206 protein-coding genes, 3 tRNA genes and 1 riboswitch (2 of these 210 cut by a window edge) are annotated in these 227,743 nt (G+C 70.4%); of the genes, 89 read left to right on the top strand and 120 right to left on the bottom strand.

The genetic code is table 11. The annotated features are described in order from the left end of the window. The 4 genes from OG746_RS11740 to OG746_RS11725 all read right to left on the bottom strand — a co-directional run. Positions 1–314: the 5' portion of a sugar O-acetyltransferase gene (locus tag OG746_RS11740; RefSeq protein ID WP_266714209.1), read on the bottom strand. It extends 268 nt beyond the left edge of the window; the window shows 314 of its 582 coding nt (coding positions 1–314); the start codon lies at positions 312–314; its stop codon lies beyond the left edge, outside the window. A gap of 104 nt (positions 315–418) precedes the next feature. Further along, the gene (locus tag OG746_RS11735; RefSeq protein WP_266714207.1) at positions 419–757 is read right to left on the bottom strand and encodes a DUF3817 domain-containing protein; all 339 of its coding nucleotides are present in this window, start codon (positions 755–757) and stop codon (positions 419–421) included. A 142-nt stretch (positions 758–899) separates the two neighbouring features. Continuing rightward, entirely contained in the window at positions 900–1,412 is a 513-nt protein-coding gene (locus OG746_RS11730; RefSeq protein ID WP_266714205.1) for a MarR family winged helix-turn-helix transcriptional regulator, read from the bottom strand. 21 nt (positions 1,413–1,433) lie between these two features. Further along, a complete protein-coding gene (locus OG746_RS11725; RefSeq protein WP_266714203.1) occupies positions 1,434–2,717 on the bottom strand; it encodes an MFS transporter in 1,284 nt (427 codons plus the stop codon). Between the two features lie 76 nt (positions 2,718–2,793). Between OG746_RS11725 and OG746_RS11720 the strand changes: the two genes are divergently transcribed. Together OG746_RS11720 and OG746_RS11715 are read left to right on the top strand one after the other, a co-directional pair. Further along, positions 2,794–3,786 (top strand): DUF5937 family protein, encoded by a 993-nt coding sequence (locus OG746_RS11720; RefSeq protein WP_266714201.1) that lies wholly within the window; start codon positions 2,794–2,796, stop codon positions 3,784–3,786. Between the two features lie 123 nt (positions 3,787–3,909). After that, a complete protein-coding gene (locus OG746_RS11715; RefSeq protein WP_266714199.1) occupies positions 3,910–5,001 on the top strand; it encodes a glycoside hydrolase family 6 protein in 1,092 nt (363 codons plus the stop codon). Between the two features lie 52 nt (positions 5,002–5,053). Here the strand turns inward: OG746_RS11715 and glxA are convergent, their stop codons facing one another. The 4 genes from glxA to OG746_RS11695 all read right to left on the bottom strand — a co-directional run bounded on the left by glxA (position 5,054) and on the right by OG746_RS11695 (position 9,684). Then, positions 5,054–7,009, bottom strand: a complete 1,956-nt coding sequence (glxA, locus tag OG746_RS11710; protein WP_266714197.1) for a radical copper oxidase GlxA — start codon at positions 7,007–7,009, stop codon at positions 5,054–5,056. A gap of 3 nt (positions 7,010–7,012) precedes the next feature. Continuing rightward, on the bottom strand, positions 7,013–8,782 hold the full coding sequence (locus tag OG746_RS11705; protein WP_266714195.1) for a glycosyltransferase family 2 protein: 1,770 nt from the start codon (positions 8,780–8,782) through the stop codon (positions 7,013–7,015). Positions 8,783–9,049: 267 nt separating this feature from the next. After that, positions 9,050–9,343 (bottom strand): MTH1187 family thiamine-binding protein, encoded by a 294-nt coding sequence (locus OG746_RS11700; RefSeq protein WP_266714193.1) that lies wholly within the window; start codon positions 9,341–9,343, stop codon positions 9,050–9,052. After that, positions 9,340–9,684, bottom strand: coding sequence for a DUF3817 domain-containing protein (locus OG746_RS11695; RefSeq protein ID WP_266714191.1), 345 nt, complete (start codon positions 9,682–9,684; stop codon positions 9,340–9,342). Before OG746_RS11695 ends, OG746_RS11700 begins: the two co-directional genes overlap by 4 nt. A gap of 130 nt (positions 9,685–9,814) precedes the next feature. On the opposite strand from OG746_RS11695, the gene OG746_RS11690 reads away from it, so the two are divergent. From OG746_RS11690 to OG746_RS11675, 4 genes are all read left to right on the top strand, one after another. Continuing rightward, positions 9,815–10,453 carry an AIM24 family protein gene (locus OG746_RS11690; protein WP_266714189.1) on the top strand — a complete coding sequence of 213 codons (639 nt, stop codon included), beginning with the start codon at positions 9,815–9,817 and terminating at the stop codon, positions 10,451–10,453. After that, positions 10,453–11,112, top strand: a complete 660-nt coding sequence (locus tag OG746_RS11685; protein WP_266714187.1) for an AIM24 family protein — start codon at positions 10,453–10,455, stop codon at positions 11,110–11,112. Before OG746_RS11690 ends, OG746_RS11685 begins: the two co-directional genes overlap by 1 nt. A gap of 38 nt (positions 11,113–11,150) precedes the next feature. After that, positions 11,151–11,897: an AIM24 family protein gene (locus tag OG746_RS11680; RefSeq protein ID WP_266714185.1), complete on the top strand. Its 747-nt coding sequence runs from the start codon at positions 11,151–11,153 to the stop codon at positions 11,895–11,897. A 134-nt stretch (positions 11,898–12,031) separates the two neighbouring features. Next, positions 12,032–12,508, top strand: coding sequence for a MarR family winged helix-turn-helix transcriptional regulator (locus OG746_RS11675; protein ID WP_266714183.1), 477 nt, complete (start codon positions 12,032–12,034; stop codon positions 12,506–12,508). Positions 12,509–12,513: 5 nt separating this feature from the next. On the opposite strand, the gene OG746_RS11670 is transcribed toward OG746_RS11675, so the two are convergent. Together OG746_RS11670 and OG746_RS11665 are read right to left on the bottom strand one after the other, a co-directional pair. Further along, on the bottom strand, positions 12,514–13,923 hold the full coding sequence (locus OG746_RS11670) for a sensor histidine kinase (RefSeq protein WP_266718880.1): 1,410 nt from the start codon (positions 13,921–13,923) through the stop codon (positions 12,514–12,516). A gap of 5 nt (positions 13,924–13,928) precedes the next feature. After that, positions 13,929–14,600 (bottom strand): response regulator transcription factor, encoded by a 672-nt coding sequence (locus OG746_RS11665; protein ID WP_266714181.1) that lies wholly within the window; start codon positions 14,598–14,600, stop codon positions 13,929–13,931. 135 nt (positions 14,601–14,735) lie between these two features. On the opposite strand from OG746_RS11665, the gene OG746_RS11660 reads away from it, so the two are divergent. After that, complete coding sequence (locus tag OG746_RS11660; RefSeq protein ID WP_266714179.1) at positions 14,736–15,371, top strand: PepSY domain-containing protein; 636 nt, start codon at positions 14,736–14,738, stop codon at positions 15,369–15,371. A 624-nt stretch (positions 15,372–15,995) separates the two neighbouring features. Here the strand turns inward: OG746_RS11660 and meaB are convergent. Together meaB and OG746_RS11650 are read right to left on the bottom strand one after the other, a co-directional pair. Continuing rightward, entirely contained in the window at positions 15,996–16,952 is a 957-nt protein-coding gene (meaB, locus tag OG746_RS11655; RefSeq protein WP_266714177.1) for a methylmalonyl Co-A mutase-associated GTPase MeaB, read from the bottom strand. Between the two features lie 59 nt (positions 16,953–17,011). Further along, entirely contained in the window at positions 17,012–18,214 is a 1,203-nt protein-coding gene (locus tag OG746_RS11650; RefSeq protein ID WP_266714175.1) for an acetyl-CoA C-acetyltransferase, read from the bottom strand. A 137-nt stretch (positions 18,215–18,351) separates the two neighbouring features. Here OG746_RS11650 and mce point away from each other — a divergent pair, with 137 nt between their 5' ends. The 8 genes from mce (at position 18,352) to OG746_RS11610 (ending at position 29,121) form a co-directional block, all read left to right on the top strand. Continuing rightward, positions 18,352–18,792 (top strand): methylmalonyl-CoA epimerase, encoded by a 441-nt coding sequence (mce, locus tag OG746_RS11645; protein ID WP_266714173.1) that lies wholly within the window; start codon positions 18,352–18,354, stop codon positions 18,790–18,792. Between the two features lie 242 nt (positions 18,793–19,034). Further along, entirely contained in the window at positions 19,035–23,021 is a 3,987-nt protein-coding gene (gene scy, locus OG746_RS11640; RefSeq protein WP_266714171.1) for a polarized growth protein Scy, read from the top strand. A 192-nt stretch (positions 23,022–23,213) separates the two neighbouring features. Beyond that, positions 23,214–24,149: a coiled-coil domain-containing protein gene (locus OG746_RS11635; RefSeq protein ID WP_266714169.1), complete on the top strand. Its 936-nt coding sequence runs from the start codon at positions 23,214–23,216 to the stop codon at positions 24,147–24,149. Between the two features lie 220 nt (positions 24,150–24,369). Next, positions 24,370–25,422, top strand: coding sequence for an ATP-binding cassette domain-containing protein (locus OG746_RS11630; protein ID WP_266714167.1), 1,053 nt, complete (start codon positions 24,370–24,372; stop codon positions 25,420–25,422). A 1-nt stretch (position 25,423) separates the two neighbouring features. After that, positions 25,424–26,194 carry an ABC transporter permease gene (locus OG746_RS11625; RefSeq protein WP_266714165.1) on the top strand — a complete coding sequence of 257 codons (771 nt, stop codon included), beginning with the start codon at positions 25,424–25,426 and terminating at the stop codon, positions 26,192–26,194. Between the two features lie 23 nt (positions 26,195–26,217). After that, a complete protein-coding gene (locus OG746_RS11620) occupies positions 26,218–26,931 on the top strand; it encodes a hypothetical protein (protein WP_266714163.1) in 714 nt (237 codons plus the stop codon). A gap of 118 nt (positions 26,932–27,049) precedes the next feature. Beyond that, a complete protein-coding gene (locus OG746_RS11615; RefSeq protein ID WP_266714161.1) occupies positions 27,050–28,291 on the top strand; it encodes an ABC transporter ATP-binding protein in 1,242 nt (413 codons plus the stop codon). Further along, positions 28,288–29,121: an ABC transporter permease gene (locus tag OG746_RS11610; RefSeq protein ID WP_266714159.1), complete on the top strand. Its 834-nt coding sequence runs from the start codon at positions 28,288–28,290 to the stop codon at positions 29,119–29,121. The genes OG746_RS11615 and OG746_RS11610 overlap by 4 nt, the downstream gene beginning before the upstream one ends. A gap of 42 nt (positions 29,122–29,163) precedes the next feature. Here OG746_RS11610 and OG746_RS11605 read toward each other — a convergent pair whose 3' ends face one another. Then, a complete protein-coding gene (locus OG746_RS11605) occupies positions 29,164–29,505 on the bottom strand; it encodes an Rv1322 family protein (protein ID WP_266714157.1) in 342 nt (113 codons plus the stop codon). Positions 29,506–29,716: 211 nt separating this feature from the next. Here OG746_RS11605 and OG746_RS11600 point away from each other — a divergent pair, with 211 nt between their 5' ends. After that, on the top strand, positions 29,717–30,751 hold the full coding sequence (locus tag OG746_RS11600; RefSeq protein WP_266714155.1) for an LLM class flavin-dependent oxidoreductase: 1,035 nt from the start codon (positions 29,717–29,719) through the stop codon (positions 30,749–30,751). Positions 30,752–30,844: 93 nt separating this feature from the next. On the opposite strand, the gene OG746_RS11595 is transcribed toward OG746_RS11600, so the two are convergent. Further along, positions 30,845–31,237 carry an SCO5389 family protein gene (locus OG746_RS11595; RefSeq protein WP_266714153.1) on the bottom strand — a complete coding sequence of 131 codons (393 nt, stop codon included), beginning with the start codon at positions 31,235–31,237 and terminating at the stop codon, positions 30,845–30,847. 306 nt (positions 31,238–31,543) lie between these two features. On the opposite strand from OG746_RS11595, the gene nucS reads away from it, so the two are divergent. Further along, positions 31,544–32,215, top strand: coding sequence for an endonuclease NucS (nucS, locus tag OG746_RS11590; RefSeq protein ID WP_266714151.1), 672 nt, complete (start codon positions 31,544–31,546; stop codon positions 32,213–32,215). 69 nt (positions 32,216–32,284) lie between these two features. Here nucS and OG746_RS11585 read toward each other — a convergent pair whose 3' ends face one another. The 4 genes from OG746_RS11585 to OG746_RS11570 all read right to left on the bottom strand — a co-directional run bounded on the left by OG746_RS11585 (position 32,285) and on the right by OG746_RS11570 (position 37,238). Further along, positions 32,285–34,768 (bottom strand): ATP-binding protein, encoded by a 2,484-nt coding sequence (locus OG746_RS11585; RefSeq protein ID WP_266714149.1) that lies wholly within the window; start codon positions 34,766–34,768, stop codon positions 32,285–32,287. A gap of 267 nt (positions 34,769–35,035) precedes the next feature. Then, positions 35,036–35,359 (bottom strand): STAS domain-containing protein, encoded by a 324-nt coding sequence (locus OG746_RS11580; RefSeq protein WP_266714147.1) that lies wholly within the window; start codon positions 35,357–35,359, stop codon positions 35,036–35,038. 220 nt (positions 35,360–35,579) lie between these two features. Further along, positions 35,580–36,431 carry a 3-hydroxyacyl-CoA dehydrogenase family protein gene (locus OG746_RS11575; RefSeq protein WP_266714145.1) on the bottom strand — a complete coding sequence of 284 codons (852 nt, stop codon included), beginning with the start codon at positions 36,429–36,431 and terminating at the stop codon, positions 35,580–35,582. A gap of 168 nt (positions 36,432–36,599) precedes the next feature. Continuing rightward, positions 36,600–37,238 (bottom strand): TetR/AcrR family transcriptional regulator, encoded by a 639-nt coding sequence (locus tag OG746_RS11570; RefSeq protein ID WP_266714143.1) that lies wholly within the window; start codon positions 37,236–37,238, stop codon positions 36,600–36,602. Between the two features lie 82 nt (positions 37,239–37,320). Between OG746_RS11570 and OG746_RS11565 the strand changes: the two genes are divergently transcribed. The 3 genes from OG746_RS11565 to OG746_RS11555 are packed head-to-tail and all read left to right on the top strand — an operon-like array spanning position 37,321 to position 39,450. Further along, positions 37,321–38,103, top strand: coding sequence for an ABC transporter ATP-binding protein (locus OG746_RS11565; RefSeq protein ID WP_266714141.1), 783 nt, complete (start codon positions 37,321–37,323; stop codon positions 38,101–38,103). 5 nt (positions 38,104–38,108) lie between these two features. Further along, on the top strand, positions 38,109–38,864 hold the full coding sequence (locus OG746_RS11560) for an ABC transporter permease (protein WP_266718879.1): 756 nt from the start codon (positions 38,109–38,111) through the stop codon (positions 38,862–38,864). Between the two features lie 13 nt (positions 38,865–38,877). Beyond that, positions 38,878–39,450: a cob(I)yrinic acid a,c-diamide adenosyltransferase gene (locus OG746_RS11555; RefSeq protein ID WP_266714139.1), complete on the top strand. Its 573-nt coding sequence runs from the start codon at positions 38,878–38,880 to the stop codon at positions 39,448–39,450. Here the strand turns inward: OG746_RS11555 and OG746_RS11550 are convergent. Beyond that, positions 39,447–39,998 (bottom strand): hypothetical protein, encoded by a 552-nt coding sequence (locus tag OG746_RS11550; protein WP_266714137.1) that lies wholly within the window; start codon positions 39,996–39,998, stop codon positions 39,447–39,449. The two genes, OG746_RS11555 and OG746_RS11550, sit on opposite strands and share 4 nt — an antisense overlap. Positions 39,999–40,161: 163 nt before the next feature. On the opposite strand from OG746_RS11550, the gene OG746_RS11545 reads away from it, so the two are divergent. The 3 genes from OG746_RS11545 to OG746_RS11535 all read left to right on the top strand — a co-directional run bounded on the left by OG746_RS11545 (position 40,162) and on the right by OG746_RS11535 (position 44,034). Continuing rightward, positions 40,162–41,346, top strand: coding sequence for a sensor histidine kinase (locus tag OG746_RS11545; protein WP_266714135.1), 1,185 nt, complete (start codon positions 40,162–40,164; stop codon positions 41,344–41,346). Next, the gene (locus tag OG746_RS11540) at positions 41,343–41,996 is read left to right on the top strand and encodes a response regulator (RefSeq protein ID WP_323179579.1); all 654 of its coding nucleotides are present in this window, start codon (positions 41,343–41,345) and stop codon (positions 41,994–41,996) included. The genes OG746_RS11545 and OG746_RS11540 overlap by 4 nt, the downstream gene beginning before the upstream one ends. A 178-nt stretch (positions 41,997–42,174) precedes the next feature. Next, on the top strand, positions 42,175–44,034 hold the full coding sequence (locus OG746_RS11535) for a glycoside hydrolase family 18 chitinase (protein ID WP_266714133.1): 1,860 nt from the start codon (positions 42,175–42,177) through the stop codon (positions 44,032–44,034). Positions 44,035–44,236: 202 nt separating this feature from the next. Here the strand turns inward: OG746_RS11535 and OG746_RS11530 are convergent, their stop codons facing one another. The 25 genes from OG746_RS11530 to OG746_RS11410 all read right to left on the bottom strand — a co-directional run bounded on the left by OG746_RS11530 (position 44,237) and on the right by OG746_RS11410 (position 70,506). Further along, positions 44,237–44,692 carry a DUF2550 domain-containing protein gene (locus OG746_RS11530; protein ID WP_266714131.1) on the bottom strand — a complete coding sequence of 152 codons (456 nt, stop codon included), beginning with the start codon at positions 44,690–44,692 and terminating at the stop codon, positions 44,237–44,239. 160 nt (positions 44,693–44,852) lie between these two features. After that, the gene (locus tag OG746_RS11525; protein ID WP_266714129.1) at positions 44,853–45,227 is read right to left on the bottom strand and encodes a F0F1 ATP synthase subunit epsilon; all 375 of its coding nucleotides are present in this window, start codon (positions 45,225–45,227) and stop codon (positions 44,853–44,855) included. Between the two features lie 115 nt (positions 45,228–45,342). Continuing rightward, a complete protein-coding gene (gene atpD, locus OG746_RS11520; protein ID WP_266714127.1) occupies positions 45,343–46,779 on the bottom strand; it encodes a F0F1 ATP synthase subunit beta in 1,437 nt (478 codons plus the stop codon). Continuing rightward, positions 46,779–47,705: a F0F1 ATP synthase subunit gamma gene (locus OG746_RS11515; RefSeq protein ID WP_266714125.1), complete on the bottom strand. Its 927-nt coding sequence runs from the start codon at positions 47,703–47,705 to the stop codon at positions 46,779–46,781. The genes atpD and OG746_RS11515 overlap by 1 nt, the downstream gene beginning before the upstream one ends. Before the next feature lie 21 nt (positions 47,706–47,726). Beyond that, the gene (gene atpA / locus OG746_RS11510; protein WP_266714123.1) at positions 47,727–49,316 is read right to left on the bottom strand and encodes a F0F1 ATP synthase subunit alpha; all 1,590 of its coding nucleotides are present in this window, start codon (positions 49,314–49,316) and stop codon (positions 47,727–47,729) included. A gap of 120 nt (positions 49,317–49,436) precedes the next feature. After that, positions 49,437–50,258, bottom strand: a complete 822-nt coding sequence (locus tag OG746_RS11505) for a F0F1 ATP synthase subunit delta (RefSeq protein WP_266714121.1) — start codon at positions 50,256–50,258, stop codon at positions 49,437–49,439. Further along, complete coding sequence (locus OG746_RS11500) at positions 50,255–50,803, bottom strand: F0F1 ATP synthase subunit B (RefSeq protein WP_266714119.1); 549 nt, start codon at positions 50,801–50,803, stop codon at positions 50,255–50,257. The genes OG746_RS11505 and OG746_RS11500 overlap by 4 nt, the downstream gene beginning before the upstream one ends. Positions 50,804–50,840: 37 nt before the next feature. Next, positions 50,841–51,080, bottom strand: coding sequence for an ATP synthase F0 subunit C (atpE, locus tag OG746_RS11495; RefSeq protein WP_266714117.1), 240 nt, complete (start codon positions 51,078–51,080; stop codon positions 50,841–50,843). Positions 51,081–51,155: 75 nt separating this feature from the next. Further along, positions 51,156–51,974: a F0F1 ATP synthase subunit A gene (gene atpB / locus OG746_RS11490; RefSeq protein WP_524540399.1), complete on the bottom strand. Its 819-nt coding sequence runs from the start codon at positions 51,972–51,974 to the stop codon at positions 51,156–51,158. Positions 51,975–52,199: 225 nt separating this feature from the next. Beyond that, complete coding sequence (locus OG746_RS11485; RefSeq protein WP_266714115.1) at positions 52,200–52,658, bottom strand: Cg1360 family ATP-synthase-associated protein; 459 nt, start codon at positions 52,656–52,658, stop codon at positions 52,200–52,202. Positions 52,659–52,931: 273 nt separating this feature from the next. After that, complete coding sequence (locus tag OG746_RS11480) at positions 52,932–54,263, bottom strand: MraY family glycosyltransferase (protein WP_266714098.1); 1,332 nt, start codon at positions 54,261–54,263, stop codon at positions 52,932–52,934. 139 nt (positions 54,264–54,402) lie between these two features. Next, positions 54,403–55,665, bottom strand: a complete 1,263-nt coding sequence (glyA, locus tag OG746_RS11475) for a serine hydroxymethyltransferase (RefSeq protein ID WP_266714096.1) — start codon at positions 55,663–55,665, stop codon at positions 54,403–54,405. A 171-nt stretch (positions 55,666–55,836) separates the two neighbouring features. Then, entirely contained in the window at positions 55,837–56,499 is a 663-nt protein-coding gene (locus OG746_RS11470) for an arsenate reductase/protein-tyrosine-phosphatase family protein (protein ID WP_266714094.1), read from the bottom strand. After that, entirely contained in the window at positions 56,496–57,143 is a 648-nt protein-coding gene (locus tag OG746_RS11465) for an L-threonylcarbamoyladenylate synthase (protein WP_266714092.1), read from the bottom strand. The genes OG746_RS11470 and OG746_RS11465 overlap by 4 nt, the downstream gene beginning before the upstream one ends. 74 nt (positions 57,144–57,217) lie before the next feature. Beyond that, positions 57,218–58,057 carry a peptide chain release factor N(5)-glutamine methyltransferase gene (gene prmC / locus OG746_RS11460; protein WP_266714090.1) on the bottom strand — a complete coding sequence of 280 codons (840 nt, stop codon included), beginning with the start codon at positions 58,055–58,057 and terminating at the stop codon, positions 57,218–57,220. Positions 58,058–58,145: 88 nt separating this feature from the next. Further along, positions 58,146–59,222: a peptide chain release factor 1 gene (gene prfA / locus OG746_RS11455; RefSeq protein ID WP_266714088.1), complete on the bottom strand. Its 1,077-nt coding sequence runs from the start codon at positions 59,220–59,222 to the stop codon at positions 58,146–58,148. Positions 59,223–59,327: 105 nt separating this feature from the next. Then, on the bottom strand, positions 59,328–59,549 hold the full coding sequence (gene rpmE, locus OG746_RS11450; RefSeq protein ID WP_100595864.1) for a 50S ribosomal protein L31: 222 nt from the start codon (positions 59,547–59,549) through the stop codon (positions 59,328–59,330). 165 nt (positions 59,550–59,714) lie between these two features. Next, entirely contained in the window at positions 59,715–60,818 is a 1,104-nt protein-coding gene (locus tag OG746_RS11445) for an LCP family protein (protein WP_266714086.1), read from the bottom strand. Positions 60,819–61,160: 342 nt separating this feature from the next. Beyond that, positions 61,161–63,251 (bottom strand): transcription termination factor Rho, encoded by a 2,091-nt coding sequence (rho, locus tag OG746_RS11440; RefSeq protein WP_266714084.1) that lies wholly within the window; start codon positions 63,249–63,251, stop codon positions 61,161–61,163. Positions 63,252–63,651: 400 nt separating this feature from the next. Continuing rightward, a complete protein-coding gene (gene thrB, locus OG746_RS11435) occupies positions 63,652–64,569 on the bottom strand; it encodes a homoserine kinase (protein ID WP_266714082.1) in 918 nt (305 codons plus the stop codon). 302 nt (positions 64,570–64,871) lie between these two features. Continuing rightward, entirely contained in the window at positions 64,872–65,939 is a 1,068-nt protein-coding gene (gene thrC / locus OG746_RS11430) for a threonine synthase (protein WP_266714080.1), read from the bottom strand. Positions 65,940–65,945: 6 nt separating this feature from the next. Continuing rightward, complete coding sequence (locus OG746_RS11425) at positions 65,946–67,238, bottom strand: homoserine dehydrogenase (protein ID WP_266714078.1); 1,293 nt, start codon at positions 67,236–67,238, stop codon at positions 65,946–65,948. Positions 67,239–67,377: 139 nt separating this feature from the next. Beyond that, positions 67,378–68,772, bottom strand: a complete 1,395-nt coding sequence (lysA, locus tag OG746_RS11420) for a diaminopimelate decarboxylase (RefSeq protein WP_266714076.1) — start codon at positions 68,770–68,772, stop codon at positions 67,378–67,380. Positions 68,773–68,804: 32 nt separating this feature from the next. Beyond that, complete coding sequence (gene nrtL / locus OG746_RS11415) at positions 68,805–69,917, bottom strand: ArgS-related anticodon-binding protein NrtL (RefSeq protein ID WP_266714074.1); 1,113 nt, start codon at positions 69,915–69,917, stop codon at positions 68,805–68,807. A 91-nt stretch (positions 69,918–70,008) separates the two neighbouring features. Continuing rightward, positions 70,009–70,506: a response regulator gene (locus tag OG746_RS11410; RefSeq protein WP_266714072.1), complete on the bottom strand. Its 498-nt coding sequence runs from the start codon at positions 70,504–70,506 to the stop codon at positions 70,009–70,011. A gap of 141 nt (positions 70,507–70,647) precedes the next feature. Between OG746_RS11410 and OG746_RS11405 the strand changes: the two genes are divergently transcribed. Next, positions 70,648–70,719: transfer RNA gene (locus tag OG746_RS11405), tRNA-Arg, on the top strand. A 73-nt stretch (positions 70,720–70,792) separates the two neighbouring features. On the opposite strand, the gene OG746_RS11400 is transcribed toward OG746_RS11405, so the two are convergent. Genes OG746_RS11400 through OG746_RS11385 form a run of 4 tightly spaced genes read right to left on the bottom strand, consistent with a single transcriptional unit; the run spans position 70,793 to position 74,618 of the window. Then, a complete protein-coding gene (locus OG746_RS11400; protein ID WP_266714070.1) occupies positions 70,793–71,257 on the bottom strand; it encodes a MaoC family dehydratase in 465 nt (154 codons plus the stop codon). Next, positions 71,254–72,768 (bottom strand): acyl-CoA synthetase, encoded by a 1,515-nt coding sequence (locus OG746_RS11395; protein WP_266714068.1) that lies wholly within the window; start codon positions 72,766–72,768, stop codon positions 71,254–71,256. The genes OG746_RS11400 and OG746_RS11395 overlap by 4 nt, the downstream gene beginning before the upstream one ends. Before the next feature lie 45 nt (positions 72,769–72,813). After that, on the bottom strand, positions 72,814–73,689 hold the full coding sequence (locus OG746_RS11390) for an amidohydrolase family protein (protein WP_266718874.1): 876 nt from the start codon (positions 73,687–73,689) through the stop codon (positions 72,814–72,816). 5 nt (positions 73,690–73,694) lie between these two features. Continuing rightward, positions 73,695–74,618, bottom strand: a complete 924-nt coding sequence (locus tag OG746_RS11385) for an SDR family NAD(P)-dependent oxidoreductase (protein ID WP_323179577.1) — start codon at positions 74,616–74,618, stop codon at positions 73,695–73,697. Between the two features lie 152 nt (positions 74,619–74,770). Between OG746_RS11385 and OG746_RS11380 the strand changes: the two genes are divergently transcribed. Both OG746_RS11380 and OG746_RS11375 read left to right on the top strand, forming a co-directional pair. Continuing rightward, positions 74,771–75,232: a MarR family winged helix-turn-helix transcriptional regulator gene (locus tag OG746_RS11380; protein ID WP_266714066.1), complete on the top strand. Its 462-nt coding sequence runs from the start codon at positions 74,771–74,773 to the stop codon at positions 75,230–75,232. Positions 75,233–75,460: 228 nt separating this feature from the next. Next, the gene (locus tag OG746_RS11375; RefSeq protein WP_266714064.1) at positions 75,461–76,612 is read left to right on the top strand and encodes an acyltransferase family protein; all 1,152 of its coding nucleotides are present in this window, start codon (positions 75,461–75,463) and stop codon (positions 76,610–76,612) included. An 87-nt stretch (positions 76,613–76,699) separates the two neighbouring features. Here OG746_RS11375 and ku read toward each other — a convergent pair whose 3' ends face one another. Continuing rightward, complete coding sequence (ku, locus tag OG746_RS11370; protein WP_266714062.1) at positions 76,700–77,734, bottom strand: non-homologous end joining protein Ku; 1,035 nt, start codon at positions 77,732–77,734, stop codon at positions 76,700–76,702. Between the two features lie 83 nt (positions 77,735–77,817). On the opposite strand from ku, the gene ligD reads away from it, so the two are divergent. After that, entirely contained in the window at positions 77,818–78,699 is an 882-nt protein-coding gene (ligD, locus tag OG746_RS11365; RefSeq protein ID WP_266714060.1) for a non-homologous end-joining DNA ligase, read from the top strand. Between the two features lie 97 nt (positions 78,700–78,796). On the opposite strand, the gene OG746_RS11360 is transcribed toward ligD, so the two are convergent. Then, positions 78,797–79,600 carry a nuclease-related domain-containing protein gene (locus tag OG746_RS11360; protein WP_266714058.1) on the bottom strand — a complete coding sequence of 268 codons (804 nt, stop codon included), beginning with the start codon at positions 79,598–79,600 and terminating at the stop codon, positions 78,797–78,799. A 117-nt stretch (positions 79,601–79,717) separates the two neighbouring features. On the opposite strand from OG746_RS11360, the gene OG746_RS11355 reads away from it, so the two are divergent. The 5 genes from OG746_RS11355 (at position 79,718) to OG746_RS11335 (ending at position 85,061) form a co-directional block, all read left to right on the top strand. Continuing rightward, positions 79,718–80,398 carry a hypothetical protein gene (locus tag OG746_RS11355; protein ID WP_266714056.1) on the top strand — a complete coding sequence of 227 codons (681 nt, stop codon included), beginning with the start codon at positions 79,718–79,720 and terminating at the stop codon, positions 80,396–80,398. Continuing rightward, positions 80,395–81,678, top strand: a complete 1,284-nt coding sequence (locus OG746_RS11350) for an ATP-binding protein (protein WP_266714054.1) — start codon at positions 80,395–80,397, stop codon at positions 81,676–81,678. The genes OG746_RS11355 and OG746_RS11350 overlap by 4 nt, the downstream gene beginning before the upstream one ends. 110 nt (positions 81,679–81,788) lie before the next feature. Beyond that, entirely contained in the window at positions 81,789–82,139 is a 351-nt protein-coding gene (locus tag OG746_RS11345) for an SH3 domain-containing protein (protein WP_266714052.1), read from the top strand. A 40-nt stretch (positions 82,140–82,179) separates the two neighbouring features. Continuing rightward, the gene (locus OG746_RS11340; RefSeq protein ID WP_266714050.1) at positions 82,180–83,592 is read left to right on the top strand and encodes an FtsW/RodA/SpoVE family cell cycle protein; all 1,413 of its coding nucleotides are present in this window, start codon (positions 82,180–82,182) and stop codon (positions 83,590–83,592) included. Continuing rightward, complete coding sequence (locus OG746_RS11335) at positions 83,589–85,061, top strand: peptidoglycan D,D-transpeptidase FtsI family protein (protein ID WP_266714048.1); 1,473 nt, start codon at positions 83,589–83,591, stop codon at positions 85,059–85,061. Before OG746_RS11340 ends, OG746_RS11335 begins: the two co-directional genes overlap by 4 nt. A 12-nt stretch (positions 85,062–85,073) precedes the next feature. On the opposite strand, the gene OG746_RS11330 is transcribed toward OG746_RS11335, so the two are convergent. After that, positions 85,074–86,180, bottom strand: a complete 1,107-nt coding sequence (locus OG746_RS11330) for a ferritin-like domain-containing protein (RefSeq protein WP_266714046.1) — start codon at positions 86,178–86,180, stop codon at positions 85,074–85,076. Between the two features lie 168 nt (positions 86,181–86,348). Here OG746_RS11330 and OG746_RS11325 point away from each other — a divergent pair, with 168 nt between their 5' ends. The 4 genes from OG746_RS11325 (at position 86,349) to OG746_RS11310 (ending at position 89,688) form a co-directional block, all read left to right on the top strand. Continuing rightward, the gene (locus tag OG746_RS11325; RefSeq protein WP_266714044.1) at positions 86,349–87,287 is read left to right on the top strand and encodes an AurF N-oxygenase family protein; all 939 of its coding nucleotides are present in this window, start codon (positions 86,349–86,351) and stop codon (positions 87,285–87,287) included. Between the two features lie 35 nt (positions 87,288–87,322). After that, positions 87,323–88,048 (top strand): TetR/AcrR family transcriptional regulator, encoded by a 726-nt coding sequence (locus tag OG746_RS11320; protein WP_266714042.1) that lies wholly within the window; start codon positions 87,323–87,325, stop codon positions 88,046–88,048. 70 nt (positions 88,049–88,118) lie between these two features. Next, positions 88,119–88,397 (top strand): DUF8847 domain-containing protein, encoded by a 279-nt coding sequence (locus OG746_RS11315; protein WP_266714040.1) that lies wholly within the window; start codon positions 88,119–88,121, stop codon positions 88,395–88,397. Between the two features lie 136 nt (positions 88,398–88,533). Continuing rightward, the gene (locus OG746_RS11310) at positions 88,534–89,688 is read left to right on the top strand and encodes a C40 family peptidase (protein WP_266714038.1); all 1,155 of its coding nucleotides are present in this window, start codon (positions 88,534–88,536) and stop codon (positions 89,686–89,688) included. A 477-nt stretch (positions 89,689–90,165) separates the two neighbouring features. Here OG746_RS11310 and OG746_RS11305 read toward each other — a convergent pair whose 3' ends face one another. The 5 genes from OG746_RS11305 to OG746_RS11285 form a co-directional block, all read right to left on the bottom strand. Next, complete coding sequence (locus tag OG746_RS11305) at positions 90,166–91,422, bottom strand: styrene monooxygenase/indole monooxygenase family protein (protein WP_266714036.1); 1,257 nt, start codon at positions 91,420–91,422, stop codon at positions 90,166–90,168. Positions 91,423–91,498: 76 nt separating this feature from the next. After that, the gene (locus OG746_RS11300; protein WP_266714034.1) at positions 91,499–92,128 is read right to left on the bottom strand and encodes a GTP-binding protein; all 630 of its coding nucleotides are present in this window, start codon (positions 92,126–92,128) and stop codon (positions 91,499–91,501) included. After that, positions 92,109–92,567 carry a DUF742 domain-containing protein gene (locus tag OG746_RS11295; protein WP_266714033.1) on the bottom strand — a complete coding sequence of 153 codons (459 nt, stop codon included), beginning with the start codon at positions 92,565–92,567 and terminating at the stop codon, positions 92,109–92,111. Before OG746_RS11295 ends, OG746_RS11300 begins: the two co-directional genes overlap by 20 nt. Then, positions 92,564–93,031, bottom strand: coding sequence for a roadblock/LC7 domain-containing protein (locus OG746_RS11290; RefSeq protein ID WP_266714032.1), 468 nt, complete (start codon positions 93,029–93,031; stop codon positions 92,564–92,566). The genes OG746_RS11295 and OG746_RS11290 overlap by 4 nt, the downstream gene beginning before the upstream one ends. Positions 93,032–93,066: 35 nt before the next feature. Continuing rightward, complete coding sequence (locus tag OG746_RS11285; protein ID WP_266714031.1) at positions 93,067–95,922, bottom strand: sensor histidine kinase; 2,856 nt, start codon at positions 95,920–95,922, stop codon at positions 93,067–93,069. A 390-nt stretch (positions 95,923–96,312) separates the two neighbouring features. On the opposite strand from OG746_RS11285, the gene OG746_RS11280 reads away from it, so the two are divergent. After that, positions 96,313–97,122: a protein phosphatase 2C domain-containing protein gene (locus tag OG746_RS11280; RefSeq protein WP_266714030.1), complete on the top strand. Its 810-nt coding sequence runs from the start codon at positions 96,313–96,315 to the stop codon at positions 97,120–97,122. Between the two features lie 51 nt (positions 97,123–97,173). On the opposite strand, the gene OG746_RS11275 is transcribed toward OG746_RS11280, so the two are convergent. Then, entirely contained in the window at positions 97,174–97,674 is a 501-nt protein-coding gene (locus OG746_RS11275) for a MarR family winged helix-turn-helix transcriptional regulator (protein WP_371591021.1), read from the bottom strand. 211 nt (positions 97,675–97,885) lie between these two features. Here OG746_RS11275 and OG746_RS11270 point away from each other — a divergent pair, with 211 nt between their 5' ends. Next, positions 97,886–98,728, top strand: coding sequence for a lysozyme (locus tag OG746_RS11270; RefSeq protein WP_266714028.1), 843 nt, complete (start codon positions 97,886–97,888; stop codon positions 98,726–98,728). A 98-nt stretch (positions 98,729–98,826) separates the two neighbouring features. On the opposite strand, the gene OG746_RS11265 is transcribed toward OG746_RS11270, so the two are convergent. Beyond that, entirely contained in the window at positions 98,827–101,586 is a 2,760-nt protein-coding gene (locus OG746_RS11265) for a M4 family metallopeptidase (RefSeq protein WP_266714026.1), read from the bottom strand. Between the two features lie 292 nt (positions 101,587–101,878). Between OG746_RS11265 and OG746_RS11260 the strand changes: the two genes are divergently transcribed. Next, the gene (locus OG746_RS11260) at positions 101,879–102,910 is read left to right on the top strand and encodes a helix-turn-helix transcriptional regulator (RefSeq protein WP_266714024.1); all 1,032 of its coding nucleotides are present in this window, start codon (positions 101,879–101,881) and stop codon (positions 102,908–102,910) included. A gap of 100 nt (positions 102,911–103,010) precedes the next feature. Here the strand turns inward: OG746_RS11260 and lon are convergent, their stop codons facing one another. Further along, positions 103,011–105,431 (bottom strand): endopeptidase La, encoded by a 2,421-nt coding sequence (gene lon / locus OG746_RS11255; protein ID WP_266714022.1) that lies wholly within the window; start codon positions 105,429–105,431, stop codon positions 103,011–103,013. Between the two features lie 172 nt (positions 105,432–105,603). Here lon and OG746_RS11250 point away from each other — a divergent pair, with 172 nt between their 5' ends. The 5 genes from OG746_RS11250 to OG746_RS11230 all read left to right on the top strand — a co-directional run bounded on the left by OG746_RS11250 (position 105,604) and on the right by OG746_RS11230 (position 113,082). Beyond that, positions 105,604–106,263 carry a GNAT family N-acetyltransferase gene (locus tag OG746_RS11250; RefSeq protein WP_266714020.1) on the top strand — a complete coding sequence of 220 codons (660 nt, stop codon included), beginning with the start codon at positions 105,604–105,606 and terminating at the stop codon, positions 106,261–106,263. Positions 106,264–106,371: 108 nt separating this feature from the next. After that, on the top strand, positions 106,372–107,073 hold the full coding sequence (locus tag OG746_RS11245) for a spermine/spermidine synthase domain-containing protein (RefSeq protein WP_524540398.1): 702 nt from the start codon (positions 106,372–106,374) through the stop codon (positions 107,071–107,073). A 94-nt stretch (positions 107,074–107,167) separates the two neighbouring features. After that, entirely contained in the window at positions 107,168–107,905 is a 738-nt protein-coding gene (locus tag OG746_RS11240; protein ID WP_266714016.1) for a response regulator transcription factor, read from the top strand. Positions 107,906–107,928: 23 nt separating this feature from the next. Continuing rightward, a complete protein-coding gene (locus OG746_RS11235) occupies positions 107,929–109,044 on the top strand; it encodes a HAMP domain-containing sensor histidine kinase (protein WP_266718868.1) in 1,116 nt (371 codons plus the stop codon). Positions 109,045–109,284: 240 nt separating this feature from the next. Next, positions 109,285–113,082: a multifunctional oxoglutarate decarboxylase/oxoglutarate dehydrogenase thiamine pyrophosphate-binding subunit/dihydrolipoyllysine-residue succinyltransferase subunit gene (locus tag OG746_RS11230; RefSeq protein ID WP_266714014.1), complete on the top strand. Its 3,798-nt coding sequence runs from the start codon at positions 109,285–109,287 to the stop codon at positions 113,080–113,082. A gap of 81 nt (positions 113,083–113,163) precedes the next feature. On the opposite strand, the gene fxsT is transcribed toward OG746_RS11230, so the two are convergent. The 8 genes from fxsT to OG746_RS11190 form a co-directional block, all read right to left on the bottom strand. After that, a complete protein-coding gene (gene fxsT, locus OG746_RS11225) occupies positions 113,164–116,175 on the bottom strand; it encodes an FxSxx-COOH system tetratricopeptide repeat protein (protein ID WP_266714012.1) in 3,012 nt (1,003 codons plus the stop codon). 129 nt (positions 116,176–116,304) lie between these two features. Continuing rightward, positions 116,305–117,729, bottom strand: a complete 1,425-nt coding sequence (locus OG746_RS11220) for an aKG-HExxH-type peptide beta-hydroxylase (protein ID WP_266718866.1) — start codon at positions 117,727–117,729, stop codon at positions 116,305–116,307. After that, positions 117,729–118,919, bottom strand: coding sequence for an FxsB family cyclophane-forming radical SAM/SPASM peptide maturase (locus tag OG746_RS11215; RefSeq protein ID WP_266714010.1), 1,191 nt, complete (start codon positions 118,917–118,919; stop codon positions 117,729–117,731). Before OG746_RS11215 ends, OG746_RS11220 begins: the two co-directional genes overlap by 1 nt. Before the next feature lie 151 nt (positions 118,920–119,070). Next, the gene (gene fxsA, locus OG746_RS11210) at positions 119,071–119,295 is read right to left on the bottom strand and encodes an FxSxx-COOH cyclophane-containing RiPP peptide (RefSeq protein WP_266714008.1); all 225 of its coding nucleotides are present in this window, start codon (positions 119,293–119,295) and stop codon (positions 119,071–119,073) included. Between the two features lie 34 nt (positions 119,296–119,329). Then, entirely contained in the window at positions 119,330–122,728 is a 3,399-nt protein-coding gene (locus tag OG746_RS11205) for an SAV_2336 N-terminal domain-related protein (protein ID WP_266714006.1), read from the bottom strand. Positions 122,729–122,732: 4 nt separating this feature from the next. Further along, complete coding sequence (locus tag OG746_RS11200) at positions 122,733–123,761, bottom strand: AAA family ATPase (protein WP_266714004.1); 1,029 nt, start codon at positions 123,759–123,761, stop codon at positions 122,733–122,735. Positions 123,762–123,948: 187 nt separating this feature from the next. Next, entirely contained in the window at positions 123,949–126,045 is a 2,097-nt protein-coding gene (locus tag OG746_RS11195; RefSeq protein WP_266714002.1) for a VMAP-C domain-containing protein, read from the bottom strand. After that, positions 126,042–126,479, bottom strand: coding sequence for a CU044_2847 family protein (locus OG746_RS11190; RefSeq protein ID WP_266714000.1), 438 nt, complete (start codon positions 126,477–126,479; stop codon positions 126,042–126,044). The genes OG746_RS11195 and OG746_RS11190 overlap by 4 nt, the downstream gene beginning before the upstream one ends. 177 nt (positions 126,480–126,656) lie before the next feature. On the opposite strand from OG746_RS11190, the gene OG746_RS11185 reads away from it, so the two are divergent. Next, complete coding sequence (locus tag OG746_RS11185; RefSeq protein ID WP_266713998.1) at positions 126,657–126,845, top strand: DUF6104 family protein; 189 nt, start codon at positions 126,657–126,659, stop codon at positions 126,843–126,845. A 19-nt stretch (positions 126,846–126,864) separates the two neighbouring features. Here OG746_RS11185 and OG746_RS11180 read toward each other — a convergent pair whose 3' ends face one another. Next, on the bottom strand, positions 126,865–127,704 hold the full coding sequence (locus OG746_RS11180; protein ID WP_266713996.1) for a hypothetical protein: 840 nt from the start codon (positions 127,702–127,704) through the stop codon (positions 126,865–126,867). A gap of 169 nt (positions 127,705–127,873) precedes the next feature. On the opposite strand from OG746_RS11180, the gene OG746_RS11175 reads away from it, so the two are divergent. After that, a complete protein-coding gene (locus OG746_RS11175) occupies positions 127,874–128,794 on the top strand; it encodes a DUF4097 family beta strand repeat-containing protein (protein WP_266713994.1) in 921 nt (306 codons plus the stop codon). Position 128,795: 1 nt separating this feature from the next. Further along, the gene (locus tag OG746_RS11170; RefSeq protein WP_266713992.1) at positions 128,796–129,785 is read left to right on the top strand and encodes a PadR family transcriptional regulator; all 990 of its coding nucleotides are present in this window, start codon (positions 128,796–128,798) and stop codon (positions 129,783–129,785) included. A gap of 7 nt (positions 129,786–129,792) precedes the next feature. On the opposite strand, the gene OG746_RS11165 is transcribed toward OG746_RS11170, so the two are convergent. The 4 genes from OG746_RS11165 to OG746_RS11150 all read right to left on the bottom strand — a co-directional run bounded on the left by OG746_RS11165 (position 129,793) and on the right by OG746_RS11150 (position 133,025). After that, entirely contained in the window at positions 129,793–130,350 is a 558-nt protein-coding gene (locus OG746_RS11165; RefSeq protein WP_266713990.1) for a Clp protease N-terminal domain-containing protein, read from the bottom strand. 3 nt (positions 130,351–130,353) lie between these two features. Continuing rightward, positions 130,354–130,563 carry a helix-turn-helix domain-containing protein gene (locus OG746_RS11160; RefSeq protein WP_266713988.1) on the bottom strand — a complete coding sequence of 70 codons (210 nt, stop codon included), beginning with the start codon at positions 130,561–130,563 and terminating at the stop codon, positions 130,354–130,356. Positions 130,564–130,670: 107 nt separating this feature from the next. Then, the gene (locus tag OG746_RS11155; protein ID WP_266713986.1) at positions 130,671–131,633 is read right to left on the bottom strand and encodes a zinc-binding dehydrogenase; all 963 of its coding nucleotides are present in this window, start codon (positions 131,631–131,633) and stop codon (positions 130,671–130,673) included. A gap of 177 nt (positions 131,634–131,810) precedes the next feature. Further along, positions 131,811–133,025, bottom strand: a complete 1,215-nt coding sequence (locus OG746_RS11150) for an NAD(P)-dependent malic enzyme (protein ID WP_266713984.1) — start codon at positions 133,023–133,025, stop codon at positions 131,811–131,813. 564 nt (positions 133,026–133,589) lie between these two features. Here OG746_RS11150 and OG746_RS11145 point away from each other — a divergent pair. The 3 genes from OG746_RS11145 (at position 133,590) to OG746_RS11135 (ending at position 136,329) form a co-directional block, all read left to right on the top strand. Beyond that, entirely contained in the window at positions 133,590–134,549 is a 960-nt protein-coding gene (locus tag OG746_RS11145; protein ID WP_266713982.1) for an ABC transporter substrate-binding protein, read from the top strand. Between the two features lie 71 nt (positions 134,550–134,620). Then, the gene (locus tag OG746_RS11140) at positions 134,621–135,568 is read left to right on the top strand and encodes an amino acid ABC transporter permease (RefSeq protein WP_266713980.1); all 948 of its coding nucleotides are present in this window, start codon (positions 134,621–134,623) and stop codon (positions 135,566–135,568) included. A gap of 8 nt (positions 135,569–135,576) precedes the next feature. Then, on the top strand, positions 135,577–136,329 hold the full coding sequence (locus OG746_RS11135; RefSeq protein WP_266718864.1) for an amino acid ABC transporter ATP-binding protein: 753 nt from the start codon (positions 135,577–135,579) through the stop codon (positions 136,327–136,329). A gap of 177 nt (positions 136,330–136,506) precedes the next feature. On the opposite strand, the gene OG746_RS11130 is transcribed toward OG746_RS11135, so the two are convergent. Then, positions 136,507–137,277, bottom strand: coding sequence for a class I SAM-dependent methyltransferase (locus tag OG746_RS11130; protein ID WP_266713978.1), 771 nt, complete (start codon positions 137,275–137,277; stop codon positions 136,507–136,509). 95 nt (positions 137,278–137,372) lie between these two features. On the opposite strand from OG746_RS11130, the gene OG746_RS11125 reads away from it, so the two are divergent. After that, positions 137,373–138,011, top strand: a complete 639-nt coding sequence (locus OG746_RS11125; protein ID WP_266713976.1) for a CGNR zinc finger domain-containing protein — start codon at positions 137,373–137,375, stop codon at positions 138,009–138,011. Here OG746_RS11125 and sodX read toward each other — a convergent pair. After that, the gene (sodX, locus tag OG746_RS11120; RefSeq protein WP_266713974.1) at positions 137,906–138,358 is read right to left on the bottom strand and encodes a nickel-type superoxide dismutase maturation protease; all 453 of its coding nucleotides are present in this window, start codon (positions 138,356–138,358) and stop codon (positions 137,906–137,908) included. The genes OG746_RS11125 and sodX overlap by 106 nt on opposite strands. 191 nt (positions 138,359–138,549) lie before the next feature. On the opposite strand from sodX, the gene sodN reads away from it, so the two are divergent. From sodN to OG746_RS11105, 3 genes are all read left to right on the top strand, one after another. Then, positions 138,550–138,945, top strand: a complete 396-nt coding sequence (sodN, locus tag OG746_RS11115) for a superoxide dismutase, Ni (RefSeq protein ID WP_266713972.1) — start codon at positions 138,550–138,552, stop codon at positions 138,943–138,945. Between the two features lie 170 nt (positions 138,946–139,115). Then, positions 139,116–139,940 (top strand): ATP-grasp domain-containing protein, encoded by an 825-nt coding sequence (locus OG746_RS11110; RefSeq protein ID WP_266713970.1) that lies wholly within the window; start codon positions 139,116–139,118, stop codon positions 139,938–139,940. Between the two features lie 46 nt (positions 139,941–139,986). Further along, entirely contained in the window at positions 139,987–140,871 is an 885-nt protein-coding gene (locus OG746_RS11105; protein WP_266713968.1) for an NAD(P)-dependent oxidoreductase, read from the top strand. Positions 140,872–140,926: 55 nt separating this feature from the next. Here OG746_RS11105 and OG746_RS11100 read toward each other — a convergent pair whose 3' ends face one another. From OG746_RS11100 to OG746_RS11090, 3 genes are all read right to left on the bottom strand, one after another. After that, positions 140,927–141,526 carry a GNAT family N-acetyltransferase gene (locus OG746_RS11100; protein ID WP_266713966.1) on the bottom strand — a complete coding sequence of 200 codons (600 nt, stop codon included), beginning with the start codon at positions 141,524–141,526 and terminating at the stop codon, positions 140,927–140,929. 161 nt (positions 141,527–141,687) lie between these two features. Beyond that, entirely contained in the window at positions 141,688–142,791 is a 1,104-nt protein-coding gene (locus OG746_RS11095; protein ID WP_524540397.1) for a family 2 encapsulin nanocompartment cargo protein polyprenyl transferase, read from the bottom strand. 112 nt (positions 142,792–142,903) lie between these two features. Continuing rightward, a complete protein-coding gene (locus OG746_RS11090) occupies positions 142,904–144,310 on the bottom strand; it encodes a family 2B encapsulin nanocompartment shell protein (protein WP_266713964.1) in 1,407 nt (468 codons plus the stop codon). Between the two features lie 220 nt (positions 144,311–144,530). Here OG746_RS11090 and OG746_RS11085 point away from each other — a divergent pair, with 220 nt between their 5' ends. The 3 genes from OG746_RS11085 to OG746_RS11075 all read left to right on the top strand — a co-directional run bounded on the left by OG746_RS11085 (position 144,531) and on the right by OG746_RS11075 (position 146,474). Then, positions 144,531–144,764 carry a hypothetical protein gene (locus tag OG746_RS11085; protein ID WP_266718860.1) on the top strand — a complete coding sequence of 78 codons (234 nt, stop codon included), beginning with the start codon at positions 144,531–144,533 and terminating at the stop codon, positions 144,762–144,764. A gap of 137 nt (positions 144,765–144,901) precedes the next feature. Next, positions 144,902–145,492, top strand: a complete 591-nt coding sequence (locus OG746_RS11080; RefSeq protein ID WP_266713962.1) for an N-acetylmuramoyl-L-alanine amidase — start codon at positions 144,902–144,904, stop codon at positions 145,490–145,492. 52 nt (positions 145,493–145,544) lie between these two features. Next, on the top strand, positions 145,545–146,474 hold the full coding sequence (locus tag OG746_RS11075; protein WP_266713960.1) for a 1-aminocyclopropane-1-carboxylate deaminase/D-cysteine desulfhydrase: 930 nt from the start codon (positions 145,545–145,547) through the stop codon (positions 146,472–146,474). Here OG746_RS11075 and OG746_RS11070 read toward each other — a convergent pair. After that, the gene (locus tag OG746_RS11070; RefSeq protein ID WP_266713958.1) at positions 146,453–148,051 is read right to left on the bottom strand and encodes a Na+/H+ antiporter; all 1,599 of its coding nucleotides are present in this window, start codon (positions 148,049–148,051) and stop codon (positions 146,453–146,455) included. The genes OG746_RS11075 and OG746_RS11070 overlap by 22 nt on opposite strands. 51 nt (positions 148,052–148,102) lie before the next feature. Here OG746_RS11070 and OG746_RS11065 point away from each other — a divergent pair, with 51 nt between their 5' ends. The 3 genes from OG746_RS11065 (at position 148,103) to OG746_RS11055 (ending at position 150,079) form a co-directional block, all read left to right on the top strand. Further along, entirely contained in the window at positions 148,103–148,363 is a 261-nt protein-coding gene (locus OG746_RS11065; RefSeq protein WP_266713956.1) for a UBP-type zinc finger domain-containing protein, read from the top strand. A 265-nt stretch (positions 148,364–148,628) separates the two neighbouring features. Continuing rightward, on the top strand, positions 148,629–149,042 hold the full coding sequence (locus tag OG746_RS11060; protein WP_266713954.1) for an ATP-binding protein: 414 nt from the start codon (positions 148,629–148,631) through the stop codon (positions 149,040–149,042). Next, complete coding sequence (locus tag OG746_RS11055) at positions 149,039–150,079, top strand: RNA polymerase sigma factor SigF (protein WP_266713952.1); 1,041 nt, start codon at positions 149,039–149,041, stop codon at positions 150,077–150,079. The genes OG746_RS11060 and OG746_RS11055 overlap by 4 nt, the downstream gene beginning before the upstream one ends. 64 nt (positions 150,080–150,143) lie before the next feature. Here OG746_RS11055 and OG746_RS11050 read toward each other — a convergent pair whose 3' ends face one another. Beyond that, the gene (locus OG746_RS11050) at positions 150,144–150,587 is read right to left on the bottom strand and encodes a hypothetical protein (protein WP_266713950.1); all 444 of its coding nucleotides are present in this window, start codon (positions 150,585–150,587) and stop codon (positions 150,144–150,146) included. Positions 150,588–150,713: 126 nt separating this feature from the next. On the opposite strand from OG746_RS11050, the gene OG746_RS11045 reads away from it, so the two are divergent. Together OG746_RS11045 and OG746_RS11040 are read left to right on the top strand one after the other, a co-directional pair. Then, complete coding sequence (locus tag OG746_RS11045) at positions 150,714–151,682, top strand: diacylglycerol/lipid kinase family protein (RefSeq protein WP_266713949.1); 969 nt, start codon at positions 150,714–150,716, stop codon at positions 151,680–151,682. A gap of 319 nt (positions 151,683–152,001) precedes the next feature. Beyond that, positions 152,002–152,259, top strand: a complete 258-nt coding sequence (locus tag OG746_RS11040) for a WhiB family transcriptional regulator (RefSeq protein WP_016639615.1) — start codon at positions 152,002–152,004, stop codon at positions 152,257–152,259. Positions 152,260–152,475: 216 nt separating this feature from the next. Here OG746_RS11040 and OG746_RS11035 read toward each other — a convergent pair whose 3' ends face one another. Continuing rightward, positions 152,476–153,942, bottom strand: a complete 1,467-nt coding sequence (locus tag OG746_RS11035) for a sensor histidine kinase (protein WP_266718858.1) — start codon at positions 153,940–153,942, stop codon at positions 152,476–152,478. 407 nt (positions 153,943–154,349) lie between these two features. Continuing rightward, positions 154,350–155,414: an SIS domain-containing protein gene (locus OG746_RS11030; protein WP_266713948.1), complete on the bottom strand. Its 1,065-nt coding sequence runs from the start codon at positions 155,412–155,414 to the stop codon at positions 154,350–154,352. Positions 155,415–155,667: 253 nt separating this feature from the next. Between OG746_RS11030 and nagB the strand changes: the two genes are divergently transcribed. Continuing rightward, the gene (gene nagB / locus OG746_RS11025; RefSeq protein WP_266713946.1) at positions 155,668–156,453 is read left to right on the top strand and encodes a glucosamine-6-phosphate deaminase; all 786 of its coding nucleotides are present in this window, start codon (positions 155,668–155,670) and stop codon (positions 156,451–156,453) included. Between the two features lie 379 nt (positions 156,454–156,832). Here the strand turns inward: nagB and OG746_RS11020 are convergent, their stop codons facing one another. The 4 genes from OG746_RS11020 to OG746_RS11005 all read right to left on the bottom strand — a co-directional run bounded on the left by OG746_RS11020 (position 156,833) and on the right by OG746_RS11005 (position 161,599). Then, positions 156,833–158,317 carry a glycoside hydrolase family 3 protein gene (locus tag OG746_RS11020; protein ID WP_266713944.1) on the bottom strand — a complete coding sequence of 495 codons (1,485 nt, stop codon included), beginning with the start codon at positions 158,315–158,317 and terminating at the stop codon, positions 156,833–156,835. 9 nt (positions 158,318–158,326) lie between these two features. After that, positions 158,327–159,193, bottom strand: coding sequence for a carbohydrate ABC transporter permease (locus OG746_RS11015; RefSeq protein ID WP_266713942.1), 867 nt, complete (start codon positions 159,191–159,193; stop codon positions 158,327–158,329). After that, entirely contained in the window at positions 159,190–160,197 is a 1,008-nt protein-coding gene (locus tag OG746_RS11010) for a carbohydrate ABC transporter permease (protein ID WP_266713940.1), read from the bottom strand. Before OG746_RS11010 ends, OG746_RS11015 begins: the two co-directional genes overlap by 4 nt. Positions 160,198–160,294: 97 nt before the next feature. Beyond that, on the bottom strand, positions 160,295–161,599 hold the full coding sequence (locus OG746_RS11005) for an extracellular solute-binding protein (RefSeq protein WP_266713938.1): 1,305 nt from the start codon (positions 161,597–161,599) through the stop codon (positions 160,295–160,297). Between the two features lie 340 nt (positions 161,600–161,939). Between OG746_RS11005 and OG746_RS11000 the strand changes: the two genes are divergently transcribed. The 9 genes from OG746_RS11000 (at position 161,940) to OG746_RS10960 (ending at position 172,432) form a co-directional block, all read left to right on the top strand. Then, positions 161,940–162,704 (top strand): GntR family transcriptional regulator, encoded by a 765-nt coding sequence (locus OG746_RS11000; protein WP_266713936.1) that lies wholly within the window; start codon positions 161,940–161,942, stop codon positions 162,702–162,704. A gap of 105 nt (positions 162,705–162,809) precedes the next feature. Beyond that, a complete protein-coding gene (locus OG746_RS10995; RefSeq protein WP_524540396.1) occupies positions 162,810–164,972 on the top strand; it encodes a carbon starvation CstA family protein in 2,163 nt (720 codons plus the stop codon). Then, complete coding sequence (locus OG746_RS10990) at positions 164,941–165,144, top strand: YbdD/YjiX family protein (protein WP_266713932.1); 204 nt, start codon at positions 164,941–164,943, stop codon at positions 165,142–165,144. The genes OG746_RS10995 and OG746_RS10990 overlap by 32 nt, the downstream gene beginning before the upstream one ends. A 126-nt stretch (positions 165,145–165,270) precedes the next feature. Next, positions 165,271–165,537 (top strand): DUF3311 domain-containing protein, encoded by a 267-nt coding sequence (locus OG746_RS10985; RefSeq protein WP_266713930.1) that lies wholly within the window; start codon positions 165,271–165,273, stop codon positions 165,535–165,537. Continuing rightward, positions 165,534–167,162, top strand: a complete 1,629-nt coding sequence (gene mctP / locus OG746_RS10980) for a monocarboxylate uptake permease MctP (RefSeq protein ID WP_266713928.1) — start codon at positions 165,534–165,536, stop codon at positions 167,160–167,162. The genes OG746_RS10985 and mctP overlap by 4 nt, the downstream gene beginning before the upstream one ends. Positions 167,163–167,265: 103 nt before the next feature. Further along, positions 167,266–167,778, top strand: a complete 513-nt coding sequence (locus OG746_RS10975) for a GNAT family N-acetyltransferase (RefSeq protein ID WP_266713926.1) — start codon at positions 167,266–167,268, stop codon at positions 167,776–167,778. A 63-nt stretch (positions 167,779–167,841) separates the two neighbouring features. Beyond that, a riboswitch (cobalamin riboswitch) is annotated at positions 167,842–167,972 on the top strand. Positions 167,973–168,099: 127 nt separating this feature from the next. Then, complete coding sequence (locus OG746_RS10970) at positions 168,100–170,451, top strand: ribonucleoside-diphosphate reductase subunit alpha (protein WP_266713924.1); 2,352 nt, start codon at positions 168,100–168,102, stop codon at positions 170,449–170,451. Next, positions 170,442–171,488: a ribonucleotide-diphosphate reductase subunit beta gene (locus tag OG746_RS10965; RefSeq protein ID WP_266713922.1), complete on the top strand. Its 1,047-nt coding sequence runs from the start codon at positions 170,442–170,444 to the stop codon at positions 171,486–171,488. The genes OG746_RS10970 and OG746_RS10965 overlap by 10 nt, the downstream gene beginning before the upstream one ends. 113 nt (positions 171,489–171,601) lie before the next feature. Then, complete coding sequence (locus OG746_RS10960; RefSeq protein WP_266713921.1) at positions 171,602–172,432, top strand: class I SAM-dependent methyltransferase; 831 nt, start codon at positions 171,602–171,604, stop codon at positions 172,430–172,432. On the opposite strand, the gene OG746_RS10955 is transcribed toward OG746_RS10960, so the two are convergent. Next, positions 172,414–172,578 (bottom strand): hypothetical protein, encoded by a 165-nt coding sequence (locus OG746_RS10955; RefSeq protein ID WP_266713919.1) that lies wholly within the window; start codon positions 172,576–172,578, stop codon positions 172,414–172,416. The two genes, OG746_RS10960 and OG746_RS10955, sit on opposite strands and share 19 nt — an antisense overlap. A gap of 94 nt (positions 172,579–172,672) precedes the next feature. Here OG746_RS10955 and OG746_RS10950 point away from each other — a divergent pair, with 94 nt between their 5' ends. Next, on the top strand, positions 172,673–173,635 hold the full coding sequence (locus tag OG746_RS10950) for a helix-turn-helix domain-containing protein (RefSeq protein ID WP_266713917.1): 963 nt from the start codon (positions 172,673–172,675) through the stop codon (positions 173,633–173,635). 17 nt (positions 173,636–173,652) lie between these two features. Here OG746_RS10950 and OG746_RS10945 read toward each other — a convergent pair whose 3' ends face one another. The 10 genes from OG746_RS10945 to OG746_RS10900 all read right to left on the bottom strand — a co-directional run bounded on the left by OG746_RS10945 (position 173,653) and on the right by OG746_RS10900 (position 183,945). Continuing rightward, positions 173,653–175,038, bottom strand: a complete 1,386-nt coding sequence (locus OG746_RS10945; RefSeq protein WP_266713915.1) for a cytochrome P450 — start codon at positions 175,036–175,038, stop codon at positions 173,653–173,655. Next, positions 175,035–176,192, bottom strand: a complete 1,158-nt coding sequence (locus OG746_RS10940; protein ID WP_524540395.1) for a terpene synthase family protein — start codon at positions 176,190–176,192, stop codon at positions 175,035–175,037. The genes OG746_RS10945 and OG746_RS10940 overlap by 4 nt, the downstream gene beginning before the upstream one ends. 294 nt (positions 176,193–176,486) lie before the next feature. Then, positions 176,487–177,137, bottom strand: a complete 651-nt coding sequence (gene def, locus OG746_RS10935) for a peptide deformylase (protein WP_266713913.1) — start codon at positions 177,135–177,137, stop codon at positions 176,487–176,489. Positions 177,138–177,246: 109 nt separating this feature from the next. Continuing rightward, a complete protein-coding gene (locus OG746_RS10930; RefSeq protein WP_266713911.1) occupies positions 177,247–178,227 on the bottom strand; it encodes a tetratricopeptide repeat protein in 981 nt (326 codons plus the stop codon). A 114-nt stretch (positions 178,228–178,341) separates the two neighbouring features. Next, positions 178,342–179,523, bottom strand: a complete 1,182-nt coding sequence (locus tag OG746_RS10925; RefSeq protein ID WP_524540394.1) for an HD-GYP domain-containing protein — start codon at positions 179,521–179,523, stop codon at positions 178,342–178,344. Between the two features lie 122 nt (positions 179,524–179,645). Next, positions 179,646–180,977: an HD-GYP domain-containing protein gene (locus tag OG746_RS10920; protein WP_266713909.1), complete on the bottom strand. Its 1,332-nt coding sequence runs from the start codon at positions 180,975–180,977 to the stop codon at positions 179,646–179,648. Positions 180,978–181,166: 189 nt separating this feature from the next. Next, the gene (rsrA, locus tag OG746_RS10915; protein WP_266713907.1) at positions 181,167–181,463 is read right to left on the bottom strand and encodes a mycothiol system anti-sigma-R factor; all 297 of its coding nucleotides are present in this window, start codon (positions 181,461–181,463) and stop codon (positions 181,167–181,169) included. Next, positions 181,460–182,143, bottom strand: coding sequence for an RNA polymerase sigma factor SigR (sigR, locus tag OG746_RS10910; RefSeq protein ID WP_266718852.1), 684 nt, complete (start codon positions 182,141–182,143; stop codon positions 181,460–181,462). The genes rsrA and sigR overlap by 4 nt, the downstream gene beginning before the upstream one ends. Before the next feature lie 244 nt (positions 182,144–182,387). Continuing rightward, positions 182,388–183,023, bottom strand: a complete 636-nt coding sequence (locus tag OG746_RS10905) for an alpha/beta hydrolase family protein (RefSeq protein ID WP_266713905.1) — start codon at positions 183,021–183,023, stop codon at positions 182,388–182,390. Positions 183,024–183,105: 82 nt separating this feature from the next. After that, positions 183,106–183,945 carry an SOS response-associated peptidase gene (locus tag OG746_RS10900; RefSeq protein WP_266713903.1) on the bottom strand — a complete coding sequence of 280 codons (840 nt, stop codon included), beginning with the start codon at positions 183,943–183,945 and terminating at the stop codon, positions 183,106–183,108. Positions 183,946–184,005: 60 nt separating this feature from the next. Here OG746_RS10900 and OG746_RS10895 point away from each other — a divergent pair, with 60 nt between their 5' ends. The 4 genes from OG746_RS10895 to OG746_RS10880 all read left to right on the top strand — a co-directional run bounded on the left by OG746_RS10895 (position 184,006) and on the right by OG746_RS10880 (position 187,525). Then, entirely contained in the window at positions 184,006–184,707 is a 702-nt protein-coding gene (locus OG746_RS10895; RefSeq protein ID WP_266713901.1) for a M50 family metallopeptidase, read from the top strand. A 36-nt stretch (positions 184,708–184,743) separates the two neighbouring features. Then, positions 184,744–186,069, top strand: coding sequence for a 3-phosphoshikimate 1-carboxyvinyltransferase (gene aroA / locus OG746_RS10890; RefSeq protein ID WP_266713899.1), 1,326 nt, complete (start codon positions 184,744–184,746; stop codon positions 186,067–186,069). A 12-nt stretch (positions 186,070–186,081) separates the two neighbouring features. Then, entirely contained in the window at positions 186,082–187,092 is a 1,011-nt protein-coding gene (gene rsgA, locus OG746_RS10885) for a ribosome small subunit-dependent GTPase A (protein ID WP_266713897.1), read from the top strand. 109 nt (positions 187,093–187,201) lie between these two features. Then, positions 187,202–187,525 carry a DMT family transporter gene (locus tag OG746_RS10880; RefSeq protein WP_266713896.1) on the top strand — a complete coding sequence of 108 codons (324 nt, stop codon included), beginning with the start codon at positions 187,202–187,204 and terminating at the stop codon, positions 187,523–187,525. Positions 187,526–187,583: 58 nt separating this feature from the next. Here OG746_RS10880 and OG746_RS10875 read toward each other — a convergent pair whose 3' ends face one another. Beyond that, a complete protein-coding gene (locus OG746_RS10875) occupies positions 187,584–188,165 on the bottom strand; it encodes a TetR/AcrR family transcriptional regulator (protein WP_266713894.1) in 582 nt (193 codons plus the stop codon). Positions 188,166–188,319: 154 nt separating this feature from the next. Between OG746_RS10875 and hisN the strand changes: the two genes are divergently transcribed. Both hisN and OG746_RS10865 read left to right on the top strand, forming a co-directional pair. Beyond that, on the top strand, positions 188,320–189,120 hold the full coding sequence (hisN, locus tag OG746_RS10870; protein ID WP_266713892.1) for a histidinol-phosphatase: 801 nt from the start codon (positions 188,320–188,322) through the stop codon (positions 189,118–189,120). 168 nt (positions 189,121–189,288) lie between these two features. Next, on the top strand, positions 189,289–189,690 hold the full coding sequence (locus OG746_RS10865; protein WP_266713890.1) for a CBS domain-containing protein: 402 nt from the start codon (positions 189,289–189,291) through the stop codon (positions 189,688–189,690). Between the two features lie 103 nt (positions 189,691–189,793). On the opposite strand, the gene katG is transcribed toward OG746_RS10865, so the two are convergent. Next, positions 189,794–192,010: a catalase/peroxidase HPI gene (gene katG / locus OG746_RS10860; RefSeq protein WP_266713888.1), complete on the bottom strand. Its 2,217-nt coding sequence runs from the start codon at positions 192,008–192,010 to the stop codon at positions 189,794–189,796. A gap of 137 nt (positions 192,011–192,147) precedes the next feature. Here katG and OG746_RS10855 point away from each other — a divergent pair, with 137 nt between their 5' ends. From OG746_RS10855 to OG746_RS10840, 4 genes are all read left to right on the top strand, one after another. After that, positions 192,148–192,567, top strand: coding sequence for a Fur family transcriptional regulator (locus tag OG746_RS10855; RefSeq protein ID WP_266713886.1), 420 nt, complete (start codon positions 192,148–192,150; stop codon positions 192,565–192,567). 181 nt (positions 192,568–192,748) lie between these two features. Further along, positions 192,749–193,507, top strand: coding sequence for an ABC transporter ATP-binding protein (locus OG746_RS10850; RefSeq protein WP_266713884.1), 759 nt, complete (start codon positions 192,749–192,751; stop codon positions 193,505–193,507). A 49-nt stretch (positions 193,508–193,556) separates the two neighbouring features. Further along, a complete protein-coding gene (locus OG746_RS10845) occupies positions 193,557–194,426 on the top strand; it encodes an ABC transporter permease (RefSeq protein ID WP_266713882.1) in 870 nt (289 codons plus the stop codon). A gap of 43 nt (positions 194,427–194,469) precedes the next feature. Beyond that, positions 194,470–195,606, top strand: coding sequence for an ABC transporter substrate-binding protein (locus OG746_RS10840; protein WP_266713880.1), 1,137 nt, complete (start codon positions 194,470–194,472; stop codon positions 195,604–195,606). A gap of 48 nt (positions 195,607–195,654) precedes the next feature. Here the strand turns inward: OG746_RS10840 and OG746_RS10835 are convergent. The 4 genes from OG746_RS10835 to OG746_RS10820 all read right to left on the bottom strand — a co-directional run bounded on the left by OG746_RS10835 (position 195,655) and on the right by OG746_RS10820 (position 201,013). Next, a tRNA-Met gene (locus OG746_RS10835) sits at positions 195,655–195,728 on the bottom strand. Between the two features lie 229 nt (positions 195,729–195,957). After that, entirely contained in the window at positions 195,958–197,754 is a 1,797-nt protein-coding gene (locus OG746_RS10830) for a tetratricopeptide repeat protein (RefSeq protein WP_266713878.1), read from the bottom strand. Positions 197,755–197,982: 228 nt separating this feature from the next. After that, positions 197,983–198,056 (bottom strand) — tRNA-Met (locus OG746_RS10825). A gap of 47 nt (positions 198,057–198,103) precedes the next feature. Then, a complete protein-coding gene (locus OG746_RS10820) occupies positions 198,104–201,013 on the bottom strand; it encodes a UPF0182 family membrane protein (RefSeq protein WP_266718850.1) in 2,910 nt (969 codons plus the stop codon). 143 nt (positions 201,014–201,156) lie between these two features. On the opposite strand from OG746_RS10820, the gene OG746_RS10815 reads away from it, so the two are divergent. Continuing rightward, positions 201,157–201,699, top strand: coding sequence for a PPA1309 family protein (locus tag OG746_RS10815; protein ID WP_266713876.1), 543 nt, complete (start codon positions 201,157–201,159; stop codon positions 201,697–201,699). A gap of 80 nt (positions 201,700–201,779) precedes the next feature. Here OG746_RS10815 and OG746_RS10810 read toward each other — a convergent pair whose 3' ends face one another. From OG746_RS10810 to OG746_RS10795, 4 genes are all read right to left on the bottom strand, one after another. Next, the gene (locus tag OG746_RS10810) at positions 201,780–202,868 is read right to left on the bottom strand and encodes a YlbL family protein (RefSeq protein WP_266713874.1); all 1,089 of its coding nucleotides are present in this window, start codon (positions 202,866–202,868) and stop codon (positions 201,780–201,782) included. Positions 202,869–202,919: 51 nt separating this feature from the next. Further along, positions 202,920–203,084 (bottom strand): hypothetical protein, encoded by a 165-nt coding sequence (locus OG746_RS10805; protein WP_266713872.1) that lies wholly within the window; start codon positions 203,082–203,084, stop codon positions 202,920–202,922. 168 nt (positions 203,085–203,252) lie between these two features. Beyond that, positions 203,253–203,717 carry a molybdenum cofactor biosynthesis protein MoaE gene (locus tag OG746_RS10800; protein ID WP_266713870.1) on the bottom strand — a complete coding sequence of 155 codons (465 nt, stop codon included), beginning with the start codon at positions 203,715–203,717 and terminating at the stop codon, positions 203,253–203,255. Positions 203,718–203,813: 96 nt separating this feature from the next. Further along, positions 203,814–204,926: an SDR family oxidoreductase gene (locus OG746_RS10795; protein WP_266713868.1), complete on the bottom strand. Its 1,113-nt coding sequence runs from the start codon at positions 204,924–204,926 to the stop codon at positions 203,814–203,816. 192 nt (positions 204,927–205,118) lie between these two features. Here OG746_RS10795 and OG746_RS10790 point away from each other — a divergent pair, with 192 nt between their 5' ends. Next, entirely contained in the window at positions 205,119–206,591 is a 1,473-nt protein-coding gene (locus OG746_RS10790; RefSeq protein WP_266713866.1) for a zinc-dependent metalloprotease, read from the top strand. After that, on the top strand, positions 206,588–207,112 hold the full coding sequence (locus OG746_RS10785; protein WP_266713864.1) for an NUDIX hydrolase: 525 nt from the start codon (positions 206,588–206,590) through the stop codon (positions 207,110–207,112). Before OG746_RS10790 ends, OG746_RS10785 begins: the two co-directional genes overlap by 4 nt. 54 nt (positions 207,113–207,166) lie before the next feature. On the opposite strand, the gene OG746_RS10780 is transcribed toward OG746_RS10785, so the two are convergent. The 4 genes from OG746_RS10780 to OG746_RS10765 all read right to left on the bottom strand — a co-directional run bounded on the left by OG746_RS10780 (position 207,167) and on the right by OG746_RS10765 (position 211,050). Continuing rightward, complete coding sequence (locus OG746_RS10780; protein WP_266713862.1) at positions 207,167–207,922, bottom strand: AIM24 family protein; 756 nt, start codon at positions 207,920–207,922, stop codon at positions 207,167–207,169. Between the two features lie 18 nt (positions 207,923–207,940). Beyond that, the gene (locus tag OG746_RS10775) at positions 207,941–208,621 is read right to left on the bottom strand and encodes an AIM24 family protein (protein WP_266713860.1); all 681 of its coding nucleotides are present in this window, start codon (positions 208,619–208,621) and stop codon (positions 207,941–207,943) included. An 11-nt stretch (positions 208,622–208,632) separates the two neighbouring features. Then, complete coding sequence (locus tag OG746_RS10770; RefSeq protein WP_266713858.1) at positions 208,633–210,339, bottom strand: TerD family protein; 1,707 nt, start codon at positions 210,337–210,339, stop codon at positions 208,633–208,635. 114 nt (positions 210,340–210,453) lie between these two features. Continuing rightward, the gene (locus tag OG746_RS10765; protein WP_266713856.1) at positions 210,454–211,050 is read right to left on the bottom strand and encodes a M48 metallopeptidase family protein; all 597 of its coding nucleotides are present in this window, start codon (positions 211,048–211,050) and stop codon (positions 210,454–210,456) included. A gap of 195 nt (positions 211,051–211,245) precedes the next feature. Between OG746_RS10765 and OG746_RS10760 the strand changes: the two genes are divergently transcribed. Beyond that, positions 211,246–212,412, top strand: a complete 1,167-nt coding sequence (locus tag OG746_RS10760) for a TOMM precursor leader peptide-binding protein (protein WP_266713854.1) — start codon at positions 211,246–211,248, stop codon at positions 212,410–212,412. Positions 212,413–212,479: 67 nt separating this feature from the next. Continuing rightward, positions 212,480–213,844, top strand: a complete 1,365-nt coding sequence (locus tag OG746_RS10755) for an ABC1 kinase family protein (RefSeq protein WP_266713852.1) — start codon at positions 212,480–212,482, stop codon at positions 213,842–213,844. On the opposite strand, the gene OG746_RS10750 is transcribed toward OG746_RS10755, so the two are convergent. From OG746_RS10750 to OG746_RS10730, 5 genes are all read right to left on the bottom strand, one after another. After that, a complete protein-coding gene (locus tag OG746_RS10750; RefSeq protein WP_266713850.1) occupies positions 213,845–214,048 on the bottom strand; it encodes a hypothetical protein in 204 nt (67 codons plus the stop codon). A gap of 141 nt (positions 214,049–214,189) precedes the next feature. Continuing rightward, positions 214,190–214,513, bottom strand: a complete 324-nt coding sequence (locus tag OG746_RS10745; RefSeq protein ID WP_266713848.1) for a putative WhiB-interacting protein — start codon at positions 214,511–214,513, stop codon at positions 214,190–214,192. Further along, the gene (locus tag OG746_RS10740; RefSeq protein WP_266713846.1) at positions 214,510–214,878 is read right to left on the bottom strand and encodes a WhiB family transcriptional regulator; all 369 of its coding nucleotides are present in this window, start codon (positions 214,876–214,878) and stop codon (positions 214,510–214,512) included. Before OG746_RS10740 ends, OG746_RS10745 begins: the two co-directional genes overlap by 4 nt. Positions 214,879–215,063: 185 nt before the next feature. Continuing rightward, positions 215,064–215,387, bottom strand: a complete 324-nt coding sequence (locus OG746_RS10735; RefSeq protein WP_266713844.1) for a hypothetical protein — start codon at positions 215,385–215,387, stop codon at positions 215,064–215,066. Positions 215,388–215,550: 163 nt separating this feature from the next. Then, positions 215,551–217,794 carry a UvrD-helicase domain-containing protein gene (locus OG746_RS10730; protein WP_524540393.1) on the bottom strand — a complete coding sequence of 748 codons (2,244 nt, stop codon included), beginning with the start codon at positions 217,792–217,794 and terminating at the stop codon, positions 215,551–215,553. A 162-nt stretch (positions 217,795–217,956) separates the two neighbouring features. On the opposite strand from OG746_RS10730, the gene OG746_RS10725 reads away from it, so the two are divergent. After that, positions 217,957–218,211 carry a mycoredoxin gene (locus OG746_RS10725; RefSeq protein ID WP_266713842.1) on the top strand — a complete coding sequence of 85 codons (255 nt, stop codon included), beginning with the start codon at positions 217,957–217,959 and terminating at the stop codon, positions 218,209–218,211. 66 nt (positions 218,212–218,277) lie between these two features. On the opposite strand, the gene OG746_RS10720 is transcribed toward OG746_RS10725, so the two are convergent. The 5 genes from OG746_RS10720 to OG746_RS10700 all read right to left on the bottom strand — a co-directional run. Then, positions 218,278–218,454, bottom strand: a complete 177-nt coding sequence (locus OG746_RS10720; RefSeq protein ID WP_266713840.1) for a hypothetical protein — start codon at positions 218,452–218,454, stop codon at positions 218,278–218,280. A 68-nt stretch (positions 218,455–218,522) separates the two neighbouring features. After that, positions 218,523–219,482 (bottom strand): NAD(+) diphosphatase, encoded by a 960-nt coding sequence (gene nudC, locus OG746_RS10715; protein ID WP_266713838.1) that lies wholly within the window; start codon positions 219,480–219,482, stop codon positions 218,523–218,525. A gap of 74 nt (positions 219,483–219,556) precedes the next feature. Then, positions 219,557–220,969, bottom strand: coding sequence for a dipeptidase (locus OG746_RS10710; RefSeq protein WP_266713836.1), 1,413 nt, complete (start codon positions 220,967–220,969; stop codon positions 219,557–219,559). 10 nt (positions 220,970–220,979) lie between these two features. Beyond that, positions 220,980–224,513 carry an ATP-dependent DNA helicase gene (locus tag OG746_RS10705; RefSeq protein ID WP_266713834.1) on the bottom strand — a complete coding sequence of 1,178 codons (3,534 nt, stop codon included), beginning with the start codon at positions 224,511–224,513 and terminating at the stop codon, positions 220,980–220,982. A gap of 63 nt (positions 224,514–224,576) precedes the next feature. Next, a protein-coding gene (locus OG746_RS10700) for an ATP-dependent helicase (RefSeq protein WP_266713832.1) crosses the window boundary here: on the bottom strand, positions 224,577–227,743 show its 3' portion. 178 nt of this gene lie beyond the right edge of the window; only the last 3,167 of its 3,345 coding nucleotides appear in the window; its start codon lies off the right edge, out of view — the gene reads right to left on this strand; the stop codon is at positions 224,577–224,579.

Raw genomic sequence — 227,743 nt, 5'->3', positions numbered from 1 at the left:
GTGATGCGGGCGACGTCGAGGGCGGTCAGGCGGTAGTTGACGAAGGTGCGGGCGCCGATGGAGATGTTGCTGCCGTAGTCGACGTACAGCGGCGGCCGCAGCTCGACGCCCTCACCGACCGAGCCGAGCAGCTCCGCGAGCACCGGGGCCGCCTTGCCCGGGTCGTCGAGGAAGGCCTCCTCGTACCGGGCGGCGAGCCGCATGGCGCGCTGCTGGCGGCTGGCGATCTCCGGGTCGTCGGCGATGTAGAGGTCACCGGCGAGCATCCGCTCCAGGTTGCTGCGCGGGTCGTCGGCGAAGTGGTCCGTGGGCATGCGGACGAACGTACACCGAGGAGCGTACGAACGTACACTCCTGGTCACAGAAAACGCGCGCGGCCGCTCGATTGGGGGACGCGCGCGCTGTTCCGGGATTCGGGTTACGCCTTGGCGAGGTTCGCGCCGCCGTCGGCGACCTTGGCGTCCAGCTCCGCGGAGATCTTGCGCTCCACGAAGAACGCGGCCGTCGGAATCGTGCCCGCGATGAGCACCCACAGCTGCTTGCCGACCGGCCACTTCGCCTTGGAGCCCAGGTCGAAGGCGACGACGAGGTACACGACGTACAGCCAGCCGTGGGCGATGGCGATGACGCGCGTGAAGTCCGCGGCGCCGTCCATGCCGAACGCGTACTTGGCGATCATGCCGAGGCAGAGGAGGACCAGGAGTACACCGGTGACGTAGGCCATGGTGCGGTAGCGGGTCAACACGGATTTCTTCATGGATACGAGCGTAACCGCCCGAGAAACCCCCGCGTCGGCGGGGACTGCGCACACGGCTGGCTGCACGTGCTGTACCTGGTCGGAACATCCCCGCATCGGCGGGGACCACCGCGCTGACCCGCGAAAACGCTAGCGCGTCAGCTCACTCGGCGTCGTCGAAATCACGTGCCGCCACCCGCAGGGGTCGCAGCATCGCGAAGATCTCGCCGCACTCCTCCGCGTCGTAGACGCCGAGGCCGAAGTCCATCGCCATGAGGTCGCGGGTGGCCGCGTCGACGGCCTCGCGGCCCTTCTCCGTGATGGTGGCGAGCGTGCCGCGCCCGTCGTTGGGGTTGGGGCGCTTGTCGACGAGGCCGGACCTCACGAGCCGGTCGACCGTGTTCGTCACGGACGTGGGGTGCACCATGAGCCGCTCGCCGATCTTCGACATGGGCAGCTCGCCCGCCTTGGAGAAGGTGAGCAGGACCAGCGCCTCGTAGCGCGCGAAGGTGAGCCCGTACGGCTTGACGACCGCGTCGACCTCGGCGAGCAGGATCTGGTGCGCGCGCATGATCGAGGTGATCGCGCCCATGGACGGCACGGACCCCCACCGCTGCTTCCAGAGTTCGTCGGCGCGGGCGATCGGATCGAAGGCGAGAGAGAGGGGCTTCGGCACGTCCCCGACCTTACCGGGCGGTCATATGGCGGTCAGCCCCGTCTCGGTCTTTGGGCTCTCGGCGCGCGCGGAGGCCCGTACTTCCAGGGCGAGCGCCGCGCAGCACAGCCCGCCGACGAGCCCTGCGCCCGCCACGACGGTGGACACGTCGAAGACCTCGGCGGCCGCCCCGGCGAGCGCGGTCCCCACGCCCTGGATGGTCATCAGGCCCGCGTTGTGCAGCGTCATGGCCCGGCCGCGCAGTTCCTCGGGCACCGCGTCCACGAACCAGCGGTCGAGCCCGAGCGTGTACGCGGATCCGGCCCCGGCGAGCAGCAGGATCGCCACCGCCCAGGCGAGGCCGGGCACGGCCGCGTAGCCGATGAGCGGCAGCAGGGTCACCGACGCGAGCGGCAGCGCGATACGGGAGCGGGCCGACGGCGAGAGCAGTGAGCCCGCGGCGAGTTCGCTCGCGACGGTTCCGACGGCCATCGAGCACATCAGGAATCCGACGGCCGCGGCGCCCGCCCCGATCTCGTCCACGTACGCCGCCGCGAGCGCCTCCGGTGCGATCACGAACATGGGCGGCACCCAGAGCAGGAGCAGTAGGGCACGGATGCGGCGGTGGCCGAGGATCTGGCGGGCGCCGGCCAGCGAGTACCGCAGCAGGGCGCCCTCCTTGTCCTTTTCGCGTTGCCGCGCGGGGCGGGCCTTCGTGCACAGGCGCAGCAGGGTGGCCGAGCAGAGGAAGGTGACGACGGTGACGGTGAGCGCGCCGCGCGGGGACACGACCGTGAGGAGTACGCCGCCGAGGCCGAAGCCGACGAGGACCGCGCTCTGCGACACGATGCGCAGCAGCGAGCGGCCGAGCACGAACAGGTCGCCGTCGCCGAGCACATCGGTGAGCGTGGCCATGCGGGTGCCGTTGAACACCGGTGACACGAGCGCGATGACGCAGCGCAGCGCGAGCAGCCCGCCGACCGGGGTGGCCGGCAGCGCCATCAGCGCAGCGCACCCGGCGCACACGAGGTCGCAGGCGACGAGCACCCGCCGCGCCGGGAACCGGTCGGCGATCCCGGACAGCAGCGTCCCGCCGACGAGGTACGGCAGGAAGCCGAGCGTGAAGGTGAGCGCACTGAGCAGCGGCGACCCGGTCAGCCCGTACACGAGCACGCTGAGCGAGATCTCCGCGACGACGACGCCGAAGAGGGAGGCGGCGTGCGCGAGGAACACGGCGCGGAACTCGGCGATACGGAACAGCCTTGTGTAGCCGGGGCGTTCGCGGGCCTTGTCGCCGGCCCTTGCACTGGTCGTGTCGCTGGTCATGGGCCGCAGCCTGCCGCCCGCTCCGCGCCGGTCGTACTGTTTCGGCCTGCGGCGAATGTTGTGGGGAGGGGGCGGGATGCCGTTGCATCTTCGGTTCGGGCAGGAGGATCTGCTGCGGTGCCGGTTCGCGATCTCGCCGCTCTGGGAGACGCAGGAGGCGATCCGTACGCTCAGGCGGCCGGACCGGCACGGCTATCACCTGCCGTGGCTGCGCCGGATCCGGGACGCCGCGCGGGGGCTCGACCTGGCGCCGGTCTGGCTGCTGATGCCGCAGCGGGGGCACACCCCGGACTTCCTCGGCCCGCCCCCGATCGGCCCCGCCGCCACCTTCGACGAGGAGATCGCCGCGTTGCGGGCGACCGGGCCCGACGAGGCGCTGCGCGGCATCACCCAGTCGCTGGCGTGCACGCCGGGCGCGGCCGACACCCCGCTCGGCCGCTCGCTTCTCGCCGAACCGGGGCGCGCTGTAAGGGAGTTGGCGGATCTCGTGGAGCAGGCCTGGCACGTCCTGGTGGAGCCCGAGTGGCCCCGGTTGCGGGCGCTGCTCGAAGCGGATGTGGCGCACCACTCGCGGCGCCTCGCCGAGGTCGGCCTCGAAGGGCTGCTCCGGGAGCTGCATCCACGGGTCGGCTGGGAACCCGGCACCCTCACCCTCACCGCCCGCGCGAGCGAGCACAGCCGGGACCTGGACGGCCGGGGCCTTGTGCTGCTGCCCAGCGTCTTCTGCTGGCCGGACGTGGTCAGCGGCTTCGAACCGCCGTGGCAGCCCACCGTCGCGTACCCGGCGCGGGGCGTCGGTGCGCTGTGGTCCGCGCCGGCCGCGAGGGCGCCCGACGCGCTGGCGAATCTGCTCGGCCGGGGCCGCGCCGACGTACTGTGCGCGCTCGCCGAGCCCGCCTCGACCAGCGCGCTCGCGCACCGGCTCGGGCGCGCGCCGTCGTCCGTGTCGGCGCATCTGGCGGCGCTGCGCGCGGCAGGGCTGCTCTCGTCGCGGCGCCACGGGCATCAGGTGCTGTACGCGCAGACGCCTCTGGGCAGCGCGCTCGTGACGGGCGATCAGGGCGTCTGACGCGGCTCCTCATGCGCGGCGCCTAATGCACAGCGAAAAGACAACCCTGTGTAACGATTGCCCGGTATTTTCGCTTTCGTACGCCTTTTTACGCCCTGTACGCGCTCCGAACCAGGGGGCAGGATGCCCGTCCCACCCACCCATACGCCCGCCCGCACCCCCACCCGCACCTTCGCGCTCACCGGCGCCGCGATCCTGCTGGCCACCTTCGTCATCGGCTGCTCCGACAGCGGCGGCGGTGGCGGCGCGGGCAGCAGCGGCGGCGGCCGCGACTCCGCCGCGGAGGCCGCGCAGCGGACCGCCCCGTCCGGCTCCCCCACCGACTCCTCGCCGTTCTGGGTCGACCCGGACTCCGACGCCTCCGACCAGGTCGCGAAGTGGAAGCGGGAGGGGCGCGGCTCCGACGCCGCCATGGTCGAGCGGATCGCCGCGCACCCGCAGGCGATGTGGGCGCCGGGCGACTATCCGCGCCCGCCGATCTCGGAGGCCGCCGCGCAGGCCAGGAAGGCGGGCAAGACGCTGGTGCTGGTCGCGTACAACATCCTGCACCGCGACTGCGGGCAGCACTCGGCGGGCGGGGCGCACAGCGCGGACTTCTACCACCAGTGGATCGACGCGTTCGCCTCCGGCATCGGGAAGGCGAAGGCCGTCGTCGTCCTCGAACCGGACGCGATCGGGCACATCGTCAGCGGCTGCAGTCCGAAGCAGTACGAGGACGAGCGGTACGCGCTGATGTCGTCGGCGATCGACCGCCTCAAGCGGCAGCCGAACACGAAGGTGTACGTCGATGCCGGGAACCCGGCGTGGATCCCCGACGCGAGCAAGCTGGTGGATCCGTTGCGGCGGGCCGGGGTCGGGAAGGCGGACGGGTTCTCTCTGAACGTGTCCAACTTCCAGACGGACAAGGCCAGCGCGGCGTACGGCCGCCGGCTGTCCGGGCTGCTCGACGGCGCGCACTTCGTGGTCGACACCAGCCGCAACGGTGCGGGGCCCTACGGGGACGGGCAGGGCGACGCGTGGTGCAACCCGCCGGGCCGCGCGCTCGGCTCCGCCCCGACCACGAGGACGGGCAACGCGCTGAACGACGCGAACCTGTGGGTGAAGCGGCCGGGCGAATCGGACGGCACGTGTCGTGGCGGGCCGGCGGCCGGGACCTGGTGGGCGGACTATGCGCTGGGACTGGCCCGGAACAAAACCAGCCCCGCCGGCGATTGAGGCGCGGGGTCCGGGGCGGAGCCCCGCGGGCGCAACCACGGCTCCGTGAGCCTTACTCCACCTGGATCCACTTCGCCTCGGACGAGACCCCGTCCGCGTCGGACACAAACACCATGTACCACCCCGGAGGGACCAACGTCTTGTCCTTGGGGGCGGTCAGCGTCACCGAACCCTTGGACTTCTTGACGTCGAGGGCGATCGAGCGCTGTTCCACGTCCGTCGTGTGGGTCACGGCGGACGGCCGCATGAGGCGGGCCTTGACGATGCCGTCGGCCCGCTTCGTACGGAACGTGGCCCGCCCGCTCGACGGAAGCGTCTCGGGGCCCGCGCCGAGGACGGGTCGCTGATCGCCGCCGCGGTGCAGGGCGGGCGGCGTGTAGATCTCCATGCGCTGCTCGAAGTGGCCGAGCTTGGTGTTCTGCTGGTTGTCGTAGAGCGGGTCGGAGCCGAAGCTGACGACCCGGCCGTCGGGCAGCAGCAGCGCCTCCGAGTGGTAGTTGCGGCCGACCTTGGGGGCGGCGGCCTCCTGGAAGGCGTTCTGCTGGGGGTCGTAGAACTGCGCCTTGTGGATGTTGCTGGCGCTGCGGCCCCGGTAGTCCTTGGATCCGTTCGTCGTGAAGACGGAGTCGTCCGGCATGATGACGGAGTTCAAGTAGCGGGTGCCCTGCGGCAGTTGGGGCCCGGTCTGGAAGGAGGGGCTCTCCTTCTTCAGGTCCACGACCGCTGTGCGGGACGTCGCCTTCTTGGACTCGCCGACACCGCCGCCGCCGAGGATCATGAACCGCTGGTCCTGCGCGGGCGGCAGCAGCAGCGAGGACGAGGTCTCCGTCTGGTCCGTGTCGGTGAGGCCCGGGACCTTCTCGAACTTATTGGTCTTCAGGTCCCACAGGCCGGGGACGCGCCCCTTGGTGGCGGGGCCGTAACCGGCGTTCGAGGCCGGGTAGAAGAGCTTGCCGCCCTTGGTGAGGAAGAGCGCCGGGTAGGTCGGGAAGTAGCGCTTGGGGCCCATCGACCACTTCTTGGTCTTCGGGTCGTAGATCTCGTTGTCGCCGGGGTCGATCATGCCGACGTCGTCGAGCCCGGAGACCGCGAGCACCTTGCCGTCCTCCAGGCCGACGAGCGTGGGATACCAGCGGGCCTTCTCCATCGGGTCGACCGGCACGTACCGCTCGGCGACGGGGTCGAACTCGTAGGCCTCCTTGATCCCCTGGAAGTCCTGCTTCTCCATGGTGATCTTCTCGGAGAGGCCGTACGTATTGTCGGCGTCCTTGCCGCGCAGGCCCTCGATCTCGTACTGGGCATTGTCGTCGGTGACGTGCTGCTCGCCCTTCTGGGCGGCCTCGACGAAGACGCGGGCCTCGCTCGCCTTGATCTTCGTCCTCCACGGCTGCATGACGCCTGCGGCGTTGCGCTTCTTGTCGAAGGCGCGCTTCGCCTTGGGCACGGTGACGTCGAACCTGGAGACGTACTCGGTGCCGGAGGGGGAACGGAACGTGGTCCCCTTCTTCAGGTGAACGGCCTTGTCGGGGCTCTCGTTCTTGACGCGCATGCCGCCGCCGGCCTTCTCGACCTCGCCGTCGAGCCGCTCGTAGCGGGCGGTGCCGCCCGCCACCAGGAGCCGCCCGCCGGGGAGTTGGGCGTGGCCGCCGCAGAAGAAGTCGGCGGGGGTGGGGATCTTCTTGAAGGTGTTCGCCTTCGGGTCCCACAGGACGGTGTCGAAGGTACCCGCGTCGAATTTCTTCTGCTCGTTGCCCGAGCCCGCGACGATGAGGACCTTGCCGGTGTGCAGGAGCGCGGCGTGGATGGCGTTGGTGCGGTACTCCTCGGGGATGTCGATCTGCGACCAGGAGCCGTACTTGGCCTTGTAGCCGGGCTGGGCGATCTTCCAGTCCTCGTACCGCTCGGTGGCGAAGGTCCAGGCGGCCGGGGCGTTCAGGCCGACGAGGAGGGCGACGCCGCCCGCGCCGAGGACGGTCTTCCGCATCCGGCGTGAAGGTCTGTAGGCCATGGGTCAGTTCCCTCCGGTGGTCGACGTGCTGGGGGTCGCCGGCTGCACGGCCCGGACCGGTTCGGCCTCCACCCTCTTGGCGGTCGCGGCCGCCGCGGCCTCGCGGCGCTGCGAGGCGAACCACACGACGGGCGGCGCGAGCGCGATGCACAGCGCGAGGACCGCCCAGGTGCGCATGGCCACGTGGGTGTGGTCGAGGGCGACGGACGCCACGAGCGACGTGGCGAGCACGCCCGCCCAGCACAGGTGGATACGGAAGGTCAGCGGCTGGTCGGCGCTGGCGTCGCCGCCCTTGGGGGTGACGACGAAGCGGCTGGGGCGGCCGAGGAGGGCCGCGCCGAGCGACTTGAGGTAGATGGGCGCGGAGATCGCCGACATCCCCATGCCGGCGAGGCCGCCCGAGCCCTCGGGTTCGTGCGGCGAGACGTTGTGCCGCCGGTTCCAGAGGTAGAGGCCGATCTGGAGGGCGGCCGCGTCGCTGTAGAGCATGAGCCACACGGACGCGGACACCTGCGTGCCGGAGGCGCCCGTCCACAGGAACAGCACGCAACTCAGCACGCCGAGCAGCCAGTTGACGGCCGTCATCGGGTAGTAGACGAGCATCATCGTGTACGAGAAGAGGCGGCCGGGCGGCATCGAGGCCGGCGCCTTCCAGTACTGCCGGAACAGCGTCTCGTACGTGCCGCGCGACCAGCGGGTCTGCTGGGTGAAGAAGTCCGTCCAGGAGGCGGGGCCCTCGCCGACCGCGAGCACGTCGGGGGTGTAGACGGAGCGCCAGCGCTCGTGGGTGTCCGGGTTGCGGTGGCGGTGGATCTCGAAGCCGGTCGCCATGTCCTCGGTGATCGAGTCGACGAGCCCGCCGATCTGCTTCAGGGCGGTGATCCGGACGACGTTGTTGGTGCCGACGAACATGGGGGCGCGGTAGCGGTTGCCCGCGCGCTGGATCAGAGCGTGGAAGAGGAACTGCTGGGACTCGGCGGCCTTGGTGACCGGGGAGTCGTAGTTGCCGTAGACCTGCGGGCCGACGACGAACGCGACGTCGGGGTCGCGGAAGTAGCCGAGCATCCGCTCGAGGAACTCGGGGTGCGGCACGTGGTCGGTGTCGACGGAGGCGAAGAAGTCGTAGTCCGAGCCGTGCGCGGCGAGCCAGGCGTTGTAATTGCCGTGCTTGGTACGGGTCTTGTGGGGGCCCTTCTTCTGGTTCCACTCCGGGATGCCCTTGCGGGTGAAGTGGTGGACGCCGAGCCGGTCGCAGAGCGTCCTGACGTCGGGGTCGTCGCCCTCGTCCAGGAGCCAGACGTCCAGCGGCCCTTCGTGCGTGAGGCGCACGGCGCCCTCGAGGGTGGCCCGCACCATCGCGAGGGGTTCCTTGCCGGGGACGTACGTGGTGAGGAACGCGACGCGGGTGCCGGGCTCGGCACGGACCGGGATCGGGTCCCTGGCGACCATCGTCGCGTGGGCGATGGAGATGACGTTGACGACCATGAACAGCTCGATGAGCCCGATCGCGACGAGCATCACGATGTCGAGCGAGACCAACCAGCGTTCGCCGCCCTCGCGTTCCACCCAGTGGGTGGGCCACACCAGGTACACGAGGAGCGCCCCGGTGAGCAGGGGCGCGAGCGTCATCAGCAGGACGGCTCGTATTCGGTGGGGCTCGTTCGCCAGAAGCGAGGTGTACTGCACCCGGTAGCCGCCGTCGCCGGGCGGCTCGGTGAGCGGCCCGGCGAGCTTGCTGTAGGTGTCGTAGTCGTAGCCCTCGTCAGGCCGCACAGCGCCCTCCAGGATCTGGTGTTCGACCGTCTCGGTACCCCAACAAAAGGGGACTTTCCCGGGCGTGTCGACCAGAGGAGCGCGTACGAGTGAGGTATGAGGAGGGCTACGCCAATCAGCCGTCGGAGAGTTGCCGCTCCACGGTTTCGACCTTCGAGGTCAGGCCGTCGGTGCTGCATCTCCCGGGGACAACCCCCGGACCCCCGGCCACAAAGGCAACCGGCCCGGCACCCCGCAGGGGGGCCGGGCCGGAACCGCAGTGCGCAGCTATTCGGAGAGGTGCCGCTCGACCGTGTCGACCTTCGAGGTCAGACCGTCCGTCACCCCGGGGCGGATGTCCGCCTTCATGACGACCGAGACGCGCGGCGCGCGGGCCTCGACCACCGCGACGGCGCGCTTGACCACCGCCATCACCTCGTCCCACTCACCTTCCACGGAGGTGAACATCGCGTCGGTGCGGTTCGGGAGGCCGGATTCGCGGACCACGCGGACCGCTTCGGCGACGTACTCCCCCACGTCCTCGCCGACCCCGAGCGGGGTCACGGAGAAGGCGACGATCATGCGCTCACGACACCTTCCTGGCGGGCGCGACCCGCGATCACCGCGGCCTCGCCCTCGCGCTTGAGCTTGCGCTCGGCGAAGAAGCCGCCGGTGGGCAGGACCGAGAGGACGAAGTAGAGCGCGGCGGTGCCGAAGCTCCACTTCGTACGGTTCCAGGCGTCGAGCCAGAAGATCACGTACAGGACGAAGAGGACGCCGTGGACCATGCCCATCACGGGCACCCCGTTGAAGTCCGTCGTCCGCTTCAGGACCGAGCAGATCAGCAGCAGCAGGAAGGAGACGGCCTCCGGGGCGGAGACCAGGCGGAGGCGTCGGAGGGCGGAGGCGGTCTTGAGGTCCACGGTGCACCTTCGGCTAAGCGGGGCGGACGGTCGTTGATCTTGTGAATGTACGCACAAGCGTTTTCCCATTGTGGCATCGCGCCGATGGGGGCCTGTCGGCGGGCTCTCCCCGGCGGCTACCGTCGACCTCGTGGCTACGTTCCGACTGCAGGGCAGCAAGGTGCTGGCCGTCGACATGAGCGGCGACAGCGTGAAGGCGAAGAACGGCTCGATGGTCGCCTACGACGGCCGGATGGCGTTCAAGAAGCTGAGCGGGGGTGGCGAGGGGATCCGGGGCATGGTGACCCGGCGCATCACCGGTGAGCAGCTGACCGTGATGGAGGTCAAAGGGGAGGGCACCTGCTGGTTCGCGGACCGGGCGAGCGAGATCAACCTCGTCGGGCTGCGGGGCGAGAAGCTCTACGTCGAGTCGAGCAACCTGCTCTGCACGGACGCTGGACTGCACACCGGCACCTCCTTCACCGGCGTCCGCGGCGCCTCCCAGGGCAACGGCCTGTTCACGACGACCGTCGAGGGCCACGGGCAGGCGGCGATCATGAGCGAGGGCCCGGCCGTCGTCCTGCGCGTCGGCCACGACTACCCGCTGACCGTCGACCCCGGCGCGTACATCGCGCACCAGGGCAACCTGCGGCAGTCGTTCCAGTCGGGGGTGACCTTCCGTACGTTCCTGGGGGAGGGCGGCGGCGAGGCCTTCCAGATCCTCTTCGAGGGCGACGGGCTCGTCTACGTACAGCCCAGTGAGCGCAACACGATCGCGGGGGACGTGTGATGCCGGCACCGGGCTTCCGTGAGATCAACTCGAAGATGGTCGAGGCGACCGTCGTGCCGGGGCAGCGGCTCTACAGCCAGCGCGGCGCGATGCTCGCGTACCAGGGCGACGTCTCCTTCACGCCCAACGTCCAGGGCGGGCAGGGCGGGGTGATGTCCATGCTCGGGCGGCGGGTCGCGAACGAGTCGACGCCGCTGATGACCGTCGAGGGCAGCGGCACCGTGCTGTTCGGGCACGGCGGCCACCACGTCCAGGTGATCACGCTGTCCGGCGACACCCTGTACGTCGAGGCGGACCGCCTGCTCGCCTTCGACGGGGCGCTGCGCCAGGGGACGATGTTCATGGGCGCGCAGGGCGGCGTGATGGGCATGGTGCGCGGCCAGGTGTCCGGGCAGGGTCTGTTCACGACGACGCTGCAGGGCCACGGCTCGGTGGCGGTGATGGCGCACGGCGGGGTCATCGAGCTCCCGATCACCCCCGGCCGGTCGGTGCACGTCGACCCGCAGGCGTACGTGGCGCACCACGGCGACGTACGCAACAAGCTGTCCACAGCGCTCGGCTGGCGGGACATGGTGGGGCGCGGCAGCGGCGAGGCGTTCCAGTTGGAGCTGAGCGGGAGCGGTGCGGTGTACGTACAGGCGTCGGAGGACAAACTGTGAACGCTCATCCGGCCGGGGGCCCGGCGATCTTCGACCCGATGACCCTGCCGGTCGACGACAACGTCAACGCGTACACCTTCTGCGTGGAACTGCGGGGCAGCCAGTGGTTCCTGCAGAAGGGGAAGATGATCGCCCACTACGGGCGGATCGACTTCAACGGCATCGGGCACGGCCGGCTCGACCGGCTCGTGCGCACCTCGTTCCACTCGCCGCTGCACGCGAGCGACTGGGTGGTCGCGGAGGGCAGCGGCAAGATGCTGCTCGCGGACCGGGCCTTCGATGTGAACTCGTACGACCTCGAGAACGGGAACCTGACGATCCGCGCGGGGAATCTGCTCGCTTTTCAGCCAACTCTCGCGCTGAAGCAATCCATCGTTCCCGGCTTCCTCACACTCATTGGCACCGGCAAATTTGTAGCGGCATCAAACGGTCCGGTTGTGTTCATGGAGCCGCCGATCCGGGTCGATCCGCAGGCGCTCGTCGGCTGGGCCGACTGCCCCTCGCCCTGCCACCACTACGACCACGGATACCTGACGGGCGTGATCGGCGGTCTACGTGCGATGACGGGCGTCGGCGGGGTCTCGGGCGAGGAGCATCAGTTCGAGTTCGTGGGCTCCGGGACGGTGCTGCTGCAATCCAGCGAGTCGTTGATGCCGGAACAACCGGTGGGTGACGTACCTCACCAGGGAGGAGTTCCCGGTGGACCAGGGGCGTCGACGGGTCAACCGGGGGCACCGCGTCTTCCCGGACAGCTCGGCGACCTCCAGCGTCGCTTCGGGCTGTGAGCGGTAGTCTGCAGAGTGTGACGTCGAACGCGTGACCCCATTGCGTTCTGGTCCGCACCCCTCGGGTGCCCGGGGTGCGCAGTGTCACCCCCCACATTCGTTCGCCTTTCAACTTCTTAGGTAGAATCGATTCCATGGAGACCGAGACGGCCACGCCGTGGCTGACCGACGAGGAGCAGTGCGCCTGGCGCACCCACCTGGAGGTCAACAGACTGCTCAATTACCAGCTGGAGAAGGATCTCCAGCCCTTTGGCCTGACGATGAACGACTACGAGATCCTGGTGAACCTCTCCGAGGCCGAGGATCTCCGGATGCGGATGAGCGACCTCGCGGCCGCGACCCTGCAGTCCAAGAGTCGGCTCTCGCATCAGATCACCCGCATGGAGAACGCGGGCCTGGTCCGCCGTGAGAACTGCGAGTCGGACCGCCGGGGCCTCTACACCGTGCTCACCGACTACGGCATGGAGACCATGCGGAAGGTCGCCCCGCACCACGTGGCGTCCGTCCGCAGGCACTTCGTGGACCTCATCTCCCCGCAGGAGCTGGGCGGCCTGCGGCAGGCCCTCTCCCCCATCGCGGAACACCTGCGTTCGCAACGCGGCAAACCGTAAATCCGTCAGCCGGAGGGCAGCGCGAGCTCGAAGAGCGCCCCGCCCTCCGGCGCGGATCGCACCGTGAGCGAGCCACCGTGCCGCTCCGCCACGTCCCGGGCGATGGCGAGGCCGAGACCGGCCCCGCCGCCGTCCCGGGTGCGCGCGTCTTCGAGCCGTACGAACCGCTCGAAGATCCGCTCCCGCTCGTCCTCCGGCACGCCCTGCCCGTCGTCGGCGACCCTCAGCACCACCCGGCCGTCCTCCGCGCGCACCGCCACCCGGACCCCGGCGCCGGCGTGCCGCTGCGCGTTGTCCACGAGGTTGCCGAGGACCCGCGCCAACTGGCCGCGGGAGCCGCTGACCTGAGGCACCGCCGCCACGTCCACGGCGACGGGGACCCGGTCGCCGACCCGCTGGGACAGCTCCTCGCGCACCAGGGCGCCCAGGTCGACCTCGGCGCCGCCGGGCTTCTCCCCCGCGTCGAGCCGGGCCAGCAGGAGCAGATCGGCGGCCAGTTCCTGCAGCCGCACCGTGTCCTCGACGGCGCCGTCCACATCGAGCAACTCAGGGTGGGCCGCGCCGACTTCGAGCTGGGTGCGCAGCGAGGCGATCGGGCTGCGCAGCTCGTGCGAGGCGTCGGCGACGAACCGGCGCTGGCGCTCCACGGAGGCCTCCAGCGCGGCGAGCGTCTCGTTCGTGGTGCCGGCGAGCCGGGCCACCTCGTCGTGGGTGTCCGGTTCCGGCACCCGCCTCCCCAGGTCCTGCGACGCCGTGATCGCGGCCATCTCGGCGCGGATGCCCTCCACGGGCCGCAGCGCGCGCCGGGTCACCAGGTACGTCACCCCGCCCACGATGACGAGCAGCACGGGGAAGCCGATCAGCATGGAGGTCAACGCCGTGTTGACCGCGCCCTGTTCGGCTTCGAGGGAGGCGCCCGCGTACACGGTCAGATCCCCGTACGCGGTGTCCTCGACCTCGACCGCGGCGAACCGGTAGTCGGCGCTGTCGCCGTCGATGGTGGCGCTGCCGTCGGTGTAGTCGGTGTCGTCGGAGACGCTGCCGTTCTGCTGGCTGTCGTCTCCCCCGTCGTCGTCGCCGTCGTCATCGGGGCGCGCCGCGCCGGGCTTCACGTCGCTCACGCCGGTGCCGGAGATCTTCTCCAGGTCCTCGGACGTGGCCAGCAGCCTGCCGTCCCCGTCGACGACCTGAACCGGGTCCTCGTCGTCCAGGTCGAGCGCGTCGGGCGCGGTGCCGGTGGCCAGGGAGGTGGCGACGCGGCGGGCCGTGGAGTCGGCGTCGCGGCCCGCCTGCTCGGTGAGGTTGCCGCGCAGCGAGAGCAGCACGGTGGCGCAGGCCGCGACCAGGGCCACCGCGACCACGAGGGTGGCGGCGAGGGCGGCGCGGGCCCGTACGGAGCCGAAGGGCCTCCTCAGCCTGCTCATCGGGGCACCTCCAGTCGGTATCCGGCGCCGCGCACCGTGCGGATGAGGGAGGAGCCGAGCTTGCGCCGCAGAGCGCTCACGTACACCTCGACGATGTTCGGGTCCCCCTCGTACGCGAAGTCCCATACGTGGTCGAGGATCTCGCTCTTGGACACGACCTCACCGGCGCGGGTCACGAGCTGCTCGAGGACCGCGAACTCCTTGGTGGTGAGCGCGACTTCACCGTCCTCGGCGTGGGTGACGCGGCGCGCGGCGGTGTCGACGGCGTAGGGCCCGACGGTGTGCACGGGACTGGCGCCACCGGCGCTGCCCCGGCGCCGCAGCAGCGCCTTCACTCGCGCGACCAGCACCACGTACGAGAACGGCTTGGTCAGGTAGTCGTCCGCGCCGGTGTCGAGCCCCTCGGCCTCGTCGTACTCGCCGTCCTTCGCGGTCAGCATCAGGATCGGCACGTCGTTGCCGGCGGCGCGCAGGGCGGCGCAGACCCGGTAGCCGTTCATGCCGGGCAGCATGATGTCGAGCACGACCAGGTCGTACGCCGCCTCGCTCGCCTGGTGCAGGCCTTCCAGGCCGTCGTGGACCACGTCGACGGCGTAGCCCTCGGCGGTGAGTCCCTTGGCGAGCGACAGGGCCAGCCGCTTTTCGTCCTCGACGATCAACAAGCGCATGCGTTCAGGGTGGCAGGTCGAACCTGAAGAACCCTTCAGGGTCCTTCAGCGGGGCTTCAGGGTCGTCAGGGCAGTGTGTTTCTCGAAGGACGGACAGGGCGGCCCGAAGCCGCCCACCAACCACGGGAGAAGCTCATGAAGCGCCGTACCACTGTCATCTCCGCCGTCGCCGCCATGGCCCTGCTCGGCGGAGGCACGGCCACCGCGGTCGCGGTCACCGGCGACGACGGCGGCTCGTCGAGCGCGGCCCAGTCGTCCGTGCGGGTCAAGGACGACGACGGCGTGAGCGACAACCAGGAGGAGGTCAACGAGGCGAAGGGCGCCCAGGTCAAGGCCGAGGACGCCATCGCCGCCGCCCTGAAGCACACGTCCGGCACGGCCGTCGGCGCCGACCTCGACTCCGACGACGGCCGGCTCGTCTGGGACGTCGACGTGATCGGCTCCGGCAACAAGTGGCAGCACGTCGAGGTCGACCCGGGCACGGGCAAGGTGCTCGGCTCCCACACGGAGCGCGACGACGACGGTGACGACAGCGCGGCCCATGTCGCGGCGACCCTGAAGGGCGCGTCCACGTCGGCCGAGGACGCCGCCAAGGCCGCGGCCTCGAAGGGCACGGTCACGTCGGTGGACGCGGACGACGACGGCTCGGTCAAGGTCTGGGAGGTCGAGACGACGTCGGCGAACGGGGCGGAGCACGACTGGCACGTGGACTTCCAGTCGGGTGCGGTGTCCGTGGACCACTCGTCGGACGACGACGGCGACGACGACTGACGTCCATCCGGGCGGTCACCCGGAACCGGGGCGGAGCCACAGGGCTCCGCCCCGGTTCGCGTGGGCTGGGCTTGATCGCCCCTGCTCCCACGACGGTCCGGCCCACCCACGCCCACGCCACGGGGCTCCGCCCCGGCCCCCGCTGCTCAATCGCCGCAGGGGCTTAATTTTGCCTACTCGCCGCCGACAAGGGCCCCGCCCATCTCCCTCCCACCCGCCCCCTCCGGGGGCGTCGGCCCGACGGGGTACCGCCCCGCCTTGGGCGAGTAGCCGCAAGGACGGCTCCCCGCCAATTACGGTCGACCGCCACCGCCTCGGGCAATCCGCCGCAGACACGGCTCCCCACCCGAGCCGGTCGACCGCACCCGCCTCGGGCAATCCGCCGCAGACACGGCTCCCCACCCGTTGCGGTCGGCCGCCCCCGCCTTGGGCAATCTGCCGCCTTGGGCGGCAGGGTGGGCAAGGCGGCACCCCGGTGCCGCGCAACGCGAACGACGGGCGCCGGCCCCGGTACCGCCCATGGCACCACGTGCAGGCCGCACCAAACTCAGGCGCCGGCCCCGGTACAGGTGACTGCCCCGGCGTAGGCCGCACTCACCTCAGGCGCCGACCCCGGCCCCCGGCTCACCGACCCGTCAGGCCCGCCACCAGCTCGTCCGCCGCCCGGTACGGGTCCAGGTCGCCGGAGACGATGCGGGCGGCCAGGGCGCCGAGGCGGCGGTCTCCGGAGAGGTCGCCGATGCGTTCGCGCAGCGCCGTCACGGCGATCGTTTCCACCTCGCGGGCCGCCCGCGCCGCCCGCCGCTCGGAGAGCACATCGTGCTCCTCCATCCACGCCCGGTGCTTCTCCAGCGCCTCGACGACCTCGTCGACGCCCTCCCCGCGCGCGGCGACCGTCTTCACGATCGGCGGGCGCCAGTCGCCGGGGGCACGGGATTCACCGAGCCCCAGCATGTGGTTCAGCTCGCGGGCCGTGGCATCCGCCCCGTCCCGGTCGGCCTTGTTGACCACGTACACGTCGCCGATCTCCAGGATCCCTGCCTTGGCCGCCTGGATGCCGTCACCCATGCCGGGGGCCAGCAGGACCACCGACGTGTCCGCCTGCGAGGCGATCTCGACCTCGGACTGGCCGACGCCGACCGTCTCGACGAGTACGACGTCGCAGCCCGCCGCGTCCAGGACACGGATCGCCTGCGGCGCCGCCCACGCGAGCCCGCCCAGATGCCCGCGCGTCGCCATCGAGCGGATGTAGACCCCGGGGTCGGACGCGTGCTCCGACATCCGCACCCGGTCGCCAAGGAGCGCGCCACCGCTGAACGGCGACGACGGGTCGACGGCGAGCACGCCGACCCGCTTCCCGACCCGCCGGTACGCACTCACGAGCGCCGAGGTCGAAGTCGACTTGCCGACACCCGGCGAACCGGTGAGACCGACCACGTAGGCCCCACCCGTGAGCGGAGCCAACGCGGCCATGACCTCGCGCAGCTGCGGGGACGCCCCCTCCACCAGCGAGATCAGCCGGGCCACGGCACGCGGCCTGCCCTCCCTCGCCTGCGCGACCAACGTGGGGACGTCCTGCATCACAGCTCCGTTCACCAGTTCTCGTACACCGACGAAGACGTCATTCGAATACGAAGGCGTTATGCCTTGGGTACCCGCACGACCAGCGCGTCACCCTGACCGCCGCCACCGCACAGGGCCGCCGCGCCGACACCGCCGCCGCGCCGCTTCAGCTCCAGGGCGAGGTGCAGGACGATGCGCGCGCCGGACATCCCGATCGGGTGACCCAGCGCGATGGCCCCGCCGTTGACGTTCACCTTTTCCGAGGACACTCCGAGGTCCTTCATTGACTGCACGGCGACCGCCGCGAAGGCCTCGTTGATCTCGATGAGGTCGAGGTCCTCGGTGCCGATGCCCTCCTTCTTGAGGGCGTGCTGGATGGCGTTCGAGGGCTGCGACTGCAAGGAGTTGTCCGGGCCCGCGACGTTGCCGTGCGCGCCGATCTCGGCGATCCAGTCCAGGCCCAGCTCCAGCGCCTTCGCCTTGCTCATGACGACGACCGCGGCGGCGCCGTCCGAGATCTGCGAGGAGGTGCCGGCGGTGATCGTGCCGCCCTTGTCGAAGGCCGGACGCAGCTTGCCGAGGGACTCCGCGGTGGTCTCCGCGCGGATGCCCTCGTCCTTGCTGAAGACGACCGGCTCGCCCTTGCGCTGCGGGATCTCGACGGGCGTGATCTCGGCCTCGAAGATGCCGTTCTTCTGCGCCGCGGCGGCCCGCTGGTGCGACAGGGCGGCCACCTCGTCCTGCTCGGGACGGGCGATGCCGAGGCGGGTGTTGTGCTTCTCCGTCGACGCGCCCATGGGGATGTTCTCGAAGGCGTCGGTGAGGCCGTCGTGCGCCATCGCGTCGAGCATCTCGACCGCGCCGTACTTGTAGCCCTCGCGGGACTTCGGCAGCAGGTGCGGCGCGTTCGTCATGGACTCCTGGCCACCGGCCACGACCACGTCGAACTCGCCGGCGCGCACGAGCTGGTCGGCCAGCGCGATGGCGTCGAGCCCGGACAGACACACCTTGTTGATCGTGAGCGCCGGGACGTTCATCGGAATGCCCGCCTTGACCGCGGCCTGGCGCGCCGGGATCTGCCCTGCCCCGGCCTGCAGCACCTGGCCCATGATCACGTACTGCACCTGGTCGCCACCGATTCCCGCACGGTCGAGGGCGGCCTTGATCGCGAAGCCGCCCAGGTCGGCTCCGGAGAAGGACTTGAGCGAGCCGAGCAGACGGCCCATGGGCGTCCGCGCGCCCGCGACGATCACTGACGTGGTACCGGTCGTTCCTGACATGAGGCACGGCCCCTTGGAGGTGAGAAGTGAACGAGGGTTTACTCGAATGTACTGACCGGTATGGCGCACGTCATCGTCACCGGGGTGTGATCGCGCGCACGTTGCGTAACCACCTCGAACCGCGCTGCACTTAAAGCATGCTGACGCGAATCGACCACATCGGGATCGCCTGCTTCGACCTCGACAAGACCGTCGAGTTCTACCGGGCCACGTACGGCTTCGAGGTGTACCACTCCGAGGTCAACGAGGAGCAGGGCGTGCGCGAGGCCATGCTCAAGGTCAACGAGACGAGCGACGGGGGCGCCACCTACCTCCAGCTGCTCGAACCCACCCGCGAGGACTCCGCCGTCGGCAAGTGGCTGGCCAAGAACGGCGAGGGTGTGCACCACATCGCCTTCGGCACGGCCGACGTCGACACGGACGCGAACGACATCAAGAACAAGGGCGTACGCGTCCTCTACGAAGAGCCCCGACGTGGCTCGATGGACTCGCGCATCACGTTCCTGCACCCCAAGGACTGTCACGGCGTACTGACCGAACTCGTCACTGCGGCACCTAAGGACTCGGTGGAGCACTGACCTCCACATAGCCGGGCCGGTAGGGTTGTGGGGCGGCTGCCGTCTCCAACGGCCAGTCGTGGGCCGGGGTCCGGGTATCGGGGGACGAGGGTCGGGGCAAGTCGGGCAGCACACGGCATCAGCCGTAACGGTCCGACGGCGCCGTCCCATTCGATCTGACACCATTCCCCGGGGGCGCCGTTCGCGGGATGGGCGGGGCTCGTAAGAAGAACTTGCGACCAGGGGACGGATGGGACCGCGCAGTGCGGGGCTATGAGAGCCAGGACGGCCGACGGCCGGCTGAGACCGACCATCTCTCGCGGTTCGAAGCCGAGATGGACCGGCTGAAGACCGATCGGGAGAAGGCCGTCCAGCACGCCGAGGACCTCGGCTACCAGGTGGAGGTGTTGCGCGCCAAGCTGCACGAGGCGCGCCGCAGCCTCGCGACCCGGCCTGCCTACGACGGGTCGGACATCGGCTACCAGGCCGAACAGCTCCTCCGTAACGCGCAGATCCAGGCCGACCAGCTGCGCGCCGACGCCGAGCGCGAGCTGCGCGAGGCCCGTGCGCAGACCCAGCGGATCCTCCAGGAGCACGCCGAGCAGCAGTCCCGGCTCCAGTCCGAGCTGCACACGGAGGCCGTCAACCGGCGCCAGCAGCTCGACCAGGAACTCTCCGAGCGCCGCCGCACGGTCGAGACGCACGTCAACGAGAACGTGCAGTGGGCCGAGCAGCTGCGCGCCCGCACCGAGCAGCAGGCCCGCCGCCTCCTCGACGAGTCGCGCGCCGAGGCCGATCAGGCGCTCGCCGCCGCCCGTACCGAGGCCGAGCGCGTCGCCGACCAGGCCCGCCAGCGCCTCACCTCCGAGGCCGAGGAGGCGCGCGCCGAGGCGCAGTCGATCCTGGCCCGCGCCCGGCAGGACGCCGAGCGCCTGCTGAACGCCGCGTCGACGCAGGCGCAGGAGGCCACCGACCACGCCGAGCAGCTGCGGACGTCGACGAGCGAGGAGTCCGAGCAGGCCCGCCGCCGGTCCGGCGAGCTGAGCCGGGCCGCCGAGCAGAAGATCGCCGAGGCGGACAGCGCGCTGCGCGAGGCCCGCACCGAGGCCGACAAGGTGCTCGCGGAGGCGAAGGACGCCGCGGCCAAGCAGCTCGCGACCGCCGAGTCGACCAACGAGCAGCGCACCCGCACCGCCAAGGAGCAGGTGGCCCGCCTGGTCCAGGAGGCCACCAAGGACGCGGAGACCACGAAGTCGGAGGCCGAGCAGGTCGTCGCCGACGCGCGCGCCGAGGCCAAGCAGCTGATCGCCGCGGCCAAGGAGAAGGCCCGTACGGTCACCGCCGAGGAGACCGCCGGCGAGCTCGCGAAGGCCGCGCGCACCGCGGAGGACGTGCTCAACAAGGCGTCCGAGGAAGCCAAGGCGACGACGAAGGCGGCGGCCGACGAGGCCGAGCGGCTCCGCTCCGATGCCGAGGCCGAGGCCGACCGGCTGCGCGCCGAGGCGCACGACCTGGCGACGGAGCTCAAGGGCGCCGCCAAGGACGACACCAAGGAGTACCGCGCCAAGACCGTCGAGCTCCAGGAGGAGGCGCGCAGGCTGCGCGGCGAGGCCGAGCAGCTGCGGGCCGAGGCCGTCGAGGAGGGCGAGCGGATCCGGGCCGAGGCCCGCCGCGAGGCCGTCCAGCAGATCGAGGAGTCGGCCAGCACCGCCGAGCAGTTGCTCTCCAAGGCGAAGGCGGACGCGGACGAGCTGCGGACCGCCGCGACGACGGAGAGCGAGCGCGTCCGCACGGAGGCCATCGAGCGGGCCACGTCGCTGCGCAAGCAGGCCGAGGAGACCCTCGAACGCACGCGCGCGGAGGCCGAGCGGTACCGCACCGAGGCCGAGGAGCAGGCCGAGGCCACCAGGTCCGAGGCGGAGCGCGCGGCGCAGGAGCTCAAGGACGAGGCCGAGCAGGCGATGCGGGCCAAGCAGGAGGAGGCGGCCCGCGAGCTGACCCGCCTGCACACGGAGGCCGAGGAGCGCCTGACCGCATCGGAGACGGCGCTGAACGAGGCGCGGGAGCAGGGCGAGACGCTGCGCCGCGAGGCCGCCGAGGAGGTCGAGCGGCTGCGCGCGGACGCAGCCGAGCGTGCCCGTACGGTGCAGGCGCAGGCCGAGACGGAGGCCGAGCGCCTTCGTACGGAGGCCGCGTCCGACGCCGCGACGACCCGCTCCGAGGCCGAGAACGTCGCCGTACGACTGCGGTCCGAGGCGTCCAACGAGGCGGAGCGGCTCAAGACGGAGGCGCAGGAGTCCGCCGACCGGATCCGCGCCGAGGCGCAGACCGCCGCCGAGCGGATCGCCACCGAGGCCGCCGAGACGCTGGCCGCCGCCCAGGAGGAGGCGGCGCGGCGCCGCCGCGAGGCCGAGGAGACGCTCGGCAGCGCGCGCGAGGAAGCCGATCAGGAGCGCGAGCGGGCCCGCGAGCAGAGCGAGGAACTGCTCGCCGTGGCGCGCGCCCGCGTGGACGAGGCGCAGACCGAGGCCGTACGTCTGGTCGAGGAGGCGGACCAGCGGGCGACCGAGATGGTCTCCACCGCCGAGCAGACGGCGCAGCAGGTGCGCGACTCCGTGGCCGGGCTCCAGGAGCAGGCCCAGGAGGAGATCACCGGGCTGCGCAGCGCCGCCGAGCACGCGGCGGAGCGCACCAGGACGGAGGCGCAGGAGGAGGCCGACCGGGTCCGCTCCGACGCCTACGCGGAGCGCGAGCGCGCCACCGAGGACGCGAACCGGGTCCGTTCCGAGGCCACCGCCGAGGCGGAGGCCGCCAAGGCCATGGCGGAGCGCACGGTTTCGGAGGCGTTCACCGAGGCGGAGCGGCTGCGCACGGACGCGTCCGAGCACGCCCAGCAGGTCCGTACGGAGGCCTCCGATCTGCGCTCGGCCGCCGACCAGGACGCCTCGCGCACCCGCGCGGACGCCCGCGAGGACGCCAACCGGATCCGCTCCGACGCGGCCGAGCAGGCCGACACCCTGATCACCGAGGCGGCCACCGAGGCCGAGCGGCTGACGACGGAGACCAACGCGGAGGCGGAGCGGGTCCGCTCCGAGTCCACCGCGAAGGCCGAGAAGCTCGTCGGTGACGCGAGCACCGAGGCCGAGCGGCTGCGCGCCGAATCGACGGCCGCCGCCGAGCAGTTGACCAGCGAGACGCGGGCCGAGGCCGAGCGCGTACGGACCGAGTCCGTCGCCCAGGCCGAGAAGCTGATCTCGGACGCGTCCGGCGACGCGGAGCGGCTGCGCGCCGAGGCCGCGGAGACGGTCGCCTCCGCGCAGCAGCACGCCGAGCGGATCCGCACCGAGGCGGAGCGCGTCAAGACGGACGCCGCGGCGGAGGCCGAGAGCATCACGGCGGCCGCCCGCGAGGAGTCCGAGCGCACGCTGGACGAGGCCCGCAAGGACGCCAACAAGCGGCGCACGGAGGCCGCGGAGCAGGTCGACAAGCTCATCACGGAGTCCGCGACCGAGGCCGACAAGCTGACCCGCGAGGCGCAGGAGACGGCGCAGAAGACGACCGCCGACGCGGAGTCGCAGGCCGACACGATGGTCGGCGCGGCCCGCACGGAGGCCGAGCGACTGGTCGCGGAGTCGACCGTCGAGGGCAACACGATCGTGGAGAAGTCCCGTACGGACGCGGACGAACTGCTCGTCGGCGCCCGCAGGGACGCGACGCAGATCAGGGAGCGCGCCGAGGAGCTGCGCGACCGGATCACGGCCGAGATCGAGGAGCTCCACGAGCACGCCCGCCGCGAGTCCGCGGAGGCCATGAAGAACGCGGGCGAACGCTGCGACGCTCTGGTCAAGGCCGCGGAGGAACAACTTTCCGAGGCGCAGACGAAGGCCAAGGAGCTTCTGAACGACGCGAATTCGGAGGCCGGCAAGGTCCGGATCGCTGCCGTGAAGAAGGCCGAAGGCCTTCTCAAGGAAGCCGAGCAGAAGAAGGCCGAGCTGTCCCGCGAGGCGGACAAGATCAAGGCGGACGCGGAGCAGGAGGCCACCGCCATGATCGACAAGGGCCAGCGGGATCTCGACGTACTGGTCAGGCGCCGCGAGGACATCAATGCCGAGATCTCCCGTGTCCAGGACGTGTTGGAGGCGTTGGAGAGTTTTGAGGCTCCGTCCGGCGGGGGAGGCAAAGACGGCGGCGTCAAGGCGGGGGCCACGGCGGGGGCCACACGTTCAGGTGGCAAGGGCTCGGAGGGCTAGCCTTTCGGCCAACTACCGTGCTCTCCAAGGACCTTTGGCCCTGTTCTGGCAAGCACTCCGTCCCTACGCCACTCAAAAGGGGTGACATTCTAGAGTCGAAGGCTGATCAATACGACATCTGCCCGATGACACGCCGCTACGCCCCCTAGGATTCCCCCTATCACCTCACCGGTCTCATTCGACAGGAACCCCATGAGCGACACTTCCCCCTACGGCTTCGAGCTTGTGCGGCGTGGGTACGACCGCGCTCAGGTGGACGAACGGATCTCCAAGCTCGTCTCCGACCGTGACAGTGCTCTTGCCCGTATCACTGCTCTGGAAAAGCGCATCGAGGAACTCCACCTCGAGACGCAGAACGCTCAGGCGCAGGTGAACGACGCGGAGCCGTCGTACGCCGGCCTCGGCGCCCGCGTCGAGAAGATCCTCCGCCTCGCCGAGGAGGAGGCCAAGGACCTGCGCGAAGAGGCCCGCAGGGCGGCCGAGCAGCACCGGGAGCTCGCCGAGTCCGCGGCCCAGCAGGTGCGCAACGACGCGGAGTCGTTCGCCGCCGAGCGCAAGTCCAAGGCCGAGGACGAGGGCGTTCGGATCGTCGAAAAGGCCAAGGGCGAGGCCACCTCGCTGCGCACCGAGGCGCAGAAGGACGCGCAGTCCAAGCGCGAGGAGGCGGACGCCCTCTTCGAGGAGACGCGCGCCAAGGCCGCCCAGGCCGCCGCCGACTTCGAGACGAACCTGGCCAAGCGCCGCGAGCAGTCGGAGCGCGACCTGGCCTCGCGTCAGGCCAAGGCCGAGAAGCGCCTCGCCGAGATCGAGCACCGCGCGGAGCAGCTCCGCCTGGAGGCCGAGAAGCTGCGCACGGACGCCGAGCGGCGCGCCCGCCAGACGGTGGAGACGGCCCAGCGCCAGGCCGAGGACATCGTCGCGGACGCGAACGCCAAGGCGGACCGCATCCGCAGCGAGTCCGAGCGCGAGCTGGCGGCGCTCACCAACCGCCGCGACTCGATCAACGCGCAGCTGACGAATGTCCGCGAGATGCTGGCCACCCTCACCGGTGCGGCAGTCGCTGCGGCGGGCGCCCCGGCGGAGGAGGAGCCCATCTCCCGCGGGGTTCCGGCCCAGCAGTCCCGGTAGGCCGTTTCAGCCCCTGCGGCGATTGAGCAGCGGGGTCCGGGGCGGAGCCCCGGGGCGCTCGCCGGGTAGCTGGGGCTGGGCTTGGGGCTCTGCCCCATACCCCGCGCCTCAATCGCCGGCGGGGCTTGAAATGCCCCCGCCGAGGCTTGAGGGAGCCGAGCTCGAAGCCCCCGGTCACTCACGAGTGGCCGGGGGCTTTGTCGCGATTTAGCGTGGCCGCATGATCGAGCTCTCGGGGCTGACCAAGCGCTACGGCGAGAAGACGGCCGTGGACGACCTCACCTTCTCCGTCCGGCCAGGAATCGTCACCGGATTCCTCGGCCCCAACGGCGCGGGCAAGTCCACCACGATGCGGATGATGCTCGGCCTCGACAACCCGACGGCGGGCGACGTCCGGATCGACGGCAAGCACTACGCCCAGCTGAAGGACCCGCTGCGCTACATCGGCGCGCTGCTCGACGCGAAGGCGATGCACGGCGGCCGCAACGCCTACAACCACCTCCTCTGCCTGGCGCAGTCCAACGGCATCCCCAAGAGCCGCGTGTACGAGGTGCTCGACACGGTCGGCCTCACGGCCGTGGCCCGTAAGAAGGCCAAGGGTTTCTCGCTCGGCATGGGGCAGCGGCTCGGCATCGCCGGCGCGCTCCTCGGCGACCCGCAGATCCTGATGTTCGACGAGCCGGTCAACGGGCTCGACCCCGAGGGCATCCACTGGATCCGCAACCTGATGAAATCCCTCGCGTCCGCCGGCCGTACCGTCTTCGTCTCGTCCCACCTGATGAGCGAAATGGCGCTCACCGCCGACCATCTGGTGGTCATCGGGCAGGGACGGCTCCTTGCCGACATGTCGATGCCGGACTTCATCCGGCAGAACTCGCGCTCGTACGTCCGGCTGCGCTCACCGCAGCACGAGCGCCTGCTGGACGTGCTGCACCGGGCCGGCATCACGGTCGTGGAGTCCGGCGGCGCTCTCGAGGTGGACGGCCACCCCGCAGAGGAGCTCGGCGAGCTCGCGGCGCGCAACCAGCTCGTCCTGCACGAGCTGAGCCCGCAGCAGGCCTCCCTGGAAGAGGCGTTCATGCAGCTGACGGCGGAGTCGGTGGAGTACCACGCGCACACGGACGCTCCGGAGCAGCAGAACCCGCAAGGCCCAGTGACCCCACAGAACCCGATGGCCCCACAGACTCCGCAGGCCCCACAGAACCCGGGAGCCCCACAGAACCCGCAGCAGTCGGGCTGGGGTTCCAGCTGGAACCGAGAGAAGGGCGCCTGAGATGGCCGCGGCCCAGGTCCTCCGCTCCGAGTGGACCAAGATCAAATCGGTGAACTCGACGGCCTTCACGCTCGGCCTCGCGGTGCTCGTCTCCGTCGGCCTCGGCATGCTGATCAGCGCGTTCACCGGCAACGAGTTCGACAAGATGTCGACCGGGGACAAGCTGACCTTCGACCCGACCTTCATCTCCTTCTCCGGCCTCTCCCTCGGCCAGCTCGCGATGCTGGTCTTCGGGGTCCTCGTGGTCGCGAGCGAGTACAGCACGGGCATGATCCGCACCTCGCTCGCGGCGGTCCCGCAGCGCGGCACGTTCCTCTTCTCCAAGATCCTGGTCGCCGCGCTGCTCGCGCTCGTCGTCGCGCTGGTCATCAGCTTCGCGTCGTTCTTCCTCGGCCAGCTGATGCTCGGCGACCACGGCACGGACCTGGGCGCGCCGAACGTGCTGCGCGCGGTGTTCGGCGCCGCCGTCTACATGACGCTGATGACGATGTTCTCCATGGGCGTCGCGTCGATGCTCCGCTCCCCCATGCTCTCGCTCGGCATCCTGATGCCGTTCTTCTTCCTGGTCTCGCCGATCCTCGGCAGCGTCTCGGCCACGAAGAAGGTCGCCCAGTACTTCCCCGACCAGGCGGGCCTGAAGGTCATGCAGGTGGTGGACCCGCCGAGCGACGACGCGCCGTACGGACCGTGGGGCGGGCTCGCGATCCTGCTGGTGTGGGTGGCGGTGGCGCTGATCGTCGGATACGCCCTGCTGAAGAAGCGGGACGCGTAGGACAGGGCCTAGCCTGCGGCCCCATGGCGCTCATCGATCCCAGCCGCACCCTTGTCTCCCTCGGCTACGACACCGTCCCCGCCCTCACTCCCCTCAGCTACCCCGGCCGCCCGGTCACCGCCCCGGCCCTCCTGCGCGGCGACGAACTCCTCGACCTGGACGTGGAGCGCGAGCTGCCCCGCTGGACCGCGGACCGCACCCCCGTCCTCGCCGTCGGCTCCAACGCGGCCCCCGCCCAGGTCGCGTACAAGCTGAAGAAGCTCGGTCTGCCGATCGCCGTGCCGATGGTGCCGCTCCCCACCCGCGGCATCGGCGTCGGCTGCTCCGCACACATCGGGCGCAACGGATATGTGGCGGCCGCCCCCTACCCGGATCCGCGGGCCGCGCGCACCCTCGTCGTGTCCTGGCTCGATGCGGCCCAGCTGAAGGCGGTCGACGCCACCGAGCTGCCGAACTACCGCAGGACCACCGTCCCCGGCGCCCCCGTCCCCGGTCTGCAGATGTACGTGGGTGAGCACGGCGTTCTCGTCGACCCGGGCACCGGTGCCCCGCGGGCCGGCGGCGGCGACCAGGCGGGCCTCCTGAGCGCGCTCATGGCGGCCTCTCCGGAGCTGGCCGCGCTGCTCGGCCCTGCCCCGCGGGACTGGGTACGGCGCGCGGCCGCGTCCCCCGCCGTACGCGAAGAGGGCACCCGGATCCTGCGCTCGGGCGGAACAATCCCCTCCGGCCCCGCCTGACGCTTTGCTCACTCTTGGCCGGAACCGTCAGCGCACGTATACGCTCCTAACCCTTACGGGGGCGTCTGCCCCGACGTCCGGAAACTCTCAGAACCTTCCGATCCGATGGGTGCGGAGAATGATCGAGGCAGTCGGCCTGACGAAGCGCTATGGCGCGAAGACAGCCGTGTACAACCTTTCCTTCCAGGTGCGGCCGGGGACCGTGACCGGGTTCCTCGGGCCGAACGGCTCGGGCAAGTCCACGACGATGCGCATGATCCTCGGCCTCGACCAGCCGACCGCCGGCCACGTGACCATCGGCGGCTATCCGTACAACAGGCTCCCGAACGCTCCGCGCCAGGTCGGCGCGCTGCTCGACGCGAAGGCCGTGCACGGCGGCAGGACCGCCCGCAGCCATCTGCTGAGCCTGGCCCAGCTCTCCGGCATCCCGGCCCGCCGGGTCGACGAGGTGCTCGGCGTCGTCGGTCTTCAGGACGTCGCGAAGCGGCGCTCCAACGGGTTCTCGCTCGGCATGGGGCAGCGGCTCGGCATCGCCGCCGCGCTCCTCGGCGACCCGCAGGTGCTGCTCTTCGACGAGCCGGTCAACGGGCTCGACCCCGAGGGCATCCTCTGGGTCAGGAACCTGATGAAGCAGCTCGCCTCCGAGGGGCGCACGGTCTTCGTCTCCTCGCACCTGATGAGCGAGATGGCGCTCACCGCCGAGCACCTGATCGTGATCGGACGCGGGCAGCTGCTCGCCGACATGAGCGTGCGGGACTTCATCGCGCACAACTCGGCCGGCTTCGCGCGGGTGCGCACCCCCGACAGCGAGCCGCAGCAGCGCGAGAAGCTGACGGCGGCGCTGACCGAGGCGGGCGGCCAGGTCATGCCCGAGCAGGACGGCGGACTGCGCGTCACGGGCCTGGTACTGCCGCAGATCAGCGATCTGGCACACAGCGCCGACGTACGGCTGTGGGAGCTGTCGCCGCACCAGGCGTCGCTGGAAGAGGCGTACATGCGGATGACGCAGGGCGCCGTCGACTACCGCTCGACCGTCGACCAGCGCGCGGGCCTGCACGAGCAGCTGCCGCCCGGCGCGGTGCCGCCCGCCCAGATGCCGGTGCCGGGACAGGGCCAGCCGGGCTGGTACGCCCCGCCGCCGCCCCAGGCCCCGGGTCAGGCTCCGGTCCAGGCCCCGGTCCAGGCCCCGGGTCCGGGTCAGCCCCCGGTCCACGCCCCGGTCCAGCCGCCCGCCCAGCAGCCCGTCGCGGACCAGAATCCGTACGCGGCCCCGATGCCCCCGCCGGCCCCGCCCGTCGCGCCGGCTCCGGCCGCCGCACCGGCCCCGACCGCCCCGCCGATGGACAAGGACGCCCGATGAGCACGCCGCCCCCGCCCCTCGCCGCTCCCGGCGCCTCGTACGCCTCGCCCATCCCGATCCGCAAGGCGCACCTGGGCGACGCACTCGCCTCGGAGTGGACGAAGATCCGTTCCGTGCGCTCCACGATGTGGACGCTGGGCGTGATGATCGTGCTGATGGTCGGACTCGGTCTGGCCTCGGCCGCCGTGGTCGCCGCCGACGACGGCTCGTCGCCGAGCAGCCAACAGGTGCTCAGCCTCGGCTTCTTCGGCACGCTGCTCGGCACCATCTGCGTGATGACCCTCGGCGTCCTGACCATCGCCTCCGAGTACGGCACCGGCATGATCCGCACGACGATGACGGCCTGCTCCAGCCGGAGCCGGGTGCTCGCCGCCAAGGCGATCGTCTTCTTCCTGCTCGTCACGGTGCTGACCACCGTGTTCGCCGCACTCGTCGGCGCGCTCCAGGTGGGCATCGTGGGCGTGGACTCGCCGGAGGGCGGCACGTGGGCGAAGTCGACGCTCGGCGTCGGCCTCTTCGTCGCGCTGCTCGGCCTGCTCGGGCTCGCCGTCGGCACGCTCGTACGGCACTCGGCGGGCGCGATCACCATCATGGTCGGCGTCGTGCTGCTGCCGCTCGTCATGGCGATCTTCATGTTCTCGGAGTCGCTCAAGGACCTGCAGCAGGCGCTGCTCGAGTACTCGGTCCCCAGCCAGCTCGCCGTGCTCTACGACAACTCGGTGACCGCGGGCTCGGGCCCGACCGGCTGGCAGCCGCTGTGGATCATGGCGGCGATCACCGCGGTGGCGCTCGGCGGCGCGTTCCTGTCGCTCAACAGCCGCGACGTATAGCCGTACAGCTGGACGTACAGCGCTCCTTGGGCCCGGTGGCCTTCAGTACCGCGGCGCGTTCTTGGACCGCTGCACCTTCGTGGTGCGGCGGTCCTTCGCGTTCCAGCACGCCTTGTGCCAGTGCCGCCGGTCGTCCACTCCCCCGTACTCCGGCCAGGCCACCACATGTGCGACACCGGAGGGGATCTGCTGGTCGCAGCCGGGGCAGCGGTACGTCTTTCCGGCCGCGCTCGCGCCCGCCACGTGGCGCACGCTCCACTGCTCGCCCTGCCAGCTCTCCGTGGACTGGAACCCGCCGTAGCGCTTCGCTTCGTCCCCGCTGCTCGTGGAGTCGCTACTGCGGGACGACCCGCCTGCTTTCGGGCGGTTGCGGCGCGGAGACACGTCTCACCTCTGAGTGTGTGAACGGAGCAGGAGGTCGCAAACAGCGTACGCCGATACGGAGGGGGCACTCGAGGTCCATCGGTCCGGCCCGATGTCAAGATCTGCCGGAAAATCTGCCAATCTTCATGCGAGGCCGTGTCCTTGGCACTTGCCAACCGTTATTGCCTATAGGGGGAATGCCCGCGTCGGTGCCGAGGAAGGCAGGAAAGCGATGCGCGTAGGAACATTTGTACTGGCGGCCCAGTTTCCGGGTCAGGGGCAGGGAGAGGCACTGCATCGCGCGGTGCGATCCGCGGAGGTCGCCGAAGAGGCGGGCCTCGACTCCGTGTGGCTCGCCGAGCACCACTTCGTGCCGTACGGGACCTGTCCCTCGGCCGTGACGCTGGCCGCGCTGCTGCTCGGCCGCACGAACACGCTGCGGGTCGGTACGGCGGTCAGCGTGCTGCCGACCGCGCACCCGGTCGCCCTCGGCGAGCAGGCGGCATTGTTGCACGTCACGTCGGGCGGCCGGTTCTCGCTCGGCGTCGGCAGGGGCGGGCCCTGGGTGGACCTGGAGGTCTTCGGGGGCGGCATCGAGGCGTACGAGAAGGGCTTCCCGGAATCCCTCGACCTGCTGCTCAAGTGGCTGCGGGACGAGCATGTCGGGGGCGCCGGTGAGCGCTTCGCCTTCCGCGAGGTCCCTGTCGTGCCGCGCCCGACCGAGGCGATCGGCGGAGCGGTCCAGGAAGGGCCGGAAGTGATCGTCGCCTGTACGTCACCGAACAGCGTGCGGCTCGCCGCCGAGCGGGGTCTGCCGATGCTGCTCGGCATGCACATCGGGGACGAGGAGAAGGCCGAGATGGTCGGCCTGTGGCGACGCCGCGCCCGCGAGGCAGGACGCTCGGTCGACGAGATCTACGCGGCGGAGCACGTGTCGGCCGGTGTCGCCCAGATCGGTGACAGCGAGTCGGAGGCCGCGGAGACACTCCTGAAGGCGATGCCCGGCTGGCTGAAGCAGGGGCTCGACGCCCATGTGACGGTCGACGGCAGGGCGCGGGCGATGCGCGACCCGTACGCGTACACGGAACTGCTGTGCTCCCTGCACCCGGTCGGCACCCCGCAGTTGTGCGCGGACCGACTCGCGGCGACATCGGAGCGGACGGGGATCACGCGGTTCGCGCTGCTCGTCGAGGGCTCGGGAGATCTCACGGCCACGGAGGAGAACGTGCGGCGTCTCGGAGCCGAGGTACTGCCTCAACTCGACTGACGCACTGGGACGTTGCCCTCGGCACCCGTCGGCCCGTACAGATGCACCTCCCGCGCACGGGCCGGCAGGCAAAGGCTGTTACGCCCTCAGCCGTCAGCAGTCACGCAGTTCCGGTGACTGGTTGAGCAGCTGATTGCGGGCCGAGGTGAAGCGGGCGAGCGTCTCGTCCACCGACGGGTCCTGCGGAAACACCGCGACCCGGTGGCAGTTCTGGAACGCGAGGCGGACACCGAAGTGCCGCTGCAGCGCCCCACGTATGGCGTCACTCGCGAGCGCGCGCAGAAGCTGTCCGCGTGCCTGCTCGTCCGGGGGCGGCGTCTGGTTGTCGGCGAACGCTCCGCCGTCGACCTTCAGCTGAGCCACCAGGGAGCTGATCATCTCCCATGCGTAAGGCAGGGAGGTCCGGACGCAGTCGACGAAGTCCTTTTCGTCGACCTCGCCTCGCTCGGCCTGATCCAACAGCGCCGGTGAGACGTCGAGCGACATGGGTTCTCCTCTCGCACCCCCGGGGAGCGGGGGCTGACGGACAGGGCAGAAGTCCTTGGCACGAGCACTCCGTGGAACACGCAGCGTGCACGCGCCGCGACCTCCTGTCTTCTACGTTAGGCAACGTGTCCGAACGGCAACAGGGCGTAGGGGTATTCGTTCGTACACAACCGGCCAATGCCGAACGCGTGCTTACTGGAATTACGGGAATTAAAGGGGCGCACCGCAGGTGCTCGGGTGGTGCGGTGGTGGGAGACGGGAGGGAGAAGTGCGTCGACCACCGAGGGTCGAGTAGCGTTGCCGACCATGCGTCTCGTCATCGCCCGTTGCTCCGTGGATTACGCGGGCCGGCTCACCGCCCATCTCCCGTCGGCACCCCGCCTCATCCTCGTGAAGGCGGACGGCAGCGTCTCGATCCATGCGGACGACCGTGCCTACAAGCCCCTCAACTGGATGTCGCCGCCGTGCACCTTGAAGGAGGGCACCGGAGACGACGAGGGCAAGTGGACCGTCGTCAACAAGGCGGGTGAAAAGCTCATCATCACGATGGAGGAGATCCTCCACGACTCCTCGCACGAGCTCGGCGTGGACCCCGGCCTCATCAAGGACGGCGTCGAGGCCCACCTCCAGGAGCTGCTCGCCGACCGTATCGACACGCTCGGCGAGGGCTACACGCTCATTCGCCGCGAGTACATGACGGCGATCGGCCCGGTCGACATCCTGTGCCGGGACGGCGAAGGGCAAACCGTGGCCGTCGAGATCAAGCGCCGTGGCGAGATCGACGGGGTCGAGCAACTCACGCGCTACCTGGAGCTGTTGAACCGCGATCCGCACCTTGCCCCCGTGCGGGGTGTCTTCGCGGCGCAGGAGATCAAGCCGCAGGCGCGAGTCCTTGCGACGGACCGGGGTATCGGGTGCGCCGTGCTGGATTATGACGCGATGCGGGGTATCGAGGACGACAAGCTGCGGCTCTTCTGAGGGTGCGGGGCCCCGGGGTTGACGCCTCGGGGCCCCGCGCCTCAAATGCCGACGGGGCTTGATATGCCCTCAGGCGGCGTTGCTCGGAGAGTTCGGCGTCGTCGTGATCGGGCCGCTTGCCGTGTCCGAGGTGTCCGGCGTCGTCGGCGGGGTCGTCGTCGCCGGTGGCGGGGTTGTCGTCGCCGGCGGCGGGCTCGATGTCGGTGGCTTCGTCGGCGTCGGAGTGGGCGACTTCGTCGGAGGCTTGGTCGGCGATTTCGTCGGGGACTTCGTGGGCGACTTGGTCGGCGACTTCGTCGGGTCGTCCGGCGTCTTGGAGCCGCTCGGCGAGCTGGACGGCTTGTCGCTCGCCCCGCTCGACGGAGTCGGGTCGTCCGCCGTGCCGAGGACGCCGTCCTCGCCCGGGTCGGTCGGCGCCGCGCTCGTTTTGCCGTCGCCGTCGCCCGCCCCCTCGGCGCCGAGGTCCCCGCCGTTCTCCCCCGCCGTCGCCGACGGTTTCGTGTCGACCTTGTCCGACGGCGGGTCGTCGTTGCCCGACGTGGCGCCGAGCGTGACGACCGTGCCGAGCACCGCCGCGAGCAGCGCGCCTGCGCCCGCCGCCACCATGTTGCGCCGGGCCCCGCCCACCACCGATTTACGCGAGGGCGCCTTGCCCCCGACGACGGTCGGGGCGGGCGGTGCGGGTGGTACGGGTACGGGCGTGGCGGCCTGACGGGTCACCAGGGTGTCGGGCTCGCTCGGCGCTTCGGACCGTGTATACGCGGGGACTCCGCCGGGCGGCGAGGCCGACTCCTCGTACATCGCGTCCGGGACCTCGTCGCCCGCCGCCGTGCTGCCACCGGGCAGCGAGCCGCCCGAGAGGTCGGCGACCAGGGCGAGGGCCCGGCGCCCGGCGATCGTGCCGTGCTTGTCGGCGACGGCGCCGCGCAGCGCGATGGAGGCCTCCAGCTCGAAGCGGGCCCGGTCGAGCTGCCCGTCGAGGAGCGCGAGGATCCCCAACTCGTGGTGGAAGTACGCCTCCTCGGCCACCTGTCCCGTGGAGCGCGCCGCTTCGAGGCCGGCCCTGAGGGCGCGCTCCCACGCGCTCCAGGCGAGTCCGGCGGCGAAGGCGGGCGCGGCCGCGCGGGCCAGCTCCACGGACGCCTCAGGGGCCGTCGTCGCCGCGAGCGCGGCCAGCACCGCGTCGGACTCGGCGGCCGCCCGCTCGGGCCCGACCGACGGGTGTGCCGCCCACCACGCGTAGTGCTGGGCGGCGGTGTGCCCGCGGCCGGCCGCGTCGGTGCCGTAGCCCGCGGCCTCCAGTTGCCGGTGCACTCCGGCGGCGAGGCGGTAGCGGCCGCCGACCGGCGTGACGAGCGCGCAGGAGACGAGCTCGGCGAGGGCGGCGTCGGCGTGTGTGTCACCGACGAGCGCCGGCAGATGCGCCTGGTGCGGGATCTCGCCGCCGAGCGCGACCGCGAACTCCAGAGTGGCGCGCGCGGAGACGCCGAGCCGGGACGCGAGCAGCGCGGCGGGCGCGGCGGCCTCGGCGAGCGCGGGCAGCGGTACGTCGTGCCCGTCGGCGTCGAAGGGCGCGTCGATCGGTGCCGCGTCGGGACCCTCGTAGTACCCGAACGCGTCGAAGGCCTCGGGGTCGGCGCGGAGTTGGTCGCGCTGCCGGAGCAGGGCGCCGGCCTGTACGAACCGGAGCGGCAGGCCCTCGGACTCGAACCAGAGGTCGGCGGCCCACTGCGCCTCCTCGTCGGTGAGCACCCGGCCGACGGCCCGCTCCAGGAGCTCCTGTCCGCCGCCGCGGCCGAGCCCCGCCAGGAAGACCTCCTCGACGTGCGAGTCGGCGGACGGCGCCGGCACGTCGGGCGTCGCGGACAGCAGGAAGGCGCACTCGGGCGTCGCTTCGAGGAGTTCGTCGAGCGCGGCGCCGCCGAACTCGAGGTCGTCGAGGACGACGACGGCGCCGATCTCGTGGACGAGTTCGAGCAGCAGCGCGCGGTCGGGTCGGTGCAGCGGCGCCTTGTGGACGGCGCCGAACAGGTCGTACAGCAGGTCCTCTACGGAGCGCAGGTGGCCGCAGAGCCGGACGACGCCGTCGGGCGCGATGTCGGCGCAGTCCTCGGTGACCTGGTCGAGCAGCGCCGTACGCCCGGATCCCGCGGGCCCCGTGAGCCGTACGGAGCGGCCGCGCGCCAGGAGCCGCACCAGGCGCTCCCGCTCCTCCTGCCGCTCCAGGAGCGGCAGTTGCAGCGGTGCGGGGCCGGGCGGCAGCGGTGGCCGGGCGGCGCGGGCGAGCGCCGCACGCTCCGTGGCGTCGTACTTGGTGGGCCGACCCGGGAGCTCGCCGGGCGGGCAGGATTCGATCTCGCTGCCGTCAACGGGATTGACGGTCAGCAGGTGGTCGCCCGAGACGAGTCGCACGGTGCGGGCGAGCGCGGGTGACGCCTGGCCGTAGTCTGGCGTCAGAGGATCGCGGGGCGGACGCTGGCGTCCCCCGCTGCCGTCTGCCCCGTCGCGCCGTTCCTGGCTGGAATCTTGCGGTCCCCGGTCCATCGGGTCCATTGTCAAAGCCCCCCAAAAGCGTGGTGTGCCGCTTGCCCCTCCCGGCCTGTGCACACCGCACTGTCGCTTCGCCAAGTATCTACGAAGCCGGGAGGTCCCGCGCCGCCCGAGACGTCACAGTCTCGTGAGGATTGTCAGCGGTTCCCGCCGGAATGACTGGTTCACACCCTTCCGGGGTCAAACCTTCCGGTTCAACCGTCAACTCCCGGCCGCGCGCGGCCTTCCGCCTCGGACGCGCGGCTCAGACGCGCGGCTCAGACGCGCGGCTCAGACGCGCGGCAGGGACTCGACGCCGATGCCACCCTCGATGGCCAGGATCCGGTGCAGTCTGGTGGCGACGAGCAGGCGCTGCATCTGGGGCGGCACACGGCGCAGCACGAGCCGGCGTCCGCAGCGGCCCGCCCGGCGGTGGGCGCCCATGATGACGCCGAGCCCCGTCGCGTCCCAGGAGTCGAGTTCAGACAGGTCGAGCACCAGGTCGCCGATTCCGTCGTCGACGGCGGTGTGCAGGACCGAACGGGCGTCCGCCGCGCTGCGGACGTCGAGGCGGCCCCCGACGACCAGCTCGACGTGGTCGCCCCTGATGTACATATGCGCTCCCCGTGGGAAATACAGAAGTGCTCGGCGTGGTCGGAGTACGCGACTGCTTCTGAGCCGGTACTCAGCTGTTCATGTGATCCGGAAGATCCGGTGATCCGGGTGATCTGGGTATGTCACTGCAACTGACGGGCCGCGGGGGCCGAAAGTTGCCGTCTGTAAGCGAACCGATACCGAATTCACCCCGAGGGGTGACATGGCATCAGCTGTGCGATCAAGCGTGCTTGTAGAAGCCCTGCCCGCTCTTGCGGCCGATGTCACCGGCGTCCACCATCCGGCGCATCAGCTCCGGCGGCGCGAACTTCTCGTCCTGCGACTCGGTGTAGATGTTCTCGGTCGCGTGCAGCAGGATGTCGACGCCCGTCAGGTCTGCGGTGGCGAGCGGCCCCATCGCGTGACCGAAGCCCAGCTTGCAGGCGACGTCGATGTCCTCGGCGGTGGCGACCCCCGACTCGTACAGCTTCGCGGCCTCGACGACGAGGGCGGAGATGAGACGGGTCGTCACGAACCCGGCGACGTCCCGGTTCACCACGATGCAGGTCTTGCCGACGGACTCGGCGAACTCCCGCGCCGTGGCGAGCGTTTCGTCGCTCGTCTTGTAGCCGCGCACCAGCTCGCACAGTTGCATCATCGGTACGGGCGAGAAGAAGTGCGCGCCGACGACGCGCTCCGGGCGTGCGGTGGCCGCCGCGATCTTGGTGATCGGGATGGCCGAGGTGTTCGAGGCGAGCACCGTGTCGTCCCGCACGATCTTGTCGAGCGCGCGGAAGATCTCGTGCTTCACTTCGAGCTTCTCGAAGACGGCCTCGACGACGACGTCCGCGTCGGCTGCCGCGTCCAGTTCGGTGGTCGCGGTGATGCGGCCGAGCGCGGCTTCCGCTTCGGCCGCGTCGAGCTTCCCCTTGCCCACGAACTTCTCGTACGAGGCCTTGATCCCGTCGGTGCCGCGCGTGAGCGCTTCGTCGGTGACGTCGCGCAAGACGACGTCCCAGCCCGCCTGGGCGGAGACCTGCGCGATGCCCGACCCCATGAGGCCGGCTCCGATGACGGCGAGCTTCCCTGCCACGTACGTCCCCTAACCGCGTGTCCGCGCGACCGCTTAACCACTGTTTACGTTGCTCTCCGGCGGACACTAGCGCCCGTGAGCGGCCGTGTGACCGCTAAGAGATGCGCGTCACGTCTCGAATGACGGACATCACACTGAGCCGGATCAGTGATCGATCATCCGTGCCCATCAGGCGTCACGGACGGCGTAGTTGAGCACCTTGTCACTCAGAAGTTCCTCCATCTCGTCGAGCACGTCGAGCATCTCGCGGGAGACCTCGGCGGGGCTGCCGCCCGCGAGCATGCGGCGTCCGATGCCCGCCATCACCGTCTGGTGGACCCAGCCGATCTGACCGGCGATCAGGTCGGGCAGCGGGTCGTCGGCGGAGGCGCCGGTCTCCGCGTGCAGGGTCTCGGTGAGGTTGTCGTGGACCTCCTGCTGGATGGCCCACAGGCGCGAGCGCAGCGCCGGGGCCGCGTGCACGACGCGCATGAAGTCGCTGTAGCCATCCATCAGTCCGACGCGCGGCGACACCGCCTCGACCTCCTCGCGCAGCTCCCGCAGGACGGCGCCGCCCGCGGACTCCCCCGGCCCCCGGCCGCGCACCCAGCGGGACATCCGGTCGACGACGCCCTTGGAGCGGTCGAGGAACAGGTCCTCCTTGGCCGGGAAGTAGTTGTAGACGGTGTTCACGGAGACGTTCGCCGCGTCCGCGATCTCCGCGACGGTCACCGCATCGAAGCCCCGGTCCATGAACAGCCCGGTCGCGACGTCCGAGATGTACTGCCGGGTCTGCCGCTTCTTCCGCTCCCTGAGCCCTTCTGCCATGCGCCGATTCTACGGGTTTGCTGGCCTCCCTGAAATTTTGGGGGCGTTGCAAAATTTAAGCGACTCTGTTTTTCTGACTCCCATGGCAGTCATCAGCGCGTCCGGCCTGGCCCGGACTTTCCAGACCAAACAGGGCCCGGTCGAGGCCGTCCGGGGCATCGACCTACGCGTCGAGCCCGGCGAGATCCTCGGCTTCCTCGGCCCGAACGGCGCGGGCAAGACCACGACCCTGCGGATGCTCACGACGCTGCTGCCGCCGACCGGCGGTGCGGCCACCGTCGCGGGCTGCGACCTGGCGAGCGACCCGGCGGGCGTGCGGCGCGCGGTCGGTTACGTCGCCCAGTCCGGCGGCGTGGACCCGTCCGTCTCCGTACGCGAGGAACTGGTCACGCAGGGCCGTCTGTATCGGCTGACGAAACCTCAGGCCGCCGTACGAGCACGGGAGTTGGCGGCCGATCTGGACCTCGCCGACCTCATGGACCGCAAGACCGCCGCGCTCTCCGGCGGGCAGCGGCGCCGCCTCGACATCGCGATGGGGCTCGTGCACCACCCCGAGGTGCTCTTCCTCGACGAACCGACGACCGGGCTCGACCCGGGCGCCCGCGCCGACCTGTGGGACCTGGTGCGCCGGCTGCGCGCCGATTACGGCACGACCGTCTTCCTGACCACGCACTACCTCGACGAGGCGGACGCGCTCGCGGACCGGATCGTCGTGGTGGACAAGGGAGTCGTGGCCGCCGAGGGCACACCGAGCGCGCTCAAGCTGGCGCACGGCGGGTCGATCGACGCGACGCTCCAGGACACGTTCCTGGCCATCACCGGGCGGGGCCCCGCGCCGGTGGACACGACTCCGGTGGCGGTGTGAGCACGATGAAGACCTTGATGTCCGACACCGCGATCATCTTCGGGCGCTACGCCCGCCAGACCCTCTCCTCGCGTTTCCAGATGCTCTTCGGCATCCTGATGCCGCTGCTGTACCTGCTGTTCTTCGGGCCGCTGCTCACCAGCCTCCCGCTGAGCTCCAGCGGCAGCTCCTGGCAGGTACTGGTCCCCGGACTGCTGCTCCAACTCGGGCTGTTCGGGGCGGCGTTCGCCGGGTTCGGGATCATCCTGGAGAAGAACTACGGCGTCGTGGAGCGGATGCGCGTCACCCCCGTCAGCCGGCTCGCACTGCTGCTCGGCCGAGTGCTGCGGGACACCGCGCTGTTCCTCTTCCAGGCGGTGCTGCTGGTGCTCGCCGCGCTGGTGATGGGGCTGCGGGCGCCGCTCGCGGGGGTGCTCATCGGGTTCGCGTTCGTGGGGCTGCTGACGATCTCGCTGGCGTCGCTGTCGTACGCGCTCGCCTTCAACGTGCGCACGCCGCAGGAGTTCGGGCCGGTCATCAACGCGGTCACCATGCCGTCGATGCTGCTGTCCGGGCTGATGCTGCCGATGGCACTCGCGCCGGGCTGGCTCGACGTGCTGTCGCACGTGATGCCGGTCCGCTATCTGGTCGACGCGATGCGGGACGCGTACGTGGGCGAGTACGCGACGACGCACATGCTGTACGGGGTCCTGGTCGCGCTCGTCTTCGCAGGGCTCGCCGTGACGGTGGGCACACGTGTCTTCCGCGAAGCCGGAGCATAACTACGCTGACCGCATGGTCAATCTGACGCGCATCTACACCCGTACCGGAGACAAGGGCAGCACGGCCCTCGGCGACATGAGCCGCACCGCCAAGACCGATCTGCGGATCTCGGCGTACGCGGACGCCAACGAGGCCAACGCCGTCATCGGCACCGCCGTCGCCCTCGGCGGCCTCGACGAGGAGGTGGTGAAGGTACTGACGCGCGTGCAGAACGATCTGTTCGACGTGGGCGCGGACCTGTCGACGCCGGTCGTCGCCGAGCCCGAGTTCCCGCCGCTGCGTGTCGAGCAGTTCTACGTCGACAAGCTGGAGGCGGACTGCGACCACTTCAACGAGCAGTTGGAGAAGCTGCGCTCCTTCATCCTGCCGGGCGGTACGGCGGGCGCGGCCCTGCTGCACCAGGCCTGCACGGTCGTGCGCCGGGCGGAGCGGTCGACGTGGGCGGCGATGGAGGTCCACGGCGAGACGATGAACCCGCTCACGGCGACGTATCTGAACCGCCTCTCCGACCTCCTGTTCATCCTGGCCAGGATCGCGAACAAGGAGGTCGGGGACGTGCTGTGGGTGCCCGGCGGCGAGCGTTAGCCCTTGGTCGTCGTCATGGCCGGGGCCTTCTTCGGGAACACCGTGTAGCTCAGCGCGATGATCACGTTGATGGCGATCAGGAAGAGCATCTTCTGCTGCCACGCGGCCAGGGAGTCGGTCGCCCCGTCCCCGTCGACGTACCAGATCGCGCCCTGAAGCAGGCCCATCGCGATGAGCGCGGCGAGGGTCCAGCGGGCGGCCAGCTTCCACTCGTGGATCGCGCGCGGCACCCCGTACTTGGGGGTCGACGGCGGCGGGCCGCCCGCGAAGCGGTGGGCGACGCGGACGTCGGCCCACTTGATCGTGTAGTGGCCGAGCGCGACGGAGTAGCCGATGTAGACGGCGGCGAGGCCGTGCTTCCAGTCGGGTTCGGCGCCGTTCTTGAGGTCGATGGCTGTGACGACGAACAGCACGACCTCCAGGAGCGGCTCGCAGAGCAGTACGGCGACGCTCGCGCGCGGCATCTTGGCCCAGTAGCGCAGCGCGAGGCCGGCGGCCAGCAGCACCCAGAAACCGACCTCGCAGGCGATGATCAGCGTGACGATCACGACGGACTCCTCTCGTTCCCCACTTCAAGGCTCCCTGCCGTACGGCGCGTGATCGTCGTCGTACATGACGAAGTGCGACTGCATCCTTCGATGTACTGCCGCCGTGGCCCCGCTCGTCCCACGGCGCCATGCCCGCCCCGCTCCGGCCGTGTTGGATGGGGGCATGCAGTTCGCCCTCGACCGTCCGCACCGCGACGACGTCCGGATCGCCGCCGTCGGGCTGCTCGGCGGTCTCGCGCTGTGGGGCCTCGGCCTCGGGATGAACCCGGGGCGCGTCTTCGACGGCGCGTGGCTGCTCGTGCCGCTCGTCGTCATGGCGGCGCTCGAGCTGTTGCGCCGCACCCGGCCGCGGTTCGCGGTGATCGTCGGCACGGTCGCCGTGATCGCCGACCAGTTCACGCAGGGCAGCCTGGCGACGGTCCTGATGTTCACGGACCTGATGTACGCGGGCGCGCTGTACGGGACACCGGCCGCCGCGCGCCGTCTCCCGGTGGTCACGGGGCTGCTCACGGTCGCCGTCACGCTCGGCTTCGTGGCCTGGTGGCGGCAGCCGGAGGCGGTCCTGATCGGGGTCGCGACGGGGCTCGTGTCGTTCGGGCCCGCGGCCACCGGCATGCTGGTGCGCGGCCACCGGGAGGCCGCGCAGGCGGAGCGGCTGCGGGCGGAGCAGACCGCGCTGCTCGCCGAGATGGACCGGGCGCAGGCGGTGACGGCGGAGCGCGCCCGGATGGCCCGCGAGCTGCACGACATGGTGGCGAACCACCTGTCGGCGATCGCGATCCACTCCACGGCCGCGCTGTCCCTCGACGACCCGGACACCACGCGTGGGGCGCTGAAGACGATCCGCGAGAACAGCGTCGACGGCCTCGCCGAGATGCGCCGCCTCATCGGCATCCTGCGGGACGCGGGCGAGGACACCGAAACGGTCGCCGCGCCCACCCTGGAGTCCCTCGGCGCCCTCGTCGAGCAGTCCCGTACGAACGGCCTGGACGCCCACCTGGCCGTGTCCGGCACCGTCACCGGCCTGCCCGCGCCGGTCGAGCTCGCCGCCTACCGCATCGTCCAGGAATCCCTCACGAACGCACTGAAGCACGCGGCGCCGGGGCGGGTCACGGTGTCCGTCGACCGCTCCGACGAGCGCATCGAGGTGCGGGTCGACAGCCCGTACGGGGGCGACGGGGCCGACCGGGACGGGCCGCGCGCGCCGGGCTCCGGGGCCGGGCTCGTCGGGATGCGGGAGCGGGCGGCGCTGCTCGGCGGCGTGTTCGAGGCCGGGCCACAGGAAGGCGGGGTGTGGCGGGTGCGCGCCGCCCTTCCGCTGCACACCGAAGGAGAAGACCCCACGTGACCTCCGTGATCCGCGTACTCGTCGCCGAGGACCAGTCCGCCGTACGGGCCGGGCTCGTGCTCATCCTGAACAGCGCGCCCGACATCGAGGTCGTCGGCGAGGCCGAGGACGGCGAGCGGGCAGTGTCCCTCGCCCGCGAACTCCGGCCCAATCTGGTCCTGATGGACGTCCAGATGCCCCGGCTCGACGGGGTTTCGGCCACGCGCGAGGTCGTCGCCGAAGGCCTCGCGGACGTGCTCATGCTGACCACCTTCGACCTCGACGCGTACGTGTTCGGGGCGCTGCGCGCGGGCGCGTCGGGGTTCCTGCTGAAGAACACGGACGCGAAGGACCTGATCGAGGGCGTACGGACGGTGGCGCGCGGCGAGGGGATGATCGCCCCGGCCGTGACGCGCCGCCTGATCGCCGAGTTCGCGGCGAGCCCCGGAAAGCCCGAACCGATGGCCGCTCCCCCGGAGTTGGAGACCCTGACCCGGCGCGAGCGGGAGGTGCTCGGCCGTCTCGGCGAGGGACTGTCGAACGCGGAGATCGCGGTACGTCTCGACATGGCGGAGGCGACGGTGAAGACCCACGTCAGCCGCCTGCTCGGCAAGCTGGAACTGCGTAGCCGAGTCCAAGCGGCCGTACTGGCACAGGAGTTGGGCCTGTAGGCCCTCTGAGCTGCTGCGCGGAACTTGGCCGAAAGCCGTGATTGGTTTAGACCTTGACCGCTGGTCCAGACCTTTCTATTCTCGCCGCACTGCGGTGAGCACACCCCCCACTCCGGTGCTCATGGGCGTCGCAGGGTTCCACCCCCTTCACGAACCCAGGACCTCCCAAGGAGCACCGATGAGTTCAACCGACGCACCCAGACACAGACTTCGACACAGAGCGACCGCCGCACTCGCGACCCTCGTCCTCCCCGCCGCCGCCCTCGTCGGTCTCGCCACCCCCTCACACGCCGCGGCCGAGGCCACCGCCGTCACCGCCACGTACGCCAAGACCCAGGACTGGGGCAACGGCTTCGAGGGCAAGTGGACGATCAAGAACTCCGGGACCACGAGCGTGAGTTCGTGGAATGTCGAGTGGGACTTCCCGTCCGGTACGAAGGTGACCTCGGCCTGGGACGCGACCGTCACCAACTCCGCCGACCACTGGACCGCCAAGAACCTCTCCTGGAACGGGACGCTCGCCCCCGGCGCCTCGGTCTCCTTCGGCTTCAACGGCAGCGGCTCCGGCGCCCCCACGGGCTGCAAGCTCAACGGTGCCTCCTGCGACGGCGGCGATGTCCCCGGCGACGCCGCGCCCTCCAAGCCCGGCACCCCGACCGCCTCCGGCATCACCGACACCTCGGTCAAGCTGAACTGGTCCGCCGCCACCGACGACAAGGGCGTCAAGAACTACGACGTGCTGCGCGACGGCGCCAAGGTCGGAACGGTGACCGGCACTTCGTACACCGACACGGGGCTGAGCGCCGGCACCGACTACTCGTACACGGTGCAGGCCCGCGACACCGCCGACCAGACGGGTCCGGTGTCCGGCTCCGTCAAGGTCCACACCACTGGCGGCGGCACGGACCCGGGGCCCGGCCCCGGTGACAAGGTGAAGCTCGGCTACTTCACCGACTGGGGCGTGTACGGCCGCCAGTACTACCCGAAGAACCTGGAGACCTCCGGCTCGGCCGCCAAGGTCACCCACATCAACTACGCCTTCGGCAACGTCCAGGGCGGCAAGTGCACCATGGGCGACGCCTACGCCGACACGGACATGGCCTACACGGCCGGCAACTCCGTCTCCGGGCAGGCCGACACCTGGGACCAGCCGCTGCGCGGCGCCTTCAACCAGCTCCGCCAGCTGAAGGCCAAGCACCCGGGCCTCAAGATCCTCTGGTCGTTCGGCGGCTGGACCTGGTCCGGTGGCTTCACTGAGGCCGCGAAGAACCCGGCCGCGTTCGCCGACTCCTGCTACAAGCTGGTCGAGGACCCGCGCTGGGCCGATGTCTTCGACGGCATCGACATCGACTGGGAGTACCCGAACGCCTGCGGTCTGACCTGTGACACGTCCGGCCCCGCCGCACTGAAGGGCCTCACCTCGGCCCTGCGCACCAAGTTCGGCGCGAGCAACCTGGTCACCGCCGCCATCACGGCCGACGGCTCCGCGGGCGGCAAGATCGAGAAGGCCGATTACGCGGGCGCCGCCCAGTCCCTCGACTGGTACAACGTCATGACGTACGACTTCTTCGGTGCCTGGGACGCGAAGGGGCCGACGGCGCCGCACTCCCCGCTCACGTCGTACTCCGGTATCCCGCAGCAGGGCTTCACGTCGGCCGACGCGATCGCCAAGTTGAAGGCGCAAGGTGTGCCGGCTTCGAAGCTCCTGCTCGGCATCGGCTTCTACGGCCGCGGCTGGACCGGGGTCACGCAGAAGGAACCTGGCGGCACGGCCACAGGGCCGGCGGCCGGCACGTACGAGCAGGGCATCGAGGACTACAAGGTCCTCAAGACCAAGTGCCCGTCGAACGGCACGGTCGCTGGTACGGCGTACGCGCACTGCGGCTCGGACTGGTGGTCGTACGACACGCCGGCCACCATCAACTCCAAGATGTCCTGGGCCAAGTCGCAGGGCCTCGGCGGCTCCTTCTTCTGGGAGTTCTCGGGCGACACGTCCAACGGTGAGCTGGTCTCCGCGATCGACTCCGGCCTGAAGTAACCCCACCCCAAACCGAAGCCGGCCCCACGGGAACGCCCCCCGTGGGCCCGGCTTCTCCAAGCATCTCCCCCACCCCACCCCTTCCCGAAAGTCCTGCCGGACCGGCTCTAAAGATTGCCCTCAATCGCCGGGCGGGCTCTATTTAGAGCCCGCCCGGCGATTGAGGGCTTTCGGGAAGGGGTGGGGTGGGGGAAGAGAAGGGTTACGCCACGTTGACGCGCTGGCCGGGAGGGGCTGCCTCGAGCCAGGCCAGGAAACCGGTGAGCGCGTCTTCGCTCATGGCGAGTTCGAGACGCGTACCGCGATGCGTACACGCGAGGACGATCGCGTCGGAGAGGAGCGCAAGCTCCTCCTCACCCTCGGGCGCCCGCCGCCCGGTGACCTCGATCGCCGCCCGCTCCAGAATCCGCTTCGGACGAGGCGCATACGAGAAGACCCGGAACCACTCGACCCGGTCCCCGTTGTAGCGGGCGATCCCGTAACCCCACCCTTTACCGGACGCATCATCCGCATCGGGCCCCGGCGCATCCCACCGCAACGAGCAGTCGAACGTCCCGCCGGACCGCTGAATGAGCCGCCGCCGCACTCCGAAGGCGACAAGCCCCACCACCACGAGTACGACGATCGCGACTACGCACAGCACGAGAACGAGGACCATCTGCACCGACCTCCTCGCTTCTCGACCGATCAGGCGCCGAATGCCTGATAACGGAACAGCAAAAACAGCAACTACCGGTAGATCGCCTCAGCCGCGACCCGGTCCGGAGATTATCTCCGGCCTGGGCCGCGGCTGAGGTACATCATGTGGCTCGCTGGATTCAGCGCGCCGCCACCGTACGGAGTCGAACGTCGGCACGACGCTCGGCCGACGCGTCCGCGTCCGACTTCGCGCGCTCCAGCGCCCGCTCCGCCCGCTGGGCGTCGATCTCGTCCGAAAGCTCGGCGATCTCGGCCAGCAGGGACAGCTTGTTGTCGGCGAACGAGACGAAACCGCCGTGGACAGCCGCCACGACCGTTCCCCCGTCCGTCGTACGGATCGTCACGGGCCCCGACTCCAGCACACCGAGCAGCGGCTGGTGACCGGGCATGACGCCGATGTCGCCGGACGTGGTACGCGCGACGACCAGGGTGGCCTCGCCGGACCAGACACTACGGTCCGCGGCGACGAGCTCGACGTGCAGCTCAGCAGCCAAGGTGGGCTCCTCGGGTCACCACCCGGCGGCACTCGCTGCCGGGTGTCGGTTCAAAGTCTAGTGGGCGTTGCGGGAGGGCCGGGACGCACCCCGGCCCTCCCTGGAGCTGTGCAGCTCAGGAGACGCCGAGCTCCTTGGCGTTGGCCTTGAGGTCCTCAATGCCACCGCACAGGAAGAACGCCTGCTCCGGGAAGTGGTCGTAGTCGCCGTCGATGATCGCGTTGAAGGCCACGATCGTCTCGTCCAGCGGCACGTCCGACCCGTCGACGCCGGTGAACTGCTTGGCGACGTGGGTGTTCTGCGACAGGAAGCGCTCCACGCGACGGGCGCGGTGGACAGTGAGCTTGTCCTCCTCGCCGAGCTCGTCGATACCGAGGATCGCGATGATGTCCTGAAGGTCCTTGTACTTCTGGAGGACCGTCTTGACGCGCATGGCCGTGTTGTAGTGGTCCGCCGCGATGTAGCGGGGGTCCAGGATGCGGGACGTCGAGTCCAGCGGGTCCACGGCCGGGTAGATGCCCTTCTCGGAGATCGGACGGGAAAGCACCGTCGTCGCGTCGAGGTGGGCGAAGGTCGTCGCCGGGGCCGGGTCGGTCAGGTCGTCCGCGGGCACGTAAATGGCCTGCATGGACGTGATCGAGTGACCACGGGTCGACGTGATGCGCTCCTGGAGGAGACCCATCTCGTCGGCCAGGTTCGGCTGGTAACCCACGGCCGAGGGCATGCGACCCAGCAGGGTCGAGACCTCGGAACCGGCCTGCGTGAAGCGGAAGATGTTGTCGATGAAGAACAGCACGTCCTGCTTCTGCACATCGCGGAAGTACTCCGCCATGGTCAGACCCGCGAGGGCCACGCGCAGACGGGTGCCCGGCGGCTCGTCCATCTGACCGAAGACCAGCGCGGTCTTGTCGATGACGCCGGACTCGGCCATCTCCTCGATGAGGTCGTTGCCCTCACGGGTGCGCTCGCCGACACCGGCGAACACAGAGACACCGTCGTGGTTGTTGGCGACGCGGTAGATCATCTCCTGGATGAGCACCGTCTTGCCGACGCCGGCACCGCCGAACAGGCCGATCTTTCCACCCTTGACGTACGGGGTGAGAAGGTCGACGACCTTGATGCCGGTCTCGAACATCTCGGTCTTCGACTCGAGCTCGTCGAAGTTCGGCGCCTTGCGGTGGATGCCCCAGCGCTCGCCGGTGTACTGCTCGTCGACGTTCAGGACCTCGCCGAGGGTGTTGAACACCTTGCCCTTGGTGAAGTCGCCGACGGGCACCGTGATGGAGGCGCCGGTGTCCACGACCGGGGCCTGGCGGACCAGGCCGTCGGTGGGCTGCATGGAGATCGCGCGGACCAGGCCGTCACCGAGGTGCTGGGCAACCTCGAGCGTCAGGGTCTTCTTCGCGCCGTCCTGCGCCGGGTCGTTGACCTCGACGTGCAGGGCGTTGTAGATGTCCGGCATCGCGTCGACGGGGAACTCCACGTCGACGACCGGGCCGATGACCCGGGCGACGCGGCCCGTGGCCGTCGCGGTCTCAACAGTGGTCGTCATTACTTGTCACTCCCCGCGGTCGCGTCGGCCAGGGCGCTGGCGCCACCGACGATCTCGCTGATTTCCTGGGTGATTTCGGCCTGGCGGGCCGCGTTGGCAAGACGGGAGAGGTTGTTGATCAAGTCTCCCGCGTTGTCGGTCGCCGACTTCATCGCGCGGCGCGTGGCGGCGTGCTTGGAGGCAGCCGACTGGAGCAGCGCGTTGTAGATCCGGCTCTCGACGTAGCGCGGCAGCAGGGCGTCGAGGACGTCCTCCGCCGACGGCTCGAAGTCGTACAGCGGAAGGATCTCGTCGCCCTTGCCGGACGCCTTCGACTCCTCCGCCACCTCTTCGAGGCTGAGCGGCAGCAGCCGGCCGTCGATGGCCGTCTGCGTCATCATCGAGACGAACTCGGTGTAGACGATGTGGAGTTCGTCCACGCCGCCCTCCGCCGTCTCCTTCTCGATGGCCTCGATCAGCGGGGCCGCGACCTTCTTGGCGTCCGCGTACGTGGGCTCATCGGTGAAGCCCGCCCACGACTCCACGACCTTGCGCTCGCGGAAGTTGTAGTGGGCCAGACCGCGGCGGCCGACGATGTACGTGTCGACCTCCTTGCCCTCGCCGACGAGCTTCTCCGTGAGCTGCTCGGCGGCCTTGATGGCGTTCGAGTTGAAGGCGCCGGCCAGACCGCGGTCGCTGGTGAGCAGCAGAACCGCGGAACGGCTCGCCGTCTCCGACTCCGTCGTCAGCGGGTGCTTGGTGTTCGACCCGGTCCCCACCGCCGTGACCGCGCGCGTGAGCTCGGTCGCGTACGGCGTGGAGGCCGCCACCTTGCGCTGTGCCTTGACGACACGCGAGGCGGCGATCATCTCCATCGCCTTGGTGATCTTCTTGGTCGCGGTGACGGATCGGATGCGACGCTTGTAGACCCGGAGCTGGGCTCCCATGAGTCAGGTCCCTTCCTTACGTCACTTGGCGGCGGCCGGAGCGTCCTCGCCGAGAAGCTTCCCGTCCGAGGTCTCGAACTGCTTCTTGAAGTCGGCGACGGCCTCGTCGATGGCCTGGATGGTGTCGTTCGACATCTTGCCGCCCTCCTTGATGGAGGTCATGAGGCCCTGCTCCTTGCGGTGCAGGTGCTCCAGGAGCTCCTTCTCGAAGCGGCGGATGTCGGAGACCGGCACCTCGTCCATCTTGCCGTTGGTACCGGCCCAGACGGAGACGACCTGGTCCTCGGTGGCCATCGGCTCGTACTGAGCCTGCTTCAGCAGCTCGACGAGACGCTGACCGCGCTCCAGCTGCGCCTTCGACGCGGCGTCCAGGTCGGAACCGAAGGCGGCGAACGCCTCCAGCTCGCGGTACTGGGCCAGGTCCAGACGGAGTCGGCCGGAGACCTGCTTCATGGCCTTGTGCTGGGCGGAACCACCCACACGCGAGACCGAGATACCGACGTTCAGGGCCGGACGCTGGCCGGCGTTGAACAGGTCGGACTCCAGGAAGCACTGGCCGTCGGTGATGGAGATGACGTTGGTCGGAATGAACGCCGAGACGTCATTCGCCTTGGTCTCCACGATCGGCAGACCCGTCATCGAACCGGCGCCCATCTCGTCCGAGAGCTTCGCGCAGCGCTCGAGCAGACGGGAGTGCAGGTAGAAGACGTCACCCGGGTAGGCCTCGCGCCCCGGCGGGCGGCGGAGCAGCAGGGACACGGCGCGGTAGGCGTCGGCCTGCTTCGAGAGGTCGTCGAAGATGATGAGGACGTGCTTGCCCTCGTACATCCACTGCTGGCCGATGGCCGAACCGGTGTACGGCGCCAGGTACTTGAAGCCGGCCGGGTCGGACGCCGGGGCGGCGACGATGGTCGTGTACTCCAGCGCACCGGCCTCTTCGAGCGCACCACGCACGGAGGCGATGGTGGAGCCCTTCTGACCGACGGCGACGTAGACGCAGCGGACCTGCTTGTTCGGGTCGCCGGTGCGCCAGTTGTCACGCTGGTTGATGATCGTGTCGACGGCCAGGGCGGTCTTGCCGGTCTGGCGGTCACCAATGATCAGCTGACGCTGACCACGGCCGACGGGGGTCATCGCGTCGACGGCCTTGTAGCCGGTCTCCATCGGCTCGTGGACCGACTTACGGGCCATGACGCCCGGGGCCTGCAGCTCGAGGGCGCGACGACCGCTGGTCTCGATCTCGCCGAGACCGTCGATCGGGGCGCCGAGCGGGTCGACGACGCGACCCAGGTAGCCCTCGCCGACGCCGACGGACAGGACCTCGCCGGTACGCGTGACCGGCTGTCCCTCCTCGACGCCGCTGAACTCGCCCAGGACGATGGCGCCGATCTCGCGCTCTTCCAGGTTGAGCGCGAGGCCGAGGGTGCCGTCCTCGAACTTCAGCAGTTCGTTGGCCATGGCCGAGGGGAGGCCCTCGACCTTCGCGATGCCGTCGCCGGCAAGGGTGACCGTACCGACCTCCTCGCGCGAGGCCGCGTCCGGCTTGTACGCCTGGACAAAGTTCTCCAGCGCGTCCCGGATCTCCTCCGGCCGGATCGTGAGCTCCGCCATCTGGGTTCCCTGCTCTCCTTGTTGGGCCCGAAGTGTTCTTGGGGGGTCTGGGGTCAGCCCCCAGGAATCCTCTGCACGGCCCAACTAGGGCCGTAGTCGTACGTGTTGAGCTTGTTGCGGTCAGCCGGCCATACGGCGGCCGGCCTCCTCGATGCGGTCCGCGATCGAGCCGTTGATGACCTCGTCACCCACCTGCACCTTGATCCCGCCGAGGACCTCGGGGTCCACGTCCAGGTTCAGGTGCATCTGACGCCCGTAGAGCTTCGCCAGGGACGCACCCAGACGCTGCTTCTGCGCGTCGCTCAGCGGCACCGCGGTGGTGACGACCGCCACCATGCGCTCGCGACGCTCGGCGGCGAGCTTGGAGAGGGACTCGAGTCCCGCTTCCAGGCTACGTCCCCGCGGCGCGGTCACAAGACGGCCGACGATCCGCTCGGTGGTGGGCTTGGCCCGGCCGTCGAGCAGCTGCTTGACGAGCTCGCCCTTGGCCGAGTTCGAAGCGGACTTGTCGGTCAGTGCGGCGCGCAGCTCGGTGTTGGAGGAGACGATCCGGCCGAACCGGAACAGCTCGTCCTCGACGTCGTCGAGTTCACCGCTCTTCTGCGCCGCGGTCAGGTCCGCGGTGTTGGCCAGCTCCTCGAGGGAGTCGACCAGGTCGCGGGAGGCCGACCACCGGGAGCGGACCAGGCCGGACACCAGGTCGACGGTCTCGCCGCCGACCTGGCCGCCGAGCAGGCGGCTCGCGAGCTCGGCCTTGGCCTCACCGGCCTGAGCCGGGTCGGTCAGGACCCGTCGCAGGCTGACCTCGCGCTGCAGCAGCGCGGTCACCGAGGCCAGGTCGCCGGCGAGCGCCTTGGCGTCGACCGACGTGTTGTCGGTCAGCGCGTCCAGACGCTCACGCGCGGCGGCCAGTGCCTCGCGGCTCGCTCCGTGGGCGGTCATCGTGCAGCCTCTTCCTTCTCCTCGAGCTCGTCGAGGAAGCGGTCGATCGTGCGCGACTGCCGGGCGGTGTCCTCGAGGGACTCGCCGACAAGCTTGCCGGCCAGGTCGGTGGCCAGCAGGCCCACGTCCTGACGCAGCGCCTGAGCGGCGGCCTTGCGGTCGGCCTCGATCTGCGAGTGGCCGGCGGCGATGATCTCCTCACGCTGCCGCTGACCCTCCGCACGCATCTCGGCGATGAGCGCGGCACCCTGCTCCTGCGCCTCCTGGCGCAGCCGCGCGGCCTCGTGCCGGGCCTCGGCGAGCTGAGCCTTGTACTGCTCGAGCACGCTCTGGGCCTCGGTCTGAAGCGCCTCGGCCTTCTCGATACCGCCTTCGATCTTCGCGTGGCGCTCTTCCAGCGTCTTGTTGATACGCGGGAGGAGCTTCTTGGCGAAGACGAAGAAGACGATGGCGAAGGCAAGGGTGCCAATGAGCAGCTCGGGACCGGGCGGGACGAGCGGGCTCTGCTCCTCCTCGGCCGCGAGTGCAACCAGGTTGGCGATCACATCAGTGCCTTTCGTCGAATCGTGTCAGGTACAGAAATCAGATACCGAACACGAACGGCATGACGATGCCGATGAGGGCGAGCGCCTCACAGAAGGCGAAGCCGAGGATCTGGTTGGCGCGGATCAGGCCGGCGGCCTCGGGCTGGCGGGCCAGGGCCTGGGTGCCGTTACCGAAGACGATGCCGACGCCGATGCCGGGGCCGATCGCGGCGAGACCGTAACCGATGGAACCGAGGGAGCCGGAGACGCCAGCGGCGAGTTCGATGGACGCGGACATGCCGTTACTTCCTTTTCTTTACGAACCGGTGGGGGTTGTCCACCGGACGACCTGGGGTGGTTGGACGGGTGCAGCTCAGTGGTGCTCGGCGAGAGCGCCCTGAATGTACGAGCAGGCCAGCAGCACGAAGACGTATGCCTGGACGGCCTGCACGAAAAGCTCGAAGAGGATCATGACCATCGTCATGACGAAGGAGACACCCGCGGCCGGGATCATCCAGCTGTTCAGCAGGTACCAGGAGGCGACGGTGAACATCACCAGCATCAGGTGACCCGCGAACATGTTCGCGAAGAGTCGGACCGCGTGCGTGAACGGGCGGACCAGCAGGTTCGAGAAGAACTCGATGAACGAGACCAGCCACTTGATCGGGCCGAGCGAGTTGTCGTAGCCGGTGATGTTCTTCCAACCGCCCACGAAACCATGGCGCTTGAAAGTCAGCGGCACCCAGATCAGGTACACGATGGCCGCGAGGACGATCGGGTAGGCAATGACCGATCCGACCGGGAACTGAGCCAGCGGGACGACCGACCAGACGTTCATGATCCAGATGAAGAAGAACAGCGAGACCATGATCGGGACGTACTTCTCGCCCTCGCGCTTGCCCAGCGTCTCGTAGACGATGTTGCGGCGGACGAAGTCGTAGCCGGCCTCACCGATCATCTGGATCTTGCCGGGCACGACCTTCGAGCGGCCGAACGCGACGTAGAAGAACCAGCAGATGATGACCGTGGTGATGAGAGCGAGCAGCATCACCTTGTTGAAGTAGAACCAGCCGAAGTCGGCAATCGGTTCGAACAGGAAGGAGTGCAGGCCCGGCGCCGGGAAGCCGCATCCGTTGTCGGACATGATCCGACAGCTCCAGTCAAAGGCGAGCTGGGTCGTGTCAGCACTCACCGCGGGCTCCTTCGGCGTGACGCATAAGTACGGCAACCTCGTTGTGTCGGTGCGGCGCGCAGCCGCGGATCGGCACCGGTCTGGTGTTTCGGGCGTGGGGGCGGCGGGCAGGCAGTGAGCCTCGCGATCGTGCAGGCGTCAGCTCTCGTGCCCGCGCCGGCGATGCCGCAGTTGGCACCGGACGATAGCAGCCCGACGAACGGGCGCTTATCCCGGCCCTACCTCTCACGATGACGACCCGGTCTTCTCGTCCCTTTCGCTGCTTCCGGACCCCTTGGATCCGGGCGCCGACTCGGGATCGATATAGAAAATCTTGGCCTTCATGTGAGCGCGGGCCTGGGCTGCCATCCACACGACGGTCGAGACCACCAGCGCGATGGCAAAGGTCTTGGGATTGAAGAGAGTCGTGTCCTTGAAGACTGCCACGAAGATCAAGAGCAGCAGCAGCTGGGCGACGTAGAGCATCAGCCCCATCGCCTGGAACAGCTGCGGAAGCGATTTTGCCGTGCGGATCAGCACGAGCTGCCCGAGGCCCATGAACACGATGACCACAAGAGCACCGACCAGCGCACCGATGGCCCCCTTGCCGCCCGCAACCACACCACTGATCACCGCGGCAATCACGCCCGCGACAGCGGTTGGTACGACGGCTTGAAGAAGGGTCCGTGCGTCATTGGACGGCATGGCGGCAACTCCGCTTACTGGTGTGGGGCAGGGTGTCGTCATGGACGAGCGTAGTCCGGGGATTCGGCAGTCCGATTCGGGCCAAATGGCCGTTGCACTAAGGCCTTTCGGCCCTCCCCCTGGCTTCGTGAACGGTATCACAAACTATTTGATGCGGTCTTTACCTAGAAGGTGTGCCAACCGTCACACGTGAGGGGGATCCTGCGCGTCTGTGCACGCACGAGGCCAACATGTCTGGTATTGGGCTCATTTCGGACTTCGTGATCGCCCGCGTCAACGAGACGTTCCGGCCTTACGCCGATCCGTGAAGCGCGAACGGGCGCCGATCGCCGTCGCTCCGTTGACACCCGCGGGGATCCGGTCGCGGTCCGGTTCGCCGCCGGACGTCTCGGAGCCCTCGGACGGCTCGGCCGCCCCGTCCCCTCCCCCGGCCGGTCGCCGGTAGCGCGGCGGCACCAAGTGCTGGGCCCAGCGCGGCGCGTGCGGCGTGAAGCGCGGCAGCAGGAGCATGACGAGCCCGACGAAGCTCAGCGCGACGATGGTGAGCATGACCCACATCCCGGACGCGGAGTGCACCGAGTAGGCGACCGCGCCGAAGGCGATGAGGCCCGACCAGAAGTACATGATCAGCACCGCGCGGGAGTGCGAGTGGCCGATCTCCAGGAGCCGGTGGTGCAGATGCCCGCGGTCCGCCGCGAACGGCGACTGCCCGTTCCAGGTGCGGCGCACGATCGCGAGGACGAGGTCGGCGAACGGGATCGCGATGATCGTCAGCGGCATCAGCAGCGGGATGAAGACGGGCAGCATCGCGTGCGTGGTGTCGCGGGTGGAGCCGCCGAGGTTGAGCTTGAGCGCGTCCGGGTCGACCTGCCCTGTGATGGAGATCGCGCCGGCCGCCAGGACGAGGCCGATGAGCATGGAGCCCGAGTCGCCCATGAAGATTCTGGCCGGATGGATGTTGTGCGGCAGGAAGCCCAGACACATGCCCATCAGGATCGCCGCGAACAGCGTGGCCGGGGCCGCGGACTCGATGCCGTAGCCGTACCAGATCCGGTACGCGTACAGGAAGAACGCAGCGGCGGCGATGCACACCATGCCCGCCGCGAGCCCGTCGAGGCCGTCGACGAAGTTCACCGCGTTGATGGTGATCACGACGAGCGCGACGGTGAGCAGGGTCCCCTGCCACTGCGTCAGCGACACCGTCCCCACACCGGGGATCGGCAGCCAAAGGATCGTCAGGCCCTGCATCACCATCACGCCCGCAGCGATCATCTGGCCGCCGAGCTTGATGAGGGCGTCGATCTCGAACTTGTCGTCCAGGACGCCGATCAGCCAGATCAGGGCGGCGCCGGAGAGCAGCGCCCGCGGTTCGTTCGAGGACTCGAAGACCTTGTCCAGGTTGGTCAGGTGATCGGCGACGAGCAGGCCCGCGCACAGGCCGAAGAACATGGCGATACCGCCGAGCCGCGGCGTGGGCTCCCGGTGCACGTCACGTGCACGGATCTCCGGCATGGCGCCGGCCACGATCGCGAACTTCCGCACCGGGCCTGTGAGCAGATAGGTCACCGCGGCCGTGATGCAGAGCGTCAGCAGGTATTCACGCACGGGCTTCCCCACAGGTATCGCTGGCCATCTCAGCCCCACACCCTAGTCTCGCGTGCTTAGGGTTGGGGACTTCCGGGTAGCGACGATGGTTGCACGGCTGACGGTTCCAGAGGTGCACTGGTGCGGCGCAAGGGGTGTTCTACCGCTCTCCTACCCCGTTCCAGGCGGGGTACGGGGGGAATCTTCCGGCCAGTTGGCGCACCTCTTCACGCACCGTGCGGACGTCGAGAACGTCACGTACGACACCCGACAGGAGCACCGCGATGCGGGCCATCTCTCCTTCACCCATGCCCTGTGTGGTGACGGCGGCGGTGCCGAGGCGCAGGCCGCGACCACCCTCGTAGGGCAACGCGCATGTGTCGAGGATCATGCCCGCAGAGGCGAGCCGGCCACGCGCCACCGCGCCCGCGACGCCGAGCGGGGCCGGGTCCACGGTCAGCAGATGGGTGTCGGTTCCGCCGGTGGTGATGCCGAAGCCCTCCGCGGCGAGCGCACCCGCGAGCAGCCGCGCGTTGGCGACGACCTGATGGGCGTACGCGGTGAAGGCGGGGCGCGCAGCCTCCCCGAACGCGACGGCCTTCGCGGCGATCGTGTGCATCTGGGCGCCGCCCTGGGTGAAGGGGAAGACGGCCCGGTCGACGCGGTCTGCCAGCTCGGCCGCGCACAGCAGCATCCCGCCGCGCGGCCCGCGCAGCACCTTGTGCGTGGTGGCGCAGACGATGTCCGCGTACGGGACCGGATTCGGGGCCGCTCCCCCGGCGACCAGGCCGATCGGGTGCGCGGCGTCGGCGATGAGGTGGGCGCCCACGTCGTCGGCGATCTCCCGGAAGGCGGCGTAGTCGATGTGCCGGGGGTACGAGATCGAGCCGCACACGATGGCCTTGGGGCGGTGGGCGCGGGCCGCGGCGCGGACCTGCTCGTAGTCGATGAGCCCGCTCTCCGCGTCGACGCCGTACGGCACGAAGTCGAACCAGCGGCCGGAGAAGTTGGCCGGTGAGCCGTGCGTGAGGTGGCCGCCGGACGGCAGGCCCATCGCGAGGACGGTGTCGCCGGGCTTCAGCAGTACGGCGTACGCGGCGAGCACGGCCGAAGAGCCGCTGTGCGCCTGTACGTTGACGTGTTCGGCGCCGAAGAGGGCCTTGGCGCGGTCGATCGCGAGGCGTTCGGCGACGTCGACGAGTTCGCAGCCGCCGTGGTGGCGGGCGCCGGGGTAGCCCTCCGCGTACTTGTTGGCGAGCGGGGAGCCGAGGGCGGCGAGGACCGCGGGCGACGTGAAGTTCTCCGCGGCGATGAGCTGGAGGGAGTCCGCCTGGCGGGCGGTCTCCCCGAGGAGGATCTCGGCCAGTTCGGGGTCCTGCCGCAGTAGCTCCGCTGTGGCTGCGGGTTGTGTCATCACCGGCATGGTCGGCTCCGGGCCTCGCGTCGGGGAGGTAAGTGCCTTCCAATGTAGATCCGCGTCGTTGCGCCCGCCCGGCGTCACGCCACGGGGCTCCGCCCCGGACCCCGCGCCTCAAACGCCGGCGGGGCTGGATCGAGGCATGGGGCGTAAACGTTTCGGGGGGCCTGAGCGGAGCTACTTCTTGACGCCCGTCAAGGCCGTGACCACCGGGTCCAGGGCCTCATGGATCTCGCCGCCCACCGACTGGAAGAACGGCAGCGGTGCCCCGTACGGGTCGTACACCTCGTCCGCCTCCACGGAGGGAGCCAGCAGCCACCCCCGGAGCGCGGCAGCGGCCCGCACCAGGGACCGCGCACGCTCGACCACACCCGACTCCAGGGGATCCGGAAGCGTGGCCGGGTCTATGGCCTGCACGAGCCGCGTGAACTCCTTCAGCGTGAACGTGCGCAGGCCCGCGCTGTGGCCCATGGAGATGACCTGCGCACGGTGGTCGCGGGTCGCGGTCAGGACCAGGTCGGCCCTTATGACGTGGTCGTCGAGGAGCTCACGGCCCACGAAGCCGGAGGCGTCCGCGCCGAAGTCGGCCAGGACCGTTTCCGCGTTGGCCTCCATGGGCGCGCCCTCGTGGCCCCAGGTGCCCGCGCTCTCCACGACGAGACCGCCGGCGAGCGGCGCGCCGAGCCGGTCCGCGAGGGCATGCCTCGTCAGCCGCTCGGTGATCGGCGAGCGGCACACATTGCCGGTGCTGACGTGGAGGATGCGGAAGGTGTCGCCGGGGAGTGCCGGCGTGCGTACGTACCCGTTGCCTATGCCACGCCCCGTCTCAGGGGCTGTCAATTCGCCACCTCGAGGTCGGGTACGACCTTGCGCAGCTCGTCCGCGGTCAGCGCGCCCTCGCGCAGCAGGACCGGGACCTTGCCGGTGACGTCGACGATGGATGACGGGATGTTGCCGGGCGTCGGCCCCCCGTCGAGGTAGACGGAGACGGAGTCGCCGAGCATCTCCTGCGCGGCGTCGCAGTCCTCGGGTGCCGGGTGGCCGGTCAGGTTCGCGGAGGAGAGCGCCATCGGGCCGACCTCGGTGAGCAGTTCGATGGCGACGGGGTGCAGCGGCATGCGGACCGCGACGGTGCCACGGGTGCTGCCGAGGTCCCACTGCAGCGACGGCTGCTGCTTGGCGACGAGGGTCAGGCCGCCCGGCCAGAACGCGTCGACCAGTTCCCAGGCCATCTCGGAGAAGTCCGTGACGAGCCCGTGCAGCGTGTTCGGCGAGGGGATGACCACCGGCGTCGGCATGTTGCGGCCACGGCCCTTGGCCTCCAGGAGGTCACCGACCGCCTCCGGCGTGAAGGCGTCGGCACCGATGCCGTACACGGTGTCGGTGGGCAGCACGACCAGCTCGCCGCGGCGGACTGCGGAGGCGGCTTCACGCAGGCCGGTAGCGCGGTCGACTGCGTCGTTGGTGTCGTAACGCCGTGCCATCTAGCGGGCCTCCTGCTCGATGTGCTGGTCTGCGGATCGCTCGAATTCGTCAAACTCAATGGACAACGCGTCGGTCACGGCAGCGCCTTGCGGGCCGTCGCGAACCTCGGGCGGTTGTTGAGGTCGGGGTGGTCGGCGGCGTCCGCCCAGCCCCGCTCCTCGGTGAAGATCCACGGCACCTGGCCGCCCTGCGTGTCCGCGTGCTCGATGACGACGATGCCGCCGGGGCGCAGGAGGCGGTGGGCGGTGCGCTCGATGCCACGGATCAGGTCGAGCCCGTCCTCGCCGGAGAACAGGGCGAGGTCCGGGTCGTAGTCACGGGCCTCGGGGGCGACGTACTCCCACTCGGTGAGCGGGATGTACGGCGGGTTGGAGATGACGAGATCGACCTGGCCGTCGAGGTCGGGGAAGGCCGTCAGGGCGTCGCCCTGGCGCAGGTCGACCCTGGACCCCTCGACGTTCTTGCGCGTCCATTTGAGCGCGTCCTCGGACAGCTCCACGGCGTGCACGCGCGAGCGCGGCACCTCCTGGGCCAGCGCGAGCGCGATGGCGCCGGAGCCGGAGCACAGATCGACGATCAGCGGCTCGACGACATCCATCGCGCGCACGGCGTCTATGGCCCAGCCGACGACCGACTCGGTCTCCGGGCGCGGCACGAACACACCGGGACCGACCTGGAGCTCCAGATAGCGGAAGTAGGCGTGCCCGGTGATGTGCTGGAGCGGCTCGCGGGCCTCGCGGCGCGCGATCGCCTCCCAGTACCGGGCGTCGAAGTCCGCGTCCTTGACGGAGTGCAGCTCGCCCCGCTTGACGCCGTGCACGAAGGACGCGAGCTCCTCCGCGTCATTGCGCGGCGAGGGCACGCCGGCGTCGGCAAGCCGCTGAGTGGCCTGGGCCACTTCCGCGAGCAGCACGCTGCGGGGGTTCGGGGGTCGCCCCCCAAAATGTTGCTGCACGCTGTTCCTCCGGGCTGAGCTGTCGTACGGGGCGGGCGGTGCGGTTCTACGCGGCGGCGAGCTTGGCGGCCGAGTCCGCGTCGACGCACGCCTGGATCACGGGGTCGAGCTCGCCGTCGAGCACCTGGTCCAAGTTGTAGGCCTTGAAGCCGACACGGTGGTCCGAGATGCGGTTCTCCGGGAAGTTGTACGTACGGATCTTCTCGGAGCGGTCGACGGTGCGGACCTGGCTGCGGCGGGCGTCGGCGGCGTTCTTCTCCGCTTCCTCCTGCGCCGCTGCGAGGAGCCTGGAGCGCAGGATACGCATCGCCTGCTCCTTGTTCTGCAGCTGGGACTTCTCGTTCTGGCAGGAAGCCACGACGCCGGTGGGGATGTGCGTGATGCGGACGGCGGAGTCGGTCGTGTTGACGGACTGCCCGCCGGGGCCCGAGGAGCGGTACACGTCGATGCGCAGATCGTTCGCGTGGATCTCGACGTCGACCTCCTCGGCCTCGGGCGTGACCAGCACGCCGGCGGCGGAGGTGTGGATGCGGCCCTGCGACTCGGTCGAGGGCACACGCTGCACGCGGTGCACGCCGCCCTCGTACTTCAGGCGGGCCCAGACACCCTGGCCGGGCTCGGTCGCGCCGTTCCCGCCCTTGGTCTTCACGGCGACCTGGACGTCCTTGTAGCCGCCCAGCTCGGACTCGGTGGCGTCGATGATCTCGGTCTTCCAGCCGACGCGCTCGGCGTAGCGCAGGTACATGCGCAGCAGGTCACCGGCGAACAAGGCGGACTCGTCGCCACCGGCGCCGGCCTTGACCTCGAGGATCACGTCCTTGTCGTCGGACGGGTCGCGGGGCACCAGCAGGAGCCGCAGCTTCTCGGTGATCTCCTCGCGCTGCTGCTCGAGGTCCTTGACCTCGGCCGCGAAGTCCGGGTCGTCGGCGGCGAATTCCTTGGCCGTCTCGACGTCGTCCCCGGTCTGCTTCCAGGAGCGGTAGGTGGCGACGATCGGGGTCAGCTCGGCGTAGCGCTTGTTGAGCTTGCGCGCGTTCGCCTGGTCGGCGTGGACCGAGGGGTCCGCGAGCTTCTGCTCCAGATCGGCGTGCTCACCGATCAGTTCCTCGACGGCCTCGAACATCTCCGGCTCCTGCAGTTACGGGGGTCAAAAGGGGCTGCACCGCAAAGCGCCGGTCCCGGTGCCCCCGCGAAAACAGGGGCACCGTGGACCGGCGCTGGAGCTCCGCTACTTGTTGGCAGCGGCAGCCTTGCCGAAGCGGGCCTCGAAGCGGGCCACACGGCCACCGGTGTCGAGGATCTTCTGCTTGCCCGTGTAGAACGGGTGGCACTCGGAGCAGACCTCGGCACGGACGGTGCCGGACGAGATGGTGCTACGGGTGGTGAACGACGCGCCACAGGTGCAAGAGACCTGCGTCTCGACGTACTCGGGGTGGATGTCGCGCTTCAAGGTGTCTCCTAGGTTCATGGAGGGCGCCGGGTCGCTGACGCGGGATGCGGGAGCGTGAACCGGGACCGACGTACCAGTCTGCCAGGACTGGCCGTATCCCCCAAAACCGAGAAGGGCCCGGAAGTATTCCCGGCCCTCCCAGAAGGGGTCGTCGTTGCTTCGCGGCTACTTCACGACGCTGTCGGCGGAGCCCTTGGCGGAGTCCTTCGTGGCCGACTTCGGGATGGTCCTGTCGGACTCGAGGGCCTTCCAGACCTTGCTCGCGTTGGTCTTGTCCAGGAGCACGCGGTTGGCGTCGTTCGGGTCGTACTGCACGGGCAGCGTCACCATGTTCATGTCGCCGGAGCCGATGCCCTTGAGCCCGCTCGCGAACGAGGTCAGGTCTTTGACCGAGGCCAGCTGCGAGTCCGTGGTCACCGTCTTCGTGGCGGTGTTCGCGAGCGCGTACAGCTTGCTCGGGCTGGTGAAGACGCCGACGCTCTTGATCTGGTCCATCAGGGCCTTCATGAACGCCTGCTGGAGCTGGATGCGCCCCAGGTCACTGCCGTCGCCGACGCCGTGCCGGGTGCGGACGAGGCCGAGCGACTGCTCGCCGCTGAGCGTGTGCGTGCCCGCGTCGAGGTTCAGATGGCTGTCGGGGTCGTTGATCGCCTTCGTGGTGGTGACCTTCACGCCGCCGAGGTCGTCGATCAGCTTCTGGAAGCCGCTGAAGTCGACCTCCACGTAGTGGTCCATGCGGATTCCGCTCAGGGACTCGACGGTCTTCACCGCGCAGGCCGCGCCGCCCGTCGAGTACGCGGAGTTGAACATGACCTCGTTCTGCGCCGGGTACTCGTTGCCGTCCTTGTCGGTGCACGAGGGGCGGTCGATGAGCGTGTCCCTGGGGATGGAGACGACGCTGGCCCGCTTGTGGCCCTTGTAGACGTGGACGACCATCGCGGTGTCCGAGCGCGCGGAGCCCTCGTCGGCACCGCCGCCGACCTTCTCGTTGTCGCCGGCCCGGGTGTCGGAGCCGAGGACGAGGATGTCCTCGGAGCCGTTGTCCACGTTCTGCGGACGGTCGGTGCCCAGCTGCGAGTCGATGTCGACACTCTTGATGTTGCCGTTGAGCTGGAAGTAGACGTACCCCAGGCCGGTTCCACCGAGGACGACGACGCCCGCGGCGCTCCACGCCGCGATCCGCAGCGCCTTGCTGCGCCCACTGCGCGGTTTGCGGCGGCTGCCCTTGGCGCCGCGGTGGCGCCCGGGCTTGCTGTCACGTTCCGGCATAACTCCTCGCAGGTTCGTCTGCTTCTGATCCTTCGGTCCGCTTGTTCGTTCACTCGGTGTGACGGCGGACCGCCAAGAAGGGTTGCACAAACACGTGTGCGCATTCCGGGACGGAAATGCGACGGTACGTAGCGGTACCAACGACCCGCAAGCCTCTCACCTGCACTTTCACGCCCATGTGCCACATGCTTCACAGAGGGCACAGATCCTTATACGTGTGGTGAAGGTCTCTGGCCCACGAGTGCCCCGAATCGCTGCGACCAGGCTCCGACCAGGCATGGAAAAGGGCTGGGCCCCGCCGCACGAAGCGGCGGGGCCCAGCCCCTGGATCCCGGTGAAGCGTCAGTCGTTGCCGTTGCCCGGCGTCGGCGTCGTCTTCTGGATCTGCAGCAGGAACTCCGCGTTGGACTTCGTCTGCTTCATCTTGTCGAGCAGCAGCTCGATCGCCTGCTGCTGGTCGAGCGCGTGCAGCACGCGACGCAGCTTCCAGGTGATCGCCAGCTCGTCGCTGCCGAGCAGGATCTCTTCCTTACGGGTACCGGACGCGTCCACGTCCACCGCCGGGAAGATGCGCTTGTCGGCGAGCTTGCGGTCGAGCTTGAGCTCGGCGTTGCCGGTGCCCTTGAACTCCTCGAAGATGACCTCGTCCATGCGGGACCCGGTGTCCACCAGCGCGGTGGCGAGGATGGTCAGCGAACCGCCGTCCTCGATGTTGCGGGCCGCACCGAAGAAGCGCTTCGGCGGGTACAGGGCGGTCGAGTCGACACCACCGGACAGGATGCGGCCGGAGGCCGGCGCCGCGAGGTTGTACGCGCGGCCCAGGCGGGTGATCGAGTCGAGCAGCACGACGACGTCGTGACCCAGCTCCACGAGGCGCTTGGCGCGCTCGATGGCGAGCTCGGCGACCGTGGTGTGGTCCTCGGCCGGACGGTCGAAGGTCGAGGAGATGACCTCGCCCTTCACCGACCGCTGCATGTCGGTGACCTCTTCCGGACGCTCGTCGACGAGGACGACCATCAGGTGGCACTCGGGGTTGTTCACCGTGATCGCGTTGGCGATGGCCTGAAGGATCATGGTCTTGCCGGTCTTCGGCGGGGCCACGATCAGACCACGCTGGCCCTTACCGATCGGCGCGACGAGGTCGATGATGCGCGTCGTCAGCACACCCGGGTCCGTCTCCAGGCGGAGGCGGTCCTGCGGGTAGAGGGGCGTCAGCTTGTTGAACTCCGGGCGCCCACGGCCGGATTCGGCCGCCATGCCGTTCGCCGAGTCGAGGCGGACGAGCGCGTTGAACTTCTCGCGGCGCTCGCCGTCCTTGGGCTGACGCACGGCACCGGTGACGTGGTCACCCTTGCGCAGGCCGTTCTTGCGGACCTGGGCCAGGGAGACGTAGACGTCGTTGGGACCCGGCAGGTAGCCCGACGTACGGATGAAGGCGTAGTTGTCGAGGATGTCGAGGATGCCCGCGACGGGGATCAGGACGTCGTCCTCGGAGACCTGCGGCTCGTTGCCGAAGCCCGGCTCGTCGCGCCCACGACGCCCACGGCGGTCGCGGTAACGGCCCCGGCGCCCGCGGCGGCCGCTGCCGTCGTCGTCGTAGCCGTCGTCCTGCTGCTGGTTGTTCCGGCCGCCACCCTGCTGGTTGTTCCGGCCGCCGCCCTGGCTGTTCCCGCCCTGGTCGTCGCCCTTGCCGCCGCGGCGGTCACGGTCGCGGTCGCCCTGACGGTCGCGGTCGCGCCCACCACGGCCACCCTGGCGGTCGCCCTGACGGTCACGACGGTCGCGACGACCCTCGTGGTTGCCGTCCTGGCCGCCGTCGCCCTTGTTGCCGTCGCCGCCGTCCTGACGGTCCTGCTGGCGGTCCTGCTGCTTGTCCTGGCGGTCCTGCCGCGTCTCGGACTTGGCCTCGGCGGTGACCGTCTCGGGGCTGCCCGCCTCGGACGTGGCACGGCGGCGACGACGCTCGCCGGCCGGCTGCTCGTCACTGGCGCCCTGGCCGGGGATCTCGATCTGCTGCTGGGCCGTGGCCTTCTTCGCCTTGGCGTCGGCGGCCTCGGCCTTGTCCGCCTTGGCACCCGCCTTCGCGGGCGCCGCGTCGGCCGCGGACTCGTCGCCGGTGCGGGCCTTCGAGGTGGCCCGCCGCTTCGGCTTCGTCTCTGCGGCGTCGGCGCTCTTCGCGGGGGCGCTCTGGGAATTGCCTCCCCCGGACTGCGCCTCCTTGATGACCTCGATCAGCTGGCTCTTGCGCATCCGCGCAGTGCCCTTGATACCGAGGCCCGATGCGACCTGCTGCAGTTCGGCCAGCACCATGCCGTCAAGGCCGGTACCGCGGCGCCGCCGGGCGGGCGCGGCGGAGGCGTCCGCAGAGGACGCGGCGGGCGCGGCAGCAGAGCTGTCGGCAGTCACGCCCATCAGATCGGTGGTGTCGCTCACGAAGGGTCCTTCCCTGGAGCGGACGTCGGCCTGTCTGGCTCGGCGACCGTGTTGTGCTGTCCGGCGGTGGTCCAGCCTGTACGGACCGTGTGCCGGGGCGGTTGTCCGCCGAAGAGGCGGAAGAATTCGGTGGTGACGGCGTAGCCCGATTCCGCGGGTGCACTGGATTTCTGTGTCACGCGGCTCGGTCACGCCGGTTCCGGAGCGTGCTCGCCACTCTTCAGCGCCACGTCTCGACATGCGAGGACGCTGCACAGAATCGCTGGGGAGGCTCCCGGAAGAATGGTTGTCCCTGACGGGGACACACAGCACCTCGCCATGGTAGGGCCGGGTGCAGACTTGAGGTTAACACTACCGGATCCAACAAACATTCCCCCTCTCGTATTCCGGCAACCGGGTGTCAGGAGCCAAGCGGCAGCACGCTCGCTCCGTCGACATCGAGGTCAAGGCGGTTCGCCGCCCAGCCCTCCCCGGCCAGCCGGGCGACCTTGTCGGCCGTTTCTTCCTCCACCAGAGCGAGGACCGTCGGCCCCGCTCCGGAGATCATCGCGGGCACCCCGTCGGCCCGCAGCCGCTCCACAAGGGCGGCGCTCTCCGGCATCGCCGGCGCCCGGTACTCCTGGTGGAGACGGTCTTCCGTGGCCGGGAGCAGCAGCTCGGGGCGCCTGGTCAGGGCCTCGACGAGCAGGGCCGCCCGGCCCGCGTTGGCCGCGGCGTCCACGTGCGGGACGGTGCGCGGCAGGAGTCCTCGCGCCATTTCGGTGAGGACCGGCTTTCCGGGAACGAAGACCACCGGAACGATGGAACTGGCCGCGTCGAGACGGATCGCGCGACCTGCGCCGGTCTCCGTCCACGCGATGGTGAAGCCACCGAGCAGGCACGGGGCCACGTTGTCGGGGTGGCCCTCGATCTCGGTGGCGAGTTCGAGCAGCGCGGCGTCGTCGAGCAGGGCGCCGCCGCCTATCGTCACGGCGCGCGCGGCGACCACGGCGGACACGATCGCTGCGGACGAAGAGCCCAGGCCACGGCCGTGCGGGATGCGGTTGGCGCAGACGATTTCAAGGCCGCGCGGCTGTCCGCCGAGGGCGTCGAAGGCCGTACGCAGGGACCGGATCAGAAGGTGCGACTCGTCGCGGGGCAGGGTCTCGGAGCCCTCACCGGCGATGTCGATGTTCAGGCCGGAGTCGGCGACCCTGACGACCACGTCGTCGTAGAGCCCCAGCGACAGGCCGAGGCTGTCGAAGCCCGGGCCGAGATTGGCGCTGGTGGCGGGAACGCGCACCCTGACGGCGGCGGCGCGGAAGGCGGGACCGGCCATCGCTCGATGACTCTCCTTGAGCTACGGGATGTTTCGAGAACTTCCGATGTCTTGTGATGCGTCGATGTCTGGTGATGCGTGCGTCGACACCCGGGCCGCGATCGACGGAACAGCGGCGGCACCACGGCATATGCGGTGGGCGGGTTCGACACAGCCTATCGAAGGAAGGTTCAGTGGCGACATAGGGCGCACAGGAGGCGCACGATGCGTGTCGTAAGCCCCCCTGTGCACCCCCTGTACTGAAACGCCCAGTTGACGGCGTGTCAGCGTCACCTAAAGAGTCGCCCTACGAGACGTGCGCCTCAGGCGAGACCGAGTCGCTCGGCGGCCGCGGCGGAGTCGACCGGCACGGTGACCGGCTGCGGAGCGCCGGCGACGGCCCAGTCCGGGTCCTTCAGACCGTTGCCCGTGACGGTGCAGACGATCTTCTGGCCGGGGTCGACCTTGCCCTGCTCGGCGGCCTTCAGCAGGCCGGCGACGGACGCGGCCGACGCGGGCTCGACGAAGACACCCTCCTGGGACGCCAACAGCTTGTAGGCGCGCAGGATCTCACGGTCCGTCACCTCGTCGATGAAGCCGCCGGACTCCTCGCGCGCGGCGAGCGCGTGCTGCCACGAGGCGGGGTTGCCGATGCGAATCGCGGTGGCGATCGTCGAGGGGTCCTTGACGACCTCGCCGCGCACGATCGGCGCGGAGCCGGAGGCCTGGAAGCCCCACATGCGCGGAGTGCGGGAGGAGACGCTGTCGGCCGCGTACTCCTTGTAGCCCTTCCAGTAGGCCGTGATGTTGCCGGCGTTGCCGACCGGGAGGACGTGGATGTCGGGCGCGTCGCCGAGGGCGTCCACGATCTCGAACGAGGCGGTCTTCTGGCCCTCGATGCGGAACGGGTTGACCGAGTTGACCAGCGCCACCGGGTAGTTCTCGGAGAGGGCGCGGGCCAGGTTCAGGCAGTCGTCGAAGTTGCCGTCGACCTGGAGGATCTTCGAGCCGTAGACGAGCGCCTGGCCCATCTTGCCGAGCGCGATCTTGCCCTGCGGCACGAGGACGGCGCAGACCATGCCGGCCCGCACGGCGTACGCGGCGGCGGAGGCCGAGGTGTTGCCGGTGGAGGCGCAGATGACGGCCTTCGCGCCCTCCTCCTTGGCCTTCGTGATGGCCATGGTCATGCCGCGGTCCTTGAACGAACCGGTCGGGTTGGCACCCTCGACCTTCAGGTGCACCTCACAGCCGGTGCGCTCGGAGAGCATCTGCGCGGGCACGAGCGGCGTACTGCCCTCGCGCAGTGTCACGACCGGCGTGGTGTCGGTCACCGGGAGCCGGTCCCGGTACTCCTCGATGATGCCGCGCCACTGGTGGGTCTGTCCGGTCATGAGCTGCTACTCCCCTTCAACACGCATGATGCTGGCGACACCGCGCACGGTGTCGAGCTGACGCAGCGCGTCCACGGTCCCGGTGAGGGCCGCGTCGGCCGCGCGGTGGGTGACGACGACGAGGGAGGCCTCGCCGTCCTTCCCCGACTGACGCACGGTGTCGATGGAGACACCGTGCTCGGCGAAGACCGTCGCCACCTGCGCGAGAACGCCGGGCTTGTCGGCCACGTCGAGGCTGATGTGGTACCGCGTCACGACATCGCCCATCGGCGAGACGGGCAGCTGCGTGTACGCGGACTGGCCGGGTCCCGTCGCGCCGCCCAGGCGGTTGCGGCAGACGGCGACGAGGTCGCCGAGTACGGCGGACGCGGTCGGCGAGCCGCCGGCACCGGGCCCGTAGAACATGAGCTGGCCCGCGGCCTCGGCCTCGACGAAGACGGCGTTGTACGCGCCGCGCACGGAGGCCAGCGGGTGGGACAGCGGGATCATCGCCGGGTGCACGCGGGCGGTGACGGACTGCCCGTCGGCGGCCCGCTCGCAGATGGCGAGCAGCTTGATGGTGCAGCCCATCTGCTTCGCGGACGCGAAGTCGGCGGCGGTCACCTCGGTCATGCCCTCGCGGTACACGTCGTCGAGGCGGACGCGGGTGTGGAAGGCGATTCCGGCGAGGATGGCGGCCTTGGCGGCGGCGTCGAAGCCCTCGACGTCGGCGGTCGGGTCGGCTTCGGCGTACCCGAGGGCGGTGGCCTCGTCGAGCGCTTCCTGGTAGCCGGCGCCGGTCGAGTCCATGGCGTCGAGGATGAAGTTCGTCGTGCCGTTCACGATGCCGAGGACGCGGTTGACCTTGTCCCCCGCGAGCGACTCGCGCAGCGGCCTGACCAGCGGGATCGCGCCGGCGACCGCGGCCTCGTAGTAGAGGTCCTCGCCGTGCTCCACGGCCGCGGCGTGCAGGGCGTCGCCGTCCTGGGCGACGAGCGCCTTGTTGGCGGAGACGACGGAGGCGCCGTGCTCGAAGGCGGTGGTGATGAGGGTGCGCGCGGGCTCGATCCCGCCGATGACCTCGACGACCACATCGATGTCGCCGCGTTTCACGAGCGCGGTGGCGTCGGTGGTGACCAGCGCGGGATCGATTCCCTCGCGGACCCGGGAGGGCCGCCGCACGGCCACACCCGCGAGCTCGACGGGGGCACCGATCCGGGCGGCGAGGTCGTCGGCGTGCGTCGTCATGATGCGCGCCACCTCTGAGCCGACAACCCCACAGCCCAGCAGCGCCACCTTCAGTGGACGCGTACGCATCATGCGACCTCGTTTCCTCTACTGCTTCCGATACTTCGACGTATCTCTACGTGTATCGCTACGTGTATCTACGGTGGGTCCAGTCTCACCCACCGGACCGGGGTTTCAGCCCCCGGTCCGGATCGTGAGACGTAGATTTCATTTATCCGACGTCGAGACGCAGGAGATCTTCCTCCGTCTCGCGCCGGACGATCACCCGGGCCTCGCCGTCGCGCACGGCGACGACGGGCGGGCGAAGTGCGTGGTTGTAGTTGCTGGCCATGGAGCGGCAGTACGCGCCGGTGGCCGGCACGGCGATGAGGTCCCCGGCAGCGACATCGGACGGCAGGAACGCGTCCTTCACGACGATGTCGCCACTCTCACAGTGCTTGCCGACGACACGGACGAGCATCGGCTCGGCCTCGGAGCGGCGGGAGACGAGGGCGACGGTGTACTCGGCGTCGTAGAGCGCGGTGCGAATGTTGTCGGACATGCCGCCGTCGACGGAGACGTAGGTACGCAGTCCCTCGAGCGGCTTGACGGTGCCGACGGTGTAGAGCGTGAAGGCGGTCGGGCCGACGATGGCGCGGCCGGGCTCGACGGAGATACGGGGGGTGCGGAGGTTCGCCGCCTCGCACTCACGGCCGACGATCTCGTTGAGCGCCTTGGCGATCTCGTGCGGCTCGCGGGGGTCGTCGTCGCTGGTGTAGGCGATGCCGAGGCCGCCACCGAGGTCGATCTCGGGAAGCTCGATGCCGTGCTCGTCGCGCACCTCGGCGAGCAGCCCGACCACACGGCGCGCGGCAACTTCAAAGCCCGCCATGTCGAAGATCTGCGACCCGATGTGGCTGTGAATGCCGATGAGCTCGATGCCATCCAGCTTGATGGCGCGCCGCACGGCCTCCGCCGCCTGCCCGTCGGCGAGGGCGATGCCGAACTTCTGGTCCTCGTGCGCGGTGGCGATGAACTCGTGGGTGTGCGCCTCGACGCCCACGGTGACGCGGATCTGCACGCGCTGCCGCTTGCCGAGGCCGTCGGCGATGTGGGCGACGCGCGCGATCTCCTGGAAGGAGTCGAGCACGATGCGCCCGACGCCGACCTGGACCGCGCGGCTGATCTCTTCCTCGGTCTTGTTGTTGCCGTGGAAGGCGATGCGCTCGGCGGGCATGCCCGCGGAGAGCGCGGTAGCAAGCTCGCCCCCCGAGCAGACATCCAGATTCAGCCCCTCCTCGTCCAGCCACCGCACGACAGCGCGGCTGAGGAAGGCCTTACCGGCATAGAAGACATCGGCGTCGGGCCCGAAGGCGTCACGCCAGGCGGCGCACCTGGCACGGAAGTCGGTCTCGTCGAGGAAGTACGCCGGCGTGCCGAACTCCTCGGCGAGCCGGGCGACCTCGATGCCGCCGACGCTGACGCCGCCGTCGCCGGCACGGGCCACGGTCTGCGCCCACACCTTCGGGTCGAGGACGTTGAGGTCGGTGGGCGGGGCGCTGTTGTAGTGGCCCTCGGGCAGGACGTCGGCGTGACGGGGGCCGGCGGGGTGTGCGGAACGGCTCATGGCTGCGGTGGCTCTCTTCGTCTACTTCTGTGTCACAGATGTTCGGGTGCGTCGATGCCGAGCAGGGTCAGGCCGCCTGCGAGCACCGTCCCGACGGCTTCGGCGAGCGCGAGCCGGGCACGGTGGGCGGCCGAGGGTTTCTCCTCGCCTTGGGGCAGTACGGCCGGACAGAGCGAGGCCATGAAGGTGTCGGCAACGCCGACGAGGTGCCGGGCGAGCCGGTCGGGGGCGTGCTGCTCGGCTGCGGCGCGGAGGATGCGGGGGTGGTCGGCGAGCACGGCGACGAGGTCTTCGTGACCGGGTACGTCTTCGGCATGCCCGGCGGTGTCGGCGGGTCTGGCGAGGTCGGCGGTGAAGCCGAGGTCCGCGGCGTTGCGGGTCAGGGCGTGGGTGCGGGCGTGGGCGTACCGGACGCGGAAGAGCGGATTGGACTCGCGCTGGGCGAGGTGCTCGTGCTTGTGCTCGTCGTCGCCGATGCGGGGCCGGTCGTGGGCCGCGGGGTGGAGCAGGGCCCAGCGGGCGGCGTCGCGGCCGAGCGGTACGGGGTCGGCGGGGGCGGGCACGGGTCGTACGTTGACATCAATGGGTGCGCTGCCGCTCGCGTCGACCTGGACGCCGAGGACGTCGACCCACTCGGGCCGGGGCCGGCCTGCGCAGCTGGTCCGTACGAGGAAGCCCTGGGAGCGCAGCAGACGGGCGACGGAGTCCATGACGACGAGGGCACGCACCTCGTCGGGAGCGTGCAACTGAACAACCTGACCGGTGGCGGTGGCGGTGGCGCCTTCAGCGAACCCGTATCGCTCCCCGGCGCTCAGGATCTCCGCGACGAGCGCGCCGGAGGCGGACGCGGATTCCGACAGCCTGACATTGAGAAACCCGGGTCCGGTGACGACGACACCGTCGATACCGGGGCTCTCCCCGAGCCGCCGGGACAGGATCTCGGCGACCTGACGCGGGGGCCGTCCGGCAGGGCGGGCGAGCTGCAGCGCGACGTTGGTGGCGTAGTCCCCCTGCCCGCCGGCCCGCGGCCGCTCGACGACGATCCGCTCCTCGCCCGCCGCGCACACGGCCGCGTCGAGCTCGCCGTCGTCGACCGCGCGACGGACGGCGCGCAGGACGGTGCGGGAGAGCTCGGCGGGGGTCACGGGACAAGCGTATGGGAGGAGGGGGGTGGGTAGGCGAGTCGGTTTCCCGGAAGGTCCGGGATACGGACGGGGAGCCGGGCCGGCGGGACGCTCAGGCGTCGGCCGTGCGGGTGGCCTGCTCGGCGTCATCTGCGGCACTCACGGGGCGCCCTGCACCCGCGCGGGAGGCACCGCCGGGGGCCGCCCCCGCACGCCCCTGCTCGCTCAACTGCCGTACGACACGCACCAGTTCGCTGGGCTCGAAGGGCTTGGCGAGAAACGCGTCGACGCCGACATCGAGCCCGCTCTCGACCTCGTACTGGGTGCAGGCGCTGACGATGACGATGGGCAACGAACGCGTACGGGCGTCCGCCCGCAGCCGGGCGGCGGTCCGCAGCCCGTCGAGCCGGGGCATGACGACGTCCAGCGTGACGACGTCGGGCCGCACCTGGTCGATCACTTCCAAACACTCGGCACCATCGGCCGCGGTCACGACCTCGAAGCCCTCCAGCTCGAGATTGACCCTGATCAGCTGCCGAATCACCTTGTTGTCGTCCACGACAAGGACTCGGCCGGACGCGCCTGGCACAACTCGAGAGTAGGTCGACACCGGTCACCGCGTCCGGGTTTTCCCCACTTCCGCCCCCTACAGGCGACACGAACCCCGCCGCTCCCCGCCCAATAACCCGTTCCTGAGGACCTCAAAGGAGCTGGTAGTGTTCTACCCGTCGCCACGCACAGCGCGGCACACGCCCCCGTAGCTCAGGGGATAGAGCATCGGCCTCCGGAGCCGGGTGCGCAGGTTCGAATCCTGCCGGGGGCACCTTGAATTGGGTGCCTGAAAGACCCCGTCAGCAGCGGAGACGCTGTCGGCGGGGTCTTTTTGCGTTTGCGTGTCAGGCGTAGAAGCGGGAGACGCTTTGGAGGACTGCTGCCGGCTTCTGGGTGCCCTCTATTTCTATGGTTCCGTCGATGGTGATTTGGGCTCCATCGCCTGACACCTCTTCCACTGATGCCACCCGCGCCGACAGGCGGATGCGGGAGCCCGCCTTGACCGGGGACGGGAAGCGGACCTTGTTGAGGCCGTAGTTGACCTTTGTGGTGACGCCCTGGACGTCCAGGAGGTCGGTGAAGAGGGGGATGAAGAGGGAGAGGGTCAGGTAGCCGTGGGCGATCGGGGCGCCGAAGGGGCCCGCCGCGGCGCGTTCGGGGTCCACGTGGATCCACTGGTGGTCGCCCGTCGCGTCGGCGAACGTGTTGATGCGGTCCTGGGTGATCTCGAGCCAGTCGCTGGTGCCGAGGTCCGTGCCGGACAGCTTCTTGAGTTCGGGCAGGCCGTTCACCGTGAGGGTCGTGGTCATGGCTGTTGGGCGTCCTGTTCGTGAGAGCCGCCGTGCGCCTCGCGCAGGCGGGATTTGAGGAGCTTTCCGGAGGCCGTGCGCGGGAGTCCGTCGGCCAGGAGGAGGGACTTGGGGATCTTGTATTTCGCCAGCCGGCCGGAGAGGGAGGTCAGGAGGGTCTCGGGGAGTGGGGTCGTGCCCGCGCGCGGGACGACTATGGCCCGGGGGACCTCGCCCCATTTCTCGTCGGGGACGCCTATCACCGCGCACTCCGCCACGTCGGGGTGGGCCAGCAGCGCGGCCTCGATCTCTGCGGGGTAGATGTTCTCGCCGCCCGAGATGATCATGTCCTTGAAGCGGTCGACGATGGTGACGTAGCCGTCGGCGTCCACGCGTGCCGCGTCTCCCGTGCGGAACCAGCCGTCGGAGAAGGCCGCTGCGGTTTCCGTCGGCAGGCCCCAGTAGCCCGGCATCACGTGCGGGCCGCGGACCACCACCTCGCCCGTCTCGTCGGTGTCGACCGGGGCGAGGTCCGGGCCCACCACCTGTACGTCGCTGAAGAAGTGCGGCACGCCCGCCGAGCCCGCCTTGCTCACCGCGTGCTCCGCGTCGAGGAAGAGGGTGCCGGGTGCCGCCTCCGTCATGCCGTAGCCCTGGAGGAAGGTGAGGCCGCGTTCCTGGTAGGCCGCGATCAGCGGCGGCGGCACCGGGGCACCCCCGCAGGTCAGGAGGCGTAGGGACGAGAGGTCCGCGGTCGGCCACGCGGGCTGGCGGGTCAGCAGGTCGAACATCGTCGGGACGCCGAACATGAAGGTGATGCCGTGCTGCTCCACCAGGTCGAACGTGGCCGCCGGGTCGAACGCGCCGACCAGGACGCACGTGCCGCCCTTGAGCAGCACCGGCAGCGTCAGCATGTTCAGGCCCGCCGTGTGGAACAGGGGCGCCGAGACGAGGGCGACCTCGTCCGCGATCAGGTCGTGGTCGACCAGGACGTTGATCGCGTTCCATGTCAGGTTGGCGTGGGTGAGCATCGCGCCCTTGGGGCGGCCCGTCGTGCCCGAGGTGTACATGATGAGGCAGACGTCGTCGCCGCCGACCGCCTCGTCCACCGGGTCCGCTGGGGCGGCCTCCAGCAGTTCCTCGTATCCGCTTCCGTCAGCCTCGATTGTCACCGGGACCGACAGTGCCTTCGCGTGTTCCCCGTCTCCCGTGTACAGGAGGGTTTTCGCTCCCGAGTCGGCTATTTGGTAGGCGAGTTCGGCTGTCGACAGGCGGGTGTTGAGGGGGACGAAGACCGCCCCCAGCGTGCCCGCCGCGAACAGTGTCTCCAGGTACGAGGGGTGGTTCGGGCCGAGGTACGCGACGCGGTCGCCGCGGCGCACGCCGTGTGCGCGCAGGGCGTGCGCCAGGCGGGTCGTGCGGTCGTGCAGGTCGGCGTATGTGTATGTGGTGCCGTTGTGGATCAGGGCGGTGCGGTGCGGGGTCTTGCGGGCCCGGCGTGCGGGCCATGACCCCAGTCCCTCGTTGCGCATCCGTGCCTCCTATGGCTCCGGTGCCTGCTGCGGCTCGCGTGCCTGCTACGGCTTGGTCAGGCCCAGCAGGCGTGCCGCGTTCTCCTTGAGGATCTTGGGGCGGACCTCGTCCTTGATCTGGAGCTTCGCGAAGTCCGCGAGCCAGCGGTCCGGGGTCAGGACCGGGTAGTCCGAGCCGAAGAGGACCTTGTCCTTGAGCAGCGTGTTCGCGTACTGGATCAGCTGGGGCGGGAAGTACTTCGGGGACCAGCCGGAGAGGTCGATGTGCACGCCCGGCTTGTGCGTCGCCACCGCCAGGGCCTCGTCCTGCCAGGGGAACGACGGGTGCGCCAGGATGATTTTGAGGTGGGGGAAGTCGGCCGCCACGTCGTCCACGTGGAGGGGGTTGGAGTACTTGAGGCGGATGCCGCCGCCGCCCGGCACGCCCGCGCCGATGCCCGTCTGGCCGGTGTGGAAGAGGGCGATCGTGCCTGTTTCCTCGATCAGCTCGTAGAGGTCGTAGGCGACCGCGCGGTCGTTGGGGAAGAAGGCCTGGATGGAGGGGTGGAATTTGAAGCCCTTGACTCCGTACTCCTCCACCAAGCGGCGGGCCTGCTTCACTCCGGCCTTGCCCCGGAACGGGTCGATCGAGGCGAAGGGGATCAGGACGTCCGGGTGGGCGGCCGCCGCCTCCGCCACCTCCTCGTTCGGGACCGGCTCCGTGCCCGTCGCGGACTCCGCGTCGACCGTGAAGATCACAGCGGCCATGTTCCGCTCGCGGTAGTACGCGGCCGTCTCCTCGAGGGTCGGCTTCCGCTTGCCCTCGGTCTTGAAGTACGCGGACGAGGCCTCGTGGAGGTCGTCCGAGAGGGAGCCGTGGCCCTTGGAGGACACCTCGGCGTGGGTGTGGACGTCGATCGCGGCCAGCTCGTCGATGTTCATCGCGTTCATCGGGCCTCCCCCTCCGGAAGCTTCGGGGCGGGGATGCCCACCGTCTGGAGTTCGGCGCCGACCGACGTGGGCCACGCGTCGGCGATCGTGTCCGGGGTCCAGCCCCCGTCCGCGTAGGCCGACTTGATCTCCTGCGGGTGCGACCAGAGCGTGAGGCGGTCGCCGCCGATGCCGATCGCCTGGCCGGTGACGGAGCGGGCCGCTTCGGAGGCGAGGAAGGGCACGAGGGCCGCGCAGTCCTCCGGTGTGCCGAAGCCCTCGCCCTTGCGCAGGAAGGACGGGAGCGGTTCGCCGCCGCGCAGGGCCTCCACGTACGGGGCGAAGGCCGGGATCGTCTCCGTCATGGCCGTCGCGGCGACCGGGACGATCGCGTTGACCGTGATGTTCGCCCGGGACAGCTCCATCGACCACGTACGGGCCATGGCGACGATGCCGGCCTTCGCGGCGGCGTAGTTCGTCTGGCCGAAATTGCCCCGTTGCCCCGCGGGCGAGCCGACGAGGACGAGCGTGCCTCCCTCGCCCTGCTCGCGCATGCGGACCGCGGCGGCGCGGGCGCAGGTGAAGGTGCCCTTCAGATGGGTGGTGAACACCGCGTCGAAGTCGTCGTCGGTCATCTTCCACAGGACCTTGTCGCGCAGGATGCCGGCGTTGGTGACCAGGACGTCGAGGCGGCCGAACTCGCTCACCGCCCGCGCCACCAGGCGGTCCGCGGCCTCGGCCGTGCCGACCGGGACCACCTCGGCGACGGCCGTGCCGCCCGCCTCGCGGATGGACTTCACGGCCGCTTCGGCGACGGCCTCGTCGACGTCGTTGACGACGACCGAGGCGCCGTGGGCGGCGAGGGCATGGGCGTAGGAGAGGCCGAGGCCACGGCCGCCGCCGGTGACGACGGCCGCCTTTCCGGTGAGATCGATGGACACGTGTGGGTCCCTTCCTGCCAGCGATACGGCGATACGTGGGGGCAAGAAGGAAGCTAAGAGCAATAATTGGTGACGTCAATAGTTGTCGCCGACCCGTATGTACGAGAGACTGTCGCGGCACACCGCAGGCCCCGCCCACCCAGGGAGACCCCATGACCCCCGCCCCGATCGACGCGCACGAGCCATGGATGCGCGGGCTGCACGCCGACACGGGCTATCTGCTGTACCGGCTCGGCCTGCGCTCGGGACAGCTGTTCAACGCCTCGCTCCAGGAGTCGGGGCTCCGCCTGCGCCACTACGCGGTGCTGCGCTTCCTGGCCACGGGCGAGGGCGCGCTGCAAAGGGAGTTGAGCGCGCAGCTCGGCTACGACCCGAGCGCGATCGTGGGTCTGGTCGACGATCTGGAGAAGGCCTCGTTCGTCGAGCGGCGGCCGTCCCCCGGCGACCGGCGCAGCCGGATCGTCGTGCTCACGGACGACGGGCGGGACTTTCTGCGCGGCACGGACGAGGCGGGGCTGCGGGTGACGAGCGAGCTGCTCGCACCGCTGGACGAGGACGAATGCGAGACGCTGCACGGGCTGTTGCGGCGGGTCGCGGAGGCCGGGCTCGGCTGACGCACACTTTCGGCCGTTGTCGACTTCTCGCTACGGCGACCGGCAGCGAACCCGTTTGAGTGATGGTCATTCCTGATCAGGACTGTGAGAGCCGCCACGCGGGCTCGATCCAGGTTTACTCGTGCCCCACGGCATGGCTACGGTTCGGTCGATGTCTCGCAGCCACTTGAACCTCACAAATCCAGGAAGATGCGTGTCCGGTAGCCGGGGTTCCCAACGGGAGGGATCGTGAGCGAACCGGTACAGCTCGCGGCTCATCGGGCCCCGCTGCCCGATCAGCAGGACACTGTCGCACCCGCGAGCACTCCATCCAGGAGACAGGCGGCCACACCGGCCACCACCGCGACACCGAAGTCCGGCAAGGCCCGTGACGCGTTCTACGACAACGCCAAGTACTTGGCGATCGTCCTGGTCGCGATGGGCCATTCCTGGGAGCCGCTGCGCGACGGGAGCCGGGCGGCCGCCGCCCTCTACATCATCGTGTACACGTTCCACATGCCGGCGTTCATCGTCATCTCCGGCTATTTCTCGCGGTCGTTCGACGCGAGCCCTGCTCGGCTCAAGCGGCTGATCACGGGTGTGGCGGTGCCGTACGTGGTGTTCGAGGTCGTCTACACACTCTTCAAGCGGTACGCGGGTGACGATCCCGGATACGACTTCAGCCTTCTGGACCCCTGGTACCTGACCTGGTTCCTGGTCTCGCTGTTCGTGTGGCGCCTGAGCACGCCGATCTGGAAGACGATCCGCTGGCCGCTGCCGGTGGCCCTCGCCGTCGCGGCGCTCGCCTCCGTCTCCCCCAGCATCGGCGACGACCTGGACATGCAGCGCCTGCTGCAGTTCCTGCCGTTCTTCGTCCTCGGCCTGTGCCTGAAGCCGGAGCACTTCCAGCTGGTGCGCCGCAAGGAGGCGCGGATCATCGCGGTGCCGGTCTTCGCGGCCGCGCTGCTGTTCGCGTACTGGGCGGCGCCGCGGATGACCGCGGCGTGGACGTACCACCGGGACAGTGCCCAGGAGTTGGGCGCGCCCGGCTGGACCGGAATCGTCATGACCCTGGCCATGTTCGGCTGTTCGGTGATCCTCACCGCGTGCTTCTTCGCGTGGGTGCCGGGCCGCAAGATGTGGTTCACGGCGCTCGGCGCGGGCACGCTGTACGGCTACCTGCTGCACGGCTTCGTCGCCAAGGGCTCCCGCTTCTGGGACTGGTACGACAACGCCTGGATGCACACCCCGTGGGGCCAGGTCGTGGTGACGCTGCTCGCGGGAAGTCTGATCACCGTGCTGTGCACGCCACCGGTGCAGCGGATGTTCCGGTTCGTGATGGAGCCGAAGATGGAGTGGGCGTTCAAGCGGGACGCCGCCAAGGTGGCCAGGGGGCGTTAGCCGCCTTGGTACCCGGCGACGGGGTTGCGGTCTCGGGGCTCTGCCCCGGGCCCCGCGGGCTCTCGTCCAAGAGCAGGGCTTACAAGCTCAAGCCGACGTCTTCTTGCGAGGCGTCGGCTTCTTCTTTGCCGGGGTCGGCTTCTTGGCGGATGTGGTCTTCTTCGACGAGGTCGACTTCTTGGCCGGTGTGGTCCTCTTCGCGGGGGCGGACTTCTTGGCGGTGGTCTTCTCGGCCGCCGTCTTCTTCGTGGCTGTGCTCTTCTTGGCCGTGGTCTTCTTCGTACGGGACCGGGAGGACAGCTCCGTCACCTCGGCCACGTCCTCGCCCTCTTCGCCCTCGCTCCGCGCCTTCTTGGCCGCCCGGACGCTGCTCTCCAGCGCCGACATGAGGTCGATGACCTTGCCGCCTCCGCCGTCCGACTTCTTCGGGGTCTCGGCCGGTTCGGCGCCGGAGGCCTTCGACTCGATCATCTCCTCCACGGCGTCCCGGTAGTCGTCGTGCAGGGAGTCCATGTCGACCTCGCCGAGCGTGTCCATCAGGGCGTCCGCCAGATCGAGTTCGGCGTCGCGGACCGTGACGTGGGAGTCGGGGGCGGCGTCCTCCGGGGCGCGGATCTCGTCCGGCCAGAGCAGGCCGTGCATCGCGATGACGTCGTCGACGACCCGCAGCATCCCGAGCCGCTCCCGGCCGCGCAGCGCGAACTTGGCGATGGCCACCTTGTTGCTGCGCTTGAGCGCCTCGCGCAGCAGCGTGTACGGCTTGGCGGCCGGGACGCCGTTGGCCTGGAGGTAGTACGCCGTGCCCATCTGGAGCGGGTCGATCCGCTCGGCCGGCACGAAGGAGACGATCTCGATGGTCTTGGCCGTGGGGATCGGGAGCTGGGCGAGATCGTCCTCGGTGATCGGGATGATCGAGCCGTCGGCGTCCTCGTACCCCTTGCCGATCTCGTCGTTCGCGACTTCCTTGTCCTCCAGCTCGCACACCTTGTGATAGCGGATGCGGCCGCCGTCCTCCAGGTGGATCTGGCGGAAGGAGATCGAGTGGTTCTCGGTGGCGTTGACCAGCTTGATCGGGATGCTGACCAGGCCGAAGGAGATGGCGCCGTTCCATATGGAGCGCACGGTGGACCTCCCGGTTCGCGCCGCGATACACGACATAAGCGATAGAGACGACATAACGGGCTGGATTGCCAGAGTATTACCGTATGGCGCCCATCACAGAAGTGGAGGGGCGGCGGCTCACGCTCAGCAACCTGGAGAAGGTGCTGTATCCGGAATCCGGGTTCACCAAGGGCGAGCTGCTGCACTACTACGCGACGGCCGCGGAGGCCCTGCTCCCGCATCTGCGGGACCGCCCGGTCTCCTTCCTGCGCTTCCCGGACGGGCCGCGTGGCCAGCAGTTCTTCGCCAAGAACGTGCCGCCGGGGACACCTTCCTGGGTGAAGACGGCCGAGGTGTCGCGCTCGGACGGGGTCTCGCGGCAGATCCTCGTACAGGACCTGCCGACGTTGATGTGGGCGGCGAACCTGGTCACCGAGTTCCACACGCCGCAGTGGCGGGCGGATGCGCCGGGGCGGGCGGACCGGCTCGTGTTCGACCTGGACCCCGGGGCGCCGGCCGACATCGTGCAGTGCTGCGAGGTGGGGGTGTGGCTGCGGGAGCGGTTGGCGCGGGACGGGCTCGAGGCGTACGCGAAGACGTCCGGGTCCAAGGGGCTGCATCTGCTGGTGCCGCTGGTGCCTACGGCGTCGGAGCGGGTCAGTGCGTATGCGAAGGGGCTCGCGCAGGAGGCGGAGGGGGCGATGCCGCGGCTCGTGGTGCATCGGATGGCGCGGGGCCTGCGGCGCGGGAAAGTGTTCGTCGACCACAGTCAGAATTCGGCGGCGAAGACGACGGCTGTGGCGTACACCTTGCGTGCGCGGGTGTCTCCGACGGTTTCGGCGCCGGTGACATGGCGGGAGGTCGAGGGGTGCCGCTCCTCGGGGGGCCTGGTTTTTGATGCGGGAGACGTTGTTGCGCGGCTGGGGCGGGACGGGGATCTGCTCGCGGGATTGTTCGACGCCGATCGGGCCGGGGAGCTGCCTTGACGCGGACGGCGTTGCGGTCGCGGGGCTCCGCCCCGGGCCCCGCGCCTCAAACGCCGGCGGGGCTGAAATGCCGAACCGGCGGCGGGGCTGGATTGGGTCACACCCGCGTCCACGTCCCCCTGTCCCGCGCCATCATGTGCAGCGCCTCCACGTCCGCCGGCTTGAGGAGGCCCGCCGTGTGGGTGAGGGGGGCGAGGTCCGTGTCGGTGAAGAGGCGGACGTCGCGTGGTGGTGTTGTCACCTCGACGGTCGCCGGTTCCACCAGGACCAGGCCCGCGCGGACCTCCGCGGTGAGGGCGAAGGAGGCCCGGGAGGCGTCGGCCCGGACCCGGCGCAGCAGTGGCTGCCGCTCCGCGCGGCCCGCCGTCACCCAGGGGTCGCCGATCCGCACACGTTGCCTGCGCACGGGCAGCGTGTGCAGCGCGAACAGGCCGCCGGGTCCGATCAGCAGATGGTGGATGTGGGCTCCGCCGGGCAGCGGCACCGAGTGCAGCACCCGCCAGCCGACCGCCTCGAGGCCGTCGAGGACCTCGCCCACCCGTGCCTGCGCGGCGAGCGCCCTGCGCCGCGGGTCGGCGCGCAGCCGGCGCTGCGGGGCCGGGGCGCGGTCCAGGGAGATGACGAGGTCCTCGCCCGGCCGGTTCGGCGCGAGGTCGTCGTCGGGGTGGAGGGTGAGCCCGGCCAGTTCGGCGGGGGTCGGCACCGGGGGCGGGCCTACGGCGACCTGGCCCGCGATGAACGGACGGAGCACGTCGAGCACGTCCGCCCGCCGGGTCTCGCTGAGCAGGTTCACCCGGCCCGCGTCCCGGTCGTACCAGGCGACGTTCGTGCCGTCGTCCCCGCACACGTAGAGCCACTCCTGGCCGTTCCGCCAGGTCGGTATGACGCGCAGTCCGCTCATGCCCCATCACCCCACGACCATGGGAGCAGCAAGCCCGCCGCAGGGCAAGAAGCCCGCAGGCCCGGCATGATGACGGATGACCAACACGACCCGTTCGACCCGGCAGGCAGGAGTGCAGTGACAGGCCCTAGGCGCCTCGGCCGACCCGTCCTCGCCGTGTCGGTCGCCGTGTTGTTCTGCGCGTGCGCCGGCTGCGGGGACCAGGGCGGTCTGGAGAGCGTGGGGCCGACCCCGACGGCCGTCGGTCCGGAGCGGCTGTGGCCCACGCTGCCGCCCGCGACCCGCGCCGCCGACGACTACGGCGCCGGGGAGACGGCCGTGGTCAAGGGCGTGAAGGTGCCCGGCGGGAAGCTGCGCGCGGTCGACCCGGCGACGATCGTGCGGGCCCGCGTCACCGCCGCGCCCGACGACTACAAGGACATCGCCGCCGACGTCGCGGACTGCCCGTCGTCCAAGGACTGTCCCGTGCTCGGCGGGTACTACCGGGATCTGACCGGCGACGGCCCGGACGATCTGCTCGTCGCCGTCCGCGCCCCGCACCGCCAGGCGTATCTGCAGGCGTACACGTACCGCGACGGCAAGTTGACCCAGATCATGGACGACAAGGACGCCGTCATCAACGTGCATCTGGCGGGCCGGAACATCGTGGTGCGCGCCGCCGCCGACCTGTCCGGGTACGAGTACCGCACCTCCTGGTCGTACGACACCCACCAGAAGGCGATGCTGCCGACCCGCGACGAGATCCTGCGCACCGGAGCCAAGCCCACCCCTGACCTGCCGTCACCGAGCCGCTCATGAGCCCGCGCATGCCCCGGCTGCCCGCCTGGACCGCGTCGCTGACGTGGAAGGCGACCGTGTTCATCACCGTGATGTGCTGTGCGCTCGCCGCGCTGCTCGGCGTCCTCGTGCACGTGTCGGTCACCGATCAGACGACGGGTCAGGCCCGCGAACGCGCGCTCACCCTCCTGGAGTCCACCACCAAGCGGTACGAGGCCGGGGGCAGGCTCGCGCCGGGCGCGGGCCTCGATCCGCCGGGCCTGCCCGCCGAGTTGCGCGCCCTCGCCGCGCGCGGGGAGCGCGGCACGATGGTCGCGGAGCACCCGGAGCGGCCGACGATGTGGGCGGCGGGCCCGGCGGCCACCGGCCGGGGCGACGGGCGGGCGCTCGCGGTGCGGATCGGCTTCGCGCAGGGCCGGCGCACCATCGACGGGCTCGACAGGGCGATCCTCACCTCGTCCGTGCTCGCGATCGGGGCGACGCTGCTGGTCGGCGCGTTCGCGGTGACCCGTGTGACGCGGCGCCTGCACGCGACGGCGCGGGTGGCGCGCAGGATCAGCGCGGGCGACATGGACGCGCGCGTCGACGACCGCCGGACGAAGGATCCGGGGCGGCGCCACGACGAGGTGGCCGATGTCGCGGGCGCGCTCGACAGCATGGCCGGTTCGTTGCAGGCCAGGATCCTGACCGAGCAGCGGTTCACCGCCGATGTCGCGCACGAGCTGCGCACGCCGCTGACCGGGCTGCACGCCGCCGCCGAGTTGCTGCCGCCGGGGCGGCCCACGGAGCTGGTGCGGGACCGGGTCGCCGCGCTGCGCACGCTCACCGAGGACCTGCTGGAGATCTCGCGGCTCGACGCGCGCAGCGAGCGCCTCGACCTGGACGAGAACCGGCTCGGCCCGGTGGCCGAGCGGGTGGTGCGGGCGTCCGGCACGTCCACCGAGGTCGAACTCGTGCGGGACGTCTGCGTGCTGACGGACCGTCGCCGCCTGGAGCGGGTCCTCGGCAATCTCGTGGCGAACGCGCACCTGCACGGCGCCGCGCCGGTCACCCTGACCGTGAACGGGCCGGTGATCACGGTGCGCGACCACGGCGCGGGCTATCCCGGCTATCTCGTCGAGCACGGGCCGCAGCGCTTCCGCACCGAGGGCGGCGCCCGCGGTCACGGGCTCGGCCTGACCATCGCGCTCGGGCAGGCCGAAGTCCTGGGCGCACGCCTGGAGTTCGGGAACGCGCCGGACGGTGGCGCGGTGGCGACGCTGACGCTGCCGTACGAGGAGACCGAGTCCGGGGCGCCCTAGAGGCGATAGCGGAGAGTGACCTTTTGCGCGCCCTGCGTGCCGCTTTTAGTGTGAAACCGGGCATTCAAGGCGCCCTTCTCGCTCCTCACCCCCGCCTCAGGAGGACCCGCATGTCCCTCACCACCCGCCTCGGTACGGGCATCGCAGCCGTCGCCACCCTCGTCGCGACCGCGGCCGTCCCCGCCGTCGCCCAGACCGCCGGTTCCGGCGCCGGCGACTCGCCGCCGGTCTACAAGGGCCGCGTCACCGCCAAGTCCGGGCTGCTGCTGCGCGACGCCCCGGCACGCGGCGCCAAGGTCGTCCGCTCCGAGCCGTACCGCGCGATCGTCCGGATCTTCTGCAAGACCTCGGGCGACAGCGTCGGCGGGAACTCGTACTGGTACCTGCTCACCGACGGCACATGGGCGTGGGGTTCCGCGAAGTACATCCAGAACATCGGCGCCGTGCCGCGCTGGTGCTGACATGACCTGATATCAGGTACTTGCTTGCTACGTTCCCGGTATGACCGGATCATCGGGTACGTCGGGCACATCGGGTACGTCGCGAACAAATGCCTCCTCCGCGGTGCCCGCTGTGCGCGTCCCCCGGCGCCGGGGCACCGAACTGGCCCTGCTGGTCGTCGCCGTGCTGCTCAGCGTCTACGGATACATCGACGTCGGGCTCGCCAAGGACAGCAGGGTTCCGGGCGGTGCGCTCAGCTACGGCGCCGGGCTCGGGGCGCTCGCCCTCGTCGCGCACCTCGTGGTCCGCTTCCGCGCCCCGTACGCCGATCCGCTGGTGCTGCCGATCGCCGTGCTGCTCAACGGGCTCGGCCTGGTGCTGATCTGGCGGCTCGACCTGGAGACCCCGAGCGACCAGGCGGCGCCCACCCAGCTGATCTGGTCGACGCTCGGCGTGGCCCTGTTCATCGCCACCGTGCTCTTCCTGCGCGACCACCGGGTGCTGCAGAGATACGCGTACATCTGCGTGGTCACGGCTCTGGTCCTGATGATCCTTCCGATCTTCTTCCCGCCCATCAACGGCGCCCGGATCTGGATCCAGATCGGCAGCTTCTCCATCCAGCCGGGCGAGTTCGCCAAGATCCTGCTCGCGATCTTCTTCGCCAGCTATCTCGCGGCCAATCGGCACGCCCTCGCGTACACCGGCAAGCGGATCTGGCGGTTCCAGCTGCCGACGATGCGGGTGTTCGCGCCGATCCTGGTGATCTGGCTGATGACCGTCGGAGTGCTGGTCCTGGAGACGGACCTCGGGACCTCGCTGCTGTTCTTCGGCCTGTTCGTGATCATGCTGTACGTGGCGTCGGGCCGCGGCAGCTGGATCGCCATCGGGCTCGTGCTCGCGGCCGTCGGCGCGGTCATCGTCGCCTCTTTCGAGCCGCATGTGCACAGCCGCGTCGAGGACTGGCTGCACCCCTTCGCCTCCATCGACGCGGGCCAGGGCGCCAGCCAGCTCGCGCAGTCGCTGTTCGCGTTCGCGGCGGGCGGGATGCTCGGCACCGGGCTCGGCCTCGGCCACTCGAACCTGATCGGCTTCGCCGCCAAGTCGGACTTCATCCTGGCGACGGCCGGCGAGGAGCTGGGGCTCGCCGGGCTCACCGCGATCTTCCTGCTGTACGCGCTGCTCGTGGAGCGCGGCTACCGGGCGGGGCTCGCGCTGCGCGATCCGTTCGGCCGGCTGCTCTCCATCGGGCTCGCCTCGATCGTCGCGCTGCAGGTCTTCGTCATCGCCGGCGGCGTGATGGGACTCATCCCGCTCACCGGCATGGCGATGCCGTTCCTCGCGCAGGGCGGTTCGTCCCTCGTCACCAACTGGATCATCGTCGCGATCATCATCCGGGTCAGCGACCGGGCCCGGAGCCAGCTGCTGCCCGAGTCCCCCGGGACCGCCCCGGACCCCGTGGAGGGCGCCAAGTGACCAAGTACATCCGCCGGGCCTCGGTCTTCTGCCTGATCCTGCTGATCGCGCTGCTCATCAACGCGGCCCGCATCCAGTTCTTCCAGGCCGACAAGCTCGACGACAACTCGGCCAACCGCCGCTCCACGATCGAGCGTTACGGGCAGCCGCGCGGCGACATCCTCGTCCAGGGCAAGTCGGTCACCGGCTCCAAGGACACCGGGGAGTCGCTGCGCTACGAACGCACGTACAAGAACGGGCCGCTGTACGCGCCCGTCACCGGCTACGCCTCGCAGACGTACGGCACGACGTTCGTGGAGAGCGCCGAGGACGACATCCTCTCCGGCACGGACCCGATGCTGTCCCCCGTCCCCTTCTGGAACGAGATCTCGCGCACCCAGGAGCCCGGCGGCAACGTGAAGACCACCATCAACGCCCGTGCGCAGGAGGCCGCGTACTCCGGGCTCGGCGGCAAGAAGGGCGCGGTCGCGGCGATCGACCCGTCGACCGGGAAGATCCTGGCGCTGGTCTCCACCCCGTCGTACGACCCCGGGCGGATCGCCGGCACCGACTCCTCCTCGACCGAGGCGTGGGCCGAGCTGAACAAGTCCGAGGAGCAGCCGATGCTCAACCGGGCGCTGCGCCAGACGTACCCGCCGGGCTCCACGTTCAAGGTGGTCACGGCGGCCGCGATCCTGGAGAACAACGTGGTGAACGGCATCAACGCGTCGACCGACACCCCGTCCCCGTACACCCTGCCGGGCACGACGACCCAGCTGACGAACGAGTCCGCCTCGGACGCCTGCACGGACGCGACGCTGGAGTACGCGCTGCGGGTCTCCTGCAACACCGTGTTCGCCAACCTGGGGGTGAAGACGGGGCTCTCGGACATGGTGAAGATGTCGGAGAACTTCGGCTTCAACGACAGCGGGATCAAGGTCCCGATGGCCGCCGCCAAGTCGAACTTCGACACCGACATGAACGACTCGCAGCTGGCGCTCTCCTCGATCGGCCAGTACGACACCGCCGCGACGCCGCTGCAGATGGCGATGGTGTCCTCGGCCGTCGCCAACGGCGGCACCCTGATGCAGCCGCACCTCGTCGACAAGACCACGACGAACGACGGCGACACGGTCTCGGAGACCGGCAGCGACACCTACAAGCAGGTCATGTCCCCGTACACGGCGACGCAGTTGCAGCAGATGATGGAGGACGTCGTCTCCGAGGGAACGGGCACCGGGGCGCGGATCTCCGGTGCGACGGTCGGGGGCAAGACGGGGACGGCGCAGCACGGCGAGAACAACGAGGGCACTCCGTATGCCTGGTTCATCTCCTACGCCAAGGAGAAGGATGCGGCTACGCCAGGGGTGGCGGTTGCGGTGGTCGTCGAGGACGCCTCCGCCAACCGCGACGACATCAGTGGTGGTGGCAGCGCGGCGCCGATCGCCAAGTCGGTGATGGAGGCGGTTCTGGACTCGTCGGACAGCTGAACCGGGGCTTGATCAAGTCGGCTTACCCGCCTCCACGGCCTGCTCCACCTCCGCCACCCGCTCCTGCTCCTCCGCCGCGAAGCGTTGGGCGTCGAGTTGTTCGGCGATTTCTTCGTCCTGGGCCATGAGCTGGTCGAGGTTGGAGTTGCCCATGTCGAAGACGCCCATGTCGACGTAGGCCTGTTGCAGGCGCTTGCCCCACAGGCCGATGTCCTTGACGCACGGGACGATCCGCGAGAACAGCAACTGCCGGAACATGGCCAGGAATTCGGACTGTTCCGTGTACTTCTCCGCGTCGGCCTTGGGGATGCCGAAGTTCTCCAGGACCTCGATGCCGCGCAGCCGGTCGCGCATCAGGTAGCAGCCCTCGATGACGAAATCCTCGCGCTCGCGCAGTTCGGCGTCGGTGAGCTGCTTGTAGTAGTCGCGCAGCGCCATCCGCCCGAAGGCCACGTGCCGGGCCTCGTCCTGCATCACGTACGCGAGGATCTGCTTCGGCAGCGGCTTGTCGGTGGTGTCGCGGAGCAGGCCGAACGCGGCGAGCGCCAGGCCCTCGATGAGGACCTGCATGCCCAGGTACGGCATGTCCCAGCGGGAGTCGCGCAGGGTGTCGCCGAGCAGGGACTGGAGGTTGTCGTTGATCGGGTAGAGCATCCCGAGCTTCTCGTGCAGGAAGCGGCCGTAGATCTCCGCGTGCCGCGCCTCGTCCATGGTCTGCGTCGCCGAGTAGAACTTGGCGTCGAGGTCGGGCACGGACTCGACGATCCGCGCGGCACACACCATCGCGCCCTGTTCACCGTGCAGGAACTGGCTGAACTGCCAGGAGGCGGAGTGCTTGCGCAGCTCGGCCTTGTCCTTGTCGGTCATCTTCGCCCAGTAGGGCGTGTTGTAGAGGGCCAGCGCGTCGTCAGGGGTGCCGAGGGGGTCGTACGGGTCGACCTCCAGGTCCCAGTCGATGCGCTTGGCGCCGTCCCACTGCTTGTCCTTGCCCTTTTGGTAGAGCGAGAGGAGCCGGTCGCGCCCGTCGTCGTATTCCCAGCTGAGGCGAGCCGAACTGGCGGACGGTACTTGCCAGTTGGACCCGTTGGGGGCCTTGGTGTACAGCTCATGCGTCGCCATGCTGGCAGGCTCACACGGTGGTAGACGCGGGGTCAACAAGTCGTGCGGAGTCCTGCGCAAGGGATTGACGGGCTTGCTGACGCGCAGTCTCATAAGAACCGAGGCGGGCGTGACCGCCAGTAACCCGCGATCGCTCGATCAACTCCCGTACGACGAGGTGGGACAGCCATGACGACCATGACGGAAGCCGACGCGCTGGCGGGACTGCGCGACGCGCTCGGTCTGCTCAAGGACCGGGAGCAGGTGGCCGAGCGGCTGCTCGACTCTTCCGCCAAGCACTCCTTCGACCCGGACAAGGAGCTGGACTGGGACGCGCCCTTCGAGGAGGGCAAGTGGTTCTGGCCGCCCGAGCTGGTGTCCCTGTACGGCACCCCGCTGTGGAAGCGGATGGGCGAGGAGCAGCGGATCGCCCTCTCCCAGCACGAGGCGGCGGCGCTGGCCTCGCTCGGCATCTGGTTCGAGCTGATCCTGATGCAGCTGCTCGTGCGGCACGTCTACGACAAGGCGGCGACGAGCGCGCACGTGCGCTACGCGCTGACCGAGATCGAGGACGAGTGCCGGCACTCGAAGATGTTCGCGCGGCTGATCTCGCGCGGCGAGACGCCCTGGTACCCGGTGGCGCCGGTCCACCACAACCTGGGCCGGCTCTTCAAGACCATCTCCACCACACCCGGTTCGTTCACGGCGACGCTGCTCGGCGAGGAGGTCCTCGACTGGATGCAGCGGCTGACGTTCCCCGACGAGCGCGTGCAGACGCTGATCCGCGGCGTGACGCGTATCCACGTCGTGGAGGAGGCACGCCATGTCCGGTACGCGCGCGAGGAGTTGAGGCGCCAGATGGTGACGGCGCCGCGCTGGTCGCAGGAGTTCACGCGGATCACCTCGGGTGAGTTCGCCCGCGTCTTCTCCGTGGCGTTCATCAACCCCCAGGTGTACGAGAACGTGGGCCTGGACAAGAGGGAGGCCATGGCCCAGGTCAAGGCCAGCGGCCACCGCCGCGAGGTCATGCAGTCCGGGGCCAAGCGCCTGACCGACTTCCTCGACGACATCGGCGTGCTGCGCGGCGTCGGCCGGCAGATGTGGCGCTCTTCGGGACTTCTGGCCTAGCCGGTGGGCTCGATGTGCCGGTTACGCTTCGGAGCATGACCTCGGCAACCGGCACGCCCGCCTATAAGCGGCTCAGCGTCGAGGTGCGGCGGGCGCAGTTGCTCGAATCGGCGCTGTCGTTGTTCGCGCACCGGGCCCCGGAAGAGGTCTCGCTCGACGACGTGGCGGAGGTCGCCGGGGTGTCCCGGCCGCTCGTCTACCGCTACTTCCCGGGCGGCAAGCAGCAGTTGTACGAGGCCGCGCTGCGCTCCGCGGCAGACGATCTGGAGCACTGCTTCGCGGAGCCCCCGGAGGGCCCGCTCACCGCGCGCCTGACCCGCGCGCTCGACCGCTATCTGGGCTTCGTCGACCAGCACGACATGGGGTTCGCGGCGCTGCTCCAGGGCGGCAGCGTGGTGGAGACCTCCCGTACGACGGCGATCGTGGACGGGGTGCGGCGGGCCGCGGCCGAGCACGTCCTCAGCCACCTCGGCCAGGCCGAACCGGGGCGGCGCCTGCGGATGACCGTCCGCATGTGGATCACGGCGGTGGAGGCGGCCTCCCTGATCTGGCTCGACGAGGACAAGCAGCCGCCGCTTGACGAGCTGCGCGACGGGCTCGTCGACCAGTTCATGGCGGTCCTGACGGCGACGGCGGGCCGGGACCCGCAGACCGCGGACGTAGTGCGGTACGCGCTCGCGCTGGAGTCGCCGGAGGGCCCCGTGGGGGAACTGGCGCGGCGGATACTGCCGGTGGTGAGCGATGCGGGGCATCTGCTGTGAGCCGCGCTGTGGGACGGCCGTGCGCCGCTCTGTATGACGGCCGTGCTCCGCTCTGCGTGACACTGGTGGTGTGAAGAGCGAAGATTTCCCCTTTGTCGGCGGGCCCCTCGACGGTCGGGTGCTGCCCGTGTTCGTGACCGCCACCGGGAATCCGCCCAAGGTGTACAAGGTGCCGGTGCCGGACGCCGACGGGGGCCAGGACACCGTGCTCGTGTACCTGCGGGAGGCCGTGGCCGGCGGGAAGCGGGTGCGGCTCGTGGCGAGGTGGCGTTACGTGTTCGTGCCGGACGGGAAGGTCGAGCGGACGCTCAAGTGGCCGTGGTCGAGGAACCGGTCGCCGCAGGCGTAAAGGCGGCTCGCCGGGAGGGCACCGGACGGGTGGCGGTGTTGCGCCGAAGCGAGCAGCCCGACGGGTGGGCGGCCCGCCCTTCTGTTCATGTTCACGGTGTGGGGCACAGGGGTTGCCCCGCACCGGAGGTGATCAGGTGTCAGGCAGGCTGGTGCGGTGGGTGTGCACGGTGGCCGTCACGGGAGCGCTGCTCACGCCGCTGCCCGCGAGCGCGGCACCCGGTCCCGAGCCACGCCCCGGGCCCGGCGGGACGCGCTCCGTCGCCGACCTCCTCTCGGATCTCCAGCGCCTGTACCAGGACGCCGAGGCGGCCACGGAGACGTACAACGCGACGGAGGAGGCGCTCAAGGAGCGCCGCAAATCGGCGGACGACCTCGCGAAGAAGCTGGCCGCCGCGCGGTCGTCGCTGCACAGCAGCCGGACCGACGCGGGGCGACTCGCACGCGAGCAGTACCAGGGACACAGCGAGTTCTCCCCGTACCTGCGGCTCCTCCTCGCCCGCGACCCCCAGCGGGCGCTCGACGAGGGCCATGTGATGCGGCGGGCCGCGCGGGAGCGGCAGGCCACCGTCGAGCGGCTCACGGGCCGGGAGAAGAAGGCCGACACTCTGGCGACGAAGGCGCGGGGCGCGCTGGACGAGCAGCTGCGTCTCGCGGAGCGGCAGAAGAAGGAGCGGGACGCGGTACAGGGCCGGCTGAAGGAGGTCGAGCAGCTGCTCGCCTCCCTCACCGCCGACCAACTCGCGGATGTGGCGCGCCTGGAGGCGCAGGGGACGACGCGGGCGCAGCAGGCGTTCATGGCGTCCGGGGCGCTGAGTTCGACGGGGCGGGCGCCGTCGAAGGCGGGCGACGAGGCGCTCTCCTACGCCGTCCGCCAGATCGGCAAGCCGTACGTCTGGGGTGCGGAGGGGCCCGACTCCTTCGACTGCTCGGGCCTCACGTCGCAGGCGTGGGCCCATGCGGGGCGGGTGATTCCGCGGACGTCGCAGGAACAGTGGGCTTCGCTGCCGCGCGTTCCCATGTCGGAGCTGCGCCCCGGCGACCTGGTCATCTACTTCCCCAAGGCCACGCACGTGGCGATGTACCTGGGCGACGGCATGGTGGTGCAAGCCCCGCGCCCCGGCGCCCGCGTCAAGGTCTCCCCCATCGCGGCGAACCCCCTCCTCGGCGCGGTCCGCCCGGACCCGGGGTCGTCACCGATGCCCGGTTACCGACCCCCGACCCTGCCCGAGGGCGCGAAGGCCGGGGCCGACACGGGGTACGGGGCGGCGGGGGCGCCGGGGGGCGGGTAGGCGTCGCGCGGCCCCCGGGGCCCGTGGGCCGCACCGGGGCCATGCTGCGCGGAGCCGGGTACCGGCGCCCTGCTGGGGTCGACGCGCCAGGCGATACGTGCCAGGCACCTCCCTCCCTGCTCACCTCCCACCCACCCGCCCCCTCCGAGGGCCTCGGCCGCCGGGGTACCGGCACCGCACCGGGCGGCCGAGGCCCGGCGCAATCGGTGCGCTGCGCCAGGGAGCAACGTCAGCCGTTTCACATGGGCGGTCGGCTCGGCAAGCGTCCGCCCCGAGCGGGCAGGCCGACTGCAGCAAGGGGGAGCCGTGCTTGGTCGAAGCGAGGCGGGCCCACGTGACCGGGTGGGGGCTTCGGGCCTGAGCCCCCGGAGGGGGCGGGCGGGTGGGAGATGGGCGAGGGAACCGGGCGTTCGAAAACCGCAGAAGCGCGCCGCCCCGGCGAACGGCGCCGCACCGATCCCCCGCCCCGCGGAGCGGTTACGCGCCCGTGAGCGAGTTCAGGTACGCCCCCGTCTTCTCCGGGTCGTAGAAGAAGTTCTCGAAGTCGGACGGGTCGTTGAAGCCGTTCGCGAAGCGGTCGGCGGCCGGCTGGAGCTGACCGGCCGCACCGATCAGGTTGAGCACGTGCTCCGGCGGAGCCTGCAGCATCGTGTTCGTCCACTTCGTGACGTGCTGCGCCGTCTCCCAGTACCGGTCGAACGCCGACTGCATCCACTCCTCGTCGAACGGCTTGTCACCGTGCTCGACGATGGAGGCGAGGTACGACGCGGCGCACTTGGAGGCCGAGTTGGAGCCCTGGCCGGTGATCGGGTCGTTCGCGACGACCACGTCGGCGACGCCGAGGACCGCGCCGCCGGAGGGCAGGCGACCGATGGGGTTGCGGACCGTCGGGGCGTAGCGACCCGCCAACGTGCCGTTCGCATCCGTCAGTTCGACCTTCGTGGCGCGCGCGTACTCCCACGGCGTGAACTTCTCCATCAGCTCCAGCGTGAGCGCCAGGTGCTCGGAGGGGTCCTTGATGCCCTTGAAGGCGTCGAGCGGGCCGCCGGGGATGCCCTCCCAGAAGAGGATGTCCGCGCGGCCGGAGGTGGTGAGCGTGGGCATCACGAAGAGTTCGCCGACGCCGGGCACCAGGTTGCAGCGCACCGCGTCGAACTCCGGGTGCTCGGGGCGGACGCCCATCCCGTGGACGTAGGCGACGGCGAGGGCCCGCTGCGGCTCGGTGTACGGGGACCGCGACGCGTCCCGGCCGAACATCGAGACCAGCTCGCCCTTGCCCGCCGAGACCAGCACCAGGTCGTACGTGCGCGAGAAGTAGTCGAGGTCGGAGACCGCCGCGCCGTGGATGACGAGCTGCCCGCCGCGCTGCGCGAACGTCTCCATCCAGCCGGCCATCTTCACGCGCTGGTCGACGGACTGCGCGAAGCCGTCGAGCCGGCCCACCCAGTCGATGGCGCGCTGCGTCGGACCCGGGTCGTGCGAGCCAGGGGCCGCCACCGAGACGCCGAGGCCCTCGATCCTCGGGGCCTGCGACTCCCAGAAGTTGAGCTGGAGGTCACGCTCGTGCTGGAGCGCCGTGTGGAACATGCACTGCGTCGACATGACCCGCCCGGAACGGATCTCGTCGGCGGTGCGGTTGGACATCAGGGTGACCTCGAACCCCTGGGTCTGCAGGCCGAGGGCGAGCTGGAGGCCGGACTGGCCGGCTCCCACGACGAGTATCTTCCGCGACATATGAGACTGCCTTAACTGCCGTAACTAATGTGTGGGGGGCGGGGCTTGACCACTATGCGGGCACGGTGCCGGGCGACTACTCGGGGGTCGCGTCCAGGGCGTGGCCGACCAGCGCCAGGAGCGTCTCGATCGCCGCGATGCGGCGCCGCGCGTCCATGATGAGCACCGGTACGTGCGGCGGCACGGTGAGCGCCTCCCGTACGTCGTCGGGCGCGAACTCCGCCGTACCGTCGAAGTGGTTGACGGCCACGACGTAGGGAAGTCCGCAGCTCTCGAAGTAGTCGAGCGCCGGGAAGCAGTCCTTCAGGCGGCGGGTGTCGGCGAGCACGACCGCGCCGATCGCGCCGCGCACCAGGTCGTCCCACATGAACCAGAACCGCTGCTGCCCCGGCGTGCCGAACAGGTACAGGACCAGGTCGTCGTCGAGCGTGATGCGGCCGAAGTCCATGGCGACCGTGGTCGTGGACTTGCCCGGCGTCGCGGTGAGGTCGTCGGTCTCCTCGCTCGCCCGGGTCATCAGCGCCTCGGTCTCGAGGGGCTGGATCTCGGACACGGCCGACACCAGGGTCGTCTTGCCGACGCCGAAGCCGCCCGCCACGATGATCTTCGTGGCGACGGGGGCCCGGGTCTTGTCTGTCTGCCAGGCCTGCAACTGCTCTTCTTCTATGGGCAGTTCGCCGAGCAGTTCAGAGGCGGCGGAGTCCACTCAACACCCTTTCGAGGAGCGCCCGGTCCGGCTGTCCGGGTCCGTGGCCTGTTCCGTATACACGGATCTTTCCCTGGTCGGCGAGGTCGCTGAGCAGCACGCGCACCACACCGAGCGGCATCTTCAGCAGCGCGGCGATCTCGGCGACCGTCCGCATGCGGCGGCACAGCGCGACGATGGCGCGCATCTCCGGCATGACGCCGGCGAGCCCGCCCTTGCCCAGCTCGGGGCGGTCCTCAGGACCCTCGATCGCCGCCGTGCTGGAGATGAACGTCTCCACGAGCAGCACATGGCCGAAGCGGGTGCGGCCGCCGGTCAGCGAGTAGGGGCGCACGCGGGCGGGCCTGCGGTCCCCACCGCGCACGGGCAGCCTGCTCGCGCCGAACGCCCTGCTCGTGCCGTTCGTACTGTGTGCACTGCCTGAAGTGCCGGGGGTCATCGGGTGGCCTCCATCGACTGGCGCAGCTCGCTGCGGAGTTCGGGCGTCAGGACGTGCCCGGCACGGCCGACGAAGAGCGCCATGTGGTACGCGATGACACCCATGTCGCAGTCCGCGGCGGCGTGCACGCCGAGCAGCGAGCCGTCGCTGATCGACATGACGAAGAGGCTTCCCTCGTCCATCGCGACCATCGTCTGCTTGATGCCTCCGCCGTCCATCAGCTTGGCGGCGCCGATGGTCAGCGAACCCAGCCCGGCCACGATGGCCGCCAGGTCGGCGCTCGACCCTTTGGGGCCCGTGCTCGGGTCCGTCGCCGGGGCCGCGTCGTGCCGACCCGGGTCGGAGGAGAGCAGGAGCAACCCGTCGGACGAGACGACCGCGACGGACTGCAGTCCTGACACCTCCCCGACCAGGTCGGTCAGCAGCCAGTGAAGATTGCGTGCCTCGCTACTGAGACCGTTCATTCCCTTTAGTCCGTTGAGTGCAGGGGTGGGCGCAGTCAACTGCTTGCCTCCTCGGCTGTGTCCCCCTCATTTTCACTTCTACGTCCAGGGTTCTCGGCGAACTCCGCCGTCACGTCACGACGCCCTGCGGTGGCGCCGCGGTGGAACCCGCCGAGCTTGCGGCGCAGCGCTTCCGCGTCCACGGAACCGGTGCGCGGCTTCGGGGCGGAGGCGGGGGCGGCCACCTTCGGCGTGCGCTTGGGCAGGCCCTTGGCGGTGACGCGCTCGGCCGGTTCGGGCTCCGGGGCGGGCTCGGGCGCGGGCTCCGGTGCGGACTCCGGTACGAGCTGTTGGTCGAGCAGCTCGGGGTGTCCGGCGGGCCTGTCGTGCTCGTCGTACTCACCGTGCTCGTCATGCGGCGCGCGCGGGTGCGGCACCTCGGCGACGGGCTCGGGGGCCGGCTCGGGCTCCGGGGCCCGCTCCGCTTCGGGCTCGGGGGTCGGCTCCGGCGGGACCGGCGTGCTCAGCGCCATGGTCGTCTCCGCGGGGGTCTCCGCAGGGATCTCCACGGGCGGCTCGACCGAATCGACGGAATCCGTGGAGTCGGTCGAGTCGAGCGAATCGGTGGACTCGCGCACGGCCTGCTCGGCCGCCTCGATCAGCGGGTCACCGTACGCCGGGAGCACGTGCTCCGGCTCCGTACGCCCGTACAGCTCATTGGAGTTGGCCTCCGCCTCGGAACCCGCGAGACGGACCGCGGGCGCGGCGCCGGGCACCAGGACGGCGGGCGGCACCGACGCGGCGGGCGCGGCGGCGAAGAGCGAGGCGGGCAGCACGGCGACCGCCGCCACCCCGCCCTGCTTCTGCTCGCGCAGCCGCACGCGCACCCCGTGCCGCACGGCGAGCCGCGCGACGACGTAGAGGCCGAGCCCGAACCCGTCGACGTCCTCGGGGTCGTGCGCCTCCTCGGCGGTGAAGGACGAGAGCCGCGTGTTCAGCTCGCGCATCCGCTCCTCGGTCATCCCTATGCCCTCGTCCTGGACGGAGAGCATGACCGAGCCGCTCTCCAGGAGCCAGCCGGAGACCTCGACGGAGGCGTCCGGCGGCGAGAACGACGTGGCGTTCTCCAGGAGTTCGGCGATGAGGTGGCTGAGGTCGTCTGCGGCGAACCCGGCGAGGTGCGCGTGCGGCGGCAGCGCGGCGATGCGCACCCGCTCGTAGCGCTCGATCTCGGAGACGGCGGCGCGCACCATGTCGACGAGCGCCACGGAGCCGCCGTGCTGCGGTCCGCGCTCGGTGCCCGCGAGGACCAGGAGGTTCTCGCTGTGCCGCCGCATGACGGTGGCGGAGTGGTCGAGCTTGTAGAGCGTGGCGAGCCGGTCCGGGTCCTGCTCGCGCTCCTCCAGGCCCTCGATGATGCCCAGTTGCCGCTCGACGAGCCCGAGGGTGCGCAGCGCCAGATTGACGAACGTCCCGTGGATCGAGTGCTTGACCCGGTCCAGCTTCCGGGCGGTGTCGGCGAGTTCGCCGCGCAGCCGGTCCCGGTCGTCCGCCATCCGCTGGCGCTCGCCGACGAGGTGCTTGCGGTCGGACTCCAGGGTGCCGATGCGCCCGTGCAGCCCCACGGCGTGCGCGTGCAGGGCGTTGATCGAGTCGACGACCTGGGCGAACTCGTCGTTGCGGCCGGTGAACTTGACCGGGTCCTCGGCGGCGGGGTCGCCCGCGACGCGCGCGGAGCCGATCCGCAGCGCGGCGAGCGGCCGGGTCAGCGAGCGGGCCGTCCCCATGGCCACGCCGACGGCGGCGAGCAGACAGACGCCGACGAGCGCGATCCGGATCTCGAGCGCCGTCACGTCGTCGTCGCGCAGCTGCTCCAGGCGCTTGACCCGCTGGTCCCCCAGCGCGGCCTCCGCGCCCCGCATGAGGTCAATGCGGGCGGTGAGGGCGGCGTCGACGCTCTTCTCGTCGTAGCGGAGCTCGCTCGCGCTCAGCGTCGGGGCGTCGGCGAGGTTCTTCAGATACGCCTCGGCGCGCGTGGCGTCCGGGCCCGTGACGGTGGAGTCGTACGCGGTGACCGCCGCGGTCGTCCCCGAGTCGTGGAAGTCTTCGAGCGCGGCCTGCTCACGGACCCTGGCCCGCTGGCCCGCGGCGCTCAGGGCGTCGCGCTGGCCGCGGGCGGCGGAGGACTCGCCGACGACCGCCTCGCGCAGGCCGGTCGCCGGGTCGACCTCCGTGGTCGTGGTGCGCGGCACGGTGAGCGCGGCGAGCAGCAGGCCGCGCGCGGCGGACGCCTGCTCGACGGCGCGGTCCAGGTCCGCGAGGGCGTAGGCCCCGGAGCCCGCGCGCACGGGTATGCGCTCGGCCAGATCCTCGGCGCGCGCGTGCAGTTCACCGATGGAGCGCGAGTACGCGGTGTGCGCCTCCAGGGCGGAGCCCTTGCCGGTGAGGGCGGAGCGGCGCACGGCGGCGACGTCGTCGAGGGTGCGGCGCAGCGCGGTCGGCGCGTCCACGCGCAGCTCGTCGACCTGCCGGTCGACGCGGGCCCCGCGCTCCTCGCTCAGGCCCTGCCCCTTGGACCGGCCGGCGGCGATGAAGCGGGTGACCTCGTCCCGCTCGTCCGCGAGCGCGTGCGACAGGGCGAGCGAGCGCTGTGTCTGCTGGGCGTCGTCGACGAGGGTCTGCGATTCGCCCACGCGGTCGGAGGCGCCGACGAGCACCGGTGCCCCGGCGCCGACGACGGCCGCGGCGACCACGGCCACCGCCACGATCAAGCGGTTGCGGACCCGGGCACGCTTGCCCCGGCCGGAACCCGTGCGGCTCACCTCGGGCGCCTGGCCTGGGTCGACATCACCCGACACACCCAGCCCACTGGCCCCATTACCGCCGGAGGTGTTCCCCACTGATGCTCGCATTCCTGACTCGTCCTACCCCATGGGTCCGGGTGACGCTGCGTCAACACTCGTGACCCTCCTGGCCTGGCCCCCGACCCTTCCAGTGCCGGTGAGCAGGGGGCGCCCATCACCTCGCCCGCCACCCGAAGGAGTGAACATCGAGCGGGAGTTGGGGAGCAAGTTCCCGTGTCACGATCACCCTCCGTCAACCGCGCGCGGGTTGGACGTCTTCGGCGGCCTTTGGCAGGATGCCCCGCCACACCCCCGACGGAAGTGATCATTCCGCGCAAACCCGGCGCTCAGGGGCTCCTTCGGGCCGCTGCGGGATCTGCACGGAATCCCTACGGAACGGCTCGGCCCAACTCGCGGCGTGGCACCGCTCCGTGAGGGTGCCTCATGCAGACTGACCGCATGCGCATCGAACTGACCACCGAGCCGGGCGCCGCCGAGCGACCGAACGAGGACTACGTATCGATGGCCGCACCGGCCGCAGGGCACGGTGGATCACTCGTCGTCCTCGACGGGGTCACTCCCCCGGCGGCCGACGTCGGCTGCCGGCACTCCGTCCCGTGGTTCGCCGCCCACCTCGGCGGCGCGCTGGCCGAACTGTCCGTTTCGCGGCGCGATCTGAGCCTGGCCGACGTGCTCGGCGCGGCGATCGCCCGGACCGCCGACGCCCATCGGGACACCTGTGACCTTTCTCACCCGCGCACTCCGCAGGCGACCGTCGTACTCGCCCGCTGGGACGCGGAGCAGGTGGAGCATCTGGTGCTCTCCGACTCGGCGTTGCTCGTCGAGGCCCCCGACGGCACGGTCACGCCGCTGCTCGACGAGCGCCTCGACCGGGTCCCGCGCGCCAACCTCGTCTCGAACGAGGTGGCCGACGCCACGGTGCGCAACAAGGAGGGCGGCTTCTTCACGGCCGCCGCGGATCCGTCGGTGGCGCGACGCGCGGTGACCGGCACGCTTCCCCGGTCCGGGGTGCGGGCGCTCGCCGCGATGACGGACGGCGTGACGCGCTGGGTGGAGAAGTTCCACGAGGGCGACTGGACGGACCTGTTCACCCTCGTACGCAAGGAGGGCGCGGAGGCGGTGGTGTCGCGGGTCCGTGCCCTGGAGGACGCGGACGCGGAGACCCGCACGTTTCTGCGCCGCAGCAAGACCCATGACGACGCGACGGTGGCGTACGTGGAGCTACATTCAAGCCCCGCCGGCGATTGAGGCGCGGGGTCCGGGGCAGAGCCCCGCAACCGCAACGCCGGTCCCGCAAGACTATTCGGCGCCGGCATTCAACTGGTGCAACAACCTCGCCAACTCCGCGACCTCACGCCGATCCCACCCGTCCAACTGCCGCACGTACCGCATGCGCCGAGCATCCCGTACACGCCCGAAGTGCTCGCGCCCGAGCTCGGTGAGCGAGACCAGCCACGCCCGCCCGTCCGCGGGATCCGGCTCGCGGTCGAGGAAACCGAGTTCCTCCAGGGCCCGCAGCTGGCGGCTCATCGTCGCCTTGCCGACGCCGATGTACCCGGCGAGCTCGGTGGCCCGCTGCGCCCCGCACTCCTCCAGGCGCACGAGCAGCCCGTACGCGGCCGGCTCCAGGTCGGGGTGGACCTCGCGGGCCATCTCGCCGGAATTGGCCCGGGCCCGGCGCAGGAAGACGGTCAACTCGCGTTCCAGGGCGAGGAACTCGCCGTCCACAGCCGTCGGCGCGGCAGCGGGTCGCGGTTCGGTTTCCGCGCTCCGCCGCCCGCCGTTTCCGTCTTCGCCCACGTCAGCACCTCTGAAAGTTTTCGCCCACCACGGTCATCACCGCAGTTCCACCAGTATTTCGCAGGAGTAGACCAACGGCACACACCGACCCCTCTTCCCACCGCGGGTCTACGTGCGTAGCGTTTTCACCGCTGCCAGTCATGGCATGCACACACCATCAAGCGCACCGGCGCCACCGCACGTCACCCCACGTCGTACTCGGAGGCCGCTCATGCCCGTGCACAGACCTGTCATCACCCGCCGCAGACGCAGCAGCACCCGCCTCGGAATCACCGGCACCCTGCTCGCGGCGCTCTCCCTTCTCCTTGCCCTGCCGGGCGCGGCCCAGGCCGCCGACGTCCCCGCGCGCGGCGAGGCCCACATGGGCATGGGGGTCGCCGAACACGACGGCGTCGGTTCCCTGCCGCCCACCAACGGCATCGCCGCCACGCAGACCGAGGGCGTCGACGTCTCCAGCCACCAGGGCAACGTGGCCTGGTCGACGCTCTGGAACAGCGGCGTGCGCTGGGCCTACACCAAGGCCACCGAGGGCACGTCCTACACGAACCCGTACTTCGCGCAGCAGTACAACGGTGCGTACAACGTGGGCATGGTCCGCGGCGCGTACCACTTCGCGACGCCCGACGGCTCGGGCGGCGCCGCCCAGGCCAACTACTTCGTGGACCACGGGGGCGGCTGGTCCAAGGACGGCAAGACGCTGCCGGGCGCGCTCGACATCGAGTGGAACCCGTACGGCGCCGCCTGCTTCGGGAAGACGCAGAGCGGCATGGTGACCTGGATCCGGGACTTCCTGAACCAGTACAAGGCCCGCACGGGACGCAACGCCGTCATCTACACGGCGACCAGCTGGTGGACCCAGTGCACGGGCAACTACAGCGGCTTCGCCGCCAACAACCCGCTGTGGATCGCCCGCTACGCCTCCACCGTCGGCACACTGCCGGCCGGCTGGGGCTACCAGACCATGTGGCAGTACACGTCGACCGGTCCGACGGTCGGCGACCACAACAAGTTCAACGGCGCGCTCGACCGCGTCGTGGCACTCGCCAACGGCTGAGTCCTCAAGAACAGACGAACAGACAAGCAGACGAGCAGACGGCGGCCGGGCTTCCCCCCTCCGGGAGTCCGGCCGCCGCCTCGTTCAGGTGGGTCCGGTCAGCACTTGCCGGCCGGCCTGTCCCGCTTCACGAGATTCGTGTAGCCGGTGGTGCCGTCGAGCCACAGGACGCGCTGCCCCTCGTCGGCGGCGGCGTACGCCTGGTCGCCGCGGTTGCAGGAGACGCGCTGCGCGCCGCCCTTGCCGTCGGGGGCCACCTGGACCAGCTTCGGCAGCGTGTCGTTGGCCCAGTCCGTGGCCGGCGGCAGCGTGGTGACGCTGACCGCGTCGTCCGAGGCCGTCAGCGAGTAGGCGTAGAGCGAGCCGTCGCCGGACTCCGGGGTGAGGGTGAGCGGGTTCTTGCCGTCGAGGCCCGCGCGGCGCACCGCGGCCTGGCCGGTGTCGGTGCCGTCGTTGTCCTCGATCCAGAACACGCCGTCGTCGGTGATCGCGGTCTGGCCGATGCCCACCGTCTTGGTGGCGTCGGTGACGGGCATCGCCGTCTTGGCGCCGGTCGCCCCGTCGAAGACCTCGACGCCGACCGTGTAGTTGCCGCTCGCGTCGGGGGCGACCTTGGCGTAGGCGATCTTGCCGTCCTTGATGGAGGCCAGGCCCGAGACGTTGTAGGGACGGCCGCCGTCGACCAGGCCGGCCTCCCCGGTCTTCATGTTGACGTACCGGACGTTCGTGACGCCGAACTGCGGGTTGAACGCGGTGTAGGCGACATAGTCGCCGTCCACGACGAGCCCGGAGACGTCGCTGCCGATGCCGTCGACCTGCTTCGCGACACCGCCCTTGACCGGCCGGGCCATGATCCTGATGCCCGTGCTGCTGTAGTCGGCCCACACCACGGTCTTGCCGTCGGTGTCCGCGTAGACGTTGTAGTCACCGTTGTTGGCGCTCATCAGCTGGGGTGTGCCCTTGCCGGAGGTGTTGCCGAGCCACACCGAGTACGGCTCGCTGCCGTCCTCGTTGGAGTTCGAGACGGCGTACTTGCCGCCGCCCGCGCCGACTCCGGTGTTGTAGATGTTGACCTTGGACAGGATCGTGTCCGTGTCGACGCCGAGCGCCTTCTCCCAGCCGGGGACGATGCCGTGGGCGTCGAAGGAGGTCTTGACCGTCTTCAACTGGGCCTTGGTGACGCCCAGTTCCTGCGCGGCGGCGACGACCGCGGCGCGGCCCTCGGTGAAGCCGTCGAGCGGGGTCATGTACGCGGACAGGGCACGGTAGACGATCTTGTCGGCGAGGTCGCCGCCGAGGTCCTGGCGGATGTCCCACAGGGCGCCGGAGAAGATCGTCGAGTTGAGGTGCACGCCGCCGTTGTCACCGCGGTAGGTGACGCCGATGAAGTCCTTCGACGTGGTCTTGCCGTCGTTGAGATCGCGCAGCGCGCAGTCGCGCGGGGCGAGCGTGGTGCAGAGGTCCTCGCCGAGCAGACCGGCGTCCGGATCGTCCATGGACTGGCCGTTGGCCTCAAGGTCGATGGCGTTGCCGAAGTAGTCGGCGAGGCCCTCGTTCATGGCGCCGGACTGGCCCGCGTAGACGAGGTTCGCGGTGTGCTCGACGACGCCGTGGGTCATCTCGTGGCCGACGACGTCGGTGTCGGCGGAGAACGTGCGGTAGTCGCCGCCGCCCTGGCCGTACACCATCTTGGTGCCGTCCCAGAAGGCGTTGTTGTACGGGCCGCCGTTCTGCGTCACGCCGACCAGGGAGTAGATGTAGCCGTCCTTGCCGTCGAGACCGGCGCGGCCGAAGTGGTTCTTGTAGTAGTCGTAGACCTTGCCGGCCGCCCAATGGGCGTCGATCGCACCGGAGTTGGTGAAGTCCTCGCCGAGCTCGGGGGTGTCCGACTGGAACGTCTTGATGCCGGTGGGCCAGACGCCGGACGCGGAGGCGACCTCGCGGCCGCGGGCGTCGTAGGTCGACAGCATGGGGCCCGCGTACGGGGAGTCGGCGGCCCGCCTGCCGTAGTCGATCATCTGGTAGACGCCCTTGGTGTCCTTGTACAGGTTCACCTCGGTCTTCTGGCCGTTGTAGCGGGTGCCGGTGCCCTTGACGACGAGCTGGTCGGCGGCGGTGGTGGCCGCGTCCCCGTCCGTGGGCGCCTCGTCGGTGGCGCCGGTCGCCGTGCCCGTGGCGCCGAACGTCTTGATGCCGCTGTACTGCAGCAGCGGGAAGCCGGAGCGGGCGTCGACGTAGACCTCTTGCTTGACCGGCGAGCCGTCGGCGGGGCTGACGCCGGTGACGGTGATGTGCCGGGTGAGCACGCCGGAGCCCTGCGGGAGGATCGTGACGCCGGTGGCCTTGCCGGTGAGGTTCTTCGCCCCGGCCTTGTCGCCCTTGGCGGGGGCGCGCAGCGTGCCGCCGCCGAGCTGCGTGGTGACGGCGGCGATCGCGCGCTGGACGGCGGTCTTCTCGGACACCTTCGGGTCGACCGTGGCGAGCTTCAGCTCGGTGAAGTACTTGCCGGAGGTACCGGTGACGGTCCGCTCGCCGCCCTTCTTCTCCATCCGGACGACGTACTCGCCGCCGAGCACCGTGACGCCCTGGTACTTCTGCTGGAGCCGAACGGTCTCCCGACCGCCCTCGCTCCGCGTGCTGACGGTCGTCAGATCCTTCGACGACGTGTCCGCGATGTGGTACCGGCTCTTCTTCGCCTTGAGATGACCGCGCGCGGCGTCGGCGGCGCTGCCGGTGGCGGTGGCCTGCTCGTTCAGGTCGGTCACGAGGGCCGGGGTGTCCGTGTCGGTCCCCGCCACCACGGACGTGTCGTCGGCCGCGGCGGCGGTGGCCGCCTGGGCGGCCGGCACCCCGGTCACCAGCAGTCCGGCGACGGCGAGCAGCGCCGCGACGCCCTGACCGACGGATATACCGCCGCTCCTCTGCCCCGATCTGCCTGACCCGCCTGCTGTGCCTGATCCGCTGCCGGATCTGCCTGATCTCCTGCGTGCTGCACTCCGCACGGTGCCCCTCCGGTGTCACTGACGCGTGAACGGATATCGGATGCGGCCATGCAAGTACCGGAGCGGGTGTGCGAACAATGCGTTCCAGGTGCCGACTTGTGTACGTGCCCACTTGTGTGGCCTGCACGGATCAACCGAAAATCCCCTGGTGACATCGGCTGGGCACGACGACGCGCAGTGGCAGGCCCTCGGCCTCGGCGAGAGCGAGTTGAGGGTCTACGAAGCGCTGCTCGGCGCCGGTGACTTCGCCTCGCGGGCGGCGCTCGCCCGCGCGACCGGGCTGCCCGCGCGCCGCGTCGCGGACGCCCTCGACCACCTCGCGGAGCGCGGCTGCACGCTGCCGTCGCCGCGCGGCGCCGCCCTCCCGCTCGCGGTGCCGCCCGCCACGGCGCTGCGCAACCTGATCCACCGGCACCAGGCGGAACTGCTGCGCCGCTCGGCCGAGTTGGAGGACCTGACGGGGGCGGTGGACCGGCTGGCGGCCGGGTTACTGACCGCCACGCCGGGGGACGTCCGGGCGATGGGCATCGAGACGGTGCGCGGCGGCCGGGCCATCGCGGAGCGCGTCGCGGCGATGCTGGCCTCCGCCACCACGGAAGTGGCACTGCTCGACCGCCCGCCGTACGCCTCGAGCCAGCCGGACGGCATGCCGACACCGCTCGACGTGGCGGCCCCCGTACGGCGCGGGGCGCGGGTGCGGGTGGTGGTGGACCGGGAGGGCCTCACCTTCCCGGGGCGCGCCCGGGGCCTCAACGACCTTGCCACGCAGGGCGTTCAGATCCGGGTGGGCAAGGACCTGCCGACGAAGCTCTTCACGGTGGACCGCAGGGTGACCCTGCTCCCGCCGACGGACGCGGCGGACCCGACGGCCTCGGCACTCGTCGTCAGCGACTCCCTCCTGAGCCACGCCCTCGTCCCCCTCTTCGACGCGGTGTGGGAGCGGGCGGTGCCGATCGGCGCGGACTCCCCCGACGAGATCACGGACGAGGACCGCGAACTGCTGACCCTCCTCGCCTCTGGCCTCAAGGACGAGGCGATCGCCCGCCGCCTGGACGTCCACGTCCACACGGTGCGGCGCCGCATCACCCGCCTGATGACGATGCTGAACGCGCAGACGCGCTTTCAGGCGGGGGTGCGGGCGACGCTCAGGGGCTGGCTGACGCAATCAAGCCCCTCTTAGCGCGAGAGACGGCGGCGCCCGGGGCCATTCAAGCCCGCTCTTTGGACGAGAGCCAGCGGGGCCCGGGGCAGCGCCCCGAGACCCCAGCCCCGTCGCAGGCTCACGCGGCCACCGGCACCGCCACATCCGCCACTTCCGCCACTTCCGCCGGCGCCAACGCCAGCTCCAACACCTGCCGCACATCGTTCACCGGGTGCACCTCCAACTTCTCCAGCACCTCCGCCGGGACATCGTCCAGGTCCGCCTCGTTCCGCTTCGGGATGATGACGGTCGTGATCCCGGCCCGGTGCGCGGCCAGCAGCTTCTGCTTGACGCCGCCGATGGGGAGAACGCGCCCGGTCAGGGACACCTCACCGGTCATCGCCACATCCGTACGGACAAGGCGGCCGCTCAGCAGCGACGCGAGCGCCGTCGTCATCGTGACGCCCGCGCTCGGCCCGTCCTTCGGGACCGCGCCCGCCGGGAAGTGGATGTGCGCACCGCGCTCCTTCAGGTCGGCGACGGGCAGCTCCAGTTCGGCGCCGTGCGAGCGCAGGAAGGAGAGCGCGATCTGCGCCGACTCCTTCATGACGTCGCCCAGCTGACCGGTGAGGGTCAGACCCGCCGCACCCGTCTCCGGGTCGGCGAGCGACGCCTCCACGAAGAGCACGTCACCACCGGCCCCGGTGACCGCGAGCCCGGTCGCCACGCCCGGCACGGACGTGCGCCGCTCGGCCGGGTCCTGCGCCGACTCCGGCACGTGGTGCGGTCGCCCGATCAGCGAACGCAGATCACCCTCGCCGACGGTGAACGGCAGCTCCCGCTCGCCCAGTTCGTGCTGCGCGGCGACCTTGCGCAGCACCCGCGTCACGGACCGCTCCAGGTTGCGTACGCCGGCCTCACGCGTGTACTCGCCGGCCAGCTTGCGCAGCGCGTCGTCGCCGATGGTGACCTCGTCGGCCGCGAGCCCCGCGCGGTCCAGCTGGCGCGGGACCAGGTGGTCGCGGGCGATGACGATCTTCTCGTCCTCGGTGTAGCCGTCGAGACGCACGAGTTCCATACGGTCGAGGAGGGCCTCCGGGATGGCCTCCAGAACGTTCGCGGTGGCGAGGAACACCACATCACTCAGGTCCAGTTCGACCTCCAGGTAGTGGTCCCTGAAGGTGTGGTTCTGGGCCGGGTCGAGGACTTCGAGCAGGGCCGCGGCCGGGTCGCCGCGGAAGTCGGAGCCCACCTTGTCGACCTCGTCGAGGAGGACCACCGGGTTCATCGACCCGGCCTCCTTGATGGCGCGCACGATGCGGCCCGGCAGGGCGCCCACGTACGTACGCCGGTGGCCCCGGATCTCCGCCTCGTCCCGTACGCCGCCGAGCGCGACGCGGACGAACTTACGGCCCATCGAGTGCGCGACGGACTCGCCGAGCGAGGTCTTGCCGACGCCGGGCGGGCCGACGAGCGCGAGCACGGCGCCTCCGCGACGCCCGCCGACGACGCCGAGGCCGCGGTCCGCGCGGCGCTTGCGCACGGCCAGGTACTCGGTGATCCGCTCCTTCACGTCGTCCAGGCCCGCGTGCTCGGCGTCGAGGACGGCGCGGGCGCCCTGGATGTCGTACTCGTCCTCGGTCCGCTCGTTCCACGGCAGTTCGAGGACAGTGTCGAGCCAGGTCCGGATCCACGACCCCTCGGGCGACTGGTCGCTGGCCCGCTCCAGCTTCTCGACCTCCTTGAGGGCGGCCTCGCGGACCTTCTCCGGGAGGTCGGCGGCCTCGACGCGGGTGCGGTAGTCGTCGGACTCCTCGCCCTCCGACTCCCCGTTCAGGTCGCGCAGCTCCTTGCGCACGGCGTCGAGCTGGCGCCGCAGCAGGAACTCGCGCTGCTGCTTGTCGACGCCTTCCTGTACGTCCTTGGCGATGGACTCGGCGACGTCCTGCTCGGCGAGGTGGTCGCGCAGGTGGCCGGTGGCGAGCTTCAGCCGCTCCACCGGGTCGGCGGCCTCGAGCAGCTCGACCTTCTGGGCGGTGGTGAGGAACGGCGAGTAACCGGAGTTGTCGGCGAGCGCGGAGACGTCGTCGATGGCCTGGACGCGGTCCACGACCTGCCAGGCGCCGCGCTTCTTCAGCCAGTTCGTGGCGAGCGCCTTGTACTCCTTGACGAGTTCGGTGACGGCACCCGGCAGCGGGTCCGGCACTTCCTCCTCGATGGTCAGGCCCTCCACCCATAGGGCGGCGCCGGGCCCGGTCGTGCCGGCGCCGATGCGTACGCGGCCGACGCCGCGGATCAGCGCGCCGGGGTCGCCGTCGGCGAGGCGGCCGACCTGCTCGACGGTGCCGAGCACGCCGGTGTTCGCGTACGTCCCGTCGATGCGTGGAACAAGCAGCACCTTCGGCTTGCTGGGTCCAGTACGCGCGGCGGCCTGCGCGGCCTCCACCGCGGCTCGTACGTCGGTGTCGCTGAGGTCCAGGGGCACCACCATTCCGGGCAGCACGACCTCGTCGTCGAGCGGCAGCACGGGCAGGGTGAGCGGTGTGGACGTCGAAGCCATGATCTCCCCTTTGGCAGTCAAGTTGAGTTACATGGACTCAATGCCCGGGAGCCTTCAGATGTTCCGCCCCACCCGTTCGCTGTCAGCGATCACGCCTTCCGACCCTGGCGGCATGGCATATGTAATACCTACTGGGCCAACGCGGGTCTTACGCCGAAGGGTGCGTGCGGACATGACGACGGTGACGGGCGAGGAACTCGTACGGAACTGGATCGACGGCTGGATCGCCTCGCGCGGCGCCGCTCCCCCACTCGTCGAGCCCTGGGGTTACACGATTCATGTGGGCCTGCCAGAGCACGTGAGCCGGCACGTCATCGGCGCCACGAACGACGCCGTGCGCGAGGAGGTCGTGCGCAAGGTGGCCGAGTCCACGCGCGGACGCGGCACGCACCTCAAGGTCTTCGCGGACCCGGAGCGGGTACTGCCGTGGCTCGGCCCTGAATGGGAGCCATACGGGTCGGACGACTTCCTGATGTCGACGGAACTGACCCCGGCCACCGCGCCGCCTGCCCCCAGCGGCTACATCCGGCACATCTGGACCCGCGCCGGCGTCACCCGGGTCCTGCTCACCGACACCACGGGCGCGTTCGCGGCGCGCGGCCAGATCGCCCCGACCGGCGCGAGCGCGGTCGTCGACCAGATCGAAACCTCGGAACACCACCGCCGCAAGGGCCTCGGCCGCGTGGTCATGGCCACGCTCCAGTCAGTGGCCCACACCCAGGGCGCAACCCGTGCGGTCCTGGCGTGCACCCCGGAGGGCCGGTTCCTCTACGAGTCGGTGGGCTGGCACATCGAGGCGCCCCTGACGAACGCGAAGTACGTGGGCACATAAAGCAGTTGTGGCACTGCGTGGCCTGGTTCGGTTCACCCTCTGTGACGAGCGCCATGTGAGACGTGGGCCACAGAAAATGCCCGCGGGTCACCCACCTCGTCGGCCACAATGGCGGCCATGACGACCCTGCACCACCCCGGTCCACCCGTCGTCCTCGATCGCCGCGAAGGCCCCTTCGGTGAGGTGGTCCTGCGCCGTCACGGCGACCTGCTCCAGATCATCGCCAACGGCACGTTCCTGATGGACACCTCCGACGGTCGCTCCGAGCGGCGTCTCATCGACTCGGCGCTCGCGGCCCTCGGTGATCGAAAGAAGCCGCAGAAGCCGCGTGTCCTCATCGGTGGTCTCGGCGTCGGCTTCTCCCTCGCGCACGCCGCCGCCGACCCGCGCTGGGGCCGCATCACGGTCGTCGAGCGGGAGCCCGCGATCATCGACTGGCACCGGCAAGGCCCGCTGCGCGAGCTGTCCGCAGAGGCCCTCGCCGACCCTCGTACCGACATCGTCGAGGCCGACCTCGTACGGCACCTGCACACGGCGACGGACACCTACGACGCGCTCTGCCTCGACATCGACAACGGTCCGGACTGGACCGTCACCGAGGACAACGACACCCTTTACGGACCCTCCGGCCTCGCCGCCTGCAAGGACCGACTCGACCCGGGCGGGGTTCTCGCCGTATGGTCCGCACAGCCGTCAGCAAATTTCGAAGAAACCTTGCGGAATGCCGGTTTCCAGGCGGTGCGCACCGAAGAGATCCCGGTTGTCCGGGGCGTCCCTGACGTGGTGCACCTCGCCCTGAGGCCCACGTAGCCGACCGGCGGTAACTCCCCGTACGCTGACGTCCGAAACCCAGATCATTCAAGCGTCAAGCGCGTCACGACGGCGCGCATTCAGGGGCGGGGCGATGGAGCAGACACACACCTCCCACAACACCACCACGACGACCCAGGGAGCCCAACGACGGGTCCTGGTCGTCGAGGATGATCCGACGATCGTCGACGCCATCGCCGCCCGACTGCGCGCCGAGGGATTCCTCGTGCAAACCGCGCAGGACGGCCCGGCGGCGGTGGACACGGCCGAGGCCTGGCAGCCCGACCTGCTGATCCTCGACATCATGCTGCCCGGCTTCGACGGCCTCGAGGTCTGCCGCCGCGTGCAGGCCCAGCGGCCGGTGCCGGTCATGATGCTGACCGCGCGCGACGACGAGACGGACATGCTGGTGGGGCTCGGCGTCGGCGCCGACGACTACATGACCAAGCCGTTCTCCATGCGGGAACTCGCGGCGCGCGTGCACGTGCTGCTGCGCCGGGTCGAGCGGGCCGCGCTGGCCGCCACGACACCGCGCAGCGGCATACTGCGGCTCGGCGAGCTGGAGATCGACCACGCGCAGCGCCGCGTGCGGGTCAGGAGCGAGGACGTACACCTCACTCCCACCGAGTTCGACCTCCTCGTGTGCCTGGCGAACACGCCGCGCGCGGTCCTCTCCCGTGAGCAGCTGCTCGCCGAGGTGTGGGACTGGGCGGACGCCTCGGGCACCCGCACCGTCGACAGCCACATCAAGGCGCTGCGCCGGAAGATCGGCGCGGAGCGCATCCGCACCGTGCACGGCGTGGGCTACGCACTGGAGACGCCGAACCCGTGAGCGGCGGGGACCGGAACCGGGCAGTGGGCGGGCGGCCGCACCGGCCGCCGTTCAACCCTCAGTGGGCGTCCGGCGGTCTGCGCCCCTTCTCCGTCAAGGCGAAGCTCGGCACGCTCGTCGTCGTCTCCGTCTTCATCACCACGGGCCTGCTCATGGTGGCGATGTACACGGCGACGGAGCTGCGCTTCATCACGGTGTTCTCGATCATCGCCACGCTGCTGATCACGCAGTTCGTGGCGCACTCGCTGACGGCCCCGCTCGACGAGATGAACACGGTCGCCCGGTTCATCTCCAACGGCGACTACTCGCGCCGGGTGCGCGGCGCGGGCCGGCGCGACGAGATCGGTGACCTCGCGGTCACCATCAACCGCATGGCCGACGAGCTGGCGGCCCAGGACCAGCAGCGCAAGGAGCTCGTGGCCAATGTGTCGCACGAGCTGCGCACGCCCATCGCGGGCCTGCGCGCGGTCCTGGAGAACGTCGTCGACGGGGTGATGTCCCCCGACCCCGAGACGATGCGCACCGCGCTCAAACAGACGGAGCGGCTCGGCCGCCTCGTCGACACGCTGCTCGACCTGTCCCGCCTGGACAACGGCGTCGTGCCGCTGAAGACGCGCCGCTTCGAGGTCTGGCCGTATCTGTCGGGCGTCCTGAAGGAGGCCAACATGGCGGTCTCCCAGCGCGCCGGAATCGCCTCGGGCTCCGGCACCCATACGCGTACGGACGTCCATCTGCACCTCGATGTCTCGCCGCCCGAGCTGACGGCGCACGCCGACCCGGAGCGCATCCACCAGGTCGTCGCGAACCTCATCGACAACGCGGTGAAGCACTCCCCGCAGCACGGCCGCGTCACCGTGCTCGCCCGGCGCGGCCCCTACCCCGAGTCGCTCGACCTCGAAGTGCTCGACGAGGGCCCCGGCATCCCGCAGTCCGAGTGGCACAAGGTCTTCGAGCGCTTCAACCGGGGCGACGCCGACTCCGGCAGCGACAAGGGCAAGGGCGACGGCGGCACGGGCCTCGGCCTCGCCATCGCCCGCTGGGCCGTGGAACTGCACGGCGGACAGATCCGGGTGGCCGAATCCGAGCGGGGCTGCCGGATCAAGGTCACACTTCCGGGAGAGTCCGGAACGCAAAGTTGACGTAGGGTTTCGGTCAGGCAAGGGTCAAGAGCGCGCCGGGCAGACACGAACACGCCGGGCGCGCATGCGAACGTACCGAAACCCCGCTTGTTTCCCGCCATTTCCAGGCCCGAAACGCAACTTCCGGTGTGACTTACGTGACGGATGACCGGCCCGGTCTGCACGTCCCGTGAATGGAGGCGTAGCCTTTATTCCCGCTGTCCATCACCTTGTGAGAAGCGGAAGAGGGCGGTTACCGCCGTGTCGCCACAGTCCCCCAGTAACTCGAGCATCTCCACCGAGACCGACCAAGCCGGGCAGGGTAAGAACCCTGCGGCCGCGTTCGGACCCAACGAGTGGCTCGTCGACGAGATCTATCAGCAGTACCTCCAGGACCCGAATTCGGTTGACCGAGCCTGGTGGGACTTCTTCGCCGACTACAAGCCAGGTGCCGCGGCCGCGGGGGCCGCGACGACCCCGAAGCCGGCCGAGAAGCCCGCGGCCCCGGCCGCACCCGCAGCGCAGGCCCCCGCCGCGCCCGCGAAGCCCGCAGCCGCAGCTCCCGCACAGGCTGCCGCTCCGGCCCCCGCGAAGCCCGCCGCTCCGGCCGCGCCCACCGCGCCGAAGCCGGCCGCTGCTGCCGCCACCCCTGTACCGAAGAAGGCTGAAGAAGTGACGACCGAGGCCCCTGCCGGCCCCGAGCTCGTGACGCTGCGCGGCCCCGCCGCCGCCGTCGCGAAGAACATGAACAAGTCCATCGAGGTCCCCACGGCGACGTCCGTGCGCGCGGTCCCGGTGAAGCTGCTGTTCGACAACCGCATCGTCATCAACAACCACCTCAAGCGGGCCCGCGGCGGGAAGATCTCCTTCACGCACCTCATCGGGTACGCGATGGTGCAGGCCATCAAGGCCATGCCGTCGATGAACTACTCCTTCCAGGAGAAGGACGGCAAGCCGACGCTGGTCAAGCCGGAGCACATCAACTTCGGTCTGGCCATCGACCTCGTGAAGCCGAACGGCGACCGCCAGCTGGTCGTCGCGGGCATCAAGAAGGCCGAGACGCTGAACTTCTTCGAGTTCTGGCAGGCCTACGAGGACATCGTCCGGCGCGCCCGTGACGGCAAGCTCGGCATGGACGACTTCACCGGTGTCACGGTCTCCCTGACCAACCCCGGCGGCCTCGGCACCGTCCACTCGGTCCCGCGCCTGATGCCCGGACAGTCGGTCATCATGGGCGTCGGCTCCATGGACTACCCGGCGGAGTTCCAGGGCACGTCCCAGGACACGCTGAACAAGCTCGGCATCTCGAAGGTCATGACGCTCACGTCGACCTACGACCACCGGGTCATCCAGGGCGCCGCCTCCGGCGAGTTCCTGCGCATCGTCGCGAACCTCCTCCTCGGCGAGGGCGAGTTCTACGACGAGATCTTCAAGGCCCTGCGGATCCCCTACGAGCCGGTCCGCTGGCTCAAGGACATCGACGCCTCGCACGACGACGACGTCACCAAGGCCGCCCGTGTCTTCGAGCTGATCCACTCCTACCGGGTGCGCGGCCACGTCATGGCCGACACGGACCCGCTGGAGTACCAGCAGCGCAAGCACCCCGACCTGGACATCACCGAGCACGGCCTGACGCTCTGGGACCTGGAGCGCGAGTTCGCCGTCGGCGGCTTCGCCGGCAAGTCGATGATGAAGCTGCGCGACGTCCTCGGCGTGCTGCGCGACTCGTACTGCCGCACCACCGGCGTCGAGTTCATGCACATCCAGGACCCGAAGCAGCGCCGCTGGCTGCAGGACCGCATCGAGCGGCCGCACGCCAAGCCGGAGCGCGAGGAGCAGCTGCGCATCCTGCGCCGGCTGAACTCGGCGGAGGCCTTCGAGACCTTCCTTCAGACCAAGTACGTCGGTCAGAAGCGGTTCTCCCTGGAGGGCGGCGAGTCCGTCATCCCGCTGCTCGACGCGGTCATCGACTCCGCCGCCGAGAACCGTCTCGACGAGGTCGTCATCGGCATGGCCCACCGCGGCCGGCTGAACGTCCTGGCGAACATCGTCGGCAAGTCGTACGCGCAGATCTTCCGGGAGTTCGAGGGCAACCTCGACCCGAAGTCGATGCACGGCTCCGGCGACGTGAAGTACCACCTGGGCGCCCAGGGCACCTTCACCGGCCTGGACGGCGAGCAGATCAACGTCTCGCTGGCCGCGAACCCGTCCCACCTGGAGACGGTCGACCCGGTCATCGAGGGCATCGTCCGCGCCAAGCAGGACATCATCAACAAGGGCGGCACGGACTTCACGGTCCTGCCGGTCGCCCTGCACGGTGACGCGGCCTTCGCGGGCCAGGGTGTGGTCGCCGAGACGCTCAACATGTCGCAGCTGCGCGGCTACCGCACGGGCGGCACGGTCCACATCGTCATCAACAACCAGGTCGGCTTCACGGCGGCTCCCGAGTCGTCGCGCTCCTCCATGTACGCCACGGACGTGGCCCGCATGATCGAGGCGCCGATCTTCCACGTGAACGGCGACGACCCCGAGGCCGTCGTCCGCGTTGCCCGTCTGGCCTTCGAGTTCCGCCAGGCGTTCAACAAGGACGTCGTCATCGACCTCATCTGCTACCGCCGCCGCGGTCACAACGAGTCGGACAACCCGGCGTTCACGCAGCCGCTGATGTACGACCTGATCGACAAGAAGCGCTCGGTGCGCAAGCTCTACACCGAGTCCCTCATCGGTCGCGGCGACATCACCCTGGAAGAGGCCGAGCAGGCGCTGCAGGACTTCCAGGGGCAGCTGGAGAAGGTCTTCACGGAGGTCCGCGAGGCCGTCTCGCACCCGGCCGCCGCCGAGGTCCCCGACCCGCAGGCCGAGTTCCCCGTGGCCGTGCAGACGGCGATCTCCCAGGAGGTCGTCAAGCGCATCGCCGAGTCCCAGGTCAACATCCCGGACAACGTCACGGTGCACCCGCGTCTGCTGCCGCAGCTGCAGCGCCGCGCGTCGATGATCGAGGACGGGACGATCGACTGGGGCATGGGCGAGACCCTCGCCCTCGGCTCGCTGCTCCTGGAGGGCACGCCGGTCCGGCTGTCCGGCCAGGACTCGCGCCGCGGCACCTTCGGTCAGCGTCACGCGGTCCTCATCGACAACAAGACGGGCGAGGACTTCACCCCGCTCCTCTACCTGTCGCAGGACCAGGCCCGCTACAACGTCTACGACTCGCTGCTCTCCGAGTACGCGGTCATGGGCTTCGAGTACGGCTACTCGCTGGCGCGCCCCGAGTCGCTCGTGCTGTGGGAGGCGCAGTTCGGTGACTTCGTCAACGGTGCGCAGACCATCGTCGACGAGTACATCTCGGCCGCCGAGCAGAAGTGGGGCCAGACGAGCGGTGTCACGCTGCTCCTCCCCCACGGCTACGAGGGCCAGGGCCCGGACCACTCGTCCGCGCGTGTGGAGCGCTTCCTCCAGCTCTGCGCCCAGAACAACATGACGGTCGCCATGCCGACCCTCCCGTCGAACTACTTCCACCTCCTGCGGTGGCAGGTGCACAACCCGCACCACAAGCCGCTGGTGGTCTTCACGCCGAAGTCGATGCTGCGCCTCAAGGCCGCCGCGTCGAAGGTGGAGGAGTTCACGACGGGCGGCTTCCGCCCGGTCATCAGCGACGAGTCGGTCACCCCGAACGCGGTCAAGAAGGTCGTCTTCGTGGCGGGCAAGCTGTACTACGACCTGGAGGCCGAGCGGCAGAAGCGCGGCGACACGGAGACCGCGATCATCCGCGTCGAGCGCCTGTACCCGCTGCCGGGTGCCGAGCTCCAGGCCGAGATCGCCAAGTTCCCGAACGCCGAGAAGTACATCTGGGCGCAGGAGGAGCCGGCGAACCAGGGTGCGTGGCCGTTCATCGCGCTCAACCTGATCGACCACCTGGACCTGGCCGTCGGCGCCGACATCCCGGGCGCCGAGCGCCTGCGCCGCATCTCGCGGCCGCACGGCTCGTCCCCGGCGGTCGGCTCGGCCAAGCGTCACCAGGCCGAGCAGGAGCAGCTGGTGCGCGAGGTCTTCGAGGCGTAAGGCCCCGGAGCACAGCGAGCATGACCGAAGGCCCGGTCCCCTTTCGAGGGGCCGGGCCTTCGGCCTGCGTACGCGGCCGCGTCAGGTCGTCTGGGGCTCGAAGTCCCAGTGGGGGCGGTTGCGGGCGCGGGCCGAGATGGTGTGCACGTGCTGCTTGCCGAGCGTCGCCTCCAGGTCCGAGAGGGCCTCCTGCTCGATCTTCTCCGCCTGCCTGCGCTCCCGCAGTCCACGGAGGTCGGCCGCGTGCGCGATGCGCGCGGACAGGGTGAGGGGGTGGGTGCGGCCCAGCGTCTCGATGGCGCGTGTCACCGTGTCGTTGCTGAGTTGGGCGGCGGACTCGGTGTCACCGACGAGGTTGCGCAGGGCCGAGGCGTTGACGGCGCAGCCCAGCGTCCAGGGGTGGTTCTCGCCCACCGCGGCGGTCATGTCGGTCAGGGACCGCTCGATGAGGTCGTGGGCGTGATCGCGCTCCCCCACGTTGCGCAGGATGAGCGCCTGGTTGGCGCGGGCCCCCGCGACGAAGGGGTGGCTCCCGGCGAGCGTGAGTTCGTAACGGGCGACGATGGCCTCGCTGAGCTCCCGCGCCTCGTCGATGTCCCCGTCCTCGCGGGCGAAGCAGCTCTGGGCGGAGGCGAAGACGAGGGTCCACGGGTGGGTCTCGCCCATCACGCGCTCACCGCGCTCCAGTACGCGCGCGAGGACGTGGCCCGCCTTCGCGCGCTCGCCCCTGCGGTAGTGGCAGAGCGCGAGGTTGTACTCGGCCTTGAGGGTCTGCGGGTTGCTCTCCCCCATCACGAGCCGGTTCTCGCGCAGGCTCTGCACCTGGTTCGACTCGGCCTCGTCGTACCGGCCGTTCAGCCTCAGGTCGATGGAGTAGGAGATCTGGGAGTCGAGCGTCCAGGGGTGCCGACCCTTCAGCAGGGTCCGCCGTGACTCCATGACCTGTCGGTCGATGTCGAGGGCCTCGGCGTAGGAGCCGAGCAGCCGCAGGGTGACGGCCACGTTGTTCTGCGCGTTCAGCGTGCGCGAGTCCTGTTCGCCGAGGAGCCCCTGATAGGCGGTCAGGATCCACCGGCACAGTTCGAGCGCCTCGTCGTAGCGTCCGAGGCCGCGCAGGTCGGCGGCGAGGCCGCTGGCGGCCCGCAGGTGCTCCAGGTCGTCCGGTCCCCGCGTCTCCCGCAGGTGCTCGACCGCGGCGCGGTTGAGGACCTCCGTGCGCTCGTACTCACCGGCGGCGCGCAGCACGTTGACGTAGTGGAAGGACAGCTCCCAGATACGCGGATGGTTCTCGCCGAGCAGCTCCTGCCAGGCCTCCATGGCGCGCTCGCCCAGCTTGATGCCGGCCGTGTACTCGCCGGAGAAGTACATGTAGCGCAGGCAGTTGAGCACCAGGGTCTGGACGCCTGGCTCCTTGCTCTGCAGCACGTCGGCGTACTTCAGGTGCGGCGCGATCTCCGCGTAGCCGGGCCACAGGCGGGTGTCGGTGGGCCTGCGCGGGTCGGCGGCGGCCAGCGCCCGCCGCACGACGTCGACGAACTCGCGGCGGTCCGCCTCCGGCATGTCGGCGTGCACGATCTGGTGGACCATGCGGTGCAGGTACAGGGATTCCCCGGAGGCGGTCGCCTCGTCCGCCCCCGCCTCGTGGGACTCCAGGCGGACCACCGAGTACTGGCGCAGCTGGTTGATCGCCTTGTTCCACAGCAGGGGGTCGTTCAGCAGGCCCGCGACCTGTTCGGGCAGCTCGTCGCTGAGCATCTCCCGCAGCAGGCGTACGGGGATGAAGCCGGGCGCGAAGAACGTGCACAGTCGCAGCAGGTCGACGGACTCCGGGACGGTGTCGCGGAGCTTGTTCAGCAGTATCGACCAGGCGGTCTGGAAGGCGACGGGGAAGTCCGCCGACACCTTGACCACGTCCTGGTCGACGCCGCCGTCGAGGAGGCCGATGTACTCCTCGACCGACAGGTCCGAGTCGTTCAGCCAGCCCGCCGTCTGGTCGAGCAGCAGCGGCAGGTCCTCCAGGGCATCCGCCAGCTGGTCCGCCTCCGCCTCCGACAGCCGCGGAGCCCGGCGCCGCACGAACGCCACCGACTCGTCGCGCTGGTAGACCGGCACGTCGAGCAGCATGCTGTTGTGCTCGCTCCACTCCGGGTTGCGGGAGGTGATGATCACCTGTCCCGGTCCGGTGGGCACCAGGTCCCAGATCTGGTCGGGCTCGTCCGCGCCGTCGAGGATCAGCAGCCATCGCGCGTACGGGTCGCCCCGGCGCAGCGAGTCCCGGACCGCGCGCAGCCGCTCGCCGTACTCCTGGCCGGTCTGCAGGCCGAGTTTGGGCGCGAGTTCGGCGAGGCCGCGCCGGTAGGTGACGCGCTTCTCGGCGTTGACCCACCAGACGACGTCGTACTCGGAGCCGAAGCGGTAGACGTACTCGGCCGCGAGCTGTGTCTTGCCGACGCCCGACATGCCGTGGAACGTCAGCACGCCCGCGCCCGACTCGGCCGAAGTCAGCTTGTGGTACGCCTCGTTGAGGAGCGCCTCGCGGCCGGTGAAGCGGGTGTTGCGGCGGGGCACTCCGCCCCACACCTCGGGCATCGTCGCCGGGAACCGGGGGCCGCGCCGCGCGCCGGCGGCGGGCTCGGGCAGCGGGTCGGTCGGCAGGTCGAGCCGCTCGAGGAGCCGCCGCTCGGCCTCCTCGGCCCCCAGGTTGGTCAGCCCGACCGCCCCCAGCACGGGGGTGGCCGACGGCAGCGGGGACGTGGTCAGGGACACGGCCGCGAACCGGGAGGGGTCGGGTGCGACGACCGCGCGCAGCGCGGCGTTCCACTCCTCGTGCGTGCGCGGGCCGAGCTGGAAGTACCACTCACTGACGATGATGAGGACCCGGCCCTCCGCCAGGCTCAGGTCCCGCAGCAGATCGACGAGCGGGGTCTCTGCCGGGGACTCCCAGCGCTGGTACACCACCCGCAGGCCGCGCCGCTCAAGACGGTCCCCGATCCAGGCCGCCCAGGCCCTGTTGAACCCGGCGAAGCTGATCGTGACCGTCCGCTTCCGGGCATCCCCCACGGTCGTCCCGACCGGCTTACGAGTTCCAGACATGCAGCGGCCTCCTGCGCGTAGTCGCAAAAAAATCGTAGGACCTCGGCGCGATGCTGGTAAGTGTCACACCGCCAACTACGCCTTGGTTCCAGGATCTTCGCGCAGCGGAACACCGGTCCGCCGACATCTTCACTCATTCGGACGGGTGGTCGAGGACTGTCGCTGCGTCCAGAGGGTGCGGACGGCACTCACGTACGCCTCCGCGCGCGCCGTATGGCCACGTGGCGCGGGGTGCGCGTCCATGCGTTCGTACGCGACGACCATCTGGTCGACGAAGCGGCGCCCGCGCGCGGTCAGGTCGGGCGAGCCGACGAGCACCGGGAGCACGGCTCCCACCTGGACCCGGTAGCGGCTGTACTGGGTCCAGGCGGACTCGGCGCGGGAGGGCACGGAAAGCGCCCGGCGCTGGAAGAAGTCGGCCAGCGCCAGATGCGCGTAGGCGCCCTGGAGGAGCCCGTCGTACGGTCGCGGGTCGGGGCGCCAGGGCGCGAAGTACCGGGCGCGGCCGTCACCTTGGTGGAGCACCACGGCGTCGCTCAGGGCGGAGAGCTTCGCGTGCTGGAGTTCGTGGACGACCGTTGCCGCGAAGGCGGCCGACGTGGGCGGGGTGCTGGTGAGCAGGGCGCCGAACGCCTCGCGCCGGGTGGCGCTGCAACCGCCCCGCGCCTCCGCGCCCGGCGGCATCTCCAGGGGCACGAGGCAGCGCAGCAGCGCCAGGGCCTCCGTCAGCCGGTGCGCGCCGCCCGTGCGCAGCACCGCGGCGGTGCCCGACCAGGCCATGAGCCAGCGTTTGCGTTCCGCGTCGTCCAGCGTCGTCGGACCGCTCTGGGTGCGATGGCGGGGCTCGGATCCCGTGCGGTACGGGTCGAGGTCGTCCAGGGGCATGGGTGCGGCCTCGGGGGTCAGCCCGGGCAGCGCGTGGGCGGGCGTCCACGCGCGCGAGCCCGACCACGCGCCGAACCCGTTCTCCAGGAAGACGACGACGTCGGCGCCGCCGTGCCGACGCAGCCTCATCCAGCCGTCACGGGCGACGACTTCGACGTGCACGTCGTCGGACGGGGCGGTGCCCAGGCTGCCGAGGGACGGGAGGTTCAGGGTGCCGTCGTGGGCGGTCAGGCGCGTCGTGAAGGGGATGCCGGCGCGCGCGGCGGACACGGCGGCCAGCGCGCTGAAGTGGGCGAGGTCGAGGGCCAGTCGGCGCGCCTCGTCCGGCTCGGCGGTGCCCTCGGCCCGGTCCAGGCCGCGCAGGCACCGCAGGGCCCACGGTCCGGTGAGCGGATAGCGGATCCGGTCCCGGGCCGAGGGCGCGCCCCGGGGCCCGGCCGACCGCGGCGTGTCCTCCGCCTCGGTCAGCAGCGCCCAGTCGTCCTTCAGCCGCGCCTTCTGCTCCGGGGAGCACACCCTCGGGTCCGCCGCGTCCGCCGCGTCGAGGAGGGCGCGGAGCAGCAGCAGGCGCCGGGTGTCCTGGTCGTGCACGAGGAGCGCGAGCGTGTCCGGGCCGCCTTCGGTCCGGCCGAGTTCGTCGAGGGCCGGGTCCGGGACCTCCGAGAGCATCACGGGGTGCTCCTTTCGGGAGAGACCGGGACGGCCGCGGCGGGCGGCTCCGCGACCCGTGCGGCCACATGGCGGATGAACCGCTGCAGGTCGGCGCAGTACACGGAGGGGTTGCGGAATCCGCTGCCCGCCCGGTAGCGATGCGCGTAGTGACCGCCTCCGCAGACGGTCAGCAGGGGGCAGGCCCGGCACTGCCCCGACAGTTCCGTGGCGGCCGCCTGCCGGGCGACCACCCCCGGATGCGCGAGGGCTTCGTCGAAGTCGTTGTCGAAGACGCCGAGGCCGGTCGCGGCCGCGCCCTCGTAGGCCGACTTCAGGGAGTCCACCTGCTCGATCGATCCGTCCGTCTCGACGACCACGGCGTCGAAGGGCGCGAGCCCCAGCGACTCCGTGGCCGCCGGAAGGCCGAGGAGCAGCGCGATGCACTCCTCGAAGAGGCGGATCCGTGTCTCCCGGCGCCCGGCCTCCCACCAGCGGTCGAAGACGGCGCACAGCCAGTCCCCGTGGACCGTTCCCGTGCTGTCCCAGTGCGGCGGCGGGTTCGTCCAGTTGCCGTGCGGCAGCAGCAGGTCCAGGGCGGGCGGGCCGAGGGCGAGCAGGGATTCGTAGGTCCCGACGGGGTCCTGCGCGGGGTCCACGACCGCGAGGATCCCGGCGAAGGACCGCGGGAAGCGCTCGGCGACCAGCCGTGCCCCGCGTGCGGCGGCGGGCCAGGAAGGGCGGCCCGCGTGGTCGACGCGGAGTGCGTTGCGCTCGGCGGTGCCCCCGTCGAGGCTGATGCCGATGCTGATGTCGTGCCGGGCCAGGGTCGCGAGGCTGCGCTCGTTGAGCAGCGTGGCGTTGGTCTGGACGGTGGCGCGGACCGTGCATCCGGCGGGTACCCGGTCGCGGACCAGATCGATGAACCGGCCGAGTGCGGCGGCGCCGGCCAGCAGCGGCTCGCCGCCGTGCAACACCACGGAGAGCGCCGTCAGTTGATGGGCGCGGGCGTGCTCGGCGATGCGGTACGCGGTGCGGTCCAGGACGGCGCGGGACGCGGCGGCGGGCCGGGTGCGCCAGGTGTGGTCCGGGCCTTCGTAGAGGTAGCAGTACCGGCAGGCGAGGTTGCAGCGGCCGTGGACCTTGACGATGAACTGCCGGAACGGAAAAGGGGGTTCGGGCGCCGGACGGGGAGCGGTCTCTACGGACACACCTGCACCCCCATGTCGTACGCCCGTTTCAGGACCGCACTCGCAGGGAACCGCATACCGTCACGGTCGCGGCCTCAAACGCGGTGCTTTCGAACTGTCCTATTCGGTGGACCACGCGACCGAAACCACGCAGCGCGGGTCCCCCGGTGCATCAGGTGAAGGAGTTGTTCCACCCCCAAAGCGTCTCGCCGGGCCGCCCCGCACGATCCCGTAGATCGGCCAACACCTCTTGAAGCACCGGGTGTTGAATGCTCGTCAGTTCCTTCAGGGCGAGCTGCGTCAGGTCGGGCAGCGACTCCTCCCGCTCCGCCCCCTCCGCGGCCTCCACCGGTTCGTCCTGTCCGTTCACAGCGTCCCCCTCGCGTTCCTTCGCCATCGGCTCACTGCACATCGGCTCATTGCAGCGCGGCTCATTGCAGCGCGGCCAGCCGTTCCGCCGTGTCGTGAGCCGTCGGAGCGCCTGCTCCCAGGCTGTCCTCCGGCAGCTTCGACCATCCCGCGCGTGCCGCCCGGTAGGACTCGCGCGCGGCTCGCGGGCGAGCCGCCGCCTCGTAGGACATACCCCGCCAGTGCTGCGCCTGCGCACCCAATTCCACGGCGTGCCGCCGCCGTTGGTCCGTCGCCGCGTCCTCCTCGGCCTCCCGGGCGCAGTCCGCCGCAAGGCGGAACGCCTCCACGGCCTCGCCGAGACGGGCCGGACGGCCGAGGCTGCGGTACGCCTCGTACTGCACCTGCCCCAGCTCCAGCCAGCACTGCGCCGCGAGGAGCGGATCGTCGGCCTCGGCCGCGGCGAGGCCGAGAAGGTGCTCGGCCTCGCGCAGGTCGACGCGGTCGGCACGCGCGCGGTAGCGGAGCATCAGCGCGCGGCCGAGGAGCAGCAGCCGGCCGGCCAGCTTGGGACTGCCCGCCGCCGTCTCGCTGCGGCAGTCCCGCAGGACGCGAATGGAGCGGGAGATCGACTGCGACTGCTGGGCCCGGGTTCCCGACTCCAGCGCGGCGCGGCGCAGCAGCGCCTCGCCCCATTCGGCGAGTACGTCGGCGTGGGCGGCGGCCTCCCGCGGCATGCGCTGTGCGGCGCTCCCGAAGTTGTCGTCCGCTCCCTGGAGTTCGCGCGGGTCGCCCGATTCCTCGAAGCGCGCCACCCGGATGCGTCCGGCGCGCAGCAGCAGTCCGGCCCGCAGGCCCTGGTCCGCGGCGAGCGGCAGCGCCTCGTCGACGCGCGCCTGCGCCTCGTCCAGTGCGCCGCCCGCCGCGAGGAGCGCGTCCACCAGGTCGAGGACGATGCGCACACGCGGCAGGTGCGCGATCGCGTCGGCGTCGCCGTCGAGGCCCTCGCGCAGCGACTGTGCGCTCTGCTGCGCGTACCGGCGCGCCTGTTCCCTGTCGGACGTCACCCCGGAGAGCCGCAGCAGGACCCGCCCGTGGGCGAGCGGGAGTTCGGGCGGGTGGTGGTGGCCCTGCCACGTATCGACGAACGCCTCCAGCATGCCGACCGCGCCCTGGAGCAGCGCGCTGTCACCGCCGAGCCGCCACTGTGCCTCCATGGCGCCGACCCGCTCCAGGGTGAGCCACAGCGCCTGCCCCTCCCGCAGGTCGGGCGCCGAGCAGGCCACCGCGTACTCCCGGTCGGCCCTGCGCAGCAGTTCCAGCGCGCCGTGCCGGTCGCCGCGGCGCCTGCGGTCCGTGGCGGCGGTGGAGAGCACGCGCGCGAGGACGGCACGTTCGCGCAGCGCGTGCGGGTGGGCGGCGGCGCGCTCGGCGGCCTGCTCGGCCTCGCGCAGCAGCTCCGCGCCGCCCTGCACCTCCCACAGGCGCAGCACACAGAGGGCGTACTCGGCCCACAGCTCGAAGTCCCGCTCCGTGGGCGTCTCGTGTTCGGTCGCACCGCGCAGCAGCTGCACGGCGTCGATGAGGTCCTGGACCATGCGCTCGTGGTCGAAGCGCGCGGCGAGCTCGCGGGCCCGGGTGACCGCGGGGTGGGTCGGCGGTGTCTCCTGCGGCCCCGTGTGCCCCGGGCTCCCGTACAGCGCGAACTGTTCGGGCAGCGGCATGAAGCGCTCCAGGACCTGCGCGGCGACCTCCGCGAAGGGCTGCGGGACCAGGTCGGCGCCGCCCGCCCCGCCGTCCCCGTTCTCGCCCTCGACGGCGCCCGGCGGCCGGTAGCCGGTGCCGGTGGGGCGCGCCGCGCCGACGACATCGGCCGCCCCCGCTCCGCCGCCGTCCCCGAGCTGCGCCAGCGCAAGCGCCGGGAAGTTGGGGCCGCCCTTGCCGAAGCGGGCCTCGATGTACTCCGAGCAGTGCTTGAGGACCAGCACGGCCTCGTCCCTGCCGAGCGGACCGAGCAGCGACTCCTGCACGCCCCGCGCGAACTCGTACCACTGGACGCCGTCGCCGCCGTGCTCGTCCTTGGCCCGGGTGAGCAGCCCGCTGAGCAGCACCTCGGCCAGTTCGGAGGGGCCCGAGCCGGGCAGCATGGTCCGCTGCACGAGCTGCATCACCGGCAGGCACAGCGGGGCCGCCGCCAGGAATCCGGCGAGTCGGCTCGCGTCCGGCGATGCGGTGGAGCGGAACCGGCTGACCAGTTCGAGCACCGAGGGGCGCTGCGCCTGCCGCCCCGCCGACGCCCGCGGCTGGTCCGCCCTGACCCAGCCGACGGCCCCCGAGACCGGCCCCGCGCCGGCCCCCGACAGCAGCCGCGCCCAGGCGCCGAGCGCCACCGGCTCGGGCGGCAGGACGGGCACCGGGAGCGCGCCCGCGCGGGCCGCAGCCGGGGGCCCCGCCGTCGTCCGCACGCGCAGCGCGGCGGCGCCGCCGAGACCCTCGCCGCGGGTCAACTCACCGTAGGAGACGGGCAGTCGGGTCCGGTTCCACATGCGCTGCGGCAGCGGCTGGAGCACGGCGACGGGGGCCTGCCGCGCCAGCTGGTGCAGGAGTCGGTGGGCGCGGCCGCTGCGCCACAGCGGGCCCGCGCAGTCGCTGACAAGAATGGCGACCTGGCGCCCCGACGGGTCGCTGAGCCGGTCGGTGGAGTGCAGGGGCGCCGCGTACAGCTCGGGGCTGCGGCTGACGGCGGCCTGCGCGTCGGGGCCCTCGTGCAGATAGCTGACCTGGATGTCCGAGAAGGCGCCCAACTGGCCGAAGACCCGCTCCAGTTCGCCGAACATCCGGTCCCATACGCGCATCGACGAGGAGGCGTCCATCACGAGGTGCAGCCGCGCGTCGGCACGGGTCACCGCTCGGAACACCGGCAGCACGAGGCCGCCCGCGCGCGCGGTGCGCTCCGCGGTCGCCGTCTCGTCGAGCACCGAGCGCAGCGGCGGAGCGGCGCTGCGATAGCCCTGCAACGGGCGGAGTGCGCGCTGGAGTTCGAGCGGGGAGGGGAACGCGGGCGCCGCCGGGACGCCGACCGGGAGCGGGGCGGTGCGGCCTCCGCCGCGCGCGCGGCCACCACCGGCGCGCGGCACGGGGTACAGGGCCACCCGCCGGTCACCGCTCGCGTCGTACGCCTGGGGTGTCGGCCCCTCGGGCTCGCTCTCCGGGGGCGTGGGAGGCGGGGTGGCCGGCAGCGGGGCCGGCCGCGGCAGCTCGCGGGCGGGCCGCCCGCCCGGCGCCGCTTCCGTCTGCTCCGCGGGCTGCTCGGGGCGGCGGGCGTACCGGGCCAGCCACAGTGCGTCGCACAGCCCTTCGGCGTCGGGGTCGAGCCCCACCTGCCGCAGCCTGGCGACGAGTTCGGAGACCGGGTCGCCGCCCTGGCTTCCGGGTTCCGAGGGCGAACCGGGACCCTGACGCGCCGTCGCGTCCGGAGTCACCGCTTCACCTCGGGCGGTCGAGTCGCTGGATCAGGAGGTCTGCGAAGGATTCGCGGCTGGTGGGGGCGGCCGCGTCGGTCAGGTAGATCGCGTTCAACAGCTGGTCGGTCGCGAGGAGTTCGCTGCGGGAGCGCTCCAGGAACCGGTTGATCAGATCGTCGCCCGCGCGTGCCGCCTCGTCGCCGAGGTGGGCGCGTACGAAGGTGGCGAGCCGGTTGTGGTCCGGCCTGCCGAGTTCGAGGTGGATGCAGCGGCGCATCAGCGGGGCGGGGAAGTCGCGCTCCCCGTTGCTGGTGAGCACCACGAACGGGAAGGCGTTGCAGCGCACCCGGCCGTCGCGGACGCGGACCTTGACGCCGTCGGCGGTGAGCACCTCGGCCTCGCCGTCCGGTAACCGGTCGGCGACCCGCTCCAGTTCGGGTATCGCGAACTCGCCCTCCTCCAGCACGTTCAGCAGGTCGTTGGGGAGGTCGATGTCGCTCTTGTCGAGCTCGTCGATGAGCAGCACCCGCGGCGTCGGCGACGCCAACAGCGCGGTGCCCAGCGGCCCGAGCCGGATGTAGCTACCGATCCCCTCCACCGCCCCCGGCGACCCGCCCGCCGAGCCGAATCCGCCCTGCGCCGCGATCTGCACGTCCTGGAGGCGGGCGATCGCGTCGTAGTGGTAGAGCCCGTCCTGGAGCGTGGACCGGCTGACGATGGACCACCGCAGTACGTTGCCCAGGCCCAGCTCGTACGCCACCGAGTGCGCGAGCGTGCTCTTGCCCGCGCCGGGGCTGCCCGTCACGAGCAGGGGGCGGCGCAGATACAGCGCCGCGTTGATCATTTCGAGCTCTTCGGCGCCGGGCCTGTGCAGCTCCGCCAGGTGCCGGTGCGCGCCGAGCCTGCGGTCCTCCGATCCGTCGCCCGCGGCCGATTCGTCGGTGGACCGCCCCGAGAAGTCGCGCCAGGGCGGCGGCGGGGGCAGACGGTCGAGGCCCTCGTGGGGTTCGCCGGCGCCACGGTAGATGAGCCACTCACTGGATTCGGTCATGGTCCGGTCCTCGTCGTCACTCGTCCAGCAGGGCAGCCGAAGGGACGTGCCTCACGGTATCGATGGTTCGTGGCGCTGGTAAGGGCTCCGTGGAGAGCTGGCCTGAAGGGCCCTTCTGAGGCGGTGCAGTTGGGCCTCGTGGCGATCTTCGGGCCGACCGGTCCGGCGGCGGTTCGACGCGGTCGCGTCACGGCGCCTCCAGGAGTTCCCAGGCGCTCGGGAGAGGCTGTTCCGGATCGTCGTAGAACAGGGCGATGCCGTCGGCCCAGTACGCCTCCGTGTGGCTCGCCAGGAGCTTTCTTCGCAACTCGTGGACGCGCTCCGGGAGATGCCGCGCCCCGCGCGCGTCGGCCACCGTGACGGCGGCGCCCCGGTGGAACTCGCCGCACACCGCCGCCGAGCGGGCCGGGCCGCGGCGCCACAGGGCGACACCGAAGCCGCCCAGCAGCACCCGGGCCAGGGCCTCGGTGTCGTCCTCGTAGCGGTGCTCTCCATAGCGACACATCACTGGTACGGATCCGGGCGACAGATTGCGCAACTCGAAGTGCTCCGGCACCGGCCTGGGCACCCCGTCGTCGCAGTCGAGGATCTCGGCCCTGGCGCCGTGCGCGTGCAGCCAGCGCCAGCGGTCCGCGCGGTCCGCGTCCGACTCGGGCGGGGCCGGGGCGAAGGCCTCGTACCCCGGCTCGCCCGGCAGCCGGTCCCGGTCGCCGCAGCGCAGCACGACGGGGCCGCGCACGCCCAGGGGCGGTTCGTCCGGCCGCAGCCGCCAGCCGTCCACCGGCAGGTCGAGGCGGGTGTGCGGGAGCACCACCTGGAGGATCGCCGGCCAGCCCGGCTCGTCGCACTGCCGGAAGGCCTCCGCCAGGGGCGCGGCGAGCCGCTCCGGGAGGGCGTCGGTCGGGGTGCGCTCCTCCTGCCGCACGCAGTCGCGCGCGCCGCCCGGCCGGGTCACGTACACCTGCCAGTCCCAGTGGTCCCGTTCCCAGCCACGCTCGACGAGTTCGAGCAGCGCGGCGGGCCGGGCGGCCCGGTCAGGGGCGGGCTCGGGCGCCGCGCCTGGTGGTCTGCGCTGCTTCAGGCGCTCGACGCGCTGCTTCTCGATGCGCCGTCTGCGCGCGCCGTCGAGCCTGCCCTCTCCGGCCTGCCGCACCCACTCCCACAGGGCCGCCTCGGCGCTCGCCGTGCCCGGCGTGACGAACGGGCGCTCGGCCGACAGGACCCGCATCGCGTAGTCGAGCACGAGCCCGCGCACGCCCTCGTCGTGCGCGCCTTCGTAGAGGGCCCCGAGCCCGTCCCTCCAGCCGCGCGGCGAAGGCAGCGGGGCGCTCCCCTCGAACTCCGGGAGCGACTCCATGATGTCGAGCAGACCGCGGGTGCTGACCGGGGGCGGCAGGTCGGCGAGCCGGCCGAGCAACTGGACGCGCTCGCCCGCGGTGAGCGTCCGCCCCGGCCGCGCGCCGAGCCGGCTCTGCACATCGGCCCAGGTGTTCCGGGCGGGCTGCGACTGCCGCTGGCGGTCCCGGTGGTAGCGGTCGTGGGCGTGGCAGACCGACTGGTAGAGGTCGTCGTGCTCGGCCCGCACCGCCTGCCCCGGCACCGCCGCGGGCAGCGTGCGCAGCTGCTCGATCCCGATGGACGTGCCGCCCCGCCCGTGGTCCGCCCGCGACTTCAGTACGCCGATGACCTCGCCGCGCACCGGGTCGACGACGGGGCCTCCCGAGATCCCGTACGGCAGGTCGTTGTCCCCGAGGCGCAGCTGCACGCCGGACGACCAGTCGCCGATGGTGCCCTTGACGGCGATCGGCCCGTCGAGGCGGCACACCTGTCCGTCCAGCACGGTCCAGCCCGCGTAGAAGACCTCCCCCTCGCTGTAGTACGAGGCGGGGCGCTCGGCTACGTAGACGCACTCATGGTCGACGGGTTCGCGCAGCCGCACGAGGGCGAGGTCGGGGGCGGGCCACTTGCCGGGCACCGCTTGTTCGACACCCTCGGGGAGCGTGGCGACGACGTCCCCCGGTACGTGGGTCGCGCCGCGGCCCGGGCCGCTCTCGTAGGCCACCGTCAGCTCGCCCCCTTCCCCGCCGCGTGCCACATGTGCGCAGGTCAACACCCAGTTCGGGGCGATGAAGAAGCCGCTCCCGACGAAGCTTTTGGGTTCGTCGGCTGCATACCCGGCCCCTGTGCGATGAATGCGCACGGTGGCCGCCATGACGAGTTCACGCAGTGCAAGGAGGGCCGCATCCCGCTTGCCCGATGCGCCCCCGTCGCGCTCAGGTGTCATGCCCCGGCCCCGGCGACGGTCGGATCGGCTCCCCCGTGCGCCGGGGCGCCGGGGTACGCGCCGGGGTCCGGATTCTCCAGGTCCGGCGGCCCTTCGTTCCAGGTCAGCGTGACCTTGATACCCGCCTTCGCCTCACCGTCCGCGAGCAGCCCGACGACCTTGCCCGCCTTGGCCGTCAGCTCGACGCCGAATTCGACGCTCACCTCGTCGGGGCGCACGGCACGCAGCGGCCGTGCGAGGGAGCGCGCGACCCCCGTCACGAGCGCGTGCAGACTCTCGACACTCGCCTCCACGCGGTCGGTGATTCCTGTGTCGGAGTACGACAACTCCCCTTCGGTCACACCCAGTTCATCGGTCGCACCGGATATCCGGGCCCACACCGGCGTCCCGTCCGGCAGCGCGATCCGCGCGACCCTGGTCACTTCCTGCCCCATACCGCTCCCCCGTTTCCCGTTCCCCGCGACCTCCCATGCGGGACAAGGGTCCTTCCCTGGATGAGCGGGAGCTACCCCTCGGGCGGGCTTCATGGTCGCCGGCCCCCATAGGCTGGGTGGGCAGTCACACCACGCCCGCGCGCCCGCGCGGGCCCCGCACGCAGGAGAAACAGCCCCATGTACTTCACGGACCGCGGCATCGAAGAGCTGGAGAAGCGGCGAGGCGAGGAGGAGGTCACCTTCGAGTGGCTCGCCGAGCAGCTGCGGACGTTCGTCGACCTCAACCCGGACTTCGAGGTCCCGGTGGAGCGACTCGCCACGTGGTTGGCGCGGCTCGACGACGAGGACGAGGACGACGACGAGTAGGCGCCAACCGGCTATCCGACTAACCGGCCCTACGTGCCGCGCGCATCCTGTCGTACGCGAACCCGAGCGCCCCGTGCAGCAGGAGAAGCGCCCCGGCGGTGGTCCAGCCGCCGCTGCGCCGCCGCAGGCCGTGCACGGTGAGCGGCAGCCCGGCCGCGAGCTGGGCGGCCACGATCAGCCGCGCCCTGGGTCCGCGCAGCCAGGGGCCGACGCTCGTGGCCTCCACGACATCGAGCTCGGCGTGCACGGCGTCGCGCCAGCCCGACCAGCTGATCTGCTGCGCGTCCGGCTGGATCCGCGCGACCTCGCGCAGCCGGTCGGCGGGTTCGCCGGGGGTCAGTCCTGCGGGGAGGGCGAGTCCGGTGCGGGTGAGCACCGCGAGCAGACCCAGCATGCGGGCGCGCGCGTCGGCCGCACTGTCGCCGGTGTCGGGTTTCGCGAGGGCTTCGAGGGCCTGCAGGTCGAGTACGGGATCCAGGCCCAGGCGCGCCGCGAAGGTGCGCAGCGCCTCGGCCTCGCCGACCGGGGTGCCGTTCGCCAGCCACTCGTAACCGACGGGGCGGCGGAACCCGGAGGCCAGCGTGAACCCGCTGCGGTCGGCGTCCCACCACAGCGCGAGCACCGGCCAGGTCGCGCCGACGGCGAGCGCGCCCGCCCAGCCGCCGAGCACCCGGTCGACGGGTTCACCGCCGCCGTCCTCCATGGACAGCCACGGCTTCGCCTCGGGTACGAGGACGCTCCACTCACGTCCGGCGCGGGTGAGCAGCATCCGCTCGCGCAGCAGCTGGGCGGCGGGCCCGACGACGGACGGTTCGGCACGGCAGAGCAGCAGCGCACCGGCGGGTTCGAGGGACGACATGGCCCCACGCTAGGGCAAGTCGGTGCATTACCGCAGCAATTGGACGGCCTACCGGGCGTCGGGGCACGGACTTCCGCGACAGTCTTGACTTTCCCCAACCGCGATATATCGTGTTTGACAGAGAACGCGATATGGCGCGTTCACTCCCGGCCGTCGAGGAGGTCGCACCATGACCGAGTGGTCCGTCACGGAGCCGCAGAAGCTCGTCTTCGACGAGCCGGTGTCGGCCCTGCACGTACGCATCGTGAGTGGTGCGGTGAATGTGGTGGGGACGGCCGAGGGCCCGGCCCGTCTGGAGGTCTCGGAGATCGAGGGACCGCCCCTGCGCGTGACGCAGTCGGACGGCACCCTCACCGTCGCGTACGACGATCTGCCCTGGAAGGGCTTCCTCAAGTGGCTCGACCGCAAGGGCTGGAACCGCAGCGCGGTCGTCTCGCTCGCGGTGCCGGCGGACACGCGGGTCGAGGTCGGCGTGGTGGGCGCGGGCGCGGTGGTCTCGGGCACGGAGGGGCCCACGGAGGTGAAGGGCGTCACCGGCGACACGACACTCGTCGGTGTCACGGGCCCGGTGCGCACCAGCACGGTGTCCGGTGGCGTCGAGGCGCAGGCGGTCACCGGCGACCTCCGGTTCAACTCGGTCTCCGGGGACCTGACCGTCGTCGACGGCTCGGGCTCCTTCGTGAAGGCGGACACGGTGAGCGGGTCGATGATCGTGGACCTGGACCCCGCGGGGCCCACGGACGTGAGCCTGACGAGCGTCTCCGGTGAGATCGCCATCCGCATCCCGCACCCGGCGGACACGGAGGTCGAGGCGAACACAGCGAGCGGAGCGGTGTCGAACGCTTTTGAGGGCCTGCGGGTGGCGGGTTCCTGGGGCGCGCACAAGATCACCGGCCGCCTGGGCGCGGGCACCGGCAAACTGAAGGCGACGACGGTCTCCGGATCGATCGCCCTGCTGCGCAGGCCCCCATCGGAAGAGGCCCCGCACCCTCCGGAGCCCTCGGACGCCCCCGAGCCGGGGGACGCCGACCCCGCCGCCCCTGCCGACCCCGCTGCCCCCGCTGCCCCCGCCGACAAGAAGGTGCTCTGACATGCCCCCCGTCTTCGCCCACGGCCGCCTGCGCCTCTACCTGCTGAAGCTGCTCGACGAGGCGCCGCGCCACGGGTACGAGGTGATCCGTCTGCTCGAAGAGCGCTTCCAAGGGCTGTACGCGCCCTCGGCCGGCACGGTCTACCCGCGCCTCGCCAAGCTGGAGTCCGAGGGCCTGGTCACGCACACCACGGAGGGCGGCCGGAAGGTCTACGCGATCACCGAAGCGGGCCGTGCCGAACTGGCGGATCGCAGCGGCGAGCTGGCCGACCTCGAGCTGGAGATCCGCGAGTCCGTGGCCGAGCTGGCGGCGGAGATCAGGGACGACGTGCGGGGAGCGGCGGGCGATCTGCGCCGCGAGGTGCGTGCCGCCGCGTCCCGGACCCGCACGGGACCGGGTGACTTCACCAACAAGGAGGCCTGGGACGCCACCAAGGAGGAGGTGCGGCGCGCCAAGCACGAGTGGAAGGAGCAGGCGCGGCGCGCGAAGGACGAGAGCCGCCGGGCCCGCGAGGAGGCCCAGCGGGCGCGCCGCCAGGCCAAGGAGTCGCAGGAGCAGGTGCGGGCGCAGGCGGCGGAGGACTTCCAGCGCATGGCCAAGCGCGTCCAGGAGCAGGTGCAGGTCCACTTCACGCGCGGCGACTGGCCGACGGGGGTGCGCGAGGGCCTCACGGAACTGGCCAAGGAATTCGGCGAGTTCGGCAAGTCCTGGAGCAAGGACGCCGGACCCACGGCCCCGGCCGAGCCCCAGTACCGCCCGCCGAGCGACGAGGTGCCCACCGAGTACGTTCCGTCCTGGGCGACGGAGGACGCTTCCACCAGCGGCGACCCGGCCCGCGACCTGGACCGCCTCCTGGACCGCTTCCGTGACGACATCCGCGACGCGGCCCGCGACCACGGCGTCACGAACTCCCAACTCGGCGAGGCCCGCCGCCACTTGACGGAGGCGGCGACCCGCATCGGCGCGACCCTACGGACACCGAAGGCGTAGGCCCGGCTCAGCCCGCCACCGCCTCCCCGCCCCCGTACAGCACCCGCTCGATCCCCGCCACGGTCACCCCGTGCTCCGCCAACACCTCGGAGGCGACACCCGGCCGGGTAGCAAGCGCGAGCAGCACGTGCTCGTCGCCGATCGCCCGGTCGTGGTGAGCGAGGGCGATACGCAGGGAGGATTCGAGCACCCCCTTGGCCTCACGGCTGAACGGCCGCCGCCCACCGACCCGCCGCCCACCGGTCAACACCCCCTCACCATGGGCCTGTTCGACCCGCGAAACGACCTCCTCCACATCGATCCCGATCCCCGCAAGCGCCTCCGCGTCGGCCCGCGAAAGCCCCGCCCTGCGCCGAACCCCCGCAAGCGCCCGCCCGATCGACGCACGCCGCTCCTCCGTATCCGCCCCGAGCGCCCCGAGCGCAAACGCGCCGCGCGTCCCACTCCCGTCGAGGAGCGCGAGCAACACGTGCCCCTCGTCGACGCGCTCCGCACGCTCCCGCTCGGCCTGGGCGACGGCCCCCTTCACCACGTCCCGCGCACCCTGGGTGAACCTCTCGAACATCGTTCATCGCCTCCCGTACTTCTTGTGCACGGCCTGCCGGCTGACCCCGAGTTCGGCCGCGATCCCCTGCCACGACCAGCCCTGATTGCGCGCACTGCGCACCTGTACCGCTTCCAGCTGCTCAAGGAGCCGCCGCAACGCGGCGACCGCCCGCAGCCCGACCCGCGGATCGCGGGCCCCCGCCTGCTCGGCGAGATCCGTCGCATCAGTCATGTTGTCAATGTAGGTTGACGGGCATCAGGCGTCAACCGCAGTTGACAATCTGGACGCGAAAAAGGGGCGCCCCGGCAGACCACCGGCACGCCCCTCCCAGCGCCGCGTCAGACGCTCAGCACGACCTTCCCGAACAGCTCGCCGCCGGCCATCTTCTGGAAGCCCTCACGGGCCCGGTCCAGCGGCAGCACCTCGTCGATCACCGGCCGGACACCCGTGGCGGCACAGAAGGACAGCAGGTCCTCCAGCTCGTCCTTGGACCCCATGGTGGAGCCGACCACCTTGAGTTCGAGGAAGAAGATCCGGTTCAGTTCCGCGGCGGGCGGGTTCGGCCCGCTCGTCGCGCCCGAGATGACCAGGGTCCCGCCCGGCTTCAGGGACTTGACGGAGTGCGACCAGGTGGCGGCGCCCACCGTCTCGATCACGGCGTCCACCCGCTGCGACAGCCGCGCACCCGTCTCCACGGCCTCCTCGGCACCGAGCTCCAGGGCCCGCTTGCGCTTCGCCTCGTCACGGCTGGTCGCGAAGACCCGCAGCCCCGCCGCCTTGCCGAGCACGATCGCGGCCGTCGCGACCCCGCCGCCCGCACCCTGCACGAGGACCGAGTCACCGGGACGTACGCCCGCGTTGGTGAAGAGCATCCGGTACGCGGTGAGCCACGCGGTCGGCAGGCACGCGGCCTCCTCGAACGACAACTCGCGAGGCTTGCGCAGCACGTTCCACTCGGGCACGGTGACCTGCTCGGCGAAGGTGCCCTGGTACTTCTCGGTGAGGATCGAGCGCTTCTCGCGGGGCCCGACCCCGTAACCGGTCTGGCCGATGACGGAGTGCAGGACGACCTCGTTGCCCTCGCTGTCGATCCCGGCGGCGTCGCAGCCGAGGATCATCGGCAGGGACTCCTCCCCCAGGCCGACCCCGCGAAGCGACCACAGATCGTGGTGGTTGAGGGAGGCGGCCTTGACGTTCACGGTGGTCCAGCCGGGCCGGTTCTCGGGGGCGGGCCGCTCCCCCAACTCCAGGCCGTTCAGCGGCTGATCACGGTCGATTCGGGCTGCGTAGGCGGCGAACATGACCTTGACGATAGGCGCCGTCCCCTGGCCGGGGAACCTCCGCCACCTGTGACACACGTCCCGTAGCCACCAACGCCACCAACACGGGAAAGGCCCCGCCAGAGGCGGGGCCTTCACCAAACGAGCCGAGCAAGCCAAGCAAGGCGAGCGAGCCAAGCAAGCCGAGCGAGCCGAAAGCTACCGGCGCGCCACACCCTCCGCCCGAGCCGCAGCGGCAACCGCCGCCGTAACCGCCGGCGCCACCCGCTCGTCGAACGGCGACGGGATCACGTACTCGGCGGACAGCTCGTCGCCGACCACCGCGGCCAGCGCCTCGGCGGCGGCGATCTTCATCGTCTCGGTGATCCGGGAGGCCCGGACCTGGAGCGCGCCGGCGAAGATGCCGGGGAACGCGAGCACATTGTTGATCTGGTTCGGGAAGTCCGAACGCCCGGTCGCCACGACAGCCGCGTACTTGTGCGCGACGTCGGGGTGCACCTCGGGGTTCGGGTTGGCCATCGCGAACACGAAGGAACCCGGCGCCATGGAGGCGACCGCGGGCTCGGGGACCGTACCGCCGGAGACACCGATGTAGACGTCGGCGCCCGCGAGGGCGTCCTCGAGGGAGCCGGACAGGCCCGCCTTGTTGGTGATCTCGGCGAGCTCACGCTTGACCGGCGTGAGGTCCTCGCGGTCCCGGCTGACGATGCCCTTGCGGTCCGTGACCGCCACGTCGCCGAGGCCCGCCTCAAGAAGGAACTTCGCGATCGCGACGCCCGCAGCACCGGCGCCGGAGATCACGGCACGCAGCTCGCCGAGCGTCCGCCCGCTGAGCCGGGCCGCGTTCTTCAGGGCGGCCAGCGTCACGACGGCCGTGCCGTGCTGGTCGTCGTGGAAGACCGGGATGTCGAGGCGCTCCTGGAGCTTCTTCTCGATCTCGAAGCAGCGCGGGGCCGAGATGTCCTCGAGGTTCACGCCGCCGAAGGACGGGGCGAGGCGCACGACGGTGTCGACGATCTCGTCCACGTCGTTCGTCGAGAGCGCGAGCGGCACCGCGTCCACGCCACCGAACTGCTTGAAGAGAATGGCCTTGCCCTCCATCACCGGGAGGGAGGCCTCGGGACCGATGTCACCGAGTCCGAGAACGGCTGAACCGTCCGTCACGACGGCCACGACGCTCGACTTCCACGTGTAGTCGTGGACGAGCTCCGGCTGCTCGGCGATCGCGCTGCACACCTTCGCGACGCCGGGCGTGTACGCCAGGGACAGGTCGTCCTTGTCGCGGACCGGCACGGTGGCCTGCACGGCCATCTTGCCGCCACGGTGCAGCGCGAAAGCCGGATCGAAGGGCTCGTCGGAGCCCTCGTTGCCGGTACTCGCGTCGCTGCGAGGGTTGACGATCTCCGCTGCCACTTTTCTGACCCCTTAAGTCATGTTGCACAGGTTGAGGGTGGTTCCGTCCCTGATTGAGGGACGGGCGGGCACCGCGCACGCGCCGGACGGTCCTGTCGTGGGCCGCCCTGTGGGCACCTGCGCGACGGACGCGCCGCACGCGCGCCCTGAGCCCCGGATGAGGGGTGTAAGGATCCTTCTTACCTGACGGGCGGTGTCCGGGACGAGCCCGCCCGTGATCGATCACGCCCCGGTGACATGACTCATAGCCGAATATATGGACAAGTCCACAAGTCGATCGCACAAAACGAGGGAAGTCCGCCCGAATGGTGAGACGGCGGGCGGTCCGCCGGAGGATCTCCGGTCGTGGGGCGGAAGTTCCGCAGATGCTGTACCCCCCATGCACCCTGAAACCGGGGGTCGTTGGCACTCTTCGGGCACCCGTTACCCGATTTTGACATGCCTGACCTCCTGAATCGGCAAGTCCGAATGGCAAGATGCCTCATCACACGAGGTCGCGACACCCGAAGGCGTGTGCCAAGGCGACCAGCACGGCAACTCCCACACCCGCCGGAGGAACCAACAATGACCGCAAGCACCACCCAGCGCACGACCGCGAAGTCCGCGAAGTCCCGGATAGCCGCGGTCGGCGCGATCGCGGTCGCCGGCACTCTGCTGCTGACCGGCTGCGGAGACCAGACCAAGTCCGACGACAGCACCAAGTCCGGGTCCACGTCCGCGCCGCTCGCGGACAAGCTGCCGAAGGAGATCCGCGACAAGGGCGTCATCCGGGTCGGCTCCGACATCGCGTACGCGCCCGTCGAGTTCAAGGACAAGGCCGGCAAGGCGATCGGCATCGACCCCGACCTCGCGAAGGCGATGGGCAAGCAGCTCGGCGTGACGTTCCAGTTCCAGAACGCCACGTTCGACACCCTGGTCACGGGCCTGAAGTCGAACCGCTACGACATCGCCATGTCGGCCATGACCGACACCAAGGACCGTCAGAACGGCGTCGACTCCGACACCGGCAAGAAGGTCGGCGACGGCGTCGACTTCGTCGACTACTTCAACGCGGGCGTCTCGATCTACACACCGAAGGGCAAGACCCAGGGCATCAAGACCTGGGACGACCTCTGCGGCAAGAAGATCGTCGTGCAGCGCGGCACGGTCTCCCACGACCTCGCCAAGTCGCAGGCCAAGAAGTGCAAGAGCGGCAAGAAGCTCGGCATCCAGTCCTTCGACGACGACCAGCAGGCGCAGACCCGTCTGCGCTCCGGCGGCGCGGACGCCGGCTCCTCCGACTTCCCGGTCGCCGCGTACGCGGTCAAGACCGCGGGCGGTGGCAAGGACTTCCAGCTCGTCGGCGACCAGGTCGAGGCCGCCCCGTACGGCGTCGCGGTCTCCAAGGACCAGAAGCAGCTGCGCGACGCCATCAAGGCCGCGCTGGACGCGATCATCAAGAGCGGCGAGTACGACAAGGTCATCGCCAAGTGGGGCGTCGAGGCGGGTGCCGTGAAGTCGGCGACCCTCAACGGCGGCAAGTGACCGCGCGTTCCACGTCATTGACCGCGCGGCTCACGTCATGGACGTCCGCGACGTCGTGAAAGGCAACATCCGTGTCTGTTGACATAGACAAGACGGGCGGCGGCCCCCAGGACACGCCGCCGCCCGCGGCCCCGCCGGCAGCCATCAAGGCGATCCCGGTGCGGCACTACGGGCGGTATCTCTCGGCGTTCATCGCCATCGCCCTGCTGGCCCTGATCGTGTACGCCTTCGGCCAGGGCAAGATCAACTGGAGCGCCATCCCGGACTATTTCTTCGACGACCGGATCGTCACCGGCGCCCTGAAGACGCTGCTCCTCACCGTCCTCGCGATGGTGATCGGCATCGTCGGCGGCATCGTGCTCGCCGTCATGCGCCTGTCGAAGAACCCGGTGACCAGCTCCATCTCCTGGTTCTACATCTGGTTCTTCCGCGGCACCCCGGTCCTGGTCCAGCTGTTCATCTGGTTCAACCTGGGCCTCGTCTTCGAGTACATCAACCTCGGGCCGATCTACAAGGACTACTGGTCGTCCTTCATGACGCCGTTCCTGACGGCGCTGCTCGGCTTCGGCCTCAACGAGGCCGCGTACATGGCGGAGATCTGCCGCGCCGGCCTGCAGTCGGTCGACGAGGGCCAGACCGAGGCCTCGCACGCGCTCGGCATGAGCCACGGCAAGACGCTGCGCCGCGTGATCATCCCGCAGGCGATGCGCGTGATCGTGCCGCCCACGGGCAACGAAGTCATCAACATGCTGAAGACGACGTCCCTGGTGTCGATGGTGCAGTTCGTCGAACTGTTCCGGGCCGCCCAGGACATCGGCCAGCAGTCCGGTTCGCCGGTGGAGATGTACTTCCTCGCCGCCGCCTGGTACCTGATCATGACGTCGATCCTCAGCGTCGGCCAGTACTACATCGAGCGGTACTACGCGCGCGGCACCAGCCGCCAACTGGCGTCCACGCCCTGGCAGAAGGTGCGCGGAACGCTGATCTCCCTGGGCCGTCCGAACGGAGGCATGGCATGAGTGAGGCCATGGTCAAGGCCGAACAGGTCCACAAGTCCTTCGGTCACGTAGAGGTCCTCAAGGGCATCGACCTGGAGGTCAAGCAGGGCGAGGTCTTCTGCCTCATCGGCCCCTCCGGCTCCGGCAAGTCGACGTTCCTGCGCTGCATCAACCACCTGGAGAAGGTCAACGCCGGGCGGCTCTACGTCGACGGGCACCTGGTCGGCTACCGGCAGCAGGGCGACAAGCTGTACGAGCTGCGGGACCGGGAAGTCGCGCAGCAGCGCCGGGACATCGGCATGGTGTTCCAGCGCTTCAACCTCTTCCCGCACATGACGGCCGTCGAGAACGTCATGGAGGCGCCGGTCCAGGTCAAGAAGCAGTCGAGGTCCCAGGCCCGTACGCGGGCCAAGGAACTGCTCGAGCGGGTCGGCCTCGCCGACAAGGCCGACAGCTACCCCTCGCAGCTCTCCGGCGGCCAGCAGCAGCGCGTGGCGATCGCCCGCGCGCTGGCGATGGACCCGAAGCTGATGCTCTTCGACGAGCCGACGTCCGCGCTCGACCCGGAGCTGGTCGGCGAGGTCCTCGACGTCATGCGCGACCTCGCCGAGTCCGGCATGACGATGATCGTCGTCACACACGAGATGGGCTTCGCCCGCGAGGTCGGCGACAGCCTCGTCTTCATGGACGACGGCGTGGTGGTCGAAGCCGGCGACCCCCGCGAGGTCCTCACCAACCCCCAACAGGAACGCACCCAGTCCTTCCTGTCGAAGGTCCTGTAGGCATTTAGAGCCCCTGCGGCGATTGAGCAGGCCTTTCGGCGGCGGGTGAGCCATTCAAGCCCCTGCGGCGATTGAGCAGGCCTTTCGGCGGCGGGTGAGCCATTCAAGCCCCTGCGGCGATTGAGCAGCGGGGTCCGGGGCAGAGCCCCGAGACCTCAACGCCGTCGCCGCGGGGGCTTACTTCACGGCAAGCACCACCGCGTCAGACGGCGAACACCACACGGCCCGCGCCTCCCCGAACCCACCCCCGCGAAGCGCCCCCGCATGCCAGGACACCGACGGCATGTCCCCATCCGCATGCTCCCCGTAGATCTCGAACCGCTCAGCCGTCGGCCCCGCCAACACCGGATCCGCCGCGGCAAGCCCCCACCACTCCGCCCAGTCCACCGCGCCGGAGGCCTTCGCCGACCCCATCCGCGCATGCCGCAACTCTCGCTCCGCCGCATTGATCCTCGGCGTCGTCTGGTCGATCATGTGGTCCGCGTTCATGAACACGCCGCCGTCGCGTACGAGCCCGGCGACCTGACCGTAGAGCGTCGCGAGAGGTTCGGAGTGCAGCCAGTGCAGGGCGGTGGCGGTGAGCACCGCGTCGTACGAGTCGTGCGGCAGCGCCTCGGTCCACCGCGGATCCTTGAGGTCGGCGGTCACGAACCGGACCCGCTCGTCCCCCTCGAACGTGCCCCGCGCGATGGCCAGCAGCGCCGGATCGAGGTCGACCCCCACACTCGTGGCACCGGGGAACCGGCTCAGCAGCCGGTCCGTGATACTCCCCGTGCCGCACGCGAGGTCGAGCACCCGGGGCGTGGACCCGACAAACGCCTCGACCATGTCGAGCATCACCCGGAACCGCTCCTCGCGATCGGGCATGTACCACTCCTGTTGCCGGTCCCAGCTCTCCTGCCAGGCGCGCCAGTCGGTGGTACGAGTGTTGGCAGCGGTCTCGGCCATGAAGCCCTCCCCTGATCCCCTGTAATACCCTGACAGCGCGAGCAAGTATTACCCTCGCTCGACAAGACGATAGAGCGCCCCGGTAAGGACTACAAGTGGAACTGGCCTATTACTCGGACTACGCCGTGCGCCTCGTCAACACCGAGGAACCGAATCGCGGCAAGGACTCCCTGACGTCGGTGGACGCGGTGCGCGAGCTCTTCGGCGCCAACAAGGAGGCGGCCCGCCGCGCCGCGGACGCCGACCTGACCCGCTTCAGGGGCGTACGAGGGCGGCTGCGCGCGGTGTTCGAGGCGGCCGACGGGGGCGACGAGGAACTCGCGGTGAACCTGCTGAACTCACTGCTCCTGGAGTTCCCGGTGAGCCCGCAGATCTCCGGCCACAACCATCGTGACGACGACGGCCGCCCGCTGTGGCACCTGCACCTGTCCGACCACCCGTCGAACGCGACGGCCGGCTACGCCGCCATCGCCGCGATGGGCCTCGCCTTCCACCTCACCGAGTACGGCGTCGACCGCCTCGGCCTGTGCGAGGCGACGCCCTGCCGCAACGCCTACCTGGACACGTCCACCAACCGCTCCCGGCGCTACTGCTCGGACCGCTGCGCGACCCGCGCCAACGTCGCCGCCTACCGGGCCCGCAAGCGCTTGGAGGCCGACCGCCCCGACCGGTCCGCCAGCACGGGACGTACCGCCGAGAAGACCCAGGACAGCACCGCCGTCACCGAACGCTGACCCTCGCCCTCGACCCACGGCCTGCGGCGCCGCAGCCTGCCGCGCACCTTCGCGAGCACCAGCTCGTCCGGCACGACCCCGTACACCGTGCTGTCGCCACCGGCGCCCGGATTGTCGCCGCGCACCCACCAGCCGCCCTCGCGCCGCTCGGCGATCCGCTTCACCACCAGCAGATCCTGCTGGAAGGGGTGGCGCAGGACGATCACGTCGCCCGCCCGCACCCGCGCGCCGTGCTGCACCAGCATCCAGTCACCGGGGTACAGCGTCGGGACCATGGAAGGTCCCTCCACCTCGATGATCTGAAACGGCACCTTCGCCTCGCGCATCTCCTCGATCGCCTCGGGCATCAGAAAACCTCCCCGGTTCCCACCGCTGCTCCCGCCGGCCCGTAGGTCCGGTGCCCTTAGGGTCCCATCCTCCACCAGTCCCAGTCTCGCCCCGGACTTTTGTCCTAAGCCGCCGGGGGCACCCGAGAAAAGCCGTTCCCCACGGAGTAATGTCGCACCCGAGAAGACGATCACGAGGAAGGAACAGCTACATGCTTTCCCGCCTGTTCGCCCCCAAGGTGAAGGCCAGCGCCCACTGCGACCTCCCCTGCGGCGTGTACGACCCCGCCCAGGCCCGCATCGAGGCCGAGTCGGTCAAGGCCGTCCAGGAGAAGATGGCCGCCAACGACGACGCGCAGTTCCAGACGCGCGCCATCGGTATCAAGGAGCAGCGCGCCGAGCTCGCCAAGCACCACGTCTCGGTGCTCTGGAGCGACTACTTCAAGCCGCCGCACTTCGAGAAGTACCCGGAGCTGCACCAGCTGGTCAACGACACCCTCAAGGCCCTCTCGGCCGCCAAGGGCTCGTCGGACCCGGCCACGGGCCAGAAGGCTCTGGACTACATCGCCCAGATCGACAAGATCTTCTGGGAGACCAAGAAGGCCTGATCCAGGCCCTGTTCACATCGACGACCGGCGGGCGGTGCACCCCCGCGGGTCAGTGAACCACTGAAGGGGCCCGGCCGAACGGCACTGCCGCTCGGCCGGGCCCCTTCGGCGTCCCCCGAAGCGCCGCGCTCCCCCGGCGTCACCCCTTTGGCACCATCAGGAGTCCCGTCTTGTCCCCGCGCCGGCCCCGCGTCCTCTACGTCACCGATCTCGCGTATCCCGCACAGGGGCGCCGCTACTGCGACGAGGACATTTACCTCACCTCCCGGCTGCGCTCCGCGTTCGACCTCGCCCTGTGCCACCCCCTGGACGCGACCGCGCTCATGGACGGCTTCGACGCCGTCGTGGTCCGCAACAGCGGCCCGGTGCTCGGCTACCAGGAGGCGTACGACGCGTTCCGCGCGCGGGCCCTGGAGCGCGGCACGAACGTCTACAACCCGCTGACCGGGCGCGCCGACATGGCCGGCAAGCAGTACCTCCTGGACCTGACCACGGCCGGGTATCCGGTCATCCCGACGGCCGACCGGGCGGCGGACCTGGCCCTGCTGCCGAAGGCCGACACGTACATCGCGAAGCCGAAGCTGGGCGCGGACTCGATAGGCCTGCGCGTCGTACCCGCCGCCGAGCTCGCCGAACTCCCGTACGGGGACGGCCTGCTGGTGCAGCCGCGCATCGACTTCCAGTACGAGGTCTCGTTCTACTTCGTCGACGACCAGCTGCTTTACGCCCTGTACGCGCCCGATCCGGCGCGCCGCTGGGAACTGCGCCCGTACGAACCGACCGCGGCGGACCGGGAGTTCGCCCGCACCTTCGTCGAGTGGAACACGCTCCCGCACGGCATCCAGCGCGTCGACGCCTGCCGCGCTCCGGACGGCGAGCTACTCCTCGTGGAGCTGGAGGACCTCAACCCGTACCTCTCGCTCGACCTGGTGGACGAGGCGACGCGGGAGTCGTTCGTGACCGCGATGGAGGCCTCGGTACGAGCTAGCGTCTGAGGTGGAGACACGCACGGAGGACACACCGCACCCAGGGAGTTCGCTCATGAGCAGCACCGCCCCGTCCACCGCAGGCCCCGTCGTCGCCGTGCTCGGCACCGGCACGATCGGCGCGCCGATGGCCCGCAATCTGGCGCGCGCCGGGTTCACCGTGCGGGCCTGGAACCGGACCCGTACGAAGGCCGAGCCGCTGGCGGCCGACGGCGTGACGGTCGCGGACAGCCCGTCCGACGCGGCCCGGGACGCCGATGTCGTCGTGACCGTCCTGCCCGACGGTCCGCGCACCCTGGACGTCGTCCAGGAGGCCACACCGAAGCCCGGCACCGTCTGGGTGCAGTCCGGAACCGTGGGCGAGGGCATCGACGAGCTCGCCGAGTACGCGGCCCGCGCCGGGCTCCTGCTGGTCGACGCGCCCGTCCTGGGCACCCGGCAACCCGCCGAGCAGGGCACGCTGACCGTGCTCGCGGCCGGCGCCGACACCACGCGCGCGAGCGCCCAGCCGCTCTTCGACGCCATCGGCTCCCGCACGCTGTGGGTCGGCGACGGCAGGCCGGGCGCGGCCAGCCGCCTCAAGCTCGCCCTCAACTCCTGGGTGCTCGCGCTGACCACGGGCGTCGGCGAGGCCCTCGCGCTGGCCCACGGGCTCGGCGTGGACGCGAACGACCTGGTGGCGGCCATCACCGGCGGCCCGCTGGACAGCGGGTACTTCCAGACCAAGTCCGCGGCCATCCGGGGCGACGACTACACCCCCAGCTTCTCCGTGGACAACGCGGCGAAGGACGCGGGCCTGGTGCTCGCCGCGGCCGAGCGCGCGGGCATCCGCGTGGACGCGGTGGCGGCCGCCCGCGACCGCTTCCAGCGCGCGTCCGAGCAGGGACACGGCGAGGAGGACATGGCCGCGACATACTTCGCGAGCTTCCCTGACGCCTGACCGATGTCCTGCTTACGGCGATCTGCTCACTCACTGCGGTCTGCTCACTGCGGCGTCAGCCGGCGTCCGGCTCCCGCCACATGGGCCAGACCGTCGGCCCGTCCGGCAGTTCGATCGCCGTGCCGGTGAAGACGAACCCGAGGCGCCCGTACAGCTCCCGGCTGCGCGGGTTGCTGGCCTCCAGGTAGGCGGGCAGCCCCTCGCGGTCGCAGCGCTCGAGCACCGGCGCCATCAACGCGGTCCCCAGGCCCTGCCCCTGCCGCTCGGGCGTGACGCCGATCATCCACAGGTAGGCGTGCGCCCGGCCCACGGGATGCGCCTGCGCCGTCCACCGGGCTATCTGCTCCACCCGTACGTTGTCGGGATCGACGGCCGCCCGCACCTGCGCGGGCACGTCCTCGTCGCCCTCGTCCTCCGGCTCGGCCGGCATGTCCATCCACAGCGCGACGGCCGAACCGTCCTCGGTGAGATCCACATATCCGTCCGCGAACGTCGCATCCGCGAACACCGCCATGAGCCCGGAGTGCCGCTCCCGGCGCTGCTGCTCACCGGGAAACACCCAGCCGCTGACCGGGTCGTCCATGAACGCCTCGTCGAGCAGCCGCACCACAAGATCCCGGTCCGCCTCCCCGGCCCGCCGAATTCCCACGCCCACGCACATCGCCCCTCACCCAACCCGCTTGCCTTGCACGGCCGTTGGCACTCTAGACGATCACCTCCTGCGCCACCGCCGCGCCTTCCGCCACCACCCCACCCCGCTCCGCGAGGCCGCCTCCGGGGTGCCGTAAGCGATCACGGCACCCCGACCGGCAGGCGTCAGTACCCGCGGCGCGTGACGAACTCCGCCAGGGACAGCAGGCCGTCCGCCGCCTCCGGCACCGGAACCGCGTGCGACAACCGGTCGACCGCGCGGGACATGTGGTCCGCGGCCTGGGTCTGCGCCCAGTCCCGGCCACCGGCCCGCTCCACTGCCAGCGCGATCGCCTCCAGTTCCGCCACTCCTTCCTTCTTCGGTCCCGGCGGCCCGTACAACGCCGCCAGTTCGTCCGCCGCCGCACCGCCGGAGGCGAGCGCGGCGACCACGGGCAGGGACTTCTTGCGTACGGCCAGGTCCGCGCAGGCCGGCTTGCCGGTGCGGACCGGGTCGCCCCAGATCCCGATCACGTCGTCGATCAGCTGGAACGCCAGTCCTGCACAACGCCCGAACGCGTCGAGCGCCTCGACCTCCTCCTCGCCTGCCCCCGCGTACAGGCCGCCCACCGCGCAGGCGCAGCCGAGCAGCGCCCCGGTCTTGGCCTCCGCCATGGCCAGCGTCTCCGGCAGGGACACGTCCGCCGGGTCCCGCCCCTCCAGGGCGACGTCGACGGCCTGGCCCTCGCACAGCTCCACCACGCAGGCCGCGAGCCGGGCGGCCGCGGCCGTGGCCGCCGGGTGGCCCTCCTCTGCGAGCAGGCGCTGCGCCTGGGCCTGTATCGCGTCGCCCGTGAGGATCGCGTCGGCGTCCCCGAACACGGTCCACGCCGTGGGCCGGTGCCTGCGCGTGGCGTCCCGGTCCATCACGTCGTCGTGCAGCAGCGTGAAGTTGTGGGTCAGCTCCACGGCGGCAGCCGCCCGCACCGCCCGCTCGGGCCGCCCGCCGAGGGCCCGCGCCGCCGCGAGCACGAGGGCGGGCCGCACGGCCTTCCCCGCGTTCCCCGTGGCGGGCGTGCCGTCGGCGTGCTCCCAACCGAAGTGGTAGCGGGCGACGCGACGCATCGACACCGGCAGGGCGTCCACTGCCCGCCGCAGCTCGGGGTCGACGGCGGTTCTGGCCTGCGCCAGGATCTCCGATGCCTCCTGCGCCTCGTACCCCTGTGCCGCGGCCGCCCCGGTCGCCTCTGCTGCCACGCGCGTCTGCTCTCTCACGGCCGGCTGTGTCATGGACTCACCCCCGAAAGGGCGCGGACGGTGGCGGTTCCGCTATGGGTGGGCGCGTACCTCCTCGGTGTACCCGCCCGGTCGGACGGGGACACGGCGAACGGGGCGCGGCTCGTCACCGCCACCTGCCGACCTCGACGTTCTCCAGCACTCCGAGCGCATCGGGCACCAGAACCGCCGCCGAGTAGTACGTCGTCACCAGGTACGAGATGATCGCCTGCTCGCTGATGCCCATGAACCGCACGGACAGGCTCGGCTCGATCTCGTCCGGGATGCCGGACTGGCGCAGCCCGATGACGCCCTGGTCCTCCTCTCCCGTACGCATGCAGATGATGGATGTGGTCCGCGCGTCCGAGACCGGGATCTTGTTGCACGGATAGATCGGCACCCCGCGCCAGGTCGGGATGCGGTTCCCGCCGACGTCGATGCTCTCGGGGACCAGGCCGCGCTTGTTGAGCTCGCGGCCGAACGCGGCGATCGCCTTCGGGTGCGCGAGGAACAGCTTGGAGCCGCGCCGCCTGCTGAGCAGTTCGTCCATGTCGTCGGGGCTCGGCGCGCCGTCGTGCGGCTGCAGGCGCTGCTCGTACTCGCAGTTGCTGAGCAGGCCGAACTCCCGGTTGTTGATGAGTTCGTGCTCCTGGCGCTCCTTCAGCGCCTCGACCGTGAGCCGGAGCTGGTGTTCCGTCTGGTTCATGGGCTGGTTGTAGAGATCGGCGACGCGCGAGTGGATGCGCAGCACGGTCTGGGCGACGCTCAACTCGTACTCGCGCGGCGCGGATTCGTAGTCGACGAAGGTCCCGGGCAGGACCGCTTCCCCGACGTGTCCGGCCGCGAGGTCGATCTGCTTCTCGCCGTACGAGTTGGCCCGCTGCTCGGGCAGCGAGCGCAGCTGCTGGAGGTGGTCGCGCAGCGATTCGGCGCGCTCGGCGACCTGCTCGAAGTCGCCGCGCGGCAGCGTGAGCACGGTGCACGCGGTGGCCGCTCGCGCCGTGTACTCCCAGATGCTCTCCTCGTCGAGCAGTGCCTGATCGCCGAAGTACGCGCCGTCGGCCAGCACTCCGAGCACCGCGTCGTCCCCGTAGGGACCGGTGCCGACCTTCTCGACGCGTCCGTGTGCGAGCAGGAACACCTCGTCGGCCCGGCTGCCGAACGAGGCGATCAGCTCGCCGGCCTCGAACTCCCGCTGGGTGCAGCGCTGGGCGAGCTCGCCCAGCACGTCCTCGTCCTCATAACCCCGCAGCGCGGGGAGCTCCCCCAACTCGGCGGGGATGACCCTGACGTCGTCCCCCGTCTTCACGAACGTGACGCGTCCGTCTCCGACCGAATAGCTCAACCGTCGGTTGACCCGGTACGTGCCGCCCTTCACATCCACCCAGGGCAGCGTCCGCAGCAGCCAGCGGGAGCTGATCTCCTGCATCTGCGGTGCGGACTTGGTGGTCGTGGCCAGGTTCCGCGCCGCGGACGTGCCCAGACTCTTCTGCGGTCCGGGGGTCTGCTCGCGGACCTCTTCGCCTACCGACATGTGCAATGCCCTCCCGATCATGAACTGACCTGCGCGGACAAGCTTTCAGCACGGAGAGCGATCGCACCATTACACAAATGAGGGGGAATGGATGGCGGACGGGCGGGGCATTGGGTGGGCACTTATCCACTCTCCCGGCCCCTGTTCCTCGACCGCCCGGAACTCGAAGATCCCGGCGCGCGTTGGTCAGGAAACGGTAAAGACGAGAAGGGTGATCACCATGGCGGGATTTATGGACCGGGCCAAGGAGCAGGCGCAGCGCGGCCTGACGCAGGGCAAGCAGAAGCTGGACGATGTGCAGGCGCAGCGCGCGGGCGGCGATCTGCTCAAGCGACTGGGCGCGGCGTACTACGCGGAGCGCAAGGGCACCGGCAGCCCGGAGGCCACGCAGCAGGCGCTGCAGGCCCTCGAGTCGCACATCGCGGCGAACGGGGACGGCGTCCTGCGCAGCTGAGCGACCTGGCCGCCGACCGCCGCGAACCTTGTGCACGTTATGCGAACAGAAGGTCGCTGAACGGCAGTTCCGGGTAAAAGCGAACCGTACGAGACGGCGCGCAGTCGGCGGCCGTCGCTCCCGCGAAGGAGGCGGCCGTGGCCCCACCCATGTCCGCAAGCAGCTTCATCAAGGCTCTCAAGGACGAGGGCCTGACGGTGGTCGAGGTCGGCGACTGGCGGCACCACAACCGCAATCACATCGGTAGCTGGGGCCCGTTGAACGGGGTGATGATCCACCACACCGCCACCTCCGGCAGCGCCAGCACGGTGCGCGTCTGCCGCGACGGCCACGCGAACCTGCCGGGACCGCTGTGCCACGGCGTCATCACGAAGGACGGCCGCGTACACCTGGTCGGCTACGGCCGGGCGAACCACGCGGGCCTGGGCGACGACGACGTGCTGCGCGCGGTGATCGCCGAGAAGGCCCTGCCGCACGACAACGAGGCGAACACGGACGGCAACAGCCGCTTCTACGGCTTCGAGTGCGAGAACCTCGGCAACGGCGACGACTCCTGGCCCGCCGCCCAGTTGGAGGCCATCGAGAAGGCGGCCGCGGCGATCTGCCGCCACCACGGGTGGACCGAGCGCTCGGTGATCGGCCACCTGGAGTGGCAGCCGGGGAAGATCGACCCCAAGGGCTTCACGATGGCGTCGATGCGCAAGCGCATCGGGGACCGGCTCAAGTAGCCGCCCGCCGCCGCGCGGGCGGGAACCCGGCCCGGTGTCCGACAATGGCCGGGTGTCCCGCCCCACCGCATCCGGCCTGCGCCCCCGCCTCCCCTCTCCCCTCGTGGAGGTCGACGACGAGCGCTTCGCGCGCCACGGCGTGCGCCTGCTGCTCAAGCGGGACGACCTGATCCACCCGGATCTGATCGGCAACAAGTGGCGCAAGCTCGCCCTGAACATCGACGCGGCGGCGTCCCGGGGTCGCGCGATCGTCACCTTCGGGGGCGCGTACTCGAACCATCTGCGGGCCACGGCCGCGGCGGGCCGGCTCCTGGACATCCCCACCATCGGTGTCGTCCGCGGCCAGGAACTCGCCGACCGCCCGCTCAACCCGTCCCTGTCCCGCTGCGCGGCCGACGGGATGCGCCTGCACTTCGTCGACAGGTCGACGTACCGGCGCAAGACCGACCCCGACGTGCTGACCGGGCTCCTCGATGCCGCCGGCGCCGATGACGCGTACGTGGTGCCCGAGGGCGGCAGCAACTCCCTCGCCGTTCAAGGCTGTACGGACCTCGGCCGGGAGCTGCGCGGCCACGCGGATGTCGTCGCACTGGCCTGCGGCACGGGCGGCACCCTCGCGGGGCTCGCCGCCGGGCTCTCCCCCGACCAGCGCGCCATGGGCGTCGCCGTCCTCAAGGGCGGGTTCCTGGAGGCCGACGTGCGCGCCTTGCAGGAGGCGGCGTTCGGCGGGCCGCGGGGCTCCTGGCACGTGGAGGACCGGTTCCATTTCGGCGGCTACGCGCGCGTGCCCGAGGAACTCGCTGCGTTCGCCGAGGACTTCGAGAACCGCCACGGCCTGCCCGTCGAGCGCCTGTACGTCGCCAAAGCGCTGTACGCACTTGTCGCCCTCACTCAGGAGGGCGCGTTCCCGCGCGGCACGACGCTCGCGGCGGTGATCACGGGCGCCCCCTTCGAGGGCGCTCAGTCGTCGACCTCCCGGTAGGCGGCGGCCTCCTCCAGGTCCAGCTTGCGCAGCAGTGTCCGCAGCATCTCGTCGTCGATCCGCCGCTCGTCCCGCATCCGTACGAAGACCTCGCGTTCGGCCGCGATCGCCTCCCGCGCGAGCCGGCGGTAGGTGTCGTCGGCGGACTCGCCGGTCACCGGGTTGGCCTGCCCGAGCCGCTCCCACACCGAGTTGCGGCGCCGCTCCAGAACGGTGCGCAGACGGTCCTGGAGGGGCGTGGGCAGGCAGTTGCGCTCGTCCTGCATCAACTCGTCCACGCGCTCCTCCGCGGCCACGGAGGCGGCGTTCTGCGCCTGGGCCTCGGCGAGCGTCTCGGCCTGCGTGTCCCGGCCCGGCAGCTTGAGGAGCTTGATGAGCGGCGGCAGCGTGAGCCCCTGGACGACGAGTGTTCCGATGACCGTCGTGAAGGTCAGGAAGAGCACCAGGTTGCGCGAGGGGAACGGCTCCCCGTCCTCCGTGACCAGCGGGATGGAGAACGCGATGGCCAGCGACACCACGCCCCGCATGCCGGCCCAGCTCACGACAAGCGGCCTCTTCCAGTCCGTGTCGCTCTCGCGCGCACGGATGCGGGACGACAGGCACCACGGCAGATAGGTGGCCGGATACGACCACACGAAGCGGATCACGACCACGAAGACGAACACCCCGACCGCGTACCAGATCGCCTGCCACACGCTGTACTCGCCGAGCCCTTCGAGGACGAAGCGCAGCTGGAGGCCGATGAGCGCGAAGACGGCGGACTCCAGGATGAACGCGACGACCTTCCACACCGCGGTCTCCTGGAGCCGTGTCTCGAAATCGACCTGCCAGGAGCGGTGCCCCAGGTAGAGCGCGACGGTCACGACGGCGAGCACCCCGGAGGCGCCCACTTGTTCCGCGACCGCGTACGCGAGGAAGGGGATCAGCAGGGAGAGCGTGTTCTGCAGCAGCGCTTCCTTGAGGTGCGTGCGCAACCAGTGCAGCGGCACCATCAGCAGCAACCCCACACCGACCCCGCCGACAGCGGCCACCAGGAACTCCTCGATCCCGCCCGCCCAGCTCGCACCCTCGCCCACCGCCGCCGCGAGGGCCACCTTGTAGGCGGTGATCGCGGTCGCGTCGTTCACGAGGGACTCGCCCTGCAGGATCGTGGTGATCCGGGAGGGCAGCCCCACCCGCCGGGCGATCGCCGTGGCGGCCACCGCGTCCGGCGGCGCGATCACCGCCCCCAGGACGAGCGCGGCGGTCAGCGGCAGGTCCGGGATCAGCTCGTACGCCAGCCAGCCCACCGCCAGCGTGGCGAACAGGACGTAGCCCACGGAGAGCAGCGCGACGGGCCTGATGTTCGCCCTCAGGTCGAGGTAGGAGCTCTCCAGGGCGGCGGTGTGCAGCAGCGGGGGCAGGATCAGCGGCAGCACGATGTGCGGGTCGAGCACGTACTCCGGAACCCACGGTACGTATGACGCGATCAGGCCGATGGCGACCAGGAGGAGCGGTGCCGGGACGGGCGTCCTGCGCGCCGCTCCCGCCACGGCCGCACTAGCGGCGATCAGACCCACCAGAGGCAATACGTCCATGACCCGCCTTCCACCGCCCTGCTCCGCACTGCCCGTCGTAACCTGGCCATCATGAACGAGTGCTCGCACGTCGCCGCGCTGCCGCACCCCGAGCCCGCACCTCTGAGCGAGACCTGCTTGGAGTGCCTGGCCGTCGGCAGTCACCCTGTGCAACTACGCCTGTGTCTGGTCTGCGGTCACGTCGGGTGCTGCGACTCGTCCCCGTACAAGCACGCGACGGTTCACCACGCCGAGACCGGTCATCCGGTGATGCGCACCTTCGAGCCTGGTGAGAGCTGGCGTTGGTGCTTTGTCGACTCGATTCTGGTCTGACCCGGCGGTTCCCGCGCCCCTCCGGGGTTCGATGCACTGACGCCTGGGTACGTCAAACCGGCGCCCGCTCTTTCCAATTGAGCCCGCACGCCCTCTAGCCACTGTCCGTACCCGTAGGCTTACTATGAGTGACAGCAATGGGCCGGGGGTCCCCGGGACAGGAAAGTCGGGCGCGCGGTAGCGTCACCGCAGATATAAGCGGCGCATCTCCCGGGGGACGAAGCCTCCGGAGCCCGAAAGTGCTTGTACCACCTTGGAGGTGAGGGTGTCCCAGATCGCAGGCGACCCCGGTAATCAGGACTTCGTGGAAGTCCGACTCCCGGCTGCGGGTGCCTACCTGTCGGTGCTGCGTACGGCGACGGCCGGCCTCGCAGCGCGTTTGGACTTCACCCTCGACGAGATCGAGGACCTGCGCATCGCTGTCGACGAGGCCTGCGCGATCCTGCTTCAGCAGGCCGTCGCGGGGTCCGTGCTCAGCTGCGTGTTCCGGCTGGTCGACGACTCCTTGGAGGTGACGGTCTCCGCGCCGACGACCGACGGCCGGGCCCCGGAACGCGACACGTTCGCGTGGACGGTGTTGTCGGCCCTCGCGGGCCAGGTCGACTCCACAGTGGCCGAGGACAAGACCGTCTCCATCAGCCTCTACAAGAAGCGCGGCGCGGGCCCCGGCCCGACGTGAGGAACGGGGACGGTCCGGTGCGGGACGACAAGCGCGGCACACGGGATCTGAATCTCCCGGCCGAGGGCACAGACGGGATGCAGCGGCCGACCACCGGCATCCCCGAGCAGCAGGCCCTGCCGCACCCGGAGGACACGGCGGACCCGGCGGCCGACGCGGCACAGCAGGCAGCGCCGACTCCGGGGGCCGTACTTCGCGGGGGCTCAGGGGGATCGGACGCGCGACGGGCGGGATTGATGAGCGACCACGAGCGACACGGTGAGCGGCACGACCGGCACGATCCGCGGGACCGCAGCGGTGCCCGGGCGATGTTCATCGAGCTGCGCGCCCTGACGGACGGCAGCCCGGAGTACGCGGAGCTGCGCAACAAGCTCGTGCGCATGCATCTGCCCCTGGTCGAGCACCTGGCGCGCCGCTTCCGCAACCGCGGCGAGCCCCTGGACGACCTCACCCAGGTCGCGACGATCGGCCTGATCAAGTCGGTCGACCGTTTCGACCCCGAGCGCGGCGTGGAGTTCTCCACGTACGCGACGCCGACCGTCGTCGGCGAGATCAAGCGGCACTTCCGCGACAAGGGCTGGGCCGTGCGCGTGCCGCGCCGCCTCCAGGAGCTGCGCCTGGCCCTGACGACGGCGACCGCGGAGCTGTCCCAGGTGAACGGGCGCTCCCCCACGGTCCATGAGTTGGCCGAGAAGCTGGGCATCTCCGAGGAGGAGGTCCTGGAGGGCCTGGAGTCGGCCAACGCGTACTCCACGCTGTCCCTGGACGTCCCGGACACGGACGACGAGTCCCCGGCGGTCGCGGACACGCTGGGGTCCGAGGACGAGGCGCTGGAGGGCGTCGAGTACCGCGAGTCACTCAAGCCGCTCCTGGAGGACCTGCCGCCGCGCGAGAAGCGCATTCTGCTGCTGCGTTTCTTCGGGAACATGACGCAGTCGCAGATCGCCCAGGAGGTCGGCATCTCCCAGATGCACGTCTCGCGCCTGCTGGCCCGCACGCTGGCCCAGCTCCGGGACAAGCTCCTCGTCGAGGAGTGACCCACGTACGCACACGAGAAGGCGCCCGACGCGGATCCGCGTCGGGCGCCTTCTCGTGTGCGAGCTACTGGGAGGAACCCGGCGTACGGATGCCCAACGCGCGCGTGGTCTCTTGGTTGACGAGCAGCACCAGCGCGGCGATCGACACGGCGGCGAGCGCGATGCCGCCCCCGATGGCCATGCTGTCGGCCTGCAACAGCGTGTAGGCGACCGGCAGCGCCATGATCTGCGTGATGATCGCGGGGCCGCGGCTCCAGCGCTTGCGGGCGAGCAGTCCGCGCGCGGCGAACAGCGGCAGCAGCGCGAGCACGATGAGCGTGACACCGCCGGTGGCGGCCTGCTCCGGGTTGTCGGGGTGCCCGGCCAGGCCGGCGACCAGCATGTAGGCACCGCCCACGACGAGCGCGAGGCCTTCGAGCCCGGCCAGGGCCGCGGCGGCGGTCAGCCGACCGGGGCGGGGGCCGTCTTCTGCGTCGGTTTCGGGGGCGGGGTTCTGCTCTGAGGTCACCTTTGCAGAGTAGCCGCCTGCCGACGCCGTCCCGAAGCCCGGACCCCACGCGGAATCCGTGTGGACTCTCACCCGACGCCCACCTCGGTCTGGGCCCGATCAAGGACGCTGGGTACGCTGCCTTGCATGCGTGCACTTCTCGTGGTCAATCCGGCGGCAACCACCACCAGCGCGCGCACGCGTGATGTCCTGATCCACGCCTTGGCGAGCGAGATGAAGCTCGAGGCCGTCACCACCGAGTACCGGGGCCACGCGCGCGACCTCGGCCGGCAGGCCGCGGAGAGCAAGGACATCGAGCTTGTCGTCGCCCTCGGCGGCGACGGCACGGTCAACGAGGTCGTGAACGGTCTGCTGCACGGCGGCCCCGACCTCGACCGGCTGCCCGGCCTCGCCGTCGTCCCGGGCGGCTCCACGAACGTCTTCGCGCGCGCCCTCGGCCTGCCGAACCACCCCGTGGAGGCCACGGGACAGCTCCTGGACGCCCTGCGCGAGGGCCGTCGGCGCACGGTGGGCCTCGGCCTCGCCTCGGGCACCGCGGGCACGGAGGACGAGGGCGTGCCGGCCCGCTGGTTCACGTTCGCCTCGGGCCTCGGCTTCGACGCGGGCGTCGTGGGCCGGGTGGAGCAGCAGCGAGAGCGCGGCAAGCGTTCGACGCATGCCCTGTACGTGCGACAGGTCGTGCGCCAGTTTCTGGGCGAGGCCGACCGCCGGCACGGCACGATCACGCTCGAACGGCCGGGCGAGGATCCGGTCACCGATCTCGTCGTCTCCATAGTCAGCAACACGTCGCCGTGGTCCTTCCTGGGCAACCGGCCGCTGTACCCGACACCCCAGGCGTCCTTCGACACCGGCCTTGACGTGCTGGGACTCAAGAAACTCTCCACCCCCGCGGTGGCCCGTTACGGCACCCAGCTGCTCGCCTCGACACCCGAGCGCGGACCGCACGGCAAGAACGCGGTTACGCTCCACGACCTGACGGACTTCACCTTGCATTCGAAGGCGCCCCTGCCCCTTCAGATGGACGGTGACCACCTGGGACTGCGGACCAGCGTGACGTTCACAGGCGTACGCCGTGCACTGCGTGTGATTGTGTGAGTGGAAGGGACTAAAGTCCTTCATCTCGAACGTTTGGGCCAGCATCCACCCCATGGAAGTACGGCTGTGACCTAGCCGACACCGAGGAATCAAAAAAAACTTTCCGGAAGGGGTTGTATCCGCCGCCGAGGTTTGCGAATCTCTACATGGCGCTCGGGACGGCCCGAAACATCGGCCCCACAGAGAGCCCGAATCCCCTCCTCAAAGATACGGACATCCGTCGCAGATGTGACGTTCGTCGGTTCACTTGTTGGGGGATTCGTGAAAGCGTTCACATTCACAAGCAACCTGCACGTAATACCAAGGAGAGGTAGCAGCCATGGACTGGCGTCACAACGCCGTTTGTCGCGAGGAAGACCCCGAGCTGTTCTTCCCCATCGGCAACACCGGTCCCGCGCTGCTGCAGATCGAGGAAGCCAAGGCCGTCTGCCGCCGCTGCCCCGTCATGGAGCAGTGCCTGCAGTGGGCGCTCGAGTCCGGCCAGGACTCCGGCGTCTGGGGTGGCCTCAGCGAGGACGAGCGCCGCGCAATGAAGCGCCGCGCCGCTCGCAACCGGGCCCGTCAGGCCTCCGCCTGATCCCCCACCCCGTTCGAGCCTGAGCCCGGCGGCGCGTACATCGAGTACGCATCTCCCGCCCCCGAGCCGCAGCCGCGCAGTACCCCCGATGCTCCCCAGGCTCAGCCCGGGACACAGCCCGGGCAACGAGACGACAGTGAGCCCCGGACCGTTCAACGGTCCGGGGCTCACTGCTGTGTTCGGGCCGCCGCGTGCGGGCCGCGGCCGGCCAGTTGGCTATTTGCTGCTGCGTACGGGAATGTCGAGGATGACCTGCGTGCCGCGCTCCGGTGCGGGCACCATGTCGAACGTTCCGCCCAACTCGCCCTCCACCAACGTGCGTACGATCTGCAGGCCCAGGTTCCCCGCGCGCTTCGGGTCGAAGTTCTCGGGCAGGCCGACGCCGTCGTCCTGGACGGTGACCAGGAGTCGGGCCTCCTTGCTGGTGCCGCCGCGCACGGCCGAGACCTCGACGCTGCCGGTGTCGCCCTGCCGGAAGCCGTGCTCCAGCGCGTTCTGCAGCACCTCGGTGAGGACCATGGACAGCGGGGTCGCCACCTCGGCGTCCAGGATGCCGAAGCGGCCGGTGCGCCGGCCCACCACCTGACCCGGTGAGATCTCCGCCACCATGGCGAGCACGCGGTCCGCGATCTCGTCGAACTCCACGCGCTCGTCCAGGTTCTGGGAGAGCGTCTCGTGCACGATCGCGATGGAACCGACCCGGCGGACCGCCTCCTCCAGGGCCTCGCGCCCCCGGTCGGATCCGATGCGGCGGGCCTGGAGGCGGAGCAGGGCGGCGACCGTCTGGAGGTTGTTCTTCACCCGGTGGTGGATCTCCCGGATGGTCGCGTCCTTGGTGATCAACTCGCGTTCCCGGCGGCGCAGTTCGGTGACGTCGCGCAGCAGGACCAGCGAACCGATGCGGGTGCCCTTGGGGCTGAGCGGGATCGCGCGCAGCTGGATCGAGCCCTCCTCGCCCTCGACGTCGAACTCGCGCGGCGCCCAGCCGCTGGCCACCTTGGCGAGCGCCTCGTCCACCGGGCCGCGGGACGGGGCGAGTTCGGCCGTCGTCGTGCCGAGGTGGTGGCCGACGAGATCGGCCTGGAAGCCCAACCGGTGGTACGCGGACAGGGCGTTGGGCGAGGCGTACTGGACCACGCCGTCCGCGTCGAGCCGGATCAGGCCGTCGCCCGCGCGCGGGGAGGCGTCCATGTCGACCTGCTGGTCGGGGAACGGGAAGGTGCCGGCCGCGATCATCTGCGCGAGGTCGGAGGCCGACTGCAGATAGGTCAGCTCCAGGCGCGAGGGCGTCCGGACGGTCAGCAGGTTGGTGTTGCGCGCGATGACGCCGAGGACCCGGCCCTCCCTGCGTACGGGGATGGACTCCACCCGCACCGGGACCTCCTCGCGCCACTCGGGGTCGCCCTCGCGCACGATGCGGCCCTCGTCGAGCGCGACGTCCAGCATCGGGCGGCGGCCGCGCGGGACGAGGTGGCCGACCATGTCGTCCTGGTAGGACGTGGGCCCGGTGTTGGGCCGCATCTGGGCCACGGAGACGTATCGCGTGCCGTCATGGGTGGGAACCCACAGGACGAGGTCGGCGAAGGAGAGGTCGGAGAGCAACTGCCACTCCGAGACCAGCAGGTGGAGCCACTCGAGATCGGAGTCACCGAGGGCGGTGTGCTGGCGTACGAGATCGTTCATGGAGGGCACGAGCCGAGCTTAACCGCCGGGACTCGGGGCGCCGAAAGGGACGACGAGCGGCGGGGCCCTCGAAAGACCGACGGGCCGCGGCGCCGGGGGTCGGGACCCTCAGCCCTTCCCCTAGCACCGCAGCCCTTCAGGTGCACCGGCTTCCAGGTGTGCGGTCCCGGCTGCCGATCGAGGATCCGACGCGGTCAGGGCAGAGAGCGTCGGGTCCTCTGTCCGTCCTCCTGTGCGGGGAGGGCGGAAGCTACAGTTACGCATTGTGGACTAGACCATTCTCCCATGTCTATGCGTCGGCTGAGGTTTGTTCTCGTCTGTTTCTCCGACGATCGCACCCGCCCCCACGTCCACTTCAACGTCCGTACCCCTGCACGAGTGCCGAGCCCGTCCGGTTCATTCGCGGCTCATCGCGTCTCCGTCACCTTCGCGAGGGCGCGCGGGGCGTCGGGGTCCTGGCCACGGGCGATGGTCACCTCGTACGCGAGAAGTTGGAGAGGGAGGATTTCGAGCACCGGCTGCACCTCCTCGGCCACCCCGGCGGTCGGCAGGACGAAGCCGGCGGAGGCGCGGTCCACCTGGGCCTGCGGACCGACCACCATCAGATCGGCCCCGCGCCCGCGGAGCCGGTCGAGGACAGGTTGCAGGGCGTCACCGCCCCGGCCGTCGGTGACCACGGCGATCACCGGGGAGATGTTGTCGACCATGGCGAGCGGGCCGTGCAGCAGATCGGCGCCGGAGTACGCGAGGGCGGGGATGTAGCTGGTCTCCATCAGCTTGAGGGCCGCTTCCTTGGCGGTCGGATAGCCGTAACCGCGGGAGGTGATCACCATGCGGCCGGCGAAGCGGTAGCGGGCGGCCAGGGTGCGGACCTCGTCCTGACGCGCGAGGACCTGGTCGGCGTGGTCGGGCAGCACGGCGGCGGCCGCTCCGTCGCCGCCGCGCAGGCCCTCCACGAAGAGGTACAGGGCGAGCAGCGAGGCGGTGTACGTCTTCGTCGCGGGCAGCGCCTTCTCCGGTCCCGCCATGATGTCGATGTGGTGCTCGGAGACGGCGGCCAGCGGGGAGTCCGGGTTGTTGGTCACGGCGAGGGTGATCGCGCCGGCCTCTCGGGCGGCCTTCGTCGAGGCGACCAGGTCGGGCGAGCCGCCGGACTGGCTGACGGTGATGACCAGTACGTCGCGCAGATCGGGGCGGGCGCCGTAGGCCGTCGTGGTGGACATCGAGGCGAGGCCGCAGGGCAGGCCGAGCCGGATCTCCAGGAGGTACTTGGCGTAGAGCGCGGCGTGGTCGGAGGTGCCGCGGGCGGTGAGCAGGACGAAGCGCGGGGCCCTGTCGGCGACCCGGCGGGCCACGTCCTGGATGCGCGGGGCGCCGGTGGCGAGGAGACGCCGGAGCACGTCGGGCTGCTCGTGCATCTCCCGCGTCATGATCCGACCGGGGCGCTCCGGGTCGGACGGGGTGGCGTTCATACGGGCACCTCCGGTGGGGCGACGGGGGCCGGGGCCGGGCCGCGTCGGCTCCGGCACCTTCCACTGTGGCCGGTGGGGGCCCGCGCCGCCCACCGGACGCTTCGAGGTGCCGAGCCACAGCGCAGCGTCGAGCATGGACGAAGGCATGGACGAAGAGGTGTGGTGAAGGGCCTGACTGGCGGGGTTGCGCTCTGTTAGATTGGTCTATACCACATGTCATCCCGTCTCCTCTGACCAGAACGGCAGGCCCAGCGTGGAAGTTGTGATCGTTCCGGACGCCAAGGCAGGTGGCGAGCTCATCGCCGAGGCCATGGCCCAGCTGCTGCGGCGCAAGCCCGACGCGCTGCTCGGTGTGGCCACCGGCTCGACTCCGCTGCCCATCTACGAGGCGTTGGCGGCCCAGGTGCGCGCCGGTGCGGTCGATGCGTCGAAGGCGCGGATCGCCCAGCTCGACGAGTACGTGGGGCTGCCGACCGGGCACCCCGAGTCGTACCGGGCGACGGTGCTGCGGCAGGTCGTCGAGCCGCTCGGTCTCGGCGAGGCCGCGTTCATGGGGCCCGACGGCAGCGCCGCCGACGTGCAGGCCGCGTGCGAGGCGTACGACAGTGCGCTGGTCGAGGCCGGGGGTGTGGATCTGCAGTTGCTGGGGATCGGCACGGACGGGCACATCGGGTTCAACGAACCGTGTTCCTCGCTCGCCTCGCGGACCCGGATCAAGACGCTGACCGAGCAGACCATCGCGGACAACGCGCGGTTCTTCGACGGGGACCTGAGCCAGGTGCCGCGGCATGTGATCACGCAGGGCATCGGGACGATCCTGGAGGCGCGGCACCTGGTGCTGCTCGCCACGGGTGAGGGCAAGGCGGATGCGGTGGCCGCGACCGTCGAGGGGCCGGTCGCCTCCGTGGTGCCGGCGTCCGCGCTCCAGCTGCATCCGCACGCGACCGTGGTGGTGGACGAGGGCGCCGCGTCGAAGCTGAAGCTCGCGGACTACTTCCGCCACACGTACGTCAACAAGCCGGAGTGGCAGGGGCTGTAGGCCTGCCGCGTCACGTGACGGTGCCGGTCACCCCCGCTCGGGGTGACCGGCACCGTTGCGTGTACCCGGGAGTTCCCGGGAGCCGGGGTGGACGCCTACCGAAGGCGCTGCCCCGTCGGGGTGGCGCCCCGTCGGGCCGACGCCCCCGGAGGGGGCGGGTGGGTGGGAGATGGGCGGGAGCCGGGCCATTGCCTACGGGTGGGCAAATCAAGCCCCTGCGGCGATTGAGCAGCGGGGTCCGGGGCGGAGCCCCGAGGCGTGGGCCCGGGAGGCGGGGTGGACGCCTACCGAAAGCGCTGCCCGCGCCGGGGTGCCGCCTTGCCCACCCTGCCGCCCCAGGCGGCAGATTGCCCAAGGCGGCCGGGGTGGCGGCGGCACGTCAAGCCCCCGTGATCGCCTCCGCCGCAGCGACCCCGCACACCCTCGCCGCACCATGCGTAGCGATGTGCAGCGCGCCGCGGGGTGGGGCCTGGGGGACGCCCATTTCCACGACGACCGTGTCCGGGCGGGCGGACAGCAGGTCGTCCAGGGCCCCGGACATCCACAGGTGGCGATGCTCGTCGCGAACCACCGCCACCACTCGCCGCTCCCCCGCGGCGGCAAGGGCGGCGTGGCCGGCGTCGGGGCCGGTGTAGGAGCCGGTCGTGGTGCCGGGCAGCAGGCGTTCGAGTTCGGCGGCGACGCCCCAGGGGGTCTCGTCGCCGACCGCGATGTTGGCGACCGGCGTGAAGGCGGCCACGTGCACGGGGCCCGAGACCGGCGCCCCGTCTCCCCCACGGGTCACCGTGACCGCACGGCGCGCCGCGGCCAGACCCACCTCGGGGTTGCCCTCCGAGGTCCCGGTGCGGCCCGACGCCGTCGCCCACTTCGACAACGCACGCACCCGCGCCGCCGCGTCCGCGAGGCGTTCCTCCGGGAGTTCACCGGAGCGCACCGCGCCCACCAGGGCGTCGCGGAGCCGCAGCACCGTGTCGTCGTCGGCGAGCCCGCCGCCCACGCAGATCGCGTCGGCGCCCGCGGCGATGGCGAGGACGCTGCCGCGCTCGATGCCGTACGTGCCGGAGATGGCCTTCATCTCCATGCCGTCCGTGACGATCAGTCCCTCGTAGCCGAACTCCTCGCGCAGCAGGCCCGTGAGGATCCGCCGCGACAACGTTGCCGGGTACTCGGGGTCGAGCGCGGGCACCAGGATGTGCGCGCTCATCACGGCCCGCGAGCCCGCCGCGATCGCCGCCCGGAACGGCGCGAGGTCACGGGAGTGCAGGACGTCCAGGTCGACGTCGATGCGCGGCACGTCGTGGTGCGAGTCGACCGCCGTGTCCCCGTGCCCGGGGAAGTGCTTCGTACAGGCGGCGACGCCCGCGGCCTGCAGGCCCTCGACGTACGCGGCGGTGTGCCGGGCCACGAGCGCGGGGTCCGCGCCGAAGGACCGTACGCCGATCACCGGGTTGTCCGGGTTGGCGTTGACGTCCGCGGAGGGCGCCCAGTTGAGGTTGACCCCGCACTCGGCGAGGCGGTGGCCGAGCTCGGCGGCCACCGCGCGGGTCAGCGCCGCGTCGTCGACCGCGCCGAGCGCGTGGTTGCCCGGGAAGGACGAGCCGGTGCGCACCTCGAGGCGGGTGACGTCACCGCCCTCCTCGTCGATGGCGACCAGGACGTCACCGCGCTCGGACCGCAATTGGGCGGTGAGGGCGGCCAGTTGCTCGGGGGTGGCGATATTGCGTCCGAACAGCCCGACCGACGCCAGGCCCTCGCCGAGCCGGCGCAGCAGCCAGTCGGGCGCGGACGTGCCGGTGAACCCGGGCTGGAGGACGGTCAGGGCGTCACGCGTCAGCGTGTCGGTACCACGTGTCAATGTCGTCATCGTGCGGCGTTATCCCTTCACGGCGCCGGATGTGAGTCCTGTGGCCATCTTCTTCTGGATGAACATGAAGAAGATCACCACCGGCAGAGCGATCATCGTGGACGCGGCCATCAACGCGCCGTAGTCGGTGCCTCGTTCGGTCGTGAACGTCATCAGCCACACGTTAAGCGTGTACTTCGAGTCCTCGTTCATCAGGATGTACGCGAACAGGTACTCATTCCACGCGTTGACGAGGGCGAAGATCGAGGACGCGGCGAGGCCGGGGGCGAGCAGCGGGAAGACGACGCGGCGGAACGCTCCCATCCGCGTACAGCCGTCGACCATCGCCGACTCCTCCAGCTCCACGGGGATGTTGACCACGAAGCCGCGGATCATCACCGTGGCGAAGGGCAGCGTGGAGACGAGGTAGACGACGATGACGCCCCAGTACTCGTTGAGGCCGCCCATCGCGTTGAGCTGGGTGTAGATGGGGATGAGCATCGCGGTCGGCGGCAGCATCTGGACCAGGATCATCGCCATGAGGAGCGCGCGCCGGCCGGTGAAGCGGAACCGTCCGATGGCGAGGGCCGCGAGGGTCGCGATGACCATGCCACCGACGACGGCCGTGATCGAGATGATGAGGCTGGACTCGATCGCGGTGCCGAAGTTCGGCTGCTTCACGGCGCGGGCGAAGTTGTCGAAGGTGATCGACGAAGGCCACAGCGTCTGGTCGTAGGAGCGGATCTCGTGGTTGGGGCGCAGCGCCGAGACGATGAGCCAGTAGACCGGGAAGGCCATCACGACGGCGATGACGAGCCCGAGAACGTTGTAGCCGAGCCTGGTCTTCTTGCGGTCGGGGCGCAGCCCCTCCTTGACCGGTGCGGTGGAGGCGCTCATTCGACCTCTCCTGTCTTCATGAGCTGGCGCAGGTAGTACACGGCCACCCCGGAGAGCAGCAGAACGGTGATGAGGGCGATCGCGGTGCCCTGGCTGAAGGACGTCGACGTGAACGCCTTGGAAAAGGAGTAGAGGCCGAGGGTTTCGTAGTCCGGTTCGGGCTTGTTGCCGCGCAGCAGCCAGATCTGCCCGAAGACGTTGAAGTCCCAGATCACCGAGAGCGTGGTGACCATGGTGAAGACGGGCTTGATGACCGGCCAGGTGACGAAGCGGAAGACACCGAACGCGCTGGCGCCGTCGAGCTGGGCGGCCTCGGTGAGCTCTCCGGGGACCTGGGTGAGGGCCGCGTACAGGGTGATCACGACGAACGGGACGGCGCCCCAGATGACGAGCGCGGCGATGATCGAGAAGCCCTGAAGCGGGTCGAGGAACCAGTTGTGTCCGAGGAAGTCGTCGCCGGCGACCTTGGCGATGAGCGTGTTGACCAGGCCGTAGTCGGAGTCGGCGAGCCAGCGGAAGATCGAGGAGGCGACGAGCAGCGGCATCGACCAGGCGGCGATCAGAGCCGTGGTGAGCGTGAGCCGCACCCAGGTCGACAGGCGCATCATCAGCAGGGAGACCAGCAGGCCGATCGCCATGGTGAGCGCGACACAGACCACCATGAAGACCACCGTGCGGACGGTGACCTGCCAGAACTCCGCGTCGCCGAGGATGTTGGTGAACTGGTCGAAGCCGACCCACGGCGGGCTCTCGCCCGTCCACAGCTCGCGGCGCCCCATGTCCTGGAAGGACATGATCACGGTCTTGACCAGGGGGTACGCATAGACGGCAGCCAGCGCGACGATCGCCGGCAGGATCAGGAGGTAAGGGAGCGACGCCCCCTTCTTCCGCGGGGGGCGGCCGGTGCCGCGGGGACCCTTGGTGCCCTTGGTGAGCACGTCCCCTTCCGGAGCGTCCGCCGTGCGGGGCGGCGGCCCGGCGGCCTTGGTGTCGGCGGCAGTCACGTGGCTGACCTTTCTCGTTCTCAGCGAAAGAGGAGAGGAGGGGGAACGGCGGAGCCGAACGATGTCGGCCCCGCCCCTCGCTCCGGAGCCCGAAGGCTCAGGACTCCTTGTTGATCAGCTCGTCGATCTTGGCGTCGGCCGCCTTGGTGGCCGTGGCGACGGACTTGCCCTTGAGGATGTCGAGAAGCATGTTCTTCAGGACCTCCTCCTTCTCGATCGCGGTCCAGCCCGGGGCGATCGGCGTGAACCAGGCGCTCTCCACCGCGTTCGCCGCGGCTTCGGTCTCCGCCTTCTCCTTCAGCGGCTGCAGCTGCTTGGTGTTGCTCGGCAGCACGTTCTTGGAGGTGAGGACCTCCTGGGACTTCTCGCTCGTGAACATGGAGATCCAGTCCTCGGCGAGGTCCGCGTTCTTCGACTTCTGCGTGACGGCGAGGTCGGAGCCGCCGACGAAGGACGGCAGGGTCTTGCCGTTCGGGCCCGGCATGGAGGCGACGGCGATCTTGTCCTTCAGCTTCGGGTTGCCGTTGGCCTTGCCGTCGACGACGGAGCCGGCCTCCCAGCCGTTGCCGTACAGGACGCCGGCCTTCTCGTTGGCCATCACATTGGCGTGGTCCTGCTCGTCCTTGGTGATGTCGCCCTTGTTGTACTTCTTCACCAGGTCGATGAAGTGCTGGATGCCTTCCTGCGACTTGGCGTCGGACAGGGTGCCCTTCCACTTCTTGGTGCCGTCGTCGTACGAGGCGATGCTGCCGCCGTACGCCTGGACGTAGGACATGGCGGCGTACCAGTAGCGGCCCGGCAGGTACAGGGAGGAGAAGCGCTTGTCCTTCGCGCCCTGCTTCGCCGTCTCCTTGTCCATCGCCTTGAGGAACGCGGACTCGTCGGTGGGCAGCTTGTCGGAGCCGGTGGCCGACTTCAGCAGGTCCTTGTTGTAGATGGCGACGCGCGCACTGGAGTAGTACGGGACGCAGTACATCTTGCCCTCGAAGGAGCAGGTGTCCTTGAGGCCCTTGATCCAGGAGTCGCTGTTGTCGTACTTCTTCGGGTCGATCTCGGCGAGCGCCCCGTTGAGGATGTACTGCATGGTCTCGGTGTTGCCGAGCTCGACGACGTCAGGGAACTTGTCGCCGCCCAGGGCGGTGTCGAGCTTCTTGGCCTTGTCCGCCCACTGCTGGTACGAGACGTTGACCTTGACCTTCGGGTACTTCTTCTTGAACTGCGCGTTGACGTCCTTGACCAGGCCTGGCCAGGTGCTCTGCGCGTCGACCATCAGCCAGACCGTGACGTCGCCGGTGCGGTCCTTCGGGTCCTTGCCGGCATTGCTGCCGCCGTCGCCCCCACACGCAGCGACCGCGGACATCATGGCCGCGACGCCGACGGCCGCTATGAGCTTGCGCTTCATGTCACCCTCCTCAGGGATGCCTGCAACCCCCCACCCACAGCGATGACATACGGCAAGCACACGTCTGCGTACGCGGATCCGACTGATGGGACTGGGACCTGATCTTTAATGGTGTAGACCAGTACGGGGAGCTTGGCCCAGACCAATAGGGCTGTCAAGAGTGGCCGAGAGAGGTCCCCGCGTCCGTTATCGGAACGACACCCGGGCCGCATCCGCCAAGCAGGGCAAGGGCGTTGACCACCTTCGAGCACCCCGGCGGGTGGACTAGACCAGACGGCCACCGGGCGGTATAAGGAGGGGTCACGGAGTCGCGTGGGCACCGGAGCCGGGAAGGCGGAGCATGAGCACCGACGTCAGCAGTGCGGAGAACGAGGGCGGGGCGCCCGTCCGCACCGCACGCGTGCCCAAGTACTACCGCCTCAAGAAGCACCTGCTCGACATGACGGAGACGCTGCCGCCCGGCACCCCCGTCCCGCCCGAGCGCACGCTCGCCTCCGAGTTCGACACCTCCCGCACCACCGTCCGCCAGGCGCTCCAGGAGCTCGTCGTCGAGGGCCGCCTCGAACGGATCCAGGGCAAGGGCACCTTCGTCGCCAAGCCCAAGGTCTCCCAGGCGCTCCAACTCACCTCGTACACCGAGGACATGCGGGCCCAGGGCCTGGAGCCGACCTCGCAGCTGCTCGACATCGGTTACGTCACCGCCGACGAAACCCTCGCGCAGCTCCTCGACATCGCCGCCGGCGGTCGCGTCCTGCGCATCGAGCGGCTGCGCCTCGCGAGCGGCGAGCCGATGGCCATCGAGACCACGCACCTGTCGGCGAAGCGCTTCCCCGCGCTGCGCCGCAGCCTCGCCAAGTACACGTCCCTCTACACGGCGCTCGCCGAGGTCTACGACGTGCACCTCGCCGAGGCCGAGGAGACCATCGAGACCTCGCTCGCGACGCCGCGCGAGGCGGGCCTGCTCGGCACGGACGTGGGCCTGCCGATGCTGATGCTCTCCCGCCACTCGATCGACGGTTCGGGACAGCCGGTGGAGTGGGTGCGCTCGGTGTACCGCGGGGACCGGTACAAGTTCGTGGCGCGACTCAAGAGGCCCACGGACTGACCCCCGCACGAGCCCCAACTCCCGCCCCGGATAACGGAGTAGACGCTTTCCGGCACGCGGTGTAGCGCAGATCACATTTCTGGCTTACGGTCCTCCCGTCGTCGCATGGACGGGGAGGACCCACCAGTGCGTACCGCTTCTCCTAAGACCGTGATCCTGTGGACCGTCGTCGCCCTCGTGGGCGCGGCCGGCTGGTCCGTACTCGCGCTCGCCCGCGGCGAGGAGGTCTCCGCCGCGTGGATGGTGGCCGCCGCCCTCGGGACGTACGCCATCGCCTACCGCTTCTACGCGAAGTTCATCGCGAACAAGGTGCTGAAGGTCGACGGGAAGCGGGCCACGCCCGCCGAGCGGCTGGGCAACGGCATGGACTTCCACCCCACCGACCGGCGCGTGCTGCTCGGGCACCACTTCGCGGCCATCGCGGGGGCGGGACCGCTGGTCGGGCCCGTGCTCGCGGCGCAGATGGGGTATCTGCCGGGCACCATCTGGATCATCGTCGGCGTGATCTTCGCGGGCGCCGTGCAGGACATGGTCGTGCTGTTCTTCTCGACGCGGCGCGACGGGCGTTCGCTCGGGCAGATGGCGCGCGAGGAGATCGGCCTGGTCGGCGGGGCCGCCGCCCTGGTCGCCGCCTTCGCCATCATGATCATCCTGCTCGGGGTGCTCGCCCTGGTCGTGGTGAACGCGCTCGCCGAGTCTCCGTGGGGCACCTTCTCCATCGCGATGACGATCCCGATCGCGCTGCTCATGGGCTTCTATCTGCGGGTGCTGCGCCCCGGACGGGTGTCCGAGGTGTCGCTCATCGGGGTCGCGCTGCTGCTGATCGCGCTCATCGCGGGCCGCTGGGTCGCCGAGTCCTCGTGGGCCGGCACCTTCACGCTCGCGCCCTCGACGCTCGTGATCTGGATGGTGATCTACGGGTTCGTCGCCTCGGTCCTGCCGGTGTGGATGCTGCTCGCGCCGCGCGACTATCTGTCGACGTTCATGAAGCTCGGCACCATCGCGCTGCTCGCCATCGGTGTCGTGGTCGCGCTGCCGACGCTGAAGATGGACCCGGTCACCGAGTTCGCCTCGCGCGGCGACGGCCCGGTCTTCGCGGGCTCGCTCTTCCCCTTCGTCTTCATCACCATCGCGTGCGGCGCGCTCTCCGGCTTCCACGCGCTGATCTCCTCCGGCACGACACCGAAGATGATCCAGAAGGAGACGCAGGTCCGGATGATCGGCTACGGCTCCATGCTGATGGAGTCGGCCGTGGCCGTGATGGCGCTCGTCGCCGCGAGCATCATCGACCCCGGGCTCTACTTCGCGATGAACGCGCCCGCCGGAGTCATCGGCGACAGCGTGCAGTCCGCGTCGCAGGCCGTCGCGGGCTTCGGGTACTCGATCTCGCCGGCGGAACTCGCGCAGGCCGCGAAGAACGTCGAGGAGGCGAGCCTGCTGTCCCGTACGGGCGGTGCGCCGACGCTCGCCGTCGGCGTCTCGGAGATCTTCTCGCAGGTGACCGGGGGCGGACTGCGCGCCTTCTGGTACCACTTCGCGATCATGTTCGAGGCGCTGTTCATCCTGACCGCGCTCGACGCGGGCACGCGCGTGGGCCGCTTCATGCTCCAGGACATGCTCGGCAACATCTACAAGCCGTTCAAGAACATCAGCTGGAAGCCGGGGCTCCTGCTCACCAGCGCCGTAGTCGTCGGCCTCTGGGGCTACTTCCTGTGGGTCGGCGTGCACGAGCCGCTCGGCGGGATCAACCAGCTCTTCCCGATCTTCGGCATCTCCAACCAGCTGCTCGCCGCCGTCGCCCTCGCCGTCTGCACGACGCTGCTCGTGAAGTCGGGGCGGCTCAAGTGGGCCTGGATCACCGGGATCCCGCTGGTCTGGGACACCGTCGTGACGCTGACCGCCAGCTGGCAGAAGGTGTTCTCGTCCGACCCGCGCGTCGGCTTCTTCCAGCAGCGCTCGAACTACCAGGACGCCATCGACGCCGGAAAGATCCTGCCGCCCGCCAAGACCATGGACGACATGCACACCGTGGTCACCAACTCCACGGTGGACGGCATCCTTTCGGCCGCGCTCGCCCTCCTCATCATCGTGGTGGTCCTCGACGCGCTGCGGGTATGCGTGAAGCACGTACGGAACCCGCAGTCGTCCAGGCTGAGCGAGGCGCCGTACGTCGAGTCCACGCTGGTGGCACCGGCCGGGCTCGTCCCGACACAGGAGGAGAAGGCGGAGGCGCGCGATGCCGGCGTCGGCAGTTCTACGGGTGGCTAGGTATGTGCGGTGGTTCGTCCGCGAGTTGACGGACGAGAGCGCGTACGACCGGTACGTGACGCACCTCGGGGAGACCCACCCGGGTGCGTCCGTTCCGTCCCGGCGCGACTTCGAGCGCATGCGGACGGACCGCCAGGAATCGGATCCCCGGCAGGGGTTCCGCTGCTGCTGAGGCGGTCCGTGAACGGGTCCGTTATCCGGACAGGGGTTCCATAGATCAAGACTCTCGCTTAGATTTCCCGGGCGTTAAACATGAGATAAGTGGGATCTCTGATGAGCGAGGGGAACGGAACCGCGAATGTCCGATGCGCCTGAAGTGAAACAACCGGTGGTCACGCCGGTGCGCGTGATCATTGCACTGTGTCTGGTCGCACCGTTCGTCGCGATGCTCTGGGTCAGCTCCTACGCCAAGATCGAACCGACGCTCATCGGCGTCCCGTTCTTCTACTGGTACCAGATGCTCTGGGTGCTCATCTCGACCGCGCTCACGATGACCGCGTACAAGCTGTGGCAGCGCGATCAGCGTGCCCGTAAGTCTGCTCAGTCGGCTGGAGGCCAGGCGTGAACGGCGGCGTCAACGGTGTCGCGCTCACCGTCTTCATCATCTTCTTCGTGGCCGTCACGGTCATGGGCTTCCTCGCCGCGCGCTGGCGGAAGGCCGAGAACGAAGCATCGCTCGACGAATGGGGCCTGGGCGGCCGCTCGTTCGGCACCTGGGTCACCTGGTTCCTGCTGGGCGGCGACCTCTACACGGCGTACACCTTCGTCGCCGTCCCCGCGGCGATCTACGCGGCCGGCGCCTCCGGCTTCTTCGCGGTGCCGTACACGATCCTGGTGTACCCGCTGATCTTCACCTTCCTGCCGCGCCTGTGGTCGGTCTCGCACAAGCACGGGTACGTGACCACGTCCGACTTCGTGCGCGGCCGCTTCGGCTCGAAGGGCCTCTCGCTCGCGGTCGCGATCACCGGCATCCTCGCCACGATGCCGTACATCGCGCTCCAACTGGTCGGCATCCAGGCCGTTCTCGACGTGATGGGCGTCGGCGGCGGCGAGAACACCAACTGGTTCGTCAAGGACCTGCCGCTGCTGCTCGCCTTCGGCGTGCTCGCCGCGTACACGTACTCCTCGGGCCTGCGGGCGCCCGCGCTGATCGCGTTCGTCAAGGACGGCCTGATCTACCTCGTGATCGCGGTCGCCATCATCTACATCCCGATCAAGCTGGGCGGGTTCGAGCACATCTTCTCGGCGGCGAACGACAAGTTCGACGCGGCCAACGAAGCAGCGGGCAAACCGGTCGCGGGGCTCGCACCGGGCTCCTCGGGTACGTGGACGTACGCGACGCTCGCGCTCGGTTCCGCCCTGGCGCTGTTCATGTACCCGCACTCGATCACGGCGACCCTGTCCTCCAAGAGCCGCAACGTGATCCGCCGCAACACCACGATCCTGCCGCTGTACTCGCTGATGCTGGGCCTGCTCGGGCTGCTCGGGTTCATGGCGATCGCGGCCGGGATCAAGGTGCAGAACGGGCAGTTGGCGATTCCGCAGCTGTTCGAGGACATGTTCCCCGACTGGTTCACGGGCGTCGCGTTCGCCGCCATCGGCATCGGCGCGCTGGTCCCCGCGGCCATCATGTCCATCGCCGCGGCGAACCTGTTCACGCGCAACATCTACAAGGACTTCATCAAGCCGGACGCGACGCCCGCGCAGGAGACCAAGGTCTCCAAGCTGGTCTCGCTGCTCGTGAAGGTGGGCGCGCTGGCCTTCGTCCTCACCATGGACAAGACCGTCGCGATCAACTTCCAGCTGCTCGGCGGCATCTGGATCCTCCAGACGATGCCGGCCCTGGTGGGCGGCCTGTTCACGCGCTGGTTCCACCGGTGGGCGCTGCTCGCGGGCTGGGCGGTCGGCATGCTGTACGGCACGCTCGCCGCGTACGGCGTCGCGTCGCCGACGCAGGCGCACTTCGGCGGCTCGTCGGCGGAGATCCCCGGCATCGGTGAGATCGGCTACATCGGCCTCACGGCGTTCGTCCTGAACGTCGTCGTGACCGTGGTCGGAACCTTCGTCCTGAAGGCGTTCAACGCCCCGGACGGCGTCGACGAGACGTCCCGCGAGGACTACACGGCCGACGCGGGCGACAAGGGCGTCCAGACCGAGCTGCCCACGGTCGGCGCGGGCGCCGGTCACTAGGCACCGCTTGCACGGACGTGTCGGGCCCCTCCACACGGAGGGGCCCGACACATTTTCCGGAAAGCGTTGCGACCACGGCATACGGTCGCGTAACCATGGCGTCGTGATCAGAACTGTGCGCCCCGATGAGTACGCCGCCCTCGGCGAGTTGAGTGCCCGCGCCTACCTGGGCAGTGGCCTCCTCGCGTTCGGCGAGGACGACTGGTACGCCGCCGAACTGCGCGACGTCGAGAAACGCGCCCGGCAGGCCGAGGTGCTCGTCGCCGAGGACCCGGACGGCCGGGTCCTCGGCAGCGTCACCTACGTCTCCTCGCACGACCACCCGTACGCGGAGCTGGCGCGCCCGTCGGAGGCCGAGTTCCGGATGCTGGCCGTCGCCGTCGAGGCGCGCGGGAAGGGCGTCGGCGAGGCGCTCGTACGGGCCGTGATCGACCGGGCCCGCGCCGCCGGCAAGTCGGCGGTGGTGCTGTGCACCCAGCCGCTCGCGACCGCCTCGCACCGCCTCTACGAGCGCCTCGGCTTCACCCGGATCCCGGACCGCGACTGGGCCCCGATCCCGGAAGTGATGCTGCGGGCGTACGAGTTGAGGCTGTCGGCAGGGGCTTCGGCGGGCTGAAGGCACGGGCACCCTGGCGCAACGCCGACACAACATATGGGGCTGAAGCGAAAGCCCAACACAACATGTATGCTCGCTCTCGCTGTCACCACAGGGGAATCCGGTGCGAATCCGGAACTGTCCCGCAACGGTGTACGTAGGCGTACAAAAACGCCCGCGTGAGTCCGATGACCTGTCGACGGTACGCCCGAGCCGACCGGCCCGGGCGTCGACGACGTCCGGGCCTCGCGGAAGGGGCCGGTGGACGAGGGCCCGCCTTCGCGCGCCCGCGCTGCCACCTCCTCCCCGCAGGCCTCGAGCCGAGCGAGGGAGAGCCTCCACGTGACCATCGCGCCCGCCGAACCGGTCTCAGCCACCCCCCAGGACGGCCCGGGTGCCGCACTGCTGCGCACCCTGACCGAGCTGACCGCCGACCTCCCCGACGCCGACCCCGGCCGGATCGCGGCCGCCGCGCTGCGCGGCCGTTCGGCGCGGGCCGATGAGGCCGAGCTGCGCGATCTCGCCACCGAGGCCGCGGCCGGTCTGATCTCCGAGGACCCCGCCTACTCCCGGCTCGCCGCCCGACTGCTCACCCGCTCCATCGCCGCGGAGGCCGCCTCGCAGGGCGTCACGTCCTTCACCGGGTCGGTCGAGGTCGGCCACCGCGAGGGCCTGATCGCGGACCGCACGGCCGAGTTCGTACGGGTGCACGCGGCGCGCCTCGACGCGCTGATCGACGTCGCGGGCGACGACCGCTTCGGCTACTTCGGCCTGCGCACGCTGCACAGCCGCTACCTGCTGCGGCACCCGATCACCCGGCACGTCATCGAGACCCCGCAGCACTTCATGCTGCGCGTGGCCTGCGGACTCGCCGAGGACGACAGCGTCCGCGCGCTGGACGAAGTGGCCGCCCTGTACGGCCTGATGAGCCGCCTCGACTACCTGCCCTCCTCCCCCACGCTCTTCAACTCCGGCACCCGCCACCCCCAGATGTCGAGCTGCTACCTGCTCGACTCCCCGCTCGACGAGCTCGACTCGATCTACGACCGCTACCACCAGGTCGCCCGCCTCTCGAAGCACGCGGGTGGCATCGGCCTCTCGTACTCCCGCATCCGCAGCCGCGGTTCGCTGATCCGCGGCACGAACGGGCACTCCAACGGCATCGTCCCGTTCCTGAAGACGCTGGACGCCTCGGTCGCCGCCGTGAACCAGGGAGGCCGCCGCAAGGGCGCCGCCGCGGTCTACCTGGAGACCTGGCACTCCGACATCGAGGAGTTCCTCGAGCTGCGCGACAACACCGGTGAGGACGCGCGCCGCACCCACAACCTGAACCTCGCGCACTGGATCCCGGACGAGTTCATGCGCCGGGTGAACACGGACCAGCCGTGGTCGCTGTTCTCCCCGGCCGACGTGCCCGAGCTCGTCGACCTGTGGGGCGAGGAGTTCGACGCCGCGTACCGCAAGGCCGAGGCCGAGGGGAAGGCCCAGCGGACCATCCCCGCCCGCGATCTGTACGGCCGCATGATGCGCACCCTCGCGCAGACCGGCAACGGCTGGCTGACCTTCAAGGACGCCGCCAACCGCACCGCCAACCAGACGGCGGAGCCCGGCCACACGGTCCACTCCTCGAATCTCTGCACGGAGATCCTGGAGGTGACGGACGACGGGGAGACGGCCGTCTGCAACCTGGGGTCGGTGAACCTCGGGTCCTTCGTCGTGGACGGTGGCATCGACTGGGAGCGGCTCGACGAGACGGTCCGCACGGCCGTCACCTTCCTCGACCGCGTCGTCGACATCAACTTCTACCCGACCGACCAGGCGGGCCGCTCCAACTCCCGCTGGCGCCCGGTCGGCCTGGGCGCGATGGGCCTCCAGGACGTCTTCTTCAAGCTGCGCCTGCCGTTCGACTCGGCGGAGGCCCGCGCCCTGTCCACCCGCATCTCCGAGCGCATCATGCTCGCGGCGTACGAGGCGTCGGCCGACCTGGCCGAGCGCAACGGTCCCCTTCCCGCCTGGGAGAAGACCCGTACGGCGCGCGGCGTGCTGCACCCCGACCACTACGGCGTGGAGCTGACGTGGCCGGAGCGCTGGGCGGCGCTGCGGGAACGCATCGCGTCGGTCGGCATGCGCAACTCCCTCCTCCTCGCCATCGCGCCCACGGCCACCATCGCCTCGATCGCCGGCGTCTACGAGTGCATCGAGCCGCAGGTCTCCAACCTCTTCAAGCGGGAGACCCTGTCGGGCGAGTTCCTCCAGATCAACTCGTACCTCATCGACGAGCTGAAGGCGCTCGGCGTCTGGGACGCCAAGACCCGCGAGGCGCTGCGCGAGTCCAGCGGCTCGGTGCAGGGCTTCACCTGGGTCCCGGAGGAGATCCGCGCCCTCTACCGCACGGCGTGGGAGATCCCGCAGCGCGGCCTCATCGACATGGCGGCGGCGCGGACCCCGTTCCTCGACCAGGCCCAGTCCCTGAACCTCTTCATGGAGACGCCGACCATCGGCAAGCTCTCCTCGATGTACGCGTACGCCTGGAAGTCGGGCCTGAAGACGACGTACTACCTGCGCTCGCGCCCGGCGACGCGCATCGCGCGGGCGGCGGGCAACAGCACCGTCCCCGCACAGACCGCGACGCCCGACCCCGAGGCCGTCGCCTGCTCCCTTGAAAACCCCGAGTCCTGCGAGGCATGCCAGTGACCACCGCCGCCGACAAGCACACGACGACGACCGGCGAGAAGAACCTGCTCGACCCCGGCTTCGAGCTGACGCTCCGGCCGATGCGCTATCCGGACTTCTACGAGCGCTACCGCGACGCCATCAAGAACACGTGGACGGTGGAGGAGGTCGACCTCCACTCGGACGTCGCCGACCTCGCGAAGCTGTCACCGGGTGAGCAGCACATGATCGCCCGACTGGTCGCATTCTTCGCGACGGGCGACTCGATCGTCGCGAACAACCTGGTCCTCACGCTCTACAAGCACATCAACTCCCCAGAGGCGCGGCTGTACTTGAGCCGTCAGCTCTTCGAGGAGGCCGTGCACGTCCAGTTCTATCTGACGCTGCTCGACACCTATCTGCCCGACCCGGACGACCGGGTCGAGGCGTTCGCGGCGGTGGAGAACATCCCCTCCATCCGCGAGAAGGCCGAGTTCTGTTTCCGTTGGATGGATTCCGTCGAGGGCCTCGACCGTCTGGCGACCAAGTCGGACCGCCGCCGCTTCCTCCTCAACCTGATCTGCTTCGCGGCGTGCATCGAGGGCCTCTTCTTCTACGGCGCCTTCGCCTACGTCTACTGGTTCCGCTCGCGCGGCCTGCTGCACGGCCTCGCCACCGGCACCAACTGGGTCTTCCGCGACGAGACGATGCACATGAGCTTCGCCTTCGACGTGGTGGACACGGTCCGCAAGGAGGAGCCGGAGCTCTTCGACGACGAGTTGCAGCAGCAGGTCACCGACATGCTCAAGGAAGCCGTCGAGGCCGAGCTGCAGTTCAGCCGTGACCTGTGCGGCGAGGGTCTGCCGGGCATGAACACCGACTCGATGCGGCAGTACCTGGAGTGCGTCGCCGACCAGCGCCTGCAGCGCCTCGGCTTCGCGCCGATCTACGGCTCGGAGAACCCGTTCTCGTTCATGGAGCTCCAGGGCGTCCAGGAACTGACCAACTTCTTCGAGCGGCGCCCTTCGGCGTACCAGGTCGCGGTCGAGGGCTCGGTCGGCTTCGACGAGGACTTCTGACGGGTCCACCCGTATGACGGGGCAGGCCCCCTGACGGGTTCGGCTCCAACGGGGCGGTGGGCGGCACTAATTGAGATGCGCCGCGCACCGCCCCTTCGTCAGACTTTCGGGGCATGACAGCACCCCAGGTCGCAGACGAGGTCCTCACCTACTACTCCACCCACTTCGACGAGCACGCACGGCTCGGCGCCTCCGGCGCCGGCGTGCTCGAACTCGTACGTACACAAGAGCTGTTGAGACGCCATCTGCCCGCCGCCCCGGCTTCCGTGCTCGACGTGGGCGGCGGCCCGGGCGTGCACGCGCGCTGGCTGGTCGAGGACGGGTACCGCGTCCATCTCGTCGACCCCGTGGAACGGCACGTACGGGAGGCGGCGGACGCCGGGTGCACGGTCGAGCTGGGCGACGCCCGCGACCTGAGCGCGCCGGACTCTTCGTACGACGTGGTGCTGCTGCTCGGGCCGCTGTACCACCTGACCGAACGGGCCGACAGGGAGCGGGTGTTGGTCGAGGCGCTGCGGGTCGTGCGCCCTGGCGGGCTTGTCGTGGCCGCCGGGATCCAGCGGTACGCGGCGCTGTTCGACCACGCCGCGCACGGGCGGCTGCATCTCGACGGGCGGGAGGAGCGGTCGGGGCGGGTCCTGGCGACCGGAAGGAACGAGGGGCGGGAGTTCACGTTCGCCTATTTCCATCGCGCCGAGGACCTGGCGGCGGAGGTGCGGGACGCCGGGGTCATCGGCACCCGGCTGTACGGGGTGGAGGGGCCCGGTGACGCTCTCCTGAAGGCTGCGGAGACCGCCACGGGCCGCCAAGTACAGAGGGAATCCGACCTGTTCACGTCGGCGCTGGCGGCGGCCCGGATGGCCGAGGAGCATCCTGAGCTGCTCGTCGCGAGCTCGCACCTGCTGGCCTTCGGGCGGCGGCCGGGTCAGGCCGCACGCTCGTAGCGGGAGTGGCGCTCGCCTGCGTTCCGTGCGGCGGCGGCACGGAGTTGACGGTCGATGCGGCGGTCGTGGGCCATGCCGTACAGGGACGGGGCGGCCAGGAGGAGGAAGACGAAGAGGACTGCGAAGTAGTTCATCGCTGTGTTCATGTCCTCTACTCTCCGCCCGGCGGCGACCGCGCGGCAGTGGCAGGACCGTCAGCAACCCTCGAATTACTGCCACGTCTGCGGCACACTGGCAGACATGCTGAAAAACGTGGCCGCCGTGCTGCTGGACGGCGTGCATCCCTTTGAACTCGGCGTCGTGTGCGAGGTGTTCGGCCTCGACCGGAGCGACGCCGGGCTGCCCGTGTACGACTTCGCGGCCGTCTCCACCGAGGGGCCCTCACTCACCACGCACGTGCCCGGCATGACGGTCTCCACCCCGCACGGCCTCGAACGGCTCGCGGAGGCCGACCTCATCACGATCCCCTCGGAGGGGCGGCGGTTCGGCCAGTACCCGCCGGAACTGCTCGACGCGCTGCGACAGGCGGTCGACCGGGGCGCGCGCGTGCTCAGCCTCTGCGCGGGGGTGTTCGTCCTCGGCGAGGCCGGACTGCTCGACGGCCGCCGGTGCGCGGTCCACTGGCGGTACGCGCGCGAGCTCGCCGTCCGCTTCCCGCGCACCCGCGTCGACCCCGACGTGCTGTACGTCGACGAGGGCCCGGTCATCACCTCCGCCGGGACGGCCGCGGGCATCGACGCCTGCCTCCACATCGTCCGCAAGGAGCACGGCTCCGAGGTGGCCAACACGATCGCCCGCCGCATGGTCGTCCCGCCGCACCGCGACGGCGGCCAGGCCCAGTACGTGGAGCGCCCGCTGCCGGCGACGCGCTGCGACACCGTGGGCGGGGTGCTGGCGTGGATGGAGCGGCATCTGGGAGAGCCGGTGACCGTGGAGGAGCTGGCGGCGCGGGCGCACATGTCGCCGCGCACGTTCGCGCGACGCTTCCAGCAGGAGACCGGCACGACGCCGTACCGCTGGCTGCTGCGCCAACGCGTCCTGTTCGCCCAGGAGTTGCTGGAGGGCACGGACGAGACGGTGGACGCGATCGCCGCGCGCGCCGGGTTCGGCAACGCGGCGGCGATGCGCCATCAGTTCATGAAGGCGTTGGGGACGACCCCCAACGCCTTCCGAAGGACCTTCCGGGTGAAGCTCGCCTCCTAGGCTCCGGTCACCGGCGGTCAGCCACGGGCCCACACCCGCAGGTTCCCGTTCTTGGGGCCGATGGTGATGCCCAGCTTCGCCGTCGACTCCGTCTCGGGGACCGTCTCGAATCGCCACCGCGACACCAAGGTGCCCAGGATGAGGCCGAGCCCGACCATACTGAAGTGATCGCCGGGGCACTTGCGGTTGCCTGTGCCGAACGGCTGGTGTGCCACCTTCGCGACGTCCGTGACGCGCTCCGGCAGCCATCGGTCGGGGTCAAAGACGTTCACGTCGTCGAACGAGCGCGGGTCGTGCTGCATCGCGTACGGGCTGTAGACGATGTCCGTCCCGGCCGGAATGCGATACCCACCGAGCGTCGTATCGACCGCCGATATGCGCGTGAATATCCACACGCTGGGGCGAATGCGCATCGACTCGGCAAGGAGATTCCGCATATATGCGAGTTTCCCGAGGTCGCCGAAAGCCACCTGCCTGACGCCACCCGTCACCGATTCAACCTCTTCGTACAACCGGCTTTCATGGTCCGGGTGTTCGGCGAGGAGTCCGAGCGTCCAAGCCAGCGTCTTGGAGACATTCTCGCCGCCGGCCAACAGGAGGGCCAAAACCTGATCGTGGATCTCTTGGTCGGTGACCGCTTCACCGTCGTCGTCGTGCGCGTCGAGCAATGCCGCGAGAAGGTCTCCGGTGTCGATTCCCTCGGCCGCCTGAGCCCTTCGCTCGACGATGATCTCGTCGACCATGCGGTGCAATTCGGCCATCGCGCGCTCGAAACGCCGATTGGCCGGCAGGGGCAGCCGGTACAGCGGTCCGAAGGACAGGATCATCCGCCGGTACATGCCGACGAAGACCGTGCCCATCGTCTCGCCGAGGCGGTCCGAGCGGTCGTCCTCCGCGTCGATGTGCAGCATGGCGCGGGCCGTGATCCGGGCCGACAGGCGGAACATCTCGGCGTTGATGTCGACGGTCTGCCCGTCCTGCCAGCGGTCGGCCGCGGCCTGCGCCTCCTCTGCCATCAACGAGGCGTAGTCGGCGATCCGATCGGCCCGGAACGCGGGCTGGATGGCACGGCGCTGGCGCCGGTGCTTCTGCCCGTTGCTGCTCGCCACGCCCTCGCCGAGGAGCACCTCGAGGGCGTCCCACAACGCGCCGCCGACGATGAAGTCCGGGCTCTTGAGGAGCTTCTCGACCAGGACGGGGTCGCAGGCCGCGAAGACCGTCTTGGGGCCGAGCCGCAGCCGGACCACGTCGCCGCCGTCCCGCAGCCGGGTCAGGAAGGCCAGCGGGTCACGGAGCATCTGCGGGGCGTGGCCGAGCAGCGGCGCACCGCCGGGTGCGAGCGGCGGGAGCGACGCTCCCGCCTGGCCGGGCGCCGGGGCCGGCAGCGTGGATTCCACGGTCATGCGCACTCACCTGCCTGTTCGGGGATCCGGTCGGGGGTCCGGTCCGGGATCCGGTGGGGAGCCTGCCTCGGGATGCGGCCCGCGCCGGACACGCCGTCGGCACCGACCGGCTCGTCGCTGACGTACGGCGGGTTGCTGCGGTCCTCCCAGTCGTCGACCTGATAGCGGCCCGATTCGTGGTGGAACCAGTAGACGGAACTGAACCAGTTCCGCATGTTCTCCAGACATGACCTCATGGCCACGGAGAGGTCTTTTCCTTTTTCTCCGAGCGTCGCGACGCCGTCCGCGATGTTCCCGACCTCGATTTCCGCCTCAAGGAAATCGTCGACGCATACGAGGACTCGGCGCCGCACTTCCGCGGCGGCTTCGGGGACGGAAAGCCCCTCGTGCTCGATGAGGCTTATCCCGAGGTTGTGGAATTCGTTTCCCGCGAGTTCCTTGGGGAGCGAACACAGGTCGTTGTACCAGGCGGAGAAATCCTGGACGGAAAGTGCCGCGCGCATGAACGCCGGCGTTTTCCGTACCCACGCCGGGAGTTCGTACTGCGCCGTCGCCTCGAGCAGGTCTATCCAAATCCAGTGCGCGAAGGTCTGCCGGCGCAACTCTATGTACGCGTCGACGCCGGGCACGGTGCCCGTCGTCCGGTTCCTGAACTCCTCGTCGTACGCGTCGATCACCGGGTGGAAATGGCGGGCGAACCGCACGTTCCAGGTGTGGCTCAGCGAGCCGTAGAACCGCTGGAGACAGTCGGCGAACCCCGCGACCAGCGGATCCGCATGGTCGAGATGGAGCTCGGGCGCCTCGGTCGCCGCGTGTAACTGGGCGACGAGCCGGCCCCAGGCTTCCGCGCGACCGTGGATCACGTCCCGGTCGTGCCGGTCGTCCCAGGCGAAGAACCACGCGCTGTAGTCGCTGATCGTCGCGAGCAGTTCATCGGGGGCGCCGAGGTAGTAGCCGGCGACGAGGTCCGAATAGCACAAGCCGTCGGCATATTTCGCCACCTTGTCGGGCGGCATCAGCTCCATTTCCAGGAGCCAGGACCGGGTCCTTCCTTGGAGCTTCGGCCAATACGGGTGCAGTCGGCGAGGAAACCGACTCTCGATCACCGGAAGCGCCACAGCCGCCGGAACCGACGTATGTGAGAAAGCAGGCACGTAGTAACCCCTCTCTGTGGCCTGCAGCGCGCGCCCCTCCCGCTGTACCGGTCGCGCGCCGTCGTGTTACCCCGCGCTTTCTATTCAGCACCATAACTGACCGCGATGGGAACGGATTTGCTCCCCTCACTACCCCACACTTCCTGATTCTTCACCTGCCATGACCGGATTCGGGCGATACGCGTCCGGGCCGGGTACCCCTGCCCGCACATGCGAACGGCGCCCGGACGGAGGTCACTTCCGCACCGGACGCCGTCTGACGCCTCAACTCCCCCATGAGGGAAAGGTAGTTGCTCAGCTGTTGGGGACCACCGGGTAACGCGGCGTCCCCTCCTCCATCTGCTTCAACGCGTCCTTGCGCTCACGCTTCGAGAGACGGTCGATGTACAGGTACCCGTACAGGTGGTCGGTCTCGTGCTGCAGGCAGCGCGCGAAGTAGCCGGTGCCGCGCACGGTGATCGGGTTGCCCTTCTCGTCCCGGCCGTCGACCACCGCGTAGTCGGGGCGGGCGAGTTCGGCGTACGCGGTCGGCACGGACAGGCAGCCCTCGTTGGAGTCGTCGAGGCGACGCTGGTCGGTCGGCAGCTCGCGCAGGACCGGGTTGCAGACGACGCCGGTGTGCCGCATGCCGTCGTCGTCCGGGCAGTCGTACACGAAGACCTTCAGGTCCACACCGATCTGGTTGGCGGCGAGGCCCACGCCCTCGGCGGTGTGCTGGCTCGCGAACATGTCGTCGACGAGCTTCGCCAGCTCGTCGTCGAACTCGGTGACGTCCTTGCACTCCTTGTGCAGCACCGGGTTCCCGACGACGGTGATCGGCCGCGACGTGCCGCGCTCCCGGTACGCCGCCTCCCGGGCCTCACAGTCCTCGGTGTCGACGACGAAACCCTCGTCGTCCACGGGAAGCACGCCGCCGTGCTGCTGATCGGTGTCCTGCTGAGCCATGACGGACGAACGCCTTCCTAGGGAAACAACGAGAGGGAAACAACGAGGTGGAACCCTTACAGGGTACTTTCAGGGGCAGAGGGGGCGACCAACCAAACCCGCCCCGCACCTAACAGACCTCTTCGAGATCCCGCCAGTCACGCGAGTCCGGCGAATCCGCCACCCACCCGTCGAGCAACCCCCGCACCAGCGAAGCCGGCGCAGCCACACCGCACTCCCGCTCCGGCACCCACAGCTGCCCATCGGTCCGATGCCCAAGGGGCCCGGGATGCCCCGGCTCACTGTGGTCGTGCGGATCGAGATGCGTACCGTCCCCCTCGTCGGACGGCATCCGCGACTCCGAACACGTCCGGCACAGCAGCCGCACGGACGACGACCAGTCCTCCGCGGCGAAGCCCGCGTCGGCGGCCAGCCGCTCCAGCGCGTCCCGGTCGTCCTCGGTGGCGGCCTCGAGCAGCACCACCCAGGTGGGAACCGGCGAGGGCGCCCACAGCTCGATCTCGTCGAAGACCGGGTACGAGTGCCCGGCCGCCGTGGTCCGCTCCCCGTGCGGGACGCCGTCGTGCAGCACGACCTCGCCCCAGCGCCGCCCGGACGACGGCAGCGGGATGGAGAGCAGCTCGATGCGCGCGGGGTCGAGCCTGCGCCCCCACACCACCTCCGCCTCGCCCTCCGGCGACAGCCGCACCGCGGCGCTCCCGAGGTCCATCCCGGTCGGCTCCCCGGCAGCGGCGGCGCCGCCCGGCACCTTCAGCCCGTACGCCTGCCAGGCCCTGCGCGCGAGCGGCCAGTCCTGCAGGGCGGTGGCTGCGATGCCCACGTTCCACCAGTCCGGTGCCCCGCCCTCCTTCTCGAGCAGGGCGACGGCCCGCAGGCCGGTGGTGCGGGCCTGCTCCCAGTCGTGCCGGAACTTGTGCAGCAGCGCGAGGTTGAACCAGGACTCCGACAGCCAGGGCTCCAGGTCGGCGGCCCGCGTGAGCAGCGCTCCCGCGTCCTCGTACCGGCCGTCGCCGATCAGCGTGAACGCGCGATCCGTGGCCTGCCGCCAGGAGGCGGAGGGCCGGTGCCGTCCCTTGCCGAAGATCCTCACGATTCCCGCCTGCCGATGCTCGAGGCCTGGGCCTCCGGTCTCTGAGTTTCTGCGTGTTCTACCTTGCTTTGCATCCAACCACGTACGGTCGGACGACCGCTCATTACCCATGGGTTACCCAACCGACCCTAGGCTCAGACCGGGCGTTCCAACCACCCTGGCCAGCGCCTCCACGACCTCTGGCTGGTAGTCGCGCCCCGTGGCCAGACGCAGGCTTTCCAGGGCCCTGAGCGGCCCCTGAGGTCCCTGTTCCCTGGCCATCTCGTCGTACGCGTTCGCTGTCCGCACAATCCGGGCGATGAGCGGCTGCTCGCGGTACGGGTCCGCCTGCCGCTCGACCACCACCGCCACCTGGGTGTCCACCCCGGTCTGACGGACGACGGCGCCGCCGAGCAGGGCGATCCGCCGCTGCTGGGCGGGCGGCAGCGCGGCGGTGGCGCCCTCGGCCACCGGGTCGACGAGCGAGAGCTGCCCGATGTCGTGCATCAGCGCCGCGTACTCGAGCACCGACAGGTCCGGCTGGGAGAGGCCCAGGTCGCGGCCGACGGCCCGGCTGAGCGCGGCCACCCGGCGGGCGTGCCCGTGCGGGGTGTAGCCGGCGATCTCGGTGGCGCGGGCCAGTGAGGTGATGGTCTGCCGGTACGTGGCCTTGACCACGGCGTACCGCCGGAACGCCAACTGGGTGAGCAGCAGCGGCAGGCTGATCAGGGGCAGCGCCCACAGCCCGGCGACGGCGACGGCGAGCGCCATGACGGCGCCCGTCGCGCACACGGCCGACCCGATCCCGAGCATCGCCCGCAGCTCGTCGCGCAGCAGCGGGCCGAACGGCCAGCGCGTCCTGGCGTGCGCCATGACGGCGGCGAGCACGGCATCGCACAACGCGGTCAGCACCAGCAGTCCGACGATCAACAGCGCGTAGTACGCCCCGTCCCCGAACCACTCCGCCAACACGCCCTGGTTGTACAGCGGTTGGAAGCAGACGGCGGCGAACGCGACGGTGAGCACGCGCCGCGTCACATGGTCGAGCGAGGCACCCTTTCCGCGCGCCACATGCGGTATGCAGCCGACGAGCGTGCCCGCGACGACGATTGCGACGACCTGTAGTGCGCCGTGGTGCGTGGGCCGCCCCGCGACCTCCCCGAGCAGCGCGTACGCGAGCGCCCCCGCGGCCCCGAGCGGCGCGGCCTCCCGGTCCTCTGCGCCACCCCACCGCGCCACCTCCCCCACGGCGACGAGCACCCCGAACGCCAGCGCGTTCCCCCGCTCGACAACGCCGTGCCAAACGGTGTCCCCCACAGCCACGGCGGCAACCACCACAGCAACCCCGAACACCACCACCAGCAAGCCGGACAACCGTCTCCCCGCCGTGCCGCGCAACGGATCCGGGGCCCCCGCGCCACGCTCCGGCTCGGCCCCCGTCACCGGGACGCCGCCGGCGGGACGGCGACGCTTTCCGGGCGGGGCGGTGGCACCACCGCCTCGTCCGCCGTGACCACGGGATGCCACCCGTCCCGCTCAAGGACCCGCACCAGCGCCCCCACCATCACCGGATCGAACTGCGAACCGGCGCACCGCTCCAGCTCCGTCAACGCCACCGGAACGGGCCGCGCCCGCGAATACGTACGCGTGGAAGTCATCGCGTCGAACGCGTCCGCCACCGCCACCACCCGCGCGAACTCCGGAATCTGCGCCCCCGCGAGCCCGTACGGATACCCGCTCCCGTCGAGCCGCTCATGGTGATGCAGAATCGCCGCCCGCGCCTCGCCCAGGAACGCGATCCCCCGCACCATCTCGTGCCCGTACTCGGGATGCAGCTGAATGACCTCGCGCTCCTCGGGTGTCAGCGGCCCGTCCTTGCGCAACAACCGTGTGGGCACGCCGAGTTTCCCCACGTCGTGCAGGATCCCGGCGAACCGCAGCGCCTCCACCCGCTCCCCCGCCATCCCGAGCTCGCGCGCGATCATCATCGACGCCTGCCCGACCCGCTCACTGTGCCCGCGCGTATAGCCGTCCTTGATGTCGACGGCCTGCACGAGCGCCCGGATCGTGGCCTGGTGGGCCGACCACTCCCGCTGGTACTGGGCGAACACCCAGCAGGAGATGTACATCGGCAGGAGCACGAGCAGCGCGGCGAGCGGACCGTACGAACTCGTCCACATCGTCGCCATCACCAGGCCCGCGAGCCCGTGTGCGGCCACCGGCGCGAGCATCCGCAGGAAGAGCCCCCGCCAGGCGCTGCGCACCGGGACCCGCTCCGCGGAGGCGAGCACGCCCCCGTCGAGCACGGTGAGTGTGGCGCAGAACGCGAGGACCGCGGCGCCACCGGGTACGAGCGCGTACGGGAACCGGGGGTCGGCGACCGCTTCGGGCCCGCCGAGCGCGCCGAAGACCCGGGCCGCGGCCCAGGAGGCGAGGGCGAGTTGGGCCGCGCGCCACACCTTGCGCAGCCACGCGGGCCGCCGCTCGACAGTGGTGAGCAGGGCGCCGGGCAGGGCGACGAGCGCGGCGGCGGCCGGCGGCAGCAGAAACGCCCCGGCGAGCAGGACGGGAAAGAAGGTGCCCATCCCCTTGGGGGCGCGCCGCCCGACGAGCCGGCAGCGGCCGAGCTGCTCACATCCTGCGTAGAGGAACGCGAGCAGCGCGACGCCGGGCCACGACGTGGTGGCGGAGAACGCGGGGGCGGCGCAGACCACGGCGACGCCGGCGGTCAGGAGCACATACGCACGGGCCACAGGCGGAACCGACCGCATGCCCCAACTCCCTCCCCAAGGCGTCCAGTTCAGGGAGGATAGGACGCGCGGGAAGGCGCTCGCGCCGCATCACGGGGATTGCCCGGACCTCGGGCCCCGGATTCGCACGATCGGGTGAACGGGGCCCGGTTCAGCAGGCACTTCCGGCAACAGGCGCTTCAGACGAAGCCACTTCAGGCGACAGGCGCCTCAGGCGAGCGGATTGCCCATGCCCTCTTCGGGCGTGACCTGGCCCGAGCGGATCACTTCGATCCGCCCCATGACCTTGGCCCGCAGATCGGTGGGCACGTCGTCATGACCGCAGCACCGCTTCACCAGCTTCTTCACGGCCTGCTCGAGGCCGTACTTCTCCAGGCACGGGGAGCACTCCTCGAAGTGCACCTCGAACTTGGTGCAGTCACTGTCCGGCATCTCGTGGTCGAGGAACTCGTAGAGATGGTCCAGGACTTCACTGCAGTCCGTCTCGTGCGGCTCTCCGCAGCTCATGAGCCCGAGCCTTTCGCTTCGTTCGCCTGACCGGCACCGGCCGGGACGAGCCCGCGATCACGGGCGTAGTCCTCCAGCATGCCGCGCAGCTGGCGACGGCCACGGTGCAGCCGGGACATCACCGTACCGATGGGTGTTCCCATGATGTCCGCGATCTCCTTGTACGCAAAGCCCTCTACGTCCGCGAGATAGACCGCGATGCGGAATTCCTCGGGGATCGCCTGGAGCGCCCGCTTCACGTCCGAGTCGGGCAGGTGGTCGAGCGCCTGCGACTCGGCGGAGCGCAGACCGGTCGACATGTGCGACTCGGCCCGGGCCAGCTGCCAGTCCTCGATCTCCTCGGCGGCACTGCGCTGGGGCTCGCGCTGCTTCTTGCGGTACGAGTTGATGAAAGTGTTCGTAAGGATCCGGTACAGCCACGCCTTGAGGTTCGTGCCCTCACGGAACTGGTGGAACGAGGCGTACGCCTTCGCATACGTCTCCTGCACCAGGTCCTCGGCGTCGGCCGGGTTGCGCGTCATGCGCAGGGCCGCCGAATACATCTGGTCGAGAAATTCCAGCGCGTCCCGCTCGAAGCGCGCGTTGCGCTCAGCGGTGCTCTCCCCGTTCCCGGGAGTCTCGGGGCGCTCCTCCGCGTGGCCGTGCTCGGTCCCTGCGTCGGTCCCTGTGACCGGACCCACCTCCTCAAGCGATGTCACGGAGCCAAAGGAGACCCCGCTCGAATCGGAGGATAGACGACGATCCGGTCCGCCCGCCGCCCGAACAGGAGCGGTCTTGGCCGCGCTCAGCACGCTCCACTCCAGGTCAGGAGCGGTGGCACGGCTGGGGCAAGCGACTGAACCCATGCGGCGGACTTCCTCTCGTACGAACTCTGTGCACCGACAGTCCGCACAACAGTCGTCCCGGCCTCAACATTCCCGGCTGCTAGACGAGTGATCCGGTCCACTTCGTGACCGCGTCGGTGATCACGGAGAGGGCCTCGTCCTGGGTGATGTCCGCGCGCTTCGGGACGGCGAAGCCATGGTCCCCGTAGGGGACTTCGGTGAGTTCGTACGCGCCGGACTCCGGGAATTCGGCGGGCTTGCCGAAGGGGTCGTTGCCGCCCTGTACGACGAGGGTGGGCACGCCCGCGCCGAGGAGTTCCTCGGCACGGGACTTCTCCGGCTTGCCCGGCGGGTGCAGCGGAAAGCTGAGCGCGAGCACGGCGGCGGCGCCGAGTTCCCCCGCGGTACGGCAGGCGACGCGGGCGCCGGCGCTCCTGCCTCCGGCGATCACCGGGAGTCCGGGCTTCTCCAATGCGGGCCAGATGCCCCGCCACCCCTTGTCGAGCGTCTTCGGGGCGGGCGCGAGCTTCTTCCCCGCGACGCGCCAGGGCTGCTCCACGAGAGCGACGCTCACTCCGTGGGCGGGGAGGGCCGCGGCGAGGGCCACGAGGTCGCGTGCCTCGATACCGCCACCGGCGCCATGACTGACGGCCAGCACCAGCTTCGGGGTCTTGGCGGAGTGCCAGGTGATACGGGCGTCGCCGGTTTCGGTGGGGATGATTTCGCTACGTGTCACGTGGCCATTTAAGCCCCGCTCTGGGACGAGAGCCCGCGGGGTCCGGGGCAGAGCCCCGAGTCGTCCATCACGGCCGACCGCGTCAGAAGAGCGTGCCCTCCTCCGGCCCCTCCAGCTCCCGCACAAGCTCCGCGCCGTTGTTGCGCACATTGCTCACCGCCGTGGACACGGGATATGCCCGCATCAGCCCCTCCGGAGGAGGGGCGAGGAGCGACCGAAGGTCATCGACGTCCGTACGGGCCGGGTCCAGCCAGTCGTCCCACCGGTCCGGTGTCAGCATCAGCGGCATCCGGGGGTGGATATCGGCGAGGGACCCCGGCCCCTCCTTCGGCGCGACGCCGAGCGGCGCGGTCTCCGCCTCCGTGGTGATCACGGAGCACGTCACCCACCAGGCCAGCGGGTGCTCGTCCGGGAGCGTGCGGTCGTGCCAGAACTCGTAGAGCCCGGCCATCGCGAAGACCGAGCCGTCCGCGGGCGTCACGAAGTACGGCTGCTTGCGCGGCCGCTTCTTCTTGCCCTCGACCTCCAGGTCGCGCTCGGCCGGCGCGGTCACCCACTCGTAATAGCCGTCCGCGGGCAGGATGCAGCGCCGCGTGGTGAAGGCCCGGCGGAACGAGGGCTTCTCGTGCACGGTCTCGGCCCGCGCGTTGATCATGCGGGCGCCGCCCTCCGGCGTCTTGGACCAGGACGGCACGAGCCCCCACTTGAGCTTGCGCAGCTGGCGAACCGGACGACCCGTGGCGGAGGAACTGTGAGAGGCGGCCTCGGCGTCCTTCACCGGGCGGTCGAGAACCGCGTAGACCTCCTTGGTGGGAGCCACATTGAAATCGGCCTCATAGGCCTCCTCCGGCTCCCACTTCTCGATCTCAAAGATTCCTGCGAGATCCTCGGGCCTGCGACTCGATGCATAACGTCCGCACATACGTGCCACAGTGCCAGATGCCGACCCGCCACCGAACCCGAACGGGAGCAGCCGAAACACATGGACGCCAGCCTCTGGGACCGGATCTTCGGGACCCAGTCCGACCCCGACCAGTGGGTGACGATCGCCACGGCCGTCGTCGCGCTCGCCGCGATCGTCCCGCACGGCATCTGGCGGCTGTCCCGTAACGCCATCACGATCGCCCACGAGGGCGGCCACGGCCTGATCGCCCTGCTGATGGGCCGCCGCCTCGACGGCATCCGGCTGCACGGCGACACCAGCGGCCTCACCGTGAGCCGCGGCAAACCGACCGGCCTCGGCATGATCCTGACCGCGGCCGCCGGGTACACGGCCCCGCCGCTGCTCGGTCTCGGCGGCGCGGCGCTGCTCTCCGAGGGACACATCACACTGCTGCTGTGGCTGGCCACGGCGCTGCTCGTGGCGATGCTCGTGATGATCAGGAACGCGTACGGGGTGCTGACCGTCGTCGTCGCCGGCGGCGCCTTCGTCCTCGTCTCCTGGCTCGCGGGGCCGCAGGTCCAGGCGGCCTTCGCGTACACCGTGGTCTGGTTCCTGCTCCTCGGTGGCGTGCGCCCCGCCTTCGAGCTGCAGCGCAAGCGCCACAGGGGAGGCGCGGGCGACTCCGACGCCGACCAGCTCTCGCGCCTCACGCACGTCCCCGCGGGAATGTGGCTGTTTTTCTTCCACGCCGTCTCACTGTGCTCACTGCTCGGCGGTGGCCGCTGGCTGCTGGGGCTGTGAGCAGGTGCCTTCCCGGGGGCCGACTAGAGTTGGGGCATGACCACGAACCCGGCCCACACCGCCCTCTGGCCCGCCCCTCTCGCGAGCGGAGCCGTCGACGCGACTGTTCAGGTGCCGGGGTCCAAATCCGTCACCAACCGGGCGCTCGTGCTCGCCGCGCTCGCCGCGGAGCCGGGCTGGCTGCGCCGCCCGCTGCGCTCCCGCGACACGCTGCTGATGGCGGCCGCGCTGCGCGAGATGGGTGTGGGCATCGAGGAAGGCGTGGGGCCCGACGGGTCCGGTGAGGCGTGGCGCGTCATCCCGTCCGGCCTTCAGGGGCCCGCCACGGTCGACGTCGGCAACGCGGGGACCGTGATGCGCTTCCTGCCGCCGGTCGCCTCGCTCGCCGACGGTCCGATCCGGTTCGACGGCGACCCCCGTTCGTACGAGCGTCCGCTGCACGGCGTGATCGACGCGCTGCGCGCGCTCGGCGCCCGGATCGACGACGAGGGCCGCGGCGCGCTGCCGCTGACGGTGCACGGCGGGGGCGCCCTGGAGGGCGGCCCGGTGGAGATCGACGCCTCGTCGTCGTCCCAGTTCGTTTCGGCCCTGCTGCTGTCGGGCCCGCGCTTCAACCAGGGAGTCGAGGTCCGGCACACGGGCTCGGCCCTCCCCTCCATGCCGCACATCCGCATGACGGTCGACATGCTGCGCGCGGTCGGCGCCCAGGTCGACACCCCGGAGTCGGGCGGCGAGCCGAACGTGTGGCGGGTCACGCCCGGCGCCCTGCTCGGCCGGGACATCACCATCGAGCCGGACCTGTCGAACGCCCAGCCGTTCCTGGCCGCGGCCCTGATCACCGGCGGCAAGGTGACGATCCCCGACTGGCCCGAGCACACCACGCAGCCCGGCGACGCGCTGCGCGACATCTTCACGCAGATGGGCGGCGGCTGTGAACTGACCGAGCGCGGGCTCGAGTTCACCGGGTCGGGGTCGATCCACGGCATCGACGTCGACCTGAGCGAGGTCGGCGAGCTGACCCCCGGCATCGCCGCGGTGGCCGCCCTGGCCGACTCCCCGTCCACCCTGCGCGGCGTCGCCCATCTGCGCCTGCACGAGACGGACCGCCTTGCCGCGCTCACCAAGGAGATCAACGAGCTGGGCGGTGATGTGACGGAGACCGCCGACGGTCTGCACATCCGCCCGCGCAAGCTGCACGGCGGGATCTTCCACACGTACGACGACCACCGCATGGCCACCGCGGGCGCGATCATCGGCCTCGCGGTCAAGGACGTACAGATCGAGAACGTGGCGACCACCGCGAAGACGCTGCCGGACTTCCCCGACATGTGGGCCGCGATGCTCGGGACCGACCGGGCCTAGGGGCACACCGCGATGCGCCGCTACGGCAAGCACACCGACGAGGACGACATCCGGCAGCGCCCGAACCGCAAGGGCAACCGGCCGCGGAGCAACATCCGCCCCAAGCACGAGGACGCGGCCGAGGGCATGGTCCTCACGGTCGACCGCGGCCGGCTCACCGTCCTCATCGACGACGTCCCCGTGACCGCGATGAAGGCCCGCGAGCTGGGCCGCAAGGCGGCGGTCGTGGGCGACCGGGTCTCCGTCGTCGGCGATCTGTCCGGCAAGAAGGACACCCTCGCGCGCATCGTCCGCATCGGGGGCCGCAGCTCCCTGCTGCGCCGCACGGCGGACGACGACGACCCGTACGAGCGGGTGGTCGTCGCCAATGCCGACCAGCTCGCCATTGTCACCGCGCTCGCCGACCCCGAGCCGCGCCCGCGCATGATCGACCGCTGCCTGGTGGCGGCGTTCGACGGCGGCCTCACCCCGCTCCTCGTCCTGACGAAGTCGGACCTGGCGCCGCCGGACAAGATGCTCGAGCTGTACGGGGCGCTCGACATCCCGTACGTCGTCACCAGCCGTACCGAGCTGGAGGACGGCTCGGCCGTGGAGCGGGTGCGCGAGCAGCTCGACGGGAAGATCACGGCGTTCGTCGGCCACTCCGGCGTCGGAAAGACGACGCTGGTCAACGCCCTGGTGCCGGACGATCAGCGGCGTACGACGGGGCATGTCAACGCGGTGACCGGGCGCGGCAGGCACACGACGACATCGGCGCTCGCGCTGCCGTTGTCGGGGGACGCGGGCTGGGTGATCGACACGCCCGGCGTGCGGTCGTTCGGGCTGCACCACGTGGACCCGTCGCGCGTCATCAACGCCTTCCCCGACCTGGTGCCGGGCACGGAGAACTGCCCGCGCGCGTGCAGCCACGACGAACCCGACTGCGCGCTGGACGCCTACGTGGAGGAGGGGCACGCGGATCCGGCCCGGCTGTACTCGCTGCGCCGCCTCCTCGCGACACGGGAGCGCCGGGACGGCGACTGAACTCGCGCTTGTTTGCTGCCGCGCCACACAGGTAAGGGCATAATCGCACCAAGCCGGACGCAAGATCACAGACATTCAGAGATCAGTGGAACGCGGGAGGCACAAGGACATGGCGTGGCTGCTGGTCGTCGTCGCGGGGATCCTGGAGACCGGATTCGCCGTCTGCCTGAAGCTCTCCCACGGCTTCACCCGGCTGTGGCCGACGGTCGCGTTCGCCGCGTTCGCCCTCGGCAGCTTCGGACTCCTCACGCTCTCCCTGAAGAAGCTCGACGTGGGTCCTGCCTACGCGGTGTGGACGGGCATCGGCGCGGCCGGCACGGCGATCTACGGCATGGTCTTCCTCGGGGACATGGTCTCGGTCCTCAAGATCGTCTCCATCAGCCTGGTGATCGCGGGCGTGATCGGCCTGCAGCTGTCGGGCTCGGCGCACTGACGCGTCCGCTCTACCGGCCCACCGAGCGTCCGTTCCACCGGCACCCTGAGCGTCCGCGCTACCGGCGCACGACCTCGCGCACCATCCGCGCGACCCCGCCCTCTCCCGGCGGCGCCATCACGCAAGACAGCGCCAGCCGCACCGCCACCTCGCAGTCCCGCGCCAGCGCCTCAACCTCGCTCTTCGCCACCCCCGGCACACCGAGCGCGGCCACACTCCGGTCCCGCACCGCGACCACGAAGTCGCCGGGCGCCGGCAGCGGCCCGTCCGCTCTGCGCTGGGCCGGCACGGACGAGGAGGACGGCACGGCGGACAGTGTCGGCGCGGGCAGGCGCTCGCTCCAGCACCCGGTGAGCGCGGCCCGCACCAGCGGATTGCGCCGCGCACTGGCGACGGTCCACTCGGCCACGCCGTCGAGCCCGCCCTCCTTCAACGCCCGGTCCACGCCCGCGAGATAGGCGTCTGCCTCTCGGCGCACGAGGGCGCGAGCGAGCCCTTCCTTGCTGCCGAACTCGTTGTAGAGGGTCTGCCGGGAGACCCCAGCGACCGCTGCCACGTCGACCATCCGCACCCCGCCCCACGGCCGTCGCCCGAGCGCCGTATAGGCCGCTTCCAGTAGGGATTCCCGCGCTGCAGGCATCGTCGCCTCCCCGGTTCGCCGGGTTTCGTCAGGCCTGTGTGGCCAGAGTTGACGCGCTCGTACGCGGTGTCAATCCCCCGCGTCGAGCGCACAGGGCCCGGCGTCGGATCGGTCCCTGTAGCAGTCGGCGTACCACGATCGATACTGTTCACTCATGCCCGACTACCAAGATGATCTGCGGCTCGCCCACGTCCTCGCGGACGTCGCCGATGCCGCGACGATGGACCGGTTCAAGGCTCTCGACCTGAAGGTGGAGACCAAACCGGACATGACTCCGGTGAGCGAGGCGGACAAGGCTGCCGAGGAGTTGATCCGCGGCAACCTTCAACGGGCACGGCCGCGTGACGCGATCCTGGGCGAGGAGTACGGGATCCAGGGCACGGGCCCGCGCCGCTGGGTCATCGACCCGATCGACGGGACCAAGAACTACGTGCGCGGCGTCCCGGTCTGGGCGACGCTGATCTCCCTGATGGAGGCCGGCGAGGGCGGCTACCAGCCGGTCGTCGGCGTCGTCTCCGCCCCCGCACTGCAGCGCCGTTGGTGGGCGGCGAAGGGAGCGGGCGCGTACACGGGCCGCAGCCTCACCTCCGCGTCGCGCATCCACGTCTCCAAGGTGGGCCGCCTGGAGGACGCCTCGTTCGCGTACTCCTCGCTGACCGGCTGGGAGGAGCAGGGCAGGCTCGACGGGTTCCTCGATCTGACGCGGGCCGTGTGGCGCACGCGCGGCTACGGGGACTTCTGGCCGTACATGATGGTCGCCGAGGGATCGATCGAGATGTGCGCCGAACCGGAGCTCTCCCTCTGGGACATGGCGGCGCCGTCGATCGTCGTCTCCGAGGCGGGCGGCAGCTACACCGGGCTCGACGGACGCCCCGGCCCGCACAGTGGCAACGCGGCGGCCTCGAACGGCCTGCTCCACGACCAACTGCTGAGCTATCTGCGCGCTTCGGTGTGAGTGCGGGTTGAACTCCTCACGCCCCTGAACTCACCTCTCGCGCCCCCTTGTTGGCACTCCCTTTACCTGCAACTCTGAGAGTCCCCCCACTTGTGAACTTGTGAACCGGTTCTCGTTCCTTACGGGCCCGGTGCCACAAGTACCTCACACAGGAAGGTGGCTCCATCCATGCTCGTCCGTGACGCCATGAGCACGATGGTCCTCACCATCGGCCCCAACCACACCCTGCGCCAGGCGGCCCGGCTGATGTCCGCGCGGCACGTCGGCGCCGCCGTCGTCCTCGACCCGGACGGCATCGGCGTCGGCATCCTGACCGAGCGCGACATCCTCAACGCCCTGGGCCAGAACCAGGATCCGGACCTGGAGACCGCGGGCACCCACACCACCACGGACGTCGTCTTTGCCGCCCCGTCGTGGACCGTGGAGGAGGCCGCCGCCGCCATGGCGCACGGCGGCTTCCGGCATCTCATCGTGCTCGACGGGCAGGAGCCGGTCGGCATCGTCTCGGTCCGCGACATCATCCGCCGCTGGGCCCCGGCCCGACGACAGCCCGCCCCGCTCCCGGCGTAGACACGACGCCTGGGCACGACGTCCGGACACGACGCTGCTCGGACACGACAAAGAGGGCCGGTTCCCCGAAGGGAGCCGGCCCTCTTTGCTCAACGGTTCTCGATCAGCGCAGGTCGAACCGGTCCAGGTCCATGACCTTGCTCCACGCCGCGGCGAAGTCCTTCACGAACTTCTCCTTGGCGTCGTCGCTCGCGTACACCTCGGCGAGCGCGCGCAGCTCGGAGTTGGAGCCGAAGACCAGGTCGGCGCGGGTACCGGTCCACTTGACCGCGCCACCGACGCGGCCCTCGAACTCGTCCTGCGCCTCGGACGTGGACTTCCACTCCGTGCCGATGTCGGTCACGTTGACGAAGAAGTCGTTCGTCAGCGTGCCGGGGCGGTCGGTGAAGACGCCGTGCTTCGACTTGCCCGTGTTGGCGCCGAGGACACGCAGACCGCCGACGAGGACGGTCATTTCGGGCGCGCTCAGGGTGAGCAGGTTCGCCTTGTCGGTGAGCAGGAACTCCGCCGGGAGGCGGTTGGCCTTGCCCACGTAGTTGCGGAAGCCGTCGGCCTTCGGCTCCAGCGCGGAGAACGACTCGATGTCGGTCTTCTCCTGCGAGGCGTCGACACGGCCCGGCGTGAACGGCACCTCGACCTCGACGCCGCCGTCCTTGGCGGCCTGCTCGACGGCCGCGGAGCCCGCGAGCACGATCAGGTCGGCCAGGGAGACCTTCTTGCCGCCGCCGGCGTTGAAGGACTGCTGGATGCCCTCGAGCGTACGCAGCACCTGCGCGAGGTTCTCCGGGTCGTTGACCTCCCAGCCGCGCTGCGGCTCGAGGCGGACGCGGGCACCGTTGGCGCCGCCGCGCTTGTCGCCGCCGCGGAAGGAGGAGGCCGAGGCCCAGGCCGCGGACACCAGCTGCGGGACCGTGAGGTCCGAGCCGAGGATCTGCTGCTTCAGCGTGGCGATGTCGGCGGCGTCGATGACCGCGCCCTCGCGCTCCGGCAGCGGGTCCTGCCACAGCAGCTCCTCGGAGGGAACCTCCGGGCCGAGGTAGCGGACGGCCGGGCCCAGGTCACGGTGCGTCAGCTTGTACCAGGCGCGGGCGAAGGCGTCCGCGAACTCCTCGGGGTTCTCGTAGAAGCGCCGCGAGATCGGCTCGTAGATCGGGTCGAACCTCAGCGAGAGGTCGGTCGTCAGCATCGTCGGCAGACGCTTCTGCGACGCGTCCTCGGGGTCCGGGATGGTCGCCTCGGCGTCCTTCGCCACCCACTGGTTGGCGCCGGCCGGGGACTGCGTGAGCTCCCACTCGTACCCGAAGAGGTTCTTGAAGAACTCGTTGGACCACTTGGTCGGGGTGGAGGTCCAGGTCACCTCGAGGCCGGAGGTGATGGAGTCACGGCCCTTGCCGGAGCCGTGCCCGGACTTCCAGCCGAGGCCCATCTGCTCCATCGGGGCGCCCTCGGGCTCGGCCTCGACGAGGTCCGCGTCCCCCGCACCGTGGGTCTTGCCGAAGGTGTGGCCACCGGCGATGAGGGCGACGGTCTCCTCGTCGTTCATCGCCATGCGGCGGAACGTCTCGCGGATGTCGCGGGCCGCGGCGATCGGGTCCGGGTTCCCGTTGGGACCCTCGGGGTTGACGTAGATGAGGCCCATCTGGACGGCGCCGAGCGGGTCCTCGAGATCGCGGTCGCCGGTGTAGCGCTGGTCGTCCAGCCAGATCTGCTCAGGACCCCAGTAGACGTCCTCGTCGGGCTCCCACACGTCGGGGCGGCCGCCGGCGAAGCCGAAGGTCTTGAAGCCCATGGTCTCCAGGGCGACATTGCCGGTGAGGATCAAGAGGTCGGCCCAGGAGATGCTCTGGCCGTACTTCTTCTTCACCGGCCACAGCAGACGGCGGGCCTTGTCGAGGTTGCCGTTGTCCGGCCAGCTGTTGAGCGGCGCGAAGCGCTGCTGCCCGGCACCGGCGCCACCGCGGCCGTCGCTGATGCGGTACGTACCGGCGGAGTGCCACGCCATGCGGATCATCAGCGGGCCGTAATTGCCGAAGTCGGCCGGCCACCAGTCCTGGGAAGTGGTGAGCACCTCGGCGATGTCCCGCTTCACGGCGGGCAGGTCGAGGGTCTTGAAAGCCTCGGCGTAGTCGAACTCCTCACCAAGAGGGTTCGCCACGGCCGGGTTCTTCGCAAGGATCTTCAGATTGAGCTGCTCCGGCCACCACTGACGGTTGCTGCCGCCCTGCGTCGGGTGCGCGGCCCGGCCGTGCGCGACCGGACAACCGCCCGCCTCCTCCGTCTTCGGGTCCGTGACCGGCGGTGCTTCTTGCTTCTCGGACATTGGGTGCCCTTCCCGAGTCGTCCTGTCGCTTGGCTATAGCCGAGCTTGATCCTACAATGGACAATGTCTAAGTCAAGGAAAGCTCCAAAGTCACATCCGTTCGGGGCCAAGGTCCCCTGACTGTTAGGCTGGTCCTTATGAGTGACCTGTTGGAACGGCTGCGCGGACGCGGCTGGCGGATGACCGCGCAGCGACGCGTCGTGGCCGAGGTCCTCGACGGGGACCACGTACACCTCACCGCTGACGAGGTGCATGCGCGCGCGACGGCGAGGCTGCCGGAGATCTCACGGGCCACCGTTTACAACACGCTGGGCGAGATGGTCTCGCTCGGTGAGGTGATCGAGGTCGCGACGGACAAGCGCGCCAAGCGCTACGACCCGAACGCGCACCGCCCGCACCAGCACCTGGTCTGCGACGTGTGCGGCCAGATCCGCGACGTGCACCCGACGGGCAATCCGCTGACGGCCCTGCCGTCCGACGAGCGCTTCGGCTTCACGATCTCGGACGTCGAGGTCACCTACCGGGGACTGTGCCCGAACTGCGCCGCGAAGGCGTAGCTCCTCACCCGGAACCCTCAACTCCGAAAGGCCCGCACCTCACGGTGCGGGCCTTTTGCCGTGCGGCCACAGGTCGCCGGGCCCCACTGTGCATGCGTCAACCACGCACCCCTTCCGCAATCTGACGGGTCGTCATATTCTCGCGGTCGCCCACGAGAATCCGCCGCACCCCGGAGGGCCCATGCATCCCAAGCTCCAAGCCCGCGCACTCACCAGGACTTTCGGCACCACGCACGCCCTCGGACCGCTCGACCTGACGGTCACTCCCGGCGAGTTCGTCTGCGTGGTCGGCCCCTCGGGCTGCGGAAAGTCCACCCTGCTCCGGATAGCCGCGGGCCTCACCCGCCCCTCCGGCGGCACCCTGGAGATCCGTACGACGAGCCCTCGTCCGGCGGCCATGATCTTCCAGGACTACGGGATCTACGACTGGAAAACCGTCCTGGCCAACGTCCGCTTCGGCCTCGACATCCAGAAGACCCCGCGCAAGGAGGCGAACGCCCGCGCCCGCGACTGGCTCGCCCGGATGGGCCTCGCCGACTTCGCCGACGCCTACCCGTCCGCCCTCTCCGGCGGCATGCGCCAGCGCGTCGCGATCGCGCGGGCGCTGGCGGTGGAGCCGGAGATCCTCCTCATGGACGAGCCCTTCGCGGCCCTCGACGCCCAGCTCCGCACGATCCTCCAGGACGAGCTGCTGGCACTCACGCAGACGACGCGGACCACCACGCTCTTCATCACGCACAGCCTGGAGGAGGCGATCGTCCTCGGCGACCGGGTCCTGGTGATGTCGGCCCGCCCCGGCCGCGTGATCGCCGAGCGCAGGCCGCCGTTCGAGCGCCCGCGCACCGGAGACATCCGCGACACCCCCGAATTCACCTCCCTGAAGGGCGAGTTGTGGGATCTGCTGCGCGGCGAGGTGCACCAGGAGGCGGTCCCGGCATGACCGCCCTCCCGTCACCCACCACCGCCCTTTCAACGAATGGGCTGCGCCCATGACCAACCTGATTCCGGCCAAGGCCACGGACGACGACCTCCTGGTCCGTGCCCCGGGCCCCCAGGAGCTCCACCCCACCCGCGCCCGGCGCAAACGCCGCGCCCTCGAACTCTCCCTCGCGATCGCGGTCCCCGTGGTCCTGATCCTGCTCTGGCAGCTCGCGGCCTCGCAGTCCTGGATCGACGAGCGCATCTACCCGGCCCCATCCACGATCCTCGCCGACGGCTGGCAGCGCGCGGCCGACGGCGAACTGTGGCCGGACGTCTGGGCCACCCTGAAGCGGGTCCTCGCCGGCTACGTCATCGGCACGGTGTCGGGCTACCTCCTCGGCCTCCTCATGGGCTCGATCTCCCTGGTCCGCGCGGCACTCGAACCCCTCCTCGACGCCCTCTACGTAGTGCCGAAGCTCGCCCTTCTGCCGATCTTCCTGAACATGTTCGGCCTGGGCGAGGGGCCGCAGATCGCGCTCGTCGCGGCGACGGTCTTCTTCTTCGTGTGGATCTCCACGATGGCGGCGGTCATCTCCGTCCCCACCGGCCACCGGGACGCCGGCCAGGTCTTCGGCGCGTCCCCCTGGCAGATGTTCCGGCACATCCTGCTGCCCGCCTCGCTCCCCGCCGTCCTGGTGGGCGCGCGCATCGCGGCGGGCGTCGCGGTCCTGGTCATCGTCGCCTCGGAGCAGATCGCCGCGAACGACGGCCTGGGCCATCTGATCTTCGACGCCCGCGCCCTCTTCCAGAACGACGTGATGTTCGTCGGCATCGTCTGCGTCGCCGCCCTCGGCGTCCTCTTCTCCGAACTGGTGCGCCTGGCAGGCCGGTTCCTCACGCCGTGGGCCCCACGCGACCGCGGCCGCAGCCAGTCCTGACTCTCCCTCTCTGCCCTTGCCTGCTCTTGTGTACGGAGGCTCCATGCGCACCAGATACGTAGGTACGACCCTGCTCGCGACCGGCGCCCTGCTGCTCGGCACGACGTCCTGCGCGAAGAACGACACCTCGTCCGACGCCGCGGCCAAGCCCCGCGCGATCAAGGCGGTCGCCGGCTGCGGCAAGGGCTCCTGGACGGATCCGGCGGACCGCTCCCCCGACCGGAAGCCGGCCCGCTGCGACAAGGGCGCGCCCGCCCCGGCCAAGCTCAGCAAGCCGCGCAAGCTGACGATCGCGACGGGCACGCTGAGCGCCGAGTACGTGGCCCCGCTCGAAATGGCCGTCAAGAAGGGCGAGTTCAAGAAGGAGGGCCTGGATGTGAAGCTGAAGGTCCTTCCCACGCCCGACGCCCTCCCCCTCCTCGCCAAGGGCGAGATCGACGCCCAGTGGGCCGCCCCGGAGGCGGCGGTCATGAACGGCATCCTCGGCGGCTTCGACATCAAGTGGGTGTCCGGCAACTTCTCCCCCGACCCCAAGTCCAAGAGCGGGCTGTGGGTGCGCCTCAAGAAGGGGCAGAGCGCGTCCCAGGTCCGGATGGCGGGCAAGAAGATGGGCACGCTGATCGGCAAGGGCTCGGTCGCCTCGTACCCGATGAACATCGCCCTGAAGAAGCACGACGGGGGCCTGAACAAGGTCCAGTTCCAGCAGCTCGGCTCGGCCGACGTGCTGACCGGGCTGCAGAACGGCGGGGTCGACTCGGCCTGGCTCCTCGACCCGATCTGGCGCAAGGTCGACGGCGACAAGCGCTACGCGTTCCTCGGCGGACAGCCTCAGGGCGAGCCGCTCGGCGGCCTCCTGTACGGGCCGAACCTCCTCAGCAAGGACCCGGACGCGGGCGTCGCGTTCCTGCGCGCGTACATCCGGACCGTGAACACGTACTTCCGGGGCGACTACAAGAAGGACCCCGCCTTCGTGACCGAACTGGCCCGCCTCCTGAAGACGGACAAGAAGGTCCTGGAGGAGACGCCGTCCCTCCGGATGGACTGGGAGATCCGCTCCGGCACGACGGACCGGCTTCAGGCTGCGTACAAGGCGGCGGGCGTCTCCGAGGGCGATCCGCTGCCGGAGTCGAAGACGGTGAACAGGAAGCTGTACGAGGAGGCGGTCGGCCACAAGCCGTGAAAACGCCCGAGGCCCGGATCCAATTGGATCCGGGCCTCGGACTTTCAGTAGCGGGGACAGGATTTGAACCTGCGACCTCTGGGTTATGAGCCCAGCGAGCTACCGAGCTGCTCCACCCCGCGCCGTTGTGTTCACAACCTTACGGCATGCCCCCCGACCAGCGCAAACCACTCCCTGCGGGGGGCCTCAGCCTCACGGGGTACCCCCGCCGCCTTGGGCAATCTGCCGCCAGGGGCGGCAGGGTGGGCAAGGCGGCACCCCGGCGCGGGCAGCGCCTTCGATCGCCCCCCACCCCGGCACAGCCGGATACCCCGGCACAGCCGGATACCCCCGGTACGGCCGAGCGCAGCGCTACGCCGACAACTCCTGCCGCAACGCATCCCGCAACCGCCCCGCCCGCTCCGCAACCTCCGCAGGGCCCAACTCGACCGCCCGGGACGCCCACTTCTGCCCCTCGGCGAGGTCACCCCGCCGCGCACACAGCAGCGCGAGCCGCAGCGCCGCCCGCCCGTGCCCCGCATCGGCCGCCCGCGTCCACCACAGCGCCGCCTCCGGCTCACTCCCCTCACGGGCGAGCAACAGCCCAAGGTTGAACGCCCCGTTGCGCGACCCGGCCTCCGCAGCCTCCCGGTACCACCGCGCCGCCTCCACCACATCGCCCCGCGCGGCGGCCAGCATCCCGACCCGCACCTGCGCCCGACGGTGCCCGTGCTCGGCAGCCCGCTCGTACCACTCCTCGCACTCGCTCTTCTCGGTGACGGGCTCCCCCAGCTCGTGCCGAACGGCGGGCGGCCGCCGCACATCGAGCAGCGAGGCGAGCCGGTACGCGGCCTCTGCGCTGCCGCCCCCGGCCGCACACCGCAGGTGCCGCTCGGCGGCCTGTTCGTCGCCCTCACGCTGCCGCGCGATGCCCGCCTGCAGCGCCGCCTCGGTGTGCCCGCCGGCCGCGGCCCGCTCGTACCACTGCAGCGCGGCCGCCTCGTCGTCCCGACTCGCGTACAGGATCCCGAGGTTGAACGCCGCGTCGACGCTCCCGGCCTCCGCCGCCTTGGAGAACCAGGGCTCGGCGCCGACCGCGTCCCCGTTCTGCAGGAGCAGGACCGCCAGCGCGTTGGCCGCCTCGCGGTGACCCGCGTAGGCGGCGCGGCGGTACCAGCCCTCGGCCTGCGCGGTGCGCTGCTGCTCGGCGCAGAGCAGGCCGAGGTTGTACGCGCCGTTGTTGTCGCCCGCGTCCATGGCCGCGCGGTACCAGCGCTCGGCGGTCTGCGTCTCGCCGCGCTCGGCGTGCAGGGCGCCCAGCGCGTTCGCCGCGTTGCCGTCGCCGTCCTGGGCGGCACGCAGCCACCACACGGCGGCGCTCTCCTCGTCGCCCGCGTCGCGCAGCAGGAACGCGAGAGCGCACGCGGCGCGCGCCTCACCGTCCTTGGCGGACGTCAGATACCAGCGCCCGGCCTCTTTCAGCTCGCCGCGCTTCTCCAGGATCGAACCGAGGTGCAGCGCGGCCCGCCGGTGCCCGCGCGCGGAGGCCTGCCGGTACCACTGCTCGGCCTCCTCTGCCGGGTTCCTGCCGTCGCCGGAGACGAGCACATCGGCGCCGCCCTTCCGGTCGAGCGCGCGGGCGAGCCGGTACGCGGCCTCACGGTGCCCGCGCTCGGCGGCGACCCGCATCCAGCGCTCGGCGCCGACGTCGCTGCGGTGCTCCAGAAGATCGGCGAGCGCGTACGCGCCCAGCGTGTGGCCGTGCTCGGCGGCCTGGCGCAGCCAGTACTCGGCGGCGGGCTCGTCGCCACGCTCGCGGAAGTAACGGCCCAGGGCGTGCGCGGCGGGAGCGGAGCCCGCGACGGCGGCGACACGCCACCAGCCCGCGGCCTCTTCCGCGTAGCCGCGCGTGTGGAGCAGGACTCCGAGGTTGTTGGCCGCGGCCCGGTCACCGGCGCCGGTGGCAGCACGAAGAAGGGGCTCGGCTCCGTCGAGATCTCCGCGGCGCAGCAGCATGGCGCCGAGGACGCTCATCGCCTCGACGTCGCCGGCCTCCGCGGCCAGCCGCTGGCGTGCTTCTTCCGCAGCCTCGCCGGGTTCGTCCCGATCTGTCGACTGCACAAACCGCCCTGTCTCCAACAGAGTTGCCTTGTCCCCCATAACGTCCATCGTCGCACCACCTGCAACCTGGGTACACCTGGAATACCGCAGCCAGTGAGGTCACTTCAGCGTTTTGTCGACATGCCCACAGGGAGACAAGTGAAACACAGTTTGCTCAACTCCCCCCGAGGGGAGCATCGTTCGCACACGCTTCGCACATGCCAGGGGCTCATGACAGCAGGGGCCCCGACGCACCGAAGGCCCGGAAGCCTTAGCTTCCGAGCCTTCGATCATCAGTAGCGGGGACAGGATTTGAACCTGCGACCTCTGGGTTATGAGCCCAGCGAGCTACCGAGCTGCTCCACCCCGCGCCGTTGTGTTCAAACCGTACCACGGCGCGGAGGGGTCACTTGACCGGTCAGCCGCCGGCCGCCTCCTTGTTGTCCCCGTTGCCGCTGTTCTTGTCGTTCTTGTTGTCCCCTGCCGCCTTGTCGGCCTTGCTCTGCGCGTCCTCGGCGCGTTCCAAGGCGTCCTGCAGCCGGTCCTGGGCCTTGCCGTAGGCGGTCCAGTCGTTGTCCTTCAGGGCCTCCTGGCCGTCCTTGAAGGCCTCGTCGGCGTCCGCGAGCGCTTCCTTCACCGTCGAGTTCTCCGGCGTCTCGCTCGTGTCCCCGCCGGGCTTCTCCGGCTCGGCCGGCGTGTCCGCGTCCACATCGAAGGCCTCGTTGAGCGCCTCGGACAGCGAGTCCGCGAAACCGATCTTGTTGCCGTACGAGACCGCGACCTTGCGCATGAGTGGGTACTCGGCATTGCGGCCCTGGGCGTAGATCGGCTCTACGTAGAGGAAGCCCTTGTCGAGCGGCACCGTCAGCAGATTGCCGTACAGGACCGTCGAGTCGGCGCCCTTCATATCGCGCACCCAGTTGGCCACGGAGCCCGAGGAGTTGAGCGTGTTCTGTACCTGCTCGGGTCCTGCGACCTTGTCCTCGGTGACTCTGAGCAGCCTTATGGCGCCGTAGTCCTTACTGGTCGCGTCGGCATCGACCGCCATGAAGGCTCTCAGGTTGGGCCGACCGCTCGGCGTGAACGTCGTCGTCAGTGAGAACTGCTGGCTGGTCTGACCCGGCATCTTCATGGACAGGTAGTACGGCGGGACCGCGCTGTTGTCCTTCTTGGTCGGGTCGTTCGGCACCTGCCACGCGTCGGACGCGTTGTAGAACTGGTTCGAGTTCGTCACGTGGTAGAGGCTCAGCAGCTCACGCTGGACCTTGAACATGTCCTGCGGGTAGCGCAGGTGCTCCTTCAAGGAGGCCGGGATCGCGCTCTTGGGCTCGACCGTGCCGGGGAACGCCTTCTTCCAGGTCTTGAGGACCGGGTCCTTGTCGTCCCACGTGTAGAGCTTGACCTCGCCCGTGCCCGCGTCGACGGTCGCCTTCACCGAGTTGCGGATGTAGTTGACCTGGTTCTGCTGGGCCACCACGGCGCGCTGGCTGTCCGCCTCGTTGAGCGAGTCGGCGGTGCTGTCGCCCAGCGTCGTACGGGACGCGTAGGGATAGCCGTTCGACGTCGTGTAGGCGTCGATGACCCACTTGATCTTGCCGTTCACGACCGTCGGATACGGGTCCCCGTCGATCGTCAGCCACGGCGCGACGGCCTCGACGCGCTCCTTGGGAGTGCGGTTGTAGAGGATCCGCGAGCCCTCACCGATGGCCCCCGAGTAGAGGATCTGCGGCTCGCTGAAGGCGACGGCGTACGCGGCGCGGTTGAGCGGGTTCGCCAGATTGACGCCGCCCTTGCCCTTGTAACTGGTCGTCTTCTGCGTGCCGTCGTCCTGCTCGTAGTCCAGCTCCTTCTGCGGCCCACCGACGATCGAGTACTGCGAGGTCTTCTCGCCGTAGTAGATGCGCTGGTTGTAGTCGCCGAGGTCGCCGGTGGTCGGCAGGCCCGACTCGGTGAACTGCGGGGCGCCCTGGGACGTCGCCGTCCCCTTCGCCGTCACGGCCCCGTAGCCGTGCGTGTAGACGAAGTGGTCGTTGATCCAGTTGCGCTTGTCGAGCTTGCTCAGGTTCAGCTCGCGCAGGCCGACGACGGTGTCCTGGCCGTTGTAGCGGTCCACGTCCAGAGTCGTCGGGAACTGGTAGTACTTCCGCTGCTGCTCGAGCTGCTGGAAGGTCGGCGAGACGATGTTCGGGTCGTTGAGCCGGTAGCTGGCCGCCGAGTCGGACTCCGTCCGCTGCTTCGCGGCGTCGTCCGAACCCTTGCCCTTGTAGTCCACGGGCTTGGCGTTGTCGATGCCGTAGGCCTTACGGGTCGCCTCGATGTTCTTCTTGATGTACGGGGCTTCCTTGGACTGCTCGTTCGGCTGGACCTGGAACTTCTGGACGATGGCCGGGTACAGGCCGCCGATCAGGATCGCCGAGAGCACCATCAGGCCGAAGCCGATGACCGGCAGCTGCCAGGTGCGCCGCCACAGGGTCGCGAAGAAGAGAATCGCGCAGATGACGGCGATGCAGAACAGGATCGTCTTCGCCGGCAGATACGCGTTCGCGTCGACGTACCTGAGGCCCGTCCAGTTGTCCGTCGCCTTGAAGTCGCTCTGCTTCACGGCGAGCCCGTACCGGTCGAGCCAGTACGCGACCGCCTTCAGGGCGACGAACACGCCCAGCAGGACGGAGAGGTGCCCCGTCGCCGCGGCCGTGGCCCGCGCGCCCGGGCTGGTGATCCGCAGGCCGCCGTACAGGTAGTGCGTCAGCGCAGCGGCGACCAGGCCGATGACGGCTGCCGCGAACCCGAAGCCGAGCAGGAAGCGGTACCAGGGCAGATCGAACGCGTAGAAGGACACGTCCATGTGGAACTGCGGGTCCTTCTGGTTGAACGGCACGCCGTTCACGAACATCAGCCATGTACGCCACTGGCTGGCGGCCGAGGCTCCCGCGATCAGACCCACAAGGGCGGTGATGCCGACGAGCAGCCACCGCTTGAAGGGCGCGATGCCCATCCGGTAGCGATCGAGGCTCTGCTGCTCCATCGACATGGCGCTCAGCGGCGGACGCAACCGGTGCGCCAGCCAGACGTTCACGCCGACGGCGAGCGCCATCAGCAGTCCGAAGACGAAGAAGAGCCCGATCTTCGTCCACAGTTGAGTCGTAAAGACGGACGAGAACTTGACCGAGCGGTACCAGAGCCAATCGGTCCAGAATCCGGCGAACATGACGAAGGCCATGCCGAGCACGGCCAGGACGCCCAGCGTCAACAACAGTGTTCGGGCACGCCGGGAGGGTCGGCCGACTCTGATCCGCGGTCCCGTCGGGCCCCCGCCGCGGTCCGGCATCTGGAAAGCCAAGGTGTGCACCTCGAAGTTCGGTATTCGGTCGGTCGGTCGGGCCCCCGAGAACGCGGACCCATCACCTATGCAACTTACTCACGCTTTACTCAGTTCCCGGTTCGGGCGACGAACGAGGCAGGATTGTGACCATGTCCAACACTCCCATGGCAGCGAGCCCCCTCACCCGAGCCGTACTCGAGATCGATGAGTACGCCGCCGGGCTTGGCTGGGACCAGCCCGCTCGCCTCTTCGCCCTCGTCGACACCGCCGCGCTGCGCGCCCAGGAACCCGCTCTCGCCGCCCAGCTCGGGCTCGAGGGCGAGCAGGAGGCCCCTGGCCTCACCCCGATCGAGCAGGACGAGATCCCTGCCGGAAAGCCGCTGGACGAGTTCCTCGGCACCATCGCGTGGCCCGACGCCGTCGTGGGCTGCGCGCTGACGGTCGAGCGGCTCATGCTGCCGCCGTCCGCGGAGGCGTCCGTCCCGGAGGGCCTCAGCAACGCGAAGCTCACGAAGTGGGTGGCCGAGCACCCGGACCGCCAGGAGGTCCGTATGACGGTCGGCGTGCTGCGCGACGGCACCCGCGACTCGGCGCTGCGGCTGCGCGAGAAGGACGCGACGACGGAGGTCCTCACGGGCTCGAATCTCGTACCGGGGCTCGCGGAGGCCCTGTCGGTGACGTTCGCCGAGTGACCTTTTCTTCGTCTACGTAGAGGGGCGCCATCGGAAGTCTCCGGTGGCGCCCCTCTACGTAGTGCGGTGTTTGCGCCTGTTCAGCCCTTGGCCGTGCAGGTGGTCAGGTCCGCCGTGTTGCCGCTGCGGATGTCCTTCAGGGCGTCCATCGCGTCGTCGATGGTGTCCACCTTGACGAGCGTGAGGCCGTCCGGGGTGTCCTTCGCCGCGGTGGCGCAGTTGTCCTTCGGCGTCAGGAAGTACTGCGCGCCCTTGTCGCGCGCGCCGACGGTCTTCATGCCGATGCCGCCGATGGGGCCGACCTTGCCGTCGTCGTCGATGGTGCCGGTGCCGGCCACGAACTTGCCACCGGTCAGGTCGTCCGACGTGAGCTTGTCGACGATGCCGAGCGAGAACATCAGACCCGCACTCGGACCGCCCACGTCGGCGAGCTTGATGTCGATCTCGAACGGGAAGGTGTGGTCGGTCCCCGCCTGGATGCCGACGATCGCGCGGTCGTCCTCGGCCTTCTCCGTCTTGATCGTCACGTTCTTCGTGCGGGTCGCTTCCTTGCCGGCCTTTTCGGCTGCGGCCGCCTCCTTGACGGGCACGACCGTGAAGACGACGTTCTCGCCCGGCTTGTGCTTGGTGACGAGCTTGGCGACGTCGGTGGGCTTGGTGACCTTGGTGCCGTCGACGGACTTGATGACGTCACCGGCGTGCAGCCTGCCCTGGGCCGGGCTGTCCTTGACGACACTGGAGACGATCACCCAGGACTTCACGGGGATGCCCATCTCGTGCAGCGCCGCCACCTTGGCGCTCTCCTGGGACTGGCTGAACTCCTCGGCGTTCTGCTGCGAGGACTGCTGCTCGGTCTGGCCGTCCGGGTAGAGCGTCTCGTGCGGCACCACGATGCTGTCGTGCGCGAGCCACCCGTAGACGGCCGACACCAGGTTCATGTTGTAGTCGGCGCTGGTGACGCGGACCGTCGTCATGTTCAGGTGGCCGGAGGCGTCGTACGTCTTGTGTCCGGAGATCTGGATCACGGGTTCGCCGCCGTGGTCCGCGAGGGTGTTCACCGTCGGTCCCGGCGACATCTCCGCGTAGGGCACTTTGATGAGCACCCCCGCGCACAAGAGCGCGATCAGCATCAGGGTCGAGGCGAGCATCGTCGCAGTGCGGCGTGGCATGGAACGACAGTACGGGACGACCCTGTCGACGCACCTGTGGGGCCGGGCCCGTCAGGTCCCTTGGTGCGACTTCTCCATCGCCTCACGGAAACGCGCGTAACCACTGAGTTCGGTGACGTCACCGGTCTTGTGGCGCTGACGGCCGGCCCAGATGCCCCAGAATCCGGCAGCCACCGCAGCGACAACCGGGATGAGCAACCACAGGAGCGCTGCCATGCCGACCTCCCGACCCCATGAGCGACTGCCACTGACGTATCAGCAGATTAACCATCCGCTGTCCCAACGCTCGCCGCCGGGGGGCGGTTACGCAACCGGAACCCCCGGAACCCCCTTGGGCCCGACCGGAGTCGGCCGGACAGAGCCTAGGGAATTTGAAGACAGGGCCTAGCAGGCGCCGACCCACTCCTCGGTGCCGTCCGAGAACGTCTGGTGCTTCCAGATCGGCACTTCGTGCTTCAGGTCGTCGATGAGCTTGCGGCAGGCCTCGAAGGCCTCGCCCCGGTGCGGGCAGGACACGGCGACGACGACCGCGAGATCGCCCACCGTCAGATCGCCGACTCGGTGAACGGCCGCCAGGGCGCGCACGGGGTACTCGGCGACGACCTTCTCCGCGACACGCCGCATCTCCGCCTCGGCGGTCGGGTGGCAGGAGTAGCCCAGCTTGTCCACGTCGGCCCCGCCGTCGTGATTGCGCACGGTCCCCACGAAGAGCGCGGTGCCGCCCGCCGCGTCGTCACCGACGGCCCGGAAGACCTCGTCGATGGAGAGCGGCGTCTCTCGGACGGCGAGCAACTGGATCGGGTCCTGTGCCCTCAGCTCGCCGGGGTGGTCGTGCTCAGTGGGTGCCATGCCCTCATCGTGCCGCACGCCGCCGACAACCGTGAATAGCGTTTTCGACCGGCACGCGCGCGTACCGGCTTGGAGCCTCCTACAGGTGCGCGAGCCTCAGATGCGCCGCCGCGCCTTCCGCACTCGCCGCACTACGGCCGCCGTGCCCAGGAGAGCGACGGTCGCGCCCGCTGCACCGGCCGCCGTCGCGTCCTTGCGGCCGAGGCGTCGGCCCGCGACGGTGCGCCGGCCCGCGACCTCCTCGAGCAGTTCCGCGAGGACCTCCTCGTTGGTCCACTGGGGTCGCCATCCGGAATCGTGGAGCCGGCTCCCGCTGACCACCCACGGGTACATCGTGTAGGCGAGGTCGCCCGCCGGGGAGGGCGTCAGGCCGATCCGGTGCAGCCGGGCCGCAGCGCCCAGGGCGACGGCGGAGGGCAGCTCCATGCGCCGGATGCCGCTGAGCTCCTCGACCTCCTCCTGCTCCAGCCAGCCGTCGCAGCCGACCGCGAGCTCTCCGTCGACCTTCTCCAGGGCCGCGTGCTCCAGGGCGCTGCACAGGTCGTCCACGTGGCAGAACTGCCAGGCGGGCCGCGAACCGGCCACTACAAGGAGGCGCGGCGACTCGAAGTACCGGGTGAGCGCCGTGTCCGTACCGCCGACGAGCACCGCCGGGCGCACCACCGTGACGTTCAGGCCGGGGTGCGCGCGGGGGGCGCGGCGGGCGAGTCGCTCGACCTCCAGGAGGTCGCCGACTCCGGTCGCCTCCGCGGTGGCGCGCAGTTCCGCGTCCTCGGCGAGCGGGAGCTCGTTGTCCTCAAGGGCTCCGTAGACCATCGTCGAGGTGCACAGGACGACGCGGTGCACGCCCGCGGCGGCCGCGGCGGTGAGCACCGTCTGGGTGCCCCGCACGTTGTAGGCGGTGCGGGCGGCGGGGTCGGACTCCAGGTCGAGGTCGAGGGCCAGGTGCACGACGACGTCGGCACCGCGCAGCTTCTCGGCGATGGCCGGGTCCCGCACATCCAGGACGTGCCAGGTCGCGGACGTGCACTCGCCGCGCCGCTCGTCGATGGCGAGGACCTGCTTGATCTCGTCCGAAGCGGCGAGCCGCTCGGTGAGCAGGGCTCCGATGCCGGACGCGGCACCGGTGACCGCGACGACGGGGCCGCGGACGGCTGAACTGGATGCAGGGTTTCGCGCTGCGCGAACCTGCGGATCTGGGGAACTCACCGGGCGTCTCCAGCGGTTGTCTTCAGTACGTACGTGTATGACGCGTACGTACCAGGAGGCATCCATCCTGCCGCAGGCAATGAGTCGGCGAAGCACTGAGGCCCGATCCGGCCATGGTGTCTACGCTGGGTGTGTAGTCGGGCAGTCGCCGCCGGGCCCAGAAACCGGCGGCCCAACCAGCCGAGGAATCCCGTGAGTGACACCCCATTCGGTTTCGGCCTTCCGCCGGAGGAGCCGGAAGACGGCGACGAGGGCAAGAAGAAGGACCAGCAGGGCGGTGGCGGTCAGGGACCGGCCGGCCCGTTCGGATTCGGGTTCCCGGGCCTGCCCGGCGCGGGCGGCCCGGGCGGCGAGGGCGGGGACAACCCGTTCGCTGCCATGTTCGGCTCGATGAATCCGAACGATCTGGGCGCCGCGTTCCAGCAGCTCGGCCAGATGCTCTCCTACGAGGGCGGGCCGGTGAACTGGGACATGGCCAAGGACATCGCCCGCCAGACCGTCTCGCAGGGCACGCAGGACGGCGTCAAGGACTCCAGCGTGGGCCCCGCCGAGCGCACCGCGGTCCAGGAGGCCGTGCGCCTGGCCGACCTGTGGCTGGACGACGCGACGTCGCTGCCTTCGGGCGCGCACTCGGCGGTGGCCTGGAGCCGCGCCGAGTGGGTCGAGGCGACCCTCCCGGTGTGGAAGGAGCTCGTCGATCCGGTCGCCGAGCGCGTCGGCATGGCCATGGGCGATGTGCTGCCCGAGGAGATGCAGGCCATGGCGGGCCCGCTGATCGGCATGATGCGCTCCATGGGCGGTGCCATGTTCGGCCAGCAGATCGGGCAGGCCATCGGCGTGCTCGCGGGCGAGGTCGTCGGGTCCACGGACATCGGCCTGCCCCTGGCCCCGGCCGGCAAGGCCGCGCTGCTGCCGCTGAACGTCGAGGCCTTCGGCAAGGACCTCGGGATCCCGCAGGAGGAGGTCCGCCTCTACCTGGCGCTGCGCGAGGCGGCCCACCAGCGGCTGTTCTCGCACGTGCCGTGGCTGCGCTCGCACCTGTTCGGTGCGGTCGAGGGGTACGCGCGCGGGATCAAGGTCGACACCTCGAAGCTGGAGGACGTGGTCGGCCAGTTCGACCCGCAGAACCCCGAGCAGATCCAGGAAGCACTCCAGCAGGGCATGTTCCAGCCGGAGGACTCCCCGGAGCAGAAGGCCGCTCTGGCCCGCCTGGAGACGGCTCTCGCGCTCGTCGAGGGCTGGGTCGACGCGGTGGTCCACGCGGCCGCGAAGCCGCGCCTGTCGTCCGCCGACGCGCTGCGCGAGACGCTGCGCCGCCGCCGTGCGACCGGTGGCCCCGCGGAGCAGACGTTCGCGACGCTGATCGGCCTGGAGCTGCGTCCGCGCCGCCTGCGTGACGCCTCGCGCCTGTGGGCCTCGCTCACCGACGCGCGTGGTGTGGACGGGCGGGACGGCCTGTGGGCGCACCCGGACATGCTGCCGACGGCGTCCGACCTGGACGACCCGGACGGCTTCGTGCACCGCGACGAGCAGCTGGACTTCTCCGAGATCGACAAGATGCTCGGCGAGGCGGCGAGCGGCGGCTCCGTGGAGAAGCCGAACCTGAAGAAGGACGAGGACGACAAGGGCGAGGGCGACAAGAGCGAGGGCGACTCCGACAAGTGAGCCTGTACGACGACACGGTCCTCGTGCTCAAGAGCTACGAGGACCAGCCGGACCTGCGCCAGGCCTACCTGGACCATCTGTCGGAGCACGGCGCCGACGGCCTGTGGAAGCCCTGCACCGCGGGGCACATCACGGCGAGCGCCCTTGTCATCGACCCCGCGCGCGGGCGCGTACTGCTCACGCTCCACAAGAAGCTGCAGATGTGGCTTCAGATGGGTGGCCACTGCGAGCAGGGCGACCCGACGCTGCGGGCCGCGGCCCTGCGCGAGGCGACGGAGGAGTCGGGCATCCCCGGCCTCACTCTCCTGGAGGGCGGCCCGGTCCGTCTGGACCGGCACCCGATTCCGGGGCCGTGCACCCAGCACCTGGACGTGCAGTACGCGGCGCTCGCCCCGGCGGACGCCACGGAAGCCATCAGCGACGAGTCCCTGGACCTGCGCTGGCTCCCGTACTCCGAGGTCGCAGAGGTCGCCGACACCTCTGTCGTCCGTCTGGTGGAAGCCACCCGAGCACGGCTCTAGAAGGACATGCGTAAGGGGCGGTCACCATGGTGACCGCCCCTTACGCATACCTGCCTAGCTCCAGACGTTCCCCTGGTTCTGGCCACGGGCGCCCTGCTGCCCCATGCCGTACTGCGCGGCGAGGCCCCCGCCGGTCGCCGCGTGCTGCGGCGGCAGCAGCTCGCTGGGCTGGACGAGCGCGTAACCGCTGCCCATGAAGCTGAGCTCCCAGCCCTCGCCGGTGTTGCCCCGGCGCCGCCAGACGCCGGACGAATGCGTCTGCGCCTGCATCTGCACCCGGAGCCCGGTGGACCAGGCGACGATGGCGTCCGCGTCGGCATTGACGTACCGGTCGGGCGTGACCTGGAGCATCAGCGGCTGGCCGGACGTCATCAGCGCGACCTTGCCGTGCCCGGTGATGTTGAGCTGGTACTTGCCGGAGCCGGAGATCCCGAACTGGCTGTCCACGGCGACGACTTCGTGGTGCAGCGAGGAGTCCATCGCCAGCACGTAGCTGCTGTCGACGGTCAGACCGTCCTGCTCGACATCCACTACGTGGATGTACTGGGCGAGGTTCGCCAGGTAGACGGTGCCCTGCCCGTGGCAGCGCATCAGGCTGAGGCCCTCACCGGTGTGCGCGCGGGCGCGCTGCTGTCCGGACGTCTGGTACTCACCGTCGAACTCCATCAGCCCCTGGTAGGCGACCATCGCGCCCTTGCGGGCGAGGATGTCGTCGTGACCTTCCAGGGCGACCCGCAGCATCTGCGGGTTCTGCACCGTGTAGCGCTCCTGGGACTGCTGCTCGGTGTGCGCGAAAAGCGGACTCTGCATGGTGTTCTTCGCTCCCCCTCAGCCCCGGACTCGGAGGCGGTCGGTGCTGTCCTCACTGGGCTGTACGACGACGATGCCTTCCCCGGAGAAGCCCATCTGGTAGGCCTCGCCACTGCCGCGCCCGATGAGCGAGCCGGCCCTGAAGCTGCGCTTGCCCTTCACCTTCAGGCTCGGCGACCAGGCGATGAGCGCGTCGGGGTCCACGTAGGTCTCGTCCTCGCCGCGGCCGCAGTCGACCACGATGGGGGTGCCGCGCGAGGTCAGGGCGACGTGCCCCTGCCCGCTGACCGTGATGTTCCACAGGCCCTGCCCGGTGAACTTGGCGAGGCCCTTCACCCGCTCGACGCCCCACTGGAGGTGCGCGTCGAAGGCGAGGAGGTTGGTGCCGTTGACGGAGATCGACTCGCCACCGAGGTTGATGACGACGACGTCCGCGCCGTAGTCGGCGAGGTAGAGCAGGCCGTCACCGGAGCACTTCATAAGAGGCGCGCCCTCACCGGTCATCCAGTCACGGGCGATCTGGCGGACGGCGGGCGGGTTGGGCTCGTACTGGACGAAGCCTTCGTAGGCGACCATCGAGCCCACGCGCGCGAAGAGGTCGTTTCCGGTCTGCATGGCGACCTTCAGCATGTTGCTGCCGTGGTTCTCCATGCGGGCGGCTACCGGGGTCGGGGCGAAGCCCGCGAGCGGCTGGTTCATGACGGGCTCCCTCAGACCTCGTACGGCTGGACGACGATGAAGTTGCCGGGTGCGCCCCGGAACTGCAGGTTGACGCCTTCGCCGCTGTCGCCCGGATAGGCGTTGCGGCGCATGCGGACCTGGTTGGAGACGATCGCCTGCGAGGCCGCGGACCAGGCCACGACGGCGTTGGAGTCGGCGAACGTGGTGGGCGTGACCGGCAGCACGACGGGCGTGCCGTGGGTCTTCACGACGACCGTTCCCGTGCCCTGGAACTGGAGCACGAACAGGGCCCCTCCGGGGATGCCGTGCCCTTCGATCCTGCGGACTTCGTGCTGCAGGCTCTCGTCGAACGCGAGGACGTTCTCCGCGGAGACGCAGATCGCGTCGCCCTGGAGCTCGATGGGGTGCACGTGGGTGGCCTCTTCCGCGAAGAAGACCTGGCCACGGCCGGAGCAGCGCATCAGCTGCATCTCCTGGCCGGTGGCGTTGCCCACGATGCGGCCCGCGAACCCGGCGCCCTTGTAGCTGAATTCGACCTTGCCCTGGTAGAGCACCATGCTGCCCTGACGGGCGAGGACGGGCTGGTCGCCACCGGCTCCGAGGTCGACCCGGATCAGCTTCTTGTTCTGGAGCGTCCAGCGCTGCCCCGTCGGAGCCTCGCGGAACTTCTCCAGGGCGGCGGCCACGCCCGGCGCGGCGGCCTGCTGCGGGATGCCCTGCGGCGCACCCTGCGGGGAGGGAGCGGCCGGGGGCTGGCCGAAGACGTGCTGAGCAGGGGGCGTCTGGGGCTGCTGCCCGAAGCCCTGCGGAGCGGGCGGAGTCTGGGGCTGCTGGCCGTAGCCGGGCGGCAGGGTTGCGCCGCCCTGGCCGGGGACCTGGCCGAACTGCGGCTGCTGGGGCGGCTGCTGGCCGTACGGGTTCGGAGCGGTCGGCGCCGGGGGCGGCGGGACCGTGCCGGGCGGTGTGGCGAGCGGGGCGGCGATGGTGGGCGCCGCGTGCACCGAAGGCGCGGGGGCCGGCGGGGGCGTGGGTGCCGCCGGGGCGGTGTTCTGCGGCATCGGCTCGGGCGCCGGAGCGGGTGCGGGCGGGGCAGGCGCGGGTGCCGGAGCAGGCGCTGCGGGGGCCGCGAAGGACGGCGGTGCGGCGGCCTGGGCGGGAGGCGCGAAGCTGGGGGCCGCGGACTGCTCTGGCGCGGCAGCGGGCTCCTCCTCCGCGACCTCGCCACCGAAGTTCTTCAGCAGCGCGTCCAGGCCCCCGTCGAAGCCCTGCCCGACAGCGGCGAACCGCCACACGTCCTTCAGATAGAAATCGCCCAGCATCACCGCACGCTCGGTGGAGAACTCACCACCCTGGAAGGAATACCGCGCGACTTCCTCACCACCGGCGACGATACGGATGTATCCGGGAGCGACCTGCGACATCTGCCCGGCACCGTCGATGGTCGCGGTGAACGAAAGCTTTTGGATGTTCGCGGGGATCTTCTCGAGTGTGACGCGGAAGGACTCCGTGTCACCGGCCTGTGCGCCGAGCAGTTGGACGGATTCCTCGGGCGTTTTCGGCTGGTTGAAGAAGACGAAGTACCGGTCGTCGGACAACCGCTCGTCGGCGTCGAGGCCGAAGCAGCTGATGTCGAAGCTCAGTCCGGGGCCGGTGATCTGTACACCCACGTACAGATCCGTGCCAGCGGTGAGGTCACTGATCTTGGCCTTGTGGCCGCGTTGGAATTCCCTGGCCATGCGTAACGACCGTCCCCCATCCCGATGGTGATTGCGTCGCGCCAGGCTATCCGCAAACACCGACAGTGGGAGAAGTCGGTACACCCCTGGTACAGAAGGCGCGCTGAAGGACGATCAGTCGCCGCGCGTGGCAGGCAGATGCGGGAGCCGGTCGGCCGCGACCACTCCTTCGAGATATCCCCGCGCCCGCTCCGTGCGCGGATACGCCTCCAGGAGTCTCCAGAACCGCGGCCCGTGGCCGGGGACCAGCAGGTGCGCGAGCTCATGGATGAGTACGTAATCGACGACGTACTCGGGCATGCCCTGCAGCCGGTGGGAGAGCCGGATGCTGCCTTCCGCAGGAGTGCACGAACCCCACCGGGTGTTCTGGTTCGTGACCCACCGCACCGAAGCGGGGCGGGCCTTCCCGTCGAGGTACTGGTCCGACAGGCGCTCGGCGCGGTCCGCCAGCTCGGTGTCGCCGAGCACTCGCTTGCTCTCCTGCGCGGCGAGCTTGTCGAGCATGACGCCCACCCAGCGCTTCTCCTCGGCCTCCGACATGCGCGCCGGGATGAGCACCACGGTGCGATCGCCCTCGCGGTACGCGGAGACAGTTCTGCGACGCCGGGAGCTCCTGCGCACCTCGACCGCGCTCGCCCCCAGGCCGCCAGAGGGCGGGCTGGTCGTGCTGCGCGCTGTGTTCGTGGCACGGTGCAGTGGGTCGGCGGACACGCCCCGACGTTACCCGCTGGACCGGGCGGAAGTCCCGCCTCCGGAAGTCTTCGGTGCGGCCCCGCGATCCGCCTCTCGATTAGTACGACTATCACCCACAGCCTGTGGACAACTTTCCGCACGACTCCGGCCGTCCGGGCATGCTGGCGGTCGATCGACGGGAACGAGGCCGTCGGCACAGTACGGGGGACAGCCATGCATCCGATCCTGAAGCCGGCCCTGCGGCGCGGCTGGCACGACCTGAACACGGTGCAGTTCGGGCTCACGCCGGCTCATGCGGTCGTACTCGGCCCGGTCGACACGGCCACCGGCAGCTTCCTGACACTGATCGACGGCACCCGCGGGGTCCCGCTCCTGCGGGAGGAGGCCCAGAGAATGGGCCTTCCGGACGGGCATGTGGACGCGCTCCTGGAGCGGCTGAGCGGAGCGGGACTCGTCGACGACGCGACCGGCGGCGGCAGGCCCGGCGCGGAACTGCGCAAACAGACGCGCGCAATGGATCGGCTCCGCCCCGACCATGCCGCCCTGACCGTCACGACATCGGAACCGGCCGAAGCGATACTGAAGTTGACCGCCCGGCGCGCGATGCGGGTCCAGGTAAGAGGCGCCGGACGGGTGGGCACGGTGATCGCCTCGGTGCTCGCGTCCGCGGGTGTCGGCCATGTGGACGTGCGGGACGGCGGATGCGTCGAACCCTGGGACGTGGCACCGGGCGGGCATCCGGTGGAGGCGACGGGCGAGCGCCGGGACGTGTCCGCACGGCGGGTGGTGCGCTCGATGGCGCCGGCCAGGCCGCCGCGCCCCGACCGGCGCAGGTCGGCCCCCGAGCGCCTCTCGGAGCCGGATCCCGAAGTGCCCCCGCTCTCCCTCGTGATCATTGCTCCGCGTGACGGACTCGCGGTCCACTCCCCCGACCCGGCCGCCGTCGAGGACCTGCTGGAGACCGGAATTCCCCACCTGTACGCGGGCGTCGTCGAGGCCACCGGTGTGGTCGGGCCGCTGGTGCTGCCCGGCGGGACTGGCTGCGCGCACTGCCTGCTCCTCGGGCGCACGGACCGCGATCCGACCTGGCCCCGGCTGCTCGCCCAGTGGAGTTCGGGGCCGGCCGGTCGTCAGGTGCAGGCCTGCGACCTGGGCCTTGCCATCGCCGTCGCGGGACTCGCCGCGGCCCATGGACTGACCTTCCTCGACGGGGAGTTGCCGTCGAGCACGGGGGCACGCTGGGAGGCGGCCGCGCCGGGCCTGGACTGGCACGCCCGACCGGTGTGGCCACATCCACAGTGCCCGTGCGGTGCGGGTGAGAGAGGTAACGGGCAGGAGGTCTCCGTGGAAGAAGAGCCGCACGACACAATGGCGGGGTAGGCAATGGCTGTCGGCACCACGGCACCCGGGCATGCGCGGCATGGCTGTTCGGCATTTGGAGGGGTGTATGTCTGATCTTCCCCGGAAGGCGGTTACCCGTACCGCCAAGCTGGCAGCACTGCCGATCGGCTTCGCGGGTCGCGCGACCTGGGGCATCGGCAGACGCATCGGCGGCAAGTCCGCCGAGATCGTCGGGCGGGAACTGCAGCAGCGCACGGCGGATCAGCTGTTCAAGGTGCTCGGTGAACTCAAGGGCGGGGCCATGAAGTTCGGGCAGGCGCTGTCCGTCTTCGAGTCCGCCCTGCCGGAGGACGTCGCGGGCCCGTACCGCGCCGCCCTGACGAAGCTTCAGGAGGCCGCGCCTCCGATGCCGACCCGCACCGTGCACGCGGTTCTCGACGAGCGGCTCGGCGAGCAATGGCGCGAGCTGTTCCTCGAGTTCGAGGACAAACCCTCGGCCGCCGCGTCGATCGGACAGGTGCATCGCGCCGTGTGGCACGACGGTCGCGAGGTCGCCGTGAAGGTGCAGTACCCGGGCGCGGGCGAGGCCCTGCTGTCGGACCTCGGCCAACTGAGCCGCTTCGCACGCCTGTTGGGCCCGCTGATCCCGGGCATGGACATCAAGCCACTCATCACCGAGTTGCGCGACCGGGTCTCCGAGGAACTGGACTACGCGCTGGAGGCGCGTGCCCAGCAGACACACGCGGAAGAGTTCGCCGACGACCCCGATGTCGTGGTGCCGCAGGTGGTGCACCAGTGCGAGCAGGTGCTGGTGACGGAGTGGATCGACGGGACACCGCTCGCCGAGATCATCGACAACGGCAGCGAGGAGGAGCGCGATCGCGCAGGTCAGCTACTGGCCCGCTTTCTGTTCTCGGGGCCCGCGCGCACGGGCCTGCTGCACGCGGATCCCCATCCGGGCAACTTCCGGCTGCTGCCGGACGAGAAGGGCGGCTGGCGCCTCGGCGTCCTCGACTTCGGCACGGTCGATCGACTGCCCGGCGGCCTGCCCGAGCCGATCGGTGCCTCCCTGCGCAGGACGCTCGACGGCGAAGCGGAAGGGGTCTACGAGCTGCTCTGCGAGGAGGGCTTCGTCAAGGAGTCGATCGAGCTCGAACCGGACGCGGTGCTCGACTACTTGCTGCCGATCATCGAGTCGGCCCGCGTCGACGCCTTCACGTTCACCCGCTCCTGGATGCGCCATCAGGCGGCCCGGATAGCCGACCCCCGCTCCCCCGCCCATCAACTGGGCAAGCAGCTCAACCTGCCGCCGTCGTATCTGCTGATACATCGGGTGACGCTCAGCACGATCGGGGTGCTGTGCCAGCTCGGGGCCACCGTGCGGCTGCGGGACGAACTGGAGGCCTGGGTGCCGGGCTTTGCCACCGAGGACGCGGCGGAGATCGAGGACCGGCCGGCGGCGGAGGCCTGATCACCACCAGTCGGAGTCGAGCCGTCCCTCGATGGCCCTGATGTTCTCTCGGGCGCAGGCGTCGCAGAAGTACCGCCGGGTGCCGCCCTCGACGGAACACGTCCAGGTCAGCGGCAGTTCCCGGACTGTCGTGCCACACCGCGCGCACGCGTGGGCCTGGTGGTCGGGCTGTTGCGCGGAGTCCCCGCCAGGAAGAGACGTCACTCGGCGACGATAACTCGATGAACCGATGAGCGCCGGGCGCCACACGCCTCGGGGGCCGGTCCGCTTGGGACCGGCCCCCGAGGAAGCAGCCGCTCTGTCGCGGCTCCTGCCGACGAAGCTGATGTCGACGGTTTCAGTTGGTTACTGCATGACGGCCATGGCGAGCGCACGCCGGGCGCGCAGCGAAGCGCGCTCGGCACGGCGCTGCATCCGGCGGGCGGTGGCCAGGCGCACGGCCCGGCGTTCGCTCTCGGCCACCCGCAGCTGCTCGTGCATATGCGCACGAGCCAGGGCTTCTGGGATGAGTTGCATCTGACGGGTCCTGTTCTGGCGCGACTCGTGCGCGCCGGGGGTGGTGAAGTCTGGGATTGCGGAACCTGCGGGCTCGCTCGTGGACGGCTTCATCGGGGCCTGCTTCTTGGGGTCGTGCGTCAGGGGGCGATCGATCGTTCCGGGGGTGTTCATGCCACGACCGGGTTCTTGCGCGGGCGGCCACGCGGCCGCTTCCGGGCAACGACAACGCCCTGGACGAACAGCTCGCCGCCCCAGACGCCCCAGGGCTCACGCCGCTCCTTGGCGCCGGCGAGGCAGGCCTCCATCAGCGGGCAGGTACGGCAGAGGGACTTGGCGTACTCGACGTCCGCCGGCGACTCCGCGAAGAAGACCTCGGGGTCGTAGGCACGGCAGGGGACGGGCACGTCGAGGTTCTCGATGGCGTCGTCGAGCGCGGTGAGCGCGGTCAGCGGGTTCAAGGTGGAGTCCTCCGTGGACACGGGCTGGGAAAGAGGGTCTGAAGGCGGTACGGACGGGGCGTGCGCTTCGAGTTGCACGGTGTCTTTTTCCTCGTCTGGTCGTCCGGCCGGTGGGCCGGGTGGCGGTGGTACCGGGTTCTTTTCTTGTCCCGAGGCCCCTGTTTCTCTGGTTCCTCGGAAGATCGCTGGATCTTCCGGGAAAACAGAAGGGCCGCGGATCCCGGGTGGGGTTCCGCGGCCCTGAAGGCGCCTGCCTGATCTCGTCAGGCTGGATCGCTCCAGGGTTCAGGCCCACGGAAGGCCCACATCGTGTGGTGCTGCGTCGTCTGCTTCCGGAATCCGGCACCGGCCGCCGCAAAGGCATAGGCCTGAGCCTGTGCCGTCGCTACTGCTTCCGGTGCCTTGGTCGGTCGCTCATTGCGCTCGCGAATGGGAAGACCCGCGAGGGACAGGCCGGACTCCGGACGCATGGCGGAGAAGCCAGACAGACCGGTGCCCAGGTTCGAGGAGCCGAGCAGGCAGGAAGCGACGACCGAGAGATCGGTCATTTTGGCGGTGCTGATGGAGCTGGCGTTGATGCTGATCACTGGAATCGCCTCCTCTCGGCGTCTCGGGGACCGGTGCGAACCGGTCCGACGGCATTCAAGTACAACACGGAACCAGGGCCTTCGAGAAGACCGCTGCTTTCGTGCTTAAGAACCTATGGGGATTGTTGGGGCATGCGCAAACTATTTTTTCGACGAGTTTGCGTCAGTCGTCCCCGGCCTCCTCGTCGACCTGATCACCAATCGTCTGACCTGCGCAAATGGCCAGAACGTCAGATCCGTACGTCCGAAACTTCCGGCGCCCGACGCCCGGGATGCGGGACAGTTCGGCCGCGTCCTCGGGGGCGGTCTCGGCGATGGCGATCAAGGTCTTGTCCGTGAAGACGCAGAACGCGGGCTGGCCGAGGTCCACCGCCGTGCGGCCCCGCCACTCGATCAGTCGCTCGTACAGCCCCTCGTCCATGTCCGACGGGCAGTCCTCGCAGCGCATCAGCTTCATCTCGGCGGCCTCAAGGGTGCGCCCGCACACGCGGCAGCGGGCCACCTTCCGGTCACCCCTGGGGCGTGTGGGGCCGGAGGACTCGCGGGTGCCCGTGCGGGTCCCGAACTCGATGCCGCCGCGCCCCGCACTCGCCCCGCGCCCCGCCGAGCCCGTCGACCCCGGCCGCAGCCCGTCGAGGAACCGGCTCGGCCTGCGGTTCGGGCGGCCGCCCGGCGAGCGGGACAGCGCCCAGGAAAGGCCGAGATGGCGCCGCGCGCGGGTCACCCCGACGTACAGGAGCCGCCGCTCCTCCTCGACCTGCTCGTCGGTCTTGGCGTAGGTGATCGGCATCATGCCCTCGGCGAGGCCGACCAGGAACACCGCGTCCCACTCGAGGCCCTTCGCCGCGTGCAGCGAAGCGAGGGTGACGCCCTCCACGGTCGGGGCGTGCTGCGCGCTCGCCCGCGCGTCGAGTTCCTCCACGAACGCGCTCAGGGTCGCGGTGGGCTCGGCTCTCGCGAGGTCCCCCGCGAGCCGGGCGATGGCGGCGAGCGACTCCCAGCGGTCCCGCACGGCGCCGGACCCCGCGGGCGGCTCCGTGGTCCAACCCGCGCCGGACAGGACGGCTCTGACCTGGGAGGGAAGATCGACGGCCTCGTCGAGTCCCGCGTCGTTGTCACCGAAGCGGGCCGCCGCGCGCAGCTCGTGGTGTGCCTTGCGCACCTCGGCCCGCTCGAAGAAGCGCTCGGCGCCGCGCAGCTGGTAGGGCACGCCCGCGTCGGCGAGTGCCTGTTCGTAGATCTCCGACTGCCCGTTCGTCCGGAACAGGATCGCGATCTCGCCGGCCGACACCCCGGAGTCGATCAGCTCCCGGATGCGGCCTGCGGCGCCTTCGGCCTCGGCGGGCTCGTCGGCGTACTCGATGTAGGTCGGCTCGGGGCCCGCCTCGCGCTGCGAAATCAGTTCCAGGCGGTGCTCGGCGGCGCGGCCGCTCGCCCTGGTCAGGACCCCATTGGCAAGGTGCACGACCTGGGGTGAGGAGCGGTAGTCGCGGACCAGCTTGACGACGGTGGCACTGGGGTGGCGCGTGCGGAAGTTGAGCAGGTGGTCGGGGGTGGCACCGGTGAAGGAGTAGATCGTCTGGCTGGCGTCACCGACGACGCAGAGGCTGTCGCGCTCGCCGAGCCACAGGTCGAGCAGGCGCTGCTGGAGCGGGCTGACGTCCTGGTACTCGTCGACGACGAAGTGCTGGTACTGGGCGCGGATCTGCTCGGCGATGTCCTGCCGGTCCTGGAGGATGCCCACGGTGAGCAGCAGGACGTCCTCGAAGTCGATGAGAGAGCGGTCCCGCTTGAGGGTTTCGTACGCGGAGTAGATCTGGGCGATCTCCGCGGGAAGCCGGGGCGCTTCACGGCCTGCCTTGTGCACCGCCGCGGCGTAGTCACCGGGGACGGTCTGCGTGACCTTGGACCACTCGATCTCCGCGGTCACGTCGCGCAGCTCACCGCGGTCCAGGCGCAGGCGCGAGGCGGCCGCGGCGTCGGCGACGAGCTGGATCTTGCGGTCGACGAGCCGGGGCAGCTCCCCGCCGACCGCCTTGGGCCAGAAGAACTGGAGCTGGCGCAGGGCGGCGGAGTGGAAGGTGCGGGCCTGTACCCCCACGGCGCCGAGCTGCCTGAGCCGGCCACGCATCTCACCGGCGGCACGGTTGGTGAACGTGACGGCGAGGACCGTATTGGGCTGGAGGATCCCCGCGCGGACGCCGTACGCGATGCGATGGGTGATCGCCCGCGTCTTGCCCGTGCCCGCGCCCGCGAGCACACACACCGGACCGTGCAGGGCCGTCGCCACGGCGCGCTGCTCGGGGTCGAGCCCCTCGAGCACCGCGTCGGCGTCACTCGGCGGAGCCGCATATTGGCCACGGCCGGGATCCTGCGGGAACAGGGTGGAGTGCGTTGCTGGTGTCACCCCGCCATGCTGCCAGGTCCGCGGGGACGGATGCGTCGCGTTGTCCACAGGTGCCGACCGTTAGTCGTACCAATGTGTTCGACGTGCGGGAATGGTCGCCGGATCACATACGTTCGACTCATTGCGAACACGCACCCCCAGCCACCGAAGGAGCGCGAGGAAATGCCGGGCACTGTGACGATGTACAGCACCACGTGGTGCGGCTACTGCCAGCGGCTGAAGAAGCAGATGGACCGTGAGGGCATCGGGTACACCGAGGTCAACATCGAGCACGACCCGGAGTCCGCAGCCTTCGTCGAGAAGGCGAACGGCGGGAACCAGACGGTCCCCACGCTCCTCGTGGTGTCCGACAGCGGCTCCGAGTCGGTCATGACGAACCCGTCGCTGGCCCAGGTCAAGCAGGCCATGGCCGCCTGAGCCGACCTGTCCCGAGCGAATGGCCCCCGCCCGCCCACGGGTACGGGGGCTTTCCGCTGTCCGCGGTCAGACGACCAGCAGCACGACCATCACGGCAAGGACGACCAGCAGGACGATCATCGTCAGCAGGTTCGCCGCTCGATTGCCGGTGATGTCCTGGTTGCCCCGGCGCCTGAGCGCCCACTCACGCCGCCGGGCCGCCGCTTCTTCTTCGCGCCTGCGCTGTTCCGCAGAGCCTGCCATTGTCCTGCCCCCTTGCGTCAGGGCTCCTGGGACCACCCTCGCACGAGGTCAGCGGGACCGCAGATGACTCAGAGCGCGTCGCTGGGCTTCGGCAGGGGCTTGCCGTACCAGAGCTCGATCAGCCGGGCCGCGATCGAGATCCCGTAGGGAGGCATGACCTCACCGGAGTCGAAGGCGGCCCGCAGGTCCTCGCGGGAGAACCAGCGCGCCTCGTGGATCTCGTCACCGTCCACGTTGATCTCGAAGGACGTGGCGTGCGCCATGAAGCCGAGCATGAGGCTGGACGGGAACGGCCAGGGCTGGCTGGCGACGTACTCGACGTCACCGACGACGACGCCCGCCTCCTCGAAGACCTCGCGCCGCACCGACTGCTCGATGGACTCGCCGGGCTCGACGAAGCCGGCGAGCGTCGAGAAGCGCCCTTCGGGCCAGTGCACCTGGCGGCCGAGCAGGATGCGGTCCTGATCGTCCGTGACGGCCATGATCACGGCCGGGTCGGTGCGCGGGTAGTGCTCGGCTCCGCAGGCCGGGCAGCGGCGGATGTGACCCGCGGCGGCGATGACGGTGCGTTCGCCGCAGCGGGAGCAGAAACGGTGCAGGCGCTGCCAGTTCTCCAGGGCGACGGCGTGCACCATGAGGCCCGCGTCCCGCTGCGAGAGGAGCATCCCCGCCTCGCGCAGGCCGGCCGGGCGCGCGGACTGGTCCATGCGCCCGGGAAGCGTGTCCTTCTGAAGCGCGAAGTAGCTCACGCCGTCCTCGTCGGTGCCCAGGAAGTAGCGATGCGCCTCCGTGAGGGGCGCTTCGAAGGCCGGGGTCATGACCAGTTCCGTCGTGCCGTCCGGTGTCTCGTCGATGAGCGCCTGACCGCCCGAGACCACGAAGACACGGGTGGTGGGGTGGCTCCACGCGGCGGCGAGCCAGGCCTCGTCGAGGCGGTGGTGCGCGGCGCGGTCGATTCCGCTCGGCGCGGAGAGCGAGAGGGGTCGCGTTGCGGCGAGGTCGGCGGTTCGGTCGGTCCAGGTGGTCACGAGTGCTTCCAACTCCCCGGGTGGAAAGGGCGGTTCGGCGGGCGGTTCGGCGAGGTGGGTGCGCGGGGCCTCAATCAGTGTGCATCTGCCCAGCTCTCCGCGAGATCGCCCCATAGATAGGCGGTTGTTTCGACACCCTTCATGAGGAGGTCGAGTTCGACCTTCTCGTTGGGGGCGTGCCAGCCGTCGGAGGGCACGGAGATGCCCAGGAAGAGCACCGGGGCGTCGAGGACGTCCTGAAGGTCGGCCGCGGGACCCGAGCCGCCCTCGCGCGTGAAGCGGATCTTCTGCTCGAAGGCCTGTCCCATGGCGCGTACGACGGATTTCAACGCCGGGTGGTCGAGCGGCGTGAGGCAGGGGCGGGTGGCGGCCCCGAAGGTGACCGTGTGGCGGATCCCCGCGGGCAGCTGCTCGGCGACCCAGGCGGTGACGGCCTTCTCGATCAGGTCCGGATCCTGCCCGGCGACCAGCCGGAAGGAGAGCTTGAGCATCGCGGAGGACGGCACGATCGTCTTGCCGCCGGGGCCCTGGTAGCCGCCGCCGATCCCGTTGACCTCGGCGGTGGGGCGGGCCCAGATCCGCTCCAGAGTGGTGAGCCCGGCCTCTCCGTAGGTGGCGCGGGACTTCGCCGTGCGCAGCCACTGCTCCTCGTCGAACGGAAGCTCCGCGAAGAGTTCGCGCTCCCGGTCGGTGAGCTCCACGATGCCGTCGTAGAAGCCGGGGACGGCCACGCGCGCGTGCTCGTCGTGCAGCGCGGCCACGAGGCGGGCGGCCGCGGTCGCCGGGTTCGGGACGGCGCCGCCGAAGGAGCCGGAGTGGATGTCCTGGTCGGGGCCGTACAGCTGGATCTCGCAGTCGGCGAGGCCGCGCATGCCGGTGCACACCGTGGGGGTGTCCTCGGACCACATGCCGGTGTCGGAGACGATCACGGTGTCCGCGGCCAGGCGCTCCTTGCGCTCTTCTACGAGGGCACGGAAGTGCGGGGAACCCGACTCCTCCTCGCCTTCGACGAGGAGCTTGAGGTTGACCGCGGGTGCGGTGCGGCCGGTCGCGGCCAGGTGGGCGCGCACGCCAAGGGTGTGGAAGAACACCTGACCCTTGTCGTCGGCCGCCCCGCGCGCGTGGAGCCGGTTTCCGACCACGACCGGCTCGAAGGGGTCGGTGTCCCAGCCGTCCTCGCGAGCGGCGGGCTGCACGTCGTGATGTCCGTAGACGAGGACCGTGGGGGCCGCGGGGTCGCCCGAGGGCCACTCGGCGAACACGGCGGGGGCGCCGGGCGTCTCCCACACCTCCGTGGTCGGGAAGCCGGTCCCGGCGAGCTTCGCGGCAAGCCAGTCGGCGCTGCGCCGTACGTCCGGTGCGTGGTCGGGCTGGGCGGACACGGAAGGGATCCGCAACCACGCGGCGAGGTCGTCGAGGAACGCCTCACGGTTGTTCTCGACATACGCACGGACTGTGCTGACGGCAGTGTCAACGGGCTTGCTCATGGTCACGAGCCTATCCGCCCGCCCTCACGTGTTCGTCCGGCGGTTCCTCCATGGGCTCCGCCGGCTGCTGCGGGTCCTCCAGCAGGAGCCGCTCCAGCTCCTCCCGGCCGGGCAGCCGACGCGGCCGGACCGTCTCCCCGGTGCGTACGTACAGGAAGGCGGCGCTCACCGCCTCCAGGGGCACGCCCTGCTGCTCGGCCCAGGCCAGCCGGTAGACGGCCAGCTGGAGGGGGTCGGCGGACTTCCGGTGGGCCGTCTTCCAGTCCACGATCTCGTACGTCGCCTCGTCGCCGTCGCCCTCCTTGTAGACGGCGTCGATACGGCCGCGAACGACGCGGCCCGCGATGGCCAGCTGGAAGGACGTCTCGACCCGGTAGGGAGAGCGATGGGCGTACGGGGTGCGCTCGAAGGCTTCCTTGAGCTCCTCCAGGTCGCGCTCGTCCGCGATCTCGGCATCGCTGCCGGGGAGCTCCTCGGGGTCGAGCATGGGCAGCCGCAGCTCTTCGAAGCGCGCCTCGATCCAGGCGTGGAACCGGGTGCCCCTGCGGGCCGCCGGCTGCGGCGGCTGGGGCATGGGGCGGGCGAGTTCCTGGGCGAAGGCGTCCGGGTCGGCGGCCATCCGCAGCAGCTGGGACGCGGTGAGCGTGTGCGGGACGGGAACATCGCGCACGGCGGCGCGGGCGCGCAACAGCTCGCCCGTCAGCGCGTCGAGGTCGCGGTCCCAGGAGGCGATGGTGCGCGCCTCCTCCGGGGTGAGCTCCGCTTCCGGGGCGGGAGCGGGATGCGGCACGACCGGGGCCGCCCGCTCGGGCTCGGCCACGCGCGCGACGGCACCGGCCGGGGACGCGTCGTCTTCGTAGCGGGCGTGGTCGTCCTCGTAGGGGTCGTGGTCGCCCCCGTCCGGGACGTAGTCGTCCTCGTAGGGGTCGTAGGGCGGTTCGTCGTCCTCGGGCGGCGGGGGCCAGTCGGGGTCCTCGAAGGGCGGCTCGTCGAGGACGGCGGGGTGCGTCTCCGTGTGGGCATACGCGGTCTCGGGCCCCGCGGCGCGCTCCAGGTGGGCGAGGACCGTATGGGCGGCGGCCCGGCGTCGCGCCCGCGCCTCCTCGTCCAGCGGCAGCGGCCAGGCGTGCTCGGCCGAATTCTCTTGGAGGGCCGGGTTCTCCTCGTTCTCCGCCGGTTCGTCCGCCCAGGCCTCGATCTCGCCGTACCCGGCGGCGCAGTGCTCGTACAGCGCCTGAAGGAAGTCCGAAGGGCCACGCGTGCGCTTCTGGGACGGTCCCCACCAGTGGCCGGAGCCGAGCAGCAGGGAGCGCGGACGCGTGAACGTGACGTATCCCAGGCGCAGTTCCTCGGTGTGCTGGTGGTCCTTCATGTCGGCGTGGAAGGCCTTCATGCCCTTGGAGTCCCACGTCTCGATTTCGGGCAGCGTGGCGCCGTCACCACGCAGTTCGTGGGGCAGCACCTTGGCCTGTGCCGTCCACTTCTCACGGCCTTGCGTGCTCGGGAACGTGCCGTTGACGAGACCGGGAACGGCGACGACATCCCATTCGAGGCCCTTGGATTTGTGGGCGGTGAGCACCTTCACGGTGTCCTCGCCACCGGGCAGCGCGTTGTCGAGGCCCTTCTCGTACTGCGCTGCGGTGCGCAGGAATCCGAGGAAGGCGAGCAGCGTCGCCGAGCCGTCGTTGGCCGCGAAGGACGCGGCGATGTCGAGGAAGTTGGACAGCGTCTCGCGGCGCCGGGCCGCCAACGCGTGCGGGGACGCGGAGAGTTCGACCTCCAGGCCGGTGACCGCCAGGACACGGTGCAGCACGTCCATGAGGGGGTCGGACAACGAGCGGCGCAGCTCGCGCAGTTCGGTGGCGAGCCGGGCGAAGCGCACGCGCGCGTCCGGTGAGAACGGCAGCCCGTCGTCGTCCTCATCGGTGTCGGTCGAGGTCTCCAGGAACGTATCGAGCGCGTCCGCCAGCGATATCACCTCGGAGGGATCGACCCCCTCGACGGCCGCGGCCAGGCGCCGGTCCGGGTCGTCGTCCTCTCCCCCGCGCGCGTGGGAGACCAAAAAGCGTGCCCGGCGCCCGAGGAGGGCGAGGTCGCGCGGGCCGATGCGCCAGCGCGGTCCGGTCAGGAGCCGCACGAGGGAGGCGTTGGCACCGGGGTCCTGGAGGACCTCGCACATGGCGACCAGGTCGGCGATCTCCGGGAGGTGCAACAGGCCGGAGAGGCCGACCACTTCGACCGGGATGTCACGGGCGACCAGGGCGCCCTGGATCTCGGCGAAGTCGGTCGCAGTGCGGCACAGCACGGCGATCTCGCCGGGCGCCGTTCCGGTGGCGACGAGGTGGCCGATGGAGTCGGCGAGCCAGTCGATCTCCTCGCTGTGCGTGCTCAGCAGGGCGCAGCGCACGACACCGTCCCCTTCGGCCCCGGGGGCGGGGCGCAGGGCCTCCACGCCCGCGTGCATCGCCCGGAGCGGCTCGGCCATCCCGTTGGCGAGGTCGAGCAGGCGGCCGCCACTGCGCCGGTTCTCGCTCAGCGAGAAGCGGGTGGCCGGGCGCCCGTCCGCGTACGCGAAGTGGCGCGGGAAGTCGTCGAGGTTGGCGACGGAGGCTCCGCGCCACCCGTAGATCGCCTGGCAAGGGTCGCCGACGGCGGTCACCGCGTGGCCCGTTCCCCCGCCGAAGAGGCCCGCGAGCAGGATCCGCTGCGCCACCGAGGTGTCCTGGTACTCGTCGAGCAGGACCACGCGGAACTCGTCGCGCAGGATCTCGCCGACCTCGGGCCGCGTGTCGGCCAGCGTCGCCGACAGGGCGATCTGGTCGCCGAAGTCGAGGAGGTCCCGCGAGCGCTTGGCCTCCCTGTAGTGCCCCACGAGCTCGGCCAGCTCCAGGCGCGCGGCGGCCGCCTCGGGCACCTTCCGCAGGTCTGCGTTGCTGAGCTTGACGCCTTCGAGGGCGCGCAGCAGCTCATGGTCGTACGCGCGCAGCCTGCCTGGCTGTACGAGGTGTTCCGCCAGCTCGCCGTCCAACGTGAGCAGGTCGCTGACCAGGTCGGCGAAGGAGCGGGTGAGAGCGGGATAGGGGCCGGGGGCTTCGCGCAGCACGCGCGCGGCGAGCTGGAAGCGGGTGGCGTCGGCGAGCAGCCGCGTCGTGGGTTCGAGCCCTATGCGCAGGCCGTGGTCGGTCAGCAGCCGGCCCGCGAAGGCGTGGTACGTGGAGATCACGGGCTCGCCCGGAGGGTTGTCCGGGTCGATGGCGTCGGGGTCGGTGACGCCGGCCTTGATCAGGGCCTTGCGGACCCGCTCGGCCAGTTCCCCGGCCGCCTTGTTGGTGAAGGTGAGGCCCAGGACCTGCTCAGGGGCGACCTGCCCTGTACCGACCAGCCAGACGACGCGGGCGGCCATCACCGTCGTCTTGCCGGAGCCCGCTCCGGCCACGATCACCTGCGGGGCGGGCGGCGCGGTGATGCAGGCCGTCTGCTCCGGGGTGAACGGGATGCCGAGCAGCTCTTTGAGCTGCTCGGGGTCGGTGAGGCGCGTGGTCACCTCATCGAGGCTAACGGGCACCACTGACAGCGCCGTCCTGTTCCGGCTCAGTGGAGGCACACGTCACTCGACGACGTGCTTGCCCTCCGGACGCGCGCTGCACGAGGCACGGAAGGCGCAGTGCGCGCAGTGCTGCCCGGTGGTCGGCACGAAGCGCTCGTCGAGGACCTTGCCGGCCGCGGTGGCGAGGAGGTCGCCGACCCACTCCCCCTCGAGGGGCTCTTGTGCCTGCACCTTCGGCAGGGCCTCGCCGCCGTCCTTCTTGGCGGCGCCCTGGCGAAGCTGCACCAGTTCCGCTCCTCCGGAGTGCGGACGAGCTCCGTCGAAGACCTCGTCGACCACGCCTTCGTTCACGGCGAGCTGGTACACGGCGAGCTGTGGGTGGTGGGCGACGTCCGCGGCGCTCGGTGTCTGCTTGCCGGTTTTGAAGTCGACTACGTAGGCACGGCCCTCGGCGTCCCGCTCCACACGGTCCATGGAGCCGCGAATGCGCACTTCGTAGGAGCCTGCTTCGAGCGTCACGTCGAAGTCGTGCTCGCTGGCGACGGCAGTGCGGCCCGTGCGGTCCATGACGTGCCACTGAAGGAACCGTTCGAGCGCGGCGCGGGCGTTCTCCTTCTCCTGGGCCGACTTCCAGGGCGCGTCGAAGGCGAGGGAGTCCCACACGGAGTCCAGGCGCTCCATGAGGACGGCGAGGTCGGCGGGTGTGCGCCCGGAGGCGACTTCGTCGGCCAGGACGTGCACGACGTTGCCGAATCCCTGGGCCGCTGTGGCGGGGGCGTCCGCCTTCACCTCGCGGCCGAGGAACCACTGCAGGGCGCAGGTGTTGGCCAGCTGGTCGAGGGCGCTTCCGGAGAGCACGACGGGCTTGTCCCGGTCGCGCAGCGGCACCTTGCTCTCGGTCGGCTCGTACATGCCCCACCAGCGGTACGGGTGGGCGGACGGCACGAGCGGTCTTCCGTCGTCGTCGCTGAGCGCCGCGAGCTGGGCGAGGCGGCGCGCGGCGGCCTCGCGCAGCCCTTCGGAGACGCGCGGGTCGACCGTCGTGGCGCGCAGTTCGGCGACGAGCGCGGCCACCGCCAGGGGGCGGCGCGGGCGCCCGGTGACGTCCTTGGGTTCCACGCCCAGCTCGGTCAGGAACCGGGACGGCTGGTCGCCGTCGTCCGCGGGCGCCTTCACCGCGGTGACGACGAGCCGCTCCCTCGCGCGCGTGGCGGCGACGTAGAACAGGCGTCGTTCCTCTGTGAGCAGCGCCCCGGGGGTGAGGGGTTCGGCGAGGCCGTCGCGTCCGATGCGGTCGGCCTCCAGGAGTGAACCGCGGCGCCGCAGATCGGGCCACAGCCCTTCCTGGACGCCCGCGACGACGACGAGCCGCCACTCCAGGCCCTTGGAGCGGTGCGCGGTCATCAGGCGCACGGCGTCGGGGCGCACGGCGCGTCCGGCGAGGGTGTCGGCCGCGATGTCCTGGGCCTCCAGTTCCTCCAGGAAGTTGCGGGCGCCACGGCCTCCGGTGCGCTCCTCCGCGCGCGAGGCGACGGCGAACAGGGCGCAGACGGCGTCCAGATCACGGTCCGCGTTGCGCCCGGCCGCGCCGCCTCGACGGGCGGCGCGCTCGAGCCGGTTCGGCCAGGGGGTGCCGTTCCACAGCTCCCAGAGGGCTTCCTCGGCGGTGCCGCCGTCGGCAAGCTTCTGGCGGGCGGTGGCGAGGAGCGCCCCGAGACGCTGCGCGCCGCGGGCGTACGCCGGGTCGTGCAGGGCGAGCCGCTCGGGCTCGACAAGAGCACGCGCTAGCAGCTCGTCCGAGGGCGGCGGCAGCGCGTTCCCGGACGCGCGTTCCTCCTCGCGCAGCGCGCGCCCCAGGCGGCGCAGATCGGCCGTGTCCATCCCGGCGAGCGGCGAGGCCAGGAGTTCGAGAGCCGTCTCGGTGTCGAGCCGGTACTCGTTTTCCGGGGTGTCCGGGGCGTCGGGGGCGTCCGGGGAGCCCGAGGCGTCCTCAGTGTCCGGAGAGTCCGGGGTATCCGCCCGGGCCACCACCTTGAGAGCCGTCAGCAGCGGCGTGACCGCCGGTTCGTGGCGCAGCGGCAGGTCGTCGCCGTCGATGTCGAGGGGGACGCCGGCCGCCGTGAGCGCGCGCCGCACCCCCGGAATGCTGCGCGCGCCGGCGCGCACCAGGACGGCCATGTCGCTCCACGGGATGCCGTCCTCCAAGTGGGCACGCCGCAGGATGTCCGCGATGTTGTCGAGCTCCGTACCGGACGTCGGATACGTGTAGACCTCGGCCCTGCCTCCGTCGCGTACGGGCGACAGCTCACGGTGGGCACGCACCTTGTGCGCGGGCAGCCGGGTCAGGGGCATCCGCTGGGTGATGCGGCGCGTCGCCTCCAGGAGACGGGCGCCGGAACGCCGGGATGTGGTGAGCACTTCGACCGGGGCGGGGGCGCCGTCCGCCTGCGGGAAGTCCCCGCGGAAGTCCAGGATGCCGTTCACGTCCGCGCCCCGGAACGCGTAGATCGACTGGTCCGGGTCGCCGAAGGCGACGAGCGTGCGCCCCCCGCCCGCGAGCGCGTGCAGCAGCCGCACCTGGGCGGGGTCGGTGTCCTGGTACTCGTCGACGAACACGGCGTCGTACTGCGTGGCGAGCCGGTCCGCGACCTCCGTGCGGCGCGCGAGGAGCACGGCGCGATGCACCAGTTCCGCGTAGTCGAGCACGCCCTGTGCGTCGAGGACGTCCAGGTACTCGGCAAGGAAGGTGGCGGCCGCCCGCCAGTCCGGACGGCCGATGCGGCGTGCGAAGGCGTCCAGGGCGGCCGGCCCCAGGCCCAGCTCCCGGCTCCGGGCGAGGACCGCGCGTACCTCGTCGGCGAAGCCCCGCGTGGTGAGGCACGCGCGCAGCTCGTCGGGCCAGCGCACATGCGCGAGCCCCGCCTGCTCCAGGTCGATCTGCCCCGCGAGCAGTTCCCGTACGGCGACGTCCTGCTCGGGCCCCGACAGCAGCCGCAAGGGCTCCACGAAGAGGTCCGCGTCCTGGTGGGCGCGGACCAGGGCGTAACAGAACGAGTGGAACGTCGTGGCCTGTGGGGCGTGTGCGGCGCCGATGCGCTGCGCCATGCGGTCACGCAGTTCGACCGCGGCCTTCCGGCTGAACGTGAGCACCAGGATGCGTTCGGGGTCGGTGCCCTTGGCGATGCGCGCCGATACGGCCTCCACGAGCGTCGTGGACTTGCCCGTTC

This window comes from Streptomyces sp. NBC_01016 (genome assembly GCF_026341035.1).
Lineage (GTDB): Bacteria > Actinomycetota > Actinomycetes > Streptomycetales > Streptomycetaceae > Streptomyces.
This window is presented reverse-complemented; position numbering and strand designations above follow the sequence as displayed.

What these genes read in the sequence shown, in the direction of transcription:
- OG746_RS11735 (WP_266714207.1), bottom strand. Translation starts at nt 757, where the DNA reads ATGAAGAAATCCGTGTTGACCCGCTACCGCACCATGGCCTACGTCACC.
- OG746_RS11725 (WP_266714203.1), bottom strand. Translation starts at nt 2,717, where the DNA reads ATGACCAGCGACACGACCAGTGCAAGGGCCGGCGACAAGGCCCGCGAA.
- OG746_RS11720 (WP_266714201.1), top strand. Translation starts at nt 2,794, where the DNA reads ATGCCGTTGCATCTTCGGTTCGGGCAGGAGGATCTGCTGCGGTGCCGG.
- OG746_RS11715 (WP_266714199.1), top strand. Translation starts at nt 3,910, where the DNA reads ATGCCCGTCCCACCCACCCATACGCCCGCCCGCACCCCCACCCGCACC.
- glxA (WP_266714197.1), bottom strand. Translation starts at nt 7,009, where the DNA reads ATGGCCTACAGACCTTCACGCCGGATGCGGAAGACCGTCCTCGGCGCG.
- OG746_RS11700 (WP_266714193.1), bottom strand. Translation starts at nt 9,343, where the DNA reads ATGATCGTCGCCTTCTCCGTGACCCCGCTCGGGGTCGGCGAGGACGTG.
- OG746_RS11685 (WP_266714187.1), top strand. Translation starts at nt 10,453, where the DNA reads ATGCCGGCACCGGGCTTCCGTGAGATCAACTCGAAGATGGTCGAGGCG.
- OG746_RS11680 (WP_266714185.1), top strand. Translation starts at nt 11,151, where the DNA reads ATGACCCTGCCGGTCGACGACAACGTCAACGCGTACACCTTCTGCGTG.
- OG746_RS11675 (WP_266714183.1), top strand. Translation starts at nt 12,032, where the DNA reads ATGGAGACCGAGACGGCCACGCCGTGGCTGACCGACGAGGAGCAGTGC.
- OG746_RS11665 (WP_266714181.1), bottom strand. Translation starts at nt 14,600, where the DNA reads ATGCGCTTGTTGATCGTCGAGGACGAAAAGCGGCTGGCCCTGTCGCTC.
- OG746_RS11660 (WP_266714179.1), top strand. Translation starts at nt 14,736, where the DNA reads ATGAAGCGCCGTACCACTGTCATCTCCGCCGTCGCCGCCATGGCCCTG.
- meaB (WP_266714177.1), bottom strand. Translation starts at nt 16,952, where the DNA reads ATGCAGGACGTCCCCACGTTGGTCGCGCAGGCGAGGGAGGGCAGGCCG.
- OG746_RS11650 (WP_266714175.1), bottom strand. Translation starts at nt 18,214, where the DNA reads ATGTCAGGAACGACCGGTACCACGTCAGTGATCGTCGCGGGCGCGCGG.
- mce (WP_266714173.1), top strand. Translation starts at nt 18,352, where the DNA reads ATGCTGACGCGAATCGACCACATCGGGATCGCCTGCTTCGACCTCGAC.
- OG746_RS11635 (WP_266714169.1), top strand. Translation starts at nt 23,214, where the DNA reads ATGAGCGACACTTCCCCCTACGGCTTCGAGCTTGTGCGGCGTGGGTAC.
- OG746_RS11630 (WP_266714167.1), top strand. Translation starts at nt 24,370, where the DNA reads ATGATCGAGCTCTCGGGGCTGACCAAGCGCTACGGCGAGAAGACGGCC.
- OG746_RS11625 (WP_266714165.1), top strand. Translation starts at nt 25,424, where the DNA reads ATGGCCGCGGCCCAGGTCCTCCGCTCCGAGTGGACCAAGATCAAATCG.
- OG746_RS11620 (WP_266714163.1), top strand. Translation starts at nt 26,218, where the DNA reads ATGGCGCTCATCGATCCCAGCCGCACCCTTGTCTCCCTCGGCTACGAC.
- OG746_RS11615 (WP_266714161.1), top strand. Translation starts at nt 27,050, where the DNA reads ATGATCGAGGCAGTCGGCCTGACGAAGCGCTATGGCGCGAAGACAGCC.
- OG746_RS11610 (WP_266714159.1), top strand. Translation starts at nt 28,288, where the DNA reads ATGAGCACGCCGCCCCCGCCCCTCGCCGCTCCCGGCGCCTCGTACGCC.
- OG746_RS11600 (WP_266714155.1), top strand. Translation starts at nt 29,717, where the DNA reads ATGCGCGTAGGAACATTTGTACTGGCGGCCCAGTTTCCGGGTCAGGGG.
- OG746_RS11595 (WP_266714153.1), bottom strand. Translation starts at nt 31,237, where the DNA reads ATGTCGCTCGACGTCTCACCGGCGCTGTTGGATCAGGCCGAGCGAGGC.
- nucS (WP_266714151.1), top strand. Translation starts at nt 31,544, where the DNA reads ATGCGTCTCGTCATCGCCCGTTGCTCCGTGGATTACGCGGGCCGGCTC.
- OG746_RS11585 (WP_266714149.1), bottom strand. Translation starts at nt 34,768, where the DNA reads ATGGACCCGATGGACCGGGGACCGCAAGATTCCAGCCAGGAACGGCGC.
- OG746_RS11580 (WP_266714147.1), bottom strand. Translation starts at nt 35,359, where the DNA reads ATGTACATCAGGGGCGACCACGTCGAGCTGGTCGTCGGGGGCCGCCTC.
- OG746_RS11570 (WP_266714143.1), bottom strand. Translation starts at nt 37,238, where the DNA reads ATGGCAGAAGGGCTCAGGGAGCGGAAGAAGCGGCAGACCCGGCAGTAC.
- OG746_RS11565 (WP_266714141.1), top strand. Translation starts at nt 37,321, where the DNA reads ATGGCAGTCATCAGCGCGTCCGGCCTGGCCCGGACTTTCCAGACCAAA.
- OG746_RS11560 (WP_266718879.1), top strand. Translation starts at nt 38,109, where the DNA reads ATGAAGACCTTGATGTCCGACACCGCGATCATCTTCGGGCGCTACGCC.
- OG746_RS11555 (WP_266714139.1), top strand. Translation starts at nt 38,878, where the DNA reads ATGGTCAATCTGACGCGCATCTACACCCGTACCGGAGACAAGGGCAGC.
- OG746_RS11545 (WP_266714135.1), top strand. Translation starts at nt 40,162, where the DNA reads ATGCAGTTCGCCCTCGACCGTCCGCACCGCGACGACGTCCGGATCGCC.
- OG746_RS11535 (WP_266714133.1), top strand. Translation starts at nt 42,175, where the DNA reads ATGAGTTCAACCGACGCACCCAGACACAGACTTCGACACAGAGCGACC.
- OG746_RS11530 (WP_266714131.1), bottom strand. Translation starts at nt 44,692, where the DNA reads ATGGTCCTCGTTCTCGTGCTGTGCGTAGTCGCGATCGTCGTACTCGTG.
- atpD (WP_266714127.1), bottom strand. Translation starts at nt 46,779, where the DNA reads ATGACGACCACTGTTGAGACCGCGACGGCCACGGGCCGCGTCGCCCGG.
- OG746_RS11515 (WP_266714125.1), bottom strand. Translation starts at nt 47,705, where the DNA reads ATGGGAGCCCAGCTCCGGGTCTACAAGCGTCGCATCCGATCCGTCACC.
- atpA (WP_266714123.1), bottom strand. Translation starts at nt 49,316, where the DNA reads ATGGCGGAGCTCACGATCCGGCCGGAGGAGATCCGGGACGCGCTGGAG.
- OG746_RS11505 (WP_266714121.1), bottom strand. Translation starts at nt 50,258, where the DNA reads ATGACCGCCCACGGAGCGAGCCGCGAGGCACTGGCCGCCGCGCGTGAG.
- atpE (WP_266714117.1), bottom strand. Translation starts at nt 51,080, where the DNA reads ATGTCCGCGTCCATCGAACTCGCCGCTGGCGTCTCCGGCTCCCTCGGT.
- OG746_RS11485 (WP_266714115.1), bottom strand. Translation starts at nt 52,658, where the DNA reads ATGCCGTCCAATGACGCACGGACCCTTCTTCAAGCCGTCGTACCAACC.
- glyA (WP_266714096.1), bottom strand. Translation starts at nt 55,665, where the DNA reads ATGCCGGTGATGACACAACCCGCAGCCACAGCGGAGCTACTGCGGCAG.
- OG746_RS11465 (WP_266714092.1), bottom strand. Translation starts at nt 57,143, where the DNA reads ATGGCACGGCGTTACGACACCAACGACGCAGTCGACCGCGCTACCGGC.
- prfA (WP_266714088.1), bottom strand. Translation starts at nt 59,222, where the DNA reads ATGTTCGAGGCCGTCGAGGAACTGATCGGTGAGCACGCCGATCTGGAG.
- OG746_RS11445 (WP_266714086.1), bottom strand. Translation starts at nt 60,818, where the DNA reads ATGCCGGAACGTGACAGCAAGCCCGGGCGCCACCGCGGCGCCAAGGGC.
- thrB (WP_266714082.1), bottom strand. Translation starts at nt 64,569, where the DNA reads ATGGCCGGTCCCGCCTTCCGCGCCGCCGCCGTCAGGGTGCGCGTTCCC.
- thrC (WP_266714080.1), bottom strand. Translation starts at nt 65,939, where the DNA reads ATGACCGGACAGACCCACCAGTGGCGCGGCATCATCGAGGAGTACCGG.
- OG746_RS11425 (WP_266714078.1), bottom strand. Translation starts at nt 67,238, where the DNA reads ATGATGCGTACGCGTCCACTGAAGGTGGCGCTGCTGGGCTGTGGGGTT.
- lysA (WP_266714076.1), bottom strand. Translation starts at nt 68,772, where the DNA reads ATGAGCCGTTCCGCACACCCCGCCGGCCCCCGTCACGCCGACGTCCTG.
- OG746_RS11400 (WP_266714070.1), bottom strand. Translation starts at nt 71,257, where the DNA reads ATGACCACGACCCTCACGGTGAACGGCCTGCCCGAACTCAAGAAGCTG.
- OG746_RS11395 (WP_266714068.1), bottom strand. Translation starts at nt 72,768, where the DNA reads ATGCGCAACGAGGGACTGGGGTCATGGCCCGCACGCCGGGCCCGCAAG.
- OG746_RS11390 (WP_266718874.1), bottom strand. Translation starts at nt 73,689, where the DNA reads ATGAACATCGACGAGCTGGCCGCGATCGACGTCCACACCCACGCCGAG.
- OG746_RS11380 (WP_266714066.1), top strand. Translation starts at nt 74,771, where the DNA reads ATGACCCCCGCCCCGATCGACGCGCACGAGCCATGGATGCGCGGGCTG.
- ligD (WP_266714060.1), top strand. Translation starts at nt 77,818, where the DNA reads ATGGCGCCCATCACAGAAGTGGAGGGGCGGCGGCTCACGCTCAGCAAC.
- OG746_RS11360 (WP_266714058.1), bottom strand. Translation starts at nt 79,600, where the DNA reads ATGAGCGGACTGCGCGTCATACCGACCTGGCGGAACGGCCAGGAGTGG.
- OG746_RS11350 (WP_266714054.1), top strand. Translation starts at nt 80,395, where the DNA reads ATGAGCCCGCGCATGCCCCGGCTGCCCGCCTGGACCGCGTCGCTGACG.
- OG746_RS11345 (WP_266714052.1), top strand. Translation starts at nt 81,789, where the DNA reads ATGTCCCTCACCACCCGCCTCGGTACGGGCATCGCAGCCGTCGCCACC.
- OG746_RS11340 (WP_266714050.1), top strand. Translation starts at nt 82,180, where the DNA reads ATGACCGGATCATCGGGTACGTCGGGCACATCGGGTACGTCGCGAACA.
- OG746_RS11330 (WP_266714046.1), bottom strand. Translation starts at nt 86,180, where the DNA reads ATGGCGACGCATGAGCTGTACACCAAGGCCCCCAACGGGTCCAACTGG.
- OG746_RS11325 (WP_266714044.1), top strand. Translation starts at nt 86,349, where the DNA reads ATGACGACCATGACGGAAGCCGACGCGCTGGCGGGACTGCGCGACGCG.
- OG746_RS11320 (WP_266714042.1), top strand. Translation starts at nt 87,323, where the DNA reads ATGACCTCGGCAACCGGCACGCCCGCCTATAAGCGGCTCAGCGTCGAG.
- OG746_RS11305 (WP_266714036.1), bottom strand. Translation starts at nt 91,422, where the DNA reads ATGTCGCGGAAGATACTCGTCGTGGGAGCCGGCCAGTCCGGCCTCCAG.
- OG746_RS11295 (WP_266714033.1), bottom strand. Translation starts at nt 92,567, where the DNA reads ATGACCCCCGGCACTTCAGGCAGTGCACACAGTACGAACGGCACGAGC.
- OG746_RS11290 (WP_266714032.1), bottom strand. Translation starts at nt 93,031, where the DNA reads ATGAACGGTCTCAGTAGCGAGGCACGCAATCTTCACTGGCTGCTGACC.
- OG746_RS11285 (WP_266714031.1), bottom strand. Translation starts at nt 95,922, where the DNA reads ATGCGAGCATCAGTGGGGAACACCTCCGGCGGTAATGGGGCCAGTGGG.
- OG746_RS11280 (WP_266714030.1), top strand. Translation starts at nt 96,313, where the DNA reads ATGCGCATCGAACTGACCACCGAGCCGGGCGCCGCCGAGCGACCGAAC.
- OG746_RS11270 (WP_266714028.1), top strand. Translation starts at nt 97,886, where the DNA reads ATGCCCGTGCACAGACCTGTCATCACCCGCCGCAGACGCAGCAGCACC.
- lon (WP_266714022.1), bottom strand. Translation starts at nt 105,431, where the DNA reads ATGGCTTCGACGTCCACACCGCTCACCCTGCCCGTGCTGCCGCTCGAC.
- OG746_RS11250 (WP_266714020.1), top strand. Translation starts at nt 105,604, where the DNA reads ATGACGACGGTGACGGGCGAGGAACTCGTACGGAACTGGATCGACGGC.
- OG746_RS11245 (WP_524540398.1), top strand. Translation starts at nt 106,372, where the DNA reads ATGGCGGCCATGACGACCCTGCACCACCCCGGTCCACCCGTCGTCCTC.
- OG746_RS11240 (WP_266714016.1), top strand. Translation starts at nt 107,168, where the DNA reads ATGGAGCAGACACACACCTCCCACAACACCACCACGACGACCCAGGGA.
- fxsT (WP_266714012.1), bottom strand. Translation starts at nt 116,175, where the DNA reads ATGTCTGGAACTCGTAAGCCGGTCGGGACGACCGTGGGGGATGCCCGG.
- OG746_RS11220 (WP_266718866.1), bottom strand. Translation starts at nt 117,729, where the DNA reads ATGCTCTCGGAGGTCCCGGACCCGGCCCTCGACGAACTCGGCCGGACC.
- fxsA (WP_266714008.1), bottom strand. Translation starts at nt 119,295, where the DNA reads ATGGCGAAGGAACGCGAGGGGGACGCTGTGAACGGACAGGACGAACCG.
- OG746_RS11200 (WP_266714004.1), bottom strand. Translation starts at nt 123,761, where the DNA reads ATGACCGAATCCAGTGAGTGGCTCATCTACCGTGGCGCCGGCGAACCC.
- OG746_RS11195 (WP_266714002.1), bottom strand. Translation starts at nt 126,045, where the DNA reads ATGACACCTGAGCGCGACGGGGGCGCATCGGGCAAGCGGGATGCGGCC.
- OG746_RS11190 (WP_266714000.1), bottom strand. Translation starts at nt 126,479, where the DNA reads ATGGGGCAGGAAGTGACCAGGGTCGCGCGGATCGCGCTGCCGGACGGG.
- OG746_RS11185 (WP_266713998.1), top strand. Translation starts at nt 126,657, where the DNA reads ATGTACTTCACGGACCGCGGCATCGAAGAGCTGGAGAAGCGGCGAGGC.
- OG746_RS11180 (WP_266713996.1), bottom strand. Translation starts at nt 127,704, where the DNA reads ATGTCGTCCCTCGAACCCGCCGGTGCGCTGCTGCTCTGCCGTGCCGAA.
- OG746_RS11175 (WP_266713994.1), top strand. Translation starts at nt 127,874, where the DNA reads ATGACCGAGTGGTCCGTCACGGAGCCGCAGAAGCTCGTCTTCGACGAG.
- OG746_RS11170 (WP_266713992.1), top strand. Translation starts at nt 128,796, where the DNA reads ATGCCCCCCGTCTTCGCCCACGGCCGCCTGCGCCTCTACCTGCTGAAG.
- OG746_RS11165 (WP_266713990.1), bottom strand. Translation starts at nt 130,350, where the DNA reads ATGTTCGAGAGGTTCACCCAGGGTGCGCGGGACGTGGTGAAGGGGGCC.
- OG746_RS11160 (WP_266713988.1), bottom strand. Translation starts at nt 130,563, where the DNA reads ATGACTGATGCGACGGATCTCGCCGAGCAGGCGGGGGCCCGCGATCCG.
- OG746_RS11155 (WP_266713986.1), bottom strand. Translation starts at nt 131,633, where the DNA reads ATGTTCGCCGCCTACGCAGCCCGAATCGACCGTGATCAGCCGCTGAAC.
- OG746_RS11145 (WP_266713982.1), top strand. Translation starts at nt 133,590, where the DNA reads ATGACCGCAAGCACCACCCAGCGCACGACCGCGAAGTCCGCGAAGTCC.
- OG746_RS11135 (WP_266718864.1), top strand. Translation starts at nt 135,577, where the DNA reads ATGGTCAAGGCCGAACAGGTCCACAAGTCCTTCGGTCACGTAGAGGTC.
- OG746_RS11130 (WP_266713978.1), bottom strand. Translation starts at nt 137,277, where the DNA reads ATGGCCGAGACCGCTGCCAACACTCGTACCACCGACTGGCGCGCCTGG.
- sodX (WP_266713974.1), bottom strand. Translation starts at nt 138,358, where the DNA reads ATGCCCGAGGCGATCGAGGAGATGCGCGAGGCGAAGGTGCCGTTTCAG.
- sodN (WP_266713972.1), top strand. Translation starts at nt 138,550, where the DNA reads ATGCTTTCCCGCCTGTTCGCCCCCAAGGTGAAGGCCAGCGCCCACTGC.
- OG746_RS11105 (WP_266713968.1), top strand. Translation starts at nt 139,987, where the DNA reads ATGAGCAGCACCGCCCCGTCCACCGCAGGCCCCGTCGTCGCCGTGCTC.
- OG746_RS11095 (WP_524540397.1), bottom strand. Translation starts at nt 142,791, where the DNA reads ATGACACAGCCGGCCGTGAGAGAGCAGACGCGCGTGGCAGCAGAGGCG.
- OG746_RS11090 (WP_266713964.1), bottom strand. Translation starts at nt 144,310, where the DNA reads ATGTCGGTAGGCGAAGAGGTCCGCGAGCAGACCCCCGGACCGCAGAAG.
- OG746_RS11085 (WP_266718860.1), top strand. Translation starts at nt 144,531, where the DNA reads ATGGCGGGATTTATGGACCGGGCCAAGGAGCAGGCGCAGCGCGGCCTG.
- OG746_RS11070 (WP_266713958.1), bottom strand. Translation starts at nt 148,051, where the DNA reads ATGGACGTATTGCCTCTGGTGGGTCTGATCGCCGCTAGTGCGGCCGTG.
- OG746_RS11065 (WP_266713956.1), top strand. Translation starts at nt 148,103, where the DNA reads ATGAACGAGTGCTCGCACGTCGCCGCGCTGCCGCACCCCGAGCCCGCA.
- OG746_RS11045 (WP_266713949.1), top strand. Translation starts at nt 150,714, where the DNA reads ATGCGTGCACTTCTCGTGGTCAATCCGGCGGCAACCACCACCAGCGCG.
- OG746_RS11040 (WP_016639615.1), top strand. Translation starts at nt 152,002, where the DNA reads ATGGACTGGCGTCACAACGCCGTTTGTCGCGAGGAAGACCCCGAGCTG.
- OG746_RS11035 (WP_266718858.1), bottom strand. Translation starts at nt 153,942, where the DNA reads ATGAACGATCTCGTACGCCAGCACACCGCCCTCGGTGACTCCGATCTC.
- OG746_RS11030 (WP_266713948.1), bottom strand. Translation starts at nt 155,414, where the DNA reads ATGAACGCCACCCCGTCCGACCCGGAGCGCCCCGGTCGGATCATGACG.
- OG746_RS11020 (WP_266713944.1), bottom strand. Translation starts at nt 158,317, where the DNA reads ATGACGACATTGACACGTGGTACCGACACGCTGACGCGTGACGCCCTG.
- OG746_RS11015 (WP_266713942.1), bottom strand. Translation starts at nt 159,193, where the DNA reads ATGAGCGCCTCCACCGCACCGGTCAAGGAGGGGCTGCGCCCCGACCGC.
- OG746_RS11005 (WP_266713938.1), bottom strand. Translation starts at nt 161,599, where the DNA reads ATGAAGCGCAAGCTCATAGCGGCCGTCGGCGTCGCGGCCATGATGTCC.
- OG746_RS11000 (WP_266713936.1), top strand. Translation starts at nt 161,940, where the DNA reads ATGAGCACCGACGTCAGCAGTGCGGAGAACGAGGGCGGGGCGCCCGTC.
- OG746_RS10995 (WP_524540396.1), top strand. Translation starts at nt 162,810, where the DNA reads ATGGACGGGGAGGACCCACCAGTGCGTACCGCTTCTCCTAAGACCGTG.
- OG746_RS10990 (WP_266713932.1), top strand. Translation starts at nt 164,941, where the DNA reads ATGCCGGCGTCGGCAGTTCTACGGGTGGCTAGGTATGTGCGGTGGTTC.
- OG746_RS10985 (WP_266713930.1), top strand. Translation starts at nt 165,271, where the DNA reads ATGTCCGATGCGCCTGAAGTGAAACAACCGGTGGTCACGCCGGTGCGC.
- OG746_RS10965 (WP_266713922.1), top strand. Translation starts at nt 170,442, where the DNA reads ATGCCAGTGACCACCGCCGCCGACAAGCACACGACGACGACCGGCGAG.
- OG746_RS10960 (WP_266713921.1), top strand. Translation starts at nt 171,602, where the DNA reads ATGACAGCACCCCAGGTCGCAGACGAGGTCCTCACCTACTACTCCACC.
- OG746_RS10955 (WP_266713919.1), bottom strand. Translation starts at nt 172,578, where the DNA reads ATGAACACAGCGATGAACTACTTCGCAGTCCTCTTCGTCTTCCTCCTC.
- OG746_RS10950 (WP_266713917.1), top strand. Translation starts at nt 172,673, where the DNA reads ATGCTGAAAAACGTGGCCGCCGTGCTGCTGGACGGCGTGCATCCCTTT.
- OG746_RS10945 (WP_266713915.1), bottom strand. Translation starts at nt 175,038, where the DNA reads ATGACCGTGGAATCCACGCTGCCGGCCCCGGCGCCCGGCCAGGCGGGA.
- def (WP_266713913.1), bottom strand. Translation starts at nt 177,137, where the DNA reads ATGGCTCAGCAGGACACCGATCAGCAGCACGGCGGCGTGCTTCCCGTG.
- OG746_RS10920 (WP_266713909.1), bottom strand. Translation starts at nt 180,977, where the DNA reads ATGCGGTCGGTTCCGCCTGTGGCCCGTGCGTATGTGCTCCTGACCGCC.
- rsrA (WP_266713907.1), bottom strand. Translation starts at nt 181,463, where the DNA reads ATGAGCTGCGGAGAGCCGCACGAGACGGACTGCAGTGAAGTCCTGGAC.
- OG746_RS10900 (WP_266713903.1), bottom strand. Translation starts at nt 183,945, where the DNA reads ATGTGCGGACGTTATGCATCGAGTCGCAGGCCCGAGGATCTCGCAGGA.
- OG746_RS10895 (WP_266713901.1), top strand. Translation starts at nt 184,006, where the DNA reads ATGGACGCCAGCCTCTGGGACCGGATCTTCGGGACCCAGTCCGACCCC.
- aroA (WP_266713899.1), top strand. Translation starts at nt 184,744, where the DNA reads ATGACCACGAACCCGGCCCACACCGCCCTCTGGCCCGCCCCTCTCGCG.
- rsgA (WP_266713897.1), top strand. Translation starts at nt 186,082, where the DNA reads ATGCGCCGCTACGGCAAGCACACCGACGAGGACGACATCCGGCAGCGC.
- OG746_RS10880 (WP_266713896.1), top strand. Translation starts at nt 187,202, where the DNA reads ATGGCGTGGCTGCTGGTCGTCGTCGCGGGGATCCTGGAGACCGGATTC.
- OG746_RS10875 (WP_266713894.1), bottom strand. Translation starts at nt 188,165, where the DNA reads ATGCCTGCAGCGCGGGAATCCCTACTGGAAGCGGCCTATACGGCGCTC.
- hisN (WP_266713892.1), top strand. Translation starts at nt 188,320, where the DNA reads ATGCCCGACTACCAAGATGATCTGCGGCTCGCCCACGTCCTCGCGGAC.
- OG746_RS10865 (WP_266713890.1), top strand. Translation starts at nt 189,289, where the DNA reads ATGCTCGTCCGTGACGCCATGAGCACGATGGTCCTCACCATCGGCCCC.
- katG (WP_266713888.1), bottom strand. Translation starts at nt 192,010, where the DNA reads ATGTCCGAGAAGCAAGAAGCACCGCCGGTCACGGACCCGAAGACGGAG.
- OG746_RS10855 (WP_266713886.1), top strand. Translation starts at nt 192,148, where the DNA reads ATGAGTGACCTGTTGGAACGGCTGCGCGGACGCGGCTGGCGGATGACC.
- OG746_RS10850 (WP_266713884.1), top strand. Translation starts at nt 192,749, where the DNA reads ATGCATCCCAAGCTCCAAGCCCGCGCACTCACCAGGACTTTCGGCACC.
- OG746_RS10845 (WP_266713882.1), top strand. Translation starts at nt 193,557, where the DNA reads ATGACCAACCTGATTCCGGCCAAGGCCACGGACGACGACCTCCTGGTC.
- OG746_RS10840 (WP_266713880.1), top strand. Translation starts at nt 194,470, where the DNA reads ATGCGCACCAGATACGTAGGTACGACCCTGCTCGCGACCGGCGCCCTG.
- OG746_RS10830 (WP_266713878.1), bottom strand. Translation starts at nt 197,754, where the DNA reads ATGGACGTTATGGGGGACAAGGCAACTCTGTTGGAGACAGGGCGGTTT.
- OG746_RS10820 (WP_266718850.1), bottom strand. Translation starts at nt 201,013, where the DNA reads ATGCCGGACCGCGGCGGGGGCCCGACGGGACCGCGGATCAGAGTCGGC.
- OG746_RS10815 (WP_266713876.1), top strand. Translation starts at nt 201,157, where the DNA reads ATGTCCAACACTCCCATGGCAGCGAGCCCCCTCACCCGAGCCGTACTC.
- OG746_RS10810 (WP_266713874.1), bottom strand. Translation starts at nt 202,868, where the DNA reads ATGCCACGCCGCACTGCGACGATGCTCGCCTCGACCCTGATGCTGATC.
- OG746_RS10805 (WP_266713872.1), bottom strand. Translation starts at nt 203,084, where the DNA reads ATGGCAGCGCTCCTGTGGTTGCTCATCCCGGTTGTCGCTGCGGTGGCT.
- OG746_RS10800 (WP_266713870.1), bottom strand. Translation starts at nt 203,717, where the DNA reads ATGGCACCCACTGAGCACGACCACCCCGGCGAGCTGAGGGCACAGGAC.
- OG746_RS10780 (WP_266713862.1), bottom strand. Translation starts at nt 207,922, where the DNA reads ATGCAGAGTCCGCTTTTCGCGCACACCGAGCAGCAGTCCCAGGAGCGC.
- OG746_RS10775 (WP_266713860.1), bottom strand. Translation starts at nt 208,621, where the DNA reads ATGAACCAGCCGCTCGCGGGCTTCGCCCCGACCCCGGTAGCCGCCCGC.
- OG746_RS10770 (WP_266713858.1), bottom strand. Translation starts at nt 210,339, where the DNA reads ATGGCCAGGGAATTCCAACGCGGCCACAAGGCCAAGATCAGTGACCTC.
- OG746_RS10760 (WP_266713854.1), top strand. Translation starts at nt 211,246, where the DNA reads ATGCATCCGATCCTGAAGCCGGCCCTGCGGCGCGGCTGGCACGACCTG.
- OG746_RS10755 (WP_266713852.1), top strand. Translation starts at nt 212,480, where the DNA reads ATGTCTGATCTTCCCCGGAAGGCGGTTACCCGTACCGCCAAGCTGGCA.
- OG746_RS10745 (WP_266713848.1), bottom strand. Translation starts at nt 214,513, where the DNA reads ATGAACACCCCCGGAACGATCGATCGCCCCCTGACGCACGACCCCAAG.
- OG746_RS10725 (WP_266713842.1), top strand. Translation starts at nt 217,957, where the DNA reads ATGCCGGGCACTGTGACGATGTACAGCACCACGTGGTGCGGCTACTGC.
- OG746_RS10720 (WP_266713840.1), bottom strand. Translation starts at nt 218,454, where the DNA reads ATGGCAGGCTCTGCGGAACAGCGCAGGCGCGAAGAAGAAGCGGCGGCC.
- OG746_RS10710 (WP_266713836.1), bottom strand. Translation starts at nt 220,969, where the DNA reads ATGAGCAAGCCCGTTGACACTGCCGTCAGCACAGTCCGTGCGTATGTC.